This is a genomic window from Phenylobacterium haematophilum, assembly GCF_014196295.1.
GTDB classification, from domain to species: Bacteria; Pseudomonadota; Alphaproteobacteria; order Caulobacterales; family Caulobacteraceae; genus Phenylobacterium; species Phenylobacterium haematophilum.
On sequence record NZ_JACIDK010000001.1, the window covers coordinates 271432 to 498973 of the forward strand.

Annotated in this window: 209 protein-coding genes, 3 tRNA genes, 1 pseudogene and 1 riboswitch (2 of these 214 running past the window's edge); of the genes and pseudogenes, 133 read left to right on the plus strand and 80 right to left on the minus strand. The window is 67.1% G+C overall.

The window, feature by feature from the left end; genetic code table 11:
- From GGQ61_RS01445 to GGQ61_RS01485, 9 genes are all read left to right on the plus strand, one after another.
- Positions 1-501 carry the 3' portion of a segregation/condensation protein A gene (locus tag GGQ61_RS01445; protein ID WP_183769596.1) on the plus strand. 303 nt of this gene lie to the left of the window's left edge, so the window shows 501 of its 804 coding nt (coding positions 304-804); its start codon lies beyond the left edge, outside the window; it ends in the stop codon at positions 499-501.
- Complete coding sequence (scpB, locus tag GGQ61_RS01450) at positions 498-1145, plus strand: SMC-Scp complex subunit ScpB (protein WP_183769597.1); 648 nt, start codon at positions 498-500, stop codon at positions 1143-1145. Before GGQ61_RS01445 ends, scpB begins: the two co-directional genes overlap by 4 nt.
- A 100-nt stretch (positions 1146-1245) precedes the next feature.
- On the plus strand, positions 1246-1452 hold the full coding sequence (locus GGQ61_RS01455) for a twin-arginine translocase TatA/TatE family subunit (protein WP_183769598.1): 207 nt from the start codon (positions 1246-1248) through the stop codon (positions 1450-1452).
- Between the two features lie 77 nt (positions 1453-1529).
- Positions 1530-2045, plus strand: coding sequence for a Sec-independent protein translocase protein TatB (gene tatB, locus GGQ61_RS01460; RefSeq protein ID WP_183769599.1), 516 nt, complete (start codon positions 1530-1532; stop codon positions 2043-2045).
- Positions 2042-2977: a twin-arginine translocase subunit TatC gene (gene tatC / locus GGQ61_RS01465; RefSeq protein ID WP_183769600.1), complete on the plus strand. Its 936-nt coding sequence runs from the start codon at positions 2042-2044 to the stop codon at positions 2975-2977. The genes tatB and tatC overlap by 4 nt, the downstream gene beginning before the upstream one ends.
- A gap of 71 nt (positions 2978-3048) precedes the next feature.
- Positions 3049-4326, plus strand: a complete 1278-nt coding sequence (gene serS, locus GGQ61_RS01470) for a serine--tRNA ligase (protein WP_183769601.1) — start codon at positions 3049-3051, stop codon at positions 4324-4326.
- The gene (surE, locus tag GGQ61_RS01475) at positions 4323-5102 is read left to right on the plus strand and encodes a 5'/3'-nucleotidase SurE (RefSeq protein ID WP_183769602.1); all 780 of its coding nucleotides are present in this window, start codon (positions 4323-4325) and stop codon (positions 5100-5102) included. The genes serS and surE overlap by 4 nt, the downstream gene beginning before the upstream one ends.
- 7 nt (positions 5103-5109) lie before the next feature.
- Entirely contained in the window at positions 5110-5778 is a 669-nt protein-coding gene (locus GGQ61_RS01480) for a protein-L-isoaspartate(D-aspartate) O-methyltransferase (protein WP_183769603.1), read from the plus strand.
- Between the two features lie 93 nt (positions 5779-5871).
- A complete protein-coding gene (locus tag GGQ61_RS01485; protein WP_183769604.1) occupies positions 5872-7692 on the plus strand; it encodes a LysM peptidoglycan-binding domain-containing protein in 1821 nt (606 codons plus the stop codon).
- 33 nt (positions 7693-7725) lie between these two features.
- On the opposite strand, the gene GGQ61_RS01490 is transcribed toward GGQ61_RS01485, so the two are convergent.
- On the minus strand, positions 7726-8565 hold the full coding sequence (locus tag GGQ61_RS01490) for an ATP-binding protein (protein WP_183770553.1): 840 nt from the start codon (positions 8563-8565) through the stop codon (positions 7726-7728).
- A 116-nt stretch (positions 8566-8681) separates the two neighbouring features.
- Here GGQ61_RS01490 and yajC point away from each other — a divergent pair, with 116 nt between their 5' ends.
- The 6 genes from yajC to GGQ61_RS01520 all read left to right on the plus strand — a co-directional run bounded on the left by yajC (position 8682) and on the right by GGQ61_RS01520 (position 13399).
- Positions 8682-9032 (plus strand): preprotein translocase subunit YajC, encoded by a 351-nt coding sequence (yajC, locus tag GGQ61_RS01495; protein WP_183769605.1) that lies wholly within the window; start codon positions 8682-8684, stop codon positions 9030-9032.
- Positions 9033-9047: 15 nt separating this feature from the next.
- On the plus strand, positions 9048-10649 hold the full coding sequence (secD, locus tag GGQ61_RS01500) for a protein translocase subunit SecD (protein ID WP_183769606.1): 1602 nt from the start codon (positions 9048-9050) through the stop codon (positions 10647-10649).
- An 11-nt stretch (positions 10650-10660) separates the two neighbouring features.
- A complete protein-coding gene (gene secF / locus GGQ61_RS01505; RefSeq protein ID WP_183769607.1) occupies positions 10661-11599 on the plus strand; it encodes a protein translocase subunit SecF in 939 nt (312 codons plus the stop codon).
- A 7-nt stretch (positions 11600-11606) separates the two neighbouring features.
- On the plus strand, positions 11607-11966 hold the full coding sequence (locus GGQ61_RS01510; protein ID WP_183769608.1) for an Mth938-like domain-containing protein: 360 nt from the start codon (positions 11607-11609) through the stop codon (positions 11964-11966).
- A 72-nt stretch (positions 11967-12038) separates the two neighbouring features.
- Positions 12039-12644, plus strand: coding sequence for a urate hydroxylase PuuD (locus GGQ61_RS01515; RefSeq protein ID WP_183769609.1), 606 nt, complete (start codon positions 12039-12041; stop codon positions 12642-12644).
- Positions 12645-12706: 62 nt separating this feature from the next.
- On the plus strand, positions 12707-13399 hold the full coding sequence (locus GGQ61_RS01520) for a squalene/phytoene synthase family protein (protein WP_183769610.1): 693 nt from the start codon (positions 12707-12709) through the stop codon (positions 13397-13399).
- On the opposite strand, the gene trmFO is transcribed toward GGQ61_RS01520, so the two are convergent.
- Positions 13400-14806 carry a methylenetetrahydrofolate--tRNA-(uracil(54)-C(5))-methyltransferase (FADH(2)-oxidizing) TrmFO gene (gene trmFO / locus GGQ61_RS01525; protein ID WP_183769611.1) on the minus strand — a complete coding sequence of 469 codons (1407 nt, stop codon included), beginning with the start codon at positions 14804-14806 and terminating at the stop codon, positions 13400-13402.
- Between the two features lie 129 nt (positions 14807-14935).
- Here trmFO and GGQ61_RS01530 point away from each other — a divergent pair, with 129 nt between their 5' ends.
- Positions 14936-15823, plus strand: coding sequence for a hypothetical protein (locus tag GGQ61_RS01530; protein ID WP_183769612.1), 888 nt, complete (start codon positions 14936-14938; stop codon positions 15821-15823).
- Here the strand turns inward: GGQ61_RS01530 and GGQ61_RS01535 are convergent.
- Positions 15820-16431, minus strand: coding sequence for a glutathione S-transferase family protein (locus tag GGQ61_RS01535; RefSeq protein WP_183769613.1), 612 nt, complete (start codon positions 16429-16431; stop codon positions 15820-15822). The two genes, GGQ61_RS01530 and GGQ61_RS01535, sit on opposite strands and share 4 nt — an antisense overlap.
- A 138-nt stretch (positions 16432-16569) precedes the next feature.
- On the opposite strand from GGQ61_RS01535, the gene GGQ61_RS01540 reads away from it, so the two are divergent.
- Positions 16570-17115 carry a methylated-DNA--[protein]-cysteine S-methyltransferase gene (locus GGQ61_RS01540; protein ID WP_183769614.1) on the plus strand — a complete coding sequence of 182 codons (546 nt, stop codon included), beginning with the start codon at positions 16570-16572 and terminating at the stop codon, positions 17113-17115.
- Here GGQ61_RS01540 and uvrA read toward each other — a convergent pair.
- Positions 17112-20009, minus strand: a complete 2898-nt coding sequence (gene uvrA / locus GGQ61_RS01545; RefSeq protein WP_183769615.1) for an excinuclease ABC subunit UvrA — start codon at positions 20007-20009, stop codon at positions 17112-17114. The two genes, GGQ61_RS01540 and uvrA, sit on opposite strands and share 4 nt — an antisense overlap.
- 243 nt (positions 20010-20252) lie before the next feature.
- Here uvrA and GGQ61_RS01550 point away from each other — a divergent pair, with 243 nt between their 5' ends.
- From GGQ61_RS01550 to GGQ61_RS01560, 3 genes are read left to right on the plus strand one after another with little or no spacing between them, the layout of a single operon-like run.
- On the plus strand, positions 20253-20459 hold the full coding sequence (locus tag GGQ61_RS01550; protein WP_183769616.1) for a hypothetical protein: 207 nt from the start codon (positions 20253-20255) through the stop codon (positions 20457-20459).
- A complete protein-coding gene (locus tag GGQ61_RS01555; protein WP_183769617.1) occupies positions 20456-20677 on the plus strand; it encodes a hypothetical protein in 222 nt (73 codons plus the stop codon). Before GGQ61_RS01550 ends, GGQ61_RS01555 begins: the two co-directional genes overlap by 4 nt.
- Positions 20665-22320: an N-acyl-D-amino-acid deacylase family protein gene (locus tag GGQ61_RS01560; RefSeq protein ID WP_183769618.1), complete on the plus strand. Its 1656-nt coding sequence runs from the start codon at positions 20665-20667 to the stop codon at positions 22318-22320. The genes GGQ61_RS01555 and GGQ61_RS01560 overlap by 13 nt, the downstream gene beginning before the upstream one ends.
- A 139-nt stretch (positions 22321-22459) precedes the next feature.
- Here GGQ61_RS01560 and GGQ61_RS01565 read toward each other — a convergent pair whose 3' ends face one another.
- The 5 genes from GGQ61_RS01565 to ada form a co-directional block, all read right to left on the minus strand.
- The gene (locus tag GGQ61_RS01565) at positions 22460-23263 is read right to left on the minus strand and encodes an enoyl-CoA hydratase/isomerase family protein (protein ID WP_183769619.1); all 804 of its coding nucleotides are present in this window, start codon (positions 23261-23263) and stop codon (positions 22460-22462) included.
- 65 nt (positions 23264-23328) lie between these two features.
- Complete coding sequence (locus GGQ61_RS01570; protein WP_183769620.1) at positions 23329-23661, minus strand: hypothetical protein; 333 nt, start codon at positions 23659-23661, stop codon at positions 23329-23331.
- Between the two features lie 24 nt (positions 23662-23685).
- Complete coding sequence (locus GGQ61_RS01575) at positions 23686-24903, minus strand: membrane dipeptidase (protein WP_183769621.1); 1218 nt, start codon at positions 24901-24903, stop codon at positions 23686-23688.
- Between the two features lie 111 nt (positions 24904-25014).
- Positions 25015-25743 (minus strand): 2OG-Fe(II) oxygenase, encoded by a 729-nt coding sequence (locus tag GGQ61_RS01580; protein ID WP_183769622.1) that lies wholly within the window; start codon positions 25741-25743, stop codon positions 25015-25017.
- On the minus strand, positions 25740-26795 hold the full coding sequence (ada, locus tag GGQ61_RS01585; RefSeq protein ID WP_183769623.1) for a bifunctional DNA-binding transcriptional regulator/O6-methylguanine-DNA methyltransferase Ada: 1056 nt from the start codon (positions 26793-26795) through the stop codon (positions 25740-25742). Before ada ends, GGQ61_RS01580 begins: the two co-directional genes overlap by 4 nt.
- 253 nt (positions 26796-27048) lie before the next feature.
- Here ada and GGQ61_RS01590 point away from each other — a divergent pair, with 253 nt between their 5' ends.
- The gene (locus tag GGQ61_RS01590) at positions 27049-28638 is read left to right on the plus strand and encodes an ABC-F family ATP-binding cassette domain-containing protein (protein ID WP_183769624.1); all 1590 of its coding nucleotides are present in this window, start codon (positions 27049-27051) and stop codon (positions 28636-28638) included.
- Here GGQ61_RS01590 and GGQ61_RS01595 read toward each other — a convergent pair.
- On the minus strand, positions 28635-29546 hold the full coding sequence (locus tag GGQ61_RS01595; protein WP_183769625.1) for a PAS domain-containing protein: 912 nt from the start codon (positions 29544-29546) through the stop codon (positions 28635-28637). The genes GGQ61_RS01590 and GGQ61_RS01595 overlap by 4 nt on opposite strands.
- Positions 29547-29799: 253 nt before the next feature.
- Between GGQ61_RS01595 and GGQ61_RS01600 the strand changes: the two genes are divergently transcribed.
- From GGQ61_RS01600 to GGQ61_RS01610, 3 genes are read left to right on the plus strand one after another with little or no spacing between them, the layout of a single operon-like run.
- Positions 29800-30225 (plus strand): TadE/TadG family type IV pilus assembly protein, encoded by a 426-nt coding sequence (locus GGQ61_RS01600; protein WP_183769626.1) that lies wholly within the window; start codon positions 29800-29802, stop codon positions 30223-30225.
- Complete coding sequence (locus GGQ61_RS01605; RefSeq protein ID WP_246370411.1) at positions 30225-31898, plus strand: TadG family pilus assembly protein; 1674 nt, start codon at positions 30225-30227, stop codon at positions 31896-31898. The genes GGQ61_RS01600 and GGQ61_RS01605 overlap by 1 nt, the downstream gene beginning before the upstream one ends.
- 17 nt (positions 31899-31915) lie before the next feature.
- A complete protein-coding gene (locus tag GGQ61_RS01610) occupies positions 31916-32218 on the plus strand; it encodes a hypothetical protein (RefSeq protein WP_183769627.1) in 303 nt (100 codons plus the stop codon).
- 7 nt (positions 32219-32225) lie between these two features.
- On the opposite strand, the gene GGQ61_RS01615 is transcribed toward GGQ61_RS01610, so the two are convergent.
- From GGQ61_RS01615 to GGQ61_RS01635, 5 genes are all read right to left on the minus strand, one after another.
- Positions 32226-32654 (minus strand): hotdog domain-containing protein, encoded by a 429-nt coding sequence (locus tag GGQ61_RS01615; protein WP_183769628.1) that lies wholly within the window; start codon positions 32652-32654, stop codon positions 32226-32228.
- A gap of 8 nt (positions 32655-32662) precedes the next feature.
- The gene (locus GGQ61_RS01620) at positions 32663-33160 is read right to left on the minus strand and encodes a 6,7-dimethyl-8-ribityllumazine synthase (protein ID WP_183769629.1); all 498 of its coding nucleotides are present in this window, start codon (positions 33158-33160) and stop codon (positions 32663-32665) included.
- A 99-nt stretch (positions 33161-33259) separates the two neighbouring features.
- A riboswitch (FMN riboswitch) is annotated at positions 33260-33416 on the minus strand.
- A gap of 223 nt (positions 33417-33639) precedes the next feature.
- Positions 33640-34083, minus strand: a complete 444-nt coding sequence (locus tag GGQ61_RS01625; protein ID WP_183769630.1) for a flagellar basal body protein — start codon at positions 34081-34083, stop codon at positions 33640-33642.
- Between the two features lie 11 nt (positions 34084-34094).
- Positions 34095-34400: a rod-binding protein gene (locus tag GGQ61_RS01630; RefSeq protein ID WP_183769631.1), complete on the minus strand. Its 306-nt coding sequence runs from the start codon at positions 34398-34400 to the stop codon at positions 34095-34097.
- Entirely contained in the window at positions 34400-35506 is a 1107-nt protein-coding gene (locus GGQ61_RS01635; RefSeq protein ID WP_183769632.1) for a flagellar basal body P-ring protein FlgI, read from the minus strand. Before GGQ61_RS01635 ends, GGQ61_RS01630 begins: the two co-directional genes overlap by 1 nt.
- 201 nt (positions 35507-35707) lie before the next feature.
- Between GGQ61_RS01635 and fliX the strand changes: the two genes are divergently transcribed.
- From fliX to GGQ61_RS01655, 4 genes are all read left to right on the plus strand, one after another.
- Positions 35708-36139, plus strand: coding sequence for a flagellar assembly regulator FliX (gene fliX / locus GGQ61_RS01640; protein WP_183769633.1), 432 nt, complete (start codon positions 35708-35710; stop codon positions 36137-36139).
- Positions 36140-36238: 99 nt separating this feature from the next.
- Positions 36239-36667 carry an RNA polymerase-binding protein DksA gene (dksA, locus tag GGQ61_RS01645; protein ID WP_183769634.1) on the plus strand — a complete coding sequence of 143 codons (429 nt, stop codon included), beginning with the start codon at positions 36239-36241 and terminating at the stop codon, positions 36665-36667.
- Between the two features lie 128 nt (positions 36668-36795).
- Positions 36796-38460, plus strand: a complete 1665-nt coding sequence (locus GGQ61_RS01650; RefSeq protein WP_183769635.1) for an NAD+ synthase — start codon at positions 36796-36798, stop codon at positions 38458-38460.
- Positions 38457-38978, plus strand: a complete 522-nt coding sequence (locus GGQ61_RS01655) for a GNAT family N-acetyltransferase (protein WP_183769636.1) — start codon at positions 38457-38459, stop codon at positions 38976-38978. Before GGQ61_RS01650 ends, GGQ61_RS01655 begins: the two co-directional genes overlap by 4 nt.
- Here the strand turns inward: GGQ61_RS01655 and GGQ61_RS01660 are convergent.
- A complete protein-coding gene (locus tag GGQ61_RS01660; protein ID WP_183769637.1) occupies positions 38975-39577 on the minus strand; it encodes an LOG family protein in 603 nt (200 codons plus the stop codon). The two genes, GGQ61_RS01655 and GGQ61_RS01660, sit on opposite strands and share 4 nt — an antisense overlap.
- Before the next feature lie 207 nt (positions 39578-39784).
- Here GGQ61_RS01660 and GGQ61_RS01665 point away from each other — a divergent pair, with 207 nt between their 5' ends.
- Genes GGQ61_RS01665 through GGQ61_RS01675 form a run of 3 tightly spaced genes read left to right on the plus strand, consistent with a single transcriptional unit; the run spans position 39785 to position 42650 of the window.
- Positions 39785-40459: a hypothetical protein gene (locus tag GGQ61_RS01665; protein ID WP_183769638.1), complete on the plus strand. Its 675-nt coding sequence runs from the start codon at positions 39785-39787 to the stop codon at positions 40457-40459.
- A 7-nt stretch (positions 40460-40466) separates the two neighbouring features.
- Positions 40467-42302 (plus strand): ABCB family ABC transporter ATP-binding protein/permease, encoded by a 1836-nt coding sequence (locus tag GGQ61_RS01670; protein ID WP_246370412.1) that lies wholly within the window; start codon positions 40467-40469, stop codon positions 42300-42302.
- 57 nt (positions 42303-42359) lie between these two features.
- Positions 42360-42650, plus strand: coding sequence for a hypothetical protein (locus GGQ61_RS01675; RefSeq protein WP_183769639.1), 291 nt, complete (start codon positions 42360-42362; stop codon positions 42648-42650).
- A gap of 4 nt (positions 42651-42654) precedes the next feature.
- On the opposite strand, the gene GGQ61_RS01680 is transcribed toward GGQ61_RS01675, so the two are convergent.
- A complete protein-coding gene (locus tag GGQ61_RS01680) occupies positions 42655-45891 on the minus strand; it encodes an efflux RND transporter permease subunit (RefSeq protein WP_183769640.1) in 3237 nt (1078 codons plus the stop codon).
- Between the two features lie 30 nt (positions 45892-45921).
- Positions 45922-46983, minus strand: coding sequence for an efflux RND transporter periplasmic adaptor subunit (locus tag GGQ61_RS01685; RefSeq protein ID WP_183769641.1), 1062 nt, complete (start codon positions 46981-46983; stop codon positions 45922-45924).
- Between the two features lie 251 nt (positions 46984-47234).
- On the opposite strand from GGQ61_RS01685, the gene GGQ61_RS01690 reads away from it, so the two are divergent.
- From GGQ61_RS01690 to GGQ61_RS01700, 3 genes are read left to right on the plus strand one after another with little or no spacing between them, the layout of a single operon-like run.
- Positions 47235-47675, plus strand: coding sequence for a VOC family protein (locus tag GGQ61_RS01690; RefSeq protein WP_183769642.1), 441 nt, complete (start codon positions 47235-47237; stop codon positions 47673-47675).
- Positions 47672-48457, plus strand: coding sequence for a glucose 1-dehydrogenase (locus GGQ61_RS01695; protein ID WP_221220806.1), 786 nt, complete (start codon positions 47672-47674; stop codon positions 48455-48457). Before GGQ61_RS01690 ends, GGQ61_RS01695 begins: the two co-directional genes overlap by 4 nt.
- 50 nt (positions 48458-48507) lie before the next feature.
- Positions 48508-50121, plus strand: coding sequence for an NAD(P)/FAD-dependent oxidoreductase (locus GGQ61_RS01700; protein ID WP_183769644.1), 1614 nt, complete (start codon positions 48508-48510; stop codon positions 50119-50121).
- On the opposite strand, the gene GGQ61_RS01705 is transcribed toward GGQ61_RS01700, so the two are convergent.
- The 3 genes from GGQ61_RS01705 to epmA are packed head-to-tail and all read right to left on the minus strand — an operon-like array spanning position 50118 to position 52758.
- Positions 50118-50573, minus strand: coding sequence for a hypothetical protein (locus GGQ61_RS01705; protein WP_183769645.1), 456 nt, complete (start codon positions 50571-50573; stop codon positions 50118-50120). The genes GGQ61_RS01700 and GGQ61_RS01705 overlap by 4 nt on opposite strands.
- Positions 50574-50629: 56 nt before the next feature.
- Positions 50630-51661 carry a lysine-2,3-aminomutase-like protein gene (locus GGQ61_RS01710; RefSeq protein ID WP_183769646.1) on the minus strand — a complete coding sequence of 344 codons (1032 nt, stop codon included), beginning with the start codon at positions 51659-51661 and terminating at the stop codon, positions 50630-50632.
- Between the two features lie 44 nt (positions 51662-51705).
- Positions 51706-52758: an EF-P lysine aminoacylase EpmA gene (gene epmA, locus GGQ61_RS01715; RefSeq protein WP_183769647.1), complete on the minus strand. Its 1053-nt coding sequence runs from the start codon at positions 52756-52758 to the stop codon at positions 51706-51708.
- A gap of 144 nt (positions 52759-52902) precedes the next feature.
- Between epmA and efp the strand changes: the two genes are divergently transcribed.
- Positions 52903-53469, plus strand: coding sequence for an elongation factor P (gene efp / locus GGQ61_RS01720; RefSeq protein WP_183769648.1), 567 nt, complete (start codon positions 52903-52905; stop codon positions 53467-53469).
- A gap of 16 nt (positions 53470-53485) precedes the next feature.
- Here efp and GGQ61_RS01725 read toward each other — a convergent pair whose 3' ends face one another.
- Positions 53486-54346: a DMT family transporter gene (locus tag GGQ61_RS01725; protein WP_183769649.1), complete on the minus strand. Its 861-nt coding sequence runs from the start codon at positions 54344-54346 to the stop codon at positions 53486-53488.
- 105 nt (positions 54347-54451) lie between these two features.
- Here GGQ61_RS01725 and GGQ61_RS01730 point away from each other — a divergent pair, with 105 nt between their 5' ends.
- The gene (locus GGQ61_RS01730; protein WP_183769650.1) at positions 54452-55840 is read left to right on the plus strand and encodes an aminotransferase-like domain-containing protein; all 1389 of its coding nucleotides are present in this window, start codon (positions 54452-54454) and stop codon (positions 55838-55840) included.
- On the opposite strand, the gene GGQ61_RS01735 is transcribed toward GGQ61_RS01730, so the two are convergent.
- Complete coding sequence (locus tag GGQ61_RS01735) at positions 55837-56430, minus strand: peptidylprolyl isomerase (protein ID WP_246370415.1); 594 nt, start codon at positions 56428-56430, stop codon at positions 55837-55839. The genes GGQ61_RS01730 and GGQ61_RS01735 overlap by 4 nt on opposite strands.
- 312 nt (positions 56431-56742) lie before the next feature.
- Between GGQ61_RS01735 and GGQ61_RS01740 the strand changes: the two genes are divergently transcribed.
- Positions 56743-57033, plus strand: coding sequence for a hypothetical protein (locus tag GGQ61_RS01740; protein ID WP_183769652.1), 291 nt, complete (start codon positions 56743-56745; stop codon positions 57031-57033).
- A gap of 56 nt (positions 57034-57089) precedes the next feature.
- Here GGQ61_RS01740 and GGQ61_RS01745 read toward each other — a convergent pair.
- Positions 57090-57165, minus strand: a tRNA-Asn gene (locus GGQ61_RS01745).
- A gap of 280 nt (positions 57166-57445) precedes the next feature.
- Here GGQ61_RS01745 and GGQ61_RS01750 point away from each other — a divergent pair.
- Positions 57446-58855, plus strand: a complete 1410-nt coding sequence (locus tag GGQ61_RS01750) for a Mur ligase family protein (protein WP_183769653.1) — start codon at positions 57446-57448, stop codon at positions 58853-58855.
- Positions 58856-58984: 129 nt separating this feature from the next.
- Here GGQ61_RS01750 and GGQ61_RS01755 read toward each other — a convergent pair whose 3' ends face one another.
- Positions 58985-60283 (minus strand): acyl-CoA dehydrogenase family protein, encoded by a 1299-nt coding sequence (locus tag GGQ61_RS01755; protein WP_183769654.1) that lies wholly within the window; start codon positions 60281-60283, stop codon positions 58985-58987.
- Between the two features lie 165 nt (positions 60284-60448).
- On the opposite strand from GGQ61_RS01755, the gene GGQ61_RS01760 reads away from it, so the two are divergent.
- From GGQ61_RS01760 to kynA, 5 genes are all read left to right on the plus strand, one after another.
- Positions 60449-61003 (plus strand): hypothetical protein, encoded by a 555-nt coding sequence (locus tag GGQ61_RS01760; protein WP_183769655.1) that lies wholly within the window; start codon positions 60449-60451, stop codon positions 61001-61003.
- Positions 61004-61077: 74 nt separating this feature from the next.
- Positions 61078-62070, plus strand: a complete 993-nt coding sequence (locus GGQ61_RS01765) for a phosphotransferase family protein (protein WP_183769656.1) — start codon at positions 61078-61080, stop codon at positions 62068-62070.
- Positions 62067-62423: a DUF6285 domain-containing protein gene (locus tag GGQ61_RS01770; RefSeq protein WP_183769657.1), complete on the plus strand. Its 357-nt coding sequence runs from the start codon at positions 62067-62069 to the stop codon at positions 62421-62423. Before GGQ61_RS01765 ends, GGQ61_RS01770 begins: the two co-directional genes overlap by 4 nt.
- A 51-nt stretch (positions 62424-62474) precedes the next feature.
- Entirely contained in the window at positions 62475-63701 is a 1227-nt protein-coding gene (gene kynU, locus GGQ61_RS01775; protein ID WP_183769658.1) for a kynureninase, read from the plus strand.
- The gene (kynA, locus tag GGQ61_RS01780) at positions 63698-64504 is read left to right on the plus strand and encodes a tryptophan 2,3-dioxygenase (protein ID WP_183769659.1); all 807 of its coding nucleotides are present in this window, start codon (positions 63698-63700) and stop codon (positions 64502-64504) included. Before kynU ends, kynA begins: the two co-directional genes overlap by 4 nt.
- Here kynA and GGQ61_RS01785 read toward each other — a convergent pair.
- The gene (locus GGQ61_RS01785; protein ID WP_183769660.1) at positions 64501-64887 is read right to left on the minus strand and encodes a response regulator transcription factor; all 387 of its coding nucleotides are present in this window, start codon (positions 64885-64887) and stop codon (positions 64501-64503) included. The two genes, kynA and GGQ61_RS01785, sit on opposite strands and share 4 nt — an antisense overlap.
- 2 nt (positions 64888-64889) lie before the next feature.
- Positions 64890-65579: an alternative oxidase gene (locus tag GGQ61_RS01790; RefSeq protein ID WP_183769661.1), complete on the minus strand. Its 690-nt coding sequence runs from the start codon at positions 65577-65579 to the stop codon at positions 64890-64892.
- 140 nt (positions 65580-65719) lie between these two features.
- On the opposite strand from GGQ61_RS01790, the gene GGQ61_RS01795 reads away from it, so the two are divergent.
- Both GGQ61_RS01795 and fixJ read left to right on the plus strand, forming a co-directional pair.
- Entirely contained in the window at positions 65720-67201 is a 1482-nt protein-coding gene (locus GGQ61_RS01795) for a PAS domain S-box protein (protein ID WP_183769662.1), read from the plus strand.
- Entirely contained in the window at positions 67194-67802 is a 609-nt protein-coding gene (gene fixJ / locus GGQ61_RS01800) for a response regulator FixJ (RefSeq protein ID WP_183769663.1), read from the plus strand. Before GGQ61_RS01795 ends, fixJ begins: the two co-directional genes overlap by 8 nt.
- A gap of 206 nt (positions 67803-68008) precedes the next feature.
- Here the strand turns inward: fixJ and amaB are convergent, their stop codons facing one another.
- Positions 68009-69565 (minus strand): L-piperidine-6-carboxylate dehydrogenase, encoded by a 1557-nt coding sequence (amaB, locus tag GGQ61_RS01805; RefSeq protein WP_183769664.1) that lies wholly within the window; start codon positions 69563-69565, stop codon positions 68009-68011.
- Between the two features lie 206 nt (positions 69566-69771).
- On the opposite strand from amaB, the gene GGQ61_RS01810 reads away from it, so the two are divergent.
- The 4 genes from GGQ61_RS01810 to GGQ61_RS01825 all read left to right on the plus strand — a co-directional run bounded on the left by GGQ61_RS01810 (position 69772) and on the right by GGQ61_RS01825 (position 75380).
- Entirely contained in the window at positions 69772-70251 is a 480-nt protein-coding gene (locus GGQ61_RS01810) for an Lrp/AsnC family transcriptional regulator (RefSeq protein WP_183769665.1), read from the plus strand.
- A gap of 176 nt (positions 70252-70427) precedes the next feature.
- Entirely contained in the window at positions 70428-71486 is a 1059-nt protein-coding gene (locus GGQ61_RS01815; protein WP_183769666.1) for a dipeptidase, read from the plus strand.
- Positions 71487-71532: 46 nt separating this feature from the next.
- A complete protein-coding gene (locus tag GGQ61_RS01820) occupies positions 71533-72519 on the plus strand; it encodes a tetratricopeptide repeat protein (RefSeq protein ID WP_183769667.1) in 987 nt (328 codons plus the stop codon).
- 53 nt (positions 72520-72572) lie between these two features.
- Positions 72573-75380, plus strand: coding sequence for a TonB-dependent receptor plug domain-containing protein (locus GGQ61_RS01825; RefSeq protein ID WP_183769668.1), 2808 nt, complete (start codon positions 72573-72575; stop codon positions 75378-75380).
- 310 nt (positions 75381-75690) lie between these two features.
- On the opposite strand, the gene GGQ61_RS22425 is transcribed toward GGQ61_RS01825, so the two are convergent.
- On the minus strand, positions 75691-75816 hold the full coding sequence (locus GGQ61_RS22425; protein WP_281372636.1) for a hypothetical protein: 126 nt from the start codon (positions 75814-75816) through the stop codon (positions 75691-75693).
- A gap of 14 nt (positions 75817-75830) precedes the next feature.
- On the opposite strand from GGQ61_RS22425, the pseudogene GGQ61_RS22095 reads away from it, so the two are divergent.
- The 3 genes and pseudogenes from GGQ61_RS22095 to GGQ61_RS01840 form a co-directional block, all read left to right on the plus strand.
- Positions 75831-76082, plus strand: a pseudogene (locus GGQ61_RS22095) (family 4 glycosyl hydrolase); the annotation flags it as partial.
- A gap of 17 nt (positions 76083-76099) precedes the next feature.
- Entirely contained in the window at positions 76100-76945 is an 846-nt protein-coding gene (locus tag GGQ61_RS01835; RefSeq protein WP_183769670.1) for a ChbG/HpnK family deacetylase, read from the plus strand.
- A complete protein-coding gene (locus GGQ61_RS01840; RefSeq protein ID WP_183769671.1) occupies positions 76942-77550 on the plus strand; it encodes a TetR/AcrR family transcriptional regulator in 609 nt (202 codons plus the stop codon). The genes GGQ61_RS01835 and GGQ61_RS01840 overlap by 4 nt, the downstream gene beginning before the upstream one ends.
- Here the strand turns inward: GGQ61_RS01840 and GGQ61_RS01845 are convergent.
- Together GGQ61_RS01845 and GGQ61_RS01850 are read right to left on the minus strand one after the other, a co-directional pair.
- The gene (locus GGQ61_RS01845; RefSeq protein ID WP_183769672.1) at positions 77547-79535 is read right to left on the minus strand and encodes an OPT family oligopeptide transporter; all 1989 of its coding nucleotides are present in this window, start codon (positions 79533-79535) and stop codon (positions 77547-77549) included. The two genes, GGQ61_RS01840 and GGQ61_RS01845, sit on opposite strands and share 4 nt — an antisense overlap.
- Before the next feature lie 67 nt (positions 79536-79602).
- Positions 79603-80814 (minus strand): acyl-CoA dehydrogenase family protein, encoded by a 1212-nt coding sequence (locus tag GGQ61_RS01850; protein WP_183769673.1) that lies wholly within the window; start codon positions 80812-80814, stop codon positions 79603-79605.
- A 298-nt stretch (positions 80815-81112) separates the two neighbouring features.
- Here GGQ61_RS01850 and GGQ61_RS01855 point away from each other — a divergent pair, with 298 nt between their 5' ends.
- Positions 81113-81580, plus strand: coding sequence for an acyltransferase family protein (locus GGQ61_RS01855; RefSeq protein WP_183769674.1), 468 nt, complete (start codon positions 81113-81115; stop codon positions 81578-81580).
- A gap of 15 nt (positions 81581-81595) precedes the next feature.
- On the opposite strand, the gene GGQ61_RS01860 is transcribed toward GGQ61_RS01855, so the two are convergent.
- Positions 81596-81669, minus strand: a tRNA-Cys gene (locus GGQ61_RS01860).
- 157 nt (positions 81670-81826) lie between these two features.
- Here GGQ61_RS01860 and GGQ61_RS01865 point away from each other — a divergent pair.
- The 6 genes from GGQ61_RS01865 (at position 81827) to GGQ61_RS01890 (ending at position 90231) form a co-directional block, all read left to right on the plus strand.
- Entirely contained in the window at positions 81827-82399 is a 573-nt protein-coding gene (locus GGQ61_RS01865; protein ID WP_183769675.1) for a protein-L-isoaspartate O-methyltransferase family protein, read from the plus strand.
- Between the two features lie 174 nt (positions 82400-82573).
- On the plus strand, positions 82574-84052 hold the full coding sequence (locus GGQ61_RS01870) for a TolC family outer membrane protein (RefSeq protein WP_246370417.1): 1479 nt from the start codon (positions 82574-82576) through the stop codon (positions 84050-84052).
- A 135-nt stretch (positions 84053-84187) separates the two neighbouring features.
- Positions 84188-84727 (plus strand): DUF2497 domain-containing protein, encoded by a 540-nt coding sequence (locus tag GGQ61_RS01875; RefSeq protein WP_183769677.1) that lies wholly within the window; start codon positions 84188-84190, stop codon positions 84725-84727.
- A gap of 160 nt (positions 84728-84887) precedes the next feature.
- Positions 84888-87551, plus strand: coding sequence for a valine--tRNA ligase (locus GGQ61_RS01880; protein ID WP_183769678.1), 2664 nt, complete (start codon positions 84888-84890; stop codon positions 87549-87551).
- Between the two features lie 177 nt (positions 87552-87728).
- Positions 87729-89483 carry a class I adenylate-forming enzyme family protein gene (locus tag GGQ61_RS01885; protein ID WP_183769679.1) on the plus strand — a complete coding sequence of 585 codons (1755 nt, stop codon included), beginning with the start codon at positions 87729-87731 and terminating at the stop codon, positions 89481-89483.
- Positions 89484-89499: 16 nt separating this feature from the next.
- Complete coding sequence (locus GGQ61_RS01890) at positions 89500-90231, plus strand: TlyA family RNA methyltransferase (RefSeq protein WP_183769680.1); 732 nt, start codon at positions 89500-89502, stop codon at positions 90229-90231.
- Positions 90232-90316: 85 nt separating this feature from the next.
- Here the strand turns inward: GGQ61_RS01890 and GGQ61_RS01895 are convergent, their stop codons facing one another.
- Positions 90317-90904, minus strand: a complete 588-nt coding sequence (locus GGQ61_RS01895) for a glycine zipper 2TM domain-containing protein (protein ID WP_183769681.1) — start codon at positions 90902-90904, stop codon at positions 90317-90319.
- 44 nt (positions 90905-90948) lie between these two features.
- Positions 90949-91407: a glycine zipper 2TM domain-containing protein gene (locus GGQ61_RS01900; protein ID WP_183769682.1), complete on the minus strand. Its 459-nt coding sequence runs from the start codon at positions 91405-91407 to the stop codon at positions 90949-90951.
- A 172-nt stretch (positions 91408-91579) separates the two neighbouring features.
- On the opposite strand from GGQ61_RS01900, the gene GGQ61_RS01905 reads away from it, so the two are divergent.
- Positions 91580-92866, plus strand: a complete 1287-nt coding sequence (locus GGQ61_RS01905; protein WP_183769683.1) for a class I SAM-dependent RNA methyltransferase — start codon at positions 91580-91582, stop codon at positions 92864-92866.
- Between the two features lies 1 nt (position 92867).
- Here GGQ61_RS01905 and GGQ61_RS01910 read toward each other — a convergent pair whose 3' ends face one another.
- On the minus strand, positions 92868-93953 hold the full coding sequence (locus GGQ61_RS01910) for a PA0069 family radical SAM protein (RefSeq protein WP_343055985.1): 1086 nt from the start codon (positions 93951-93953) through the stop codon (positions 92868-92870).
- Positions 93954-94032: 79 nt separating this feature from the next.
- On the opposite strand from GGQ61_RS01910, the gene GGQ61_RS01915 reads away from it, so the two are divergent.
- Positions 94033-94479 (plus strand): glycosyltransferase, encoded by a 447-nt coding sequence (locus tag GGQ61_RS01915; protein WP_183769685.1) that lies wholly within the window; start codon positions 94033-94035, stop codon positions 94477-94479.
- On the opposite strand, the gene GGQ61_RS01920 is transcribed toward GGQ61_RS01915, so the two are convergent.
- Together GGQ61_RS01920 and GGQ61_RS01925 are read right to left on the minus strand one after the other, a co-directional pair.
- Positions 94476-96068, minus strand: coding sequence for a lytic transglycosylase domain-containing protein (locus tag GGQ61_RS01920; protein ID WP_183769686.1), 1593 nt, complete (start codon positions 96066-96068; stop codon positions 94476-94478). The two genes, GGQ61_RS01915 and GGQ61_RS01920, sit on opposite strands and share 4 nt — an antisense overlap.
- Positions 96069-96134: 66 nt before the next feature.
- Positions 96135-96953: a uracil-DNA glycosylase gene (locus tag GGQ61_RS01925; RefSeq protein ID WP_183769687.1), complete on the minus strand. Its 819-nt coding sequence runs from the start codon at positions 96951-96953 to the stop codon at positions 96135-96137.
- A 144-nt stretch (positions 96954-97097) separates the two neighbouring features.
- Between GGQ61_RS01925 and GGQ61_RS01930 the strand changes: the two genes are divergently transcribed.
- The 3 genes from GGQ61_RS01930 (at position 97098) to GGQ61_RS01940 (ending at position 101488) form a co-directional block, all read left to right on the plus strand.
- The gene (locus GGQ61_RS01930) at positions 97098-98786 is read left to right on the plus strand and encodes an electron transfer flavoprotein-ubiquinone oxidoreductase (protein ID WP_183769688.1); all 1689 of its coding nucleotides are present in this window, start codon (positions 97098-97100) and stop codon (positions 98784-98786) included.
- A gap of 107 nt (positions 98787-98893) precedes the next feature.
- Complete coding sequence (locus GGQ61_RS01935; protein WP_183769689.1) at positions 98894-100597, plus strand: tetratricopeptide repeat protein; 1704 nt, start codon at positions 98894-98896, stop codon at positions 100595-100597.
- A 3-nt stretch (positions 100598-100600) separates the two neighbouring features.
- The gene (locus GGQ61_RS01940; RefSeq protein WP_183769690.1) at positions 100601-101488 is read left to right on the plus strand and encodes a 4-(cytidine 5'-diphospho)-2-C-methyl-D-erythritol kinase; all 888 of its coding nucleotides are present in this window, start codon (positions 100601-100603) and stop codon (positions 101486-101488) included.
- Positions 101489-101556: 68 nt separating this feature from the next.
- Here GGQ61_RS01940 and GGQ61_RS01945 read toward each other — a convergent pair whose 3' ends face one another.
- Together GGQ61_RS01945 and GGQ61_RS01950 are read right to left on the minus strand one after the other, a co-directional pair.
- Positions 101557-102996, minus strand: coding sequence for an ammonium transporter (locus tag GGQ61_RS01945; RefSeq protein ID WP_183769691.1), 1440 nt, complete (start codon positions 102994-102996; stop codon positions 101557-101559).
- Positions 102997-103033: 37 nt separating this feature from the next.
- Positions 103034-103372: a P-II family nitrogen regulator gene (locus tag GGQ61_RS01950; protein ID WP_183769692.1), complete on the minus strand. Its 339-nt coding sequence runs from the start codon at positions 103370-103372 to the stop codon at positions 103034-103036.
- Positions 103373-103715: 343 nt separating this feature from the next.
- On the opposite strand from GGQ61_RS01950, the gene GGQ61_RS01955 reads away from it, so the two are divergent.
- The 5 genes from GGQ61_RS01955 (at position 103716) to ppdK (ending at position 110623) form a co-directional block, all read left to right on the plus strand.
- Positions 103716-104114 carry a hypothetical protein gene (locus GGQ61_RS01955; protein WP_183769693.1) on the plus strand — a complete coding sequence of 133 codons (399 nt, stop codon included), beginning with the start codon at positions 103716-103718 and terminating at the stop codon, positions 104112-104114.
- Positions 104115-104195: 81 nt separating this feature from the next.
- The gene (locus GGQ61_RS01960) at positions 104196-105098 is read left to right on the plus strand and encodes a glycine--tRNA ligase subunit alpha (RefSeq protein ID WP_183769694.1); all 903 of its coding nucleotides are present in this window, start codon (positions 104196-104198) and stop codon (positions 105096-105098) included.
- Complete coding sequence (locus GGQ61_RS01965; protein WP_183769695.1) at positions 105095-105619, plus strand: DUF2314 domain-containing protein; 525 nt, start codon at positions 105095-105097, stop codon at positions 105617-105619. Before GGQ61_RS01960 ends, GGQ61_RS01965 begins: the two co-directional genes overlap by 4 nt.
- Positions 105619-107913 carry a glycine--tRNA ligase subunit beta gene (gene glyS, locus GGQ61_RS01970; RefSeq protein WP_183769696.1) on the plus strand — a complete coding sequence of 765 codons (2295 nt, stop codon included), beginning with the start codon at positions 105619-105621 and terminating at the stop codon, positions 107911-107913. Before GGQ61_RS01965 ends, glyS begins: the two co-directional genes overlap by 1 nt.
- Positions 107914-107926: 13 nt before the next feature.
- A complete protein-coding gene (gene ppdK, locus GGQ61_RS01975) occupies positions 107927-110623 on the plus strand; it encodes a pyruvate, phosphate dikinase (protein WP_183769697.1) in 2697 nt (898 codons plus the stop codon).
- 131 nt (positions 110624-110754) lie between these two features.
- On the opposite strand, the gene GGQ61_RS01980 is transcribed toward ppdK, so the two are convergent.
- Entirely contained in the window at positions 110755-111621 is an 867-nt protein-coding gene (locus GGQ61_RS01980; protein WP_183769698.1) for a PEP-CTERM sorting domain-containing protein, read from the minus strand.
- Positions 111622-111885: 264 nt separating this feature from the next.
- On the minus strand, positions 111886-112542 hold the full coding sequence (locus GGQ61_RS01985; RefSeq protein WP_183769699.1) for a CAP domain-containing protein: 657 nt from the start codon (positions 112540-112542) through the stop codon (positions 111886-111888).
- 154 nt (positions 112543-112696) lie between these two features.
- Here GGQ61_RS01985 and GGQ61_RS01990 point away from each other — a divergent pair, with 154 nt between their 5' ends.
- From GGQ61_RS01990 to GGQ61_RS02000, 3 genes are all read left to right on the plus strand, one after another.
- The gene (locus GGQ61_RS01990; RefSeq protein WP_183769700.1) at positions 112697-113455 is read left to right on the plus strand and encodes a DsbA family protein; all 759 of its coding nucleotides are present in this window, start codon (positions 112697-112699) and stop codon (positions 113453-113455) included.
- Between the two features lie 106 nt (positions 113456-113561).
- Positions 113562-114428: a glutathione-dependent disulfide-bond oxidoreductase gene (gene yghU, locus GGQ61_RS01995; RefSeq protein ID WP_183769701.1), complete on the plus strand. Its 867-nt coding sequence runs from the start codon at positions 113562-113564 to the stop codon at positions 114426-114428.
- Between the two features lie 8 nt (positions 114429-114436).
- Positions 114437-115063: an NUDIX hydrolase gene (locus GGQ61_RS02000; RefSeq protein WP_183769702.1), complete on the plus strand. Its 627-nt coding sequence runs from the start codon at positions 114437-114439 to the stop codon at positions 115061-115063.
- Between the two features lie 3 nt (positions 115064-115066).
- Here GGQ61_RS02000 and GGQ61_RS02005 read toward each other — a convergent pair whose 3' ends face one another.
- Positions 115067-115639, minus strand: coding sequence for a TetR family transcriptional regulator (locus GGQ61_RS02005; RefSeq protein ID WP_183769703.1), 573 nt, complete (start codon positions 115637-115639; stop codon positions 115067-115069).
- Between the two features lie 46 nt (positions 115640-115685).
- Positions 115686-116159: a VOC family protein gene (locus GGQ61_RS02010; protein WP_183769704.1), complete on the minus strand. Its 474-nt coding sequence runs from the start codon at positions 116157-116159 to the stop codon at positions 115686-115688.
- 204 nt (positions 116160-116363) lie between these two features.
- Between GGQ61_RS02010 and GGQ61_RS02015 the strand changes: the two genes are divergently transcribed.
- From GGQ61_RS02015 to pyrF, 5 genes are all read left to right on the plus strand, one after another.
- Positions 116364-117650, plus strand: a complete 1287-nt coding sequence (locus tag GGQ61_RS02015; RefSeq protein ID WP_183769705.1) for a cytochrome P450 — start codon at positions 116364-116366, stop codon at positions 117648-117650.
- A gap of 364 nt (positions 117651-118014) precedes the next feature.
- Positions 118015-119553 (plus strand): M20/M25/M40 family metallo-hydrolase, encoded by a 1539-nt coding sequence (locus GGQ61_RS02020; RefSeq protein WP_183769706.1) that lies wholly within the window; start codon positions 118015-118017, stop codon positions 119551-119553.
- A 113-nt stretch (positions 119554-119666) separates the two neighbouring features.
- Positions 119667-121958 carry a TonB-dependent receptor gene (locus GGQ61_RS02025; RefSeq protein ID WP_183769707.1) on the plus strand — a complete coding sequence of 764 codons (2292 nt, stop codon included), beginning with the start codon at positions 119667-119669 and terminating at the stop codon, positions 121956-121958.
- 128 nt (positions 121959-122086) lie between these two features.
- Positions 122087-123076, plus strand: a complete 990-nt coding sequence (locus GGQ61_RS22100) for a histidine kinase dimerization/phosphoacceptor domain -containing protein (protein WP_183769708.1) — start codon at positions 122087-122089, stop codon at positions 123074-123076.
- An 87-nt stretch (positions 123077-123163) separates the two neighbouring features.
- On the plus strand, positions 123164-123994 hold the full coding sequence (gene pyrF / locus GGQ61_RS02035) for an orotidine-5'-phosphate decarboxylase (RefSeq protein ID WP_183769709.1): 831 nt from the start codon (positions 123164-123166) through the stop codon (positions 123992-123994).
- A gap of 54 nt (positions 123995-124048) precedes the next feature.
- On the opposite strand, the gene GGQ61_RS02040 is transcribed toward pyrF, so the two are convergent.
- Both GGQ61_RS02040 and GGQ61_RS02045 read right to left on the minus strand, forming a co-directional pair.
- Positions 124049-124393: a hypothetical protein gene (locus GGQ61_RS02040; protein WP_183769710.1), complete on the minus strand. Its 345-nt coding sequence runs from the start codon at positions 124391-124393 to the stop codon at positions 124049-124051.
- Positions 124394-124428: 35 nt separating this feature from the next.
- On the minus strand, positions 124429-124884 hold the full coding sequence (locus GGQ61_RS02045) for a cupin domain-containing protein (protein WP_183769711.1): 456 nt from the start codon (positions 124882-124884) through the stop codon (positions 124429-124431).
- 90 nt (positions 124885-124974) lie between these two features.
- Here GGQ61_RS02045 and GGQ61_RS02050 point away from each other — a divergent pair, with 90 nt between their 5' ends.
- The 6 genes from GGQ61_RS02050 to rpiB all read left to right on the plus strand — a co-directional run bounded on the left by GGQ61_RS02050 (position 124975) and on the right by rpiB (position 129593).
- A complete protein-coding gene (locus GGQ61_RS02050) occupies positions 124975-125655 on the plus strand; it encodes a GNAT family N-acetyltransferase (RefSeq protein ID WP_183769712.1) in 681 nt (226 codons plus the stop codon).
- 52 nt (positions 125656-125707) lie between these two features.
- On the plus strand, positions 125708-126019 hold the full coding sequence (locus tag GGQ61_RS21970) for a hypothetical protein (protein WP_221220808.1): 312 nt from the start codon (positions 125708-125710) through the stop codon (positions 126017-126019).
- A gap of 153 nt (positions 126020-126172) precedes the next feature.
- A complete protein-coding gene (locus GGQ61_RS02060; RefSeq protein ID WP_183769713.1) occupies positions 126173-127666 on the plus strand; it encodes a dipeptidyl-peptidase 3 family protein in 1494 nt (497 codons plus the stop codon).
- A 2-nt stretch (positions 127667-127668) separates the two neighbouring features.
- Positions 127669-128700 (plus strand): mechanosensitive ion channel family protein, encoded by a 1032-nt coding sequence (locus GGQ61_RS02065; protein WP_183769714.1) that lies wholly within the window; start codon positions 127669-127671, stop codon positions 128698-128700.
- Positions 128701-128702: 2 nt separating this feature from the next.
- Positions 128703-129137: a DUF488 domain-containing protein gene (locus GGQ61_RS02070; RefSeq protein WP_183769715.1), complete on the plus strand. Its 435-nt coding sequence runs from the start codon at positions 128703-128705 to the stop codon at positions 129135-129137.
- 9 nt (positions 129138-129146) lie between these two features.
- Positions 129147-129593, plus strand: coding sequence for a ribose 5-phosphate isomerase B (gene rpiB / locus GGQ61_RS02075; protein ID WP_183769716.1), 447 nt, complete (start codon positions 129147-129149; stop codon positions 129591-129593).
- Here the strand turns inward: rpiB and GGQ61_RS02080 are convergent.
- Both GGQ61_RS02080 and GGQ61_RS02085 read right to left on the minus strand, forming a co-directional pair.
- On the minus strand, positions 129590-129811 hold the full coding sequence (locus GGQ61_RS02080; RefSeq protein WP_183769717.1) for a hypothetical protein: 222 nt from the start codon (positions 129809-129811) through the stop codon (positions 129590-129592). The two genes, rpiB and GGQ61_RS02080, sit on opposite strands and share 4 nt — an antisense overlap.
- A 78-nt stretch (positions 129812-129889) precedes the next feature.
- The gene (locus tag GGQ61_RS02085; protein WP_183769718.1) at positions 129890-131005 is read right to left on the minus strand and encodes a beta-ketoacyl-ACP synthase III; all 1116 of its coding nucleotides are present in this window, start codon (positions 131003-131005) and stop codon (positions 129890-129892) included.
- A 216-nt stretch (positions 131006-131221) separates the two neighbouring features.
- Here GGQ61_RS02085 and GGQ61_RS02090 point away from each other — a divergent pair, with 216 nt between their 5' ends.
- Positions 131222-131749, plus strand: a complete 528-nt coding sequence (locus GGQ61_RS02090) for a porin family protein (protein ID WP_183769719.1) — start codon at positions 131222-131224, stop codon at positions 131747-131749.
- Between the two features lie 109 nt (positions 131750-131858).
- On the opposite strand, the gene GGQ61_RS02095 is transcribed toward GGQ61_RS02090, so the two are convergent.
- Complete coding sequence (locus GGQ61_RS02095) at positions 131859-132077, minus strand: hypothetical protein (RefSeq protein WP_183769720.1); 219 nt, start codon at positions 132075-132077, stop codon at positions 131859-131861.
- Positions 132078-132351: 274 nt separating this feature from the next.
- Positions 132352-133047 carry a terminase small subunit-like protein gene (locus GGQ61_RS02100; protein ID WP_183769721.1) on the minus strand — a complete coding sequence of 232 codons (696 nt, stop codon included), beginning with the start codon at positions 133045-133047 and terminating at the stop codon, positions 132352-132354.
- A 155-nt stretch (positions 133048-133202) separates the two neighbouring features.
- Between GGQ61_RS02100 and GGQ61_RS02105 the strand changes: the two genes are divergently transcribed.
- The 4 genes from GGQ61_RS02105 (at position 133203) to GGQ61_RS02120 (ending at position 136216) form a co-directional block, all read left to right on the plus strand.
- Positions 133203-133862, plus strand: a complete 660-nt coding sequence (locus tag GGQ61_RS02105) for a DedA family protein (RefSeq protein ID WP_183769722.1) — start codon at positions 133203-133205, stop codon at positions 133860-133862.
- Positions 133863-133922: 60 nt separating this feature from the next.
- Positions 133923-134330 (plus strand): hypothetical protein, encoded by a 408-nt coding sequence (locus tag GGQ61_RS02110; RefSeq protein ID WP_183769723.1) that lies wholly within the window; start codon positions 133923-133925, stop codon positions 134328-134330.
- The gene (locus GGQ61_RS02115) at positions 134327-135244 is read left to right on the plus strand and encodes a sterol desaturase family protein (RefSeq protein ID WP_183769724.1); all 918 of its coding nucleotides are present in this window, start codon (positions 134327-134329) and stop codon (positions 135242-135244) included. Before GGQ61_RS02110 ends, GGQ61_RS02115 begins: the two co-directional genes overlap by 4 nt.
- Before the next feature lie 75 nt (positions 135245-135319).
- On the plus strand, positions 135320-136216 hold the full coding sequence (locus GGQ61_RS02120) for an oxygenase MpaB family protein (protein WP_183769725.1): 897 nt from the start codon (positions 135320-135322) through the stop codon (positions 136214-136216).
- 58 nt (positions 136217-136274) lie between these two features.
- On the opposite strand, the gene GGQ61_RS02125 is transcribed toward GGQ61_RS02120, so the two are convergent.
- Positions 136275-137252 (minus strand): NADP-dependent oxidoreductase, encoded by a 978-nt coding sequence (locus GGQ61_RS02125; RefSeq protein ID WP_221220809.1) that lies wholly within the window; start codon positions 137250-137252, stop codon positions 136275-136277.
- A gap of 371 nt (positions 137253-137623) precedes the next feature.
- Here GGQ61_RS02125 and GGQ61_RS02130 point away from each other — a divergent pair, with 371 nt between their 5' ends.
- Positions 137624-138097 (plus strand): GatB/YqeY domain-containing protein, encoded by a 474-nt coding sequence (locus GGQ61_RS02130; protein ID WP_183769727.1) that lies wholly within the window; start codon positions 137624-137626, stop codon positions 138095-138097.
- A gap of 201 nt (positions 138098-138298) precedes the next feature.
- Here the strand turns inward: GGQ61_RS02130 and GGQ61_RS02135 are convergent, their stop codons facing one another.
- Positions 138299-139669, minus strand: a complete 1371-nt coding sequence (locus tag GGQ61_RS02135; protein ID WP_183769728.1) for an MFS transporter — start codon at positions 139667-139669, stop codon at positions 138299-138301.
- The gene (locus tag GGQ61_RS02140) at positions 139666-140211 is read right to left on the minus strand and encodes a hypothetical protein (protein ID WP_183769729.1); all 546 of its coding nucleotides are present in this window, start codon (positions 140209-140211) and stop codon (positions 139666-139668) included. The genes GGQ61_RS02135 and GGQ61_RS02140 overlap by 4 nt, the downstream gene beginning before the upstream one ends.
- A gap of 111 nt (positions 140212-140322) precedes the next feature.
- On the opposite strand from GGQ61_RS02140, the gene GGQ61_RS02145 reads away from it, so the two are divergent.
- Positions 140323-141237 carry a LysR family transcriptional regulator gene (locus tag GGQ61_RS02145; RefSeq protein ID WP_183769730.1) on the plus strand — a complete coding sequence of 305 codons (915 nt, stop codon included), beginning with the start codon at positions 140323-140325 and terminating at the stop codon, positions 141235-141237.
- Positions 141238-141322: 85 nt separating this feature from the next.
- Here GGQ61_RS02145 and GGQ61_RS02150 read toward each other — a convergent pair whose 3' ends face one another.
- The 4 genes from GGQ61_RS02150 to GGQ61_RS02165 form a co-directional block, all read right to left on the minus strand.
- Positions 141323-142546 carry a cytochrome P450 gene (locus GGQ61_RS02150; protein ID WP_183769731.1) on the minus strand — a complete coding sequence of 408 codons (1224 nt, stop codon included), beginning with the start codon at positions 142544-142546 and terminating at the stop codon, positions 141323-141325.
- 196 nt (positions 142547-142742) lie between these two features.
- Positions 142743-143702 (minus strand): NUDIX hydrolase, encoded by a 960-nt coding sequence (locus GGQ61_RS02155; RefSeq protein ID WP_183769732.1) that lies wholly within the window; start codon positions 143700-143702, stop codon positions 142743-142745.
- Positions 143702-144214: a tyrosine phosphatase family protein gene (locus tag GGQ61_RS02160; RefSeq protein WP_183769733.1), complete on the minus strand. Its 513-nt coding sequence runs from the start codon at positions 144212-144214 to the stop codon at positions 143702-143704. Before GGQ61_RS02160 ends, GGQ61_RS02155 begins: the two co-directional genes overlap by 1 nt.
- A gap of 4 nt (positions 144215-144218) precedes the next feature.
- Complete coding sequence (locus GGQ61_RS02165) at positions 144219-144869, minus strand: YfbR-like 5'-deoxynucleotidase (protein WP_425500944.1); 651 nt, start codon at positions 144867-144869, stop codon at positions 144219-144221.
- A gap of 118 nt (positions 144870-144987) precedes the next feature.
- On the opposite strand from GGQ61_RS02165, the gene GGQ61_RS02170 reads away from it, so the two are divergent.
- Both GGQ61_RS02170 and GGQ61_RS02175 read left to right on the plus strand, forming a co-directional pair.
- A complete protein-coding gene (locus GGQ61_RS02170; RefSeq protein ID WP_183769734.1) occupies positions 144988-145800 on the plus strand; it encodes a universal stress protein in 813 nt (270 codons plus the stop codon).
- Positions 145801-145817: 17 nt separating this feature from the next.
- Positions 145818-146192, plus strand: coding sequence for a hypothetical protein (locus GGQ61_RS02175; protein WP_183769735.1), 375 nt, complete (start codon positions 145818-145820; stop codon positions 146190-146192).
- Here the strand turns inward: GGQ61_RS02175 and GGQ61_RS02180 are convergent.
- From GGQ61_RS02180 to GGQ61_RS02200, 5 genes are all read right to left on the minus strand, one after another.
- Positions 146189-146977 carry a hypothetical protein gene (locus tag GGQ61_RS02180; RefSeq protein ID WP_183769736.1) on the minus strand — a complete coding sequence of 263 codons (789 nt, stop codon included), beginning with the start codon at positions 146975-146977 and terminating at the stop codon, positions 146189-146191. The two genes, GGQ61_RS02175 and GGQ61_RS02180, sit on opposite strands and share 4 nt — an antisense overlap.
- Positions 146978-147051: 74 nt before the next feature.
- The gene (locus GGQ61_RS02185) at positions 147052-147924 is read right to left on the minus strand and encodes an AAA family ATPase (protein ID WP_183769737.1); all 873 of its coding nucleotides are present in this window, start codon (positions 147922-147924) and stop codon (positions 147052-147054) included.
- Between the two features lie 143 nt (positions 147925-148067).
- Positions 148068-148610 carry a hypothetical protein gene (locus GGQ61_RS02190; protein ID WP_183769738.1) on the minus strand — a complete coding sequence of 181 codons (543 nt, stop codon included), beginning with the start codon at positions 148608-148610 and terminating at the stop codon, positions 148068-148070.
- Positions 148611-148659: 49 nt separating this feature from the next.
- Positions 148660-150408, minus strand: coding sequence for a tetratricopeptide repeat protein (locus GGQ61_RS02195; protein WP_183769739.1), 1749 nt, complete (start codon positions 150406-150408; stop codon positions 148660-148662).
- Positions 150409-150410: 2 nt separating this feature from the next.
- Positions 150411-152117 carry a tetratricopeptide repeat protein gene (locus GGQ61_RS02200; protein WP_183769740.1) on the minus strand — a complete coding sequence of 569 codons (1707 nt, stop codon included), beginning with the start codon at positions 152115-152117 and terminating at the stop codon, positions 150411-150413.
- A 271-nt stretch (positions 152118-152388) separates the two neighbouring features.
- Here GGQ61_RS02200 and flbT point away from each other — a divergent pair, with 271 nt between their 5' ends.
- The 10 genes from flbT to GGQ61_RS02250 all read left to right on the plus strand — a co-directional run bounded on the left by flbT (position 152389) and on the right by GGQ61_RS02250 (position 161957).
- Entirely contained in the window at positions 152389-152814 is a 426-nt protein-coding gene (gene flbT / locus GGQ61_RS02205; protein ID WP_183769741.1) for a flagellar biosynthesis repressor FlbT, read from the plus strand.
- Positions 152774-153145, plus strand: a complete 372-nt coding sequence (gene flaF, locus GGQ61_RS02210) for a flagellar biosynthesis regulator FlaF (protein ID WP_183769742.1) — start codon at positions 152774-152776, stop codon at positions 153143-153145. The genes flbT and flaF overlap by 41 nt, the downstream gene beginning before the upstream one ends.
- 317 nt (positions 153146-153462) lie before the next feature.
- Positions 153463-154296 (plus strand): flagellin, encoded by an 834-nt coding sequence (locus GGQ61_RS02215; protein WP_183769743.1) that lies wholly within the window; start codon positions 153463-153465, stop codon positions 154294-154296.
- Positions 154297-154413: 117 nt separating this feature from the next.
- Positions 154414-154689 carry a hypothetical protein gene (locus GGQ61_RS22105; protein WP_246370419.1) on the plus strand — a complete coding sequence of 92 codons (276 nt, stop codon included), beginning with the start codon at positions 154414-154416 and terminating at the stop codon, positions 154687-154689.
- A 193-nt stretch (positions 154690-154882) separates the two neighbouring features.
- Complete coding sequence (locus tag GGQ61_RS02225; protein WP_183769744.1) at positions 154883-155716, plus strand: flagellin; 834 nt, start codon at positions 154883-154885, stop codon at positions 155714-155716.
- Positions 155717-155859: 143 nt separating this feature from the next.
- A complete protein-coding gene (locus tag GGQ61_RS02230) occupies positions 155860-158673 on the plus strand; it encodes an NHL repeat-containing protein (protein ID WP_183769745.1) in 2814 nt (937 codons plus the stop codon).
- 49 nt (positions 158674-158722) lie between these two features.
- Entirely contained in the window at positions 158723-159403 is a 681-nt protein-coding gene (locus GGQ61_RS02235; RefSeq protein WP_183769746.1) for a hypothetical protein, read from the plus strand.
- A 45-nt stretch (positions 159404-159448) separates the two neighbouring features.
- On the plus strand, positions 159449-159838 hold the full coding sequence (locus GGQ61_RS02240; RefSeq protein WP_183769747.1) for a hypothetical protein: 390 nt from the start codon (positions 159449-159451) through the stop codon (positions 159836-159838).
- A 145-nt stretch (positions 159839-159983) separates the two neighbouring features.
- Positions 159984-160505, plus strand: a complete 522-nt coding sequence (locus GGQ61_RS02245) for a single-stranded DNA-binding protein (protein ID WP_183769748.1) — start codon at positions 159984-159986, stop codon at positions 160503-160505.
- Between the two features lie 132 nt (positions 160506-160637).
- Positions 160638-161957, plus strand: coding sequence for an amidohydrolase (locus GGQ61_RS02250; protein WP_183769749.1), 1320 nt, complete (start codon positions 160638-160640; stop codon positions 161955-161957).
- Positions 161958-161964: 7 nt separating this feature from the next.
- On the opposite strand, the gene GGQ61_RS02255 is transcribed toward GGQ61_RS02250, so the two are convergent.
- Both GGQ61_RS02255 and GGQ61_RS02260 read right to left on the minus strand, forming a co-directional pair.
- A complete protein-coding gene (locus GGQ61_RS02255) occupies positions 161965-163782 on the minus strand; it encodes a DUF885 domain-containing protein (protein WP_183769750.1) in 1818 nt (605 codons plus the stop codon).
- Positions 163783-163857: 75 nt separating this feature from the next.
- The gene (locus GGQ61_RS02260) at positions 163858-164385 is read right to left on the minus strand and encodes a superoxide dismutase family protein (protein ID WP_183769751.1); all 528 of its coding nucleotides are present in this window, start codon (positions 164383-164385) and stop codon (positions 163858-163860) included.
- Positions 164386-164496: 111 nt separating this feature from the next.
- On the opposite strand from GGQ61_RS02260, the gene gyrA reads away from it, so the two are divergent.
- From gyrA to GGQ61_RS02290, 6 genes are all read left to right on the plus strand, one after another.
- Complete coding sequence (gyrA, locus tag GGQ61_RS02265; RefSeq protein ID WP_183769752.1) at positions 164497-167247, plus strand: DNA gyrase subunit A; 2751 nt, start codon at positions 164497-164499, stop codon at positions 167245-167247.
- 126 nt (positions 167248-167373) lie between these two features.
- On the plus strand, positions 167374-167868 hold the full coding sequence (coaD, locus tag GGQ61_RS02270; RefSeq protein ID WP_183769753.1) for a pantetheine-phosphate adenylyltransferase: 495 nt from the start codon (positions 167374-167376) through the stop codon (positions 167866-167868).
- A 50-nt stretch (positions 167869-167918) separates the two neighbouring features.
- A complete protein-coding gene (locus GGQ61_RS02275; RefSeq protein ID WP_183769754.1) occupies positions 167919-168779 on the plus strand; it encodes a peptidylprolyl isomerase in 861 nt (286 codons plus the stop codon).
- The gene (locus GGQ61_RS02280) at positions 168779-169243 is read left to right on the plus strand and encodes a peptidylprolyl isomerase (RefSeq protein ID WP_183769755.1); all 465 of its coding nucleotides are present in this window, start codon (positions 168779-168781) and stop codon (positions 169241-169243) included. Before GGQ61_RS02275 ends, GGQ61_RS02280 begins: the two co-directional genes overlap by 1 nt.
- Positions 169240-169797, plus strand: coding sequence for a phosphohydrolase (locus GGQ61_RS02285; protein WP_183769756.1), 558 nt, complete (start codon positions 169240-169242; stop codon positions 169795-169797). The genes GGQ61_RS02280 and GGQ61_RS02285 overlap by 4 nt, the downstream gene beginning before the upstream one ends.
- A 9-nt stretch (positions 169798-169806) precedes the next feature.
- Entirely contained in the window at positions 169807-170298 is a 492-nt protein-coding gene (locus GGQ61_RS02290; RefSeq protein ID WP_183769757.1) for a hypothetical protein, read from the plus strand.
- Here the strand turns inward: GGQ61_RS02290 and GGQ61_RS02295 are convergent.
- The gene (locus tag GGQ61_RS02295) at positions 170290-171252 is read right to left on the minus strand and encodes an endonuclease/exonuclease/phosphatase family protein (protein ID WP_183769758.1); all 963 of its coding nucleotides are present in this window, start codon (positions 171250-171252) and stop codon (positions 170290-170292) included. The genes GGQ61_RS02290 and GGQ61_RS02295 overlap by 9 nt on opposite strands.
- 3 nt (positions 171253-171255) lie before the next feature.
- Positions 171256-172197 (minus strand): endonuclease/exonuclease/phosphatase family protein, encoded by a 942-nt coding sequence (locus GGQ61_RS02300; protein ID WP_183769759.1) that lies wholly within the window; start codon positions 172195-172197, stop codon positions 171256-171258.
- 63 nt (positions 172198-172260) lie between these two features.
- Here GGQ61_RS02300 and queA point away from each other — a divergent pair, with 63 nt between their 5' ends.
- Positions 172261-173337 carry a tRNA preQ1(34) S-adenosylmethionine ribosyltransferase-isomerase QueA gene (gene queA / locus GGQ61_RS02305; protein ID WP_183769760.1) on the plus strand — a complete coding sequence of 359 codons (1077 nt, stop codon included), beginning with the start codon at positions 172261-172263 and terminating at the stop codon, positions 173335-173337.
- Complete coding sequence (gene tgt, locus GGQ61_RS02310; RefSeq protein WP_183769761.1) at positions 173337-174452, plus strand: tRNA guanosine(34) transglycosylase Tgt; 1116 nt, start codon at positions 173337-173339, stop codon at positions 174450-174452. The genes queA and tgt overlap by 1 nt, the downstream gene beginning before the upstream one ends.
- Here tgt and GGQ61_RS02315 read toward each other — a convergent pair.
- Entirely contained in the window at positions 174437-175021 is a 585-nt protein-coding gene (locus tag GGQ61_RS02315) for a hypothetical protein (RefSeq protein ID WP_183769762.1), read from the minus strand. The two genes, tgt and GGQ61_RS02315, sit on opposite strands and share 16 nt — an antisense overlap.
- Positions 175022-175141: 120 nt before the next feature.
- On the opposite strand from GGQ61_RS02315, the gene GGQ61_RS02320 reads away from it, so the two are divergent.
- The 5 genes from GGQ61_RS02320 (at position 175142) to GGQ61_RS02340 (ending at position 178385) form a co-directional block, all read left to right on the plus strand.
- Positions 175142-175216, plus strand: a tRNA-Lys gene (locus GGQ61_RS02320).
- A 188-nt stretch (positions 175217-175404) separates the two neighbouring features.
- The gene (gene cysT, locus GGQ61_RS02325; protein ID WP_183769763.1) at positions 175405-176271 is read left to right on the plus strand and encodes a sulfate ABC transporter permease subunit CysT; all 867 of its coding nucleotides are present in this window, start codon (positions 175405-175407) and stop codon (positions 176269-176271) included.
- Positions 176268-177110, plus strand: a complete 843-nt coding sequence (gene cysW / locus GGQ61_RS02330; RefSeq protein ID WP_425500945.1) for a sulfate ABC transporter permease subunit CysW — start codon at positions 176268-176270, stop codon at positions 177108-177110. Before cysT ends, cysW begins: the two co-directional genes overlap by 4 nt.
- A gap of 16 nt (positions 177111-177126) precedes the next feature.
- Positions 177127-178164 carry a sulfate/molybdate ABC transporter ATP-binding protein gene (locus tag GGQ61_RS02335; protein ID WP_183769764.1) on the plus strand — a complete coding sequence of 346 codons (1038 nt, stop codon included), beginning with the start codon at positions 177127-177129 and terminating at the stop codon, positions 178162-178164.
- A 50-nt stretch (positions 178165-178214) separates the two neighbouring features.
- The gene (locus tag GGQ61_RS02340) at positions 178215-178385 is read left to right on the plus strand and encodes a hypothetical protein (RefSeq protein ID WP_183769765.1); all 171 of its coding nucleotides are present in this window, start codon (positions 178215-178217) and stop codon (positions 178383-178385) included.
- Positions 178386-178389: 4 nt separating this feature from the next.
- Here GGQ61_RS02340 and GGQ61_RS02345 read toward each other — a convergent pair whose 3' ends face one another.
- From GGQ61_RS02345 to GGQ61_RS02355, 3 genes are read right to left on the minus strand one after another with little or no spacing between them, the layout of a single operon-like run.
- Positions 178390-179361 carry a transglutaminase family protein gene (locus GGQ61_RS02345; protein ID WP_183769766.1) on the minus strand — a complete coding sequence of 324 codons (972 nt, stop codon included), beginning with the start codon at positions 179359-179361 and terminating at the stop codon, positions 178390-178392.
- Positions 179362-179375: 14 nt separating this feature from the next.
- Positions 179376-180308, minus strand: a complete 933-nt coding sequence (locus GGQ61_RS02350; RefSeq protein WP_183769767.1) for an alpha-E domain-containing protein — start codon at positions 180306-180308, stop codon at positions 179376-179378.
- Entirely contained in the window at positions 180305-181717 is a 1413-nt protein-coding gene (locus tag GGQ61_RS02355) for a circularly permuted type 2 ATP-grasp protein (protein WP_183770568.1), read from the minus strand. Before GGQ61_RS02355 ends, GGQ61_RS02350 begins: the two co-directional genes overlap by 4 nt.
- A gap of 299 nt (positions 181718-182016) precedes the next feature.
- On the opposite strand from GGQ61_RS02355, the gene GGQ61_RS02360 reads away from it, so the two are divergent.
- Genes GGQ61_RS02360 through GGQ61_RS02370 form a run of 3 tightly spaced genes read left to right on the plus strand, consistent with a single transcriptional unit; the run spans position 182017 to position 188347 of the window.
- On the plus strand, positions 182017-183795 hold the full coding sequence (locus tag GGQ61_RS02360; RefSeq protein WP_425500946.1) for an autotransporter assembly complex protein TamA: 1779 nt from the start codon (positions 182017-182019) through the stop codon (positions 183793-183795).
- Positions 183792-187970: a translocation/assembly module TamB domain-containing protein gene (locus GGQ61_RS02365; protein WP_246370421.1), complete on the plus strand. Its 4179-nt coding sequence runs from the start codon at positions 183792-183794 to the stop codon at positions 187968-187970. The genes GGQ61_RS02360 and GGQ61_RS02365 overlap by 4 nt, the downstream gene beginning before the upstream one ends.
- Before the next feature lie 2 nt (positions 187971-187972).
- Positions 187973-188347: a hypothetical protein gene (locus GGQ61_RS02370; protein WP_183769768.1), complete on the plus strand. Its 375-nt coding sequence runs from the start codon at positions 187973-187975 to the stop codon at positions 188345-188347.
- Here the strand turns inward: GGQ61_RS02370 and phhA are convergent.
- On the minus strand, positions 188344-189219 hold the full coding sequence (phhA, locus tag GGQ61_RS02375) for a phenylalanine 4-monooxygenase (protein WP_183769769.1): 876 nt from the start codon (positions 189217-189219) through the stop codon (positions 188344-188346). The genes GGQ61_RS02370 and phhA overlap by 4 nt on opposite strands.
- 117 nt (positions 189220-189336) lie before the next feature.
- On the minus strand, positions 189337-189723 hold the full coding sequence (gene hspQ / locus GGQ61_RS02380; RefSeq protein WP_183769770.1) for a heat shock protein HspQ: 387 nt from the start codon (positions 189721-189723) through the stop codon (positions 189337-189339).
- Positions 189724-189982: 259 nt separating this feature from the next.
- Between hspQ and GGQ61_RS02385 the strand changes: the two genes are divergently transcribed.
- Both GGQ61_RS02385 and GGQ61_RS02390 read left to right on the plus strand, forming a co-directional pair.
- Positions 189983-191092, plus strand: coding sequence for a Ppx/GppA phosphatase family protein (locus tag GGQ61_RS02385; protein WP_343056052.1), 1110 nt, complete (start codon positions 189983-189985; stop codon positions 191090-191092).
- Entirely contained in the window at positions 191089-191790 is a 702-nt protein-coding gene (locus GGQ61_RS02390; RefSeq protein ID WP_183769772.1) for an RlmE family RNA methyltransferase, read from the plus strand. Before GGQ61_RS02385 ends, GGQ61_RS02390 begins: the two co-directional genes overlap by 4 nt.
- Here the strand turns inward: GGQ61_RS02390 and GGQ61_RS02395 are convergent.
- Positions 191780-192676 carry a LysR family transcriptional regulator gene (locus GGQ61_RS02395; protein WP_246370422.1) on the minus strand — a complete coding sequence of 299 codons (897 nt, stop codon included), beginning with the start codon at positions 192674-192676 and terminating at the stop codon, positions 191780-191782. The genes GGQ61_RS02390 and GGQ61_RS02395 overlap by 11 nt on opposite strands.
- A gap of 54 nt (positions 192677-192730) precedes the next feature.
- Between GGQ61_RS02395 and GGQ61_RS02400 the strand changes: the two genes are divergently transcribed.
- The 6 genes from GGQ61_RS02400 to GGQ61_RS02425 all read left to right on the plus strand — a co-directional run bounded on the left by GGQ61_RS02400 (position 192731) and on the right by GGQ61_RS02425 (position 200290).
- A complete protein-coding gene (locus GGQ61_RS02400) occupies positions 192731-193927 on the plus strand; it encodes an MFS transporter (protein WP_183769773.1) in 1197 nt (398 codons plus the stop codon).
- A gap of 71 nt (positions 193928-193998) precedes the next feature.
- A complete protein-coding gene (gene guaB / locus GGQ61_RS02405; protein WP_183769774.1) occupies positions 193999-195459 on the plus strand; it encodes an IMP dehydrogenase in 1461 nt (486 codons plus the stop codon).
- Complete coding sequence (locus GGQ61_RS02410) at positions 195459-195854, plus strand: MAPEG family protein (RefSeq protein WP_183769775.1); 396 nt, start codon at positions 195459-195461, stop codon at positions 195852-195854. The genes guaB and GGQ61_RS02410 overlap by 1 nt, the downstream gene beginning before the upstream one ends.
- Positions 195855-195869: 15 nt before the next feature.
- Positions 195870-197159, plus strand: a complete 1290-nt coding sequence (locus GGQ61_RS02415; protein WP_183769776.1) for an RsmB/NOP family class I SAM-dependent RNA methyltransferase — start codon at positions 195870-195872, stop codon at positions 197157-197159.
- Positions 197156-198715 carry a glutamine-hydrolyzing GMP synthase gene (guaA, locus tag GGQ61_RS02420; protein ID WP_183769777.1) on the plus strand — a complete coding sequence of 520 codons (1560 nt, stop codon included), beginning with the start codon at positions 197156-197158 and terminating at the stop codon, positions 198713-198715. Before GGQ61_RS02415 ends, guaA begins: the two co-directional genes overlap by 4 nt.
- A 318-nt stretch (positions 198716-199033) precedes the next feature.
- Positions 199034-200290, plus strand: coding sequence for a tyrosine-type recombinase/integrase (locus tag GGQ61_RS02425; RefSeq protein ID WP_066652180.1), 1257 nt, complete (start codon positions 199034-199036; stop codon positions 200288-200290).
- On the opposite strand, the gene GGQ61_RS02430 is transcribed toward GGQ61_RS02425, so the two are convergent.
- Complete coding sequence (locus GGQ61_RS02430) at positions 200268-200528, minus strand: helix-turn-helix transcriptional regulator (protein ID WP_066652196.1); 261 nt, start codon at positions 200526-200528, stop codon at positions 200268-200270. The two genes, GGQ61_RS02425 and GGQ61_RS02430, sit on opposite strands and share 23 nt — an antisense overlap.
- Positions 200529-200737: 209 nt before the next feature.
- Positions 200738-201367: a Fic family protein gene (locus GGQ61_RS02435; protein WP_066652181.1), complete on the minus strand. Its 630-nt coding sequence runs from the start codon at positions 201365-201367 to the stop codon at positions 200738-200740.
- Between the two features lie 115 nt (positions 201368-201482).
- Here GGQ61_RS02435 and GGQ61_RS02440 point away from each other — a divergent pair, with 115 nt between their 5' ends.
- From GGQ61_RS02440 to GGQ61_RS02450, 3 genes are read left to right on the plus strand one after another with little or no spacing between them, the layout of a single operon-like run.
- Positions 201483-203054, plus strand: a complete 1572-nt coding sequence (locus GGQ61_RS02440; protein WP_081435401.1) for a recombinase family protein — start codon at positions 201483-201485, stop codon at positions 203052-203054.
- Positions 203054-203956: a plasmid partitioning protein RepB C-terminal domain-containing protein gene (locus tag GGQ61_RS02445; RefSeq protein ID WP_183769778.1), complete on the plus strand. Its 903-nt coding sequence runs from the start codon at positions 203054-203056 to the stop codon at positions 203954-203956. The genes GGQ61_RS02440 and GGQ61_RS02445 overlap by 1 nt, the downstream gene beginning before the upstream one ends.
- Positions 203949-204884, plus strand: coding sequence for a plasmid partitioning protein RepB C-terminal domain-containing protein (locus GGQ61_RS02450; protein WP_066652183.1), 936 nt, complete (start codon positions 203949-203951; stop codon positions 204882-204884). The genes GGQ61_RS02445 and GGQ61_RS02450 overlap by 8 nt, the downstream gene beginning before the upstream one ends.
- Before the next feature lie 201 nt (positions 204885-205085).
- Here the strand turns inward: GGQ61_RS02450 and GGQ61_RS02455 are convergent, their stop codons facing one another.
- The 6 genes from GGQ61_RS02455 to GGQ61_RS02480 form a co-directional block, all read right to left on the minus strand.
- Complete coding sequence (locus GGQ61_RS02455; RefSeq protein ID WP_183769779.1) at positions 205086-208091, minus strand: DEAD/DEAH box helicase family protein; 3006 nt, start codon at positions 208089-208091, stop codon at positions 205086-205088.
- Complete coding sequence (locus tag GGQ61_RS02460) at positions 208088-209893, minus strand: phospholipase D family protein (protein ID WP_066652914.1); 1806 nt, start codon at positions 209891-209893, stop codon at positions 208088-208090. Before GGQ61_RS02460 ends, GGQ61_RS02455 begins: the two co-directional genes overlap by 4 nt.
- Positions 209890-211143 (minus strand): DUF6361 family protein, encoded by a 1254-nt coding sequence (locus tag GGQ61_RS02465; protein WP_082730591.1) that lies wholly within the window; start codon positions 211141-211143, stop codon positions 209890-209892. The genes GGQ61_RS02460 and GGQ61_RS02465 overlap by 4 nt, the downstream gene beginning before the upstream one ends.
- A gap of 63 nt (positions 211144-211206) precedes the next feature.
- Positions 211207-214548 carry a DEAD/DEAH box helicase gene (locus GGQ61_RS02470; RefSeq protein ID WP_054362473.1) on the minus strand — a complete coding sequence of 1114 codons (3342 nt, stop codon included), beginning with the start codon at positions 214546-214548 and terminating at the stop codon, positions 211207-211209.
- Between the two features lie 14 nt (positions 214549-214562).
- Positions 214563-217937 (minus strand): UvrD-helicase domain-containing protein, encoded by a 3375-nt coding sequence (locus tag GGQ61_RS02475; protein ID WP_221220810.1) that lies wholly within the window; start codon positions 217935-217937, stop codon positions 214563-214565.
- A 17-nt stretch (positions 217938-217954) separates the two neighbouring features.
- Positions 217955-220609, minus strand: a complete 2655-nt coding sequence (locus GGQ61_RS02480; protein ID WP_066652920.1) for a PD-(D/E)XK nuclease family protein — start codon at positions 220607-220609, stop codon at positions 217955-217957.
- 228 nt (positions 220610-220837) lie between these two features.
- On the opposite strand from GGQ61_RS02480, the gene GGQ61_RS02485 reads away from it, so the two are divergent.
- The 4 genes from GGQ61_RS02485 to GGQ61_RS02500 all read left to right on the plus strand — a co-directional run.
- Positions 220838-221722 (plus strand): BrxR family helix-turn-helix transcriptional regulator, encoded by an 885-nt coding sequence (locus GGQ61_RS02485; protein WP_054362476.1) that lies wholly within the window; start codon positions 220838-220840, stop codon positions 221720-221722.
- 22 nt (positions 221723-221744) lie between these two features.
- A complete protein-coding gene (locus GGQ61_RS02490; protein WP_066652926.1) occupies positions 221745-225248 on the plus strand; it encodes a helicase-related protein in 3504 nt (1167 codons plus the stop codon).
- Positions 225249-225460: 212 nt separating this feature from the next.
- Positions 225461-226519, plus strand: coding sequence for a hypothetical protein (locus GGQ61_RS02495; protein WP_183769780.1), 1059 nt, complete (start codon positions 225461-225463; stop codon positions 226517-226519).
- Positions 226516-227542, plus strand: the beginning of a protein-coding gene (locus GGQ61_RS02500; protein WP_221220811.1) for a DUF1156 domain-containing protein. The gene runs 1766 nt beyond the window's last position; only the first 1027 of its 2793 coding nucleotides appear in the window; its start codon is at positions 226516-226518; the stop codon falls past the right edge of the window. The genes GGQ61_RS02495 and GGQ61_RS02500 overlap by 4 nt, the downstream gene beginning before the upstream one ends.

Below are 227542 nucleotides of genomic sequence, written 5' to 3' on the forward strand. Positions count from 1 at the left end.
GCCGAAGAGCTTCCGGCCGAGGAGATGGCCGCCCAGCTCGCCTTCCGCCTCGCCAAGCTCGACGCCATGCGCAAGGCCGCCGACGCCCTGCGCGACGGGGCCCAGCTTGGTCGCGAAGTCTTCGTCCGCGGCGACCCGGAAGCGATCAAGGTCGTGCCCTCGACCCGGCTCGAAGGCGACCTCTACGGCCTGATGAGCGCCTACATCGACCAGCGCCGCAAGGAACAGGGCCGCCACTACACCCCCCGGGTCCAGCAGGCCTATCCGCTGGAGGACGCCCGCGACCGGCTGCGGCATATGCTGCCGGACCTTGAGCGCTGGACGCCGCTGACTGGCGTTGCGCCGCTGCGGCCGAGCGGCGAAGGCCCCAGCCAGGCGTCCTATGTCGCCTCGACCCTCTCGGCCAGCCTGGAGTTGGTGAAGGAGGGCGCGCTGGAAACCCGCCAGCTTGAGGCCTTCGCCGACATATACCTGCGGGCCCGCAGGGAGTTGCGGCCATGAACGGCGACACCGAACGCCAGATCGAGGCGCTGCTGTTCGCCGCGGCCGGTCCGCTCAGCGTGGAAGATCTCGCCAAGCGGATTCCGGCCAACGCCGACGTGCCGGCGGCGATCGCCGCATTGCAGAAGACCTATGAGGGCAGGGGAGTGGAACTGGCCTGCGTCGCCGGCCGCTGGCGCTTCCAGACGGCCGAGGATCTGGCCTTCCTGATGACCGAGGAGCGCGAGGAGCCGCGCCGCCTCTCGAAAGCCGCCCAGGAGACCCTGGCGATCATCGCCTATCACCAGCCCGTCACCCGCGCCGAGATCGAGTCGGTTCGCGGCGTCCAGGCTAGCAAGGGCACGCTCGACGTTCTGCTTGAGCTGGGTCTGGTGCGGATGCGCGGCCGACGTCGAACGCCCGGCCGCCCAGTGACCTATGGCACCACCGACGCTTTCCTCGAGCACTATGGGTTGGCGAACCTCGCTGATCTGCCTGGCGTGGCGGAGATGAAGGCGGCCGGGCTGCTCACCCTCGACCTGCCGCCGGATTTCAACGTCCCCAACCCCGCCGGGCTCGGAATGCCCGACGAAGATCCGCTTGGAGACGACGAGGCGCCGGAGTTCCACACCGATTTCTTGGGCGAGGACGATCCGGCGCAGTAGGACGCGTTGGCGTCTTGCAGCGTGACCGACTATATTCCGTTCTCAACAGGGGGCGGGCGCGCGGCCGCGGGTGGCCGCCGACGTTAAGGAGTTTGGCCTGATGGGCTCATTTTCGATTTGGCACTGGCTGATCGTTCTGGTCGTCGTGGCGCTGCTGTTCGGCGGCCGCGGCAAGCTTTCGGGCATCATGGGCGACGCCGCCAAGGGCATTCGCGCCTTCCGTGACGGCTTGAAGGACGAGCCGACCTCCGCGGAAAGCAAGCCGCTGCCGAACACCGAGCGCGAGAAGGACGAAGCGCGCGGCTAACCGCGCCCGTCCCGTCCAACATTTCGCCCGCGCCGGTTCCGACCGGCGCGGGCTCTTACGTCTAGGCTGCCTCACGAATGCTTCCCGAGATCGGCGGGCTTGAACTCCTGGTCATCGCGGCGGTCGCTCTGATCGTCGTGGGGCCCAAGGACTTGCCTGTGATGCTGCGCAAACTCGGCCAGTTCACGGCCAAGATCCGCGGCATGGCCAACGAGTTCCGCGCCAGCTTCGACGAGATGGCGCGCCAGTCCGAGCTGGACGAGCTGCGCAAGGAAGTCGAAGCCATGCGCAGAGGCCAGCTGGCCGATGTGGCGGCGGCCGACGCCTCCAAGGCCCAGGTCGACCAGGTCTTCAAGGAGATCGGCGACAGCCTCGAGGGCGGCGGGGTGCGGTTCCCGCCGTCCGTCAGCCCGGCCTATGAGCCGCCGGCGCCGGCCATCGAGTCGGCGCCTGAAACCGCTCCCGCGCCGATCGTCGAGGAAGCCAAGCCGCGCGCCCGCCGCGCGGCCAAGCCGAAGTCAGAGACCGCCGCCAAACCGAAGGCCGCCGCCAAGTCGACGAAGGCCAAGCCCAAGGCGGGAGCCAAGGCGTGAGTTACCAGGACGACGACGCCGAGATCGAGGCCTCGCGCGCTCCGCTTCTCGATCACCTGGTCGAGCTGCGTTCGCGCCTGATCGTTTGCGTACTGGCCATGGCGGTCGGCTTTGCGATCTGCTTCGGCTTCTCCAAGCAGATCTACATGTTCCTGCTGCATCCGTTCGCCATCGCCGCCCAGTTGCTGGCGGCCGAGCAGGCGGCTCACGCCCAGCAGGCCGCGGGCTTCGACATCGCCAAGTTCCTCTCTGGGACCAAGGACCTGTTCCTGGCCCTGATCGGCGCGCGCGAAGTGCCCGACGTCGCGGGCGCTGAGAAGCTGAAGCTGGTGTTCACCGCGCCGCTCGAATTCTTCTTCACCAAGCTGAAGCTGGCCGGCTTCGGCGCGGTGGTGCTGACCTTCCCGGTGCTGGCCTGGCAGGTCTACGGCTTCGTCGCGCCCGGCCTCTACAAGCGCGAGCGCAAGGCCTTCCTGCCGTTCCTGCTGGCCTCGCCGACCCTGTTTCTGATGGGCGCGGCGCTAGTCTACTACGTGATTTTGCCGTTCGTGCTGTGGTTCTCGTTGTCCCAGCAGATCGTCGGCGACGCCGGCGTCACGGTCGAGCTGCTGCCCAAGGTCTCGGATTATCTGAGCCTCGTGACGACGCTGCTGCTGGCTTTCGGCCTGTGCTTCCAGCTGCCGGTGGTGCTGACCCTGCTGGGTATGGCCGGGCTGATCTCGTCCAAGGCGCTCTCGTCCGGCCGGCGCTACGCCATCGTCGGCGTGTTCGTCGTCGCGGCCATCGTCACGCCGCCCGATCCGATCAGCCAGACGATGCTCGCGGTGCCGATCATCCTACTCTACGAGATCTCGATCTGGTGCGTGAAGCTGATCGAGATCCGCCGCAAACGCGAAGAGGACGAGGCGGGCACAGACGTGGCGGTGGTCTGACGGCGCGAGGGGTTGGCCCGCCAACCAACGCGCTCTAGAGAAGTCCGCTTACTCCCACCTGCGGCGATCCCATGCACGATATTCGAGCCATTCGCGAAACCCCGGAGCTTTACGAGAAGGCGTGGGCGGCGAAGGGGCGATCGGGCGCCGCCGCGCAGGCGATCGACCTGGACGCCAAGCTGCGCGCTGCCAAGCTTGCGCTCGAGACGGCGCAGAGCCGTCGCAACGAAGCCTCCAAGCTGATCGGCCAAGCCAAGGCCAAGAAGGACGATGCTGAGGCCCAGCGCCTGATGGCCGAGGTCGAGCAGGTGAAGGGTGTTCTGGCCGAACAGGCCGAGATCGAACGCGCCGTCTCGGCCGAACTGCACGACCTGCTCGCAGCCCTGCCGAACATCCCGCTGCGGGACGTGCCGGCCGGCGCTGACGAGCATGAGAACGTCGAGGTCCGCCGCTGGGGTGAGCCTTTCGCCATCTCCAACCCCAAGGATCACGTCGATCTCGGCGAGGGCCTGGGCTTCGTCGACTTCGAGGCCGCCGCCCGAATGAGCGGAGCGCGCTTCGTGGTGCTGAAGGGCCAGATCGCGCGGCTGGAGCGGGCCATCGGCCAGTTCATGCTCGACCTGCAGACCCAGGAGCACGGTTACACCGAGGTCTCGCCGCCGCTGCTGGTCAACGACGCGGCCGCCTATGGCACCGACAAGTTGCCGAAGTTCGCCGACGACCTCTTCAAGACCACCGACGGCCGCTGGCTGATCCCGACGGCCGAGGTGCCGCTGACGAGCATGGTCATGGACCAGATCGTCGCCGAGGAAGAACTGCCGCTGCGGATGACCGCTCTGACGCCGTGCTTCCGCTCGGAGGCCGGCGCCTCGGGCCGCGACACCCGCGGCATGATCCGCCAGCACCAGTTCTACAAGGTCGAGCTGGTCTCGATCACCGCTCCGGACAAGTCCGAGGAAGAGCACGAGCGTATGGTCGGCTGCGCCGAGGCGGTGCTGAAAGCGCTGGAGCTGCCGTTCCGCACCATGCTGCTCTGCACCGGCGACATGGGCTTCGGCGCCCGCAAGACCTACGACCTCGAGGTCTGGATCCCATCGGAAGGCCGTTATCGCGAGATCAGCTCCTGCTCGAACTGCGGGGACTTCCAGGCCCGCCGCATGAACGCGCGGACGAAGAGGGCCGGCGAGAAGGGCACCCGCTTCGTGCACAGCCTCAACGGCTCGGGCCTGGCCGTCGGCCGCACGCTTGTGGCTGTCATGGAGAACTATCAGGACGAGAAGGGCCGCATCGCCATTCCGCAGGCGCTGCACCGCTATCTTCCGGGCCTGACGCATATCGGTGGCGAATGAGAATCCTCCTGACCAACGACGACGGCATTCACGCTGAAGGCCTCGTCGCCCTGGAGAACATCGCGCGTGCGCTGACCGACGACGTCTGGATCTGCGCGCCGGAATACGAGCAGTCGGGCGCCAGCCGCGCCCTGACCCTGTCCGACCCGGTGCGGGTGCGGAAGCTCGATGATCGCCGCTACTCCACCACCGGTACGCCGACCGACTGCGTGATGCTGGCTGTGACGGAGCTCATGGGCGGCCTGAAGCCTGACCTGGTGCTGTCGGGCGTCAACCGCGGCGCCAACCTCGCCGAGGACGTCACCCTGTCGGGCACCGTCGCCGGCGCCATCGAGGGCATGGCCATGGGCATCCCGTCGATCGCCCTGTCCCAGACCGGCTGGCCGCTGATCGATGGCCAGGACATGTTCGCCCCGGCCGAGCGCTTCGGCCCGGGCGTCGTCAAGCGGCTTGTCGAGATCGGCTGGCCCAAAGACGTGGTGATGAACGTCAACTTCCCATCGCGGGACCCGGACGAGATCACCGAGGTCGAGGTCACCCGCCAGACATTTCGCGACGTGGCCGTGCGCCATGCCGAGAAGCGCACGGACCTGCGCAACCGCGACTATTATTGGATGGGCTTCCGCCACGAAATGTCGCAGCCGGCCGACGGGACCGATCTGCGGGCCATCTACGACGGTAAGATTTCCGTCACCCCCTTGCATATCGACCTGACTCACGCCGAAACCGTCTTTCGCCTGAAGGGCGTGCTCGGGGGCGCGCCGCCGAAGGCCTGAGGCGGATATGGGCAAGCAAGACGACAACGGCGAAGAGGGGCGGGACGTCCAACTCGCACGACTGGTGCTGTCGCTGCGCGCCCAAGGCGTCAGCGACCCGGCCGTGCTGGCTGCGATCGAATCGACGCCGCGCGAGCTGTTTACGCCGGACCTTTTCAAGGAACGGGCTTTCGAGGATTCGGCCCTGCCGATCGCCTGTGGTCAAACGATCAGCCAGCCGTTCATCGTCGGCTTGATGAGTCAGGCGCTGCAGGTCGAGCCGCGCTCGCGCGTGCTGGAGATCGGCACCGGCTCCGGCTACCAGACCACCATCCTCTCGAAGATCTCGCGGCTGGTGTACACGGTGGAACGCTACCGGACCCTACTGGGCGAGGCCGAAGCTCGCTTCAAGCAACTGGGCCTGACCAACATCATCACCCGCTTCGGCGACGGCGGACTCGGCTGGCCCGAGCAGGCGCCTTTTGACCGCATTTTGGTCACAGCGGCGGCGCCGGATGAGCCCAAGGCCCTGCTTTCGCAATTGAAACCGTCGGGCATCCTGGTGGCGCCCGTCGGCAAGGGCCCTGTGCAGAAGCTGATCCGCTATCTCGGCGACGGGGCGGGCGGCTTCCGGGCCGAACACATGACCGACGTCCGCTTCGTTCCTCTGCTCGACGGCGTCGCCAAGGAGCCGTGAGGTACGACTAATGGGTGGCTTGGGCGTCGGCCGTAACCCATCATTAACCCTGACGCCTCGACTGATTCCGATCCAATGTTCTCCGGAGCGGCGATGACGCTTTCTCTTTCGCGTACGGTTTTGTTCCTCCTGGCCGGCACGGCGCTGACCGCCTGCACCACGGTCGAACCCGTGCGCCCGAACTTCCCGACCCGGCCTAATCCCGCGCCGAGCCAGCCGCCGCCCTCGGCACCGCCGGTCGTGCGTCCGGCCGAGCCGCTGCCCGAGGCGCGGCCGACGCCGCCGGTATCAACCACGCCGCTGCCCAGCATCCAGCCGGCGCGTCCGCTGCCGCCGCCGACCACGACTCCCGCCCTGCCGCCGGCGCCGCCGGCCATGCAGACCGTGACCCGCACGACCGTCGCCGGCCGCGTGGTCGACACCGCTGGTCCGGCCAAGGACTATACGGTCAAGAAGGGCGACAACCTCGACGCCATCGCCCGCATGCTGGGCACCGACCGCAAGCAGCTCGCCGAGGACAACAACCTCAAGGCGCCCTACGCGCTGCGTCCAGGCCAGGTGCTGAAGGGGCCGCGCACCGCTAACAGCAAGGCCTACGTGGTGGAGTCGGGCGACACCCTGTTCGCCATCGCGCGCCGCTTCAGCGTCACCGCGGCGGCGATCGCCGAGGCCAACGAGCGCGATGTCGACGCGCCGCTGTCGCCCGGCCAGCGGCTGATCCTGCCTGACGGTTACAAGGACAAGGGGCCGACGGTCGTCCGCACCCAGGTTCCGGTGGCCTCTAGCTACGAGCCGCCGCCCGCGACGACCCCGCCCTACACGCCGCCGCGCGCGACCCAACCCGCGCCGTCGCCGCCCGTCGTCGACCAGCCGGCGACGACCGTGCGCATGCGCGTCACGGGCAAGGTGATCGACACCACCGGGAAGCCGAAGAGCTACACGGTCAAGAAGGGCGACAACCTCGACGCCATCGCGCGCAGCCTCGACACCACCCGTAAAGACCTTGCGGACGACAACAAGCTGAAGGCGCCCTATGCGCTGCAGCCTGGTCAGGTGCTCAAGGGGCCGGCCACCAAGGCCAAGGCTTACGTGGCCGGGCAGGGCGACACCCTGGCCCTGATCGCCCGCCGCTTCGGCGTCACCCAGAAGGCCCTCGCCGACGCCAACGGCCTGCGGGTCGGCGCGTCGATCAAGGCCGGCCGTCAGCTCATACTGCCGGCCGGCTACCGCGATCGCGGCCCGATCCGCGAGGAGGTCGCCGCGCCGCGTCCGGCGCCGGCCCCGCCGCCGCCGCCTTACACACCGCCGCCCGCGCCGTACACGCCGCCAGCGGCCACGACCCCACCGCCTTACACGCCGCCGCCGGCGACCACGCCCGCGCCGGCCTATCCGACGCCGGTCCGGCCCGCGCCGCCGCCGCCGCCGCCGCCGCCGAAGCCTTCGACGCCGGCCCCGACGCCCAGCAGCCCGGCGCCAGCCAGCGGTGCGCCGACCGACGCGCAGATTTCCAGCTTCGGACGAGGCCGTTTCGTTTGGCCGGTTCGCGGCGACATCGTCTCTGACTACGGACCAAAGGGCACAGGGCAGCGCAACGACGGCATCAACATCCGCTCTTCGCAGGGCGAGACGGTCCGCGCCGCCGCGGCCGGCGACGTCGTCTATGCCGGCGACCAGGTGCCAGGCTTCGGCAACCTCGTGCTGATCAAGCACGCCGACGGTTGGGTCACCGCTTACGGCCATCTGGCGCGCGTCGAGGTGAAGATGCAGCAGAAGGTCGTGCAGGGGCAGCAGGTCGGCCAGGTCGGCTCGACCGGCGGCGTCTCCGAGCCGCAGCTGCACTTCGAGGTGCGCTACGCCCCGACGCCGCAGGAGCGCGCGCGGCCGATCGATCCGAAGCTGGTGTTGCCGAAGTGATGCCGTTCCCTCCCCGTCGAGGGGAGGGAAAGCCTAAAGGGGCAGATGCTTGCCCTGTTCGCCGGCCAGATCGCGTATGAACTGGTAGGCGACGCGCCCCGAACGCGAGCCGCGCAGCTGCGCCCATTGCAGGGCCCGGCGGTCGAGGTCGGGATCGGCCAGTTCATAGCGCTTCGCGTAGGCGTTGACCGCGGCCAGATATGTCGCCTGGTCCATTGGCGGGAAGCCGATCCACAGACCGAAGCGGTCGGAGACGCTGACTTCTTCCTCGGCGTCCTCGGCCGAGGCGACCAGGCCGCGGTCCTCGGTGTTCGTGCGTGGCATAAGGTGGCGGCGGTTCGAGGTCGCGACGAACAGCACGTTGCTCGGCGGGCCGGAGACGCCGCCTTCCAGCGCGGACTTCAGGGCCTTGGCGGCCGCCGCGCCTTCCTCGAACGACAGGTCGTCGCACAGCACCACGAAACGCTCGGTCCGCCCGCGCAACTCGTCGAAGAGGGAGGGAAGCTCCGTAACCTGGTCGCGGTCGACTTCGACCAACTTAAGGTCCGGCGTGTCCTGCGAAACCTGCATGAACGCGGCCTTGGAGATGGAGCTCTTGCCGGTGCCTCGCACGCCCCAGAGCAGGACGTGATTGCTGGGCAAACCCTTGGCGAAGCGCTGCAGGTTCTCGAGGAAGCGATCCTTCTGGCGTTCGATGCCGAGCAGGGATTCGAGCGGCAGCGGATAGTCAGGCGCTGGATGGAAAGCCCCGGTCACGGGATCGTGGCGGAACAATCGGGCGGCGTCGAACGAGGGGGCCGCCGTGGCCGGCGGGGCCAGTCGCTCAAGGGCCTCGGCGATGCGGAGGAGAACTGGTTTCAACGCGTCTTCCATGGCGAAGGTGCTTAGCCGCACGGCGCTTCCATTGCAAAACGAAGACGCAGCGCATAGCTTCCGCCGACCTGAAAAACCGGGCCGAGACGCGCCCGACTGTTGAGCTTCGGAGCGCCATGTTCGCCACGCCCGCCTTCGCCCAGACCGCCGCCGGCGCCCCCACGGGCGGCCCGCAGGATCTGCTGATCCAGTTCCTCCCGCTGGTCGGCCTGGTCGTCCTCTTCTACTTCCTGATGATCCGGCCGCAGCAGCGCCGGATGAAGCAGCACCAGCAGATGATCACCAACCTGAAGCGCAACGACACGGTCGTGCTGAACTCGGGCGTGATCGGCAAGGTCGTGCGCGTCGAGGACAAGGAGATCGGCCTCGAAATCGCCCAAGGCGTCACCATCAAGGTGGTGAAGGGCATGATCGCCGAGGTGCGCGTCCGCGGCGAGCCGGCTCCCGCCAACGACTCCAAGGCCTAAGGGCTCGACCTAAACATGATCAATCTTTCGCGCTGGAAGGTGATCGCCGTGGTGTTCGCGGCGATCTTCGGCGTGGTGTTCACTCTGCCGAACGTGCTGCCCGCCAACGTGCGTGACAGCCTGCCGGGCTTCATGCCCAAGCAGACCCTCAATCTCGGCCTGGACCTGCAGGGGGGCTCGCACCTCCTGCTGGAGGTGGACACCGCGGCGCTCAAGCAGGAGAAGCTCTCCAACCTGCTGGAAGACGTGCGCACCCAACTGCGCGAAGCCAACATCCCGTTTGCGGAGCTGCGCCTGGTCAACGACCAGGTCAGCGTTCTGATCAACGATCCGGCTCAGGCCAACACCGCGGTCAACAAACTGCGCAGCACGGTCGCGGCGGCTACGGCCGCGACGCCGGGCGGCAGCGGCATCTCGGTTTCCTCGGCCGGCGGCGGGCGCATCGTGCTGTCGCTGTCGCAGGATGCGATGAACGCCGAGGCGGGCCGCGCGGTCGACCAGTCGATCGAAATCCTGCGCCGCCGGATCGACGAACTCGGCACCAAGGAACCGACCATCGTCCGTCAGGGCGTCAACCGCATCGTGGTCCAGGCCCCGGGCGAGAGCGACCCGCAGCGCCTGCGCGACGTGATCGGCCAGACCGCCAAGCTGACCTTCCAGATGGTCGATGAGACCGTGACCCCGGAAGACCTGGCCGCTGGCCGCATTCCCCCTGGTTCGCAGGTCTATCCGGCCGACGACGGCTTCTCTCAGTCGTACGTGCTGAAGAAGCGTGCGCTGGTCACCGGCGAAATGCTGACCGACGCCCAACAACAGTTTGACCAGCAGTCCGGCCAGCCGGTCGTGTCGTTCCGGTTCAACGGCCAGGGCGCGCGACGCTTCGCCGACGCGACATCCCAGAACCTGGGCAAGCGCTTCGCCATCGTGCTCGACGGCAAGGTGATCTCAGCCCCGGTCATTCAGAGCGCCATCACCGGCGGCAACGGCCAGATCAGCGGCAGCTTCACGCCGCAAAGCGCCAACGACCTGGCGATTCTGCTGCGCGCCGGCGCCCTGCCGGCTCCGCTGAAGGTCGAGCAGCAATCGACCGTCGGCGCGGAGCTCGGGGCCGACGCCGTGAAGGCGGGGATCATCTCTCTGGTCATCGGCGGCATCGCGATCATCGTCTTCATCATCCTGGCCTATGGGCTGTTCGGGGTGTTCTCGGCCATCGCGCTGATCGTGAACGTGCTGCTGATCCTGGGGATCATGTCGCTCACACAGGCGACGCTGACATTCCCCGGCATCGCCGGTCTGATTCTGACATTGGCCGTGGCCGTCGACGCCAATGTGCTGATCTACGAGCGGATACGCGACGAAGCACATGCCGGGAGGTCACCGATCGCAGCGCTAGAGCACGGCTATTCGCTGGCCCTGGTCTCGATCATGGACGCCAACATCACCAGCGCCATCTCCGCGCTGATCATGTTCCAGTTCGGCTCCGGCCCGATCCGCGGCTTCGCCTGGACCCTGCTCATCGGGGTCGTCACCTCGGTGTTCACCGCCGTCGTCATCACCCAAGTGCTTATCGGTCTGTGGTTCCGCGCCACCCGGCCGAAGGCGCTGCCGATCGTCTAGGATTTGAGAACATGTGGCCTCTGATCCGAATTCTGCCGCGCGAGTTCCACTTCAACTTCGTGCGTCTGGCGCCCTACGCGGCGATCTTCTCGGCGATCCTGATCGCGCTCTCGGGCGTGTCGTTCTTCACCAAGGGCCTGAACCTGGGCATCGACTTCATCGGCGGTTCGATGATCGAAGTGCAGACGGTGGGCCCTGCCGACATCGGCGCTCTGCGTCAGACGATGATGCGGGTCGGCGGCGAGGATGCTCAGGTCCAGCAGCTGGGCGCGCCCAACGGCGCGATGCTGCGTTTCCGCACCGCCGAGGGCGTCGATCCGGTCGAAGGCGCCGAAGCCATCAAGACCGAACTGACCAAGTCCTTCCCGGGCATCACCTTCAAGAAGGTCGAGGTCGTCGGACCGAAGGTCTCGGGCGAGCTGATGACCGGCGGCTTCATGGCGCTGGGCGTCGCGGTGTTCCTCATGCTGCTCTACATCTGGTTCCGCTTCCAGCTGCAGTTCGGCCTCGGCGCCGTCGTGGGCGTGTTCCACGACGTGCTGCTGACACTGGGGATGCTGTCGCTGACGCACCTCGAGTTCTCGATGACCTCGATCGCGGCGCTGCTGACCGTGATCGGGTACTCGATGAACGAAAAGGTCATCACCTTCGACCGTCTTCGCGAGAACCTGCGCAAGTACAAGACCGCGCCGTTGGCCGACATCATCAACAAGTCCGAGAACGAGCGTCTGTCGCGGACCCTGATCACCGGCACCACCGCGATCCTGGCCCTGTCAGGCGCGGTGTTCTTCGGCGGCCCCGTGCTGCTGCCGCTGGTCGTGACCATGGTGTTCGGCGTCGTCGTCGGCACCTACTCGTCGATCTACGTGGCCCTGCCGATCATCCTGCTCTGGGGTGTGAAGCGCGGCGACGAGCCGGCCGAGCCGCTCAAGCCCATGACCGCCCGCTAGGCGCGCCATGGCCAGGGACGCGCCTCAGATCGACGCCTACGGGGACGGCGGCTTCCGCCTCTCCACCGGCCGCCACGAGGGCTCCCTGTTGATCGTGCGCGACGAGGCCAGGCCCTGGCCCGTCCGCACGATGGGCGAATTGTCGCCCGACCACTTCGCCGAGATCATCGCCGCGGGCCGGGGCGAGGTGGAGTTTGTTCTGCTGGGGGCGGGGATCAACAACGCATTGCCGCCGCGGGCGGTGCGCGAAGCCCTGCAACGGGCCGGCATCGGCCTGGAATTCATGGACACGCCGGCCGCCTGCCGGCTCTACAACATCCTCACGGCTGAAGGCCGCAAGCTCGCGGCTGCCCTGATCGCCGTCTAAGCTTGGCTTTTCGACAGCTGCGAACCGCCCTATACCTTGTCCCCAAGGGCTGGGAACAAGAGGGGCATCGACATGCAGGGACTGCTGTCTAACTTCCGCAACACCATGATTGTGAGCTTCCTGCTCGCGGTCATAATGGTCGTTGGTTACATGAGCCATTACGGCTCGGCTGACGCGATCTTCTGGCAGGCTGTGTTCCGCTGGATGCACACCTTCTTCGGCATCCTCTGGATCGGGCTGCTGTACTACTTCAACTTCGTCCAGATTCGGAAAATGCCGGACATCCCGGCCGAGCTGAAGCCCGCCGTCTCCAAGTACATCGCGCCTGAGGCGCTGTTCTGGTTCCGCTATGCGGCCTTGGCGACCTGGATCATGGGCGTGATCCTCGCCTTCAACCGCGGCTACTTGTTCCAGGCCTTCACGCTGGGCGCCCTGGACGGCTTCTCGGTGCCGCAGCACACCTTCATCGGCGTCGGCATGTGGCTGGCGACGATCATGTTCTTCAACGTCTGGGTCTTCATCTGGCCGAACCAGAAGATCGCCCTGGGCATGGTCGACGGCGACGCCGACGCCAAGGCCAAGGCCGGAAAGGTGGCCATGTTGTTCTCGCGCACCAACACGCTGCTGTCGCTGCCCATGCTGGTCACCATGACCATGAACCAGACCATCTTCGGCTAATTCCCGAACACGTCTAAGATCGGAAGGCCCGCCCCACCCGGCGGGCCTTTTGCTTGTGTGTGATGTCCGAACCCCAACCCGCCGCCGACCTCGACGACCAGGCCCGCCGCCTCGATCCCGAGCGCTGGCTGTCCAGCCGCTTCATCGCCGACCCGGCCGCCCGGGCCGACGCCATGGCGGTCTACGCGTTCGACTATGAGCTCGCCCGCGCCCCGAAGGTCGCCTCCAACGCCCTGATGGGCGAGATCCGGCTGACGTGGTGGCGCGAGGTGCTGGATGAGGTGTTCGAGGGCCGTCCCGTGCGCCAGCATCCCACCGCCCAGGCGCTGGCCGCCGCCATTGTCCGCTATTCCCTGCCGCGCGAGCCGCTGGAGGCGATGATCGACGCCCGCTACCGCGAACTCGACCCTGCGCCGATGAATCTCTCCGACGCGCTGGAATGGGCGCGGGGCTCGGCAGGCGGCGCCGCGCGCGCTGTGGCGCTAATCCTGGATCCCAAGGCCGACCTGGCTCGCGCCGAACGCGCAGGAGAGGCCTGGGCGATCGGCATGCTCATGGGCACCGCTGGCATGGAGGGTGAGGCGGCCCAGGCGGCGCTGCGTGACGCCCTCGCGGGCGGGCAGGGGATGTCGGTCGCCGCGTTCCCGGCCGTCGCCCACGCGACCCTCGCGCGGGTCAGGGCGCAGGGCCGGCGAGCCTCCGACCTGGAGGCGCGCCTGCGGCTGTTCTGGGCCAGCGCCCGGGGGCGGCTCTAGCTACTCCGCGGCCAGCGCCGGAGCGCCGGCGACCCAGGCGTCGAGGTCGGCCAGCGCGCGTTCGCCCATGGCCAGCTTCTTGTTGCGGCCGCGCTCCTTGGCGCCGATGCGGCTGCCGTCCTCGCGCCGCTTCGGGCCGGCGGCGTCCAGCGGAGGGAGCAGGCCGTAGTTGATGTTCATCGGCTGGAACGAGCCCTTGCCCGCGTCGATGTGGCCGCCGGTGATGTGGCCGATCAAGGCGCCCAGCGCCGTGGTCGCCGGCGGCGGCTCGATCGCGCGGCCCAGGCGCTCGGCGGCGGCGAAGCGGCCCGCCAGCAGGCCGACGGCGGCGCTCTCGACATAGCCTTCGACCCCAGTCACCTGCCCGGCGAAGCGCAGCCGCGGCTGGTTCTTCATCCGAAGCTGGGAATCGAGCAGCTTGGGGCTGTTGAGGAAGGTGTTGCGGTGCAGGCCGCCGAGGCGAGCGAACACGGCTTTCTCCAGACCCGGAATGGTGCGGAATATCTCGGTCTGGGCGCCGTGCTTCAACTTGGTCTGGAAGCCGACCATGTTCCAAAGCGTGCCAAGCGCATTGTCCTGGCGCAGCTGGACGATGGCGTACGCCTTGACCTCCGGATTGTGGGCGTTGGTCAGGCCGACCGGCTTCATCGGGCCGTGGCGCAGGGTCTCGCGGCCGCGTTCGGCCATCACCTCGATCGGCAGGCAGCCGTCGAAATAGGGGACGTTCTCCCAGTCCTTGAACTCGGACTTCGGACCGGCCAGCAGGGCGTCGATGAAGGCCTCGTACTGATCCTTGTCCATCGGGCAGTTGATGTAGGCCGCAGTGTCCCCGGCCGGACCGGCCTTGTCGTAACGCGACTGCCGCCAGCAGACGTCCATGTCGATCGAGTCGAAGTTCACGATCGGCGCGATGGCGTCGAAGAAGGCCAGCTCACCTTCGCCGGTCAGCTGCAGGATCGCCTCGGACAGGGCGGGCGAGGTGAGCGGGCCGGTGGAGACGATGACATTGTCCCACTCGGCCGGCGGAAGGCCGGCGATCTCTTCGCGCTCGATGGTGACGAGCGGGTGGGCTTCGAGCCGGGCCGTGACGGCCTGCGAGAAGCCGTCACGGTCGACGGCCAGTGCGCCGCCGGCCGGCACTTGGTTGGCGTCGCCGCAGCTCATGATGATCGAGGAGAGCTTGCGCATCTCCGCGTGCAGCAGCCCCACCGCGTTCCCGGTCCAGTCATCGGCGCGGAACGAGTTGGAACAGACCAGTTCGGCCAGGCCGTCGGTCTGGTGCGCGTCAGTCTTTCGGACCGGACGCATCTCGTGCAGGACGACCGGAACTCCGGCCTGGGCGACTTGCCAAGCGGCTTCGGAACCGGCCAGGCCCCCGCCGACGATATGAACTGGTTTGATCGACATGCGTGACTAACTAGCAACGATCGTAACACTTCGCGAGCGGGGCCTTGCGAAGGTTGCACCCGCCCACCAGAATCCGCAGCCAAACAGAGGCCGACTCGTTATTAGCGACGGCTTGGCCAGAGGATTGAGATGAGCGCGTTTTCGGCGACTGACGCCGCTTTCGAGGGTTTCCGACTGACGCGCGAACGCCCAAGGACGGTTCTCGTCTGGGCGGTCCTATGTTTCCTGGTCAGCATCTGCAGCGCCATCTACCTGACCACCGCGGGTCGCGAGGCGAGCGCCGTGCTGGAAGCGGGCCCGGCCGACACGCCTGATCCCGCCGCGCTGGGCCAGATGGTCACGGTGCTGTTACCGATGATGATCTTCGGCCTGCTGTTCCAATGCCTGATGGCGGCGGCAGTCTATCGGGTGACCCTGCGCCCCGACGATCGCGGCTTCGCCTTTCTCAAGGTAGGCATGGACGAGGTTCGACTCGTTCTGCTGACCTTTGTCTACTTCCTGTTGGCGCTCGCCGCGATCATCGCTGCAGTGTTGGTGGCCGGGCTGATCGCCGCCCTCGTAATGATGCTGGCCGGTCAGGGCGCAGGCGCGATGATGGGCATCGTCATCGAGTTCTTCATCCTCGGCGTCCTGTTCTACACCGCCGTGCGGCTGTCGCTGGCCCCGGCCATCACCTTTGCTGAGCATCGGCTGGCGATTTTCGACTCTTGGCGGCTGACCAAGGGACAGTTCTGGAAGCTGACCGGCGCCTACGTCCTGGCCATCTGCGGCATCATCGCCATGTCTCTGCTGGTGCTCGTGATCTTCACCGCTGCGGTGGCCATCACCCAAGGCGGCGACATCCAGGCGGCGGGCAAGATGTTCAATCCGGACAGCACGTCTGTGCAGTCCTACTTCACCCTGACCACGGTGCTGTATCTGCTGGTCTCGGGCTGGTTGACGGCGATCTACTACGCCGTGGTGATCGCCCCCGCCGCCGTGGCGTATCGGGGGCTCACCAAGGCGACCGCCGCCTAGGCGTCGGCGCTCGGTCGGGCCTTCACCCGCTCACGCCAGGCCTTGAGGTTGGCGAATTCGTCCTCGACCGGCAGGCCGATCCATTCGGCGAAGTCGACCGTCGAGAGCAGGCAGATGTCGGCCATGGTGTAGCTGTCGCCGACCAGGAACTCACGGCCATCCAACTCGCGGTCCAGGTACTTCTGGGCGCCTTGGTACGTTTCCTTATTGGATTCGCCGAAGTCCTTGAACTGGGTCAGCAGCGCGGCCGTGTAGGGATGTGCATGGCGCCAAAAGTTGCCGACCGGCATCATCACCGCGAACTCGACGCGGCGGATCCACTGGTCGACGAGAGCCTTCTCGACCGCGGTGCGCCCGAACAGCGGCGGCTCGGGATGGGTCTCTTCGAAGTAGCGGCAGATGGCGACGGTCTCGGAGATGCAGGTCCCGTCGTCCAGTTCGAGCGCGGGAAGTTGGCCCATGGAGTTCTTGGCCCGGAAGTCGGCGGACTTGTGCTCGCGCTTTCTCATATCGACCGGCGTCTCGGGCAGGTCGATGCCCTTCTCAGCCAGGAAGATCCGCACGCGGCGGGGGTTCGGCGCCGGCATCGGCGCGCCGTAAAGTTTCATTGGATCGCTCCCTAATCTCTAAAATATGGACGCGAGGCTATTTCGAACGGGCGTTTGAATGCAAGTCTCATCGAACCCCCTGACGTGAGAGTCCGAAAGCCGCGAGCGGGGGGTAGGGGCGAGTGCTAGGATCGTCCAATGAGTGATGGCTTCGCCCTCTTCGACACCGCCATCGGCCTCTGCGGCGTCGCCTGGAACGCGCGCGGCCTCGCCGGCGTCATGCTGCCGCTCAGCGAAGGCGGCGATCCGCGCGGGCGCATGACCCGTCGCCATCCTGAAGCTGACGAGGGCGAGCCGCCGCCCGCCGTGGCCGAGGCGATCGCCGGCATGCAAGCCGTGCTGCGCGGGGAAAAGCGCGACCTGCTGGAAGTGGCGCTCGACGACGGGGCGATCGCGCCGCTGGCGAAGCGGGTCTACGCCATCGCCCGGGCGATCCCGCCGGGCCAGACCCTGACCTATGGCGACATCGCCCGCCGTCTGGGCGACGTCAGCCTATCGCGCGCCGTCGGCCAGGCGCTGGGCGCCAACCCCTGGCCGATCGTCGTGCCCTGCCACCGCATCCTGGCGGCCGGCGGCCGCAAGGGCGGCTTTTCGGCTCCCGGCGGCGCCGACACCAAGCTGCGCATGTTGGAGATCGAGGGCGCGCTGGCCCCTGACACCCTCCCGCTGTTCAGCGGTCGCTAGGCCCGCAGCTTCGCCCGCCGCTCGTTGCGGCGCTTATCGTGCTTTTCGAGGATCTCGGCCAGGTAGCGGCCGGTCCAGCTATTGTGACTGGCCGCGACTTGCTCGGGACTGCCCTGGGCGACGATCTCGCCGCCGCCGTCGCCGCCCTCGGGGCCGAAGTCGACGATCCAGTCGGCGGTCTTCACGACATCCAGGTTGTGCTCGATGACGACCATGGTGTTGCCCTGGTCGGCCAGCTCGTGCAGCACCTCGAGCAGCTTCTTGACGTCTTCGAAGTGCAGGCCCGTGGTCGGCTCGTCGAGGATGTAGAGCGTCTTGCCGGTCGCCCGCCGCGACAGCTCCTTGCTGAGCTTCACCCGCTGGGCCTCGCCGCCCGACAGCGTCGTGGCCGACTGCCCGACCTGGACATAGCCGAGGCCGACGCGCTTCAGCGTCTCCATCTTGTCGCGCACCGGCGGCACGGCCTTGAAGAAGTCGGCGGCCTCTTCGACGGTCATGTCCAGCACGTCGGAGATCGACTTGCCCTTGAACAGAACCTCGAGCGTCTCGCGGTTGTAGCGCTTGCCGTGGCAGACGTCGCAGGTGACGTAGACGTCCGGCAGGAAGTGCATCTCGATCTTGATCAGCCCGTCGCCCTGGCAGGCCTCGCAGCGGCCGCCCTTGACGTTGAAGCTGAACCGGCCGGGCCCGTAGCCGCGCGCCTTGGACTCCGGCAGGCCTGCGAACCAGTCTCGGATCGGCTGGAAGGCCCCGGTGTAGGTCGCCGGGTTCGAGCGCGGCGTGCGCCCGATCGGCGACTGGTCGATGTCGATGACCTTGTCGAAGTTCTCCAGCCCCTCGATCTTGTCGTGCGGAGCCGGGGCGTCCGAGGCGTTGTGCAGCCGCCGGGCGGCCGCCTTGTAAAGCGTTTCGATCGTGAAGGTCGACTTGCCGCCGCCGGACACGCCGGTGATGCAGGTGAAGGTCCCGACGGGAATCTCGGCCGTCACGTTCTTCAGGTTGTTGCCGGTGGCCCCGACGACGCGCAGCACCTTCTTCTTCGAGATCGGTCGGCGGTCCTCCGGGATTTCGATCTCGCGGACGCCGGACAGGTACTGCCCGGTGATGCTGCTCGGATTATCCATCACCTGCTGGGGCGTGCCCTCGGCCACGACCTCGCCGCCATGGACGCCGGCGGCCGGGCCCATGTCGATGACGTAGTCGGCGGTCATGATCGCCTCTTCGTCATGCTCGACCACCAGCACCGAGTTGCCGAGGTCGCGCAGGCCCTTGAGGCTTTCGAGCAGCCGGGTGTTGTCGCGCTGGTGCAGGCCGATCGACGGCTCGTCCAGCACGTACAGCACGCCAGTCAGGCCCGAGCCGATCTGGCTGGCCAGGCGGATGCGCTGGCTTTCGCCGCCCGACAGCGTGCCTGAGGCGCGGCTCATATTGAGGTAGTCGAGCCCGACATTGACCAGGAACCGCAGGCGGTCGTTGATCTCCTTCAGGATCCGCCGGGCGATCTCCATCTGCTTGTCGGTCAGATGTTTGTCGAGCGCGGTGAACCACTCGCCGGCGTGCCTGATCGACAACCGGCTGACCTCGCCGATGTGCTTGCCGTCGATCTTCACGGCCAGGGCTTCGGGCTTCAGGCGGTAGCCGTTGCAGGCCTCGCAGGGCGTTTCGGACTGGTAGCGGCCCAGTTCCTCGCGCACCCACGACGAATCCGTCTCGCGCCAGCGACGCTCCAGGTTCGGCAGCACGCCCTCGAAGGTCTTATTGACCTCGTACTTGCGGGCGTTGTCGTCATAGACGAACTTGATCTTCTCGCTACCCGATCCGTAGAGCACCACAGTCTTGGCGCCTTCGGGCAGCTTCCACCACGGCATATCCATCGAGAAGCCGTAGTGGGCGGCCAGCGCCTGCAGGGTCTGGGTGTAGAGCGGCGAGGGACCCTTGGCCCAAGGCGCGATGGCGCCCTTGTGCAGCGTCTTGTCCTTGTCGGGCACGACCATGTCGGCGTCGAAGGCGAGCTTGGCGCCCAGGCCGTCGCAGACCGGGCAGGCGCCGTAGGGATTGTTGAACGAGAACAGCCGCGGCTCGATCTCGCTGATCGTGAAGCCGGAGACCGGACAGGCGAACTTCTCCGAGAAGATCAGCCGCCGCGGCTCATCCTCGCCCTCGGCCTTGTCGGCCCATTCGGCGGTGGCGATGCCGTCGGCCAGCCGCAAGGCGGTCTCCAGGCTGTCGGCATAGCGGGTTTCCATCCCGCCCTTGGTGACCAGGCGATCCACGACAACGTCGATGTCGTGCTTGAACTTCTTGTCGAGCGCCGGGGCGTCCTCGATCGGATAGAACTCGCCGTCGATCTTCAGCCGCTGGAACCCGGCCTTCTGCCATTCAGCGATTTCCTTACGGTACTCGCCCTTGCGGCCGCGCACGACGGGGGCCAGCAGGTAGATGCGCTCGCCGTCGGGCAGCGCGGTCAGCTTGTCGACCATCTGGCTGACGGTCTGGCTCTCGATCGGCAGGCCGGTCGCCGGGGAATAGGGAACGCCCACTCGCGCCCACAGCAGGCGCATGTAGTCGTGGATCTCGGTCACCGTGCCGACGGTGGAGCGCGGATTGCGGCTGGTGGTCTTCTGCTCGATCGAGATGGCTGGCGACAGGCCCTCGATCAGATCCACGTCCGGCTTGCTCATCAGCTCGAGGAACTGGCGCGCATAGGCCGAGAGGCTCTCGACATAACGGCGCTGGCCCTCGGCGTAGATCGTATCGAACGCCAGCGAGCTCTTGCCCGAGCCGGAAAGTCCGGTCAGCACGACGAGTTCTCCGCGCGGAATGTCCACGCTGACGTCTTTCAGATTGTGCTCGCGGGCGCCGCGGACACGGATGAAATTGAGCTGTTCGGCCATATTTTTCCGGAAAACGCTTGCAGCCGCCGATGCCCTCAGCGGCTCTCGTCCAATGTAGTTCCGAGACTCACCGATAACACGGGAACATTCAGAGAACAAACCCGCTGCGGCGATATCACCGGCAGGTTCTAGCGCCGCCCTTGCACAAACCTGTCAGCAATGTTGTCAGCAGGGCGGCGATTTCCCCTGGACTTACGCGGCGGAGGGGCAAGCAGCGTTTCGTCCATAAGACGGAGGAAGCCCATGGACCTGACCCCACAGCGGCGCTTCGTGACCCCGCTGGCGGGCGAGCGCGTCGAGGATCTGGCCGCCCGCGCGCTGCCGGACGAACCGCTCGACAGCGCCGTCGACAAGATCCGCAGCTGGAACCTGCACATCTTCGCCATGCGCAAGCCGGCCGGCCTGATCCTCGGCAGCGACGTGGTGTTCGTGGAGCCGCCGCGGCGATGAACGCCGAGGCCGTGATCGCCGGGGCGGAGATCGCCGCCGGCCATGACGGCTCGGCCGAACTGGTGCTGCGCTTGCGCTACCCAAACGGCGGGCAGGGCGTGGTGGTGCTGGAGGCCGACAAGGGCCTCGAACTCATGGCCGCCTGCGGGGCGGCGCACCTGGACGAGCTGGCCGGGCATTCCTGGCGCAAGCTGCTGGAGGGAACATGTTCGACGTGATCGTGCGTAACGGGCTGGTGGTCGACGGCTCCGGTGAGAAGGCCTTCAAGGGCGATGTGGCGGTGAAGGACGGCCTGATCGTCGCGGTCGGCGACGTCTCGGGACCCGCGCGGCGCGAGATCGACGCCGGCGGGCGGGTCATCGCGCCAGGCTTCATCGATCCGCACACGCACTTCGACGTCCAACTGCTGTGGGACGGCGCGGCGCGCCCGGCGCTGGAGCATGGCGTCACCTGCATTGTCCCCGGCAACTGTTCGCTGTCGCTGGCGCCGCTGAAGGCCGCGGACCGGCCCAAGGTCGTCGGCATGTTCCAACAGATCGAGGAAATGCCGCCCGAAGCCTTCACCCAGGCGTTCGACTGGAGTTGGGAGGACTTCGCCGGCTATCGCGACGCCATCGCCCGCAACCTCTCGATCAATGTCGCGCCGCTGGTCGGCCACAGCGTCATCCGCCTCTGGGTGATGGGCGAGGCGGCCCAGCAACGCACGGCGACCGCCGACGAGATCGCCGCCATGCAGGAGCTGCTGCGCGAGTGCCTGGCCGCTGGCGCGGTCGGCCTGTCCACCAGTTTTGTCGATCTCGATGAGCACGGTCGCCCGGTGCCGAGCCGCTTCGCCGACTTTGCAGAACTGGACGCGCTGTCGGCGGTGCTGGGCGAGTTCGGCCGCATGCTCCAGTGCGTGCCGGAGTTCTACGATGTCGACATCACCATCGCCCGCATCGACCAGCTCTCGGAGCTGTCGCTGAAGCACGCCATTCCGACCACCTTCTCTCCGGTGTTCGACAACACCTCGACGCCCGACAACGCTCCGCGGATCCTCGCCCGGGTCGAGGAGCAGTTCGCGCGCGGCGCGCGGGTCTGGCCTCAGATGCAGACGCGGCCGATCGACATCAGCTTCTCGCTGCTGCGACCCAGCCTGTTCTTTGCGCGGCTGCCGCGCTGGGTGCGGGTGCTGCGCCAGCCGCTGGAGGCGCGGCTGCATTCGCTCAACGACCCCGAGACCGTCGCCAAGATGGTCGAGGACCTCGGCCCCGACGGCGGCCGCAAGATGATGGGCAGGCTGATCGTGCGCGGCGGCGACGCTGCGCCAGCCGAGATGGTCGGTCGCACGCTCGGCGAGATCGCCGCCGAGCGCGGCCAGGTTCCGGCCCAGGCGCTGATCGACATCTCGCTGGCTCACGGCCTGGACGTCGCCTTCCTGGCCGCCGACATGGGCCACGAGGACACCGACCGCATAGGCCCGATGCTCGCCCATCCGCTGGTTCACATCGGGGCCAGCGACGGCGGCGCTCACATCGCCTCGTTCTCGACCTACGGCGACACCGGCTATCTGTTCAGCGAGTTCGTCCGCAAGGGGCTGATGAGTCTGGAGCATGCGGTCCGCAAGATCACCGCCGAGACCGCCGACATCTGGGGCCTGAAGGGCCGCGGCCGGCTGACGCCCGGCCACGCCGCCGACATCGTGGTCTTCGATCCGGCGACCATCGACCGGGCCGAGGAACGGCCGGTGTTCGACATGCCAGGCGAGGGGATGCGCTACGTCCGCGACGCCCGCGGCGTCGACGCGGTGCTGGTCAACGGCGAGGTGGCGTACCTGGGCGGGGCCTATACCGAGGCGCGGTCTGGGGTGGTCTGCGTCTAGGCGCCTTTCGGTTTTATCCCAGTGTGCGAAGCAAGACCGGGATCCATGGCCGCTGCGCTTCGCCCGTCGCCAGGTGCTGCCGGGCGAGGAAAAGCAGCGCCTGCGCCGGCTGCTCGACGAACGGGACCGCGAGTAGGCTTTAGCCTTCCCGCCGCTCGTAGCGGGGCGGGCGCTTCTCCAGGAAGGCCGCGACGCCCTCGCCGAAGTCGCCGTCCAGGCTGGCGAGGATCTGGTTGCGGTCCTCCATGGCGATGGTCGCCTCCAGGCCCTGGGCGTCGATCGCGTGGTTCAGCGCCTCCTTGGTCAGGCGCAGGCCCAGCGGCGTGGCGTGCAGCATGTCGGCGGCGAAGCTCTGCGCCTCGGCCTGCATCGCCTCAGGCGCGACGACCCGGCTGACCAGGCCCAGTTGATAGGCGCGCTCGGCGTCGATGAAGCGGCCGGTCAGCATGTACTCCGCAGCCACCGAAGAGCCGACCATCCGCGGCAGGAAGTAGCTGACCCCGATGTCGCAGGCCGACAGCCCGATGCGGATGAAGGCGGCGTTCATGCGGGTCTTCGGCGTGGCGATCCGCACGTCCGAGGCCAGCGCCAGGGCGAAGCCGCCGCCGCTCGCCGCCCCGTCGACACAGGCGATGATCGGCTGCGGGCAACGGCGCATGGCGATGACGATCTCGCTGATCTGCCGCTGGCCGGTCAGGCTGGCGCCGACCGAGCGGCCGCCCGGCGCGGCGGTGTTGCGCTCCTTGAGGTCCAGCCCGGCGCAAAACGCCCCGCCGGCGCCGCACAGCATCACCACCCGCACGTCGCGCCGCCAGTAGAGCCCGACGAAGAAGTCGCGCAGCTCCTCGACCAGCTTGCGGTTCAGAGCGTTCAGCCGCTCGGGCCGGTTCATGGTCGCCCAGACGACGTCGCCGTCCTGGCGCAGGTCGAGGTGTTCGTACATCGCAGGCCCTCCGAGGTTTCGAAGGAGTCTGCGCCCGCCGCCGCCGCGTCAGGCAAGCGATGGGATCAGTCGGAGAGGTCCTTGGGGCTGCGAAGTCTGCCGACCAGATCGCGGCGCTTGGCCGTGTCGTAGAGCGCGGCTCCCATCATCGCCCCTCGAGCCCAGACCATGAGATGATAGCCGGCTGTGATCGCCGTCGCGAGAACTACGCCGCGGACGGCGCCCTCCAGCGACAAGCCCTCGGTGCGCGCAGTCAAGGTAAGCAGCGCTGCGGAGCCGATCGCGGAGTACGTGAAAAGACTCGTCAGGCGCTTGGGGCGCGCCACGGCGTCCCAAGCGATCGCCGCGACGTAGAGCAACAGGAACAGCGCAATCAGAAGGCCATCAACCAGTGACAACGTGGTTGCTCCCGGGATGCGCGGCTACTTCGCCTTCAGCTCGTCGGCCTGCTTCAGCACCCGCAGGGCGTTGCCGCCCCAGAACTTCGCCAGATCGTCCTTGGTCCACCCGGCCGCGACCAGCCGCTCGGTCAGGGCCGGGAAATAGGTGATGTCGTCGAAGCCCTCGATGCCGCCGCCGCCATCGAAGTCGCCGGAGACCCCGATGTGGTCCTTACCGGCGACCTGAGCCGCGTGTTGGATGTGCTTCATCAGGTCGTCCATGTTGGCGCGCGGCATCGGGTATTTGTCCTCGATGGCCTTGCGCGCGGCGCGGTAAGCCTCGCGCTTCTCGGCGGGCACGTCGCGCGGCGAGCCCCAGGTCTTGTTGAGTTCGGCCAGCGCCGCCCGGCGCTCCGGAATGTCCGGCATGTCCTTCATGTAGCCGGAGAAGGCGTTGATCTGGATGACGCCGCCCTTCGCCGCCAACTTGCGCAGCAGGTCGTCGGGGACGTTACGCGGGTGGTTGTAGATCGCCTTGGCGCCAGAGTGCGACAGGATGATCGGCGCCTTGGACAGATCCAACATCTGGTCCAGCACCTGGTCCGAGGCGTGGCTGGCGTCGAGCAGAATCCCCAGCCGGTTGGCCTCGGCGACGAATTGCTTGCCCAGCGGCGAGAGGCCGCCGTGAATCGGGCCCTTCGGATCGGTGGCGCTGTCGGCCAAGTCGTTGTTGGCGAAGTGGACCGGCGACATCATCCGCACGCCCATGTCGTAGAAAGTCTTCATCAGCGTCAGGTCGCCGGCGACGGGCGAGCCGTTCTCCATGCTGATGTAGACGAAGCGCTTGCCGCTCTGGCTGATCGCGGCGGCCTCGTCGGCCTTGGTCGCCAGGGCGAAAATGTCGTCGTTCTTGGCGACCATCTCGTGGATGACCATGGTCCGCAGCAAGGCATGGTCGCGCGCGGCGATGTTGCCTTCCTTGGTGTTGGCGCCTTGCGGCGTGAAGACCACGAAGAAGCCGCCGTCGACGCCGCCCTCGACCATCCGCGGATAATCGACCTGGCTGCCGTCCTCGACCCTGTTGCGGGCGCGGATGTCGAAGCTGGGGTTCGCCTCGTTCGCAGGGGTGTCGAAGTGGGTGTCCAGCACGATCAGGTTTTCGTGCAGGATCTTGGTCTCGGGCTTCACCTTGGGAGCCTGGGCCAGGACAGGCGAAGCGCTCGCCAACAGAACCGCGAGCGGAAGACCAAACTTGAACACGAACACCACTCCCCGAAACCTGAATGGCGCGAACCTTCAGCATTCCGGAGAGTCTGCGCAAGCCTCAGTTGTCCCGCGTCGGCGCGGCGCCTGAATTTCAGGCGCTCGCGGTCATGACGCGTCGTGAAAGATGACGCCCAGGGTGTGGCGCTGGCCGCTGCGCAGCTGGCTGACACCGTGACGCATAACGACGCGATAGCTGCCGCGAGTACCGCGCACCGGCCGGTGGTGGACCGCGAAGATCAGTCCGTCGCCCTGGCGCAGCGGCGCGACCTCGGCCCGCGACTGCATCCGCGGCCGCTGCTCTGTCAGCACGAACTCGCCGCCGGTGAAGTCGCGCCCCGGCTCCGACAGCAGGACCGCCAACTGCAGCGGGAAGACATGCTCGCCATAGAGGTCCTGATGCAGGCAGTTGTAGTCGCCGGGCCCGTACTCCAGCAGCAGCGGCGTGGGCCTCTGCTGGCCGGCGGCGTGGCAGCGCGCCAGGAAGGCGGCGTGGTCGTCGGGATAGCGCGCCGCGATCCCCATGGCCTCGTTCCAGCGGTTGGCGATCGGAACCAGCCGCGGATAGAGCCGGGTCCGCAGCCCGCCGACCAGGGCGGGGAGGGGATAGGCGAAGTACCGATACTCCCCGCGCCCGAAGCCGTGGCGGCTCATCACCACTCGGCTGCGGAAGCCGTCCTCGCGGCCATAGAGGCCTGAGATCGCCGCGCACTCGTCCGGCGTCAGCAGGCCGGGCAGGAGAGCCGAGCCCTGGGCGTCGAGGTCGCGCTCGACCTGGGGCCAGTCGAAGGACGCCAGGCGCCCTTCACCGGTCGGAGGGGAGGCCAGGGCGCTCATGCCGCGGCCTCGCGGTCCAGCAGGGCGCGCTTGCGCTCAACGCCCCAGCGGTATCCCGACAAGGCGCCGTCGTTGCGCACCACCCGATGGCAGGGGATGGCGACGGCCAGGGCGTTGGCCGCGCAGGCCTGGGCCACGGCGCGGACCGCGGCCGGCTTGCCGATCTTGGCCGCGACGTCGGCGTAGCTGGCGGTCTGGCCGGCCGGGATCTCGGCCAGCGCCTGCCAGACCCGCTGCTGGAACGCCGTGCCGCGCACGTCGAGCGGCAGGTCGAGGCCCAGCCGCGGCTGTTCGACGAAGCCGACGACCGTGGCGACCAGCGCCTCGAAGTCCGCATCGCCGCCGATCAGCTCGGCCTTGTCGAACCGGTCCTGCAGGGCGCGCAGCAGGCTGTCCGGGTCGTCGCCGAACAGGATCGCGCAGACGCCTTTGTCGGTGGCCGCGACCAGGATCGAGCCCAGCGAGCACTCGCCGACCGCAAAGCGGATCTGCGCGGCCTCACCGCCCGCCCTGAACCGGGTCGGGGTCATGCCCAGCACCTTGTCCGACTGCTCGTAGAAGCGGCCGCCGGAATTGAAGCCGGCGTCGTAGATCGCGTCGGTGATGGTGCCGGCCTCGCCCAGCGCCTGGCGGACCCGCTCGGCGCGCCGCGCGTCGGCATAGGCCTTGGGCGTCACGCCGGTCACCGACTTGAACACCCGGTGGAAGTGGAACGGGCTCATCCCCGCTTCCGCCGCCAGCGCCTCCAGGCCCGGGGCCTCCTCGGCGCTCTCGATCAGCTGGCAGGCTGCGGCGACGGCTGCGGCGTTGCGCTGGGCGAGCGGCGCCTGGTCGGGCTTGCATCGCTTGCAGGGTCGAAAACCGGCGGCCTCGGCGTCTGCGGTCGTCGCGTGGAAGGCGACGTTCTCGGGGCGCGCCGGCCGCGCGGCGCAAGAGGGGCGGCAGTACACGCCGGTGGTGCGAACCGAATAGAAAAACGCGCCGTCGGCGGCGGCGTCGCGGGCGGCCAGCGCGGCCCAGCGGGCGCTCTCGGTGTCGAATGCGATCTGCATCTCAAATGCTCCATCGATCTGGTGAGCGATGGGATAGGCCCGCGGGCGGGGGCTGAAACTCCGGCTCTTGCTTTCAAATCCGCATCCCGGGGCCCGCCTGCAAGCGCGGCCGCAGCGACAGGTCCGGAAACCGCGATTTGCGAAGCTGCGCGCCGGCCCCTATATCGGACGCTCACCGCAAGGAGACGGCCCACCATGGACATCGCGACGGACACCCACCTCGTCCTGAACGCCAATCTGTCCACGGTTTCCCATGTCCGCCTTCCTCACGCTCGACGGCCTTTCGTACAAAACGCCTGACGGCCATCCGCTTTTCGATGATCTGACCCTCGCCTTCGGGGCCGAACGCACCGGCCTCGTGGGGCGCAACGGCGTGGGCAAGACCACGCTGATTCGGCTGATGCTGGGGGAGATCGCGCCCGCGGCCGGCGCCGTCGCCGTACGCGGCCGCGTTGGCGTCCTGCGCCAGGCCCTGGCGCCGCCGCCGGGCGCCAGCGTCGCCGATGTCCTGGGGCTCGCCGGCGACCTCGCGCGCCTGGACCGCATCGAAGCCGGCGAGGGTGATGGCGACGACTTCGACCAGGCCGACTGGGCCTTGCCCTCGCGGCTCGAGGCGGCCTTCGCCCAGGTCGGCCTGCCTGGGCTCGATCCGGCCCGTCCGGCGGCCGAGCTCAGCGGCGGCCAGGCGACACGCGCGGCGCTGGCCGGGCTGCTCGCGGGCGAGCCGGACCTGCTGATGCTCGACGAGCCGACCAACAACCTCGACGCCGAGGCCCGCGAACTGATCGCCCAGGTGCTGGCCGGCTGGAAGGGCGGGGCGGTGGTGGTCAGCCACGACCGCGCCCTGCTGCGCCAGATGGACCGCATCGTCGAGCTGACCAGTCTGGGGGCCAAGGTCTATGGCGGCGGCTACGATCTCTATGCCGAGCGCAAGGCCCAGGAGGAGGCGGCCGCCGCCCGCGATCTCGCCGACGCCGAACGGACCCTGGCCCGGGTCGAGCGCGAGAGCCAGGTCGCCCGCGAGCGCAAGGCCCGCCGAGACGCCGCCGGCCGCAAGTTCGCCGCCAAGCGCAGCGAACCGAAGATCCTGCTCGGCGGCATGGCCGAGCGGGCCGAGAACTCCGGCGCCCGCGAGGGGCAGGTGGCCGAACGGCTGCGCGAGCAGGCCGCCGGGGACCTGGCCGAGGCGCAGGGCCGCGTCGAGCGGCTGCGGCGGCTGGCCTTCGAGCTGCCGCCGTCAAGCCTGGCTGCCGGCAAGACGGTGCTGGCCTTCGAGGAGGTCGACTTCGCCTATCCCGGCGCGCCGCCGGTGCTCCGTGGGATATCGCTGCGTGTCACGGGCCCCGAGCGTGTCGCGATCACGGGTCGAAACGGCGCCGGCAAGTCAACGCTGATCGGGCTGGCGACGGGCGAGCTGGCGCCGAGCTCCGGCCGGATCACTCATGGCGCCCGCGCCGCCCTGCTCGACCAGAAGACGGCCATGTTCCGGTCCGACGAGACCCTGGTCGCGGCCTTCCAGCGTCTGAACCCCGGCGCGACGCGCAATGACGCCCATGCTGCGCTGGCCCGATTCCTATTCCGTAACACCGCGGCGGAGAAGCCGGTGTCGGCGCTCAGCGGCGGCGAGCGCCTGCGCGCAGCCATGGCTTGCATGCTGATGTCGGAGACCCCGCCGCAGCTCCTGGTGCTGGACGAACCGACCAACCACCTCGACCTCGACTCGATCGCGGCGGTGGAGGCGGCGCTGCGCGGCTACGACGGGGCGATCCTGGTGGTCAGCCACGACCGCGATTTCCTGGGCGCCATCGAGGTTGATCGCGAAGTGCGGTTGGCCGGGGACTAGGCCTGGCTCGCGTCGACGGTGACCGCCGCGATCAGTCCGTCGGGCGCCAGGTCGCGGACGACCGTCGCCAGCCCGATGCGGACCGGCAGTTCGCCGCCGTCCTTGACCAGCAGGGTGGTGGCGATCTGGCTCGGTTGGCCGCCCTGCAAAATCGCTTCGAGCGCTGCGGTCAGTTCTGCGCGGTCGCGCGGCCGGGCGATGTCGGGCAGCCGGCAGGAGATCAGTTCGTCGGCCGAGAAGCCGAGCATCTTGGCGAACCCTGCATCGATGGTGGTCAGCACGCCGCGCACATTGAGCCGCAGCACCATCACTTGCGGCAGCATCGACAGCGCCGCATCCAGCGCGCGCGCCTCGTTGAGCTGGGCCTGCATCTCGCGCTCGGCCGTGCGGTTCTGTATGAGCACCGCGACGCCACCCGGATAGGGAAACGCGCGGAAGGCGTACCTCCGCACGCCAGGCGCGTCGCCGGGCGCCTCGAACTCCAGGGTCTCGCCGGTGCGCAGGGCGCGTTTGAGCTGTTCGCCCATCAGCGAGCGGGCGGTCGGCGGGAACAGGTCTTCCCAGAAGCGGCCAACGAGCTGCGAGGCGCTGTGGCCGACCAAAGCCTCCAACACGTGATTCACCTCGGTGATATGCAGCTGGGCATTCAAGGCCATGAAGGCCTCGGTCACATGGTCGAGGATCGCATGCTGGCTGGTCTCATAAGAAGGCGCGTTGTCTTCGGACGAGTGGAGGGAGGCGCCCCCCTTAAATGCGGAGTAGTAGTCAGCTGACACTAGGACAACCCGAGGTCGTCCATGGTGGGTGACTATGACCGGACCGCCCAATGCTCGGTCCTGCCACTGTCCAAAATTTCGGCTGATCTCACCGGCCGTGACGACCGAAGGTTCTCCGTGGCCGTTGCTCATCGCTCTTCGAGCTTCGCGTGAATTCCGCGGAGTGCGCAATTCCCGGAAGGCTCGCCCCCAAGCCCACTACGCTTAACCAAACGCTTGCGTTGCTTCGTGGCTGAATGCAACTCAAAAACGACTCTGGAAATGAACATCGTCTTTTCGCAAAAGTCGCGCATATTGCGTACTTTGCGCGATTACTCTCCGCAAACGCGAGAGGTCGCATGATCCCCGAACGACAAGGCTCAAGAATTGAGCAAGAGGTGGGGATATGCGGGCTTCAGACCGCAGGAACAGCTTCAGGAAAGACCAGCGTGGCGTAGCGGCGATCGAGTTCGCCTTCGTTGGTCCGATACTTATCGTGCTGATGTTCGCGATCGTCTGTTATGGCGGATACTTCTGGATCGCCCACGCCGTACAACAGTTAGCGAACGACAGCGCTCGTGCTGCGATCTCAGGTCTGGACGACACGGAGCGACGCACCCTCGCACAGAGCTCGCTGACAGCGGGTATGAACGACTACGCCTATCTCAATCCGACCGGTACAGCGGTGACCGTCGTGCGCTCTTCTGACCGGCTGTCGGTCAAGGTCGTCTACGACGCGTCCGACTCCGGCTTCTGGGGCATGGCCAAGCTGGTTCCCATGCCGTCGCCGAAGATCGAGCGCAGCGCCGCCGTGCGGCTGGGAGGCTACTGATGCGGCTGCGTCCGACGCCCCTGCGCGGACTGGCCGAAGACACTGGCGGCAGCGTCTCGATGATGATGGCGATGAGCTTCATCACCCTTCTGGGCGCCGCCGCGCTCGCCGTCGACGTCGGCTCCCTGTTCCTGCAGTCGCGAAAACTTCAGGGGATCGCCGATCTCGCCGCCATTTCAGCCGCCCGGGACGTGGGCCGCGCGACCACCGCCGCGCAGGCGACTGCGGCTGAAAACGGCTGGGGCCGGCCGTTGAACGTCCAGGTCGCGCTCGGCCGGTACGATCCGGACCCCGCGCTCGCGCCCAGCGCGCGGTTTCAGACCGGGGGGAGCAATCCCAGCGCCGCGCGGGTCACCGTCAGCGGCGAGGCGGACCTGTTCTTCGGCCGGCTGCTGCTCAACCGGGAGACGGTCACTCTGACTCGGCGGGCGACGGCCGCCCGCGCCGACATGGCCAGCTTCTCCATCGGCACGCGCCTGGCCTCGCTGCAGGGCGGAATCGCCAACCAGCTGCTCAGCGGCCTGACCGGCAGCACCATCTCGCTCAACGTCATGGACTACAACGCCCTGGCCGGGGCCAAGGTCGATCTCTTCAAGTACTCCGATCTGCTGCGCCTCAACGCCAATCTCGAGGCCGCCTCCTACGACAAGGTGCTCGGGACCGACATTTCCACCGGCAAGGCGCTGAGAATCCTGGGGGATCTGCTGCAGGGCAGCGGCGACATCCAGGCCGCCAGCGCCGCGCGCAAGCTGGCGGTGGCCGCCGGCGACGGCAAGAAGATCAAGCTCGACGCCCTGTTGGACCTTGGCCCTTACGGCGCCCAGGACCACGTCGCCGGCGGCAGCGGCGCGAAGATCGAGCTCGCGGCCCAGGACTTGGCAAACGCCCTGGTGGTGCTGGCGGGCGAGGGACGGCAGGTGAAGCTGGACCTCGGTGCAAGCGTTCCCGGGGTCACCGACGTCGATGTCTGGCTGGCGATCGGCGAGCGGCCAAACAACTCGCCGTGGCTGACCGTCGACCGCGACGGCCAGGTGGTGGTCCGCACCGCCCAGACCCGTCTCTATCTGAAGGCCCAGGCGCTGAGTGTGCTCGGCCTGCTTGGGGCTCAGCCGATCACGTTGCCCGTGCTGGTCGAGGCCGCGTCGGGCGAGGCCAAGCTGGCGAGCATGGAGTGCCCGGCAAGCCTCTCGGCTCAAGCCGCGACGCTGTCGGTGCGGCCGAGCGTCGGGCGGATCGTGATCGGCGAGATCGACACGGCCAAACTCAACAACTTCAAGCAGAACCTGACCGTTTCGCGAGCGAAGATCGCCGACCTCCTGCTGGTCAAGGCGACGGCCAAGGCGGACGTGCAGATCGGCGGTCAGAGTTGGAAGACCGCCCGCTTCACACGCGCCGACATTCAGGCCGGAACCATCAAGACCGTCGCCACCGACGACATCGCCAAGGCGACCGTCTCCAGCCTGCTCGGCAATCTGGACCTCGATGTCGACATCCTGGGGATAGGCCTTGGGCTCGGCCCGATCACCTCGGCCCTGTCGGGGACGCTGGGCGCGATCGCCGCGCCCCTGGAGGGGGTGCTCAACGCGCTGACCGGCCTGTTGGGCGTGCGGCTGGGCGAGGCGGACGTACAGTTGAACGGTCTGCGGTGCCGCGACGCGGCGCTGGTGGCCTGAGGGGAGGGGAAAGCAAAATGATCGGCCCGCTATATGACGAGGTCGAGGGGCCTGACGCGGGCGGCGGTGCGCCGGATGTCGGCCCGATCGACGTTGGCTTGCCGAAGGTTACGCCGGGATCGGGACCGCCGACGCCCGCCAGCATTCGCAGCCGCCTGCACGTGATATGCGCGCTCTATGCGCACACCCCGCAGCCGGACCGCCGCCTGGCGCTTCTCGACCACCTCGAGCGGATGACCCTCGAGGCGGCCGAGTCGTTGGCGGCGCACCTGCTAGCCAGCGGGTGGCGACCCCGGAACGACACGCCCGAGGCCGCCTGACCCTGCTCTAGGCGGCGGCCTTCCGCACCACGCGGAAAGTGCCGTTGGCCCGCGCGCAGGGTTCTCCGTCGGCGGTGACGAAGGCCTGAGCGAAGGCCAGGGTCGAGCCCGGCTTCACGAACACGGTGTCGAACTCCAGCCACTGGCCGATCTTGGCCGCGCCCAGGAAATCGAGGGCGAGGTTGACCGTCACCAGGCTGGCGTCCGGCCCCAGTCGATGCGCGCAGGAGAGCCCCATGGCGTTGTCGGCCAGGGCGCTGATCAGTCCGCCGTGCACCATGCCGCGGCTGTTGGTGTGCGCGGCCTCAGCCACCAGTCCCAGGATGACGGCGTCGTCGGTCCTGCGGCTGTAGATCGGCTCCCACGGGTCGGTGACCGGACTTTGCCGGAAGTGACGCTGGAAGCCGGGCGGGATGCGGACGATCTCCTGCATCATCCCATGCCTCACGCCGCCGCGGCGAGCTTGGCCAGGCTGGCGATGGTCTTGGCCACCGCCTGGGCCGCCTCCGCGCCCTTGGTCAGGAAGTGCTCGCGGAAGAAGGTCTGATGCACGTCGTGCTCATGGAAGTGATGCGGGGTCAGCACCACCGAGAACACCGGCACTTCGGTCGAAAGCTGGACCTGCATCAGGCCCGAGATCACCGTCGAGGCGACGAAGTCGTGGCGATAGATGCCGCCGTCGACCACAAAGCCGGCCGCGACGATGGCCGCGTACTTGCCGGTCTTGGCCAGGGTCTGGGCGTGCAGCGGAATTTCAAAGGCGCCGGGCACCTCGAACCGGTCGATAGCGCTCTCGGAGAAGCCGAGGCCGCCGATCTCCTTGAGGAAGCCCTGATAGGCGTTGTCGACGATCTCGCTGTGCCAGCCGGACTGGACGAACGCGATGCGGGCCAGACGGAAGGCGCCGTTGGCGGTGGGAACTTCGAAGTGGGTGACAGTCATGGTCAGATCCCTGAGTGGGGGTGAAACCACGACTCAGGGAGACGCTAGGCCCCAGCCAGGGAATCCCCACGCACGGCGTGCGCGAAGACTGGCCGTCGCCAGCGGTTCTCATAACCGGACTCTAACCGTCGGCTCCGGGATCACACCGGAATCTGCTGTCCCTGTCGGCCTATCAGCCGTCAGGCGCCCGCGGGCTCGTGCGGCCGAAGCCGCCATTACCGCCGGTGGGGACTTTCACCCCGCCCTGAGAACGCGGTCGCCGGAACAGCCCGACGACCAGCGCAAACTAGGCCCATGACCCAGGGTCAAACAAGCGTTTAATTTCTAAGGCGGGCCGCCAGAAGGGCTGACCACCAAATTGATCCGAGACGCCGGCAGATTCGTCATACCCGTCCGCGCATGCGTACCGGGCATCCATAAGCCCAGCGCTTTCCAGGGCGGCGGCCACGACGAGCCATGGTGAAAAGCCGGCGTGACGCCTAGGCCCGCTTGTTCAGCGTGATCGAGGTGGCCGAGGCCGCCGGCGAGGCCGCGCCGCCGCGGCCGTAGCCCGAGCCGGTGTTGCGCTTGGAGGCGACTTCCTCGGCGATCGCCCGGACCAGGCCCTCGGTGACGGTCTTGGCGGCGTCGAGCGCGCGGCCCTGGCGGGCCAGCACGGCGTCGAAGGCCTCGGTGGCGCGGATCAGCCGGGTGCGCTGCATCAGCGGCGCGCCGGCCACCAGGTTCGGGTTGGCGCGCACGCGGGCCGACTCGTGGCGGTAGATGTTGGCCAGCTTCGAGGTTTCCTCGATGTGCAGCGCCGCGTCCTGCGGCCGGCGCTCCTCGAACGCCAGCGCCTCGTGGGCGATCAACTCGGTTAGGCGCTCGGTCAGAACGATCAGTTGTTCGACGCGGTCGGTCGCGTCCGTGGCGGAGATCGCCATGCCAAACTCTCCTAACTCAAACCTTGAAGCTTCAACATTTCCTGGGCGACCCGGTCGGACAGGCCCACGCCCCCGGCCTTGGTCACCTGCTTGGCCATGGCGTCGCTCATGAACGACTTGAACGCCGCCTCGCCGTGGCCGCCGTTGAAGGGGGCCTCGGCGCCGACGTCCTTGAACATCTGGGTGAACATCACCGACAGGAACGAGCTCTCGAAGTCCTTGGCGGTCTTCTCGATCTGACCGCGCTTGGCCAGTTGCTCGGCGGTCAGCTGCGGCGTCCCCTGAGGCGGGATGCTGAAGGTGGAGCCCAGGTCCATCACATCACCTCGATGTCGGCTTGCAGCGCGCCGGCCGCCTTGATGGTCTGCAGGATCGAGATCATGTCCCGCGGGGTGACGCCCAAGGCGTTCAGCCCGGCGACCAGGCTGGCCAGCGAGGCCCCATCGCGCACGGTGATGAACTTCTTGCCCTTCTCTTCGTCCACCTGGACGTCGGACTGCGGCACCACCGCCGTCCGGCCCTGGCTGAACGGGGCCGGCTGGCTGACCGCCGGGCTCTCGCGCACGGTGATGGTCAGGTTGCCCTGGGCGATGGCGACGGTGGAGACGCGGACGTTCTCGCCCATGACGATGACGCCGGCGACCTCGTCGATCACCACCTTCGCCGGGCTGTCGGTCTCGACGCTCAGGTTTTCGACCTGGGACATGAACGAGACCATGTCCTGGCCCCCTGGCGAGCGGAGGGTGACGATCGTCGGGTTGTCGGCTCGCGCCGACCCCGGGAAGCGGGTGTTGACCGCGTCGGCGATCTTGCGGGCGGTGGAGAAGTCGGGGTTGCGCAGGGTCATGCGCAGTTCGCCCATGTTGGCCATCTGGAAGCCGATCTCGCGCTCGACGATGGCGCCGCCCGCGATCCGACCGGCCGTGGGCACGCCCTTCGAGACCGACGAGCCCGACGCGCCGCCGGCGGAGATCGAACCGGTCTGCACTGTGCCCTGGCTGACCGCGTAGGCCTGGCCGTCGGCGCCCAGCAGCGGGGTGACCAGCAGAGTGCCGCCCTGCAGGCTTTTCGCGTCGCCCATCGCCGAGACCGTGGCGTCGATCGGCGCGCCGGCGGCGACGAAGGCGGGGAGGCGGGCGGTCACCATCACGGCGGCGACGTTCTTGGTGTTGAGGTTGGTGTCGCGGGTGTTGACCCCCAGCCGCTCCAGCATGGCCTCCAGGCTCTGACGGGTGAACGGCGCGTTGCGCAGGCTGTCGCCGGTGCCGTTGAGCCCGACCACCAGGCCGTAGCCGACCAGCATATTGTCGCGCACGCCCTCGAACTCGACGATGTCCTTGATCCGCGACTTGGCGAGGGCCGGCCCGGAGACCAGGGCGGCGGCGATGAACGCGGCGCTGAAGAGGCGGAAGGTTCGGCGCATGGGACCTCGACGCAATACGGACGGCAAAGAGTTTGCTGGTCCCTTGCGACAGGCGTGCCAGTTCAATTAGCCAGCAAAATCAAAGGTGAGGGTTGGCGCCGCGCCGCGCGGCAGGCGCCTGGCGGCAGAAATTGCCCGGCATTAACCATACCATAAGCTTGCCCCGAGAGATTTGGGGCGAACCATGGTAGAGGGCCTTTCATGAAGGTCAGCGGAACAAGCGGCGTTGGATCCGCCGCCGGACCGGGCAAGGCTAAGCCCGCCGGCGGAGGAGGTTTCCAGATCGCCCAACCCCCGGCGGCGGCTGGCGCAGCGCAGGTCGCCCGCGCCGGCGGGGTGGGCGGCGTGATGAGCGTCGATGCGATCCTGGCCCTGCAGGACATCGGCGGACCGCTGGAACGCCGCCGCCGCGCGGTCGGCCGCGCCGGCAAGATCCTCGACGTTCTCGAAGACGTGAAGATCGCGCTCCTTTCCGGCGACGTCTCGATGGACGATCTAGAGCGCCTGAAACGGGCGGTCGCCGAGGAGCGTCAGGGCTGCGACGACGAACGCCTGGAAGGTGTATTGAACGAGATTGAAACCCGTGCTGCCGTGGAGCTAGCAAAACTCGAACGCGCGAATCGTGCGGCGTAATCGCCTACGGCGAGCAAGGTTCGTTGAAAGCGGATTTCTATTTGGTATAAGCAGCCCGCGTTTCGTCGGGTTGATGTACCGAGGGGGCTTGAGGCGTCTATGAGCACGGCCACGATGTTGGCGGAAAAGCCTGAATATCGTCCTTCCGAGGACGAGGAATTCATGAATGAGCGGCAGCTCGAGTATTTCAAACAGAAGCTGCTGAACTGGAAAGAGGACATCCTGCGGGAGTCCCGGGAAACTCTGGCTCACCTCCAGGCTGAGACAGAGAACCATCCTGATCTGGCGGATCGGGCGACGTCGGAAACCGACCGAGCCCTGGAGCTCCGCACCCGCGATCGCCAGCGCAAGCTGATCTCCAAGATCGACGAAGCGCTGCGGCGTATCGAGGACGGGTCGTACGGCTACTGCGAGGACACCGGCGAGCCGATCGGGGTCGCCCGCCTCGAAGCCCGTCCGATCGCGACGCTGAGCCTCGAGGCCCAGGAGCGGCACGAGCGCCGCGAACGGGTCCACCGGGACGACTAGATTTCAAGGGCGGTCTTTCGGGGCCGCCCTTTTTCTTTGCTGGCCGGTGATGGTTTCGCGGCGGCGAATTTGACCGCGCGCACGTCCCGGCTCTAGTCCAGCTCGATGACGGACGTTACATGACAGGCATGTCCACGCGCCTCGTCATCGCCGCCATTCAAGCCAACCCGACCGTGGGCGCGATCGCCCATAACGAGGCGCTGGCCCGTGAACGCCTGGCGCAGGCCAAGGCCGCCGGCGCCGACGTCGCGGTCTTCTCCGAGCTGTTCATCAACGGCTATCCGCCTGAGGACCTGGCGCTGAAGCCGGCGTTCTGGGCCGCCGGCAAGGCTGCGGTGGAGCGCCTGGCCCTCGACACCAAGGACGGCCCCGCCGCCCTGGTCGGAGTCATCTGGCCCAACGCCAAGGCGGGCGGGCGACCGCACAACGCCCTGGCTTTTCTCGCCGAGGGCGAGATCAAGGGTCTGGCGATCAAGGGCGACCTGCCCAACTACGGGGTCTTCGACGAAAAGCGCGTGTTCGAGGCCGGGGCCTCCGCCAGCGTCTTCGAATGGAAGGGCGTCAAGCTCGGCGCGCCGATCTGCGAGGACATCTGGTCCGACGCGATCTGCGCCGATCTGAAGGCCAAGGGCGCCGAGATCCTGCTGGTGCCGAACGGCTCGCCGTTCCGCCGCACCGCCGACCACGAGCGGATGGGCGTGGCCAAGGCGCGCGTCGCCGAGACCGGCATGCCGATGCTCTACGTCAACGAGGTCGGCGGCCAGGACGAGCTGGTCTTCGACGGCGGCTCCTTCGCGCTCTCGGCCCAGGGCGAGGTGGTCATGCGCCTGCCGATGTTCGAGGAAGCCTTCGCCCTGACCATCTGGGAAAAGGGCGCCGACGGATGGGCCTGCGTCGAGGCGCCGATGGCCGACTGGGTTTCGGGGCCTGAGGAGGTCTACCGCGCCATGGTCCTGGGCCTGCGCGACTATGTGAATAAGTCGGGTTTCCCGGGCGTGCTGCTGGGCCTCTCCGGCGGCGTCGACTCGGCGATCAGCGCAGTGGTCGCGGCCGATGCGCTCGGCCCGGATCGGGTCCGCTGCTTCATGCTGCCCTCGCGCTACACCAGCCAGGACAGCCTCGACGACGCCGAGGACTGCGCCAAGCGGCTGGGCGTGCGGCTGGACGAGATCTCCATCGTTCCCGCCATCGACGCCTTCGCCCAGATGCTGACCCCGCACTTCGAGGGCAAGGCCCCGGATCTGACCGAAGAGAACATCCAGGCCCGCGCCCGCGGCCTGTCGCTGATGGCGCTCTCCAACAAGCTCGGCCTGATGCTGATGACGACAGGCAACAAGTCGGAGATGGCGGTCGGCTACGCCACGCTCTATGGCGACATGTGCGGCGGCTACAACGTCCTCAAGGACATTTACAAGACCGAGGTCTATGCCGTCTGCGACTGGCGCAACGCCAACGATCCGTACGGCGTCGCCGCTGATCCGATACCCGAGCGCATCCTGACCAAGGCGCCGTCGGCCGAGCTGCGGCCCGACCAGAAGGACCAGGACAGCCTGCCGGAATACGCTGAACTCGACGCCATCCTGCACGGGCTGGTCGAGGAGGAGGCGACCCTCGACGAGATCGTCGCCCGTGGCCATGCGCCCGAGACCGTCGAGCGCATCCAGCGGCTCCTCTACAACTCCGAATACAAGCGCCGCCAGGCTGCCCCGGGCGTGAAGGTCGGCGCCCGCGCCTTTGGCCGGGACCGCCGCTATCCGATCGTCAACGGCTTCCGGGACGTGGTCAGCAAGTGATCGCACCCGTCATCGAGACCGAGCGGCTGATCCTGCGGCCGCACGCCAAGAGCGATCTCGACGACTGCGCCGCGCTGTGGCGCGATCCTGACGTCATCCGCCACATCGGCGGCCGCGCCTTCACGCGGGAGGAGTCCTGGGCGCGGCTGCTGCGATATGTCGGGCACTGGCGCGAGATGGGCTTCGGCTTCTGGGCGATCTGCGAGAAGCCGTCAGGCCGATTCGTCGGCGAACTGGGCCTGGCCGACTTCATGCGCGACTTCCAGCCCGGGTTCGGCGACACGCCGGAAATGGGCTGGGTGCTGAGCCCCTTGGTGCACGGCAAAGGCTACGCCAGCGAGGCGATCGCCGCGGCCCTGGCCTGGGCCGACGCCAATCTGGCCGGCGGGCGGACGGTCTGCATGATCAGCCCGCAGAACGAGCCCTCGCTGCGCGCCGCGGCCAAGGCCGGCTTCCGGGAGTACGCCCGCGCCGACTATCACGGCGAAGTGGTGCTGCTGGAGCGCTTTCGGCCTTAGGTCAGTTGGGCGACGTCGGCCGCGGCGTCGGGGCCGGCGGGCACGCCGCGGCGCAGGGCCGGGATGATCTCATCGATCGTGTCGACCGCGACCCAGCTCTCCATGAAGCTGGGCGGCGTCAGGTGCTGGTCGACCGTGTGCTGGAACAGGTGGAACAGGGGCTCCCAGAAACCGTCGGGATTGTAGAACACCACAGGTTTGCCGTGCAGGTCCAGGCGCCGCCAGGACAGCAGTTCGACCACCTCTTCCAGGGTGCCGATGCCGCCAGGCAGCACGACGAAGCCGTCCGAACGCTCGAACATCATCATCTTGCGCTCGTGCATCGACTCGACGGTCACCGTCTCGACGACGTCCAGCCGGCGCTCGCGCTCCTTCAGGAAGGCCGGGATGACGCCCAGAACCTTGCCGCCGGCCTCGTGCGCGGCGATGGCGCAGGCGCCCATCAAGCCGACCCCGCCGCCGCCATAGATCATCGTCAGCTCCGCGGCGGCCAAGCCGCGGCCGAGCTCGGCCGCGCTGGCCAGAAGGGCCGGATCGGCGGCATCCGAAGAGCCGCAGAAGACGCAAACGGAGTCGAGGCGGTCGGGCGCGTCGCCCATTTGATGAAGCTCCTGGAGAATCGACGCGGCGCGCTTGCGAAGGCGTCGGGAAAGACCGATTAGCTAGGCCGAGAGCCAAGGAGTTTCAAGCTGACCCGACGCCGCGCCGCCTTCTGCTTGCCGCTGTTGACGGCGATCGCTCTTGGGCTCGCCGCCTGCGGCCAGGAGCCGGCGCCCCGCGCGCCGACCGCTGCCAAGAGCGCGCCGATGCAGGCCGACGCCGGCTACCTGACGCCGCCGGTGGTGAGCCAGGTGCGGCTCGACGGCGAAAGCCTGCAGATCAGCGGCGCGGCGCCTGCGTCATCACGCGTGCGGCTGGCGACGCCGGAGGGCAAGGCGCTGTTCGCCGATGCTGATTCCAAAGGTTTTTGGGGGCTGACGACGCCGCGCGGGACCCAGCCGCAGATTTACGGCCTGTCGGCGACCACCGGCGGCCGCACGGTGCAGAGCGAGGGCTACCTGTTGCTGACGCCCGATGGCGAGGCCGCCCTTTTGCGGGCCGGAGCCGGTGCATTGCGCGTCGGGCGGGCGGGCCGGAACGATATGGATGCGGTCGATTTCGACCGCGAGGGCGGGGCGGTGGTCTCTGGCCGCGCCCCGGCTGGCGCGGCGCTCAGCGTCCATGTCGACGGCCGCAAGCTGGCCGAGGGGCGCGCCGACGCCCGCGGCCGCTACGTCCTCTCGCTGACCCAGGCGCTGCCCGCGGGACGCCGCCAGATCGACGTCTTCGGCGACGCAACCGAAAATCCTGTCGAGATCGATGCGACGCCGGCGGCGGCCCTGTCCAGCGGACCGTTCCGCGCGGCCGCGACGCCCGCCGGCTTGCGCATCGACTGGATGACGCCGGGCGGCGGCGTTCAGTCGACGATCCTTCTAAAGTGAGCTGTTCATGACCCCGGCCATGGCTGCGCGCCGCCAGCCTGACGCGATTGCTCCAGCATCTGTGAAATTCGACTTCTGGCGTTCGATGGGCGACCTGGCTGCGCTGGTGATGCGCTCCGGCGCGCCGGGGCTGCGCTGGCGCGTGGCTGCGTCCCTGGCCCTGGTGTTCGCGGGCAAGGCGGCCGGTGTCGCCGCTCCCGTGGCGCTCGGCGACGCGATCAATCGCCTTGCGCCCGGCGCGGGGCAGGCGGCGCAGCTCGGCTTCGACTTTCTGTTGCTGGCCCTGGCCTTCGCGGGGCTGCGGCTCGTCGCGGCGTGCGCGCCGAATCTGCGCGACATGATCTTCACGGTGGTCGCCCAGACGACGATGGCGAAAGCGGCGACCGAGACGTTCGCCCACACCCTGGCGCTTGGGCTCGACTATCATCAGGGCAAGCAGACCGGGACGCTCGCCCGCGTCATCGACCGCGGCGCGCGCTCCACCGACTTCCTGATGCGCAGCGTGGTCTTCAATCTGGGGCCGACCGCGATCGAGCTGGTGCTGGCCATGGCGGTCATGGCCATGCGGCTCGACTGGCGCTTCGCGGCCACGGCCTTCGTCACCATCGTTCTCTATGCGACCCTGACCTTCAAGATCACCGACTGGCGTCTCAGCCACCGGCGCGAGCTGAACGAGGCCGACAGCCGCAGCGCCGGTCTCTCGGTGGACGCCCTGCTGAACTATGAGACGGTCAAGACCTTCGGGTCGGAGGAGCGCACCGTCGACCGCTACGAAGCGGCCATGGCAGACTATGTCCGCGCCGGCGTCCGCGCCAACGCCTCGCTGGCCATGCTCAACGCCGTCCAGGCCCTGGTGCTGAACCTGGGCCTGGCGCTGATGACGGTCATGGCTGGATACGAGGTGATGAACGGCCGCATGCGGATCGGCGACGTCACCATGGCGATCCTGCTGCTGATCGGCATCTACGGCCCGCTCAACATGCTGGGCTTCAACTATCGCGAAATTCGCCAGGCCTTCATCGACATGGAGCAGATGGTCCAACTGCGCGCGGTGAAGCCCGACATCGTCGACGCTCCGGACGCCCGCCCGTTGCCGCCGGCCAGCGGCCGAGGGGCCGACATCGCGTTCGAGGACGTCGAGTTCCGTCACGACGCCCGATCGACCGGCCTGATCGATGTCAGCTTCCATGCCCCGCCGGGCGCGACGGTGGCGTTGGTCGGCCCGTCCGGGGCCGGCAAGACCACGGCCATCCGCTTGGCCCTGCGCCTGATCGATCCGCAGAGCGGCCGGATCACCCTGGACGGGGTCGACCTGCGCCAGGTCCAGCAGAGCTCCCTGCGGCAGGCGATCGCCCTGGTGCCGCAGGACGTAGCGCTGTTCAACGACACCATGGCCGCCAACATCGCCTTTGCCCGGCCAGGGGCGAGCCAGGCCGAAATCCGCGCGGCGGCCGATGCGGCCGAACTCGGCGGATTCATCGACAGCCTGCCGAACGGGCTCGCCACCCTGGTCGGGGAGCGCGGCCTCAAGCTCTCGGGCGGCGAGCGCCAGCGCGTCGGCATCGCCCGCGCCCTGCTGGCCGATCCGCGCCTGCTGATCCTCGACGAGGCGACGAGCGCCCTGGACGGCCCGACCGAGGCCGCCATCCAGGAGACGCTGCGCAAAGTCCGCGCCGGCCGCACGACCCTGGTCATCGCCCACCGCTTGTCGACCATCGTCGACGCCGACCTCATCCTGGTCCTGCGCCGCGGTCGCATCGTCGAGCGCGGCCGCCATGCCGAACTGCTCGAAAAGGGCGGCGAGTATGCGGCCCTTTGGCGTCGTCAGACCCGCGAGGCGTGACGGGCCCACTAGACTGGGTCTAGGGTCCGCCTCCCGAGGTCCTCAAGGCGCGCGCCGATGTTCAATTCCAATCCCTGGCTGAAGCTATCGATGGACGCCTTCTGGCTCGGGGCCGAGTCCAGCCAGGTGGTGGCGCTGCGGATGATGAAGCTGGCCGGGGGCGGGGCAGGGGCTGCCGCGGAGGCCCAGCGCATGGTCGCCGAGAAGGTGTCGGCGGCGATGGCCGCCCAGACCGAGATCGCGCTCGGCGCCATGAGCGGCGCGCCGCACGCCGGGGCGGCCAAGGCCATGGCGCTCTATCGCCGCAGGGTGCGCGCCAACCGTCGCCGGCTGACGCGCGAGGTCTGAGGACCTACTCCGCGGCGTTGGCGACTTCGCTTTCTGCGCCGGCGACGACGTCATTGCTGCGGCGCTTGCGACGACGCAGGCCCAGTCGATCGGCCAGCGCGCCGAACCGCTGACCGTAGACCTTCGGCGCAGCCAGCATCACCGGCGTCAGGATCAGCGTCAGCAGCGTGGCGAAGGACAGGCCCCAGACCACCGCGCCCGACAGCTGCACCCACCACTCGGACCCAGGGGCCTTGTACTCCATGTGCATGCCGTGGAAGTTCGGGTGCAGCTGGAACATCAGCGGCAGCAGGCCGACGACGGTCACCAGCGTGGTCAGCATGACCGGCCGGAACCGCTGGGTCGCCGCCCGCACCGCCGCCTCGTCGGCCGGGAAGCCGGCCCGCCGCAGCTGGTAGTAAGTGTCGACCAGCACGATGTTGTGGCCGACGACGACCCCGGCCAGGGCCACGACGCCGGTCCCCAGCATGATCACCGAGATGTAGTCGAAGGTGTGCGCGACGTTCACGACCACGCCCAGCAGCACGCCGACCGTCGACAGCGCCACCGCCGAGAGCGTCACCACCACGCCGTAGAACGAGTTGAACTGCCAGAGCAGGATCACGCCCATCAGGAACAGCGACACCGCCATGGCGACGACGAAGAACCGGGCCGCCTCCTGGCCTTCCTCGTCGGCCCCGGTGAACTTCCAGCGCACGTTCGGGTCGATGTTCGCCTTCTCGAGCCAGGGCCGCAGCTCGCCGATCTTGTGGCTCGCCGCCACGCCCTCGACGGTGTTGGCCTGGATCACCGCCAGCCGCTGGCCGTCCCGCCGCTGGATCGTCGTCACCTGCTGGGCCGGGGCCAGCTTGATGAAGTAGCTGGCCGGCACCGGGCCGAACTGGGTCGGGATCTTCAGAGTGTCGAAGGCGGCGACATTCCGGCTCTCGGGCGGGAACCGCACGCGGATGTCGAGCTCGTCGTCGGCGTCGTCGGGACGGAAGCGCCCGACAAGCACCCCGCCGGTCACGAACTGGATCGCCTGGCCGACGGTCAGCACGTCGACGCCGTAGCGCCCGGCGGCCTCGCGGTCGACGGTCATGTTCCATTCGATGCCGGGCGAGGTCCGGTTGTCCTCAAGCTCGTGCAACTGGCGGTCGGCCGCCAGCTTGGCTTTCACGAGATCGGCGGCCTTGTTCAGCGCCGCCGGGTCCTGGCTGCGCAGCTCGACCTGCACGTCCTTGCCGACCGGGGGGCCGCCCTGCGGTTCGCGCACCTCAACCTCGACGCCGGGGATTCCGGCGACGCGCTTGCGCACCTCGTTGGCGATGTCCTTGCCCACCAGGCCCAGTTCCAGTCGGTCCTCGTAGTCGACGAAATCAAGGCTGATGCGCCCGATCGTGTCATTGGGGATCGAGTTCGGCCCGCCGCCGGGGCTGGCGGTGCCCGACCGCACGAAGATCGAATTGACGCCTTTCAGGCCGATCAGCCGGTTTTCGACCTGCCGCACGATCTGGTCCTGGGCCTGCGGCGAGAGGTTGCCCCGCGCCTTGACGTAGACCGACACGTACTCCGGGTCCTGCTGCAGGAAGAACTCGGTCGGCTTGTTCTCGGCCCGGAATGCGATGACCACCAGCACGATGATCGCCAGCGTAGCGAACATGGTCGTGGTCGGGTGCCGGCCTAGCGTGTCGACGGTCCGCGCGTACCAGCCCATGAAGCCGGTCATCTCGCGCGGGTCGCCGCGTTCGGACTTCTCGATCTCAGCCAGATGCGCTTCGTCCACCGCGGCCTTGCGGCCGAAGATCGAGCCCAGCGCCGGTGTGAAGATCAGCGCGATGAAAATCGACGCGCCCAGCACGTAGAACAGGGTCATGGGCAGGAAGCTCATGAACTTGCCCGGGATCGAGTTCCAGAACAGGAACGGCAGGAAGGCGCACAGCGTCGTCAGGGTGCCGTTCAGAACCGGCCAGAACATGCGCTTGCCGGCTGCGGCGAAGGCTTCCTCCTTGGACATGCCCTCGGCCATTTTCCGATCGGCGTACTCGACCACCACGATGCCGCCGTCGACCAGGATGCCGACCGCCAGCACCAGGCCGAACATGACCATCTGGTTCAAGGTCACGCCGGTGGCGTTGAGCATCAGGAAGGCCAGCATGAAGCAGGCGGGGATCGCCGAGCCGACCATCAGCCCCTGGCGGATACCCAGGGTCGCCACGATGATCAGCATGACCAGGATGGTGGCGATCAGCAGACCGCTCTCCAACACCACCAGGGTGCGGCCGATGAAGTCGCTTTCGTCGAAGATGTAGGAGACCTTGACCGTTTCGGGCCAGCGCTTCTGCTCCTCGGCGACGACCTTTCGAACCTCTTTCACGGTGTCGAGGACGTTGGCCCCCGAGCGCTTGGCCACGTCCACCGAGAACGCAGGCTGGCCGTTGAAGCGCGTGATGTAATTGGCTTCCTTGAACGTCCGTCGCACGTCGCCGATGTCGCCGACGGTGATCAGCCGGTCGCCGTTCTTCTTGATCGGCAGGGCCAGGATGTCGCCCGGCTGATTGACCACGCCGGGGACCTTGACCGCGAACTTGCCCGCCCCCGATTCCAGGTTGCCGGCCGGCACCAGCTGGTTGTTGCGGCCGATCACTTGAGCCAGTTCGCCGGGCGAGACGTTGGCCGCCTCCATGCGCACCGGGTCGATGGTGACTTCCAGAAGCTCTTCGCGTCCGCCGTTCAGATAGACCTCGAGTACGCCGGGCGTGCTTTCCAGCCGATCCTGAAGGTTGCGCGAGATGTGGAACAGCGTGCGCTCGGGGGCCGCGCCGGACAGCACGATGCCGATTATCGGCTCGCCGGACGCGTTGGCCTCCTCGATGATCGGCTCCTCGGCGTCGGGCGGGAACTTGCCGCGGGCCAGGTCGACCTTGGCGCGGACCTCGCCCAGGGCCTTGTCCTTGTCGAAGTCGGCCTCGAACTCCAGGTTCACGATCGCCATGCTCTGGCGGGCCACCGCGTTCATCTCCTTGACGCCCTCGATGGTCTGGAGCTCGGTCTCCAGCGGCCGAACGAGCAGGCGCTCGGCGTCCTCGGGACTGACGCCAGGATAGGGCACCACCACGGTGATGAACGGGAAGTCGATGTTCGGGTTGGATTCCCGCGGCATCGACAGATAGGCGAAAAACCCAAACAGGCTGGCGATCAGGGTGACGGCCAGCACCACCTTGCGCCGTTTGATCGCGCCGTCGATCAGAGGTCCGATCATAGCCTCGTCTCCTGATGAGCAGGGGCGCGCTTAGCGCGCCGCGGCCACTCGAACCTTCTGACCTTCGGCCACGTACGATTGGCCGACGGTGATCACGCGGGCGGGGCCGCGCAGGCCCGTCACCCAGATGCCCTGCGGGGTCTCTTCCAGCACCTTGATCGGCGCGAACGCGACCTTGTCGTCAGCCAGGACGTAGCGCACGCCCTGGCGACCGGCTGCGTCGAGCACCAGCGAGGACAGCGGCACCAGGTGAGCCGGGCCCGACCCGGCGTTGATCCGCACCGCCGCCGACAGGCCCGAGCGGGTCATCTGCGGGTTCGCGGTGGTGATCTCGATACGATAGGTGCGGGTCTGAGCATCGGCTTCGCGCGCAGCGTAACGCACCTTGCCGGCCAGGGTCTCGCCGGAGGTCAACTGGGCGTTGGCGGTCGAGCCAACCTTGACCTTCGAGGCTTCGGTTTCCGGCAGATCGCCGACGATCAGCAGCGGATTGAGCTCGATCATCGTGCCGCAGGGCTGGCCGGGGGACAGATAGGCGCCGACCTCCGCGTCGCGCTTGTCGAACACGCCGTCGAACGGCGCGCGGATGCTCATTTGCTCGACGCCCAGCTCGGCCTGGCGGACCGTGGCCGCGGCGGCGTCCAGGTTGGCCTGGTCCTGCAGCACCTGGGTCTGTGAGCGATAGCCCCTGGCCGCAAGGTCGGCCGAGGCCTTCTGCTGCAATTGGCGCGAACGCAGGTTGGCGCGGGCCTGGTCCAGCGTGGCTTGGCGGGCGTCGACGTTCAGGCGGCACAGGACCGTGCCTTTGCGCACGAACGAACCTTCAATCGCGGGTGTGGCGGCGACGACGCCGGCGGTCTCCGAACGGACCACCACGCTGCGGGCGGCCTCCGTCCGGCCGCGAATGGCCACGACGTATTCATGCGTGGCTTCCGGGGTCATGATCGCCTGCACGGTCGGCAGGGCGTCGGCGGTCTTCGCCTCGGCCTTTCCGGATTTGCCTGCGCGGTTCGCGACCGTGCCGACGGTGAAGGCCAGCACCAGCACCACGACCACCGCGATCACAAACAGATACTGTGATTTGATACGCATTCAGTTGTTTCCCCCCGGGCAGCAACGAAGTCGCGACCACATCTGAATCGCAGTCGTATGCCCGGACCGCAGAAATCAGCTTTTGACGTCTTCTGATGCCGCCGTTCTGCGACTGCAAATGAAATCGCGGACAGACAACCTAAAGGGCGGATAATGTGCCCCCGGCGCCGCAGGATTGCAGCATGGCCTTGCTTGCTCTTTAACGCCGCCGACGCTCCAATATCCGCCGTCTGCAAGGAAAGTACGCCGCCGTGAAATACCTGCACACTATGGTCCGGGTGACCGACCTCGACGCCTCGCTCGACTTCTATTGCAACAAGCTCGGCCTGGTCGAAGTCTCGCGCAGCGAAAATCCGGGGGGACGATTCACCCTGGTGTTCCTTTGCGCCCCGGCGGACCGCGAGGCGGCGCTGGCGGCCAATGCCCCGATGGTCGAGCTGACCTACAACTGGGACCCGGAGGATTATCAAGGCGGCCGCAATTTCGGCCATCTGGCCTATGCGGTCGACGACATCTACGCGACGTGCCAACGGCTGGCGGACGGCGGGGTGACGATTAACCGGCCGCCACGCGACGGCCACATGGCTTTCGTCCGTTCGCCCGACGGCATTTCGATCGAACTGCTGCAGGCCGGTCCGCGCAAAGAGCCAGCCGAACCCTGGGCTTCGATGCCGAACACGGGGGCGTGGTGAGCGGCCGTCTTTCGGGACGCTCGGCGCTAATCACCGGCGCAGCCGGCGGCATCGGCCTGGGCTGCGCCCGCGCCTTCGCCGCCGAGGGCTGCGACCTCGTCCTGCTCGACCTCGACGAGGCGCGGGTGATCGCCGCCGCCGAACAATTGTCGGAAGCTAGCGGCCGCCAGGTCCATGCGCTCGCCTGCGATCTCGCCGACGCCGACGCCGCCCGACAGGCGGTGATCCGGGCTGCGGCGCTCCTCGGCAAGGTCGACGTGCTGGTCAACAACGCCGGGATGCTGGTCCCGGGCGATATCCTCGACGCCGAGTTGGAGGACTTCGACCGGGTGATGGCGGTGAACCTCCGCGCCCCGTTCGTGGTCGGCCAGACGGTCGCCCGCCACATGGTCGACGCCAAGATCAAGGGCTCGATCATCAACATGTCCTCGATCAACGCGGTGCTCGCGATCCCGGGACAAGTCGCCTACGTCGCCTCCAAGGGCGGTCTGGCGCAGCTGACCAAGGCCATGGCCTTGGGTCTGGCGCCGTACGGCGTGCGGGTGAACGCCATCGGCCCGGGGACGATCGTCACCGACATCCTGAAGGGCGTGCTGGAAAATGACGACGCCCGCCGCCGGGTGCTGCAACGCACGCCGCTGGGCCGCTTCGGCGAGACCGACGAGATCGGCAAGGTCGCCGTGTTTTTGGCCAGCGACGACAGTTCCTACATCACGGGCCAGACCATCTATCCCGATGGCGGCCGCCTGGCGCTGAACTATACCGTGCCGGTGGCGGACTGAATTTTCCCTCCACCCTCCCCACAGGAGGGAGGGAAGGCTACAAGCCCCCGATGCTGCGACTGACCGAAATCAAGCTGCCCCTGGGCCATCCGCCGGAGGACCTGCGCACGGCCGTGCTGGCCAAGCTGGCCGGTCCCGAGGCCGAACTCGTCTCATTCGAGGTGTTCCGCCGGGCCAATGACGCGCGACGCAAGTCGGCGATCCTGATGGTCTACACGGTCGATGTCGTGGTGACCGACGAGGCCGCGGTGCTGGCGCGTCACGCCGGCGACCGCAACGTCCAGCCGACGCCCGACATGGCCTATCGTCACGTGGCCCAGGCCCCGGCCGGGCTCGCCAAGCGCCCGGTGGTCATCGGCGCCGGACCCTGCGGCCTGTTCGCCGGCCTGATCCTGGCCGAGATGGGGTACAAGCCGATCATCCTTGAGCGCGGCAAGGTCGTGCGCGAGCGCACCAAGGACACCTGGGACCTCTGGCGGCGCGGCAAGCTGCATCCCGAATCCAACGTCCAGTTCGGGGAGGGCGGCGCCGGCACCTTCTCCGACGGCAAGCTCTACAGCCAGATCAAGGATCCACGCTTCCTCAGTCGCAAGGTGCTGACCGAGTTCGTGGCCGCCGGCGCACCGCCTGAGATCCTGACCGAGGCCCATCCGCACGTCGGGACCTTCCGGCTCGTGACCATGGTCGAGGCCATGCGCGAAAAGGTCGAGGCGCTCGGCGGCGAGTACCGGTTCGGGCACAAGGTCGAGGACTTCGACGTCGTGGAGGAGGGCGGCCAGCGCCGGCTCGTCGGCCTGCATCTGCAGGACGGCGGCTACATCGAGGCTGACCACGTGGTCCTGGCCCTCGGCCACAGCGCCCGCGACACCTTCCGCACGCTCTACGACCGCGGCGTCCACATCGAGGCCAAGCCGTTCTCGCTCGGCTTTCGCATCGAGCATCCGCAGTCCTGGATCGACCGCGCCCGGTTCGGTACCAGCGCCGGGCACAAGGACCTGGGCGCGGCGGCCTACAGCCTCTCGCACCACTGTTCCAACGGCCGCACGGTCTACAGCTTCTGCATGTGCCCGGGCGGCACGGTGGTCGCCGCCGCCTCCGAGCCGGGGCGCGTCGTCACCAACGGCATGAGCCAGTATTCCCGCAACGAGCGGAACGCCAACGCCGGCATCGTCGTCGGCATCACCCCGGACGAGGACTATCCCGGCCACCCGCTGGCCGGGATCGAGCTTCAGCGCCATTGGGAGTCCCAGGCCTTCGTCGCCGGGGGCGGGACCTACGCCGCGCCCGGCCAGCGGGTCGGCGACTTCCTGGCCGGCAAGCCCTCGATCAGCCTGGGCGAGGTCGTTCCCTCTTACCGCCCGGGCGTCACGCCGACTGACCTGTCGACCTGTCTGCCGGACTTCGCCATCGCGGCGATCCGTGAGGCTCTGCCGGCCTTCGCCCGCCAGATCCCCGGCTTCGACCATGCCGACGCAGTGCTGACCGGCGTCGAGACCCGCACCTCCTCGCCGGTCCGCATCACCCGCGGCAAGGATTTCCAGAGCCTCAATACGCTCGGGCTCTATCCGGCCGGCGAAGGCGCAGGCTACGCCGGCGGCATCCTCTCGGCCTCCATCGACGGCATCAAGGTCGCCGAAGCCGTGGCGCGGAACATCGTGGGCTAATTCGCCGGCAGGCTCCGCTTGGCGAACCAAGCGACGATCAGGCCGAAGGCCAGCATGGCCAGGCCGTTCTTGATCACAGCCTCGACGCTGAACTTCGGAACCCGGCCGATCGCTGACAGCGGCATGACCACATAGTTCATGACCGCGTAGATCACGACACCGTAGCCCAGGCCCGAGATGACCCAGGCCCGCCGCAGCGCCGGCGCAACCAGGCTCGTCAGAACGAACACGGCCGCGATGATCAGGCCCATCAGCTCCTGCAGCGCCGCGCCCAGCACCGCCGTGGCGGCGCCGCCGTCGAACGCGGCCTTACCGATCAGGCCGCTGGCGATGAAGTGGAGGATCGTGGTCAAGCCGGCGCCGCTGATCATCATGGCCGCGCCGATGTCGAGGGTGGCGGCGACGATTCCGCCCAGGGCGATCGCCGTTAGGATCGAGCGTTTCGAAGCCACCTGCGTCCCCCGGCCCAGCCTCGGATAGGGGACGCTAGGCCAAGATCGGCGTTCGCTCAATCGGCGCGCGGCGGATAGGCGTGCAGTGCGCCGTTCGGGTCCTCGACGCTGGCCTCGCCGACGTAGTTCGGGCCGACCGGAACCTTGCCGTGGCCGCCCGGGATGTCGAGCACGTAGGTCGGCTGGCAGAGCCCGGAGTAGCGGCCGCGCAGGGCCTTCATCAGCGCGCGGCCCTCGGCGAGGCTGGTGCGCTGATGGCTGGTGCCCGGCGCCAGGTCGCCCTGGTGTAGATAGTAGGGCCGTATGCGGTTCTCGACGAAGCTTCGCATCAGCGCGCCCAGCGTTTCCGGATCGTCGTTGACGCCCTTCAGCAGCACGGTCTGGCTCAGCATCGGCAGTCCTGCGTCGATGATCTTGGCGCAGGCGGCGCGCGCGGGCTGCGTCAGCTCGCGCGGATGGTTGGCGTGCAGGGCGACATAGACCGCCTTGCCCTCGCACCGGATCGCCGCGACGAGTTCGTCGGTGACGGCGGTCGGATCCACCACAGGCACGCGGGTGTGGTAGCGCACCACCTTCACGTGCTCGATCGCAGCCAGCCGCGCCGAGATGTCGGCCAGCCGCCGCGGCGACAGCACGAACGGGTCGCCGCCGGTGACGATGACCTCCCAGATCTCCGGGCGCTGCGCGATGTACTCGAACGCTGCGTCGAGCTGGGACGCCGTCAGGTTCGACAGGCCCTCGGGGCCGACCATCTCGCGTCTGAAGCAAAACCGGCAGTAAACCGCGCAGGTATGGGTCGGCTTCAGCAGCACGCGGTCGGGGTAGCGGTGGACGATGCCCTCGACAGGGCTATGGGCGAAGTCGCCGATCGGATCGGGACTTTCCTCGGCCAGGGTCTCCAACTCCGCCTCGCTCGGCATCAGCTGGCGCGCGATCGGATCGGCCGGGTCGGCGGCGTCGATGAGGTCGGCCATGTCAGGCGTGATCGCCAGCGCATAGCGCGCGGCGACGCGCTCGAGCTCGGGCAGCCGCTCCAGCGGCGCCAGCCCGGCCGCGACCAGGTCGCCAGGTTTGCGAAGCGTGCTCATGGCGCCCGCATATGGCGCATGCGGGCGGCGGCGGCAAATGCGGCCTAGGGCGCTACGTCGGCCACCGGCGTCCAGATCACCTGCTCGATGCGGCGGGCGCCGGTCGCCAGCATCACCAGGCGGTCGAAGCCGAGCGCCGAGCCGCAGGCGGCGGGCATGTGGGGCAGGGCGGCGAGGAAGTCTTCATCGATCGGATAGCGCTCGCCATAGACCCTGGCCTTCTCGTCCATTTCACACTGGAAGCGGCGACGCTGCTCGACCGGGTCGGTCAACTCGCCGAAGGCGTTGGCCAGCTCGACGCCGCAGGCATAGAGCTCGAAGCGCTCGGCGACCCGTGGGTCCGAAGCCTTTGGCCGGGCCAGCGCCGCCTCGCTGATCGGGTACTCGCAGAGGATGGTCGCGCGCCCCATGCCCAGGTTCGGCTCGACCCTCTCGACCAGGACCTTCGAATAGACGTCGGCCCAGACGTCGTCGTCGGCGATCCGCACCCCGGCCTGCATCGCGGCGCGGGCCAGTCCGTCGCGGTCGGTCCGCCCGTCAGCCTCGACCGTGGCCAGCAGATCGATCCCCGCATGGCGCTGGAAGGCCTCCTGCAGGCTCAACCGTTCGGGTTCCTGGAAAGGATCGCTGGATAGCTGCCGATAGGAAAGCGTCTTGGCCCCCACCGTCTCCGCCGCCAGCCGCAGCAGGTCCGCGCAGTCGGCCATCAGTTGTTCGTAGGGCTCGTCCGTTCTGTACCACTCCAGCAGGGTGAACTCGGGATGGTGCAACGGCCCGCGCTCGCGGTTTCGCCAGACGCGTGCGAAATCGAAAATCCGCGTCTCCCCGGCCGCCAGCAGCTTCTTGCAGGCGAACTCGGGCGAGGTGTGCAGGTAGAGCGGCGAGGTCTCGCCGGAATTGCCAATGATTTCCGTGGCGAAGGCGTGCAGATGCGCCTCGTTTCCGGGCGAGACCTGCAGCGCCGCGCCTTCGACCTCGGTGAAGCTTCGGTCCTCGAACCAGCGGCGCACGGCCCGGGTGATCGCGCCCCGCGCCTCCAGATACGGCCGGCGGTCCTGATGGATGTCGGCCCGCCACCAGGGCGATTGTGAAGTCATCGGCGCAGGCGTCCCTTATGCGGCCATTTCGATCATGACTGGCGAATTTCGCCTTCATCGTATAGGTGCGCGGCAAGACCGCCGCTCGGCGGAATCGCGCGGGGCCGATGGCCGGCCTCCCCAATAGGCTTGAGGACGAACTACGTGAAGGTCGCTGCCAGCTCGCTCAGGAAAGGCGCCGTCGTCGACATGGACGGCAAGCTCTATGTCGTCCTGACCGCCGAAAACATCCATCCCGGCAAGGGTACCCCGGTCACCCAGCTCAACATGCGCCGCATCGCCGACGGCGTGAAGGTGTCGGAGCGCTGGCGCACGACCGAGCAGGTCGAACGCGCCTTCGTCGACGACCGCACTTACAACTTCCTCTATCAGGACGGTGAGGGCTACCACTTCATGCAGCCCGAAACCTACGACCAGGTCGTGGTGTCGGAGGAAACTGTCGGCGAGAACGCCCCGTGGCTGACCGACGGCCTCTCGGTGATCCTTTCGGTGCACGAGGGCGTGCCGATCGCCATGGAACTTCCGCGCACCGTCACCTTCGAGATCGCCGACACCGAACCGTCGGTGAAGGGCCAGACGGCCTCGTCGTCGTACAAGCCGGCCATCCTGACGAACGGCCAGCGCATCATGGTCCCGCCGTACATCACCGCCGGCACCCGCGTGGTCATCCTGACGGAAGACTGGAGCTACTCCGAACGGGCCAAGGACTAGGACTTTGCAGCGGGCGTCAGGCGAACCGCCTGGCGCCCGCCACGCACAGCACCACCGCCGCGGTGACCGCCGCCATCGACCAGCCCACCGGCTCGCCCAGCAGTCCGGCCGCCAGGGCCAGCCCCATGAACGGCTGCAGCAACTGCAGTTGCCCCACCGCCGCCACGCCGCCCGCGGCCAGGCCGCGGTACCAGAACACGCATCCGATCAACATGCTGAACAGCGCCACATAGGCCAGACCCGTCCAGGCTGGCGCGCCGACGGCTGCGAGGTCCGCCGGACGGCTCAGCAGCGCGGCCGGGGCCATCAACGGCAGGCAGAGCAGCAGCGACCAGCAGACCGCCTGCCAGCCGCCTAGGCGTCGCGAGACGCGCCCGCCTTCGGCATAGCCCAGGCCGCAGACGACGATGGCCGCGACCATCAGCAGGTCGCCCTGTATCGCGCCCTCGCCCCCTTGGCTGAAGGCGAAACCCGCGACCACGCCCGCGCCGATGACTGCGAAGATCCAGAACGAGCGCTTGGGCCGCTCGCCGCCCAGCAGCACCGCGAAGATCGCCGTGGTCAGCGGCAGCAGGCCGACGAACACGATCGAATGGGCCGCTGTGACATGCCGCAGGGCCAGAGCGGTCAGCATCGGAAAGCCGAGCACCACGCCCAGGCCCATCATCGCCAACGGAGCCAGGTCGCGCCGCTCGGGGCGTGGAGCCCGGAACGCGGCCAGCAGGGCGATCGCCAGCAGGCCGGCGATTGTCGCGCGCGCCGCGGTCAGGAAGGTCGGCGACAGGTCGGCCACGGCCACCCGGGTTGCTGGCAACGAGCCCGAAAAGATCGCCACCCCCAGAAAGCCGTCCAGCCAGCCGCGCGCCTTGGCGTCCATGCCCATGTCTCCGTTCGTGACCGGTATGCGCTGCAGGGCGCTCGCTCAGCCAGGAACGGTGCGGTACAATTGGGCCGAACTGTACTGAGCAGGATAGCGATACAGATGGCGTTTGAGGGCGAGGGGACGCGCGTCGAGCAAGTGATGGCGGCGATCCGCCAGCGCATCGCCGGCCGGGCGCTGCAACCTGGCGCGAAGGCGCCGTCGATCCGCGCGTTCGCCGCGGCCATGGGGGTGTCCAAGTCGACTGTCGTGGAGGCCTATGACAGGCTGACGGCCGAAGGCGTGATCCAGGCGAGGCGCGGGTCTGGCTTCTACGTCGCAGGCCGTGCGCCGCCCTTGGCGTTGGCGGACATCGGGCCGCGGCTGGACCGGTCCATCGATCCGCTCTGGGTCTCGCGCCAGTCCCTGGAGGCGCGACCCGACGCTCTGATGCCGGGCTGCGGCTGGCTGCCGACCGACTGGATGCCCCAGGATGCGGTCCGCCGGGCTTTGCGCGGCCTCGCGAGGGCTGCGCACGCCAACCTCACCGACTACAGCCCGCCGTTGGGCTCGCCGGCACTGCGCCAGCTCCTGTCGCGACGGTTGGCCGAGCATGGGGTCGAGGCGCCGCCGGGGCAGATCATGCTGACCGAGTCGGGCACGCAGGCGATCGACCTCGTCTGCCGGTTCCTTCTCGAGCCCGGCGATACGGTGATCGTCGACGACCCCTGCTACTTCAACTTCCACGCCATGCTGCGCGCGCACCGCGCCAAGGTGATCGGCGCGCCCTGGACGCCGTGCGGACCAGATCTCGAGGTCTTCGAGCAAAGGCTGATCGAGCACAGTCCGCGCCTCTACATCACCAATTCCGGGCCTCAGAATCCGACGGGCGCGCAATTGTCCCCCGTGGTTGCTCACCGCATGCTCAAGCTGGCCGAGCGGCACGGGGTCGCCATCATCGAAGACGACATCTACGCCGACCTGGAGATCGAGCCGGCGCCCCGCCTGGCGGCCTTCGACGGACTGGATCGGGTGGTCCATATCGGCAGCTTCTCCAAGACCTTGTCGGCCGCCGCCCGCTGCGGCTTTATCGCGGCGCGCGGCGGTTGGATCGAGGATCTGGTCGACCTCAAGGTCGCGACCTCGTTCGGCGGTGGCCAACTGGCTGCCGAGCTGACCCGCGCCATCCTTACTGACAGCGGCTATCGCCGCTATCTGGCCAGTCTGCGCGAGCGGCTCGCGCGGGCTCGCGGCGAGGCGTTGCGGCGTCTGCGGGCGCTTGGATTCGAGCCGTGGCTCACGCCTCAGGCCGGCATGTTCCTCTGGATGGCCTTGCCGCCCGGGTTGGACGCCGCCCCGGTCGCCCAGCGGGCGCTGGCCGAGGGCGTCGTGCTGGCGCCGGGCGACGCCTTCAGTCTCTCGCAATCCGCGCGGGGGTACATGCGCTTCAATGTCGCCCAATGCGCCGACGGCCGGGCTTACGATGTGCTGGAACGCGCGATGGCTCTCTAGGGCGTCTCGCGGCGCGCCGTGATGATCCTCACTGGCTTGGCCAGCATTTCGCCCTTCATCACGCCTTCGCCAGCGGTGGGGGAGGTGGGGGCGGCCAGGATCTTCTTCACGGTGTCCATGCCGTCGACGACCTTGCCGAACGTCGCAAAACCCAGGTTGTCGCCGGGCTGCTTGGGGTCGGCGTCCATATAGGTCATGTCGCCGACGCAGATGAAGAAGTCGGACGTCGCCGTCCCTGGATCGGTACGCCCCATCGAAATGGCGCCGTTGACGTGCGACAGGCCGGTCTTGGTGGTCGGCTCGTGGGCGATCGGCTTCAGCACCCGCTTGGGGTCGTTTTGCAGGCCGCCCTGGACAAGGCCGTACTCGGGCGCGTTCGGGACCTTGGACGCGCGATAGAAGGTGGCGCCGTCGAAACGCTTTTCGTCGACATAGCGAAGGAAGTTGTTCGCCGTGACCGGGGCCTTGTCGGTGTAGAGCTCGAGCACGATGGGGCCGTCGGCGGTGTCGAGCCGGACCTTGACCGGCCCGGCGGCCGTCTGGGCCGCGGCGCTTGAAGCCGCCAGCGCCGCCACTGCGCCTAGAAACATCCGCCGCTTCATCGTCTGCCTCCCGGTTCGGCGGGCAGCTTAGCGCCCGGCGTGGCCATGGCAACGCGCCGGCATATGGTCTCCAGTGAAACTATATGCCCAGTTCAGAGTGCGTCGTTCAGTGGGCGCGCTCAACTATGTGAAGTCGAAATTGTCACGCTTGAAATACGGATTGGTCCAGGTGGCGGCACTGTGCGTGCCGCTAGGTCTCTAGATTGTCATGTTTGCGTAGTTGGATTTCGAGTTATGCGTGGTGAGGGTCCATCGGGTAACCAGGGTTGCGCCGGATACCTTGAGGTGAAGGCCAGGCCCTTGCTGAGGTCTGAGGCGGGCGTGGTCGCCGCCAAGCTGGCCGAAGCGCTGGCGCTGAATTCAACCGACCATATTTCACTGAACCTGGCCCTGCTGGGCGACTATCGGCACGCCAAGACCTTGGCGGCGCGGCTGGTCGGAGCCGAGTGGTCGATCGACCCGTCGCCTGAAGGCTTGGGCGGAAAGCAGCGGGCGGCGCGCTTCACTGTGACCATCGGCCGGGCGCGCGCGACCGGAGCCGTGCCGGCGCTCGTGCTGCTGGCGGCTGTGCTCAGGCGCGCGGGGCGCTGAACGGATGCAGTCTGGGGCTTGTGGGGGGAAGGGTGGCTCTGCGCCCGAAATCCAAGTGGCTCCCCGAGCAGGACTCGAACCTGCGACAAGTCGGTTAACAGCCGACTGCTCTACCAACTGAGCTATCGGGGATCACGTTGGAGGCGGCGATATACCCAGCACGGGCCGGGTGTGCAAGCGCTCAAATCGACTTTGTCCACAGAGCAAAAAAAGAGCCCGGCCGGAGCCGGGCTTGAAACGAAGTTCGGTGATGGTGGGGTGTCTTCAAGGAAGACGCCGCCATGGTCCCGCTCTGATGGTTAAGTGGCGATTAACGCTCCTGGCCGCCAATGGACGGGCGCGACGCCGAGACACCTCGACGTGCCGCGTGCTCGCCGCTACCAGGGGCGAAATCGTGAGACTTAGGGCGGAAATGCGTATCCATTTCACCGGCATAGCTGGGGCGGGCATGAGCGCCGTGGCCCTGATGATGCGCGACGCGGGCCACGAGATCTCCGGATCAGACGAAGACGTCTTTCCGCCCATGTCGACCTATGTCGAAGGCCTCGGCTTCCCGTTCCACCGACGATTCGACGCGGCGAACCTGCCGGACGGCCTCGACGTGCTGGTGCTGGGGACCAGCGCCAAGCTCGGCGCCGAGAACAATCCCGAAGTCGTCGCCGCCCGTGCGCGCGGCGTGCGAGTCACCACTTTCGCCGAGATGCTGGGCGAGGCGACTCGCGATCGTGCGGTCACCGTCGTCGCCGGTTCGTTCGGCAAATCGACCTGCACCGCCCTGATGGCCCATGTGCTGCAACAGGCGGGGACCGGCCCTGGCTGGATGGTCGGCGCCATTTCGCCGTCGCTGCCGGCCACCGGTCAGTGGGGGAGGGGCGAGGTGGTTCTGGAGGGCGACGAGTACATCGTCTCCTCGGCCGATCCGCGGTCCAAGTTCGAACTCTACCACGCGAACCACCTGCTGCTGACCTCGCTGGCCCACGACCACGTCAACGTCTTTCCGACCTTCGAGGCGTACGAGGCGCCCTTCCGTCTGCTGCTGCGCAAGCTGCCCGCCGACGGTCTGGCCGTGTTGCGCGACCATCCGGCCACGCGGGCCGTGGCCGGCGAGACCGCCGCGCGCGTCGTCTGGTACGACACCAAGCCCTGCGACGGGTGGTATGCGGCCAATGTCGTGTTCGGCGAAACCACCGCCTTCGACCTGATCGGTCCGGGCGGCCGGACGATCGCGCTCACCACCCAGCTGCTCGGGGCCCACAACGTCGAGAACGTGGTCGGCGTCGCCGCCTATCTGCTCGAACGCGGCCTCGTGTCCGAACAGGCGCTGGCGGCCGGCGTGGCCAGCTTCGCCGGCATCCGTCGCCGCCTCGACCGCCTGACCATCACCTCGCGCATCCCCGTGATCGAAGGCTTCGGCAGCTCCTACGAAAAGGCCCACTCGGCCATCGACGCCATGCGGCTGCACTATCCGGAGCGCCCCCTGGTCGTGGTGTTCGAGCCGCACACCTTCAGTTGGCGCAGCCGCGACGCCTTGCCTTGGTACGACACCGTGTTCACCGGCGCCGCCCGGGTGCTGATCTGCCCGCCGCCGGTTCACGGCGCCGGCAGCCACCATCAATCGACCTTCGAAGAGATTTTGGCCCGCGCCCAGGCCGCCGGCATCGCGGTCGAAGGCGTTGCTGACGCCCAGGCCGCGACGCAGGCGCTCTCGCACCTGCGCGGCGACGAGGTCGTGCTGCTGCTGTCCTCCGGGCCGCTGCTGGGCCTGCCCGACAGCCTGCCGGCGCTGTTCGACCGCCTCTACGGAGCGCCTGCCTACGCCTGAGGCGCCCCGCGACGGGATCATCCTCGGCGGTTTGTTCGACCGCGGTAACTGGTCGACCGGCGGACGGCGAACTCACCTCGCGGATCCTCGCGGACCACAAGGCGATGTTCGCCAAGCTCAAGGCGTGAGCTACTCGGCCGCTTCCTTGAACTGCGCCCGGCGCGGGCCGAGGTAGCCGAACAGGAAGGCGGCGACCTTGCGCATCTGGATCTCTTCGCTGCCCTCGGTGATCCGATAGCGGCGGTGGTGGCGATAGATGTGCTCGAACGGCTTGTGGCGCGAATAGCCGATGCCGCCGTGCACCTGCATGGCCCGGTCGGCGGCCTCGCAGACCAGCCGGTTAGCCCAATAGTTGCACATCGACACCTTGTCGGAGAGCTGCTTCTCGACCTCCTTATGGGGCATGCGGTCCATGTCCCAGGCGGTCTTGCGGATCAGCAGGCGCAGCATCTCGGCCTGGGTCGCCAGCTCTACCAGCGGCCACTGGATGGCCTGGTTCTCGGCCAGCGCCTTGCCGAACGGCTTGCGGGCGCGGGCGTACTTGACGCTTTCCTCGATGCAGTAGACCGCCGCGCCCAGCGACGAGGCCGCCTGGCGGATGCGGTTCTGGTGCACGAACGACTGACCCAGGCCCAGCCCGCGGTCGATCTGGCCCCAGTAGCTGTCCTCGGGCACCCACACGTCGGTGAAGCTGACCCGCGGGTGGTCGGTCGGCATGTTGAAGGTCCAGAGGTACTCCTCGACCTTCACGCCGGGCGCGTCGGCCGGGACGATGAAGCAGGTGATCCCGGCGGCGTCGCCGTCCTGGCCGGACGTGCGCGCGAAGACCATGACGTGGGTGGCCACGTGCATGCCCGTGGTCCACATTTTTTCACCGCGGATCAGCCAGCCCGGCTGGCCGTCCTTATCCTGGCGGACAGCGGTGGTCTCCATGAAGGTGGCGTCGGAGCCGTGGTTGGGTTCGGTCAGGCCAAAACCCGTCCGCATCCCGCCGTTCAGCAGCTTGTCGCCATCGCGCTCGTACTGAGCGTTCGTCGCAAACTCCTTGAACATCAGGATGAAAGGGTTGTTGCCGACGATCGAGTGCTCGTTCTGCAGGTCGTTGTGCAGACCTAGCCCCTTGGCCGCGAGGTGCTCGCGGATCACCGCCATGTCGAGGTTCGTGCCAGCCTTGCCGCCCATCTCCTTGGGCCAGGCGTAGCGCAGGTGGCCGGCTTCGTCGGCCAGCTTGCGGGCCTTTCCCAGCAGCTCTTCCCATTCCTTCTTCGGCAGGCCGCCGGCGTCCCAGTCGGTGCGCTCGTACTCGCGGCGGTGGTCGAAGAACCGGATGTTGTCGTCCTGGTTCTCCAGCGGCTTGATCTTGGCCTCGATGAAGGCGTCGAGCTCGTCCAGATAGGCGGACAGTTCGGGCGGCAGGCTGAAGTCCATCGCGTCTCTCCCTGTTTTGCGAAGCAGCCTAACCCAGGTTTGCGCTTCCGCCGGGTCAGGGCGTTTCGGTCGTTCCGTCGCCGCCACGGCGCGATCCGTCGCGCGCGCCTCGAACGGCCACGGTTCGGCGGCTAGGCGAGCGGAGTTCCAATTTCGGAGGTCCGCATGCGTCTTCTCCTGCTCGGCGCGCTGGCGTCGCTCTCGCTCACCGCGCCGGCCCTCGCCGGAGTCCCTGCCGGTTCCTGGTCCCAGAAGTCCGACGGCCAGGAGCTGACCCTCGTGCCCAAGCTGAAGATCTCGCCCAGCATGTCGGCGACCGGCATGGTCCTCGGTACGAGCGGCTACGGCGGCAATTCGACCACCACGACCCTGCAGAGCGAATTCGTGCCGATGCGCACCCAGCGTGCGATGTCGCTGGTGATCAAGCCCGACGGCGCCTTCACCTGGACTATCGACAAGAGCCGTCCCGCATCTGCGCAAAGCGCCGACTGCAAGCTGCTGATCCGTGAAGAGAAAAGCGGCCGCGTGCGGGCCGAGGGCGACCGCTTGGTGTTCGATGTCACCGCCGGAGTTCAGAGCTCGCGCGACAGCTGCGACCCGGCCAAATCCTCGCGCGGGCCCAAGGCTGCGGCCAGCGAGAGCTACGGCTTCCGGCTCTCCGGCGGCGCCCTGAACCTGACCGCCGCTGGCGGGGTGAACTGGACTTTCAAAGGCGGTTGACGCGGCGAGAGCAGTTTACAGCCGCGCAAAACCCCTCCCTGATCGCGGAAAAGCCAAGGGAGGCTGCGCGGCGGATGTCGGATCAGGTGCTCGAGGGGCTGCAGAGGCTGGCGCCGGAACTGGCCGGCGAGGGGGCGAGCGTCGAGGGCCTGCAACGCCTGTCCGGCGGCGCAAGCATGGAGACCTGGGCCTTCGCCCTGGTTGGCGGCCGCAACGGCCGCGACGAACTGGTCCTGCGTCGCCGCACAGCGCCGATGGCGCCGGAGGAGGGCCGTTCGGTCTCGCTCGCCACCGAGGCGGCGCTGATCACCGCCGCCCACGCGGCCGGGGCGCCGGTGGCTGAGCTGGTGCATCTGGCGCGGCCCGCCGACGGCCTGGGCGAGGCCCATATCACCCGCCGCGTGGCCGGCGAGACCCTCGGCCGGAAGATCGTCTCCGACCCCCGGTTCGAGGCCGTAAGACCAAAGCTCGCCCGCCAGTGCGGCGAGATCCTCGCCCAGATCCACGCCGTCCCGCCGCCGGCCGGCCTGAAGACCGTCGACGCGCTGGAGGAACTGGCCCGCTACGAGGAGGTCTACCGCAAGTCCCGCGCGGAGCGGCCGATCCTTGAGCTGGCCTTCCAGCACCTTAAAAAGATCGCCCCGCCGCCCCATGAGCCGGTGCTGCTGCACGGCGACTTCCGGAACGGCAATCTGATGATCGACCCGGAGCGTGGCGTCAGCGCCGTGCTCGACTGGGAGCTGTCGCACTGCGGCGACCCGGCCGAAGACCTGGGCTGGATCTGCGTCAATTCCTGGCGCTTCGGCCGCGCCGATCTGCCGGTGGGCGGCTTCGGTCATTACAAGGACCTGCTGGCCGGCTATGCCGCCGCCGGCGGCCGGGAGATGCCGCTATCGAGGGTGCTCTACTGGCAGGCGCTGGGCTCGCTGAAGTGGGGCGTCATGTGCCTGATGATGTACGCCAGCTACGCCTCGGGTGCGGAAAGCTCCGTCGAGCGGCCGATGATCGGTCGGCGCGTGTCCGAAACTGAAATCGACCTGGTGACCCTGCTGGAGAACGGGCTGTGATCGAACATCCGAAAGCCGAGGAACTGGTCGAGGCCGTCGCCCGCTGGATCGACAGCGTCCGCCCCCAGCTCGCCCCTCGCGACGCCTTTCTGGCGCGCGTCGCCGCCAACGCGCTCAGCGTCGTCAAGCGCGAATTGCAGCATGGTCCCGCCGCCGAAGCCGCTGCTGTCGAGCGGCTCTCGGCCCTGCTGGGCCGCCAGGGATCGCTGGCGGAGCTGAACGCGGATCTCTGCGCACGCCTGCGTGGGGGCGAGATGGATGCGGCTACGCCCGGCTTGCTGACGACGCTGCGGGCGAACATCACCGAGCAGATCGCCATCGACCAACCAAGCTACGCGCCAGAGCCCCGCTGACGGGATGATGCCCCCCTGGCGGAGGGCACCGTTCGCGGATAGAGCGGCGTCATGTTGAGCCGCAATGACTGTCTGGAACTTGACGCCCGCGACCCGCTCGCGGCGCGGCGCGAGATGTTCGACCTGCCGGCCGGGGTGATCTACCTCGACGGCAATTCGCTGGGCGCGCTTCCCCGCAACGTTCGGCCCCGCCTGGAGGCGGCGGTGCAGAACGAATGGGGCCGCGACCTGATCAAGAGCTGGAACACCGCCGACTGGATCAATCTTCCGTCCCGCGTCGGCGACCGCATCGCCCGCCTGATCGGGGCCGGCGCGGGCGAGGTGATCGCCGCCGATTCCACTTCGGTGAACCTCTTCAAGCTGGCCGCCGGGGCGCTGAAGGCGCGACCGGGCCGCAAGGTTATCGTCACCGAGCCGGGCAACTTCCCGACCGACCTCTACATTCTCCAGGGCCTGCGCGCCCTGCTGGGCGACGTCGAGTTGCGGGTGGTGGAGCGCGCGGATCTGGCGGGGGCGCTGGATGAGAACGTGGCCCTGCTGCTGCTGACCCACGTCCACTACAAGACTGGCGCGATCCACAACATGGCCGCCCTGACGGCCGCCGCCCACGCGGTCGGCGCCCTGGCGCTCTGGGACCTCAGCCACTCGGCCGGCGCCCTGGCCGTGGACCTCAACGGCTGTGGCGCGGACCTCGCGGTCGGCTGCGGCTACAAGTACCTGAACGGCGGCCCTGGGGCCCCGGCGTTCCTGTTTATCGCCAAGCATTTGCAGGCCGACTTTCAGACACCGTTGACCGGTTGGATGGGACACGCTGCGCCGTTCGCGTTCGGCGACGACTACACGCCGGCGCCCGGCGTGCTTCGCGGCCTCTGCGGCACGCCGGCAGTGCTCGGCCTGAGCGCGCTCGAAGCCTCGCTGGAGGCGTTCGACGGCGTCGACATGGATCAGGTGCGCGCCAAGTCGATGGCGCTGGGCGACCTCTTTCTCGATCTGGTTCTCGAGCATTGCGAAGGCTTTGGCCTCGGATGTTCGCGTGACGCGGCGGCCCGCGGCAGCCAGGTCGCGCTGACCCACGAAAGCGGCTACGCGATCATGCAGGCCCTGATCGCCCGGGGCGTCATCGGCGACTTTCGCGCCCCCGACGTGCTGCGCTTCGGCTTCACCCCGCTTTATGTCCGCTATGTCGATGTCTGGGACGCGGCGGACATCCTTTCCGACATCATGGCCCGCGGCGAGTGGCGGCAGGCCCGCTATCACGAGGTCTCGGCCGTCACATGAGCGAGAAGCTGCACACTCCGCCGGCGATGAGCTACGGCGACTATCTCGGCCTCGACACGCTGCTCGCTTCGCAGAAGCCGCGCTCGGACGAGCACGACGAGCTGCTGTTCATCATCATCCACCAGGCCTCCGAGCTGTGGCTGAAGCTGTCGCTGCACGAACTGCAGGGCGCCCGCGCGCATATCCGCGCCGACGACCTGGGGCCCGCCTTCAAGATGATCGCCCGGGTCAGTCGCATCCAGGGTCAGCTGATCCAGTCCTGGGACGTGCTCGGCACCATGACCCCGAGCGACTACCACGCCCTGCGCCCGCACCTGGGGCAGAGCTCGGGCTTCCAGTCGTTTCAGTACCGCATGCTGGAGTTCGTCATGGGGGCCAAGGACGCCTCCATGCTGCGCGTCCACGAGGGAACGGACGTCCATGCGGCGCTGGTTGCGGCCCTGGCCGAGCCCAGCCTCTACGACGAGGCGATCGCCCTGCTGGCGCGCCGCGGCTTCGACATCCCGGCGGCGGTCCTGAACCGCGACTGGCGTCAGGCGCATGTCGCCGATCCGGCCGTCGAGACGGCCTGGATCGCGGTCTATCGCGATCCTGAGAAATACTGGGATCTCTATGAGTTGGCCGAGAAACTTGTCGACCTCGAGTTCCGCTTCCAGCAGTGGCGCTTTGCGCACTTGAAGACCGTCGAGCGGATCATCGGCTTCAAGAGCGGCACCGGCGGCAGCGCCGGCGCGGCCTATCTGGCCAAGGCGCTGGAAGGCTCGTTCTTCCCCGAGCTCTTCCGGGTCCGCACCGTACTCTAACCTGGCGGCGGGGCGGTCAGCGCGCGGTTGATCGCTTCGCCCAGGGTCTCGGCCAGCAGCGGCTTTTCGACGATGTCGACCCCGGCGGCCTTAGCGCGGCTGCGCACCTGCGCGTTCGGGTGTGTGGTGATCAGCAGCGCCGGCAAACGCACGGCCCGGCGCCGCAGCACCTCGACCAGTTCCAGCCCGTCCATCCCCGGCAACTGCAGATCGACCACCAGACAGCCCTCCGCCGGGAGCCGTGGGCAGGCCGCGAGGCTCTCGGCGTCGGGGAAGGTCTCGACCTCGTAGCCGTCGATCTCCAGGGCGAACTTCAGCGCCGTGCGCACGGCCGGATCGTCATCCACCAGAAGGAGCGGGGCGGGGCGCACGGCGGTTCCCATGGTCAGGCCGCGGCCTTCCAGGTCGGCTCGAGCTGAGCGTGCGGCGGGCACGGAGCGACGGGTGTCTGCGGCAGGCCGACCATCTCGTTGGCGAAGCCGTGGTTGACGTCGCGGTGATGGGCCTCGTCGGCCCGGACGACCAGGACTACGTCGCGCAGGGTCGCGGTGTCGGGCAGACCCCAGTAGCGCTTGGCGATTTCAGGCGCCGGCACGTTCGGGCTGCGTCCCTCGTCGATTTCGGCGAGGTAGTGCGTATAGCTGATCACCGCCTCTTCCTCGAAATAGCCGACCACACGGTGGGCGGTCTTGGCGGAGACGAGATAGAGGCCGAAGAAGAACAGGTAGAACACCCACTGCACGGCCACGACGACAAACCGTTCGAACAGCGTCGGCTTGCTGACCTCGATGAAGGTCATCAGGTGCATGCGCTCGTTTTCGGCCTCGTCCATCAGCGTCTTGATCCACCCCTTGTCGTCGCACATGCGGCGCAGACACTTGAGGTGGGTCAAGGTGGCGCCGACCATGCCGGGCACGGCGGCGACGGTCTCCAGCACCACGGCGCGATGGCCGTAACGCTTGGCGAAGAAGGTGTCCGCGCAGAACCGCAGCAGCTTCACGAAGCCGAAGGCGACTCGGTCGGACACGCCCTGCGGCTTGTGATGGACGTTGGTGTCGACGAGGGGGGCGGTCATGTTCGGGCTCCTGCTCCGATGATGGGACACAGGTAACCGCGCAGTTCCTTGGACAGAATCCGTGTCTTCCTCTTAAGGGGTATCCCCTAGCTTCGCCGCGCGCGCCGGTGCGGTAGTTGGACAGGCGGCGCAGCAGGTTCATGAAAGGCCAGGCTCTGCAGTACGGCTCGTCCAACGTTTGGATCGGCGCGGCGGTGGCGATCCTCGCCATCCTGGCCGGCGTCGCCGCCCACGTGCTGCTGGCTCCCGTCGTCGGCGATCGTGTCGCCTTCCTGGTGTTCGTGCCGGCCGTAGTGTTGGCCTCGGCCCATTCGGGGCTCGCCCCGGGCGCGCTGGCGGCGATGCTCGGCGTCTGGTGCGGGCTATTCCTGGCGCAGCGGCACGGGCCGATCAGCGACGCTGACATCGCCAGCGCCATCGTCTTCGCCGGCGTCGCCGCAGCCATCGTCGTCGGCGGCGAGTCTTTCCAGCGCTCGCGGCGCGAGGCTGCGGCCGTCAACCGCGATCTGGCGGCGCGCGAGGCGCACCTCAGCTCGATCCTCGACACCGTTCCCGACGCGATGATCCTGATCGACGAGCAGGGGATCATGCAGTCGTTCTCCAGCGCCGCAGAGCACATGTTCGGCTGGACCGCGGCCGAGGCCCTGGGGCGCAATGTCAGCCTGCTCATGCCGGCGCCGCACAGGGAGGCGCACGACGGCTATCTCGAGCGTTACTACCGGACCCACGAGCGCCGGATCATCGGCCTGGGCCGCGTTGTCGTCGGTCTCCGCAAAGACGGCTCGACGTTCCCGATGGAGCTGTCGGTCGGCGAGATGCGCACCGCCGACGGCCGCTTCTTCACCGGCTTCGTCCGCGACCTGACCGAGCGCGAGCGCACCGAGGCGCGGCTCAAGGAGTTGCAGTCCGAGCTAGTCCACATTTCCCGGCTCACCGCGCTCGGCGAAATGGCCTCGGCCCTGGCCCACGAGCTGAACCAGCCGCTCTCGGCGATCGCCAACTATCTGCGCGGCTCGGTGCGGCTGCTGGCGGGCGATCCCATCCCGCGCGAGAGGCTCAGCGAGGCGCTCGACAAGGCGGGTGAACAGACGCTGCGCGCCGGCCAGATCATTCGCCGCCTACGCGATTTCGTGGCCCGCGGCGAGACCGAGCGGCGGGTCGAAAGTCTGCCCAAGTTGATCGAGGAGGCCGGCGCATTGGCCCTGGTCGGCGCCAAGGAGCATGGCGTGCGGGTAGCGTTCGACCTCGACCCGGCGGTCAAGCACGTGCTGGCCGACAAGGTTCAGGTCCAGCAGGTGATCCTCAATCTGATCCGCAACGCCATCGACGCCATGGACGAGTCTCCCCGCCGCGAGCTGCAGATCATAACACGGCCTGCCCCGGACGATCTGGCCCAGGTGACGGTGTCCGACACCGGCCCCGGCATCAGTCCGGAAGTCGCCGAGCAACTCTTCCAGCCTTTCGTCACCACCAAGCGGCATGGCATGGGGGTGGGGCTCTCGATCTCGCGTACGATCGTCGAGGCGCACGGGGGCCGAATCTGGGTGGAGACCACGCCCGGCGGCGGGGCCACCTTCCATTTCACGCTGCGCAGCGTTGCGGACGAGGAACTTGATGGCTGACGAACTGGTGCATGTGATCGACGACGATCCGGCGGTTCGCGATTCCCTGGCCTTCCTGCTGGAGACGGCGAACCTTTCGCCGCGCACCTACGATTCGGCTGTAGCCTTCCTGGAGGCGCTGCCGGAAGTGACCAGCGGCTGCGTCGTCACCGATGTGCGGATGCCCGAGATGACCGGCATCGAACTGGTGCGGCGGCTGAAGGGGCAGGGGTTCCGCCTGCCGATCGTGATGATCACCGGCCACGCGGACGTGCCGCTGGCGGTCGAGGCCATGAAGGCCGGCGTCGCCGACTTCATCGAAAAGCCATTCGACGACGATGTGCTGCTGGCGGCGATCGGTGCGGCCTTGCGCGACGGCGAGAAGGACCGCCAGGGCGCGGCCGAAGCCGCGGAAATCACGGCGCGCATGGACACCCTGTCGGGCCGCGAGCGCGAAGTGCTGGGCGGTCTGGTGGCGGGCCATGCCAACAAGGTGATCGCCTTCGATCTGGGGATCAGCCCGCGCACCGTCGAGATCTATCGCGCCAATGTCATGACCAAGATGAAGGCGGCCAGCCTGTCGGAGCTGGTCCGCATGGCCATGCTGGCCGAGCGAGGCTGAAGCTCAGCGCTTCTCGCCGCCCGCCGCGCTCCAGATCGACACGCCGCCGAGCGTCAGCGCGAAAGCGGAAAACGAGACGACGACCATGGCCAGGTAGAGAGTGTCGAACGACATTTGAGTGGGCTCCTGTCTGATGGGCCCACGGTGACGCTATCAACCCCGCCGGAACATTCGTGAGTGCTCCTTAAGGGCTTCTACGGAACACCCTAGATCGGAAACTCGACCCCCTGAGCCAGCGGCAGGTCCGAGCCGTAGTTCACAGTCTGGGTCTGCCGGCGCATGTAGGCTTTCCAGGCGTCCGAACCGGATTCGCGGCCCCCGCCGGTTTCCTTCTCGCCGCCGAATGCGCCGCCGATCTCCGCGCCGGAGGTTCCGAGATTGACGTTGGCGATGCCGGTGTCGCTGCCCAGCGCCGAGGTGAACAGTTCGGCCTCGCGCAGGTCATTGGTGAAGATCGACGCCGACAGGCCCTGCGGAACGGCGTTGTTGCGCGCGATCGCGTCGGCCAGATCGGTATAGGGCAGGACGTAGAGGATTGGCGCGAAGGTCTCTGACATCACGTTGGCGTCCGCCGCGGCGTGCTCGACGATAGCCGGCTGTACGTAGAAGGCCTCAGGATGGAGATCGGCCAGCACCCGGTCGCCGCCGGTGACGCCTGCGCCATGGGCCTGCGCCTCGTCCAATGCGCTCAGCATGCCGTCGAAGGCGGCCTTGTCGATCAACGGTCCCACCAGCACCCCATCGTCGAACGGATCGCCGATGCGCAGCGAGCCATAGGCCCGCTTCAGCCGGTCGACGAACTCGGGGCGCACTGTTTCGTGAACGAACAGCCGCCGGGTGGTGGTGCAGCGCTGGCCTGCGGTGCCGGCGGCGCCGAACACGACCGCTCGCAGGGCGAGATCCAGGTTGGCGCTCGGGGCGACGATGACGGCGTTGTTGCCGCCCAGCTCCAGGATCGTCTTGCCGAAGCGCGCGGCCACACGCGGGGCCAACTCGCGGCCCATGCGGGTCGAGCCGGTGGCGCTGATCACCGCCAGGCGGCGATCGTCAGCCAAGGCTTCGCCGGCGGCGCGGGCCCCGATCACCACCTCCAGCAGGCCTTCCGGCGCCTCGGCGAAATCCCTGGCCGCCTGGGCGAACAGGCTTTGGCAGGCCAGCGCCGTCAGCGGGGTCTTTTCCGACGGCTTCCAGACCACGCTGTCGCCGCAGACGATGGCCAGGGCCGCGTTCCAGGCCCAGACCGCCACCGGGAAGTTGAAGGCGCTTATCACGCCGACCGGACCGGCCGGATGCCAGGTCTCGGCCATGCGGTGGCTGGGACGTTCGGAGGCGATGGTCAGGCCGTACAGTTGACGCGACAGGCCGACCGCAAAGTCGCAGATGTCGATCATCTCCTGGACTTCGCCCAGGCTCTCGCTCAGCACCTTGCCGCATTCAAGCGTCACGAGCTGAGCCAGGTCGCGCTTGGCCGCGCGCAGGGTCTCGCCGAAGCGGCGGATCAGTTCGCCGCGGCGCGGGGCCGGGACCTGGCGCCAGGCTTCGAAGGCGAGGGCCGAGCGGGCGATCTTGGCGTCGATCTCGGCCGCCGAATCGGACTTCAGGCGCGCCAGCACCGTCCCGTCGACCGGGCTGGCGACGGTCAGGTCGCCGCCCGGCTGCTCGCCGAGGAACGCCCGCAGAAACGCCGCACGGCCGGCTGGGCGCGAGATATCGACATTGGCGGGGAGGGGGGCGTAAAGGGCTTGCGACGCGCCGTTGGACATGAACTCGATGATCCGGGATGTGGCGCGAGCCGCGCCCTCTCTTGTCAGATTGCTTCTACATGCGGCGTACGGCTTTGCAAATTGCAAATTATTTGGCCAAATCGTCACGCGCGATGGATGGCGCTTTTCCGTGATGGAAATTGCGGACTAGAAAGGACTCGCGCGCGGACGCCGCGCATGAGGCACAGCAGGAACACGGCCCCTTGATGACGACTCTCTCCAAGCGCGAACAGGAGCTGCTGCAGCTTCTCCGCGAAGACGCGCGCAAGAGCGTGACCGATCTGGCCAAGGAGCTGGGGGTGAGTCGGCCCACTCTGCAGAACATGATGAAGAAGCTCGAGGAGGTGGCGATCAGCCGCTACACCGTCGAGCTGAAGCCCGCCTTCGCCAACGCGCCGATCCGCGCATACGTGCTGCTGAACCGCGAACCTCGGAAATCCAACGAGATTCTCGACGTCATCATGAAGTTCCCGACGGTGCGATATGTCTGCACCATCACCGGCGAGTTCGACGTCATCGTCGAACTGGAAGCCGGCCAATACGAAGATCTGGAAGCGATTCTCCACGGCATCGAACTGATCGACGGGGTGGTCCGCACCCAGACCTACATGGTGCTGTCAGAGAATTTTTCGCAGAAGGATCTGCCCTTCCTGCCCGCCAATTTGGTCGAGCCTGCCGGGCGGTAGCTTTCAGATTGGCAGTGCGATCCCTGCCAATCTTTACATTTCCGCATAACGGGCTTGCCAAAAGCGAAAGTCACCCTTCTAATATGTAAAGAAGGGCGGGGCGTTCAGCTTACAGATTGCCGTCGGCGCCGCCTTCGACGGGGCGCACTGCGCGTCCAGCACGGGGAGGGGGCTCCATGGCGACGCGACGGGGATTGCTGCAGGCTGCGCTGGCGGGCGCGGCATTCGCCTCCGCTCCGCGCGCCTTCGCCGCGGAGCCGGCGGTCGTCTTCGACGCCCTCGGCGAGATGCGCACCGTCTACACGCCGGAGTTGGTCGAGCAGATCTTGGCCAGCGGCACCCGCGCCATCGCGGTGACCGTCACCGACCCCAAGGTCGAGGCCGCCAAGTCACTGGCCCAGACCAACGCCGACATCGACCTTTATGATCGCTACTACGACGGGCTGCCGGCGCAGTTCATCCGCACGATCCGCGCCGCCGACGTCGACCGCGCCGCCGCCGAGCGCAAGATCGCCGTCTTCTACAACCTGCAGAACTCGACGCCCGTCGAGGCTGATCCCGGCCAGATCGCCGTGCTGCGCGCGCGCGGCGTCACCTCGATCCAGCTGACCTACAACGACCTCAACCGATCAGGCGCCGGTTGCTTCGTCGACGCCGATCCGGGCATCACGCCGTTCGGTCGCGAGATGGTCGCGCGGCTGGAGGCCGAGCGCGTTCTCGTGGATCTCTCGCACGCCGGCATGAAGACCATGGCCGGGGCGATCGAGACCTCGAAGCGGCCGCTTATCGTGTCCCACACCGCCTGCAAGGCGCTCTGGGATCATCGCCGCAACACCACCGACGCCAATATCCGCGCGGTCGCCGACAAGGGCGGTCTGGTCGGGATGACGCAGATCCGCACCTTCCTGACCCGCGAGAAGACCAATAACCGCCACATCTACTTCGACCACATCGATCATGCGGTGAAGGTGGCGGGCATCGACCACGTCTGCATCGGCAGCGACCGCGACCACCGTGTGATCCCCGATACGGCCGAGGAACTGCGCATCCTGCTGCACGAGGAAGGCTCGCAGATCTCGGCCGACGACTGGCCGCTGTACCTCGACGGCATGAACGGTCCGCACCGCATGGGCGTGGTGCGCGATGAGCTGCGCAAGCGCCGCTACAGCCAGGCGCAGATCGACAAGCTGATGGGAAACAACGTCCGCCGGCTCTACCGCGATGTGATCGGGTAGGCCGTCCCTTCGGACGCATGTGTGTGATTATTTTGGGAGATTTCCGATGAGTGGTTTCAGGTTCGCCCTGGCGGGCGCGGTGGCGGCGGTCGCCCTGGCCGGCGCCGGCGCGGCCAGCGCCCAGGCTGACAGCTATCAGGGCAAGGATCTGTTCGGAAACGCGCTCTACGCCAAGGGCCGCAATCCGGTGAACGTCGGCTCGGGCGACGATCTCCAGAAGGCCGCCGACGCGGCGAAGGTCGCCTACGAAGCCAACATGACGGTCGACAGCGCCACCTGGTACGCGCGCCTGCTCGGCTATCAGGGCCTGCCCAAGGACGCCATCGACGTCCTGACCGTCGCCCTGAAGAAGTACCCCGACGCGCCAAAGCTGCTGCGCCACCGCGCCCACCGCTATTTCAGCATCCGCGAGTTCGACAAGTCGATCGAGGATGGCCTGCGCGCCGCCAAGCTTTACGAGAACAAGCCGCTCGAGCGCGAGAAGCTCGGCCCGTTCCCGGCCAGCCCGGACGTGGTCCAGTTCTACACCTACTACCACCTGGGCCAGGCTTATTTCGCCAAGCATGACTTCGACAACGCCGCCAAGTGGTTCCGCCGCGCCGGCGAGATCGGCGAGGGCACGGGCGGTCCGCCCGACGTCACCGCCTCGCTGTACTGGGAGTACCTGTCCCTGGCCCGAGGCACCCGCTACGCCGAAGCCAAGCAGCTGCTGAAGAACTACGACGTCGACCTGTACGACCTGCGGGACAATCCCGAAGGCAACAACTACTTCGACGGCATCCAGCTGTTCAAGAAACTGCGCGACCCGCTCGACTTCTATTCCGAGCGCGACACCGGCAAGGCCTTCAGCAACTCCGACGGTATCAAGTCGTCCACCAGCTACAGCCTGGCCCAGTACTACATCCTCCGAGCCGAATACGACCTCGCCAAGCCGCACCTGCGCAAGGCGATGGAGATTTCGACCTGGTCGTTCTTCGCGCGGATCCAGGCCGAGTCGGACTGGGTGCTGCTGTTCGGCAACGAGAAGCCCTAAGGCCGCCAGCCGCCGGGGCGGCCACGACAAACAAAAAGACGGGGATTAGACAGATGCAGAATTACGGGCGTAGCGCCTTCTTGAAATGCGGCGTCGCCGCCATCGCCATTCTGGCGGCGGCTACGCCGGCCATGGCCCAGGACGCGGTCGAGGAGGTGGTGGTCACCGGCTCGCGGATCGCGCGCCAGGACCTGGTGAGCTCCAGCCCGGTCACCACGGTGTCGGGCGAGGACATCAAGGTGGTCGGTTCGGCGAGCGTCGAGGAGTACCTCAACACGCTGCCGCAACTCGTGGCCGGCGCGACCAAGTCGACCAACGTGACGGGGCAGGCGGACGCCACCGCCAACCTCAACCTGCGCGGCCTGGGCGCCAAGCGCACCCTGGTGCTGGTCAACGGCAAGCGGTTCATGGCCTCGAACCAGCAGGGCATCGTCGACGTCAACAACATCCCGGCCTCGCTGGTCGAGCGCGTTGAAGTCGTCACCGGCGGCGCCTCGGCCGTGTATGGCTCGGACGCCATGGCCGGCGTCGTGAACTTCATCCTCAAGGACAAGTTCGACGGCCTCCAGGTCGAAGGCCAGTACGGCCTCTCGGGCCAGGGCGACGCCCAGGACTGGTCGACCTCGCTGACGTTCGGCGCCTCGGGCGAGCGCGCCAGCGTCATGATGTACGTCAACTACGAGGACCGCGCGGCTCTGCGCGGCAACGAGCGTGAGCTGTCGCGCTACTCGACGATCGACTCCAACGGCGTCTTCGTGCGCAGCGGCACCGCGGGCCGGGTCGGCGGCACCCTGATCGGCATCCCGACCCCGAACGGTACGGGCGGCTTCACCAACCGCGACTATGCGCTGGACAATCTGATCCCGCGTCCGTTCATCGCCGCGACCGACACCAACTACGAGCTGCAACAGGACTACGCGATCCAGACGCCGCTGCAGCGGACCAACGTCTACGGCCGCGGGACCTACGACTTCACCGACACCATCCAGGGCTACCTGGAGTTCGGCTACAACAATGTGAAGTCCAGCGCGATCCTGGCCCGCACGGCGCCGAACATCCGCGAGACGACGAACGTCCCGGGCCTGCCGTACAACGCTTCGTTCGTCAGCCCGCAGATGGCTGCGCTGCTCGCCGCGCGCTCGAATCCGACCGCGCCGTTCGCGCTGCGCTTCGAAGCGCCTAGCCAGTTCCCGAAGCGCGAGATCGCCTTCGCCCGCGATCTCTACCGGGTGATCGGCGGCTTCGAGGGCAACCTCGGCGACTGGAAGTGGGACGCCAGCTACAGCTACAGCCACCTTGCGACCACCGAAGTTCAGAAGGGCGACATCTCGCGCCGGATGTTCGTCGAGGCCTCGACCCCCAGCGCCACCGATCCGACCAAGTGCGCCAGCGGCAACCCGCGCTGCGTCCTGGTGACGAACCTCACCGACTGGTCGCCGGCCCTGGTCAACTTCCTGCGGGTGGACAACCTGTCGACCACCGAGCTGACCGAGAAGATCCTGCAGGGCAACATCTCCGGCTCGCCGTTCTCGCTGCCGGCCGGTGAAGTGGGTCTGGCCTTCGGCGCCGAGCACCGCTCGGTGTCCAGCGCCGACAACCCCGCGCCGGTGCTGCTCGACTTCGCCTCGGCCGGCTTCGGCGAGCGCAACGCCACCGCCGGCGAGTACGACGTCACCGAATTCTATGGTGAGGCGATCGTGCCGCTGCTGGCCGACATGCCGGGCGTCGACTACCTCGGCCTGGAACTCGCCGCGCGCTACTCGGACTACTCGACGGCCGGGAAGGTCGAGACCTACAAGGCCGGCGGCGAATGGCGGATCAACAGCGACGTGCGTCTGCGCGCCCTGTATCAGCGCGCCGCCCGCGCCCCGAACATCGCTGAACTGTTCGGCGGGCTGGTCAACACCTACCCGGCGATGATCGACCCCTGCTCGCGCTCGGCCAATCCGAGCGGCCAGGTGGCCGCCCTCTGCATCGCGCAGGGCGTCCCAGCCTCGGCCATCGGTTCGTACCAGCAGAACGGCGCGGCGATCGAAGCTCGCCTGGTGTCCAACTCGAACCTGCAGGTTGAGACGTCGGACACCATCACGCTCGGCGCCGTCTGGACGCCCAGCTTCCTGCCGGGCTTCAACCTCACGCTCGACTACTTCGACATCAAGATCGATGACGCCATCGAACGTCTGGGCGGCGGTCCGCAAGGCACGCTGGCCTCGTGCTTCGCCAGCAACGACGTGAACAGCCCGTTCTGCCGCACGTTCACCCGCTCGCGCTCGACCTACGAGATCATCGACTGGGGCGTGCCGCTGGCCAACGTCGCCAGCCTGCAGACCTCGGGCCTCGATGTTGCGGCCAACTACGGCTGGACGATGGACAACTGGGGCATCGCCGGCGAACCGGCCCGCCTGCGCGCCTCGTTGTTCCTGACCTGGGTGGACAAAAACACCTTCCAGGCCAACGCCACCGCTCCGGTCGTCGATCGCGTCGGCACGGTCGGCGGCGACACCCCGGCGATCCCGGAATGGCGCTGGACCGGTCAGCTCAACTATTCGAGCAACGGCCTGGAAGTCTCCTGGCAGACCGAGTTCCTGTCGTCGGTGAAGGACCGCAAGTACGCCAACGCGATCCTGGCCGGCTCGGCCAATCCGAAGGCCGGCATCGCCGCCCCGGAAGTCGACGCCTACTTCTACCACAACGTCCGGGCGGCCTATTCCTTCGACCGCTACACGGTCTCCGGCGGCATCCGGAACCTGTTCGACAAGGAGGCCCCGCGGCTGTCCTCGCCGATCGAGGGCAACACCGATCCGAACACCTACGACGTGATCGGCCGCTACTTCTTCGTCGGCGTGCAGGCGAAGTTCTGACCCTGAGGACCATTGGAGCGCCGCCTTCGGGAGGCGCTTCAACTGGCGGCAGCCCCCCGGCCGCCCCTGGAGCGACCGGCGCACCCCACGCGCCGGTCGCTTTATTTTTGTCTGTTGCTAGAAATCCTAGTGATCGCTAGGAAAAGCCGAGCGATCACTAGAGAATGAGTGAATTGAGCCGGCGTCTTCTCATCCGGTTGGACAGCGGCGGCGCCAAGACGGCGGCCTTGCTCTGCGGTGAGACGGGGCGTGTGCTCGCCCGCGTCCGCGACATCGGGGCGCCCATCATCGGCTTGCCCGACCTGCGCTTCTACAAGGTCGTCGGCCGGGCGCTGGCGCGGCTGTGCGAGCAGGCGAAGGTGGCCTGGCCGACGTCGAGCAGGTCGCCATGGGCCTCAGCGGCGTCGACGATCCCGACGAGCAGGCCGAGCAGCACCGCCCGACAACGTCGCCATCGAGACGGTCTGTCATGTCGACGCCTCCGGAGCGCGAGCGCTGCCCGTGGGCGAGATCCCGCTGGCCTATCGCGGCCTCGTCCAGGCGGTGAAGGCCGACGAGTGCCTCACCGTCCAGGCGGCGGTGACGCGCAGCCGCGACGTGGCCGTGCAGGCGCTGCTGGCCCACCCGCTGGTCGGCGACATCGATATCGCCGCACCGATGCTCGATGAGATGCTCGCCGCGCACGATCTGAACTACAAATAACGTCCAGGGGGGGCGCCATGGAGCCTGCAAAGAGTCTGGTCGAGCGTCTCGGCTACGGCGCCGGCGAGCGGCTACTGATCATCAACTGCGACGACGTCGGCTCCAGCCACGCCGCCAATCTCGGCTGCTACGAGGCGATGACCCAGGGCGTCGCCACCAGCGGCACGCTGATGGTCCTCTGCGCCTGGGCGCGCGAGGCGGTGGACATGTTCGCCGATCTCGACCTTGGCGTGCACCTGACCCTGACCGCCGAGTATCCCGGCTATCGCTGGCGCTCGCTGACCGGGGGCCCCTCGCTGCACGACGCCGACGGCTTCCTGCCCTCGACCGCCGCCGCTGTGGTCGCCCGCGCCAACATCGACGAGGTCCGCGCGGAGTGCCGGGCCCAGATCGAGCAGGCGCTGGCCTGGGGCGTCGATGTCACCCACCTCGACTCCCACATGGGCGCCAACCAGATCGATCAGCGCTTCGTAGAGGTCTATGTCCAGCTGGCGCAGGAGTACGGCCTGCCGCTTCGCATGCTCGGCGCCAAGCTTGAGGCGCGTCTCGGCGTTTCCGGCCGCCAGCTGGCCAGCGCCGCCGGCGTCGTCTGCAATGACGAGTTCGTTTCCGAGTGGGGCCGCCCGACCGGCGAACTGTTGCAGGCGGCGCTGCCGCGGCTGGCGGCCGGGGTCGCGGAGGTCAACGTCCACCCGGTGCTCGATGGCCCCGAGCTGCGAGGCTATGACAAGAAGGAGCCGCTGATCCGCATCGACGACCATGTGGCGGTCATGGATCCGGCGACCCGACGCTTTCTCCAAGACCAAGGCTTCCGGATGATCAGCTTCCGTCCTCTGCGCGACCTGCAGCGGAGCGCGCCATGAGCGCCCCCGGAACCCGTCAGTCGCGCGGCCGGGCCCGCCGGGCGGCGGTGCTGGAGGCGGCGCGGCGGCTGTTCGCCAGCCAGGGCTTCAAGGGCTCCAGCCTGGCGGCGATCGCTCAGGAGGCCGGCATCACCGACGCCGGGCTGCTCTATCATTTCCCGACAAAGAACGACCTGCTGCTGGCGGTGGTCGCCGAGGGCGACCGCGAGCAGGACGAGGCGCTTGAGAAGGTCCGTGACGTCCAGGGTTTGCCGCTGCTCGAGCGCATGGCCGAGTTCGGCGCCGACCTCGAGGCCGATCCGATCCTGACGGCGCTGGACGTGACGCTGTCGGCCGAGAACCTCTCGGGCGGGTCAGAAATCAACGCCTACTTCGTCGGCCGTTACGACCGTTTCCGGGCGATGCTGGCCCAGGCCTTCGAGGAGGCGCGCCGCGCCGGCGACTTGGTCGGCGACTTCGATCCGGCGGTGGAAGCGGCGAACATGACCGCGGTGCTCGACGGCCTGCGCCTGCAGTGGCTGCTCAGCGACGGCGCGGTGTCGATGGCTGGCGGCATGCGCGCCTATGTGGGCGGCGTCATCGCTCGCCTGTCGCCCAAGGCTTAGGATTCCGGCGGCAGCTTGCGGGCCCGCGCTTCGGTCCAGAGATAGAGCCCCAGCACCGTCAGCGCGACGACGCCAGCGCCGAACCACATGGTCTGTTCGGGGAACGCTTCGGGCGCCACGGCGATGGGCGAGGGATTGTTGGTCGCCACGATCAGCCCGGCTAGCGCCACGTTGAACAGGCTTTCCCCGACGATGAAGCCTGAAGCCAGCAGCACGCCCAGCCGCTGGGCCGCGGCTCCATGCGGCTTGCGGCTCACCCAGCGGTCGTAGGTCCAACCGACCACGGCGCCCAGCACCACGGGTAGGGTCACGGCCGCCGGCAGGTAGATGGCGATGCCCACGCCCAGCGGCGGCAGGCTGTACTTCCCAGTCCGCCGCAGCAGCTCGTCGACGACGACGAGAACCACACCCAGCGCCACGCCGACGCCGATGTAGATCCACGGCAGGTCGCCTTGGATCACGCCCTTGGCCAGGGTTGAAATCAGCACCGCCTGCGGCGCGGCCAGCGGCTGGTCGGAAATGGCGTGCAGGTTCGGCGCGCCGGCGAAGCCGAAGGCCTTGTTGAGGATGTCGAGGATCGGCGGGATCACGCAGGCGCCGGCGACGACGCCGACGATCAGCGCCGCCTGCTGCTTCCAGGGCGTAGCGCCGACCAGCTGGCCGGTCTTCAGGTCCTGCAGGTTGTCATTGGCGATGGTCGCCACGTTCAGCAGAACTGCGGTCACGAACAGGGCGTAGGCGACCAGGGCGGCGTGCCCGGTCGGGCCCACGGTGTTCGCGGCCAACAGCACCAGCAGCAGCGAGGCGCCCAGCACCGAAAGGATGGCGAGACCCGAGACCGGGCTGTTGGACGAGCCGATCAGGCCGGCCATGTAGCCGCAGACCGCGGCCACCAGGAATCCGGCGATGACCACATAAAGCACCCCGCCGGCGATCAGCGGCCAGATCACGGTTTCCAGCGGGCCGGCGGTAAGAAAACTGTAGAGCAGCACGGCCAGCGGCGGCAGGCTGCCCAGGATCACCGCCCCGACGATCCAGATCGGCATGTCGCGTTCGGTCAGCGGCAGGTCCGCGCCCTTGCCGGCGGCGCGCAGGCCTGAGGCGCGGATCGCGCCTGCCAGGCCGATCCATACCGGGGCGGCCAGCTTGGCGAGCGTCCAGATCGCAGCCGCGCCGATCGCCCCGGCGCCGATGAAGCGCACGTTCGGGGCCCAGGCGGCCTGCGCGATCTCGGCCGCGGTTCCCGTCGCGGCCGGGTTCAGGTGGGTCATGATCGGCACCGCCACGCCCCAGGCGATGATCGTGCCGACCAGCATGGCGACGCCGACGGCGATCCCCATCAGGTGCCCGGCGCCGATCAGGGCCAGCTGCAGCCCGCCGGCCAGCCCGGTGGCGGTGGTGGGCGTGGGGCGGAACCAGACCGCGATCTCGCCGGCCAGGGCGCGCATGCCGACCGCGGCCGAGATGGCCGCCGAGCCCAGCGATCCGAACACCACGGCGGCCAGTCCGGCCTTGGCCTCGGCCCCGCCGGACGAGTCGCGTGAGCCCGATCCGACCTTCAGGACCTCCGCGGCCGCGCGGCCTTCGGGGTAGGGCAGGTCGGAATTGGTGACCAGGGCCCGGCGCAGGGGGATCGTGTACATCACCCCCAGGACCCCGCCGATCACGCAGATCCAGAACGAGGTCCAGAACGGAAAGCCTGTCCACCATCCGACCATCACCAGGCCGGGCAGCACGAAGATGATCGACGACAGCGTCCCGGCGGCCGATGCCACCGTCTGGACGATGTTGTTTTCCCAGATCGTCGAGGTCTTCAGACCCCGCAGAATCACCATCGAGATGACCGCCGCCGGGATCGACGAGGCGAAGGTCAGCCCGACCCGCAGGCCGAGATAGACGTTGGCGGCGGTGAAGACGACCGTGATCAGACACCCCAGGGCCAGGCCCCGGAGCGTCAGTTCGACCCGCTTGTCCCCGCTGGCCATGCCCAAATCCCCCGGTGCGCCGTGTTCGGATCAGTTGTGACCGAACACTTGCGCCCCCGCCAGGGGATCAGGCCGACTGGGTGTTGTCGGGCAGGCCGAGGATGCGCTTGGAGATGATGTTGTTCTGGATCTCGGCCGAGCCGCCATAGATCGACATCGCCTTGCCGCCCAGCCAGCTGCGAACCGTCTCGATCTCGTCCTTGCTGAAGGCCTCGCCCTCCCAGCCCAGGCCCTGGTGGCCCATGATCTCGACGGTCAGCTCGGCGCGGGTCTGGGCGACGTTGGTGGCCGAGTTCTTGAGCACCGAGGCGGCGTTGGTCGCGCCCGAGGCGCCCTTCGATTCGGCCGCCGCGCGGGCCAGGGTCAGGCGGTGGATCTGGGCGTCCATCAGGTGCTGGGTCAGCCGCGTGCGCAGGTCGGTGTCGGCGATGCGCCCGTTGACGTCCAGTTCCAGATAGCGCTTGGCGATCTCCGGCATCGGGGTCGCGCGTGGGCCGTTGGCCGCCCCGGTCTGGCTGGCGCGTTCGTGCTGCAGCAGCCGCTTGCCGACCGTCCAGCCGACGTTGAGCTCGCCCAGCACGGCGTCCTTCTCGGCGCGGGCGTCGTTGAAGAATGTCTCGCAGAAGGGCGAGGCGCCTGCGATCAGCGCGATCGGCCGCGTCTCGATGGCGTCCTGCTGCATGTCGATCAGCATGAAGGTGATGCCGTCATGCTTCTTGGCCTTGGAGTCGGTGCGCACCAGGGCGCCGCACCACTGCGAATACTGCGCGCCGGAGGTCCAGGTCTTCTGGCCCGTGATCACCCAGTGATCGCCGGCGTCGGTCGCCTTGGTCTGCAGCGAGGCGAGGTCCGACCCGGCGTTGGGCTCGGAATAGCCGACGCACCAGCGGATCTCCCCGCGCACGATCGGCGGGATGTGCTTGCGCTTCTGCTCTTCGGTTCCGTAGTCGAGGATGGTGGGGCCGACCATGGTCACGCCCATGCCGAAGGTCAGCGGGTTGAACGCGCCGATCTTGGCCATCTCCTGCTGCAGCACGCGCGCCTGCTGGCCGCTGAGACCGCCGCCGCCGTACTCGGTCGGCCAGGTCGGGGTGCCCCAACCCTTTTCGCCGATGCGCTTCATCCACAGCAGGACGTCGCCCTCGGGCTTCTCGCCTTCCATCAGCGCAGAGGCGATGCCGGGCTTGCCGCGCAGCGAGGCGGGGAAATTCTCCTCCAGCCAGGCGCGGGCCTCGGTGCGGAATTCCTCGAGCCCCAGCTCGCTTCCGAAATCAGCCATGTTCATTTCTCCGCTCGTTGCGGACAAACTATTGGCTGGCGCAGGCGCGGCAAGGCGCCCGTCGCGTAACCCTGCCCACAATTCTTCGCCGTCCAGCCGACGGGGCGCAGAAGCGTGCACGAAAAGCAATTGGATACGCTGCGAGCGTTCGCGGTCGCAGCGGTCTTTTACGCTCACTTCGCTGACGAGAGCGGCTGGGTCGGTGTTCTTGGCGTTCGCGTCTTCTTTGTTGTCTGCGGATTCCTGATCACCCGCATCCTGATTCAGGCTCCGCCGGAAGTCGGCGGGGGGGGGGCAGGTGCTGGCGGCTCTCTATGCGCGGCGCTTTCTGCGAATTCTGCCGATCTACTTTGTCACGCTCGGCCTTATGGCGCTGGCCTTCTGGGACGAGGTGCGGCCTTCGCTCGCCTGGCACGCGCTGTTCGGATCGGACTTCTGGTTCGCCTTACACGATGACTGGAGCCCCTGGCTCCTCGCGTATCTGTGGTCGCTGGGCCGCATCAGTTATGGGCTCTACCTTTTCCACATGCCGGTGTTCGCGCTGGTGATGGCCCTGGTGAACCGCGGACTGGCGCCCCACAGAATTATTGAGGCCGGTCTCATGCGGCTGGGCGTGGTCGGCGGGCTGACGATTCTGGCGGCGAGCGCGTCCTGGGTTCTGTTCGAGCGGCCGATCAACGACTTGAAGCGGCACTTCCGCTACCGCGCCGACACCCCGCGCCGCAACCGGTTTCACATCCGCGCCCTGCGGTCGGAATCAACGTGAAGGTCGAGGGAAATTTGGAGGCCTGACCGAGAATCGAACTCGGGTTCACGGATTTGCAGTCCGCTGCGTCACCACTCCGCCATCAGGCCGCCGCCGGCCGGAGCCGGGGAGGGCGGATCGCTAACAGAACGGGCCGCTCCCTGCAATCCTCTCTCGCCTCTCTCATGGGCCGATTGCCTTCACGTCAGCCCCGGACCTATAAGCGCGCCAAAGTTTCTTATTCCGCGTCTGCCCCGTCGAGGATTCATGGCCGCCGATTTCGCCGCCGCCCGGCTCAACATGGTCGAGAGCCAAGTTCGCACCAACGACGTCACCGACGTGCGGCTGCACGACGCGATGCGCGCGATTCCCCGGGAGTCGCTCATCCCGGCGGACAAGGGGTTCCAGGCCTATGCCGACGTGGACGTCGAGTATGCGCCGGGCCGCTACCTGCTGCGCCCGCGCGAGGTGTCCAAGCTGCTGCAGGCGGCCAAGCCGCTTGAGGGGGAGCGGGTCCTGGCGATCGCCGCGCCCTACGCCGCGGCGGTTCTCGAGGCGATCGGCCTCGACGTGACCCGTTTCGACGCTGAGGAACTGAAGGCCGTTCCCGGCGGCGACTACGATCTCATCGTAGTGGAGGGCGCTGTCACCCACGCGCCTCAGACTTGGCTCGACGCCCTGGCCCCTCATGGCCGTTTGCTGGTGATCGAACGGAACGGACCTACCGGCCAAGCTGTTTACTATGTCCGCGCCGAAGACGGCGTCGGCCGCCGTACGCTGTTCGACGCCATGGCGCCTGTTCTACCGGGCTTCGAGCCGAAGGCGGGGTTTGCGTTCTAGGTCGAGGCGATCCTCGCGTGCAGATGGCGCACGTGAAACATGGCCGAAACCTTGGGGTGAAAAAAGCTTAAGGTCGCGCCCACTAGTCCGGCGCTGAATAGCCGGTCATATAGGATCCGGTCTCACTACGCCGTTTCGGGGATAACCATGTTCAATAGTCGTCGCGGAGGTTTGTTGGCCGCGGTCTACAGCGCAGGACTTGCGCTTGCGATCGCCGCGCCCGCGTCCGCCGAAACCTTGGCCGAGGCTATCGCGCTCGCGTACGAATCGAACCCGACCCTCCAGGCGCAGCGCGCCACGCAGCGCGCGCTCGACGAGAACTGGGTGCAGGCGCGCACCGGTTATCGCCCGCAGGCGTCGGTCAGCGGCACGGTCGCCTGGGCCGATATCCGCACCCCAGGGCAGGGCGACTACATCGACACCAACGGCGATGGGATCCGCGACACGCTCGTGGCCGGTCGCCGCGACGACAATAGCGCCAGCGCCACACTGCAACTGAGCCAGCCGCTTTACACCGGCGGCCGTGTCGCCGCCGCGGTCAACGCCGCCGAGGCCGACATCCTGGCCGGCCGCGAGCAACTGCGCCGCACTGAGGCCTCGGTGATGCAATCGGTCATCCAGGCCTACGCCGACACCCGCCGCGATCAGGAAGGCCTGCGCATCCGCGAGGAGAACGTCCGCGTCCTCCAGCGCCAGCTCGACGAATCCAAGGCGCGCTTCGAGGTCGGGGAAATCACCCGCACCGACGTCGCCCAGTCCGAAGCGCGTCTCGCCGCCGCCGAGGCGCAGCTGTCCCAGGCCCAGGCCCAACTCGCTTCGAGCCGCGCGGTCTACGCCTCGGTCGTCGGTCAGAACCCGGGCGACCTGGCCCCCGAGCCGCCGATCTCGGCCCTGCTGCCGGCCGACGTGGCCCAGGCCTACGAGGCCGCCGAGGTCAACAACCCGCAGATCCGTCAGGCCCAGTACACCGAGCAGGGCAGCCGTGCGCGCCTTGCCGCGGCCCGCGCCGAGCGCATGCCCAACCTCGGGCTCACCGGCTCGGTCGGCTACAGCGGCACCGCCGATCCCTGGCAGGGGGAAGACTCTTCTCGGGCCGTCCGCGCCGGGGCGACTCTCACCGTGCCGTTGTTCACCGGCGGCCTGGTGTCTTCGCGCGTCCGCGCGTCGATGGAGCGCAACAACGCCGACCGCATCAACGTCGAGGTGGCGCGTCGCTCGGTCATGCAGAGCCTGACCCAGGCCTGGAACCAGCACCTGGCCAGCAAGGCCAGCATCAGCTCGACCGATCAGCAGGTGAAGGCGGCGCGAATCGCCGCCGAAGGCACCAAACAGGAGCAGCAGGTCGGACTGCGCACCACCCTCGACGTGCTGAACGCCGAGCAGGAACTGCGCAACGCTGAACTCTCGCAGGTCAGCGCCCGGCGCGACGAGTTCGTCGCCAGCTCGCTGGTCCTGGCCCAGATGGGCCAGCTCGAAGGTCCGATGCTGGAGCCCAGCATCACCCGCTATGACCCGAGCGCCAATTTCCGCAGCAACCGGATCACCTGGGGCTGGGTGCCCTGGGAAGAGCCGATCGCGGTGATCGACGGCGCGTTCACGCCCAAGACCGTCGAGAAGCCGACGGCCGCCGCCCCGCCCGCCGCACCGAAATAGGGTTAAAGTTTTTGGTGCACGGTTTCGCCTGTGAGGCGATTAGGCGCTTGCGCGTTCTGGCGGAAATTGCAGGATCACACCGTCGCGCCAAGCTTGGCGTGACGGATTCTCTTTCGCACCACCGGCGGCCCTGAAATGTCTGAACAGACCTCGCAAGAACCGACGATGGAGGAGATCCTGGCCTCCATCCGACGCATCATCTCCGAAGATGACGCGCCGGCGGACGCCGCGGCTCCTGAGCCGGAGCCCGAACCGGAACCCGTCGCGGCGGCCGCTCCGGTGTTCGAACCGGAGCCCGAGCCCGCTGTCGAGGAAGACGACGGCGTGCTGGAGCTGACCGAAAAGGTCGAGTCGCTGGGCGATCTCGACGTCTACACTCCGTCGGTCAGCGAAGAACCTGAGATCCCGGCGTACGAACCGCCGCCGCCGGCGCCCGCTCCGACGGTCGAGATCGGCGACGGCCTGGTCGGCGCGGTCGCGGCCAGCGCGGCGGCCTCCGCCTTCGGTCAGCTGTCACGCTCGATCCAGATGCCGGCCGAAGGCCGCACCCTGGAAGACGTGGTCCGCGAACTGCTTCGTCCGCTGCTCAAGCAGTGGCTCGATGAGAACCTGCCGGGCATCGTCCAACAGACCGTCGACAAGGAAGTCGAGCGGATCGCCCGCGGCGTACGCTAGGCGAACACAAGCACCGCTCGCCCGGTCCGCCTGGGCGCCAAGCCGGGTCTGCATTTTCGTCTTCGCGAGTCCGCTTGGATCCCCGCTGGCGCGGGGATGAGCGGATTTCCATGTCATCGCGCTTCCACGCCGATGTTCGAAAATGTATGCAGCCCCCCAAATGCTTGAAAAGAATTTCGACCCCAAGACCGCCGAACAGCGCCTCTACGACATGTGGGAGGGCTCCGGCGCGTTCGCGCCCAGCGCCGATCCGGCCGCCGAGCCGTTCTCGATCGTCATCCCGCCGCCGAACGTCACCGGCTCGCTGCACATCGGCCACGCGCTGAACAACACGCTGCAGGACGTGCTGATCCGGTTTGAGCGGATGCGCGGCAAGGCCGCCCTGTGGCTGCCCGGCACCGACCACGCCGGCATCGCCACGCAGATGGTCGTCGAGCGCCAGTTGGCCGCCGCCGGTAACATCGGCCGCCGCGACATGGGCCGCGACGAGTTCATCGCCAAGGTCTGGGAATGGAAGGCGCAGAGCGGCGGAACCATCACCAACCAGTTGCGCCGCCTGGGCGCCTCCTGCGACTGGAGCCGTGAGCGATTCACCCTCGACGACGGCCTGTCGGCCGCGGTCCGCAAGGTCTTCGTCACCCTGCACAAGCAGGGCCTGATCTACCGCGACAAGCGGCTGGTGAACTGGGACCCGCACTTCCAGACCGCGATCTCGGACATCGAGGTCGAGCAGAAGGAAGTCGACGGCGCCTTCTACCACTTCGCCTATCCGCTTGAGGACGGCTCGGGCGAGATCGTCGTGGCCACCACGCGGCCCGAGACCATGCTCGGCGACACAGCCGTAGCGGTCCACCCGAGCGACGAGCGCTACCAGGGCCTGATCGGGCGCGCCGTCCGCCTGCCGATCGTGAACCGGCCGGTGCCGATCATCGCCGACGAATACGCCGATCCCGAAAAGGGCTCTGGCGCGGTGAAGATCACTCCGGCTCACGATTTCAACGACTATCAGGTCGGCAAGCGCAACAATCTGCCGATGATCAACATCTTCACCGAAGATGCGAAGATCAACGAGAACGCCCCGGCCGAGTACCAGGGCCTCGACCGTTTTGCGGCACGCAAGAAGGTCGTCGCCGCCTTCGAGGAACTGGGCCTGCTGCGCGAGATCGAGAAGACACGCCACGCGGTCCCGCACGGCGACCGCTCGGGCGTGGTCATCGAGCCCTACCTGACCGACCAGTGGTACGTTGACGCCAAGGTCTTGGCCCAGCCGGCGATCAAGGCCGTGGAAGAAGGCCGCACGGTCTTCGAACCGCGCCACTGGGAGAAGACCTACTTCGAGTGGATGCGAAACATCGAGCCGTGGTGCATCTCGCGTCAGCTCTGGTGGGGACACCGCATCCCGGCCTGGTACGGCCCGGACGGCAAGATCTTCGTCGCCGAGAGCGAAGAGGGGGCCAAGGCCGCCGCCCGCGAGCACTACGGTCACGACGAGCCGTTGCGCCAGGACGACGATGTCCTCGACACCTGGTTCTCGTCGGGGCTGTGGCCGTTCTCGACGATGGGCTGGCCTGAGAAGACCAGCGACCTGGAACGGTTCTATCCGACCAGCACCCTGGTCACCGGCTTCGACATCATCTTCTTCTGGGTCGCCCGGATGATGATGATGGGCATCCACTTCATGGGTGAGGTGCCCTTCGACCGCGTCTTCATCAACGCCCTGGTTCGCGACGCCGAGGGCAAGAAGATGTCCAAGTCCAAGGGCAACGTCATGGACCCGCTGGAGCTGGTCGACGACTACGGCGCCGACGCCCTGCGCTTCACCCTGACCGCCATGTCCGGCCAGGCGCGCGACATCAAGCTCTCGCGCCAACGCATCGAAGGCTACCGCAACTTCGGCACCAAGCTCTGGAACGCAGCCCGCTTCGCCCAGGTGAACGGCTGCGCGCGGGCCGAAGGCTTCGACCCCGCCAATGTGAAGGGCGTGCTGAACCGCTGGATCGTCGGTGAGACCGTCCGCACCGCCCATGCCGTGACCAGGTCGCTGGAAGGCTGCAGCTTCGACGGCGCGGCCAACGGACTCTATCGCTTCATCTGGAACACCTTCTGCGACTGGTACGTCGAGCTCTCGAAGCCGCTGCTCAACGGAACTGACGAGGCGCTGAAGGCCGAAACCCAGGCGACCGCCGCCTGGGCGCTCGACGTCATCCTGAAGCTGCTGCACCCGGTCATGCCATTCCTCACCGAGGAGCTGTGGGCCCAGACCGCCGACCTCGGCGCCGCGCGCGGCGAGGGGATGCTGATCACCGCCCGCTGGCCGCAGCTGGCCGACACGCTGATCGATCCGGACGCCGACGCCGAGATCGGTTTGATCGTCGCCGCCGTCAGCGAGGGACGCTCGGTGAAGGCCGAACTCAACGTGCCGCATTCGGCCCGTCCGCCGCTGCTGGTGATCGACGCCACCGACGCTCAGCGCGGGGTGTTCAAGGCCAACGCTGCGGTCATCGCCCAGACCCTGCGCGTGGCCGAGGTCAGCTTCGTCGACCAGGCCCCGCAGGGCGCCATTCCCTTCGTGGTCAACGGCGCGACCCTGGCCCTGCCGGTGGCCGAGTTCATCGACCTGACCGCCGAGCGGGCGCGTCTGGCGAAAGAGATCGCCGGTCACGCCTCCGACATCGCCCACGTGATGAAGAAGCTCGGTAACCCGGCCTTCGTCGCAAACGCGAAGGAAGAGGTGGTCGAGGAGAATCGCGAGCGTCTGGCGGAGTCCGAGGCCGCCAAGACCAAGCTCGAGCACGCGCTCAGCCTGCTTGAGGCCGTGGTCTAGCCACCCGCGTTACGCCGCTTCGTCGATGATTGGTCGACGGAGCGGTGTTCGTCCAGCTTTGGTGCGATTACCTGCCGTCGCGTCAAACGCACGTTTGCACCGGGGGCTAGGTTATGCTTGTTCACCTACGACGACGCGGGCGCGTTCAAGGCCCGCGCGAGCATTAGGAGAACGCCTATGTCCGAGGCTGTGCTGCCCGCTGGCTGGCCCGCCATGTCCATCGCCCAGGCCCATGCGCTGATCACCGCGCCTGGCTCCCCGGCCGAGATCGAGACGGTGGAGATCCGCGGCATTCCCACCCGGACCTGGAAGAACCTGCCGCCGTCGCTGCGTTCGATCGTCGAACTGGGCCGCGCCCACGGCGAGAAGGTGTTCCTGGTCTACGAAGACGAGCGCGTCACCTACGAAGCCTTCTATCGCGCCGTCTCGGCCCTGGCCCGCCGGCTGCAGGCTGACGGCGTCCAGAAGGGTGACCGCGTCGCCGTGATCATGCGTAACCTGCCCGAGTGGGTGGTTGCGTTCTACGCCGCCGCCTCGCTCGGCGCGATCGTGACCCCGCTGAACGCTTGGTGGACCGGTCCGGAGCTGGAGTATGGCCTGACCGATTCGGGCAGCAAGGTCGTGCTGATGGACGCCGAGCGCTACGAACGCCTGACCGAACACCTGCCCAACTGTCCCGACCTGGTTCGCGTCTATGTCAGCCGCTCGCGCGAAGAGATCGCCCATCCGCAGGTCACCACGCTGGAAAGCGCGCTGGGCGGCGCCAACGAGTGGGCCAACCTTCCGGACCAGCCGCTGCCGCCGGTCGATATCCATCCGGACGACGACGCCACCATCTTCTACACCTCGGGCACCACGGGGAAGCCGAAGGGCGCCCTGGCCACCCAGCGTGCGGTCAACTCCAACATCATGGCTGGCGCCGTGGCCGGCGCGCGCGCCTTCCTGCGCCGCGGCGAGAAGCCGCCGGAGCCGGATCCCAACGCCCCGCAACGCTCGTCGCTGATTTCGATCCCGTTCTTCCACGTCACCGGCTGCATGGCGGTGCTGAACCCGTCCCTGGCGGGCGGCGCCAAGCTTGTGATGATGCACAAGTGGGACGTGATCCGGGCGTTCGAGCTGATCGAGCGCGAAAAGATCCAGTCGGCCGGCGGCGTGCCGACCATCGCCTGGCAGCTGATCGAGCACCCGGCCCGCGCCAACTACGACCTGTCGTCGCTGGAGTCGGTTTCCTACGGCGGCGCGCCGTCGGCCCCGGAACTGGTCCGCAAGATCAAGGAAACCTTCCCGAAGTCGGCCCCCGGCAACGGCTGGGGCATGACCGAGACCTGCGCCACCGTCACCACCCATGGCGCCGAGGACTACGCCAACCGTCCTGACAGCTGCGGCCCGGCTGTCCCGGTCAGCGACCTGGAGATCCGCGACCCGGCCGATGGCGTCACGGTGCTTGCTCCGAACCAGGTCGGCGAGCTCTGGGCCCGCGGCCCACAGGTCGTGAAGAACTATTGGAACAAGCCGGAAGCCACCGCCCAGACCTTCGTCGACGGCTGGGTCCGCACCGGCGACCTGGCCCGTGTCGACGAGGAAGGCTTCTGCTTCATCATCGACCGCGCCAAGGACATGCTGATCCGCGGCGGCGAGAACATCTACTGCATCGAGGTCGAGAACGTTCTCTACGACCACCCTGCGGTGATGGACGCGGCTATCGTCGGCATCCCGCACCGGACCCTGGGCGAGGAGCCGGCTGCGGTCGTGACCCTCAAGCCCGGCGCTTCGGCGACGGAGGAGGAGCTCCGCGCCCACGTCGCCGAACACCTGGCGGCGTTCAAGGTGCCGGTGAAGGTGAAGTTCTGGCACGAGACCTTGCCTCGCAACCCGAACGGCAAGATTCTCAAGAACGAGCTGAAGAAGCTGTTCGTTGAGGAGCAGGCCTAACCCGCCTGAACAAGGCTTGGGCAAAAAGCGCGCGGATGTCGTCCTGGTCGAACGCGGCCTGTTCGACAGCCGCGCCAAGGCTCGGGCGGCCATCGAGGCCGGCGGCGTCAGCGTCGCCGGCCGTGTGCTTTCCAAACCTTCTGAACTGATCGAGGCGGACGCGGACATCGCCGCCGTTGCGGCCCATCCCTATGTCGGGCGCGGGGCGCTCAAGCTTGTTCACGCCCTCGACCTCTGGCCGGTCCAGGTTCAAGGCCGCACCGTCGTCGATGTCGGGGCCTCGACGGGCGGCTTCACCGAGGTCTGCCTGTTGCGGGGCGCCGCGAGGGTCTATGCCGTCGACGTCGGGCGCGGGCAACTGCATGCCAAGCTGGCGGGGGATCCGCGCGTGGTGGGGCTGGAGGGCGTCGACGCCCGCACCCTCGACCCGCAGCTGATCCCAGTAGCTCCCGACCTCATCGTGACCGACGTCAGCTTCATCGGCCTGGCCAAGGCGCTGCCCGCAGCCCTGGCGCTCGCCGCCGGCGGGGCCGACCTGGTCGCGCTCGTCAAGCCGCAGTTCGAGGTGGGCCCGGAACACGTCGGCAAGGGCGGGCTGGTCAAGGACGAGGCGGCGCGTCGCCGGGCGCTGGACGAGGTGGCGGCCTTCCTGAGCGCCTCACGCTGGGCCGTGCGCGAAGTCGCCGACAGCCCCATCGCCGGCGGCGACGGCAATCTCGAATATCTGCTCTGGGCCCAGCGGGCCTGATTCCAAAAAGGAGAAGCCGCCCGCGCGGGGCGGCGCGAGCGGCTTCCGTCCGTCGAATACGCCGACGGGCTCCCCCTTGGGAGGCTTAGTCGACGACCTGGAAGTTCCCGTTCGCGTCGGGGCAGACGCGGACGAAACGCTTCTGGGTGCGGCCGTCGGGCAGATAGATCGGGCTTTCGGCCAGGGTGCAGCCGTCCGTGGCGGCCGGACGCTCGACCACCCGATAGGGCTCGCCGCGGTCGTAGTAGCGGCGGTCGTCATACGAACGGGCGTAGTAGCCGTTGTCGGCCGGCTGGCCGTAATAGCCGTTGTAGGTCGTCTGCGGAGCGCGATACGTGCTCGTTCCGCCGCAAGCGGCCGAGTTCTTGCCGACCGCCGCGCCGCCCAACGCGCCCAGCGCGCCGCCCAGCAGGGCGCCTTCGGTGCGCGCGTTGCGGGCCGCCGCGTTCGAGCCGATCGCCGCGCCGAGCGCGCCGCCGACCAGGGCCCCGACCGTGCTGCGGTTGGTGGAGTCGCGACGGCAGGGGTCATAGTAGGTGTTGCCATAGCCGCCGCCGTAATACGGCGCCGACTGGGCCGCCGCGAAGGTGGGAATGGCGGCGGCCGAGCCGAGCGCCATGACGCCGGCCACGCCAGCAAGCGCGCTCTTGGCGAAGGTCGAACGGAAGTTCATTGCGGATTACCCCTTGAGACTGATGCGAGCTTGTTGTCGTTGATTTAGCTGCGGCCGCTCGGACGCCAGACGCCGTCACGACCCCGGCAGACCTCGTAGCTGTGGTTGCGGCCGCCGTAGTTGTCCTGCACCCAGCGGCAGTTGCTGGGCTGGCTATAGCTGCTGCGCTGGTAGTTGCTGCTCGAGCGGTAGGCGGCCGGGCGCGGGGCGGGGGCAGGGCGGTAGTTGCTGCACTTGCTGTTGCGCTTGCCGATCTCGTGGCCGGCCACGGCGCCGACCGCGCCGCCCAGCAGCGCGCCTTCGGTCTTGGCGCCCTTGGCGGCGACGCCGCCGCCGGCCAGCGCGCCGACCAGGCCGCCGACGATGGTGCCCTTGTTGGCGCTTTGACGTTGCTGGTCGCGGCACGGGTCATAGGACTGCGCCGACGCGATGCTCGGGAACGTCACGGCGGGCACGGTCACGGCCATCATCCCGGCGGCGGCGAGAGCAAGAGCACGTTTCATCGGCTTCTCCTTCATTCGAACTCGGAGGCGGCGCCGAAGCCCCGCCTGCGCTATGGAACTTGGCTGAACGAGTCTGAACGGTGCTTGAGCGCTCCGTTCATGTTCGTTCATCTTCGTTGACGCCTTATCCCGCTTGGGATTTCGGGGTCGGCGCCATCAGCGAGTTTTGAGCATGCGACGTCCCCGACCCCACCGGGCCCGACCCACCGACGCTCCTTCCGGCCCGCCGGTGGAGGTTCTGATCGAGGCCGTAGGCGGCGAAGGCGACGGCATTGCGGCAGGTCCGCTCTATGCGCCCTTCACCCTGCCGGGGGAGCGCGTGCGTCTCGCCGCCGGTCCGCAGCGGCGCGAGGTCGAGGCGATCCTGCAGGCCAGCCTGCAGCGCGTGACCCCGCCGTGTCCGCACTTCGGGATCTGCGGCGGCTGCGCCCTGCAGCACTGGGAGCACAACGCCTATCTGGCCTGGAAGGTCGAGCGGCTGATCGGCACCCTGGCCCGAGAGCGCATCGAGACGGAGGTGCTCCCGGCCTTCGCCGCCAAGCCGCACACCCGCCGTCGCCTGGCGCTCCACGCTCGCCAAGGAAAGAGGGACGCCGCGCGCCTGGGCTTCAAGACCCGCAAGTCCTGGGACGTCGTCGACATCAGCGCCTGTCCGATCGCCGACCCGGCTCTGGAGGCTGCGCTACCGGCGCTGCGCCGCCTGGCCGCGCCATTGTTCGAGCATCCGAAGTCTGCGCCGACCCTGCACGTCACGCTGACCGCCACCGGCATCGATGTCGACATCAGCGGCGTCGAGCGCAAGAGCGGCGGGCTGTCGGCCGACGCCCGCATGCGCATGGCCGAATACGCGGCGGCGGCCGATTTCGCCCGCGTCACCATGGACGGCGAGGTCGCCTACATGGCGCGTCAGCCCACCGTCCGTATCGGCGCGGCGACCGTCGCCCTGCCGGCCGGCGCCTTCCTGCAGGCGGTCCCCGAGGCCGAGGCGGCGATGGGCGCCATGGTCGTCGAGTCCGCCGTCGGCGCCGAGCGCATCGCCGACCTGTTCTGCGGCGTTGGGACCTTCACCTTCCGTCTCGCTGGAGTCGCGCCGGTGCTGGCCGCCGACGGCGCCGCACCTGCCGTCCGTGCGCTCAGCGCAGCGATCTCCACGGCGCCGGGCCTGCACGGCATCACCGCCGAGGCCCGCGACCTGACGCGTCGTCCGCTGCTGGCCGAGGAGATGAAGCGCATCGACACGGTCGTGTTCGACCCGCCCCGGGCCGGCGCAGCCGAGCAGGCCGCCGAAATCGCCCGCTCGGGCGTGGCCCGCGCCATCGGCGTCTCCTGCAATCCGGCGACCTTCGTGCGCGACGCGCGCACCCTGATCGACGCCGGCTTCACGCTGGAGCGGGTGCTGCCGGTCGATCAGTTCCTCTGGTCGCCGCACGTCGAACTGGTCGGGGTGTTCACGCGGTAGATCAGCCGCCGAACAGGTCGCCCTGGTCGCCCGACTTGGCCGGGACCTTGAACTGCGACAGGTCCAGGACGGGCAGCTTCGCGTCCAGGCCAAGGCGCTTCTTGGCCGCCTGGAAGCGCTGCGACATCAGTTCGGCGATCGGCCCTTCGCCGCGCATCCGCTTGCCCCACTCGGGGTCGTAGTCGAGGCCGCCGCGCATCTGGCGCACCAGGGACATCACCCGCCGCGCCCGGTCCGGATGGTCGGTGTCCAGCCACTCGCGAAACAGATCCTTGATCTCGCGCGGCAGCCTCAAGGCGACATAGCCCGCACCCCTGGCGCCGGCCTCGGCGGCCCGTTCCAGCACCGCCTCCATCTCGTGGTCGTTGAGGCTGGGGATCGCCGGGGCGAACATCACCACCACCGGCACCCCGGCGTCGGAAAGCGCCTTGATCGCGCCGATCCGGCGCTCGGGCGTCGCCGCCCGCGGCTCCATGCTGCGCGCCAGCCTGCGGTCCAGGCTGGTGACCGAGATCGCCACCCGGCAGAGATTGCGCCGGCCCAGCGCAGCCAGCACGTCGAGGTCGCGTAGGATCAGAGCCGACTTGGTGATGATCGAACAGGGGTGGCCGAAGCGCTCCATCACCTCCAGCACGCCGCGTGTAATCCTCGTCGTGCGCTCGACCGGTTGGTAAGGGTCGGTGTTCCCGCCGATGTGGATGAATTCGGGCCGGTAGCGCGGAGAGGAGAGCTCCTTCTCCAGCAGCCTGGCGGCGTCGGGCTTGAAGAACAGCTGGCTCTCGAAATCGAGGCCGGGGGACAGCCCCATATAGGCGTGCGCCGGGCGCGCGTAGCAGTAGATGCAGCCATGCTCGCAGCCTCGGTAAGGATTGATCGAGCGTGAGAAGCCGACATCGGGACTGTCGTTCTTGCTGATGATCGTGCGCGCGTTCTCGGGGCTCAGCGTGGTCTTCAACTGCTGAGGTTCGGCGTCCTCCACCGTCCAGCCGTCGTCGAACGCCTCGCGGGCCTGGCTCTCGAACCGCCCGCTGGCGTTCGACCGCGCCCCGCGGCCGCGGACGGTGATCTGCTGGGTGAAGGTGCTCACGGCCCGCAGCATAGGATCGGGAGCGAACAAAACAAGAACAATGTTGACGCGGCGCCCGAAGCGTCACCTTTGGATACGCATGATCTCCGTCGTCGTCTCGACCGCCAATGCCGACCGCGACCTGGCCGCGCTGCTGTCAGCGTTGGTGCCCGCCGCCGTCGACGGCCTGGTGCGCGAGGTGCTGGTGGCCGATGCCGGATCGACCGACGCCACTCTGGCGATCTGCGAGGACGCCGGCGCCGACGTCGTCGCCGATTTCGCCGCCGCCCTGCGCCGGGCCAGGGGCGACTATGTGCTGGTGCTGCCGGTGTCGCTGCGCCTGCGGCCAGGCTGGGACGAGAGCGTGCGGCGTCACCTGGAGGAGGGCGGCGGGCCGGCCCTGCTGGTCTCGCGCGAGCCGGGACTCCTTGAGCGCCTGACCGGGCCGAAACTGGCAGGCGTGCTGACACGGACGCAGAGCCTGGATGGCGTCGGCGATCTAGCCGCCCTGCGCCGCCGTGTCGGCCGCGCAGCGGTCCTCAGCTAGCGGTCGAGACGGGCGTCGACGAAGCGCGCGCCCTGGGCCAGGGCGTCGAGGGTCTTGGTGTCGAGGCCGAACTTCTTGCGATAGGTCCAGTAGCCCGCCATCACCTTCTCGACGTAGTTGCGGGTCTCCTGGCTGGGCAGGCTCTCGATCAACATCAGGCTGTCGGCCTCTTCGCCGACCATCTTCGCGGTCTTCAGCAGCGTGCCGGGGCCGCCGTTATAGGCCGCCACCGTGCGCAGGATGTCGTAGCCGACGCCGCGCTCCATCAGCCAGGTCACATAATCCTGTCCGACGCGCAGGTTGAACGCCGGGTCGAACATCGGGCTCATATCGGCCTTCAGCTTGTCGTCGCCGGCCGCACGGGCGGCCGCTTCCGGCATCACCTGCATCAGCCCGACCGCCCCAGCGGGCGAGACCGCCTGCGGATTGAAGCGGCTTTCCTGACGGACGATTGCGTAGACTAGCGCTCGGTCGATGGTGAAACCCGATTTCGGCTCCAGCAACGGGGTCGGATAGTCCGGCTCGGCGAACGAGCGACCGGCGGGCAGCGAGGCGGCGACGTCGGCGTCCGAGGTCAGCGGCGCGTTCAGCGCCAGGATCAGCGACATCCATTGCGAGCGCTCGGCCTCGGTCTTGGCCATTGCCAGCCCGGCGCGCAACTCCAGCCCAGCTTCGACCGGCATGCCGATCTGGGCAAGCGCCGTGGCGCGGTGGGCGCGGGCGTCCTCGCGGATGAACGGGGTCAGGTGGGCGCTGGGGGCTGAGGCGAACGTCGCCGGCACGATCTCGCGAGCGACGGGCGGGGGCGGGGCTTCCGAGACGCGGTCCAGCGCCTCCAGCCGCACGCGGCGCTCGGCGATCATGCCGTAGAAGGTGGTCGGATGGCGGGCTGCGAGCTTCAGGAAACCCTGGGCGCGCGTGGTGTCGCCGGTCTCCTCCAGCGAGCGCGCCGCCCAATAGGCCGCCGCCGAGCGCAGCCAGGGGTCTTCCTGCTCGTCGCGGGCGACCTGGCTGAAGAAGGTCTGGGCGACGGCGTAGTTCTTCAGCCGATAGGCGGCCAGGCCGGCGATCCAGCGCTCGCCGACGGCGGGGGCCAGATCCATCGCGGTCTGCACGTCGCCGGAATAAAAGGCCTCTCGCGCCTTGCGGGTGCGGTCGGCCGGAGCCTTGCCGGAAATTCCCTGGGCGGTGACCTCGACCCGTCGCCAGTCGGCGCCGGCCAGCAGCGGGGCCTTGAGCGGCTTGGCCAGCGCCGGCTTACGCTTGCTCGCCAGGGTGTAGATCCGCTCCGCGCCCGGCAGATCGCTGTATTGGTCCAGCCACTTGGCGAGGTCGTCATAGGTCGCGACGTGTCCGCCCGGGTGCATCAGCTGGCGGAACGCCAGGTGGCCGGTCAGGGAACGATCCTTGATCTCGGACGTCTGCATCTCGGCGTCGATGAAGTCGCCGCGGTCGACAGCGTCGAACGCAGCGGCGTAGCGCTTGGCGTCCCACGGGCTCAGGGCCTGTGGCGCAGCGTTCGTCGTTCCGGCGATGGCGGAGCAGATCATGGTCAAGACCGCGATCCGCATGCCCTTGCGTGCCCGCATGCGATCTCCACGTCGCCGCCTCTGCGCGCGGCCGACGTGACCCTCAGTTCTCGTGACGGCTAAGTCTTAAGCGCCACGGTCAGGGCGATCAAGCCGTTCGGTCAGGGTCAGAAGGTCGCTCCAGGCCTTCTTCTTGGCCCCTGGCTGGCGCAGCAGGAAGGCCGGGTGCAGGGTCGGCATGGCCGGCAGCTCCAGGTTTCCCGCCTCCGAGCGCCACTCGAACCAGCGGCCGCGCAGCGACAGGATGCCCTCGTCGCGCTTGAGCATCGACTTGGCCGACGGCGCCCCGACCAGCAGCAGCATCTTGGGCGAGACCAGCTCGATCGCGCGCTCGAGAAATGGTTGGCAGACAGCCTGTTCCAGCGCTGAAGGGGTGCGGTTGCCGGGTGGACGCCAGAACACCGTGTTGGTGATGAACACCCGGCCGTCGAGCCCCGCAGCGGCCAGCATCTTGTCCAGCAACTGGCCGGCGCGGCCGACGAAAGGTTCGCCCCGGGCGTCCTCCTCGGCCCCTGGGCCTTCGCCGATCACCAGCAGCGGCGCATCGGCCGCGCCGCGTGCGAACACCGCCTGCCGGGCGCCTTCAAATTTCAGAGAGCAGCCGTCGAATCCCGCGATGGCCGCCTTCAGCGCCTCAAGGTTCTGGGCGCCCGCGGCGAGCTGCCGCGCCTGGGCGACCGCCCCGGCGACGTCCGGACCGCCCCCAGCGCGGGATGGCGCGGGCGCCGCGGCAAGCGGCTTCTTCTCTGGCGGCTTTGGCGGCACGAACTTGCCCGCCTCGATGCGATCGATGGGCGTATCATGCAGCATGGCGTCGACGCCTGCTTCCGCCCAGAAGGCGAGGAGGCTTTCGGCGACACGATCGAAGGGCGCAGCTTGGCTCATGGTGTTCTTTAAAGAGCGTCTATAGCCGAGTTCGCGCTTGACCGCCCTTGTACAAGCTTCGGATAAGTCGCCCGACGGATCAACGCCGCGTGAAACAAAGGGGAGGGGAACCCCGGCGCGGCCATTTTGGGAGTTACGGGGATCATGAGCGAGACCATCGCCACTGATACGATTGAGCGCGAAGCGATGGAATACGACGTCGTGATCGTCGGCGCCGGGCCCTCGGGGCTTTCAGCGGCCATCCGCCTCAAGCAACTGGCCGAAGCCGCCGGAACCGAAGTCTCGGTCGCCGTGCTGGAAAAGGGTTCGGAAGTCGGCGCCCACATCCTCTCGGGCGCGGTGATCGATCCCAAGGGCATCAACGAGTTGCTGCCCAACTGGAAGGAACTCGGCATCCCGCTGGAGACCAAGGTCACCCGCGACAAGTTCGTGATCCTCGGCCCGAACGGCGACCTGGACATCTCCTGGCTGCCCTTCCCCAAGTGGATGCTGAACCACGGCAACTACATCGCCTCGCTCGGCAACGTCTGCCGCGCCCTGGCGACCCACGCCGAAGCGCTCGGCGTCGAGATCTATCCGGGCATGGCCGCCTCGGAAGTCGTCTACAACGAAGACGGCTCGGTGAAGGGCGTCGTCGCCGGCGTGTTCGGCATCGACAAGGACGGCAACCCGGGGCCCGACTACCAACCGGGCATCGAACTGCACGCCAAGTACACCTTCATCGGTGAAGGCGTCCGCGGTTCGCTGGCCAAGCAGCTCCAGGCCCGCTTCGGCCTGACCAACGGCCGCGACGCGCAGAAGTTCGGCATCGGCATCAAGGAACTCTGGCAGGTGCCGGACGAGAACTTCGAGCCGGGCCTGACGCAGCACACCTTCGGCTGGCCGCTGGACAACGCCACCGGCGGCGGCTCGTTCATGTACCACTTCGGGGACAACTACGTGGCCATCGGCTTCGTCGTGCACCTGAACTACAAGAACCCTTGGATCTCGCCCTTCGACGAGTTCCAGCGCTTCAAGACCCACCCGACCATCCGCGGCTACCTGGAAGGCGGCAAGCGCATCGCCTACGGCGCCCGCGCGATCACCGAGGGCGGCTCGCAGTCGCTGCCGCAGCTCTACTTCCCGGGCGGCGTGCTGCTCGGCTGTTCGGCCGGCATGGTCAACGTCCCGCGCATCAAGGGCAGCCACAACGCGGTCAAAAGCGGCATGATGGCCGCTGAGGCCGCCTTCGAAGCGATCCAGGGCGGCCGCTCCAGCGACGAGCTCTCTGGCTACGAGGACGCCTACAAGAAGTCGTGGGTCCACAAGGAGCTGTGGGCGGTCCGTAACTTCAAGCCGCTATGGTCGAAGTTCGGCACGATCCCCGGCATCGTGCTCGGCGGCGCCGACGCCATGATCGCCAACATGTTCGGCGGCTGGTCGCCCTGGGGCACGATCAAGCACGGCAAGTCCGACGCGGAGTCCACCGGCTTGGCCAAGGACTACAAGCCGATCGTCTATCCGAAGCCGGACAACGTGTTCAGCTTCGACAAGCTGTCGTCGGTGTTCCTGTCCTCGACCAACCACGACGAGAACCAGCCGGCGCACCTGAAGCTCAAGGATCCGAGCATTCCGGTGAACGTAAACCTGCCGCGCTACGGCGAGCCGGCGCGTCTGTTCTGCCCGGCCGGCGTCTACGAGGTGCTCTACGACGAGGCGGGGAACAACCCGAAGTTCCAGATCAACTTCCAGAACTGCGTCCACTGCAAAACCTGCGACATCAAGGATCCGTCGCAGAACATCAACTGGACGACGCCGCAGGGCGGCGACGGGCCCAACTACCCGAACATGTAAGACTGAAGGGGGCCCTCGCGGCCCCCTTTTTCTTTGGGCTGGCGAATTCATCCAAGTTCGTCGAGCACGCCTTGAACTCGCCCCCGAAAGCGCCGAGTTTCCCAGCCATGCGCCGTCTGCTTGTCGCCCTCGCTCCGCTGCTCCTCGTCACCGCCTGCGCCACCGCGCCCCAGGACGTCGCCTGGACGCCGCCCGTCAATGACGGCATGGGCGGCTCGGCCTACGGGGCCTTCCTGGCCGGACAGGGCGCGCTCAACGATGGGGCCGGCGCCGAGGCGGCCGCCTATTTCGAGCGCGCGGAGCTTGAGGGCGGGTCCAGCGACCTTTTGCGCGACCGCGCCTTCACCGCCGCCGTGCTGGCCGGCGACATTCCCAAGGCCGCCGCTCTGGCGCCCGACGGCGTCGACGCCTCCGAGGCCACCAAGCGGCTGGGCCAGCTGGTCATCGCCGTCGAGCTTATGGCGCAAGGCAAGGGCAAGGAGGCGCACGCTGCGCTGTCGGGCGACGCCATCGGCTTCCCGCACCGGGGCGCAGCGGCGCTGCTTGCCCCATGGGCCGCCGCCATGGCCGGCGACACCGAAGGCTCGCTCGTGCGGCCTGAGATGCGCGGCGATCGCGTCGTCGATTACTTCGGCCAGCTCGGCCAGGCCTGGCTCTACGAGCGGGCCCGCCGCTACGACGAGGCCGAGACCGACTTCAAGGCCCTGACGGGCGGCGACGCACCCGGCGACATCGCCGTCCAGGCCTATGGCGCCTTCCTCGAACGCCGCAACCGCCGCGCCGACGCGGTCGCGCTCTACGATCGTTCCTTGGCTGTCACCCCCAACAACGAGAACCTGATCGCCGCCCGCGCCCGCGCCGCGGCCGGCAAGTCGGCCCCGGCTGCGCCGAACCTGCGCCAGGGCGCGGCCCAGGTGCTGGTGGCCCCAGCCGCGACCATGCTGGCGGCCAAGCAGGAACAGCTCGGCCTTGCCTATCTGCGCTTGGCCTTGCGGCTCGACCCCGGCCGCGACACCGCCTGGCTCATGGTCGGCGACATCATGGAGGCGGCCGGCGACGTCGACGGCGCCCGTGCCGCCTACGGCAAGCCAAAGCCCGGCTCGAACGAGTACAGCGCCGCGCGCAGCAAGCTCGCCTGGAGCTACCAGAACGCCAAGCAATCGGACGTGGCGCTGAAGATGGCCCAGGAAGCCGCAGCGAGCGGCGACGCCGAGGCCAAGCTCACCTATGCCGACCTGCTGCGCGCCAACGAGCGCTACGATGACTCCGCCCAGGTGCTGAGCGGATTGATCGAGGCCAGCTCCACCCCGGACTGGCGCTTGCTCTACATGCGCGGCGTCGCGTACGAGCGCGCCGGCCATTGGCCGGAGGGCGAACGCGACCTGAAGGCGGCGCTGGAACTGCGCCCGGATGAGCCGGAACTGCTCAACTATCTCGGCTATACCTGGATCGACCGCGGCGAACGCTTGGCCGAGGCCCTGGGCATGGTCGAGCGGGCCGTGGCCGCCAACCCGCAGTCGGGCGCGATGGTCGATTCGCTCGGCTGGGCCCACTATCGGCTCGGCGACTACAAGAAGGCCGTCGACCTGCTGGAACAGGCGGTCGAACTCGAAGCCGGCGATCCGGAGATCAACAACCACCTCGGCGACGCCTACTGGCGCGTCGGCCGCCGCATCGAGGCCGAGTACCAGTGGCGGCGCGTGCTGACCCTGGATCCCGATCCGAAGATCAAGGCCGATGTCGAGGCGAAGCTGGCCTCGGGCCAAGGCCCGAAGGGCCCGTCGGCCGCGCCGCGCATCGCCGGCCAGTAACCGATGAGCCGGATCGCCTTCGCTCCGGCGAAGATCAACCTCTTCCTGCACGTCGGCGCGCCGGGCGGCGACGGCTACCATCCGCTGTGCAGCCTGATGGCCTTCGCCGACGTCGGCGACCGCGTCGTGCTGCACGAAGCGGATTCTTTGTCTGTCCGTGTCCACGGCCCGTTCGGCGGCATGCTGGCGGGCGAGGGCGACAACCTCGTCCTGCGCGCCGCGCGCGCCCTGCTGGCCCGAGCGCGCGGCCCCCAGCCGCTGGTCGGACTGTCCCTCGAAAAGCTGCTGCCGGTCGCCGCCGGCCTCGGCGGCGGCTCCAGCGACGCCGGCGCGGCTTTGCGCCTGATGCGCGCCGCGCTCGGTGTGCAGGTCGACGATGTGGAGCTTGAGGCGATCGCCGCCTCGCTCGGCGCCGACGGCGCGGCCTGCCTCTGGGGCCGCCCGGTGCTGGCGCAGGGGCGGGGGGAGCTGCTGACCCCGGCCCCGCAGATGCCGACTATCGAGGCGGTTCTGGTCAATCCGCGGGTCGAGGTCTCGACCCCGGCCGTCTACCGCGCCTTCGACGCGCTCGGCGAATTCGGCGACGTCGCGCCGCCGCCGATGCCGGCCGCCTTCGAGAGCGTCGAGGAACTGGCCGCCTGGCTCGGCATGATGCGCAACGATCTCCAGGTCCCGGCCGTCGGCCTGGCGCCGGAGGTCGGCGACGTCCTGGCGACGCTCTCTGAGGAGCGCGAGACCCTGATCGCCCGCATGTCCGGCTCGGGGGCGACCTGCTTCGCCATCTGCGCCAGCGACATCGAGGCCGACGCCCTGGCCGCGCGGGTCGACGCGCTGCGTCCGGACTGGTGGACCGTCCGCTGCCGGCTCGGCGGACCCTGGCCGGACGCCTGATCCGTCGACGCTGAAACGAAAACGGGGGACCCGAAGGCCCCCCGTTCCCGTCTCCCCATTTGAGGCGATTAGTCGTGCAGGGCTTCGCCGTGCTGCGACATGTCCAGGCCTTCGACCTCGGCCTCGTCGCTGACCCGCAGGCCGATCGTGAACTTCACGACCATCAGGATCAGGAAGGTGGCCACCGCGGTGAAGGCGATGGTGACGCCGACGCCCCAGGCTTGGGTCATCAGGTTCGCGCCTTCGCCCAGGCTGTTGACCTTCGGGTCTGCGAGGACGCCGGTCAGCAAGGCGCCGACGATGCCCGCGACGCCGTGCACGCCGAAGGCGTCCAGGCTGTCGTCGTACTTCAGCAGGCGCTTCAGCCAAACCGCGCCGAAGTAGCCGGCCGCGCCGCCCAGCAGGCCGATGATCAGCGCGCCCTGCGGGTTCACGAAGCCGGCGGCCGGAGTGATGGCGACCAGGCCGGCCACGGCGCCGGAGGCCAGACCCAGCATGCCGGGCTTCTTACGCTCGACCCATTCGATCAGCATCCAGGCGATGGCCGCAGCGGCGGTGGCGACCTGGGTGTTCAGCATCGCCACGCCGGCCAGGGCGTTGGAGCCGACGGCCGAACCGGCGTTGAAGCCGAACCAGCCGACCCACAGCAGGCTGGCGCCGATCATGGTCAGCACTAGGTTGTGCGGCGCCATGTTCTCGCTGCCGTAGCCCTTGCGGCGGCCGAGCACGAGCGCGCAGACCAGGCCCGCGACACCGGCGTTGATGTGGACGACCGTACCGCCGGCGAAGTCGAGGACGCCGTCGCCGCCGAGGAAGCCGCCGCCCCAGACCGCGTGGGCGGTCGGCGCATAGACCAGCAGGGACCAGAGCACGGTGAACACCAGCACGGCCGAGAACTTGATTCGCTCGGCGTAGGCGCCGGCGATCAGGGCCGGGGTGATGATCGCGAAGGTCATCTGGAACATCACGAACACCGATTCCGGGATCGTGGCGGCCAGGCTGTTCGTGCTTTCCATGGTCACGCCCGAGAGGAAGGCGTTCCCAAGCCCGCCGATGACCGCGTTCAGGCCCTCGTTGGAGTTGGTGCTGAAGGCCAGTGAGTAGCCGGCGACCATCCAGACCACCGAGATGACGGCGGTGATGGCGAACGATTGGGCGACCGTCGCGATGACGTTCTTGCGGCGAACCATGCCGCCGTAGAACAGCGCCAGGCCCGGAATGGTCATCATCAGGACCAGGGCGGTGGAGGTCAGCACCCAGGAGGTGTCGCCGGTGTCCAGGGCCGGCTTTTCTTCTTCGGCCGGGGCTTCGGCGGGCGCTGCTTCGGCCGGCGCCGGCGCCGCCTCAGGTGCGGCCGCCTCAGGCGCAGCGGCGACCGGCGCCGCCGCCTCGGCTGCGGCGGGGGCGACCGGAGCGGCCTCCTGGGCGAACGCTGGGGCGAGCGAACCGCCCGCCAGCGCCGCGGCGAGCGCCAGGCCCGCCAGCTTGTTGAATCTCGTTGTGTTCATTGTCGTTATCCCCTTGTCCCGATGAGTTCGGCGCGCGTCACAGCGCCGCCGTGCCGGTCTCGCCGGTCCGAATGCGCACAGCGTCCTCGACGTTGAGGACGAAGATCTTCCCGTCGCCGATCTTGCCGGTGGCGGCGGCCCCCTTGATGGCCTCGACGGCCTTGTCGGCCGCCGCGTCGTCGACCACCGCCTCCAGCTTGACCTTCGGGACGAAGTTCACCTGGTACTCGGCGCCCCGGTAGATCTCCGTCTGGCCCTTCTGGCGGCCATAGCCCTTCACTTCGGAGACCGTCAGGCCTTCGATGCCGGCGCCCACGAGCGCTTCGCGCACGTCGTCCAGCTTGAAGGGTTTGACGACCGCTATGATCAGTTTCATCGCCTGCTCCTGCGCGTCCCCAGCCGGGGGGCGCGCGTTCGATTGACCCGCATCCGCCGGAAGATGCGGCTGGCATCCCCCCTCCGACGGCTAGGGCGACGCTATCGACGCACGGCGCGCTGAACGGCGCCCGGTAACTTCTGATCAATGAAAAGGCGCGGGCGGCACGATTGCTGTGCAGAACCCGGGTGCGGCGCCCAAATTTCAGGCGGAATGTCGCTCCAGCGGGCGTTTGCGTCCGTCCCACCTGCGGTTTGGAGCGGAACAAAAGCGCGGCGCCGAGCGCTAGAACGGGACACAACCTGGCAGTGGGGGCCAGGTGGATTATTCGGAGGCGATGACGATGACCATGAAGACCCTGCTCACAGCCGCAGCCGCTCTGGCCCTGATCGGCGGCGCCGCCCACGCCGGCGAAGGCGCCAAGAAATCCAAGCCCGCCGACTCCGCCCAGATGCAGGACGAGACCGGCAAGGCGATGACCACGCCCGGCGCTGACGCCTCGGCGACCACAGCCATGCCCGGCGCCGCTCCCATGCCCGACACCAGCGTGAACCCGCCTTCGGACGAAGCCGCGGTCATGCCCCCCGCCAGCGCCGATGCTTCGGCGCAAGGCGTTCCGGCCTCGGCGACCGTGGCGACCAACGTCGTCACCAACGGACCGGTGGCCGACACGCCCGAGAACCGGGCGAAGTTCAAACCGTTGTCCCGCGCCGGACGGGCGACCTCTCCGCGCGGCAATTAGAACAAGGCATTCCGCCTTGAAGCGAAGGTCGGCGGGCCCTATGGTCCGCCGACTTTTTTTGCGCCTGCGAAACCCCTGCCCATGCCAGCCGATAAGCCGCTTTCGTTTCAGGGTCTTATCCTGAAACTGCATGACTATTGGAGCCGCCAGGGCTGCGTGATTCTGCAGCCCCACGATGTTGAGGTCGGGGCGGGTACGCTTCATCCGGCTACGGTGCTTCGCGCCCTGGGACCCAAGCCCTGGCGCGCGGCCTACGTGCAGCCCTCGCGCCGCCCGGCCGACGGCCGCTATGGCGAGAACCCCAACCGGCTGCAGCACTACTACCAGTACCAGGTCATCCTGAAGCCGAACCCCGACAATCTGCAGGAGCTCTACCTGGGCAGCCTGGAGGCGATCGGCCTCGACACCCGCATGCACGACATCCGGTTCGTGGAAGACGACTGGGAAAACCCTACCGTCGGCGCCTGGGGCCTGGGCTGGGAAGTCTGGTGCGACGGGATGGAAGTCACCCAGTACACCTACTTCCAGCAGGTGGGCGGCCTGGACGTCTGGCCGGTGGCGGGCGAACTGACCTACGGGCTCGAGCGCCTGGCCATGTATCTCCAGAACGTCGACCATTTCACCGACTTGGCGTTCAACGATCCGGACGGCCCGCTGCCGATGACCTATGGCGACGTGTTCCTCGAGAACGAGCGCCAGCAGTCGGAAGCCAACTTCCACCTCTATGACGTCGACACCCTGAAGCGTCAGTTCGAAGACATGGAACGCCAGGTGCCGCGCATCCTCGACGGCCGCGGCCCGCAGGGCCAGCGCACCGTGCTGCCGGCCTACGACCACGTGCTGAAGGCCAGCCACCTGTTCAACCTGATGGACGCCCGCGGCGCGATCGCCGTGGCCGAGCGCCAGAGCTACATCGGCCGCATCCGCGACCTGACCAAGATGTGCGCCGAGGCGTGGGTCGAAAACGAAGGCGGCAACGCGTGAAACGCGCTCTCCTTACGACTCTCGTCGCCATTGCGGCATCCGTCGGTCCGGTTCTATCGGCGTGCGCGCGGGAGACGGAGCGGTCGCCGGAGCAAGAGGTCATCTTCTCTGACGAGCATGACGCGGCCCTCGCTGCGGCGTCGAGCGAAGCCCGCAAGTCGTTGCCGCTGTTTTGGGCGAAGTTCGACGCCAAGCCGGCTGGCTACGGCCACTACGCGGTCAAGGCCGCGTTTCAGACTCGCGCCGGCGCCACCGAGAACATCTGGGTGAACGTGATCGGCCGGACCGATGGCAAGGTGATCGGCGAACTCGCCAATGAGCCGTACGATCTGGGCGGCCTTAAGGTGGGCGACCAAGTCGAAGTCGATGAGGCGGCGATCACCGACTGGCAGTATTCCAAGGCCGACAAGCTCTATGGCCATTTCACGACGCGAGCGCTGAGCGCTCGCGCCAACGCGGCTCAACGCGCGCAGTCGGCGGAGCTATTCTCCCCGCAACCGCTTGAGGCCGGAGCTAACTGATGCCCCAGCTTCTAATTGAACTGTTCTCCGAAGAGATTCCCGCGCGCATGCAGGTTCAGGCCGCGCGCGACCTCGACCGCATGTTCCGCGAGCGGCTGGCCGAGCAGGGCCTGCTGCCGGAAGGCCTGAAGACCTTCTCCGGTCCGCGTCGACTGACCCTGGTGGCCGAAGGCCTGCCGGAAGCTCAGGGCGACCGCCATGAGGAGCGCAAGGGCCCGCGCGTCGGCTCGCCCGACGCCGCCATCGACGGCTTCCTGCGATCGACCGGCCTGACCCGCGACCAACTCACGGACAAGGACGGCGTCTGGTTCGCCCACATCCATCGCAAGGGCCGCCCGACCGCCGAGATCGTCGCCGAGATCCTCGATCACGTGATCCGCAACTTCCCGTGGCCGAAGTCGATGACCTGGGGCCGCGGCACGCTGCGCTGGGTTCGGCCGCTGAAGCGCATCGTCTTCCTGTTCGATGGCGCGGTCGTGCCGTTTAACGTCGACGGGATCGAGTCCGGCGACGTCACCGAGGGCCATCGCTTCATGGGCTCTGGCAAGCCCTTCAAGGTGAAGGACTTCGACAGCTACCGCGACAAGCTGGCCGCGCACTTCGTGATCCTCGATCCCGAGGAGCGCAAGGACCGCATCATGGACGGCGCGCGCACCCTTTGCTTCGCGCGCAACCTCGAGTTGGTCGACGACGACGGCCTGCTGGACGAGGTCGCGGGCCTGGCCGAGTGGCCCACCCCGGTGCTCGGCGACATGGACCCGGCCTTCCTGGACCTGCCGCCGGAGGTGATCCGCACCTCGATGCGCACCCACCAGAAGTACTTCGCCGTCTCCGATCCCAGCCGCGGCGACGGCAACGGCGGGCGCAAGCTGGCCCCGAACTTCCTGACCGTCGCTAACATCGAGGCGGCCGACGGCGGCAAGGAAATCGCCCGCGGCAACGCCAAGGTGCTGTCGGCGCGCCTGAACGACGCCCGCTTCTTCTGGGACGAGGACCGCAAGGTCACCCTGGAAGAGCGCCTCACCAAGCTGTCCGGCGTCACCTTTCACGCCAAGCTCGGCACCCTGGCCGAACGCGTCGAGCGCCTGGAGCTGCTGGCCAAGGCCATCGCCCCGCGCGTCGGCGCCGATGTCGCCAAGGCCGTGCTGGCCGCACGCCTGTCGAAGGCCGACCTCGCCACCGGCATGGTCGGCGAGTTCCCCGAGCTGCAGGGCTTGATGGGCGGCTACTACGCCCGTGAGGAAAAGATCAGCCCGGTCGTCGCCGACGCCATCCGTGACCACTACCGTCCGGTCGGCGCCAAGGACGAGGCGCCGGACACTCCGGTGACCATGGCCGTGGCCATCGCCGAGAAGCTCGACACCCTGGTCGCCTTCTTCGCCATCGATGAAAAGCCGACTGGCTCGCGCGACCCTTACGCCCTGCGCCGCGCCGCGCTGGGCATCATCCGAATCCTGCTGGGCTCCGAGGCCCGCGCCCCGGTGCGCGAGCTCGTGGCCGACTGGTACAGGTCGCTGCGCTGCTACGTCGATCCGGGCCGCGCGCTCTACGTCTCGACCCGCCGCACGACCGGCTATCTCGGCCCGGCCTACCGCTCGCCGTCGGAAGTCTTCGAGACCTATGTCGAGGAATTCGAGAACGCGTTGCTCGAAGGCGTCCCCTATGTCGTGTCGACGACCGAGGATTTCGACATCCGCTTCGACCGTTCTGCGCCGGCCGGCGATCCGCCGGAGGGCGAGGTCCAATATCAGTTCCGCCCCTATGGCGTGGTCGCCGACGAGGTCCTCGGCTTCCTGGCCGATCGCCTGAAGGTCGCGCTGCGCGACCAGGGCAAGCGCCACGACCTCGTGGACGCGGTGTTCGCCCTCGGCGACGACGATCTGGTGCGCATCGTCGCCCGGGTCGAGGCTCTCGACCACTTCCTCACCGGCGCCGACGGCCAGAACCTGCTGGCCGGCTACAAGCGCGCCGGCAACATCCTCAAGGCCGAGGAGAAGAAGGGCGAGCTTCCGGCTGGCCCTGCGGTCGGCATGCCGGGCGCGCCGAAGGAGGAGGGGGCGCTGATCGCGGCTCTCCAGGCCGCCGAACCGGCTGTGGCGCAGGCTTTGCAGCAGGAAGACTTCGCCGACGCGATGCGTGCCCTGTCGGGACTGCGCGCGCCGGTCGACGCCTTCTTCGAGGCGGTTCTAGTGAATTCTGAAAACGCGGCGGAACGCGAGAACCGCCTGCGTCTTCTCGTGCAGGTTCGCGACCTCATGGAGCGGGTCGCGGACTTTTCACAAGTGACGGGCTAAGGAGGCCTTAGGAATGTCGACCGATACGCTGACCAAGTCGCGCTGGGTCTATTCCTTCGGGGGCGGCAGCGCCGATGGCGACGCCTCGATGAAGAACCTCCTCGGCGGCAAGGGCGCGAACCTCGCCGAGATGTCTTCGCTGGGCCTGCCGGTCCCGCCGGGCTTCACCATCACCACCGAGGCCTGCGTCCACTACTACGCCAACGAAAAGCAGTACCCGGCCGAGCTCAAGGAACAGGTCGTGGCCGGCCTGGCTGCGGTCGAGCAGATCACCGGCAAGAAGTTCGGCGACACGTCTAACCCGCTGCTGGTCTCGGTCCGGTCGGGCGCCCGCGCCTCGATGCCGGGTATGATGGACACCGTGCTCAACCTCGGCCTCAACGACGAAACCGTCGAGGGCCTGGCCAAGCTGTCGGGCGACCGCCGTTTCGCCTTCGACAGCTACCGGCGCTTCATTCAGATGTACTCGAACGTGGTGCTCGACCTCGACCACCACATGTTCGAGGAAATCCTCGACGAGCATAAGGAACGCCTCGACGTCACCGTCGACACCGGCCTGTCGGCAGAGGACTGGGAAAAGGTCGTCGCCGACTACAAGGCCGCCGTCCAACAGGAACTGGGCCAGCCGTTCCCGCAGGATCCGCATCAGCAGCTGTGGGGCGCCGTTGGCGCCGTGTTCGCCAGCTGGATGAACGATCGCGCCAAGTTCTATCGGCGTATGCACGACATCCCGGAAAGCTGGGGCACCGCCGTCAACGTGCAGTCGATGGTGTTCGGCAACATGGGCGACTCGTCGGCCACGGGCGTCGCCTTCACCCGCAACCCGTCGACCGGCGAAGCCCGCCTCTACGGCGAATTCCTGATCAACGCCCAGGGCGAGGACGTCGTCGCCGGCATCCGCACGCCCCAGGCCCTGACCAAGGTGGCTCGCGAGGAGATGGGCGAAAAAGCGCTCTCCATGGAAGAGGCGCTGCCCGAGGTCTTCGCCCAGTTCAAGGCCGTCGTCGAGAAGCTCGAGAAGCATTATCGCGACATGCAGGACATCGAGTTCACGGTCGAGCAGGGCCGGCTCTACATGCTGCAGACCCGCAACGGGAAGCGCACCGCCAAGGCCGCGCTGAAGATCGCGGTGGATCTGGCTAGCGAGGGCTTGATCACCCAGGACGAGGCGATCATGCGGGTCGAACCCGCCAGCCTCGATCAACTGCTGCACCCGACCATCGACCCGGCCAGCCCGCGCGACGTGGTCACCACCGGCCTGCCGGCTTCGCCCGGCGCGGCCACCGGCAAGATCGTCTTCAACTCCGACGAAGCCGAGCGCCTAGGCTCGGCGGGCGAGGCGGTCATTCTGGTCCGTGATGAGACCAGCCCGGAAGATATTCACGGGATGCACGCGGCCCGCGGCATCGTCACCGCCCGCGGCGGCATGACCAGCCATGCGGCCGTGGTCGCCCGCGGCATGGGCCGTCCCTGCGTCTCGGGCGCCGGCGAACTGCAGATCGACGGCAAGGCCGGCGAACTGCGCGTGCGCAGCCGCGTCTTCAAGGCCGGTGACATCCTGACCATCGACGGCTCGCGCGGCGAGATTCTCGCCGGCGCCGTCCAGATGATCGAGCCCGAGCTGACCGGCGATTTCGCCGCCCTGATGGAGTGGGCCGACAAGGCCCGCCGCCTGAAGGTCCGCGCCAATGCCGAAACCCCGCTCGACGCGCGCACCGCCCGTCAGTTCGGCGCCGAGGGCATTGGTCTCTGCCGCACCGAGCACATGTTCTTCGACGAGGACCGCATCGCCGCCGTGCGCGAAATGATCCTCGCGGACGACGAGGCCGGCCGTCGAGCCGCGCTCGCCAAGATCCTGCCGATGCAGCGCAACGACTTCGTCGAGCTGTTCACGATCATGGAAGGGCTGCCGGTCACCATCCGTCTGCTCGACCCGCCGCTGCACGAGTTCCTGCCGCACACCGAGGCCGACCTTCAGGCCGTGGCGGACGCCACCGGCATCGACGCGGCCAAGCTGATGCGCCGGGCCAAGGAACTGCACGAGACCAACCCGATGCTCGGCCACCGCGGCTGCCGCCTGGCGGTCTCGTACCCCGAGATCTACGAGATGCAGGTCCGCGCCATCTTCGAGGCGGCCTGCGAGATCGCCGAGAGCGGCAAGGCCGCGCCGATCCCCGAGATCATGCACCCGCTGGTCGCCAAGGGTGAAGAGATGCGCTACCTGCGCCAGCTGACCGACAAGACCGCCCAGGCGGTGCTGAAGGAACGCGGCCGCGAGATCGAATACCAGGTCGGCACCATGGTCGAGCTGCCGCGTGCGGCCATCCGCGCCGGCGACCTCGCCGAGAACGCCGAGTTCTTCTCGTTCGGCACCAACGACCTCACCCAGACCACCTTCGGCATCAGCCGCGATGACTCCGGCCGGTTCCTGGGCGCCTATCTGGAAAAGGGCATCTTTGAGAAGGACCCCTTCGTCAGCCTCGACCAGGAAGGCGTCGGCGAACTGATCCGCCTGGCCGCCGAGCGCGGCCGCGCGGCGCGCCCGAACGTCAAGCTCGGCATCTGCGGCGAACATGGCGGCGACCCGGCCTCGATCGAGTTCTGTGAGAAGGTCGGCCTCGACTATGTCAGTTGCTCGCCGTTCCGGGTGCCGATCGCCCGTCTCGCGGCGGCCCAGGCCGCTGTTGGCGGCATCGAGAAAGACCGTTAGGCGCTAGCAGGCGCGCGTTCCGGCGCGCGCCTGTCAGTCTCGACCACCGGGCCTTCGGAGCCGGTGACAGCCCACGAAAAAGGCCGCGCGGATCGCGCGGCCTTTCTTGTCTTGCGGCTCGGTCAGGCGAGCTAGGCGGTCTTGGCGTTGGCCCGCTCGGCGGCCCGCGAGCGGCGCACCATGCTGCCCAAGCCGAAGAACCCGACGATCATCATCAGCCAAGTACCGGGCTCGGGGACCGGGCTGGTGGGCGGATTTCCGCCGCCAGGCGGATTTCCACCGCCGGGCGGGTTGCCGCCGCCAGGAGGGTTGCCGCCGGGCGGGGTGAGCGGAGGCTCGCCGCCGCCAGGCGGGTTGGTGCCGGGCGGGTCGCCGCCGCCGGGAGGTGTCGAAGGATCGCCGCCGCCGGGCGGATTGGTGCCGGGCGGGTCGCCGCCGCCGGGAGGCGTCGAAGGATCGCCGCCGCCGGGCGGATTGCCGCCGCCGCCGCCGCCACCGCCGCGCGGACCGAAGAAGGTCGGCAGTCCGCCGCCGGGGCCGCCCACGGGCAGCGAGGCGAGGGTCATCGGCGGCGAGGCGTCGGCCGCGTCGGCCGGCGGTCCGGCGACTTCGTCCAGCAGGCGCTGGGCGGGCGGACGCGCTTCAGGCGGCAGGGCCGCCATGATCGACGGCTTGGTGTCGCACTCGGTCGAGGGCGCCGCCAGCGCGGCGTCGGTACGCATCGCGTAGGACGATTCCGGCAGCTTCTTCATCGGGGCGGCCGGCTTGGCTGCGGCCACTGTGGTGCGCGGCTTGGTCGACGGCTTGCGCGCCTGGGCGCTCGCGGCGGGCTTGGCCTTCGCAGGCTTCACCGCGCGGTGCGGCGCAGCGGCCTTGGGCGCCACGGGCTTGGCGACGGCCGGTCGCGAGACCTTGATGAAGCAGTCTTCGGCAGCGGCAGGTGCGGCGGCCGCCGTACTCAGTATCGCACCCATGACGACATATTTGGCGACAGCCATGTCGTTCCCCCCAGACTAACGAGCGCTCGACGCTTCGCGACGCCGCTCAAAGGAGGCGCTTTCGCGCCGGGCCCGCCACCATTCAAAGGCGAGCGTTTCAATGTCGATCATATAGTACAGCCGCGCTCAGGGAAACGCGCGTAATCAATTGTAAAGCACGCTAACCCTTTGGCGTTGCACGATTGCTACGCCTCGGACGAAGATTAAACTTCGCCCGTTAGGAGAAAAGGCGTGACGAGATGCTGGACTGATTCGGTCCACCGACTATTCGTCGGCCGGGCGAACCTTGTCGAGTTGGGCCGTGATAATGCGCGGCGAGGGGGCGGCGCTGAAGTCCATCACGCACATGGTTGAGTAATCGCGATGCGGGCCGCAACTGACGCCCACGACCTTGAAGGCCCCGTTGAACATGTTGGTGCGGTGACCGCGGTCGGGAACGCCGCTGTCGATGATCAAGGCGCGCACGACGTCCTCAGGCGAGGGCGGACCATAGGCGATGTTTTCTGCGGACAGGGCCGCCGCGGCGCCGTGCCGGCGCACTCGGTCGTAGAACCGCTCGCCGTTCGCGCTCGCGTGGCCGATATGGCCGGATGGGCCTTGCATGGAGACATGCTCGAGCGCCGCCGAGGTCAGCATGTCATCGGGGCGCAGCGGCGACAGCGGCCGTTGACGCTTGAGAAACTCGACCGCTTCGATGTAGGCCGCGTGATCGGCGGGCTCGCCGGCGTCGATCAGCGCCTGTTCCCAGCGGGTGACCGGTTCACGCTCCAGACGCCGGGCGTATTCCTGGGGATAGGCGCGGGCGAAGTTGATCTCGGCCAGGATCGCGTCTTCCATCGGCCCGGCGCTCGCCAGGGTCGGGGCGCACAGGGCGGTCCCGAGTGCGGCGGCAAGGACGTGATGTAGGAAGCGCAGTTTCAACTGTTTCGCCCATCAATTTCCTGGGCGAAGACTGCAGTATCGCGATGTATTTCAATTTAAGAGTAATGGTTACAATCCTGGTTACCTTAACGCGAAGTCAATATCCGGCGCGGCCTGACAGCGGGTGTCAGTGCCTATTCGAGGGGCGGGCGTGGTGAGATTGAAACCCCTGATGGCAGGCCTGGGCCTTCTTGCCCTGGCTGCCTGCGAAGCGCCCCAGAAGGGCGCCGTACGGAACGACGCCGCGTTCGAGCGCGAGCTGCGCGCCTATCTGCTCGAACACCCCGAGGTGATCCGCGAGGCGGCCGCCAAGCTGCAGGCGAAGAAGGCGGCTGAGGCCCGCGCCGTGCTGGCGCAGGCGAAGTCCGCGCTAGAACGCGACCCGCGCGACTTCGTCGCCAATCCGGGCGGCCGGGTGACGGTCGTGCAGTTCTTCGACTATCGCTGTCCCTACAGCCGCGCCGTTGCGCCCGACGTCGACCGCCTGATCGCCGCCAATCGCGACGTCCGCTTCGTCTTCAAGCAGTACCCGGTGTTCGGCAGCGCCTCGGACTACGCGGCCCGCGTAGCCCTGACGCCCCAGGGCAAGGCGAGGGGCTTGGCGCTGCACCGCGCCCTGATGGCGCAGAAGGATCTCAACGTCGTGCGCACCGATCGCATTCTGAGCCAGCAGGGCCTGAAACCGCGCGAGGTCGACGCCGCCGCCCGCGATCCGGCCCTGGCCGAGCAGATCGCCGACACCCGCGAACTGGCGTTGAAGCTCGATCTGAAGGGCACCCCGACCTTCGTCGTCGCCGGCGAAATCATCCCGGGCGCCGACATCGTGCGGCTGGAGGCCGCCATCGCCCGGGCCCGCGCTTCGAACCTGTCCAGCGTCGGCGAAGCCCTGACCCGCAACCCGTTCGGACACTGACCTGCGTGGGACGCCCTTGGCGGAGCGCTCGCCATGCCCCACCTTTGCACCCGACATGCCGCAATCTGGCGGGCGTCTCGCTCGCCCGCCCGCCTGGAGCCCGCTGATGACCGACTACACTCCGCCGAAGGTCTGGACTTGGAACAAGGAAAACGGCGGGCGCTTCGCCAACATCAACCGCCCGATCGCCGGGCCGACCCATGACAAGGAACTGCCGGTCGGCCGCCATCCGCTGCAGCTCTACTCCCTGGCCACGCCCAACGGGATCAAGGCCACGGTGATGCTTGAGGAGCTGCTGGCCCTCGGGCATACGGGCGCCGAGTACGACGCCTGGCTGATCAATATCGGAACCGGCGACCAGTTCAGCAGCGGCTTCGTCGACATCAATCCGAACTCCAAGATCCCGGCGCTGCTCGACCGCAGCGGCCCGACCCCGATCCGGGTGTTCGAGTCGGGCGCCATCCTGGTGCATCTGGCCGAGAAGTTCGGCGCCCTGCTGCCCACCGATCCGGCCAAGCGAGCCGAGGCGTTTTCCTGGCTGTTCTGGCAGATGGGCAGCGCGCCCTACCTCGGCGGCGGCTTCGGCCACTTCTACGCCTACGCCCCGACCAAGATCGAATACGCGATCGACCGCTTCGCCATGGAGACCAAGCGTCAGCTCGACGTGCTCGATCGCCGGCTGGCCGAAAGCGAGTACCTCGGCGGCGACGAGTACACGATCGCCGATATCGCGGTCTGGCCCTGGTACGGGGGCCTGGCCAAGGGCGTGCTCTACGAGGCTGGCGAGTTCCTGGCCGTGCACGAATACAAGAACGTCCAGCGCTGGGCCGACCAGATCGCCGAGCGGCCGGCCGTCCAGCGCGGGCGCATGGTCAACCGCACCTGGGGCGAACCCTCGACCCAGCTCTGGGAGCGGCACGAGGCCAGCGATTTCGACACCAAGACCCAGGACAAGCTGCAAGCGGCGAAGTAGGGCAGGGCATGAGCTATCCGTTCACGCCCGCGTTCCGCGCCGAACTGACCGCCCGCTGCCAGGCGTTCCCGCGGCTGGCCTATGAGGGGCCCCAGCTCAAGCACGCGGCGGTGGCCATCACTCTGGTGGACGCCGGCGACGGCTCGGGCGAGACGGCCTTTCTGCTGACCCGCCGCTCGGCGAGCCTGCGCGCCCACGCCGGTCAGTGGGCGCTGCCGGGCGGGCGCTGCGACGATGGCGAGACCTTGCAGCAGGCGGCCCTGCGCGAACTGCACGAGGAACTGGGCCTGCACTTGCCGCCGTCGAGCATCCTTGGCGTGCTTGACGACTACGCCAGCCGTTCGGGCTACGCCATCGCCCCAGTCGTCACATGGTTGGACGACGCCAGCGCCCTGGCGCCCAATCCGGACGAGGTGGCGTCGGTCCACCGCTTCCGGCTCGATCAGATCGCCGGCGACGACGCGGTGGCCTTCGAATCCATTCCGGAGAGCGAGCGGCCGCTGATCCGCCTGAACCTCGGCGAGCACCACATCCACGCCCCGACCGCCGCCCTGATCTATCAGTTGCGCGAGATCGTCGCCGGCCGGGTCACCCGCGTCGCCGATCTCGACCAGCCGGTGTTCGCCTGGCGCTAGGGCCTATGCGATCAGGGTGTTGAACACCGCCGTGACGCGCTCGACGAACACCTCGCGCTCGCGGCCTTCCAGCGCCTCGCCGCGGATCAGCCGCTCGACCAGGAAGCCGATATAGACCCCGGCCAGCACCCGGGCGCGGGCCTCGGCGTCCGCTCCGCCCATCCAGTTGCGGATCGGGACCAACAGGCGCTCCTGCACCAGGGTGTTCAGCAACGGCGCCGTCGCCGGCGAGGTCGCCGCCCGCAGCAGGAACTGGAACCGCTGCGTTCGAGCTTCGTCGGCGTGCGGCGTTCCGGCCAGCATCACCGCCATCTCCCCGGCGAAGGCGGTCCGGTCCCAATCCAGCTGCTCGTTGGCACGGAATGAGTCCTTCAGCGCCTCGACGAACAGCGCCTCCTTGCCGCCGAAGTAGCGCTTGACCAGCGCGACGTCCGCACCCGCCTCGCCGGCGATGTCGCGCAGTGTGCAGTCATATCCGACCCGGGCGAACTGCTTCTTCGCCGCCTTCAGGATGGCCGCGCGGGTGGCCTCGGCGTCGCGCCGACGGGGGGCTGGGCGAACAAGCGTCTCTGTCATCGCCCCTGGTGTACACGACCCCGGCGGGGCGGTCAGGTCCCTCGCGTCAGCCGCGGCGGGCCGCGTCGATGGCGGCCACGTCGATCTTGCCCATGGTCATCATCGCATCGAAGGCCCGCTTGGCCTCCGCGCCGCCGGCCGCCATCGCCTCGGTCAGGGTGCGCGGTGTGATCTGCCAGGAGACGCCCCAGCGATCCTTGCACCAGCCGCAGGCGCTCTCGGTCCCGCCGTTGCCGACGATGGCGTTCCAGTAGCGGTCGGTCTCTTCCTGGTCGTCGGTGGCGATCTGGAACGAGAACGCTTCATCCTGCTTGAAGGCCGGGCCGCCGTTCAGGCCGATGCAGGCGACGCCCGCCACCGTGAACTCGACGGTCAGCACGTCGCCTTCCTTGCCTGACGGGTAATCGCCGGGCGCGCGGCGCACCGCGGTCACCTCGCTGTCGGGAAAGGTCTGCGCATAAAAGCGGGCGGCGGCTTCGGCGTCGCTGTCGTACCAGATGCAGATCGTGTTCTTGGCCATGGCGTTCCCATACGGTCGCGTTCCCGGGTTGCGCTGATAACGTCGCTGGACGCGCTACGTTCGGCAAGGGCGCCCGATCGATAAGTCAACCGCGGTTGACATGGCCCCGGACTGCGCTCAACCTCCCTTTAAGTCCGCGCGTCCGGCGGGCGATGGCTGCCGGGCGAAATCAAAAGATGGCGGGCGCGACCTGGGAAGGAAGCCATGAATATCTCCGCCAAGATTCAAGCTGCCGACGCGGCCGCCGAAATCGCCGCCATGCCGCTCGAGCAGCTGAACCCCGCCAAGGTGTCGCGCTTCTACGACGACACCATCTGGCCGGTGTTCGAGCGCCTGCGCCGCGAAGACCCCGTACATTTCACTCCGGACAGCGAGTTCGGCCCCTATTGGTCGGTCACCAAGTGGAACGACATCATGGCGGTCGACACCGACCATGAGAGCTTCTCCTCGGCCGACGGCATCACCCTGATCAATCAGGTGGCGATGGCCGAACAGGAGCGCGTCATGGGACCGCGCCGCCGCGGCGGCGCCGGCTTCATCACCATGGACGAGCCCGAGCACACCCCGGCCCGCAAGGCGGTCAGCCCGACGCTGGCCCCCAGCAACCTGCACGCCATGGCCCCGCAGGTGCGCGAGCGGGCTGGTCAGATTCTCGACTCCCTTCCGATCGGCAAGGAGTTCGACTGGGTCGACCTGGTGTCCAAGGAGCTGACGGCCATGACCCTGGCCACGCTGTTCGACTTCCCCTTCGAGCAGCGCCGCAAGCTCACGTGGTGGTCGGACATGGTCACCAACCAGCCCGGCCACGGCCCCGTGGAGAGCTGGGAGCAGAAGGGCGCGGCGATGATGGAATGCTTCGCCGCCTTCCAGGAACTGTGGAACGAGCGGGTCAACGCCGAGCCGCGCGGCGATCTGATCTCGATGCTGGCCCACAACCCGGCCACCCGGGACATGCACATCGGCACCTTCCAGGGCAACGTCATCCTGCTGATCGTCGGCGGCAACGACACCACCCGCAACACCATCTCGGGCAGCGTCTACGCGTTGAACAAGAACCCCGAGCAATACGCCAAGCTGCGCGCCAACCACGACCTGGTTCTGCCGATGGTCTCCGAGACCATCCGCTGGCAGACCCCGCTTGCCCACATGGCCCGTGTCGCCACCCGCGACGTCGAGCTGGGCGGCAAGACCATCAAGAAGGGCGACCGCGTCGCCATGTGGTACATCTCGGGCAACCGCGACGAAGAGATGGTGGACCGGCCGAACGAGTACATCATCGACCGCGAGCGTCCGCGCCAGCACATGTCCTTCGGCTTCGGCGTCCACCGCTGCGTGGGCAATCGTGTCGCCGAGATGCAGCTGACCATCATCTGGGAAGAGATCCTCAAGCGCTTCCCGGAGATCAAGGTCGTTGGGGAGCCGACTCTGAACTGGTCGGCCTTCGTGCACGGGTTCGAGACCCTGCCGGTGGTCATTCCGTATCGGAACTAACCCGGAGACGGGGAGGGGCGCGCCGCCTTCGCGGCGGCGCGGGGAGGCGGGTGCCGAGCGTCTGGAGCGCTCGGCCCCTTTTTTATGTGCGCCCTTCGGCGCGCGCGGGGCATGTCCGTGCCTTCTGTGGCCAAATGCCGGCATGTTGTTTCAATGGTTACATTTGAAACTTATCGGTATCGACCAAGAAAAAGTTGATCTTCCGGCAACAGTGCGCCGGTTCCGTCACTCCCGAGTCGACTAGATCGCTTGGCGAGTCGGGAACTTGTCTGTAGCTCCGCTGTCGCGGCGCCGTGAGCTCCGCCATCGCGAGCTTTCCGCTCGCGCAAGACAGTAATACGAGCGCCGCTCTCCGGGAGTAAAAATGTCCGACCAGTTCGACCTTCCTTCGACCGACCGTCGCAGTTTGATGGCCGGGGCCGCTGCTGCTGCGGCCGGCGCCTTCCTCGCGCCCGGCCTGGCCGTCGCCGCGAGCGCCGACCTCGCCGTGATCCGCAAGGCCGCCGAGGCCGACAAGGCCGACGCCATCAAGCGCCTGCAGGAATGGATCGCGCTGCCGACCGTCGCCGCCGAGGGGATGAACGTCGTGGAGGGCCCGGCCTACATGGCCAAGATCGCCAAGGAGGCGGGCTTCCAGACCGCCGAGATCATCCCGACCGACGGCGTCTCGGGCGTGTTCGCGACCCTCGACGTCGGCGCCCCGCGCTGGATCGGGGTCTACTTCATGTACGACGTGAAGCAGTACGACCCGAAGGAATGGTCGAGCCCGCCGCTCGAGGGCCGACTGGTCGAAAAGGCGCCGTTCGGGACGGTGATGATGGGCCGCGGCGCGACCAACTCGAAGGGCGGCCAGATCGCGCTGCTCAACGCCCTGCGCGCGATGCGCGCGGCCGGCAAGAAGCCGCCGGTCAACATCGCCCTGATCTGCGAAGGCGAGGAGGAGATCGCCTCTCCGCACTTCCGTCAGATCGCCACCCACCCGAAGGTCCTGCCGGTCCTGCAGAAGTGCGAGGGCATCTATGTGCCTGGTCCCTCGCAGGATCGCACCACCGGGGAGGTCTCCTTCACCCTCGGCGCCAAGGGCCCGGTCGAGCTGCAACTCATCGTCGACGGCTCCAAGACCGGCATCGGTCCGAAGACCGACATCCACTCGTCCGAGAAGGCCCGCATCGACAGCCCGATCTGGCGTCTGGTCCAGGCCCTGGCCACGCTGACCAGCCCGGACGGCAACACCCCGACGCTCGACGGCTTCATGGACAAGGTCCGGCCGCTGTCGGCGCGCGAAAAGGAGCTGATCGCCCAGCTCGCCCAGAAGACCAACGAGGCCGCTCTCAAGCAGGCCTATGGCAACAAGGCCTGGATCGACAACCTCAGCTACGAGAAGTCGATCGAGCGCCTGCTCTCGCAGCCGACCATCAACCTGCAAGGGCTGGTCGGCGGCTACACCGGCCCGGGCGGCAAGAGCATCCTGCCGAGCCGCGCCGAGGCCAAGCTCGAGATTCGCATGGTCCCGAACCAGACCTACGACGACACCGTCCGCCAGCTGCGCGAACACCTCGACAAGCGCGGCTTCCAGGACGTCCAGATCAACGTCTCGGGCGGATATGACCCCACCGAGACCGCCGAGGACGCCCGCGTCGTCCAGGCTGCGCTCGGCGCCTACAAGAAGATGGGCATCCCGGTGACGCTCTCGCCGCGCAGCGCCGGCTCCTGGCCGGGCTCGCTGTTCACCCAGCCGCCGGTGGCCAAGCCCGCGATCCATTTCGGCGTCGGCTTCGGCTCGGGCGCGCACGCGCCGGACGAGTTCATCGTCATCGACTCCGCCAATCCGAAGGTGGCCGGCTATGTCGACGCCACCATGGCCCAGGCGCAGTTCCTCTACGCCCTGGCGGAAATGAAGTAGCCGAGGCCGCTCTCCTGGCGAGGGCGGCCCTCACGACAAGCAAGCGTTTTTGACGATCGCCGCCGAGCCCGCTGGGCCCGGCGGCACGACACTTGGGGGAAGTTCACACAGTCATGTCAGTCCAACGTTCCAGCGGCCTTGGCCGCTCTTTCCGCGGCGCCCTGCTTGGCGCCTCGGCGACCGTCGCCGTGGCCAGCCCGGCCCTGGCCCAGTCCACCCAGCCGCCTGCGGTCGAGGAAGTGGTCGTCACCGCGCTGAAGCGCGCGACCAACCTGCAGGATACGCCGATCTCGATCTCGGCGGTGACCTCGGAAACCATCGCCAATTCGGGCGTGCAGTCGATCGCCGACCTGGGCGCGACGGTTCCCGGCCTGACCTTCGTCAACAGCGGCCCGTCGTTCAGCCGCGTCGTGATCCGCGGCATCAACGCCGCCGGCGAGCCGACGGTGGGCGTCTACTATGACGAAACCCCGGTCACCGGTTCGATCGGCGCGGGCAACAACGCCGGCGGCTCGACCCCGGAGCTGCGCCTCTTCGACGTCGAACGGGTCGAAGTGCTGCGCGGCCCGCAAGGCACGCTCTACGGCTCCGGCTCGATGGGCGGCACCCTGCGCACCATCTACAAGAAGCCGAGCTACGTCTTCGAAACCGCCCTCGACGGTTCGCTCTCGAAGACCGAGGGCGCCGGCGACTGGAACTACGAGGCCCAGGGGATGGTCAACATCCCGCTGGCCCAGGACAAGGCCGCCCTGCGTGTCGTCGGCTTCTACCGCGAGGCCGCCGGTTACATCGACAACACCTACCTCAATGACAGCGACGTCAATGAGATGGAGACCTGGGGCGGCCGCGCGCTTCTGCGCCTGGAGCCGACCGAGAATCTGACCATCGACCTGGCCGCCTACATCAACCGCACCGAGGCCGAGGCCCCGAGCTGGTTCCCGGCCGTCGGCGAGTACAAGTCTGACGCCCGCACCCAGCTGCCGCAGACCGACGACCTCGACCTTTACAGCGCCACCGCCAACCTCGACCTCGGTCCGGTGACGGCCGTGGGTTCGGTCGCTTACATGCGCCGCGAGCTGATGAGCACCCAGGACGTGACCCAGTTCATGCAGGGCTTCCGCACCCCGGCCCGCTGCCAGGCGCTCTACAACCGCGGCGCGGCCTGCAGCACCGGTCAGCTCTCGGCCTACTATGCTTATGTGGACAGCCAGTACCCGTCGGTGCTGAAGCCGCAGCAGAAGATGGACACCTATACGGCCGAGCTGCGCTTCACCTCGAACTACGAGAGCGCGCTGCAGTGGACCGCGGGCGGCTTCTTCTCGGACCGCAAGACCGTGGTCTGGAACCCGCAAGTCGGCGTCGATCCGCGCAACGGCGCGCTCTACGAGCCTGAGGTCGTCCTGACCGGCCGCATCATCGACGACACCCTGAAGCAGTATGCGGTGTTCGGCGAACTGTCCTTCGACGTAAACGAGCAGCTCAACCTCACCGCCGGCGCCCGCTACTTCAAGTACACCAAGGACATCATCGGCGAGACGCTGGTCCCGTCGATCCTGGTCGGCGCTGTCGTCACGCCGCCGACGACCGTGCAGTCGGAGGAAACCGGCTGGGTCTACCGCTTCAACGGTTCCTACAAGATCACCTCGGACGTCATGCTCTATGCGGAAGCCTCGCAAGGCTACCGTCCGGGCGGCGCCAACCAGGTGCTGGGCCTGCCGGGCAACCTGACCCCGTACGCCTCGGACCAGCTGTGGAACTATGAAGTCGGCGTGAAGTCGGCCTTCTGGGATCGCCGCGCGACCCTTAACGCCGACGTCTTCCAGATCGACTGGAGCGACATGCAGGTTCGGATCCTGACCCCGAACGGCGCCTTCAGCTACATCGGCAACGCCGGCAAGGCGCGTATCCGCGGTCTGGAAGTCGAAGGCGCGGTCAACCCGATCTCGGGCCTGTCGATCACGGGCAACTTCTCGGTCATGGAAGCCGAGCTGACCGAGGATCAGCCGGGCGGCGGGACGACCATCCCGAACGCCGGACTGAAGGGCGACCGCATCCCTTACGTGCCGAAGTTCCAGGGCGCGATCTCGGCCCAGTACGTCTGGCCGCTGACCGAGGGCCTCAACGGCTTCGCGCGCGTCGACTACAACCACATGGGCAGCTCCTACAACGAACTGCGCACCAGCTACGTCTATGCCCGCAAGATCGACGCCTATGACCTGGTCAACACCCGGGTCGGCGTCGAATCCGACGGCGGCGGCTGGGGCGCGTACCTCTTCGTGACCAACCTGTTCGACGAAGCGGCGATCTTCTCGAAGAGCGTCGGCGCCACCTCGGCGGGCCGCACTTCGGTGTTCTCGGCTCCGCCGCGGACCATCGGCGTCAACCTGCGCAAGACGTTCCAGTAACGCCTCGCCTGCACAGGCCGAAGCCGGGCGCGCCGCGTCCGGCTTCGGACGAATTGTCGCCGGACATGGAACCAGCGCAGCGGTAGTCCGTAGGAAGAGGACGCCGACAGCGCGGTCCGAGGCGGGATGTGAACGACGGCACGGCCAATGACGACGGCATCGAGGGCCGCTATCGCGCGGTCTTCGACAACATGTCCGAGGGTTTTGTCGTCTGCGAAGCCATTCTCGGACCCGACGGCCGGCTGATCGACTACTGGATCCGCGAGGCCAATCCCGTTTTCTGCAGCCGCGTGGCGGGCGCGGCCGACATCATCGGCCGGCGCCAGCTGGAGGTGCGCCCCGACACCGATCCGCGCTGGATCGCCGCCTGCGGCCGGGCGTTCGCGGGCAAGCCTGTCCGGTTCGAGTTCGCCGATGTGGCGGGCGGCCGCTGGTACGACGTCAACATGATGCGGTTGTCGGACACCCAGTTCGGACAGCTTTTCATCGACGTCACCGCGCGACGCCGGGCGGCCGATCGCCAGTCCGAGCTATTCGTCGACCTGAACCACCGCGTGAAGAACAACCTCGCCATCGTCGCGTCGCTGCTGATGCTTCAGGGCCGGAGCGCGGGGCCCGAGGTCGCCAACGCCCTGGCCAAGGCCGCGGACCGGATCGGTTCGATCAGCGACCTCCACACGATGCTCTACCAGCAGGACGCGCACGAAGCTGTCCAGCTGCAACCCTATCTCTGCAGCCTGGTCGAACGCCTGTCGTCCAGTCTGCTCGACGGCGATCGTATCGCGATCGATGTCGCCTGCGACCCCGTGGACGTGAGCGCCGAACAGGCCGTCAGCATCGGCCTCATCGTCAACGAGCTCGTCACCAACTCGGTCAAGCACGCCTTCAAGGACGGCCGGCGGGGCAGGGTGAAGGTCACCGGACGCAATGACCCCGCTGGCTATCTCCTTCGGATCGAGGATGACGGTTCCGGCATCGACGGCGTGGCGGAGGAAGGCCTGGGCATGCGTCTGATCAAGTCGCTGGCGTCCGGCCTGGGAGACGTAAGTTGGTCCGCTGGGAGCGGCGGCGCGGCCGTCGAGCTGCGGTTCCGCGAACTCGCCGCCAAGTCGGTGTGAGATTTTCGAACAAGCCTGGACGGTCTGGTCGCTTGCCTCAAATCGTCGCCGGTCGCATGTCGGCGGGCGTTGCAGGTCAAGGACGCCATGCTCAGTTTCTCCGAACGCTTCACCGCTCTCGCCTCGGCGCGCTCGCCCCTGTGCCTGGGGCTTGATCCGTCGGCCGAAGTCTTCGCCCATTGGGGGCTCGCAAGCGACGCCGCCGGCCTGCAGCGCTTCTGCGGAACGGTCCTCGACGCGGTGGGTGACAGCCTAGCGGTGGTCAAACCCCAAGCCGCCTTCTTCGAGCGGTTCGGCCCTGCGGGTATGACCCAGCTCGCGCAGGCCGCCGCCCAGTTGCGTTCTCGGAACGTGCTCAGTCTCATCGACGCCAAGCGCGGCGACGTCGGCGGCACCATGCAGGGTTACGCCAGCGCTATGCTGGGACCCGACAGCGGCTTCGGCGGCGATGCGGCGACCGTGACCGCCTATCTCGGCTTTGAGGCGCTTCAGCCGATGTTCGACCGCGCCGCAGCGACCGGAACGGCGGTGTTCGTCGTGGTCCACTCGTCAAACCCCGAAGGGCGCGCCTTGCAGTCGGCGCGGATGGCGGACGGCCGGACCGTCTCGCAGGCCCTGGCGGACGCCGCGACGGCGCAGAACGCCGCGACCCCCGGCCTTGTCGGCGCGGTGATCGGGGCGACCGTTTCGCAGCATGATGCGGCCATCGTCGAGCGGTTGCCCGGGGCCCTGATCTTGGCCCCCGGCGTCGGCGCGCAGGGTGTGGATCTGGCGACGGTCGGGTCGAGGTTCGCACATGCGCAAGGCAGGGTGATCCCATCGGTGTCCCGCGACATCCTTCGCCACGGGCCCGGAGTCGCCGACCTGCGCGCCGCGATCGACCGCTGCCGCGACCAGGCCTGGGCGGCGTTGGGCTAGGAGGCCCACCGTCCGGCGGGAGGGCCTGCGCGCGGCTTCAGGCTTTCGGCGCTCTCACTTGACGATCGTGGCCATCTGTTCGCTGGCCTGCTTCAGGCAAAGGTTCGCCTGAGCGTTCTTCTCTTCCGTGCTCAGCTTGTTGACCGCGCTGTCGACCTCCTGCCTGGTGGCCCTGGGCTGGAGCTGACTGGCGCGGCCCATATAGAAGCCGAAGGCCATCGACAGGGCGGCGACCGCGCGCGGCTCGGCAGGTTGCGCGGCCGAGGCTCCGGCGAGACCCGCGCCGATCAGTCCGATGCAGGTCAATTCGCTCTCACGGCTGCCGGCGACCGGTGCGGAAAGGGCGTGCGTCGACACCAGCCAGAGTGCTGTCGCCGTCGTCCAGGCTGCGAGTTTCATGGCGTCCTCCGCAAGTTGAACGCCTCAAAACGGAATCAGGCGTCCAGATTTGCGGGCACGTCCACGGTCAGCCCATAGGGCCGGCCGAGTTCGATGAGCTTCCCGATATCCGGCGCCGTCGGCGACACCTCCCGGTCGAAGTCCTCGAACATGTGCGAGGCCCCTTCGCGCGAGGTCAGCGAGACCATCTCGCCGCCCCCCTTGCCGAACCGGAACCAGTGGGTTGTGCCGGCCGGCAGGTGGACGAAGGTGCCGGCGTGGGCGAGCAGTTCCTCATCGCCGATGCCGAACGCGATCTCGCCGGCGACGACATAAAACGCCTCGTCCCAGGGATGGCTGTGCGGCGGCGGGCCGCTGCCCTCGGGCCCGATCTGGTGAAAGACCTCGTAGCTGCCGGTGCGCTGGCCCGGCGCGAGGACCGTGATCTGTTCGCCCACCACGTTCAGAGGGCGCACTCCGTCCGACAGCTTGACGACGATTGGCTCGGCCATGACGGCGCGCTCCTCCTGTGCGCCTTTACGATAACATCGTTATTAATTCCCCGCCATGACGTCGGCGATGCACGGGGCTATTCAGGCGCGATGTCGCATCCGCTTGATCGCCCCGTCTGGTCCGCGCTGACCGGCCGTCAGGCCCACCTCGCGCACCAGCACGGCGCCGCCGTCCGCTTCGGACCCGAGTTCGGGCTCTTCGCCGCGCTGCCGGACGCCTCGCCGCAGAGCCTCGCCGACCTGGCGGCCCTGGTCGCCGTGCACGGCGACGTGGCGGTGGTGGAGGAGGGGCCCGCCCCGCCGGTTCCGGGTCTGGCCGTGCGCAGCCAGGCGGTCTGCTGGCAGATGGTCGCAGAAACGCCGAACCCGGTCGGAGAGCCGGCCTTCCCGATCGAGGTCCTGACCGCGGCCGACGCCCCGCAGATGCTGGCGCTGGCGACCGCCACGGCGCCAGGCCCGTTCTTCGCCCGCACCCATGAGCTCGGCCGCTTCGTCGGGGTCAAGGAGAACGGCCGCCTCGTGGCCATGGCCGGAGAGCGGATGCAGCCGGCCGGCTACACCGAGGTCAGCGGCGTCTGCACCGACCCGGCCTACCGCGGCCGCGGCTTCGCCGCCGGCCTGATGCTTGAGGTCGCCGCGCGTATCCGGGCGCGTGGCGAGATCCCGTTCCTGCACTCCTACGCCCACAACACCGGCGCCATCGCGCTCTACCAGGCGCTCGGCTTCGATTTCCGCTGCGAACTGGTGATGACCACCCTGACGCGCGGCTAGCGCTCGGGGCGGCCGCGAGGTTAGGCTCCCTTCAAGCCGAAGGGAGAGAGACATGGCCTTGGAACTGCGCGCGCGTCGCACCCCCGTCGCCCTTGCCGACTCCGCGCCGCGGCGGCTGCGGGCCGTCACCCCGGTCTATGTCGCCCCGCGCGCCACGCCCGCCGGCGCCGTCGGCTTCGGGGCGATGGGCAGCGTGGCGCTCGGCGCCATCGCCTTTGGGGCCGTCGCGGTCGGCGCGCTGGCGATCGGCAAGCTCGCCGTGGGCCGCATCTCGGTCGGCCGGGCGCGGATCAAGCGCTTGGAGATCGACGAACTGACCGTGCGGCGTCTCACCGTCCTCGACGATGGCGAGCCCCCCCGCTGAGCATTTTCCGCCGAAGTGGAGGCCGGTTCGGCGAAGAAAATGCGCAAAAATCAAAACTAGGGGAGCAGATCGCGATCCAATCGGATCGGGATTTGCTCTAGTTTCCGGGCAAACGCCGCCGTGAAGGCGGTTTCTCGGAGCTAAATCATTCACATGCGTAGGTTCGTTGCGCCGCTGATCGCGGCCCTTTGCCTGCCCGCGGCCGCCATGGCCGCCGCCCCCGTCGCCAACGAGGGCCTCGCCCGCATCGAGATGCAGGTCGAGACCGGCTTCCTCAGCGCAGAGGAGCGCCAGGTGGTCAATCTGCTGATCCAGGCCGCCGACGAGATGACCGCCATCTACAAGCGCCAGGCGGCGGGGCCGGGGCCGGGCCACGGCTTCTATCCAGATGGCCTGACCAAGGCCGAGCTCGACGCCTACATCGCCGCCCATCCGGCGGAGAAGGCCGCGCTGATGGACGGCTACACCGTGGTCAAGCGCCAGGGCGGCAAGCTGGTCACCGTACCCTACAACGTCGAGTACAAGGCCGAGCTCGACCGCGCCGCCGCTCTGCTGGACAAGGCCGCGGCGATCACCACCAACCCCAGCCTCAAGAAGTTCCTGACCCTGCGGGCCCAGTCGTTCCGGACCAACGACTACTTCGAGTCCGAGATGGCCTGGATGGACCTGACCGGCACCCCGATCGAGGTCGCGATCGGCCCCTACGAGACCTATACCGACGAGCTCTACGGCCAGAAGACCGCCTTCGAAGCCTTTGTAACCCTGAAGGATCCGGCCGAGAGCAGCGCGCTGGACAAGTACAAGGGCTATCTGCGGGCCATGGAGGAGAACCTCCCGGTCGACGCCAGGTACAAGAACTTCGCTCGCGGCGGGGAGTCGCCCATCGCGGTGGCCGAACAGGTCCGCGGCGGCGGCGACAACACCGTCGGTCCGCAGACCATCGCCTTCAACCTGCCCAACGATGAGCGCGTGCGCGAAGCCAAGGGCGCCAAGAAGGTCGTGCTCTCCAACGTGCTCGGGGCCAAGTACGACCGCATCCTCAAGCCGATGGGAGAGCGCGTGCTGGTCGCCGATCAGGCCGCGCTGGTCAGCAAGAAGTACATGACGCTCGAGACCCTGTTCCACGAGCTGTCGCACAGCCTCGGCCCGGGCTCGATCGTCGTCGACGGCCGCCCGACCACGGTCTCGGCCGAGCTCAAGGAGATCGCCGGCGCCGCCGAGGAGGCCAAGGCCGACGTCATGGGCGCCTACAACATCCTCTTCATGATGGATAAGGGCGAGCTGCCGAAAGCCGAGCGTTCCCAGCTGTTTGCGAGCTACACCGCAGGCGTTTTCCGGGCGGTCCGCTTCGGCGCCGGCGAGGCTCACGGCCGCGGCGCGGCGCTGCAGTACGGCTATCTGAAGTCCAAGGGCGCGCTGGTATGGGATCCGGCGGCCAAGCGCTTCAAGGTCAATGACGACGCCATGCAGGACGGTCTCACCAGCCTGCTGGCCGAACTGATCAAGCTGCAGGGCGACGGCGACTACGCCGGGATGAACGCGTTCTTCGACAAGTACGCCAAGCTGGATCCCGAAGCAGAGACCGTGATCGCCACCTTGAAGGATATCCCGGTGGACATCGCGCCGGTCTACCCGGACAAGATCTGAGCATGAACAGCGAGATCGCCGCCGACCTCCAGTCCCTGATGGCCTTCGAGCTTGTCCGCCTGGGCAAGACCGTGATCACCATCGGCGGGCTGGTGGCGGCGATCCTTATCGTCGCGGTGTCGCTGCTCGCCGCGCGGCTGGCGGCCGGCGCGATCCGTCGCATCCGCGGGCGGGTCGACACCGACGCCGCCCCCTCGATCTACATCTTCGAGAAGCTCAGCACCTATGGCCTGGTGATCTTCGGGATCATCGCCGCCTTTTCGACCCTCGGGCTCGACCTCTCGTCGTTCACCCTGTTCGCCGGGGCGCTCGGCGTCGGCCTCGGCTTCGGCATGCAGGGCATCGTCAAGGAGTTCATCTCCGGCCTGGTGCTGCTGTTCGACAAGCTGATCCGCATCGGCGACTACATTGAGTTGCAGACGGGAGAGCGCGGCGTTGTCGCCGAAATCGGCCCGCGCGCCACCCGCATCCGCAACAACGACGACCTCGACGTCCTGATACCCAACTCTCGGCTCATCGAGCAGCCGGTCACCAACTGGACCCACCAGAACGGCGCCCGGCGGATGCACATTCCCTTCCGCGTCGCCTACGGCGTCGACAAGGAGGCGGTGCGCGAGGCCGTGCTCCGCGCCGCCCACGCCGTGCCCTTCACGCTCAAGGATACGTCCGTCCGCAAGACCCAGGTCTGGCTGATCGGCTTCGGCGAGAGCGGTCTGTCCTTCGAGCTCGTCGTCTGGCCGGCGCTGGAGGCGGTCAAGCGGCCCAACGCCACACACGCAGCCTACACCTGGGCGATCGAGGACGCCTTGCGAAACGGCGGCTTCGAAATCCCGCTGGCCCAGCGCGAACTGCGCGTCCGCTCGGTCTTCGGCGAGGAGGGCGAGGACGCTCTTCAGACCCTGGGCCTGGCCGGCCACGCCGGCGTGGTTCGTCCCGATCTGGCGCGGGCCAGCACCAACGATGCGGCCGAAGATCTGGCCCGCGGCGCCGAGCTGGACGCCGCGGCCGAGGTCGGCCGGCAGAAGGCGCGCTGACAATGAAGCCGCTCGCCACCATCGGCTATGAGGCAAGCACGCACGATGCGGTCATCGCCCGTCTCAAGGCGGCCGGCGTCGAACTGCTGGTCGACGTGCGGGCCGTGGCCGCCTCGCGCCGCGCGGGGTTCTCCAAGACGCTGCTGGCCGCCAGCCTGGCCGAGGCCGGCATCGGCTATGTCCATCTGCGCCAGCTCGGCACGCCCAAGCCGGGCCGGGAGGCTGCGCGCAAGGGCCGCATCGCCGAGATGACCGCCATCTTCGAGGACCACCTGGTCGAGCCCGCAGCCCAGCTGGAATTGGCCGCCGCCAAGGAACTGGCGGCCGAACGCAAGATTGCGCTGCTCTGCTTCGAAGCCGATCATCGCGGCTGCCATCGCAAGATCCTGGCCGATCGCATCTGTGAAGACCTTGGCTGCGCGGTCGAGCACCTTTAGAGCACGCCCATGAGCAACAACCGTATCGTCCTCGCCAGCGACCACGCCGCCATCGGCCTTCGCCAGGCGATCGCCGCCCACGTCTCGGCCCTTGGCTGGGACGTGCTCGATCTTGGCCCTGATACGCCCGAAAGCGTGCCCTATCCGCAGCAGGGCGAAGCCGCGGCCCGCAAGGTCGCGTCGGGCGAATGCCGGTTCGGCATCATCGTCTGCGGCACCGGCCAGGGCATCATGATGGCCGCCAACAAGATCAAGGGCGTGCGCTGCGGCGTCTGCTCGGACACCTTCTCGGCCCGCATGATCCGCCAGCACAACGACGCCAACATGCTCTCGATGGGCGCCCGCGTGATCGGCGAGGGCCTGGCCCTCGACATCGTCGACGCCTTCCTGGGCGCAGAGTTCGAAGGCGGCCGCCACGCCCCGCGCGTCGACATGATCAAGGCGTTGGAGGGTTAGCCCCCGAACGCGCGGCGCAGCTTGTCCAGCGCCGGGGTGATGGTGTCCCAGTAGGGGCGGGCGCATTCGCCATGCCAGGGGCCGCTGAGGCCGCGGGCTCCGTCGGGGTCTTCCTTGAAATGCATGTTAGTGCTGGGCTCGCCGGCCTTGATCGGCAGCTTGCACTTCGGGCACCAGCGACCGCGCGGGTCGCCGCCGGGAACGTCGTCGTAAGCCATGTGGTTGATCCCCCGAGGAACTTTTAGGCCTCAGCCTAGCCTTCAGCCCCCGGGGAACCGACGCGGCACGTGGCCGCGCTAGCGTTTGCGGACGAACACCGTCCCGGCGGAATAGCCGGCCCCGAACGAGCAGATCAGGCCCGTCTCGCCGGTCTGGAAGTCTTCATTGGCCTTGTGGAAGGCGATGATCGAGCCGGCCGACGAGGTGTTGGCGTACTCGTCGAGGATGATCACGTTCTCGCCCGGAGCAGGTTCGCGCCCCAGCACGCGCTTTCCGATCAGCTCGTTCATGTTGATGTTGGCCTGGTGCAGCCACATGCGCTTCAGGCCCGTCGGGTCGATGCCCAGGTCGCCGGCGTGGTCGACGATCATTTCCGAGACCATCGGCACCACCTCGCGGAACACCTTGCGGCCTTCCTGTACGAACAGCTTGTCGGCCCGGCCGGCGCCCTCGGGGGCGGCGCGGTTCAGGAAGCCGAAGTTGTTGCGGATGTTGTTCGAGAACTGCGTCTTCAGCCGCGTGCCCAGGATGTCCCAGCCGTCGGTCGCATCCTCGGCGCGCTCGACGATCACCGCGGTGGCGACGTCGCCGAAGATGAAGTGGCTGTCGCGGTCGCGGAAGTTCAGATGGCCCGAGCAGATCTCAGGATTGACCATCAGCACCGCGCGGGCCGAGCCCGAGCCGACGAAGTCCGCTGCGGTCTTGATCCCGAAGGTCGCCGACGAGCAGGCCACGTTCATGTCGAAGGCGAAGCCCTCGACGCCCAGCGCCTGCTGCACCTCGATGGCCATGGCCGGATAGGCGCGTTGCATGTTCGAGGCTGCGCAGATCACTGCGCCGATCTGACTGACGTCCTTGCCCCAGCGCTCGATCGCCTGCTTGGCGGCCTCGACCGCGATCTCGGCCAGGACGGAGATCTGGTCGTTCGGCCGTTCAGGGATCACAGGTCGCATAAGGTCAGGGTCGACCAGGCCGCTCTTGTCGACCACGAACCGGGATTTGATGCCCGAGGCCTTCTCGATGAACTCGGCCGACGACGGGGTCAGGGCGGCGACTTCGCCTGCGGCGATCGCCTGCGCGTTGGCGGCGTTGAACCGCTCGACATAGGTGTTGAAAGTCTCGACCAGCTCGGCGTTCGAGAGGCTGTACGGCGGGGTGTAAAGGCCCGTGGCCGCGATCACGGCTTGATGCAAAACGCTGTCTCCGACGACCGCTCCTCTCGTTGCACGGGGAGCTTCGGATCACATTGATAGCACGTTCGCCTAAGGCGTCAGCGGTCGATGTGGCCGCAAGGCAACAGACATAATTCGTCTTCTGATTGTCCCGGCAGGGGCCATTTCTCGCCCTGTTTGAGCGCGACCAAGCTCACGTGGCTGGAGATCGCCACGCTTAGTTCGGAGTACAAAAACATGAACAAGAACATTTCTCTCATCGCCGCCGTCGCCGCTGTCGCCATGGTCCCCGTCGCCGCCAACGCCCAGGCCGTCACCGGCTACGGCTCGGTCGGCTACAGCCACCACGATCTGGAAGGCGCCGACGTCGGCGCGATCCAGGGCCGTCTCGGCGCCCGCTTCAATCCCTATCTCGGCGTCGAGGGCGAGCTCGGCTTCGGCGTGAAGAAGGACGACGTCAACATCGGCGGCGTCAAAGGCAAGGCCGAGCTGAAGAACCAGGCCGCCATCTACGGCGTCGGCTTCCTGCCGGTGGCCCCGAACGCCGACCTTTACGCTCGCGTCGGTTATGGCAAGAGCGAAGGCAAGATCTCGGTCCCAGGCGCGATCGCCAAGGCCGACGGCAACAGCTGGAACTACGGCGTCGGCGGCCAGTATTTCCTCGACGACAAGAACGGCGTGCGGGCCGATTACACCCGTCACGACTTCGAGGACGACGCCGGCAAGGCCGACGTCTGGTCGGTCGGCTACGTCCGCAAGTTCTAAGTCGGAGGTAGGGGAGCGCGATCGCTCCCCTCCCTTGAACACGAGCCCAAATGGAAAGGGCCGCCTCCTTGCGGGGGCGGCCCTTTTTTCATGGGCGTGCGCGCCGGGCTTATGCGGCGGCGCTGTGCAGGAATCGGCCAGCCAGGTCGCCGTTGCGCAGGAAGATCTGCACTTCGGCCGCGCTTCCCGAGCGCGCATAACGGTCGGCTAGCGCGCGGGCGGCGGCTTCGGCGCGGCCCCCGGCTTCAAAGATAAGTTCGTTGTCGAAGGCTTCTGAACGGACAGCCCAACCGTCGCCGACGGGCGCAACCAAAATCTGAAGAGCCATGTGAGCTCCTTTTTACTCTACTCACTTTCGGGGGTCGCGAACGCCCCATTCTGGAGCTTCACGATTGAGCATGCGGACGGCCATCGCATGGCGCCCGCTGGGCGAGGTCAGGCCGGCATTCGGCCCTGTTTAAGATGACATCGACACATGTGCGTCGCTCGCTGGCTCACTTCCGATAGCTGCACAGATAGGTCCCCCGCGTCATTTCGCCACCCCAGAAAGCGCGAAACTTGCGTGAAGTTTCCCTGACAGCTGCGGAGAATTGCGGGGAGGGCTAGGCGCCCGGTCCTGACCAGATCGGCCCGGCCAGGATGGCTCCGCTGGTGAAGTCCTGCAGGTAGACCTCCAGCCCGCCTTTGGAAGCCTCGTCCTCCTCGCGATAGGCCTTGGGCGCCAGCCGCGCCGCGCGCCAGCGCAGGACGTCGAACTGCAATCTTGCGACCTTGACGTCGCTCTCCTTCGCCTCCGAAGCGATCGCCCAGGCCAGGTCGCCCAGCATCTCGGCCTGCATCCGCCGCGCCTGCCGGTACATGGCGGCGAAGTCGTCATGGGCGCGCAGCCATTCATAGACTGTGCCGGTGACCGGCATGTCGGCCTCGCCGCAGATTTCCAGCAGGCTGCGACCGCTGGCCAGCCGCCGACAGATTTCTTCGCCGACCTCGGTCCGATAAGCGTCCGGCCGCGCCCAGGGACGGGCCCGTTTCCAGGCCCGGTCGGCGGCGCGCGCCAGAAATGCGTCCCGTCGCGCAGCCTGCGCCTCGGCCTGAGCCTTGCGCAGCGCTGCTCCGAACGGCGGCCGGATCGCGGCCCAGCGATGGACCGTCGCCGCGCCCGGCATGTCGCGCGGTTTGCAGATCGCCCGCAGGCTCTCGCCGGCCGCGACCCGCGCGCAGATCGCCGCCGCTATCTCCTCGCAGAACGGCGTCGCCGCGCGGTTGCGCGGGCTGTCGGTCTCGATGGTTTCGTGCATCTTTCCAGCTTATCGAATTGCCGGAACATAGCAAGAACAAATAGCGGCTCTCCCTGCGCGCTGAGACATATGCGCCACAAGCGGAAAAACTTGCCGGCCGCGGCCTGGCGCCCCCTCGCGCCCGCGCAGACGTGGGCCCATATCGGGCTCCTCCCATGGAAGCGTTCATTCAGAGTCTCGCAGATTTCATCGCCCGGCATGCGGCCTGGGCTGGCCTTGTGCTGGGCCTCGTCACGCTCCTGGAATCTCTGGCCCTGATCGGCGCTTTCATTCCGGCCACCGCCCTGATGGTGATGGCCGGCGGGCTCATCGCGGCGGGCGTGCTTGACCCGGTCCAAGTGGTTCTCTGGTGTGTCGCCGGCGCGATCGTCGGCGACGCGGTCTCGTTCGAACTCGGCCGTCGGCTCGGCCCGCGCGCCCTGCGCCACCCGGTGTTCAAGGGCCATCGCCGCAAGGTCGCCCGCACCCGCCTGTTCAACCGCCAGTACGGCGCGGCCTCGATCTTCATCGGCCGCTTCTTCGGCCCGCTGCGGGCTTTCGTGCCGCTGGTCGCCGGTCTGCTGCAGATGCGCCGCCGCACCTTCCAGGTGGCCAACGCCCTGTCAGCCGTGATCTGGGTGCTGGCGATCCTTGCGCCGGGCTACTTCGCCGCCAAGGGCCTGGCCGAGCTGGAAGCCCTGGGCGAGGCGCATCTGACCACCATCGCCGCCATCACCCTCGGCGGCTTGGTGATCATTGGTCTGGTGGTGCGCGAGGTGCTGCGCCGCCGCGCCGCGGCCGGGGCGCCGCCGGTGTTTGCAAAGCCTCGCGCCTAGATAGCTGTCACTTGACGGTCACGTTGCGCGGGCGGACCCTGCCCGCGGGGAGGACCGTACGTGTCGCAAGCATTCTTCGTGCAGTTCGCTGCATCGGCGGGAGCGATCGCCGTGTTGGTGGGCTTGGCCGCCTGGGCCAAGATCGCCAAACCGATGACGCCGCTCACTGACGCCAAGGCCCTCGACCTGATGGCGCAGGAGTTTCCGGGCCGCCCGATCGACCGCATCTGGGTGGCCGTCGACGGCCGTGGGGCCCTCGCCAAGTCCGGGGCTGCGGCCTTGGTGCTCTGCGAGGTCGGCGACGGGTATGTCGCCCGCCATATCCCCTGGACCCAGGCGGTGGCTGCGTCGTTCCGAGACGGCGTGGTGCGGCTCGATCTTTCCGACGTCGCCGCTCCGGTCGCCCGCCTGGCGCTGCCGAACTGGCCGCCGGCGCCGGGCCCTGGCGAGGACCGCCGCGCCGCATGAGCCTCGACCCCGTCACCCTCGCCACGCCGTTCTTCATCCTGGCGATCATCCTGGAGGTGGCGCTGGCGCGGCTGGGCCGCACCCGCACCAACTACGAGGCCAAGGACACGGCCGCCTCGCTCGTCATGGGCCTGGGCAGCACGGTCGCCGGCCTCCTGGTCGGCGGCGTCGTCGCCGCCGCGACGCTTTATGTCTACCAGCACCGGCTGTTCGACATCCCGATGACCGCGGTCTGGGCGTGGATCGCGATCTTCCTGCTCGAGGACCTGACCTACTACTGGTTCCACCGGCTCAGCCACGAGCGCCGATTCTGGTGGGCCGCGCACGTCAACCACCACTCCTCGCAGCACTACAATCTGTCGACCGCGCTACGGCAGACCTGGACCGGCGGGGTCGCGGGTACGTGGGCCCTGTGGCTGCCGCTGGCCTTCCTCGGCTTTCCGCCGGCGATGATCGCCATCCAGAAGGGGATCAGCCTCGTCTACCAGTTCTGGATCCACACCGAAGCGATCGGAAAGATGCCCCGCTGGTTCGAGGCGGTGTTCAACACGCCCTCGCACCACCGCGTCCACCACGCCCGCAACCCGCGCTATCTCGACCGCAACTACGCCGGCGTCCTGATCGTCTGGGACAAGCTGTTCGGCACCTTCCAGCCGGAGCTGGACGAGGAGCCCTGCCGCTATGGCATCGTCAAGAACCTCGGCGACTTCAACATCCTGCGGGTGGCGTTTCACGAGTGGGCGGGGATGCTGGGCGACGTCGCGCGCCATCCACGCCACGCGCTCGGCTACCTGTTCGGTCCGCCAGGCTGGAGCCATGACGCCAGCCGGCAGACCAGCTGCGACCTGCGCGCCGAGTGGCAGGCCGGTCAGGCCAGGCAGACTGAGCCGCCGCCGCGATCCAAGGTCGCCTAGCGCCCTGGCAGAACCGTCAGGTTGCTCGCCCGTTTAGCTCCTCGCCAGGCTGCGGGCAGGCGGACGCGAGGCGAGATGAGCTTGGAGACTTCCACACGGGCGGCGCTGCGCGCGCCCGGCGCCGGCCTGGCGAGCGCGCTCGACCGGCGGATCTTCGGGCCGTCGCGGGTCGACTATTCGCAGCCGAGGGGCGATCCGGGCCTTTACGGCCCCGACTCCGTCGCCTGGCGGGTGCACGCCAATCCCATCGCCTTGGCGATCGGCGGCGTGGCCGCGGTGATCCTCGAACTGGCCGAGCCGCGGGTCCGCACCGGCGTCTGGGAGCACTCGATCTTCGCCCGCGATCCGCTGACCCGCATGCGCCGCACGGGCGAGGCGACGATGATCACCACCTACGCGCCGACGGCCGAGGCCGACGCCCGCATCGCCATGGTCACCCGCATGCACGAACGCGTTCGCGGCCGGACGCCGGAGGGGCAGGCCTATCACGCCCTCGATCCTGACTTGGCCGACTGGGTCCATCTGACGGCCGCCTACGGCTTCCTCAACGCCTACATGCGCTACGTCGACCCTGGCCTCAGTCCCGCCGACCAGGACCGCTACTATCTCGAGGGCGGCGCTGTGGGCCGCGCGTTCGGCGCCCGCCACCCCTCGACCTCGGCGGCGATGACCGCCGAGCGGATGCAGGCCATGCGGCGACGCCTCGTGCGCCATCCGATCATCGACGAGTTCCTCGCCATCGTGCGGCGCACCTCGCCGATGGGTGCGGTCGGCCGCGCCTTGCAGCCGCTGGTGGTCGAGGCCAGCATCGACCTGCTGCCGCCCGGCGTCGCCGCTCAGCTGGGCCTCGTCGCCAATCCCGTTCGCCTCGCGGCCGCCAAGGTCGCGCTGTCGGCGCTCGGCCGCGCCGCGCGGCTGGCGCCCGGCCCGATCCCGCGTCAGGCCTACGCCCGCATGGGCCGGCGGCCCTAGGGGGCGGCGAGGGCGACGCCCAGCGCCGCTCAGCGATCGTCCTGGCTGCGCGCAAACGCTAATCGGCGATATGGATCAGCATCTTGCCGAGGTTCTCGCCCTTGAAGAGGCCGATGAGGCCTTCGGGCGCCCGGTCGAAGCCTTCGAGCACGGTCTCTTCGTACTTGATCTGGCCGGACTTCACCCAGGCGGTCATGTCGCGCAGGAAGTCGGCGTTCAAGTGGCCGAAGTCGCTGGCTACGAAGCCCTCCATGCGAATGCGGCCATAGATCAGCGAGAAGAGGTTGTGAACGCCCTCGCCGCCGCCGTTGTACATGGAGATCATGCCGCAGACTGGGATGCGCCCGCGCACATTCATGCGGGGCAGGGCTGCGTCGAGGTGAGAGCCGCCCACATTCTCGAAATAGACGTCGATGCCCTTGGGCGTGACTTGGGCGAGGCGTTCGCCGATGGGCTCTGCCTTGTAGTTGATGACCGCGTCCAGCTTCAGCTCGTCCCGTAGCCAGGCGGCCTTTTCCGCCGAGCCGGTGGAGCCGACCACGTAGCAGCCTTTGATCTTGGCGATCTGGGCGGCCACCGAGCCCACCGCGCCGGCGGCGGTGGACACGAAGACCTGCTCGCCGTCCTTGAGCGCGCCGATGTCGAGCAGGCCGCCATAGGCGGTGATGCCGGTCCCGCCCAGCGCGTGCAGGTAGACGCTGAGCGGCAGTTCAGGGTCGGGGGCGAGCAGGGCGAGGCCCTTGCCGTCGGACACGAACCGCTTGCGGAAGCCCGCGCCGTGACGGACGAGGGCCCCTTCGGGGAACTTGGGATTGAGAGACTTGATCACGCGGCCGATGCCGCCGCCGAGCAGTGGGGCGTTCAAGGGCTGATCGGCGTCGAGCCGCGGGCGCATATAAGGGTCCACCGACATCCACAGCGCCTCGACCAGAACCTGGCCTTCGGTGGGCTCGGCGAGCGGCGCCTGGACCAGTGCAAAGTCTTCCCGCGTCGGCATGCCGTCGGGTCGGCGGACCAGGTGGATTTCGTCGGTCATGGGCATAGCGGAATCCTAAGGCGTGATGAGGAGTGAATGCGCACCGGTACAGCATGCTCGCCATGCGCGGGACCCCTGCCTGCCCGATGAGCTTGCCGCTCGCCGCGAGAAATGCCGGCGTCTGGCAAGCCTCCCTCGCTCGGCCAGACGCTTGGCGCAAGAGCGGCGGCGAGCGGAGCCCATGAGCAGACCATCCCAGGTGTCCGCTTTGCGCCGCGGTCCGGATGTTCCCTAGTGGCGCTCAGCGGGCGAAATGCGGACATGGATGTTGCGGGGAGCCTGCTACGGTGGTCCCAGGGTGCGATCGCGCTTGAACGGCGGCCTCCTCCCGACAGAACTACCGAACAGAGTGAAATTGAAAGGACGGCGTCATGGCGTTGCTTGACGAGCTCAAAGCTGACCAACTCGCGGCGCGTAAGTCGAACGACCGCCTGAAGGCCGACCTGCTCACCACGCTGATCGGCGAGGCGTCTCAGATCACGACCGAAGAGTTCAAGCGCGGCGTGACGGAAGTCACCGATGAAAAGGTCGCCGCGACCGTCGCGAAGTTCCTGAAGAATACGAAGCTGACGCTGGAGAACCTCGCCAGCGAGCGCGCCCGCCTGATCGACGCCGGCGCCGATGCGTCCAAGGTCGGCCAGCGCATTGAGGCCGCTGAGACCGAGCTGGCGATCCTCTCGTCCTATGGCCCAAAGCAGATGACGGAATCGGAGCTGCGCAAGGTCATCGACGATTTCCGGGCCCAGAACCCCGACGCCAACGTCGGGACCATCATGGCCCACCTGAAGACGAACTTCGGCGGCCAGTATGACGGCAAGACCGCCAGCGCGTTGGCCAGGGGGTAGGGCGGGAGTTAAGCCCTTCAGGCACTGAGGGCGCGCGCCGATGGCCGGGAGGGGCTCGTTGCGGTTGATCGCGACGTCTGCTTCCGGGCGTCAAGCCTGGTGCGGGTCGTCATGAGTGGCCTTGGCGCAGAACTGACCTCCCTCACTGTGAAGTCTTTCTGAGTGGCTGTAGGCCAGGGGCAGGGCTTTCCTGGGAGGCCGCTAACCCGATTGGGCTGAGTGGTGAAAACTAAGAAGCCCGGCGGTCAGTGCGAACGACGCAGCTATGGCGAGCCCCAGTTTCGGCGCATCGGCCCCGACCGTCAGATTAAATAGCAAGGTCATGATGAGGGCGCCGATGATCTGGCCGGCGACGCGGGCGGTGCCCTGCATGCCTCCGGCTGCTCCGCTGCGTTCCGCAGGGGCAGACAAGAACATGTTTCGATTGTTCGGCGTCTGGAACAACCCAAAGCCAATTCCGCATAGAGCGATCGCGGCGATGAGCGCAGGGGGCTGTTCAAGCAGGGCGCAGGTCGCGGCGCCGGAGAGGCCGGCGGAGAGGCTTAGGGCCCCGATGACGCAAAGCTTACTTGTCGGCACGCGATCTGCCAGGCGACCGGCGACGATGGCGGTCGCGGCGACGCCCAGCGGCCAGGGCGTGAGGTAAAGTCCGGTCGCGAACGGGGTGAGCTTCAGTTCGTGTTGGAGGTAGAAGGGCAGCGCCAGGAGCCCGGCCGATTGCCCGGCGAAACAGCTGACCGACGCAAAGACGGACGTTCGAAATGGCCGGGCGCGCAGCAGGTCCAACGGGAACATCGGGGCGCGCTTCTTCGCCTCCCGCTGGACGAGCAGCGCAAGCCAGGCGATAGCCAGGGTTAGAGACGCTGCCGCCCAGAACGGGGCGCTAGTGGCCAACTCGGTCGACAGGATGAGCAGCGCAAACATGCCGGCGTTCAAGGCGATGCTCATCGGATCCAGCGACGTCGAGCGCTCCGGCGACGCCGGCATTGCGCGGGTCGCCGCGGCCGCCACGATCGCGAGAGGGAGCGGCGCTGCAAACAGCCACGGCCAACTCGCGTGGGCCAGGATGGCGGCGCCGAGACCTGGCGCCGCAGCCGAAGCGATAGCGACGGTGAGCGCATTCCATCCGATCGCAGCGCCAAGGCGGCTGTTGGGAACCGCGAGGCGAAGGAGCGCGACGCCCAGCGCCATCACCGCGGCGCCGCCAATCCCCTGAACCAACCGGGCCGCCACTAGCCACTCTAGAGATGGAGCCTTTGCGCATAACACCGATGCTGCGGCGAAGGTCGCAACACCGAGCGTGAACACCCTGCGAAAGCCAAACCGCTCGCCGAGCGCACCACACGGCAGCAGCGCCATGACCAGGCCCGCCTGGTACGCAGTGATGATCAGGACGGACTTTGCGGGTGTCACATTCAGGGCGCGGCCGAGGCTCGGCAGGGCGACATTGGCGATCCCGGCGTCCAGCACGACCAACGCCATGGCCGACAGAACGCCCGCGATGGTGACGCCGGAACGCAAGCTTGAGAGCTGTGGGCTCGGCGTGGCGGGACTGGGGGCAAGAGCGGTCATCTCGCGGCCGGCGCCCAGACGCCGCTCTGCTCGACATAACGGGTCAGCCTGCGTTCGATGCGATCCTCGACCCGAAGATCACGGTCCGTGAACCTGAAGAGCAGGGCGGACTGCGAGCGGCATCGCGTGTCGTGGACGTCGCCGGGAAGATAGACCTGCACCTGGCCGCTTTGAACGACGGTGCTGTTGCGCTGAACCAGTCGGATTGGCCCGTTCTGATCCTCCACAGGAGCATAGGTCCGCATTTCGATCTCACCATCCTGGATGGCGTAGATCACCCACCCTCGACCGTGGTCATGGGGCGCGCGGTAGAGGCCAGCCTGCTCTGTGTGCGCCAGCAGCACGAAGCCATGTTCGGGATCGCGATAGAGTTCCTGGTTGGCCGGTGCGGTCCGGAGAAGCTCCGCCAGCCAAGCTTCCGAGGCAGGTGTCTTCACGAGCTCAGTTAGGTAGCTTTGGCATTCCGTGACCAGTTCCGTGGTCAGCGGACCCCAGGCGGCTCGCACCTGCTCGACAAACTTCTGAAGGGAGTTGGTAGGCATGAATTCATCCTTCGCGGTTGACGGATGAAGCGTACGGGCCTTCAACGCATGGCGGAACGCGCAGCGATTGCACTCTAATAGTGCGTCTGACGCCATGTATTGGAAGCCGCCATGTCGACGCCCGACCTCAATCTGCTGTTCGCCCTGGACGTGTTGCTGGCTGAGGGAAGCGTTGCGACGGCAGCGCGGCGCCTTCGGCTCAGTCCATCGGCGATGAGCCGCACGCTTGCGCGATTACGAGAGACGACTGGCGACCCTCTCCTTGTGAGGGCCGGGCGAGGGCTTGTGGCGACTCCGCGTGCGATCGCGCTACAGCCGCAAGTCAGTCAGATCGTAAAGGAGGCCGCAGCATTGCTTGCGCCGTTGGAGGGCCTGGATATCGCAACCTTGGCGCGGACCTTCACGCTGCGGACCAGCGACGGCTTCGTTGAGTGTTTCGGCCCTGGTCTGATCGCCAAAGTGAGCGCGGAGGCTCCGAATGTCCGCCTCAACTTCCTGCAGAAGCCCGACAAGGACAGCGGGCCGCTGCGTGAAGGTCGGGTCGACCTCGAAACGGGCGTCGTCGATGCGTCGCTGGGCCCGGAGCTGCGCACCCAGGCGCTGTTCCTCGACCGTCTCATCGGAGTTGTGCGGGCGGGGCACCCCCTTGCGAACGGCGAGGTCACGGCCAAGCAGTACGCGGCGGCGCGTCACGTCATTGTTTCGAGGAGCGGCTTTGAGGCGGACGCCGTGGATCGTCCCTTCCTGCCGGAGGATCTGACACGCCAGGTGGCGAGCGTCGTGGGCGGCTTCGCGGTCGCCTTGTCGTTGGCGCGCACCTCCGACTTGGTAGCGACGGTTCCCGAGCGCCATAGCGAGATCCTGCGCGAGGGGATGTTCAGCTTCCCAATCCCCGCAGACACCAAGCCATTCACGGTGGCGATGCTTTGGCATCCTCGCCTTGACGCCGATGCCGCGCATCGCTGGTTGCGGGGATGCGTGCGCGAGGTCTGTTTGTCCACGGCGGGCAGCTCAGGGCCAGCCTAGGGCATTCTTCATCCGCTATATGGCATGTCCGATTGCGGCGCCCTTCTAAAGTTCCGCTTCTGGCGCTGAGCCGACCTCGCCAAACTCACCCCGCCACCACCAACGCCTCCATCCCCCTGAAGAAGGGCAGCGCCCGCCACGTCGGCTCGTCGCCGGCCAGGCGCAGGTCGGGGAAGCGTTCGAACAGCCGCACCAGGGCCTGCTTGGCCTCGATCCGCGCCAGCGGCGCGCCGATGCAGATGTGGCTGCCGCCGCCGAAGGCGACGTGCGGCACGTGCTTGCGGGTGATGTCGAAGCGGTCGGGGTCCTCGAACACCTCCGGGTCGCGGTTGGCGCCGTGCAGCGAGGTGATCACCGACTGGTGGACGTGCATCGGACAGCCGCCGACCTCGCGCTCCTGCGAAATCACCCGGTTCGTGATCCCGACCGGCGATTCATAGCGCAGGATCTCCTCGACCGTGGCCGCCGCCAGGCTCGGATCGGCCTTCAGCTTGGCCAGCTCCTCGGGGTGGTTCAGCAGCAGCCAGACGCCGTTGCCGATCAGGTCGGTGGTGGTCAGGTTGCCGCCGATCAGCAGGGCCGAGAGATTGACCCGGATCTCGTCGTCCGACAGCGGCGCGCCCTCGGCCTGGAGCTTCACCATGTCGCTGATCAGGTCGTCCTGCGGGGCGGCGCGGCGCTGCGCCATCAGGTGCGAGAAGTAGTCGGTGAGCTTGCCCGAGCCCCACTCCATCTTCTGCGTCTCTTCCGGCGTGCGCAGCGGGTTGAGGCCGAGGATCGAGGCCTCCGACCACTCGCGGAACTCGCGGAACCGCTCGCGCTCGACGCCCAGGATCGTGGCGATGACCAGGATGGGGATCGGAATGGCGACGTCGCCGATCAGGTCGAAGGGCGCCCCGTGCGGGGCCGCGTCGATCACCTCGTCGATGATCGCCTCGATCTGCGGCTTCATGGCGTTGATGCGGCCGTAGAAGGCCTTGGCCAGCGGCAGGCGCACGCGGCTGTGGTCGGGCTCGTCCAGCAACAGGATGCTGTCCTGCCGCGGGGCGTCCGGATCGCGGTCCATGCGGCGCAGGAGGGCGCCTTCCTCGGCGCGGCTCCAGTGGCGCCACAGGCTGCGGTCGTTGACCGTGTCGCGCACGTCGCCGTAGCGGGTCAGGAACCAGGTCTTCACGCCCTCGTCGCGGTGCACCGGGCATTGCTCGCGCAGGTCCTTCAGCCGCTCGTGCGGGCTGACCCGGGCGACGGGGTCGAAGGCGGAAGTCTCAACGATGCTCCAGACACGCTGGCCCGCATGTTGATCGGTCATCGGCGTCACTCAAATACCTTTGTTTCGAAGCATAGTGAGCCCATCGCCGCACGCTGCAAGGGGGCGCCGCAGGGGAAACTGAACACTGATCACATTATTTTTGCGGAGGGCGGTCCTGCAACCCTCAGTCGCGCAGCCGCAGCCGCAGCCGCAGCCGCCGCCGTCATCGTCGGCCGTCCCCGGGCCGGCGAGGGGATCAGTCGCGCAGCAGCGGCAGGGCCAGGCCCGAGACCGGGCGCGCGCTCAGCGCCTCGCGGCGGAAGCGGAACAGCTCGGCCGGACGGCCGCCGGTCTCCGAATCCACCCGGCCCAGGCCCTCGACCAGTTCGGCCCGTTCCAGGGCGCGGCGGAAGTTCTGCTTGTGCAGCGGCACCCCGGCGATCGCCTCGACCGCGCGCTGCAGGGCCGAGAGGGTGAAGGCCTCGGGCATCAGCTCGAACACCACCGGGCGGTACTTGAGCTTGCCGCGCAGACGCGAGAGGGCGGTGGCCAGGATCCGCCGGTGGTCGGAGGCCATCGGCTCGCCGAGCGCCGCGGCGAGGGCCGGCGACGGGGCGCCGGGGGCCTCGGCCCGGTCGCGGGCGGCCTCGGGCGCCAGGCCCGCCTCGTAGAGCAGCTCGTAGCGCTCCAGCACCCGCTCCTCGTTCCAGGGGGCGCCGTCGAGCGCGAACAGCAGCCGGGCGCGCGACAGCTTCTCGATGCGCCCGCCGGCCCAGCGGCGCAGCGCCGGCTCGAGCACGTCGAGCGCTTCGGGCCGGCCCTGGCGCCAGTCCTCGTAGGGGAAGAACCGAGACCAGTCGGCCCAGGCGGTGTCCGGGCCCGTGGTGTCGACCGGGGTAGGGGTCAGGGCCAGGTAGCCGACCGAGAGCACGCGGGCGGCTGCGCTGGAGCCTTCCCCCATGTCGGCCAGCGGGGCGTCGCGGCCGCGGTCGCCGAAGGTGTAGAGCTGCTCGACATAGCCGAGGTCGAACCGCGTCTGGGCGGTCACGAAGGCGCGCAGGGCCAGCTCGAAGGTCCGGTGGGCGTCGGGGTCGAAGGGGCCGAAGGGGAGGCTGGCCAGCTGGCCTTCGCGGCGCACGGTCAGCACCACCGCGTCGCCGTCGCGCACGGCTACGACCACGGCCGACAATCCGATGACGATCGACGCCTGCTCCATCAGTGGGCGGCCGCGAAGTCGAAGGGCACGCCGTAGCCGCTGTATTCGTAGTCGCCCATCGCCTCGACGGCGTCGACCATGCGGCCGCGGCGGCCGAGGATGTCGTCGGCCAGGGCGATGATCTTGCGGTTGGGATAGGCGTGCTTGGCCGCGCGGCGCATGCGCATGGCGATCAGGCGCTCGTCGGCGTCGGGGTTGCGGTCGCAGGCCAGGATGAAGGCGCTGGCGCTCGAGCGGCTGATCCCGGCCCAGCAGTGGACGATCATCGGGGCGCTGGCGTCCCAGGCGCGGCCGAAGGCCAGCAGCTGGTGGACGAGGTCGGCGCTCGGCAGGATCAGGCCCTCGGTGGGCTGGGCGATGTCGTTGACCGACAGGCGCAGGTGATGGGCGGGGGGCAGGCCGGCCGGGGTCTCGATCATGCTGGCGGCGTCCAGCAGGGTGATCATGTGCGACGGGGCGCGGGCCGCGATGATCGCGGGCACCTCGGCCAGTCCGCAGACAATCAGGGTCATGGCGCTACTCGGTGTCGAAGGCTGCATCGGCCGAGGCTGACGCGAATCCCGCCGCCTCGGACAGCACATTGTAACGCTGAATATATCGGCTTTGCGCCTGGGCCGGCGGCAGCGGGTCGATCGTGAGTTCGTAGCCGGCCGGCGGGGCGCCGAAGAACTCCAGCGCCTCCTTGTGGCTGAAGCCGGCGAGCTGGGTGGCCTCGAAGAACGCGCAGGCGCGGTCGGCTTGCTTGATCAGCTTCTTGATCGGGACCGGCGTCTTGGCCGGGATGCCGAAGCGGACGTGAATGGCCGTTTCCAGCCGCTCCTCGAATTTCTTATAATCCATCCCCAGCGCCGCCTTGAACGGGCTGATCATGTCCCCGATCACGTACTCCGACGCATCGTGCAGCAAAGCCGCCAGCCGCCAGCGCGGTTCGAGGTCCGGCTGGATGTGCGCGCAGATTTCCTCGACCACCACCGAATGCTGGGCGACGGAGAAGGCGTGCTCGCCGGTGGTCTGGCCGTTCCAGCGCGCGACCCGCGCCAGGCCATGGGCGATATCCTCGATTTCGATGTCCATCGGCGAGGGGTCGAGCAGGTCGAGCCTGCGCCCCGAAAGCATCCGCTGCCAGGCGCGCGGTTCCTTCCGCGATATACGCAGCCCTTTGCTCACCGATGCGTTCCTTCCATGGTCAAGGTCGTGAACTGACCCAGGACTTGCCAAAGATCAATGCGCGGCGTGGGATGGAGGCTCCAGATGGCCGGCAAGCCGGGTCGAGAAAGGAACTGCGATGAGTTGGGCTAGGATCATGGCGCCCTTGTCGGGAGGCGAAGGCGACAAGGCCGTGATAGCCGCCGCGGCCAAACTCGCCGAACCGTTCGGCGCCGAGCTGGCGGGAGTCTACACGCCGGCCGACGTCGCCGACGTCATGCCCTGGATGGGCGAGGGCTTCCTGGGCGGCGTCCAGACGACGGCGCTGGAATCTCTGAAGGAGGCAGCCGTCGTCGGCGAGAAGAACGCGCGCGCGGCCATGGCCGCGACGGCCTACGCCAAGGGGCAGTTCGTGGCGCTCCAGACCCCCGTGTGGGCCGGGCTGTCGGCCGAGAGCCGGCTCTCGGACGTGGTGGTGTTCAACAACGATTCCGCCCGTGGCCGCGGACCGCTCGCCGAGGCGTTCCAGCAGATGGTCGCCGACGAGCAGCGCCCGGTCCTGGTGGCCCGCGACGGCTTCGCCGTCGGCGGTCCGGTCGCGGTGGCTTGGGACGGCGGCAAAGAGGCCTCGCGCGCGGCGCGTCTGGCGATGCCACTGCTGGAGAAGTCGAATCACGTCGTGATCCTGGCCGCGCCGAAGGCCACCTCGCGCAGCTTCGATCCGCATCGGCTGCAGGCCTACTATGCCGCCCGCGGGGTGAAGGCGGAGGTAGACATCCTGCCCGACAGCGGCGACGCGGCGCCGTTGCTCCTCTACGCAGCCAGCAAGGCCGGGGCTGGAATCCTCGTCGCGGGCGCATTCGGTCACCCGCGGCTGCAGGAGTTCATCTTCGGCGGCACGACCCGAACCCTACTGTCGGCGGACCAGCCGTCGCTCTTCCTATCTCACTAGAACTAGAGGCTCAGGATATGACCCTGTCGCGTATCGTGATGCGGCTCGCCCGCAATCCCGGCACCGAATTCGCGGGTGGCGATGACCACCGAGGCTACGCCCTGACCGCGCCGCTGACGCCGGACGGCCTGCTCGACGCCGACGCCTACGCCAAGGCGCGCTCAGAGTGCGTCGTGCGCCGCTTCGCGCCGGACGAGGACGCCGCGGACGGCCGACTGTCGCGCCGGGGTACGCGCTGGTTCTTCGACTACGACGACGCGGATTCCTCGGATGACGAGCCGGTGCATCGCCTCGGCGAGCATCGATTCGCGGTCGGCGAGTACGTCACCGTCACCGACGAGGACGGCCGGCCGCTGACTTACAAGGTCGTCGAGGTGCAGGCCGCCGGCTAGACGCCGCCATTACGGCGCACCAGCTCCTGGACGTCGTGATAGATCTTGTCGCCCGACTCCGTGTCGCGCTTGGAACGGACCTTGGCCACGGTCAGCGGGCCGCCCTTCGGTCCGCCGGCCTCGAAGCCGACGTAGCGATACCCGGCCGGCAGATCCTTGCCCGTGTAGATGAAGGTGGCGCGCAATCCGCGCTTCTCGCGTGAGAGCGCTTCGCCCCGCATCCGGACGTCGCGATAGATGTTTACGGTCGTGTCTTCGCCGTCCGCGTCGACACGCAGCGGACCTATGCGGACATTCGCGCCATCGCCTGACTCCGACACATGGACGCCCGGAAGATCTATGCGATTGCCGCCAGCATCGCCGATCTTTGATGAGGCCGACGCAGGAAGGCCGGCGTCCGCGGCCGCTTCAGCATGGACCCGCGCGACCTCCGCCGCGACAGCCCCGACATTCGCCTTCGCCGCTGCGACCTCAGCTATCTTGGCCCCGGTATCGGCCTGCGCGGCCTCGTTCTCCGGCGTCATCGGTCCGGGCGTGCTGCGCAGGTCGGCTTCGATCTTGGCGAGGGTCTGTTGCGCCGTGCCGGTGATCGGGGTGAGTTCGAGGCTGACCTCTGCGCCGTCGGACGATCGGTAGGCGCAGGACTTGCCATCGGCGGCGATGCTGATGCGCGTCAATTCGCCCTCGGTGCTCGGGCAGTCGAGCTTGGTCACCGCGCGTGGGGCCTCGCGGGCGCACGCGGCCAGCGACAGCGCCGATGCAGCGAGCAGAAATGCAGCCTTCATACGAAAAACGCTCCGGTCATGTCATCTGACGGTGACCGGAGCGCTTTGAAACGTCGAGTGAATTCGCCGTAAACCTATTGTTGGCCCGGGCGGCTCCCCGCGCCCTCGCGGCGAGCAAGGAAGGCGAGGCGCTCGAACAGATGAACGTCCTGCTCGTTCTTCAGCAGCGCGCCATGGAGAGGCGGGATCAGCTTGGTCGGATCCTTTTCCTTCAGCGCGTTCTCGTCGATATCCTCGACCATGAGCAGCTTCAGCCAGTCGAGCAGTTCCGACGTCGACGGCTTCTTCTTCAGGCCCGGCACCTTGCGCATGTCGTAGAAGATGCGCAGCGCCTCGGCGACGAGCTTCTGCTTGATGCCCGGATAATGGACCTCGACGATCTCGTTCATCGTGTCGGCGTCAGGGAAGCGGATATAGTGGAAGAAGCAGCGGCGCAGGAACGCGTCCGGCAGTTCCTTCTCGTTGTTCGAGGTGATGATCACGATCGGACGCACCACGGCCTTGATGGTCTCGTTCGTCTCGTAGACGTAGAATTCCATCCGATCGAGCTCCTGCAGGAGGTCGTTCGGGAACTCGATGTCGGCCTTGTCGATCTCGTCGATCAGGAGGATCGGGCGCTTGTCGGAGGTGAAGGCCTCCCAGAGCTTGCCCTTCTTGATGTAGTTACGCACGTCCTTGACGCGCTCATCGCCGAGTTGGCTGTCGCGCAGGCGGCTGACCGCGTCGTATTCATAGAGGCCCTGCTGGGCCTTGGTGGTGGACTTGATGTGCCAAGTGATCAGTTCGGCGTCGAGCGCCTTGGCGATCTCATAGGCCAGCACGGTCTTACCGGTGCCCGGTTCGCCCTTGATCAGCAGGGGCCGTTCCAGCGCAACAGCCGCGTTGACGGCGACCTTCAGGTCTTCAGTGGCGACGTAATTGTCGGTGCCTTCAAAACGCTGGCTCATTCGCGCTCCCTGGGACGGGCGAGTATGGCGCCCGCTTTCGAACAAATGTTTCAACCTGGGTCCAAACTAAAGACCCAAGCGGGACATTCAAGCTGATTGAGCGTTGTTCCGCGGCGTTTGTCGCAAAAGATCGCGGTGCTTCCCTAGCGTCGGGGGCGCGTGACCGAAACGGGATCAGAGGCAGGAAAGCTGTCTTTAAGGCCGATTTCCAACGCGCTTTCGTCACTGGCGTCCGACCCGCCCGGCGCCGCGTAGCCCATGCGGCGCAAATCTTCATCGCTAACGGCCTTGGACTGGAAGTTCGTGAAATCGTCCTCACCGCCGGCCACGAGGTCGGCGTCGGCGACTTCGTCGAGACCATCGATCGAATCAGAATCAACCTCGTCGTCATCGAACGCGTCGGCATCTTCCTGATCGGAGTCGTCCGCGGCCGCCCGATAGTCGAGCTCATCGTCCTCCTCAAGGCTCTCTTCGTCGAACTCGTCTTCGTCGAACTCGGCCGCATCGACGGAGCGGCCTTCTTCGTCATCGCGATCGCCATAGGCGCGGGTCGCGTCGAACAGGTCGGGCATCTCCTCGAAGGTGCGCATCTCGCCGATCTGTTCGCGATCGTCGAGGTTGGCTTCGTCGAACGTTTCGGCGTTGTCCTGGTCGTCGTATCCGTCGTCTTCTCGCAGGCCCGGCATCATGGGTCTCCTAAACTTCGGGCGCCCGCGGCGGACGCGCGTCGTCGGATCAACCCGCTGCGACGGCTCGCGTTCCACCGTTGGCGGCCTGGTTAAGGTCGGTTGCTATGGCGGCCATGACCGAGGTCCAGTCGCCAGGAGCCTCCGGCGAGTAGGCGCGCACCTGACTATACCAGGGATAGTTGTCGGTCCCGAGCCGTGTCCAGGCCGACTCTACGGCGATCAGCCAGGCCGGCGCCCCGCTGGCGGCGGCCAGGTTGAAGCTGGCGTTGGAGAAGCCGACGACGAGGTCCAGCGCCGCCGACAGCGCGGCCACGTCGTCAAGGTCGTTGCGCAGGTCGATGCCGGGCGGCTGGTGAATTTCGACGCCGAACGCCTCGCGCGCATGGGCGATGGCCTGAGACTGGTCGCCATACTGCAGGTTCACGAAGGTCACGCCAGGCGTCTGCAGCACGGCGCGCCAATCGTCGAAAGGTGCGAAGTAGAGGTGGCGGCTGGAGTCGATGACCAGGCTGGTCCACAGCACCCCGACCTTGAGCCCTGGGAGCATCGCCAGCCTCTCGCGCCACTGCTGCACACGCGCGGGATCGGGCTTCATGTAGCCCGACGGGCGGATCGGGAACTGTGACAACTCGGCGCGATGAGTCTTGAGCATCGCTCCCAGCGGCGCCCAATAGTCGATCTCGTTCCAGTCCTTGATGAACTGGGCGCCGCGGAAGGCGCGTCCATCGCCCTTCAAAGTGGCGTGCGGTCCGAAGCGGACGCTCGGATAGCTCCGCTGGAACAGGGGCAGCAGACGGTCGGTGACAGCCACTGTCAGACGGCCTTCCGGGCCTAGTTCGGCCAGGACGTCGTCGAGCACGTTGGCGAAGAGAACCTCGTCGCCGAGCCCCTGTTCGCCAAAGAGCATCATATGGCGGCCCCTGATGTCCGTTCCCGGCGTCCATCGCGGCCGGTCCACGACGAAGTGGATCGGCTCGGCGTAGGTCGGCTCAAGCCGCGCATCATAGTATCGCCAGCCCTCGGTCAACTCGCTGCGCGCAAGAAGCATGGTCGAGAGCGCGAACCGCATCATCGAGGTGTCCTGCGGGACGTCGGACAGTTCGATGGCCCGGCGGCAGTGGCTCAGCGCCTCCTCGTGTCGGCGCTTGGTGAATAGGATGTTGGAGAGGTTGTAGTGCGCCTTGGCGTAGTCAGGCTCCAGGCGCAGGGCTTCGCAGTAGAAGATCTCCGCCTGGTCGATGTCGCCTTTGTCGCCGACGATCGTGCCGAGTGTCAGCCACAGCATGGCCGATTCCGGTTCGGCCATCAGCGCCGCGCGCAGGACTTCGATGGCCTCGTCGAAGCGCATCTGGCGGCGCAGCAGGGCGCCAAGGTTGTTCGACGGCTCGCGGGCGCCCAGCTTGAAACTCAGGCAGTGACGGAACAGCGCCTCGGCCTGAGGCAGCATGTCCATCTTGAAGGCGAGGCGACCCAGATCGTGGGCGATGTCCGGATCCGCGGGCGAGAGGGCGAGGGCGCGTTCGTAGGCGTCGAGCGCCGGCGCCCGCTGGTTGAGCTTGTCGCGAGCGATCCCCAGCAGATGCCACCCAAGCACCAAGTTCGGGTCGTGCGTCAGGGCCTCCTCGGCGGCCGTGCACGCTTCCGCGAAGCGGTCGCCGTTGGCGTGCTCGAGGGCTACCCGCAGCGACTTCAGAGCCTCGCGGGTGGCTTTGGCCGATGCGATCTCGGCGCTGAGGCGGGCGAGTTTCTCCGGCGCAGCGGCGTCGCCGACGGGGCCGGCGTCAAAAATCGCCATGCTCAGGCCCCCACAGCTGTTGCGATCGGGGCGTCGGCCCGGGCGTACTCGCCAAGCGCTGCAGCGAGATCGCCCATCAAAGCATCCCAATCGGCCGCCACGCGCGGCCAGAACATTCGAACCTGACTGTACCAGGCATAGTGCTCGGCCCCCAGACGCGCCCAGTTGTCGGAGGAGGTCAGCAGCCAGGTCGACGCGCCACAGGCCGCGGCGAGATTGAAGCTTGCGTTCGAGAACCCGACGGTGAGATCGAGGGCGCAAGCCAGGGCGGCGACGTCGTCCAGGTCGTTCTTCAGGTCGATGCTTGCCGGCTGGTGAATCTCGACGCCGAATTCCTTCCGAGCCCGTTCAATGCTCTGGCTTTGATCGCCGTACTGGAGGTTGACGAAACTGACACCAGGCGTTTGCAGCACCGGCGCCCACTTTTCGAACGGGGCGAAATGTCGGTGGCGTGTCGAGTCGATCACCATGCTGGTCCAAAGCAACCCGACCTTGCGGCCAGGTAGACCCGAAAGGGCGTCGCGCCAGTATAGAACGCGATCGGGGTCGGGCGTCATGAAGCCCTGCGGACGGTGGGGGTACGCGTCGATGGAGCGACGGAAGTGGCGCAGCGCTTCGCCGAGCGGGGCCCAGGCGTCGATCCTGGACCAATCCTGCTCCAAGAACGGGATGCGACGGGCCGTGCGGCCCTGCACCTTCTGACTGGCATGAGCGCCGACTTCGGCTTGCGGGAAGGAGCGAGCGAAGAGCGTCCTCAACCGATCGGTCACCGCAAGGGTCAGACGACCGCTGCAGCCCAAGGCCTGCTCGACGTCCGCGACCACATTGGCGAACAGGACCTCGTCGCCAAGCCCTTGTTCGCCGACCAGCAGCAGGCGGCGGCCGGCGAGATCGGTCCCAGGCTCCCAGCGTGGCACGGGGACTACGAAATCCACGGGGTCGTAGTATGTCCGCTCCAGCCGTGCCGCATAGGCGTCCCAGCCCTCACCAAGTCGCCCGGTGGCCAACAGCATGGTGGCCAGAGCAAAGCGCATCATGGTCAGGTCTTCTGACGTACGCGCGCCGTCCATGGCTTCACGACACTGATTGATCGCTTCGTCATGCTGGCCAGCCGCGAACATCGCGTTGGCCAGATTGTATCGCGCCTTGGCCTGGGTCGGGTCGAGTCTCAGCGCTTCCCCGTAAAACAGGCCCGCCTGCTCGGTTTCCCCCATATCCTCCATGACGGTGCCCAGCGTGTTCCACAGCATCACCTTATCGGGATGCGCCTGGAGCGCGGGCTTCAGGACCTCGATGGCCTCGTCGTAACGCATCTGGCTGCGCAGCACACATGCGAGGTTGTTGGTGCTCTCAGGAGCATTGGGGCGGAAGGCGAGATAGTGGCGGAAGAGCGCCTCGGCCTGGGGCAACATTTCCATCTTGAAGGCCAATCGACCAAGGTCGTTGGCGATGGGCGGATTGGCCGGGTCCAGCGACAAGCCGCGCTCGTAGGCTTGGAGCGCCCCGGGCCAATCGCCAAGCTGCTCGCGCGCGATCGCCAGCAGATGCCACGCATGGATCAGGCTCGGGTCCCGGTCGACAGCCTTTTGGGCGGCCTCGCGCGCGGCCGCATAGTCCTTGCCGGCGATATGGCCGAGGGCGCGTTTGAGGAAAGGAAGGGCCTGTTTGGCGGCCTTCAGGGCTCCAAGCTCGCCGCGCAGCCGCGACACCGACTCCCTGGAAGCCGAATCCCCGGCCGGCCCGCCGCGGTGCGTCTGGATGCGGCGAGGGGGCGCAGTCGCTGGGTCCGAAGTGTCACTCATTACGCCGCCCCAGCATCCCGCATGCTGCGATCTTGAAAAATCATGCTTAACGGTCTGCTAATGCCCTGGGGCGACGAGGGCGTCGCAAGGTCCGGTTAACCCCTCGCATCTAGCCTTGCCCAATCGGACTGCTGAGCGCAGGCAGGTTGGGCGACACGCCTCTATTGGAGACTGAGGAATGCCGCTTAAGCTGTCCCTAAAGCCTGGCGAGAAATTCGTTCTCAACGGGGCGGTGGTGCAGAACGGCGATCGCCGTACGACCCTTGTTCTGCAGAACAAAGCGTCGGTTCTTCGCGAGAAGGACATCATGCAGCCCGAGGACGCCGCCACGCCGGCCCGTCGCATCTATTTCCCGATGATGATGATGTACCTCGATGATGGTGCAGCGAACCGCTACTATGACGAGTTCGTCCAGCGCCTGACCGAGTTCATGGGCGTCATTCGCAATCCGGAAGTGTTGGCGGAATGCGTCGCCATCTCAAAACACGCCATGGCGCGCGAGTACTACAAGGCGCTCATGCTGTGTCGGAAGTTGATCGAGTACGAAGACGAGAGGTTGGGGAATGTCGCTTCGAGCTTACCAGCAGGCGGCGAGCCGGGCTGAGGCCCCTAAGGACGCCGAGTACCGGCTGTTCGGCCAGGTGACGCGGGCGCTGATCGTGGCGTCCGAGGCTCCGGCTACGGATTTCGCGGTGCGGATCGACGCTATCGACTGGAACCGTCGACTGTGGTCGACGCTGGCGCGCGATTGTTCCGAGCCGGACAACAAGTTGCCGCCGCAGATTCGCGCCGGGATCATCTCGCTCAGCCTGTTCGTCGGGCGTCACTCCAGCGAGGTGATGCGCGGCGAGGACAACTTCGACACCCTCATCGAGATCAACAAGATGATGATGCAGGCGCTGTCCCAGCGCGCCGACGCGCCCGCCGCGGCCTGACCGCCGCCAACAGGTTAACTTCTGACGCGATTTCAGCGCCGGCCCTCGTGGCCGGCGCTTTGCGTTTGAGCTCGCGGCCTTGCGTGGGCGATATCTGCCGATCGGCAATATTTGCCGGCCAAAGTGGGCAAATATTGCCGGCGCGGGCGGTTGTGGGAACGTCAGGGCGTGGTTTACCCCCGGTAAACACAAAAAATACAATTAAAACAACATGTTGCGGTGATGGCGGCGTGGCCCCGCACTTGCTTTGTGTTGGGAGGGCAAAATGCCTCCGGCAGTCAAAACGACGCCGGTCTCCGAGAAAAGGAACCACGCGTATGGCCATGAATTCGGTTAATACCAACCAGGGCGCGATGATCGCCCTGCAGAACCTCAACACCACCAACAAAGAGCTGGGCGTCGTCCAAAACCGGATCAACACCGGTCAGAAGATTTCGTCGGCCAAGGACAACGGCGCCATCTGGGCCATCGCCCAGAACCAGCGCGCTGAATCGGCCTCGCTCAACTCCGTCGTCTCGTCGCTGCAACGCGGCCAGTCGGTGGCTGACGTCGCCATGTCCGCCGGCACCGCCATCTCGGACATCCTCGTCCAGATGAAGGAAAAGGTCCTGGCGGCGACTGAAGCGGGCCTGTCGACCGCTTCCAAGCAGGCGCTCAGCGATGAGTACACGGCGCTGCGCGATCAGATCAACACGATCGCCAACAACGCCACCTTCGACGGCGTCAACCTGATCTCGGCGACCACGGTCAACAGCTCGAGCATCAAGTCGATCGCCAACGCCGACGCCACCGCGACCATCGACATCGACCACGTCGACCTGTCGAAGTCGAACGCCAAGATCGCCGCGACGCTGACCTCGCTGACCGGCGCCGTGGGTTCGGCGGACGTGAAGGACGTGGAAGACGCCATCCAGGACGTCTCTTCGGCCCTCTCGAAGCTCGGCACCGGCGCCAAGGCGCTCGACACCCACATGACCAACGTCATGAAGCTCCAGGACACCCTGGACGCCGGTGTCGGCAACCTGGTCGACGCCGACCTGGCGAAGGAAAGTGCGCGGTTGCAGGCGCTGCAGACCAAGCAACAGCTTGGCGTGCAGGCCCTCAGCATCGCCAACCAGTCGTCGAGCACTCTGCTCGGCCTGTTCCGATAGGCCAAAAGGGGCGCGGTCCCGGCCGCGTCCTGCGTCGGCGGCGGGGAGGGAGACCTCCCCGCCGTCATCGCGCAATTGGGGGCCGCCCCGGCGTGAGAGCCTCGGGCGGATGGGACCATGGAGAACAAGCTTTCGGTCGTGGCGGCTTACCCCGACATCGAGTCCGTTCAGGCGCCGATCAAGCCGGTCGCCGCGCCGCCGGCCGTTCCAGCGCCATCGCCGGAACCGGATTTGCGGCTGGTGATCGAAGAGGGGCAGGCGGGCGGCTTCGTCTACAAGACCATCGACCGCCGTACCGGCGAGGTGGTGCTGCAGCTGCCGCGTGAAGAGGTGCTTCGTATGCGGGACGCCGAGGCCTATGTGGCCGGAACGGTGATCGCGACACAGGCCTGAGTCTCGGTTGGCCCGCGTCGCGGGCTCGGAAAGCGCGTCCATCCAAAGGGCGCAACCGCAGCCAGGCAAAGGGTCTGCGGCTATCGACGCAGCGTCGTTAATCTTTCGGAAACCATGCGCTTCCTAGCGTTAACCATAGTTTCGGCGTGCGAGTCGCGCGTCATTCATGGGTTCTCTGAAGGAGATTGGCGCCATGGCGATGAGCGTGAATACGAACAAGTCGGCGCTGATCGCGCTCCAGAACCTCAACAGCACCAACGAAAAGTTGGAGCAGGTTCAGAACAAGATCAACACCGGCCTGCGGGTCGCTAACGCCAAGGACAACGCGGCGGTTTATGCGATCGCGCAGAAGCAGCGCGCCGACTTCAGCTCGCTCGGCGCGGTGAAGATGAGCCTCGACCGCGCCACCTCTATCACCGACGTGGCCCTGAGCGCCGGCCAGCAGATCAGCGACATTCTCGTCCAGATGCGGGAAAAGGTCGTCGGCGCCGCCGAAGACTCGGCCTCGCCCTCGACCCGCAAGGCGTTCGACGACGAGTATCAGACGCTGCTGCAGGCGATCAGCCAGTTCTCGTCCTCGGCCGAATTCGATGGCGTCTCGGTGCTCAACGGTTCGTTGACCGCCAACCTCAACTTCCTCGCGAACTCGGACGGCGACAGCTACATCGCGCTCACGCCGCAGGATTTCACGATCTCCGGCTCGATCATCAACCTCGACGGCACGGGGCTGACGGGCACGACCACGGCCACCAAGTCGGTGCTCGCCTCCCTCGACCTGGCGATTGGCAAGGTGACCGCTGCGCTCGCCGAGATGGGCGCGCAGGCCAAGCAGATAGAAAAGCACGTGACCTTCGTCTCGAAGCTGCAAGACGTGCTGGAGACCGGGATCGGCAACCTCGTCGACGCCGACATCGCCAAGGAAAGCGCGCGCTTGCAGGCCCTGCAGGTCCAGCAGCAGCTCGGCGCGCAGGCGCTGTCCATCGCCAACTCGCAGCCGCAGGTCATATTGCAGCTGTTCAAGGGCTGACGCCCGACCGAGGAGAGCGTACCCGGCCCCGGAGCCTCTAGGTTCCGGGGCCTTTTATTTGTTCAGGCGGGCGCGGCCTTAACACCTCGTCAGCCCTTGTCGCGCAATCTGCGGTTGGGAAATTCCGTGAGTCGGTGGGCTAGGTGATCAGCCTCGATACCAATCTGCTGCTGGGCTACTATCAGGCCAAGAACGGCCTGAGCGCCGCCGTGGGCGGAACCACGACGAATGTCGCCTCGTCAGTGAAGAAGGCGCCGACCCCGCCTTGGAGCACCCTGTCTGCGGCCCCGAAGGCCGACGAGATGCTCAAGAGCGTCATGATGGGCCGCAAGTTCATCGACGAGTACCAGACACAGCTCGACGTGAAGGGCGCCAGCGAGGATTACCGGCAGCTCTTCGCAATCCACCAGGGCCTGTCGACGCTTGAGGCCTTGGCGAAGAAGGCCGACGAGAAGGACACCACCGCCGCTGAGCTGAAACGAATTCAGGCCGCCTTTACGCGCGGCATGTCTGAGGTCTCGGGCTACATCGACGATACGAACTTCGACAAGCTGCGCCTGACCTACGGCGACGTCGCTGATAAGGCCAAGACGACGGTCGGCGTGCCGAAGACCGTGCCGAAGTACATGACCTCGCCCCTGCACCAGGGAACGGCGACCGACGCGGTCGACGCGTTCCAGGGCGACATGAAGTTCAGCGTCAAGATCCGGCTGCCGAACAAGGTCGAGACGACGATCGACTTCGACCTCGCCGAAATGGGCTCGACGACCCGTTCGATGAACGAGGTGGTGAAGTACATCAACGCCAAGCTCAGCTCAGCTGGCTTTTCCACGCGCTTTGCGGTCGAGAAGATCGCAGGCGCCGAGAAGACCACCGAGGTCAATGGCCGGACGATCAAGCTGGGCGCCGAGCCGGACAGGTTCGCGCTCAAGATTCAGGGCGACACCACTGAAATACTGACGTTTACCGCGCCGGCGACCTCGCCGGCCGTCTACATCACTCAGACCGCCGGCGATCCGAAACCCGCCAAGACCACCAAGGTCGAGAACGGCAAGGTGGTGACGGTCACGCCCGATCCCAAGTTGACCGAAGAGCTGATCAAGTTCGAGACCGGCACGACATCGGACGCCGTGCGCCGCCCCGGCGACGTGAACTGGGTCGAGGGGCGCGTCTTCAACGTCGCGTTGCCGGAAGGCGTGGAGAAGGTCCACAAAACCGTCACCGGTCCCGACGGCTCGCTTTATCTACTGGCGGACGTCAACGACACCGTCGATGGCCAGACGATCAAGGGCGCCGGCGACGTCGCGCTGATGAAGTTCGATTCGGCCGGCAAGCTCGTCTACGCGCGCACGCTCGGCGCATCGGCCGATGCGACGGGCCTGGGGCTCGCGGTCGGTCCGGATGGGCAGATCGCGGTGTCGGGCTCGGTCACCGGCGGGTTCGCCGCCAGCGGGGTGCCGATCGGCACAGGGACGCTGGAGACCATCCCCAAGGTCCTGAAGGCCGACAACGGCGTCGACGAGACCAAGCCCGACAGTTTCGTGGCGGTGTTCAGCGCGGCCGGCGACGAAATGTGGTCGCAGCGGATGGGCGCGCGCGACGACGACGAGGCGACCAGCGTCGCGTTCGGCGCCGACGGTTCGCTCTATGTGCTCGGCCGCACCAAGGGTGCGATGCCGGGACAGACGTCGAGCGGCAACTGGGACAACTATCTGCGCGCCTTCGACGCCGAAGGCCGCCTGAAATCGACGACCCAGTTCGGCGCCTCCGGCGAGGACAAGCCTGCCGGCCTGGTGGTCGACGGGACCAATGTCGTGGTCGCCTCGATCGAAGGCGGCGAGGTCAAGCTGCGCCGCTACGACATGACCGATCCGAAGGTCCCGACGCTGTCGGCGACCCGCAGCCTCGGCACGCTCGGCGGCGGCTCGATCGCGGGCGTCACCATGGACGGCGGCAATATCGTGATCGCCGGCTCGACCGGCGCCACCCTGGGCGTCGCGAACACGACCCGGCCCTCTTCGGGCAGCGTGGACGCGTTCGCGGCGCGGATATCGATGGACCTGTCGGGGAGCGCCGACGCCATCGCCTACTATGGCGGCAGCGGCGATGACCGTGCGACGGCGATGACCGTCGCGGACGGCAAGGTCTGGCTCACCGGCACCACCAAAACCGACCTGCCGGGCATGGACAACGCCGTCGGAAAGGTCGACGGCTTCGCGGTCGGCCTCGACATCGGCTCCGGCGTGGTTGCCTGGGCGCAGCGCTTCACGGGCTCTGAGAAGATGACGACGCCGACGTCGATCGCAGTGGATCCGGCAGGCGCCAGCGCGCTCGACCGGCTCGGGCTGCCCAGCGGCAAGGTCGCGTATTCGGACTCGCAGCTCGTCACCTCGGCCACCTCGGCGAGACCGGGCGACACCTTCCAGATCCGCCGGCGGATCGGCGGCCCGGCCGTGACCATCACTATCGAGGCGACCGATACGCTCGAGAGCCTGGCCAAGAAGATCCAGCGAGCGACCTCTTTCGGTGTGAAGGCCGAGGTCGTGTCCGACGGCGACGTGCGCAAGCTGCAGATCCGACCCCAGAATAGTCGTTCCAGCCTGGAAATCCTGGGCGGGAAGGGCGGACTGGACGCACTTGAGGCCTTGGGTCTTCACGAGGGCTTCGTGCGTAGCACGGTGATGAAGGACGAGAAGATGGTCCCCGGCGACGGCGGTTCGGCCATGTACGGCCTGAAGATGCCGCGCGACCTCTCGCTGTCGACTAAGGAAGACATCAAGGCGGCCATCGACAAGCTCACCATGGCGATGTCGGTGCTGCGCGGCGCCTATCGCGACCTGGAGCAGGGCATGAAGCCGGCCAGCGAAACGAAGAAGGCGACCGGCGAAGTGCCCGCCTATCTCAAGAACCAGCTGGCCAACTATCAGGCGGGCCTGAACCGCCTGACGGGCGGCTGACCAGACGCGCGCGCTTGAAACCGTCACTCGCACGGTCTAGCGAGGGCGCATGGAGTTCCTGAAAGATCGGCGCACGCTTCTGGCCCTCGTCGGCGGCGCGCTTGCCCTGTTGGCCGGGGTGATCATCGCAAGCGTGATGGTCAACAAGGGCAAGGGCGAAAGGCCCGCGCCGCCGCCGGCCTCGCAAGGCGGGCTTGTCGTCGAGACGGGCGCGCCGGACGACGGCCGCCTGGACCCGGCAAAGCCGCTGCGCTGCTTCGTCGCCGGCCAGTACGTTGGTGAAATGACCTTGGCCGAATGCGCCAAGCGCAACGGCGTGGCCACCGGCGCGCTCGACGTCGGCGTCGACGAGGCGGGCAATCTGGCCGCCGCGGATCAGGCCGGTACGATGCTGACGCCGCTGCCGCCGCGTCCCGAAGCCGTGACGCCGCTTGCGCCGGCTCCGGCCGCACCGACCCAGACGCCCGCGACCGCCAATGCCCCCGCGGGCAGCTGCTGGCGCTATGTCGACGGCGGCTGGCGCAAGCTTCCCAACGACCTCACGCTGAACGCCTGCGTCCAGACGCTGTTCGGCGGCCGCTGCGAGCGGCCCGGCGGGGCGACCTACGGGCGCTGGATGCAGCAGACGCTGCGCCTGGTCCCTGGCAAGGTGGAGGTGTCGGGCGACAATCGCAGCTTCCGTCCGCTGGCCGAACAGGCGCAGAACTGCTCGATCTCTTCCATCGGCTAGGGATTCGCCCTGCCGCCGCCGCAATCGCGACTATAGGCTGATCCCATGCTGCTCCGCTTCGCCCTCGTCGCTGGCCTTTCCGTCGTCGCGCTGGCTGCGTGCTCCAAGCGCACCTTGCCGCCAGGCGGGGAGGGGATCTGCTGGAACGTCACCCGGACGGCGGACGGCGAACTGAAGTACCACAAGCTGAAGTCTGACGTGCCGACGCTCGAACATTGCGCCGCCGAGCTCGAGAGCATGCGGGTTCGGTTCTTGCGTATGGGCGGCTCAGTCCGCGAGGTCACCGGCGCCTACAAGGGCAGTTTCATCTTCGTGGACAAGCGCGGGATCTTCACCGCGCCGTCGCTTGAGGAGCATCCCTATCTCGCCCTAGTCCGCACCGGCGACGGGCGCCTGGCGATCCCCGGCGCGATGCCGCAGCAGCCCGCGCAATAGTCCGACGCCGCGACCAAATCGCTGTGGACTAAGCGTTAACGTCGTGAACATATAGCGAACATCGACGTTGATCCGTGCGGCGCGGTCGTCTAGCGTCCCGCACTTGGGCGAAGGCCCGCAAGCACGGAAAGCAAGGGACAAGCTCATGGCGGGCAGCGTCAACAAGGTCATTCTGGTCGGCAATCTCGGCGCCGATCCTGAAATTCGCAGCCTGAATTCGGGCGATCGGGTCGCGAACCTGCGCATCGCGACGTCGGAAACCTGGCGCGACCGGAGCTCGGGCGAGCGCAAGGAAAAGACCGAGTGGCACCGGGTGGTGATCTTCAACGACAATCTCGTGAAGGTCGCTGAGCAGTACCTGCGCAAGGGCTCGAAGGTTTACATCGAGGGCTCAATCCAAACCCGCAAATGGACCGACCAGTCGGGCCAAGAAAAGTACTCCACCGAGATCGTCCTGCAGAAGTTCCGTGGTGAGCTCACCATGCTGGATGGCCGCAACGACAACGCGGGCGGCGGCGGCGATTACGGCGGCGACTATGGCGGGGGCAGCGGCGGTGGGGGCGGCTACGGCGGCGGCGGCGGCGGCTTCGGCGGCGGTTCGCGCAACCAGAGCTCGGGTCCGCGGGAAGACTTTTCGGCCGACCTCGACGACGAAATCCCGTTCTAGGCGCTGCGCCATCAGAACAAGGGCCGGCCGTAGCGCCGGCCCTTTTTGATTCCGGCTGTGATTGGCCTTTGCGCGGCGGCCAAGCTAGACCTGCGCGCGTCCATTGTTCGCTACAGTTCTCGGGGGCTTTCCATGAAGATGCTGACCTGCGTCGCCTCGGCGACAGTCCTCGCCCTGGCGGTCGCGCCGGCCATGGCCGCGACGCTCGACGTGCCGGCGGCCAAGGCGCAGGTGACGCAGACCCTGGATCGCGACTACGCCCAGCTGGACGCGCTCTACAAGGATCTGCACGCCCACCCTGAGCTCGGCTTCCAGGAGATGCGCACGGCCGCCAAGCTCGCCGCCGAGATGCGCGGTCTTGGCCTGGGGGTGACTGAGGGCGTAGGCGGCACGGGCGTGGTCGCCATCCTGAAGAACGGCCCAGGGCCGACCGTGCTGGTGCGCACTGAGCTCGACGCCCTGCCGATGGAGGAGAAGAGCGGGCTGCCCTATGCCAGCCGGGCGCAGGCGACTTGGAACGGCAAGGAGACCTTCGTCGCCCACTCCTGCGGCCACGATGTCCATATGGCCGCCTGGGTCGGCACGGCGCGCGCCCTTATTGCGGCCAAGGCGCGCTGGAGCGGGACGGTGATGTTCGTCGCCCAGCCGTCTGAGGAGACCGTCAACGGCGCCAAGGCGATGCTGGATGACGGCTTCATCAAGCGCTTCGGCAAGGCCGACTACGGCTTTGCGTTGCACGTGGGGCCAGGGCTCGCCGGGCAGATTTACTACAAGCCGGGCGCGGTGAGCTCGACCTCCGACAGCCTGGACGTGGTGTTCGCGGGCCGCGGCGGCCATGGTTCGATGCCGGCGGCGACCATCGATCCGGTGATGATGGGCGCGCGGTTCGTGGTCGACGTGCAGAGCGTGATCAGCCGCGAGAAGGACCCGGCGGCCTTCGGCGTCGTCACCATCGGCTCGTTCCAGGCCGGCAGCGCCGGCAACATCATTCCCGACAGCGCCCAACTGCGCGGCACCATCCGCACCCAGGACGGCGCGGTTCGCGACAAGATCCTTGCGGGCGTCGAGCGGACAGCCAAGGCCGTGGCGGACATGGCCGGCGCCCCCGCGCCGACGGTCAAGATCGTTCCCGGCGGCAAGGCGGTGATCAACGACGCCGCGCTGACCGAACGCACGGCCAAGGTGTTCCAGGCGGCGTTCGGCGCCAACGCCGTGGTCCAGCCGCAGGCGGGTTCGGCGAGCGAGGACTATTCCGAGTTCATCATCGCCGGAACGCCGTCGGTCTACTTCGGCATCGGCGGCTACGACGCCAAAACGATCGCCGAGGCCCAGAAGAACGGGACGGCCCTGCCGGTGAACCACTCGCCGTTCTTTGCACCGGCCGCTGAGCCCTCCATCCGCACCGGGGTTATGGCGATGAGCCTGGCGGTGATGAACGTGACCGCGAAGTAGGCGGCGCTCAGGCGACGCGCCCGCCGTTGCGCGCCCAGCCGTCGAGGTGGGCGCTGAGCACCGAGAGCGGCATGGCGCCATAGAGCAGGCCCGCGTCATGGAAGGCGCGGATGTCGAAGGCGTCGCCGAGGCGCGCCCTGGCCGTCTCGCGCGCCTTCACCCAGATCTCGTGGCCGAGCATGTAGCTCGACGCTTGACCGGGCTGGACGCAGTAGCGCTCGACCTCGCGGGTGACGCTCGTCTCCTTGTCGCCGAGCGTTTCGACCATGTAGGTGATCGCCTGTTCGCGGCCCCAGCGCTTGTGGTGAAGGCCGGAGTCTACGACCAGCCGCGCGGCGCGGAACAGCAGCGAGGCGAGGTAGCCAAGTCGTGCCAACGGATCGTTCTCGAAGGCGCCTATCTCGTCGGAGAGCTGCTCGGCATAGAGCGCCCAGCCTTCGGAATAGCCTGAGAACAACGGCATGCGGCGCATCAGCGGCAGGCCATTGGCTTCCATGGCGAGAGCGATCTGCAGATGGTGGCCTGGCAACACCTCGTGGTGCACCAGGGTCAGCAGGTCCAGGCGCGGCTGTTCGGCCGTATCGCGCAGGTTGATGTAGAATATCCCTGGCCTTGAGCCGTCGACCGAGCCGGGCTGATAGGAGCCGCCGGGGGCGCCGGCCTCGATCGTGGCGGGCACGCGCGCGATCTCCACCGGCGCCTTGGGGAGCGCGCCGAAATAGCCTGGCAGCCGCTTTCGCATGGCTTCGGCCATGTCGTTCATGTCGACCAGGAGTTGCGCACGTCCGGCGTCGGTGTTCGGGTAGATCTGGTCCGGTCGCCGCCGCAGGGCGGAGATGCGCTGGCCGACCGACCCCTGGCTGAGGCCTTGTTGCTTGAGGATCTCGTCAGCCTGCGCGGTCAGTTCGGCCACGCGTTGCAGACCTAGGCGGTGGATATCGTCGCCGCCCATGTCTGTGGTCGTGAACGAGCGCACCGCAAAGCGGTAGTAGGCTTCGCCCTGCGGCAGCCGCCAGCAGCCGGCGTCGTGCGAGGCGGTCGGCAGGGCTTGCTGTTGAAGCGCCAACTGGCGGCGGAGAGCCGGATAGACGGTGGTCTCGACGATCGCCGCGGCGCGGGTCGCCCAGTCGCCATCCAGGCCATTTTCCGACGTGCGACGGGTTAGGTTGGTTACGAGTTCCGATGCCGTCGGCGCCGGGGCCAGCATGGCAGAGAGCTGACCAGATGTGGCGCGAAGGATGAAGTCCGGCGGCGTCGCCCCGAGCGCGAAGTCGGCGCTAGCGCGTTCGGTCTCCTGGTCGAGCGAAGGGCCGAACGCGGCCAGACGGTCCAGATAGGCCTCGGCGTCGTCAACGGTGGCGATGGTGTGCTGGGTGCCGAGGAAGCTCGGAATGCTGCGGTAGTTTCCGCTGAGCTGGGAGACAATATAAGGGATCGCCCCGCCGACGCCCGGATCGCCATAAGGGAAGGCGTAGCCCTGCAGGGTGACGTCGGCGAGGTAGGCTGCAGTCTGGTAGTTGAGCAGGTCGCCGCCCCGCAGCGCCGTGGGATCGAACGGCCGCAGATCGGCGGCCATCCGCTCGAACAGCCCCTTCATCTTCGCCAAGCTGACCTTGGAGCGATCGTCGAGTTGGTGCTTGGCGGCCGCATTCGCGCCAATATCGAGGCCGGTCAACGTCATCAGCTGAGGCGATGCGGCGAGTGCAGCCTGCATCGCCTGGTCCATCAGCGCGGTGAGCCGGCGGCCGTCGGTGCTCTGCGCCGCGGCGGGGGTGGCGGTCAGGGTGGCGGCGCCCGCCAGCAGGAGGTGTCGGCGGTTCAGCATGGCGATGATCCGAAAGGGGCGTCGGCCGCCGCGAGCCAGGCCCGCGGCGGCGCAGTCAGGGTGTTCCGCGGGCGCTTAGCCGCCGGCGATGACGCCGCAGGCGATGCGCGCGCCGGCGCCGCCGATCGGCTGGGTCTTGTGGTCGTCGGCGTTGGCGTGGACGACAATGGCCGAGCCGTCCTTGTCGGTCAGGTCCTGGCGACCGTCGACGCCGCCGAGCGAGACGAAGGTGGTGAAGATCTCGGCGTTCGCCGTGCCGTCGGCGGCCACGAAGACGTTCGGCAGGTCGCCGGCCTCGTTGGCGTCAGGGTTCAGCAGGCCATGCACCATGGTCGGGCCGCCGTGGACGTGACCGCCGGCGGAGGTGAAGTCGGACTTCGAGCAGTCGCCCTTCTCGTGGAAGTGCAGTCCGTGCCAGCCCGGAGCGACGTCCTTCAGCTCGATGCGCATCAGCACGCCCTTGGGAGCGTTGGTGAGGGTGGCCGATCCGACCGCGGCGCCGGCCGAATTCTTCAGTTCGATCCGTTGGTTGGCCGGTGCGTCTGCGGCGATCGCCGTCCCGGCGAAAAGGGTGGCGGCGAGGGCGACGAAGGCATATTTCATGAGATCTAGCACCTGGGTTCGAAACTCTACGGACATTTGGCCTAGCGGCCTCCGGGATGGTAACAACAGAACCTAGCTTTGTGTCCGATTCTAAACGGCTAAATCCTCTCCTTGACCGACGAAACCCATACCCCGCCGGACGGTGATCGGCGTGGGGGCATCGCCCCTATCGCCATCGAAGACGAGCTGAAGCGCTCCTATCTCGACTACGCCATGAGCGTGATCGTCAGCCGCGCGCTGCCTGATGCGCGCGACGGCCTCAAGCCCGTGCACCGCCGCATCCTGTTCTCGATGAACGAGCAGGGCCATACGCCCGACCGTTCCTACGTGAAGTCGGCCCGCGTGGTCGGGGACGTCATGGGTAAGTATCACCCGCACGGCGACGCCTCGATCTACTTCACCATGGTCCGGATGGCGCAGCCGTTCTCCATGGGCCTGCTGCTGATCGACGGCCAGGGCAACTTCGGTTCGGTCGACAACGATCCGCCGGCGGCCATGCGCTACACCGAAAGCCGGATGAGCAAGGCGGCGATGTCGGTCGTCGCCGACCTCGACAAGGACACGGTCGACTTCAAGGAAAACTACGACGGCACCGAGCAGGAGCCGGTGGTCCTGCCATCGCGGATTCCGAACCTGCTGGTCAACGGCGCCGGCGGCATCGCCGTCGGCATGGCGACCAACATCCCGCCGCACAATCTGGGCGAAGTCGTCGACGCCTGTCTGTCCTATGTGGACAATCCCGAGGTCAGCCTCGAGACGCTGCTCGACATCGTGCCGGGGCCGGACTTCCCGACCGGCGGCGAGATCATCGGCCGTTCGGGCGCCCGCAACGCCCTGATGACCGGCCGCGGCTCGGTCATCATGCGCGGGAAGGCGGACATCCAGGAGATCCGCAAGGACCGCGAAGCCATCGTCATCACCGAGATCCCGTATCAGGTGAACAAGGCGGCGATGGTCGAGCGCATCGCCGAACTGGTGCGCGAGAAGAAGATCGAAGGCATCGCCGACCTGCGCGACGAGAGCGACCGCGACGGCATGCGCGTCGTCATCGAGATGAAGCGCGAGGCCTCGCCGGACGTCGTCCTGAACCAGCTCTATCGCTACACGCCGCTGCAGTCGTCGTTCGCGGTCAACATGCTGGCCCTGGATCGCGGCCGTCCGCGCGAGATGAACCTGCGCGACCTGGTCGTCGCTTTCGTTGACTTCCGCGAGGAAGTGGTCGTCCGGCGCGTCAAGTTCGAGCTCGGCAAGGCGCGCGACCGCGGCCACGTCTTGGTCGGTTTGGCCATCGCCGTCGCCAATATCGACGAGTTCATCCACATCATCCGCTCGTCCAAGGACCCGGCCGAGGCGCGCGAGCGCCTGGTGGCCCGCGACTGGCCGACGGGCGACATGATGCCCCTGGTCGAACTGATCGCGGACCCGCGCACGGTCGTGATCGAGGGGAGCAAGATCCACCTCACCGAGGAGCAGGCGCGCGCCATCCTCGCCCTGACCCTCTCGCGCCTGACCGGCCTCGGCCGCGACGAGATCTTCGGCGAAGCCCGTGAGCTGGCCGACACCATTCAGAGCCATCTGACCATCCTGTCGGACCGCGCCAACGTCATGGCGATCGTCCGCGAGGAGCTGGTCGCCGTGCGCGACGCCTTCGCCGTGCCGCGCCGCACCGAGATCGTCGACGGCGACGCCGACGTCGAGGACGAGGACCTGATCGCCCGCGAGGACATGGTCATCACCGTGACCCACGGCGGCTACGTAAAGCGCACGCCGCTGGCCACCTACCGCACCCAGCATCGAGGCGGGAAGGGGCGCGCGGGCATGGCGACCAAGGACGAGGATGCGGTCACCCGCGTGTTCTCGGCCAACACCCACACGCCGATGCTGTTCTTCTCGTCGGGCGGCAAGGTCTATCAGCTGAAGGTTTGGCGTCTGCCGGTCGGCAACCCCAATTCGCGCGGCAAGGCCTTCGTGAACCTGCTGCCGATCGAGACGGGCGAAAGCATCACCTCGATCCTGCCGCTGCCCGAGGACGAGGCCGCCTGGGATCAGTACGACGTGATGTTCGCCACCCGTTCGGGCAACGTCCGTCGCAACAAGCTCAGCGATTTCCAGGGCATCAAGCGCAACGGCAAGATCGCGATGAAGCTGGACGACGGCGATGCGATCATCGGCGTCGGTCTCTGCAACGCGCAGCAGAACGACATCCTGCTGACCACGGCGCTGGGCCGCTGCATCCGCTTCGCGACCGAAGAGGTGCGCGTGTTCGCCGGCCGCGATTCGACTGGCGTGCGCGGCATCCGTCTGGCCGACGGGGACAGCGTGATTTCCATGGCGGTTCTGCGGTCTGTCGAGGCGAGCCCGGCCGAACGCGCTGCTTATGTGAAGCAGGCCAATGCGCTACGTCGGGCGACCGGCGAGGACGTCGAGGACGCCGGGCCGGCTGACGACGAGGAGGCCGAGGGCGGCGACGTCGACCTGAGCCAGGAGCGGTTCGTCGAGCTGGGCGCGGCGGAGGAAGTGATTCTCACGGTCTCCACCGAGGGCTTCGGCAAGCGCAGCTCAGCCTACGAGTTCCGCCGCACGGGCCGGGGCGGGCAGGGCCTGCTGGCCCAGGACCTGACCAAGAAGGGCGGCCGCCTGGCCGCCTCGTTCCCGGTCGAAGAGGACGACGAGATCTTGCTCGTGACCGATCAGGGGCAACTGATCCGCACGCCGGTCAATCAGGTCCGGATGGTTGGCCGCAACACTTCGGGCGTCACGATTTTCCGGACCAGCAAAGACGAACACGTCGTATCCGTTGAGCGCCTGGCCGACCAGGGCGGCGGGGACGACGTCGAGATCGAGGATGACGCGGCGGAATAGAGAGGCCGCGTAACGCCTGACGCCCGCAACCGTTGGTTCATCAATCGGTTGCGGGTGAGATTTGGGCTTGCATTCGTGGCTCGCGCCGGTGAAATCCTGCTGCACCGCAACAGGGGGAGACGTCGAATGACGCGTGTGGGGCTCTATCCGGGGACCTTCGACCCGATCCACAATGGCCATACCGACATCATCGGCCGGGCCGTGAAGCTGGTCGACAAGCTGGTCATCGGCGTGGCGATCAACGCCGGCAAAGGCCCCCTGTTCGAGCTCGAAGAGCGCGTCTCGATCCTGCGCGAGGCCACACAGCACCTTAATGATCGGGCCGAGATCGTCGTCCAGCCGTTCGAAGGGCTGTTGATGCACTACGCCCGCGAAATCGGCGCCCAGGTCATCGTTCGCGGCCTGCGGGCCGTGGCCGACTTCGAGTACGAATTCCAGATGACGGCGATGAACCAGCAGCTCGACCGCGAGGTCGAGACCGTGTTCCTGATGGCCGACCCGCGCCACCAGGCCATTTCCTCCAAGCTCGTGAAAGAGATCGCCGTGCTGGGCGGCGACATCAGCAAGTTCGTGAGCCCGACGATCAAGGACGCGCTGATGGCCAAGGTCGGCCGCGGCTGACGACGGCGGACGGGCTGGCGGTGTCGCGCGTTGCCCGCTACGAGGGGCGCATGATCCGAACCCTGTCGCTCACCGCCGCCGTCCTGGCCATGGCGGCTCCGGCCGCCGCCCAGGCGCCTGCCGCAAAGCTCCCTGCAACTGCGCCCGCGCCCTCGGCCGCGGATTGGCGCACCCCCAATCCGGATGACCTGCTGGTCATCGACACCAACAAGGGGCGGATCATCGTCGAGATGCTGCCCGAGGCTGCGCCTGCCCATGTGCAGCGTCTCAGGGAACTGACCCGCGCCGGCTTTTATGACGGTCGCAGCTTCTTTCGGGTCATCGATGACTTCATGGCCCAGACGGGCGATCCCGAGGACCGCGGCACCGGCGGCAGCGACAAGCCGGACCTGACGCAGGAGTTCCAGTTCCGTCTGGGACCCGACGCCGGCTTCGTGCAGGCCGCCGACCAGAATGTGGCCCAGGTCGGATTCATCAAATCGCTGCCGGTGAAGAGTCAGAGCCCGATGCTCATGGCGATGACCGCCGATGGCAAGGTCTCGGCATGGCCGCTGTTCTGCCCTGGCGTCGCAGCCATGGCCCGTGGGCAGGGCGAGGACAGCGCCAACAGCCAGTTCTTCCTGATGCGTCAGACCTATCCGTCGCTCGAGCGACGTTACACCGGCTGGGGTCGGGTGGTGGCGGGTCTCGACGTCGTGCGCGCCATCAAGGTCGGCGAGCCGGTGGCTCCGCCGCAGGACAAGATGGACAAGGTCCGCATCCTGGCCGATATCCCCGCGTCTGAACGCCCCAAGGTGCGTGTGATCGATCCCAGCAGCGCCTGGTTCAAGGCCGAGATCGAAAGCGTTCGCGCCCGAATGGGTGAGAATTTCTCGGTTTGCGAGATCAAAGTCCCATCGGAGGTGAAGTGATGGACCCGGAAAACACCCTTATCCTGACCCTCGACACGGGGCCCGTGACGATCAAACTCCGCCCCGACCTGGCGCCCGGCCACGTCGAGCGCATCAAGGAGCTGGCGCGTGAAGGTTTCTACGACGGCGTCGTGTTCCACCGCGTCATCGACGGCTTCATGGCCCAGGGGGGCGACCCGACCGGCACCGGCACCTCGGGTTCGGACAAGCCGAACCTGAAGGCCGAATTCTCGCGCGAGCCGCACGTCCGCGGCGTCTGCTCGATGGCCCGCACATCGGCGCCGCACTCGGCCAACAGCCAGTTTTTCATCTGCCTGGATGACGCCACCTTCCTCGACGGCCAGTACACGGTCTGGGGCGAAGTGGTCGAGGGCATGGATGCGGTCGACGCCCTGCCCAAGGGCGAGCCCCCGCGCGCTCCGGGCAAGATCCTGTCCGCTCGCGTCGCTGCCGACGCCGCGTGACGCCGTCCCTGGAAGCGGCGTATGCGCAGCCGCATCGCCGCTACCATACACGGGCCCATATCGAGCAGTGCCTGGCGCTGCTCGATCAGGTTCCCGACCTGACCGACACTGAGCGCCAGATCCTGACCTATGCGATCTGGTGGCACGACGCCGTCTATGATCCCACTGCCTCCGACAATGAGGCCAGGAGCGCGCAGATGGCCAAGGCCGATCTGCGCGACTTCGAGGTCTCGATCCACGCCCGCGAGGAAGTCGCGCGGCTGATCATGCTGACGGCCGGCCATGAGGTCGAAGAAGAAGACCGGCTCGGCGAGCTGCTGGTCTCCATCGACCTGGCGATCCTCGGCGCGCCCGCCGACCGCTACGACGCCTACGCGCAAGCCGTCCGGGAAGAATACGCCCACGTCCCCGACGAGCTTTGGCGCAAGGGGAGGTCCGGCGTGCTGCAACGCTTTCTCGATGCGCAGGTTATCTTTCCCGATCCGGCGTTCGCCGAATGGCTGGACGCCCAGGCGCGGGAAAACCTGACGCGGGAGCTCGCGTCGCTCAGCTAGGAGGCTCCGGTGGCGCGGCTGAAGGTCTTCGTCACCTCGGACGGCTTCACCGACTACGTCGTGGCGGCGACCTCGCGGGCCAAGGCGCTCGCGGCCTGGGGCGCCCATCAGGACCTCTTCCAGTCCGGCGGCGCCCGCGAGACCGACGATCCCGATCTTGTGGCCGCGGCCATCGCTGAGCCCGGACATGTACTGCGGCGACCGTCGAAGGTCACACCGCTGGTTCCCAAGCGCCGGCCGGCGGTCAAGCCGGCTACGCCGACGCCTTCAAAGGCTGCGCCTTCCAAGCCACGTGGACCTACCCCCGCACAGCTACGCAGGATCGCCGACCTTGAGGCCGAACTGGAGGCCGCCGCCGAACGTCACGCCGCAGAACTGGCCCGGATCGCAGTCGAGAAGCGAGCGCTCGAACTGCGACGCGACGAGAGCGAGAGCAATTTCCTGAAACGCCGCACCGAACTGCGCGAGGCGCTGCACAAGGCTCGCCTAGTCTTACGGTAAAGGCGCCAGGGTGACGATCACCGGGTAGTGGTCCGAGCCCAGCAGCGGCCCGCGTTCGACGCGGACCGTGCGCCACCCGGGCCCGGCGTAGACATGATCGATCGGCAGCAGCGCGAAGGGGAGGCCCATGCCCGCCGGGCCGCGGTCGGCTGGCCAGGTGAACAGCGCATGGGTCCGACGCTCCAGTCCGAACATCGCATCTTCGTGGCGGCGGCTGAACGACCAGGGCGTGGAGTTGAAGTCGCCCGACAGGATCAGGCGCTCCTTCGGGAAGCGGTTCAGCAGGTCGGCGACCACCCGGCCCTGGGCCTGCTGCCAGCCGCCGTAGATCGGCCAAATGTAGTGGGTGCCGAAGACGCTGAACTCGCCGTGGGCGTCTCGGAACGTGGCGCCGGCGATCGGCGGACGGACGTGATCCACTCCGGGCGGGACTGGGACGTCGTTGGCGACAGGCTTGGCCTTGGAGAAGATCATCACGCTGCAGTCGCCGCAGCTGACATAGTAGCCGTCAAAGGCGCGCTTGAGGGCCGGAGCGATGACGCTGGCCTCTTCGACCACCAGGAGGTCCGGATCCTGGGCGCGCAACCAAGCGACGGTCTCGACCTCGCGGCGGTTGCGTTCCCAGGCGTTGAACTGGATCAGCTTGATCTGGCCCGCCGCATCGTCAACGGCCGGCGGACTGGCTGGCCGCATATACTCGGGGACGAGGAGCGCGCCAAAAGCCGCGATCGCGATGATCGAAACACCGGTCAGAAGCAGGCGCGCGCCGCGGCGCGCGAACACCAGGCCGTAGATCGCCGGAACCAGAGACAACGCCAGCAGCATCGGCGCGAAGTGGGTCAGGACGTCGAGCCGAACACTCCAACGCCCGCCGTGCGCAGCCAGCGCCCAGGCCGCGCAGCCGAACGCCGTCAGGACCATCAGGCTGGTGATTAACAAACGCAGCGAACGCATCGGCTACTTCGGTCTTGGGCTGAGGACGGCGACGACGGGGTAGTGATCCGAGCCCAGCCGCGGCCCCCTGGTGATGGAGACCGTGCCCCAGCCCGATCCGGCATAGACATGATCGATCGGCAATACGGCAAGGCCGAACGGCCCGTTCGCCGGATAGGTCGGCAGGGCTCGCGTGCGCCTTTCCAGCCTGAGCGCGGCGTCTTCGCGCCGGCGCGAGAACGACCACGGGGTCGAATTGAAGTCGCCCACCAGGATGACCCGCTCGGGCGGGCGGTCCTTCATCAGTTCCAGCAGGCGGGCGCTGTTCTCGGCATGGGTCTGGATGTCGGTGGGCCAGACATAGTGGATGCCGACCACGGTGTATTCGCCGCCGATCCCGGGCAGGTGAGCGATGGTGACGGCCGGGCCCAAGCCCTTGCGGCCGCGCCGCGGCGCCTCGATCTGCTTGGCCGGCGCGCGCGTGAAGATCGCGACTTCGCAGGTCTTGCCGCAGGCCATCTGTCGCCCGAGCCGCTGGGTGACGGCAGTCTGGAAGACGGCGCGGGAGTCCTCGACGACAAGGACGTCGGGATCCTCGGTCGCCAGCCAGGCGAGGCGCTGCTCCAGCCCCTGGCTGTCGCGGGCCGCATTGAATTGAATGAGCTTGATCTGGCCCGCCGCGCCGGGCGCGAGAGGCGGGCTTTGCGGCCGCAACAGTTCCGGCAGCATCAACGCCAGGCTGCCGATCACCGCGGCGGCGCCGAGCAGGGCCGGAACCAGCCGGCGATGGGCGAAGATCGCCGCCGCCAGCGTCACCGTGCCGCCTGCAAGGTAGAGCGGCGCGAAGTGGGTCAGGACGTCGAGGCGGTCACTGAAACGCCCGCCCTGCGCGGCGATGGCGGCCGCGGCGGACAGCGCGCCAAGCGGCAGGACGACGCCGCGGAGGACGAATCGCACGAGGCTCATGGCGCGAGCTTACACGCGGCCACGCTTGACGGGTGCGCCGGCCCGTGCGCTTCAAGCGCGTCCATGCAGCTCTCCGACTTCGACTTCGACCTTCCCGACGACCGCATCGCCCTGCGGCCGGTCACGCCCCGCGACGCCGCGCGCATGCTGCTGGTCTCGAAGGGCTCGCCGCTGCGCGATCTGACCGTCGCCGATCTGCCGGCGCAACTGCGGGCCGGCGACGTGCTGGTGCTCAACGACACCCGGGTGATCCCGGCGCGCCTGAAAGGTCGGCGTGTTCGCGAGGGCTCGAACGTCGCCGTCGAGGCCACCCTGCACAAGCGTCTGTCGCCATCGCGCTGGTCCGCCTTCATGAAGCCGGGCAAGAAGCTCGCGCCGGGCGATCGGGTGCGGTTCGGCTCGACCGACGATCGCGCCTGCCTGCTGGGCGCGCTCGACGCGACCGTCATCGAGAAGGGCGAGGGGGGAGAGGTGACACTCGGCTTCGACCTCGCCGGGCCGGACCTCGATGCGGCCATCGCCGAGCGCGGCGCCATGCCGTTGCCGCCCTATATCGCCGCCAAGCGCGGCGAGGACGCCCAGGACAGGGCAGACTATCAGACCGTCTACGCCGACGAGGAAGGCTCGGTCGCAGCGCCGACCGCGGGCCTGCACTTCACGCCGCGCCTGCTCGACGAGCTCAAAGCCATGGGCGTCACGCTGCAGTTCGTGACGCTGCACGTGGGCGCCGGCACATTTCTGCCGGTTAAGACCGAAAACCTGTCGGAACACCGCATGCACGCCGAATACGGCGAGGTCGACGCGGCGACGGCCTCGGCCCTCAATGCGGCCAAGGCGGCAGGGGGGCGCATCGTCTGCGTCGGCACGACGTCTCTGCGCCTGATCGAGAGCGCCACCGGCGAGGACGGCGTCGTGCGCCCCTTCGCCGCCGAAACCGCGATCTTCATCACCCCGGGCTATCGCTTCCGCGCGACTGACGGGCTGATGACCAACTTCCACCTGCCGAAGTCGACCCTGTTCATGCTGGTCAGCGCCTTCGCCGGCCTGGAGACGATGCGAGCGGCCTACGCCCACGCCATCGCCGACGGATATCGGTTTTATTCCTACGGCGACGCCAGCCTGCTGTGGAGAGCCAACTAGTGGCCGCATTCCCCTTTGAGATCGCCGCCACCGACGGCGCGGCGCGCACAGGCGTGCTGAAAACCACACGCGGCGATATCCGGACCCCGGCCTTCATGCCCGTCGGGACTGCTGCGACGGTGAAGGCGCTGACGGTCGAACAGGTGCGCTCGACCGGCGCCGACATCATTCTGGGCAACACCTATCACCTGATGTTGCGTCCGACCGCCGAACGGGTCGCGCGTCTGGGCGGCTTGCATAAGTTCATGCGCTGGGAGCGGCCGATCCTGACGGATTCCGGCGGCTTCCAGGTCATGTCGCTGTCGAAGATCGCGAAGGTCACCGAAGAATCGGTGGCCTTCCAGAGCCATATCGACGGCTCGAAGCATGTGCTCACCCCGGAACGTTCGATCGAGATCCAGGCCGACCTGCTGGGCTCGGACATCGTCATGCAACTCGACGAGTGCGTGGCGTGGCCGGCGGAGGAAGGGCGTGCGCGCCAGGCGATGCAGCTTTCGGCCCGCTGGGGAAAGCGTTCCAAGGACGCCTTCGGCGCGCGCGAAGGCCAAGCCCTGTTCGGGATTCAGCAAGGATCGACCTTCGAACATCTGCGAAAGGAGTCCGCCGAACGCCTGATCGAGATCGGCTTCGACGGCTATGCGCTGGGCGGACTGGCGGTGGGCGAGGGTCACGAGGCGATGTGCGAGGTGCTCGACTACGCGCCGGCCATGCTGCCGGTGGACCGGCCGCGCTACCTGATGGGGGTCGGCAAACCGATTGATCTCGTGGAAGCCGTCGCCCGCGGCGTGGACATGTTCGACTGCGTGCTTCCGACCAGGTCAGGCCGTCATGGCCAAGCGTGGACCTGGGAGGGCGCGATCAACCTGAAAAACGCTCGCTTCGCCGAAGATGATACGCCGCTCGACGAGACCAGCGACTGTCCGGCCTCGTCGCATTATTCGAAGGCCTATCTGCACCACTTGGTGAAGGCCGAGGAGATCCTCGGCCAAGTGCTGCTCTCCTGGCACAACATCGCCCACTTCCAGGCACTGACAGCCGCCATGCGCGGGGCCATCGCCGAGGGGCGGTTCGAGCAGTTCCGTCGCGAGTTCAAAGCCCGTCAGCGCACCGGATAGCGGGGCTTCAGTTCCTGCGACTTCACCGGCGCGCCGGTCAGGATGTGCGACGGCGTGGCCGGCGGGGGGCAGCCGCGGGCTTCGCCCAGGCCCTTGAGGTAGGCGCGCCGGACGCCGCCGGCGGTGATGGCGGCCGTGACCAGACTGTCGTGGCGCTCGGCGCCGGAGAGCTTGCGCACCCATCCGCGGAAGGGAATCACGTCCGAGGCCAGGCCCGCGACCGCTCCCAGGGCCGCGCCCTTGCCGCGATCCATCAGGTCGTCTTCGTCCACGACGGGTTCGTCCAGATCCGCGCCTAGCGCGCCGTTCAGCGGCAGGATCGCCGCGGCGATGGCTTCGCACGTCGCCGCGTGCGGCCGCTGATAGGGGTCGGCCATCGCCTCCAGCAGCACGGTCGGAATCTTCGTCTGCAGCAGATTGACGTCGCGCAGCGGCGCCGAAACGGCCCCCTGCATGCTTTCGCGTTTCGCCTCCGACGTCGTCTGGATCTTGGCCGAGCCGTCCGCCGGCGCGGTGACGCAGCCGCCGACGAGCAGAAGCGGAATCAGGACAGGAACGAAATCGCGCATTGGCCGATGCTAAGGGCAGGGAGAACCTGTTGGAAAGCTGCAGCAGCGCTCTTGCTCCGCGCAAGCCGCCCGCATATGGTCCGCGCCTCTTCGCCGCCGCCCCTCGGGGCGGGGCGACGTGGGCCGGTAGCTCAGTGGTAGAGCATTCGACTTTTAATCGAATGGTCGTGAGTTCGAACCTCACCCGGCCTACCAATTCCTCTGCATCCCAACATCTGCCGCCCCACGCGCTCGCAGCGCCTGTTCAAGGCTGCTCAGGCTTTCGTTCAGCGATGTAAGAAAAACTATATTGTCTATGGGCGCTGTAGGAATTAGCCAGGCCCCCTGCTGGACGCAGCGAACCTCGCGTCTCGGCGTTATGCGTCTGAACCGGGGCTGTAAAGATGACGGCGACCACGCCGACCGATCGCGTCGCGTCAAGAAGGCCGCTGATCCGGCGGCGCTCGGCGATTCCTGGCTTCTCGCTCACCATGGGCCTCACGCTCGCGCTCTTGTCACTGATCGTGCTGATCCCCTTGTCGGCCGTTGCGCTAAAGGCCTCCGAGCAGTCGGCCGCGGAATTCCTGCAGGCGGCGTTTAACGAGCGGGCCCTGACCGCCTATCGGCTGTCGTTCGGCGCGGCGCTAATCGCCGCGCTGATCAACGGGCTTTTCGGCCTGCTGACCGCATGGGCGCTGGTCCGCTATCAGTTTCCCTTCAAGAGCCTGGTGAACGGCATCATCGACCTGCCGTTCGCCTTGCCCACTGCCGTGGCCGGCATCGCCCTCGCCACCCTATATGCGCCAAACGGCTGGATCGGGGCGCTGCTCGCCCCGGCCGGGATCAAGATCGCCTATACGCCGCTGGGCGTGATCGTCGCGCTGACCTTCATCGGTCTGCCGTTCGTCGTTCGCACGCTGGAGCCCGTGATGCGGGACCTCGCCGCAGACGTCGAGGAAGCGGCCGCAAGTCTTGGCGCCACGCGCCTCGACACGATCGCAAGGGTCATTCTGCCGGCCCTCGCGCCGGCCTGGCTGACCGGCTTCGCCCTGGCTTTCGCGCGCGCGGTCGGCGAATACGGCTCGGTGATCTTCATCGCCGGCAACATGCCCTACAAATCCGAGATCGCGCCGTTGCTGATCATCATTGAGCTCGAGCAGTACGACTACGCCGGCGCGGCGACGATCGCAGTGGTCATGCTGTCGGTCTCGTTCCTGATGCTGTTCGTCATCAACGCCGTTCAGGCCTGGGCGCGGAGGCTCGCCGCATGAGCCGGCTACGCCACCCCACCGAAGATTCGCCCTGGGCCAAGGCGCTGATCCTGGCGATGGTCGCGGCCTTTCTCGCCTCGGTCCTCGTGCTGCCGATGGTGTCGGTGTTCTTCGAGGCCCTGCGCAAGGGACTGCCCGCCGCCCTGGAGGCGATCGGGAACGAGGACGCCCGCGCGTCGATCAGGCTGACCCTGATCACCGCGGCGATCACCGTGCCGTTCAACATCGTGTTCGGGGTCTGCGCGTCGTGGGCGATCGCCAAATTCGAGTTCCCGGGCAAGCCCTTCCTGATCACGCTGATCGACCTGCCGTTCTCGGTGTCGCCGGTCGTCGCCGGCCTGATCTACGTGCTGGTGTTCGGCGCTCAGGGTTGGTTCGGCCCCTGGCTGATCGATCACGACATCAAGATCATCTTCGCCGTTCCCGGCATCGTGTTGGCGACGATCTTCGTGACTTTCCCGTTTGTCGCCCGCGAACTGATCCCGCTGATGCAGGAACAAGGCGTCGATGAGGAGGAGGCGGCGGTCTCGATGGGCGCCTCGGGTCTGCGGACCTTCTGGAGCGTGACGGCGCCGAACATCCGCTGGGGCCTGCTCTACGGCGTCCTCCTCTGCAACGCTCGGGCGATGGGCGAGTTCGGCGCGGTCTCCGTGGTGTCTGGGCACATCCGCGGCCTGACCAACACGATGCCGCTGCACGTGGAGATCCTCTACAACGAGTACGATTTCGTCGGCGCATTCGCCGTCGCGGCGTTGCTCTGCTTCCTGGCGGTCGTCACCCTGGTGCTGAAGACCCTGCTTGAAATCGCTCAGCCGCCGTCGCGGCCGGGCCGTCATTGATCGCGAGACGCTGCAAATGACCATTTCCATCCGTTCGGTGGAGAAGACCTTTGGGCGGTATCCTGCGCTCAACAGCGTCAGCCTTGAGATCGCCGACGGCGAACTGCTTGCGCTGCTCGGTCCGTCGGGTTCGGGCAAGACCACGCTGCTTCGGGTTATCGCCGGGCTGGAATTCCCGGACAGCGGCCAGGTTCTCTACGGCGATCAGGACATGACTTACGCAGGCGCCGCTGTGCGTCGTGTGGGCTTTGTGTTTCAGCAGTACGCGTTGTTTCGGCACATGACGGTCGCCAAGAACGTCGCTTTTGGTCTCGACGTGCGCAAAGGCGCGTCCAAGCCGAGCAAGGCCGAGATCACTCAACGGGTCCACGAGTTGCTGCGGCTGGTCGAACTAGGCGATCTGGGCAAGCGTTTCCCCGCCCAGCTATCCGGCGGCCAACGCCAGCGGGTCGCTCTGGCCCGCGCGCTGGCGGTGAATCCGAGCGTGCTGCTGCTCGACGAGCCGTTCGGCGCGCTCGATGCGACCGTCCGCAAGTCCCTCCGAAAGGAGTTGCGCCGCATCCACGACGCGACCGGCGTCACGACGATCTTCGTGACTCACGACCAGGAAGAAGCGCTGGAACTGGCTGACCGCGTCGCGATCCTGAACCAGGGCGCGATCGAGCAGGTGGGCGCGCCGCAGGAGATTCACGACAACCCACGTGGCGCGTTCGTGGCCGGCTTTGTGGGCGAATCCAACCGCCTCGAGGGCGAGGTGAAGGACGGGCGTTTCCGCCGCGGCGAGGTGCAGTTCGTCGCCGCCGGCGTGGCCGACGGCGCGGCCGTCGCCTATGTGCGGCCGCACGAGCTGGTGCTGTCGCCGACAGCCGGCGAGGGGAGCTTTGGGTTCGTGGCCAATCATATCGCTCCCCAGGGCGCAGTGGCGCGGATCGACGGGATCACGCCGAGCGGCCTGCGCCTGGAGGCGGCCTTCGCTCGCCAGGCCGTCGCCGATCTGCGCCCGGGCGCACAGCTCAGCCTTTCGGTTGGGCGCGCCTACGTTTTCCCGGCCTAGCGACGCGGGGCGAACCCATTGTTCGCTTTTTGGGATCAGGCGACCTGAGGGTGCTGGGGCGGGTCGCAATCGACGTGTTCGACCGGGCGGTTGATCCGGCGCTGTGTTCCGAGGCCTGGGTGCTGACCGACGAGAGCAACACCGCCGCCCGCGCCGCCTACTGGGCGGCGGGCGGCGATGCGACCACGGGTGTGGTCATGGCGACTTTTCCCTTCGACTGACGGGCTACTGCTGCTGCTGCTGCTGGTCGTAGCCTGGAACCCCGGCCGGCCGCCGCCGTCCGCCGCGTGCGAACGAGGGTTGGGCCATTCGTATGAACTCGGGCTCAGTCGGGGCCGCGCGGGCGCGGCGGACAGATACGCCCACCGCCAACTGGCTCTCGGCGTCGCCCTTGTAGACCCCCCGCGAGGGCGGCACGTCATTGTAGTCGCGGCCAACGGCGGCGGCGATGTGGCGCTCGCCGGCCAGCACGTTGTTGGTGGGGTCGAAGCCGACCCAGCGCAACGACGGCAGGAAGACCTCGACCCAGGCATGGGTGGCGTCCGGATCTGAGCGGTCGCCGGACTGGCGGTCGGTGAAGAGATAGCCGGAGACGTAGCGAGCCGGAACGCCCCAGCTGCGGCAGATCGCGATCATGATGTGGGCGAAGTCCTGACAGACGCCGCGGCCGGCGCCGAGCGCCAGATCGATCGGGCTGTCGGCGTGGGTGACCCCCGGCTCGTAGTCGAACGAGGTGTAGATGGTCTCCGACAGCGCCCGCACCGCGTTGAGCGGGTCGCGTCGGCGCAGTTCGTCCAACTGGTGCTCGGCGACGTAGGTGCGCAGGGCGTCGGTCTCCACGGCGAAGCCGCCGAAGGACAGGAAGTCGAAATTCTCGCCGCGCACGAAATCGCTGCGCAGGCGGTCCCATTCGCCATGATCAAGCCCGTCGGGCAGGACGGGCGGCGCCTGAGTCTCGACCGCGGCGTTGGCGACGATGCGCAGTCGGTCGTGTGGGTGCGGGACGTCGAAATGATAGACCGCGTTGCCGAACGGGTCGGCGTAGGAAAACAGCTGCGCCGCCGGATCTACATCCAGATCGAAGGAAACCAGGCGCTGGCGGGCGGCCTTCTGGGGCTGCATCCAAACCTCCATCACGCTTTCGCGCACGGGTTCGGCGTAGTGGTATTGCGTGACGTGCCGGACTTCGAGAAGCATGGGACGGTGGGTTCCTAGGCCGGGAGCCGGGTTTCCAGGGAGTAGGCCACAAAGGTGTCGTAGATCGAGCGATGCAGCGCGGCGCAGTCTTCCAGCACGCTGGAGATCAGGCCGCTGGCGCCGTCGTACTCATCCATGTCGGCGTACTGTAATCGCGCGCGCAGGCGTCCAGCGAGGCGCTCGGGCGGCGAGTGTCCGCCGGCGTCAGCATGGCGCGCGGCCGAGCTTAGGTATTCTTCGATCCGCGCCGTGCAGAACCGCATCGAACGGGGAAACTCCTCGTCGAGAAGCAGGAACTCAAGCACTTTGCGCGGCTGAACGTCTGAGGTGAAACGGCGCAAGTACGGTTCCAGCGCGCAGCTCATCCGCAGCACGCCCATGAGCGCCATGTGGTCCTCAGGCGCGCGGCGCAGACCGAAACAGGCCTCCAGCAGGCGGCCGATAAGCTGAGCGCGTTCCAGGTGCACGCCGAGCAGCAGGAAGCGCCATCCCTCGCCATGACTCATGGTTGCGTCTGCGGCACCTTTGAACAGATGCAGGTCGGCGATGATCTCGTGAAGGAACGCCGAGGGGCCGTCTTCGAATGCTCGCGGCGCGTCGCTGGCCGTGACCCGCAGGTGCAGCATGTTGAGCCGCTCCCACGTCTCTGTCGTGATCTGGTCGCGGACCTGCCGGGCGTTTTCTCGGGCGAGCGCCAGTGAGGAGACGATCGACCCGCTGTTGTGGCGGTCCAGCGCCAGGGCCAGGGCGAGTTGATAGGGATCATCCGCATTGTGCAGTTCAGCGTCGCCTACGGCCGACAGTACGATGTGCGAGACGAGGCCCGCCGCCTCGTTGCGGTCCAGCGTCGCGTTGAGCATCACGTCGCTCAGACGGCACAGGTGTTCGGCGCGTTCGACGTACCTGCCGATCCAGTAGAGGCTGTCGGCTACGCGGGCGAGCATCATGGCCGGGCTCCTTTCGGCGTCGATTCCAACACCCAGGTGTCCTTCGAGCCGCCGCCCTGACTGGAATTCACGACCAAGGATCCCTTTTTGAGCGCCACCCGGGTCAGGGCCCCCGGCGTCACCGCGATCTTCTCGCCCGAAAGGATGAAGGGGCGCAGATCGACGTGGCGCGGCTCGATGACGCCATCGATCAGGCACGGGGCGGTCGAAAGCTGGATCGTCGGCTGCGCGATGTAGTTGGCGGGATCGGCAGCGATCGCCGCGGCGAAGGCCTCGCGTTCTTTGCGGCTGGCGTGCGGTCCCACCAGCATGCCGTAGCCGCCCGATGCGCCGACCGCCTTGACCACCAGCTTGTCTAGATTGGCCAGCACGTGCGCCATCTGCGTCGGTTCGCGGCAGAGATAGGTCTCGATGTTCGGCAGAATGGCGTCCTCGCCCAGGTAGTAGCGGATGATCGCGGGGACGTACGCGTAGACCGCCTTGTCGTCGGCGACGCCGGTGCCGGGCGCGTTGCAGATGACGACGTTGCCGGCCCGGTAGGCGTTGAACAGGCCCGCCGATCCCAGCGCCGAGTCGCGGCGGAAGGTGAGCGGGTCGATGAAGTCGTCGTCGACCCGCCGATAGATCACGTCGATGCGTCTCAGACCGGTCGTGGTGCGCATGTAGACCATGTTGTCGTGCACGACGAGGTCGCGGCCTTCGACCAACGGGCACCCCATCAGCCGCGCCAAATAGGCGTGCTCATAGTAGGCGGAGTTGTAGACCCCCGGGGTCAGCACCACGATCTGGGGGTTGGGCCGCCAATCTGCGGCCATACTCTTCAGGGTGCTCAGCAGCAGGTCGGGATAGCGATCGATGGCCCGCACGCCAGCTTCGCGAAAGGATCCCGGGAAGGTGCGCCGCGAGGCTTCGCGGTTGGCCAGCATGTAGGAGACCCCGGACGGGACGCGCAGATTGTCCTCGAGCACGGCAAAGGCGCCGTCCGGTTGGCGGATCAAGTCCGATCCGCAGACGTTGGCGTAGGCTTCGTGCGGCACGTAGAGGTTCTGCATTTCCCGCCGGTACGAGGGCGCGCCCAGCACCAGTTCGCGCGGCACCACGCCGTCCATCAGGATCTGCTGCGCGCCGTAGACGTCGGCCAGGAACATGTTCAGCGCGCGCAGACGCTGGGTCAGTCCCGCCTCGATCCGCTCCCACTCCGCCGCCGGAATGATCCTGGGCAGGAGGTCTGTCGGAATGATCCGCTCGGTGCTGCTCTGGCCGCCGTACACGGTGAAGGTGATGCCTTGGAGCAGGAAGTAGCGTTCGAGCGTCCGCTGACGCTCGGCCATTTCAGCCGAGGCTAGGGTCGCTATGCGCTGGTGCAGTCCCGCGTAGTGTTCGCGCACCTCGCCGGCGCCGGTGAGCATTTCGTCATACGGGGTCACGGACGGTGGGGCCGCCTGCGCATCCGCTGTGCATTCAGGGTCCTGGGTCGCCACGCCGTACTCCACCCGCCAGCCCTTTCCTGCGGTTCGCTGGGAAAGCTTAGGAAAGGCGGGAGCAATTGAGGCGAGAAATCCGATCCAGCCGCAGCGCCCTGCGCGGGCGCCCACGAATTGTGCAGATTGGCGCCTGTGCGTGTGGCGCCTTCATCTATCGGTGGTGGGTGACAGGCGAGCGCGACGCGGGCTACACCCATGGGCGGGGCGCATGTGAAAGGATTGGCGTGGGACGATTGGTCGTCGCGGTCGCCGCCTCGGCGGCCATTTGTGCGTCTGGGACGGCTCGAGCCGAATCCCCACGTGCGACCATCGAAGGGCAGCTCGACGGCCAACTGCGCGAGGCGATCGTCCGCGCCATCGGTGAGACCGACAAGCCGATCTCCAACCGCTTCGAAGCAAGGCGTCGGGCCAACGAGGCCGGCGAGGACGCGATCGCGGTGCTGCGGTCCGAGGGATACTACGCCTACGAAGTGGAGCCCGACGTCGGCGATGGCGATCCGCCGACCGCCATTGTCCGCGTCACGCCCGGGCCGCTGTTCACACTGTCCGACCCGCAGATCGACTGGATCGCGCCAGAACCCCTCGAGAGCGTTCGCCAGTCGGGCGAAGTGGTGATGGGTCTGGCCACCGGCGCCCCAGGCCGCGCCGTCGACGTCATCAACGCCGAAGGCCGGATCGTAGCGGCGGTCCAGAAGCGCGGCTATGCGGACGCCGCTGCTCAGCCTCGGGAGGTCATCGTCGATCACGCTGATCGCACCGTGCAGCCGACCTACAAGATCGCGGCCGGCGAGCTGGTGCGTCTGGACGGACTGAAGATCGTCGGTGAATCCGGCCGCAGCCGCCCAGGCTGGCTGGAAAGCCTGGCGCCATGGAGACCTGGCGAAGTCTACGATCCGGAGGATGTCGGGGAGCTCGAGCGCCGGCTCCTCGACACCGGCGTCTATGATTCCGTCACGGTGTCGCTGGCCCCAAGGGATCAGGCAGAGCCCGATGGCCGCCGGCCGATCCTTCTGAGCCTGGCCGATCGTAAGCCGCGGACCCTGGAACTTGGCGCGAGCTACTCGACCACCGAGGGCTTCGGCGCCGACGCGCGCTGGACGCGCTACAACGTACTAGGCAGGGCCGACACGCTGACCTTGCTCGCGCGCGCGTCTAACATCGACAGTCGCCTTGGGGCGGAGTTGACCCTCCCACACTGGCGGCGACCGCAGCAGACGTTCAAGGCTGGCGGCGGGGCCTACTCTAACCGTACAGACGCCTATGACGAAACCGGCGTCGGCGTTCGCGCCGACGTCACGCGGCGCTTCCGCAAGACATCGTACGTCACGCTCGGCGGCTCGCTCGACTACGGCAAGGTCGAGGAAAAGCAGACCGTTCTGGTGTCGTCGCTGGGCGAGGACCTGATGACCATCGCCGGGCTCGCGGCCGGGGCGCTCGACCGCTCCGACGATCCGCTGGATCCCAAGCGGGGCTGGCGTCTCGACGTGCGGGCCGAGCCTACCTACCTGATCGGCGACGAGAGCATGGCCTATCTGAAGGTCCAGAGCCAAGGCACGATCTACGTCCCATTCGACGCCAAGGCGCGCACGGTGCTCGCCGGCCGCGTCAAGGCCGGCGCCATGATCGGCGGCAGCATCCCCGAAGTCCCGGCGTCCCGGCGCTTCTATGCCGGCGGCGGCGGCTCAGTCCGCGGCTACGCCTATCAGGCCATCGGGCCCCGCGACATCGACAACACCCCGGAAGGCGGCATCTCGCTGCTTGAGACGTCGCTCGAGCTCCGTCAGAGGGTCGGTGAGCGGTGGGGCGTCGTCGCTTTTGTGGACGCAGGCGCTGTGGGCGCCAATGAGTTCCCGACCGGCGACGACTTCAGCGTCGGCGTCGGCGTGGGCGTTCGCTACGATCTCGGGTTCGGCCCGATCCGCGCCGACATCGCCGTTCCGCTGGACAAGCGTGAAGGCGACCCGGCCTTCCAGATCTATCTCAGCATCGGGCAGAGCTTTTGACCGAGACCCCGAACGAGATCGAACAGGCGCCGACCGCGCCGAAGAAGAAGGTCCGCAGGCGCTGGGGCCTGGTTGTGCTTATGACCTGCGCGCTGATCGTGGCCCTGGCCGCCGGCGCGCTGCTCGCCGGACGCTACGGGGCGCTTTCGCCGCAGGGCCGGTCGATCATCGAGACACGGGCCAACGGCCTGAAGGTCGGCCGGTTCGGCAGGCTCTACATCGAAGGACTGAGCGGCGACGTCTGGCGTGACTTCAGCGTCCGGAAGGTCGAGATTCGCGATCCCAAGGGGATATGGCTTGAGGGCCGCAACCTACGCCTGAAATGGGCGTTCGGGGACCTCCGGCAGCGGAGGTTCCACGCCACCGACGTGACGGCCGAACATCTGATCGTCTATCGCCGGCCAGTAACTGAGCCCAAGCGCCCCTCTGCGGGGATGCCGATCGACATCGTCATCGACCGTGCGAGCGGCCGGGTTGAACTGATGCCGGAATTAGCACGGACACGCGGCGTCTACGACGTCGAGGCCGCTGTCGAGCTCATGCGCCGCAACGGCGGCCAAAAGGGCGCGGCAAAGGCGGCCAGCGTTCTCCATCCCGGCGATCATCTGGCCGCCAAGTTCGATTTCGGCGGCGGACGTCCGCTGGTTCTGGAAGCCGACGCGCGCGAAGCGCAAGGCGGCGCTCTGGCCGGGGCGTTGGGCCTTGCGCCGGACCAGCCGTTCCTGCTGCACGTGCGCGCCAAGGGCGAGGCCTCGACCGGCCGGTTCTCGGCCGTCGCCGAGAGCGGCGTGACGCGGCCGGTGGACGCATCGGGCGTATGGGGACCGGACGGTGGATCGGCCCAGGGGCGCGTCGAGTTGGGCGCCTCGACCCACACGCAGGCGCTCGTGGCGAGGCTCGGGCCGCAGGTCCAGTTCGTGGTGACGGGCGCCAAGGCCGAGCAGGGCCTGTTCAACTTGGAGGCCGACCTGACCTCCGACAACTTGGTGGTCGCGGCCAAGGGCAAGGCGAACCTCGGCGAGCGCCGGACGGGACCGAAGGGCGTGGCGCTGACCGCCTCGGCGCGGGAGTTGTCGAAGATCACCGGCGGGCCCTCCATGGGCCTCGGGCGCATCGATGGCGTGCTCGCCGGGACGCTGGATGATCTGCGGTTCGCAGGCACGGCTGATGTCGCCCGCCTGAAGCTCGGCCAGTATGACCTGGATCGAATCTCCGGCCCGTTCGCGCTGACTCGTAAGGACAAGGTGCTGGCGATCGAAGGGCGGCTAGCGGGGGCGGGGGGGCGCGGCTCCGGGCTGGCCGCGGCGCTGCTGGGCGCGCGGCCGACGGCCGTGATCGATGCGGCGCGCCTGGCCGACGGCCGCCTGTTGCTGCGCAAGGTCGAGGCGACGGGCGCCGGGCTGAAGGTCGACGCGAGCGGCCGCCGCAGTCTGCTCGGCGGTCTCAATTTCAAAGGCAGGGCGGCGTTCTCCAACCTGGCGGCCGCCCGCGCCGGCGCCAGCGGCGCGCTCACCGCCGATTGGTCGGCTAGCCAGGGCGGGGCCGGTAAGCCTTGGGCCTTGACCGTGGACGCCAAGGGCGCGCGGTTCGCGTCCGGCTTTTCGGAGCTCGATCGTGTGCTCGGCCCCACGCCCAGTTTGCAGGCTCGGGCGGACGTGGCCGGCCGCAAGGTCTCGATCTCCCGCGGCTCGCTTGACGGTGCGGCGATCAAGGCGACGACGGCCGGGGTGCTCGATGAAGCCGGCGACATGCGCTTCAAGCTCGATTGGTCGGCGAACGGTCCGTTCCGCGCCGGCCCCGTCGAGATCACCGGCAAGGCCAGCGGCACGGGCGCCATCACTGGGAGACCTGCGTCGCCGCGCGCCGACCTGCTGGCGGACATCGAGGCTATCGACCTCCCGCGCCTGCCGCTGAAGGACGCCAAGCTGACCCTGAGTTTCATGCGCGGCGCCAACGGCTCCAGCGGCGTCGTCGCGATGACGGCGGCCAGCGAGTTCGGCCCGGCGGCGGCGCGCTCGGCTTTCAGCTTCCCACGCGGCGGCGTCGATCTGTCGGAGCTATCGCTCGACGCTGGCGGGTTGACCGCCAGCGGCGCGGTATCGCTGCGCAAGGCGACACCCTCGGCGGCCGACCTGAAGGTCCGGGTCGCCAAAGGGGCGTTCCTTGATGGCGGGGTGATCGCAGGGGCGGTGAAGATCGTCGATGCGTCAGGCGGGCCGCGCGCCACGCTGAATCTGACCGCCAACGACGCGGTGCTGCCCGGGTCTCGCTTCGCGGTGCGCAGCGGTGCGGTGACAGCAGACGGACCCTTGGCGCGGTTGCCTTATCAGGCCCGTCTGCAGGGCGTATCGGCCAGCGAGCGCTGGCGCCTGGATGGCGGCGGGACGCTCGCGGCGCGGGATCAGGGATACGAGCTGACCTTTGCAGGGGATGGGAGCTACGGACGCCGGAACATGAAGACCATCGAGCCGGCGGTCGTAAGGTTCGGCGGGGGCGAGCGCAGCGCGCACCTGCGGCTGGTCGCCTCGGACGGCGGACGAATCGACTTTGACGCGAGCCTCGAAAAGGACGCTTCTGACGTCCGCGCGAAAGTGCAGAACCTCGGGCTTGGACTCGTGAACGCCGACCTGACGGGCCGGGCCGACGGCACGCTCACCCTGACCGGACGCGGCGGCCAACTGGCGGGTACGCTGGAGGCCAATCTCGACGACGCCCGCGGCCGCGGGTCGCCTCGCGAGCAGGGCCTGGACGGGGTGCTTAAGGCCAAGCTGGCCGGAGATTTCCTCGAACTTGACGCCGCAGTGACCAACGAGCACGGGCTGCGCGCCAACGCCCAGGTGACCCTGCCGACAGAGAGCAGCGCCAGTCCGTTCCGCGTCGCGATCGTCCGGACGCAGCCGATGCGCGGCAAGTTCTTTGCGGATGGCGAGGTGAAGCCGCTGTGGGACCTGCTGGTCGGTGGCGAACGCGAACTGGCTGGACACGTCCAGATGCAAGGTACGCTCAGCGGGACCCTTGCCGACCCGCGCGCCGTGGGGCAGGCCGAGGTCGACAATGGCCGCTTCTCCGACGGTGCGACGGGTCTGGTGCTTACCGACGTAACGCTGCGCGCGACCCTGGCCGACAACGCGGTCAACATAGTGCACGCGACTGGCGCCGATGGGCATGGCGGCTCGCTGGCCGGTGCCGGCCGGCTCAGCTTGCTCCGCAACGGGGCCTCGACCTTTAAGCTCGACCTGAAGAATTTCAGGCTGATCGACAACGATCTGGCCACCGCCTCGGCGTCCGGCCAGGCCACCCTCGACCGCGCCGCTGACGGCAAGGTGCGGCTGGCGGGCGACCTGATCATCGACCGTGCCGACGTGGCCGCCAAGTTGACCGGCGGTTCCGGTGTCGTGAACATGGACGTCATCGAGCGCAACAAACCTGTCGACATCTCGGGTTCGCTGCAGCCGGTGGCGCGCCGCGGGGCGGCGATAACTCTCGACGTCACGCTCAAGGCCCCGCGGCGAATCTACCTGCGCGGCAAGGGGCTGGACGTGGAACTGTCGCTGGACGCCAGGGTCGGCGGAAGCACGGCCCGGCCCACTCTTTCTGGAACGGCGCGTGTGGTGCGTGGCGAGTACGACTTTGCAGGCAAGCGCTTCGAGTTCGACGACCGTGGTGTGGTCTATCTGGCGACCTCGCCACAGGCGATCCGCTTGGACCTGTCGGCGACGCGGGACGATCCCTCGCTGACCGCCGTCGTTCGCATTCGCGGCACTGCGGCCAAGCCCGAGATCACCCTGACCTCGGTGCCGACTTTGCCGAATGACGAGGTGTTGTCGCAGGTTCTGTTCGGACGCTCGGCCTCCCAGCTCTCGCCGCTGGAAGCCGCGCAACTGGCTTCGGCGCTATCGTCACTGGCGGGTGGCGGAGGCTTCGACGTAGTCGGCAACCTGCGCACGTTTGCGGGCCTCGACAGGCTGTCCCTGGCGGGCGGCGACGAGTCGGGGGTCACCGTATCGGGCGGCAAGTACTTGACCGACGACGTCTATCTCGAAATCACCGGGGGAGGGCGCGAGGGGCCTTCCGCACAGGTAGAGTGGCGACTCGGCCGCAGCCTGTCCATCATCTCGAAACTGGCCAGCCAGGGGGACGGCAAGCTCGCCGTTCGCTGGCGCAAGGACTACTGACGATGCGACGGCTGATCCCACTCATTCTGGCGCCTCTGGCGCTGACGGCATGCGAAAAGCCGCTCACGGCGCCGAGCAATCCGGGCGTGTGCTGGCGCATGGTCGAGGGCATGAACGGGAAGCCCGACTTCCGCCCGATCGCGCCGGACATCGACACGCTGGAAAACTGCGCCGTTCGGCTGGAAGGCTTGCGGATGACGACCGGTCTGCCGATGACGGGCGCGTTCCAAGGACGTTTCATCTACGTCACTGACGAGGAGATCAGCGTCGCCTCCGGGCCCAAGGCTCAGCGCTATCGCGTGTTCACGCCCGCCGCGCGGCTCGAGGTTCAGAAGGGCATCCAGACGCTGCTCGACCGCGAGAAGGCGGGCGCTTAGCCGGCGGCCAGCCGGCCGCCGCGCTGCGCATAGGCCTGCGTGCCGCACGTGAAGATGCGGTCGCCCGGCGCCATTGCATCGATCGCGATGTCCTCAGCCCCGTCCAGCCGGGCGTAGATGGCCGAGAAGTCGGCCAGCGTGGCTTCGCGCAGCGCCTTGAGTGACGGGATTACGAAATAGACCTGCTGGAAGTCGTCAATTCGATAGGGGGTGCGCATCACCCGCTCCAGGTCGAAGCCGATCCGGTTCGGGGAGGGATCATCGAGCGCAAAGATCGACTCCGCCCGGCTCGACACGATGCCAGCCCCGTAGATTCGCAATCCCTGCGACGTTTCCATCAGCCCGAACTCAACGGTGTACCAATAGAGCCGCGCCAAGTTGTGGAGTTGGCCGCGGCCAAGCGCCTTCAGTCCGCCCTCGCCATAGGCCTGCATGTAGTCGGCGAAGATCGGATCGGTGAGCATCGGCACGTGGCCGAAGACATCGTGGAAGACGTCGGGCTCCTGCAGGTAGTCGAGTTCATGCGGCTTGCGAATGAAGCGTCCGGCCGGAAAGCGCCGGTTCGCCAGGTGTTCGAAGAAGACGTCGTCGGGCACCAGGCCCGGAACGGCGACCACGGACCAGCCGGTCAGCCTGCGCAGTTCCTCGTTGGTGCGTTCGAATTCGGGGATGCCGCCGCGATGCAGGTCCAGGGCGTCCAGCCCCTTCAGAAAGGCGTCGCAGGCCCGGCCGGGCAACAGTTGCGCCTGGCGCTCATAGAGCGTCGTCCAGACGTCGTGCTCGGCCTGGGTGTAGCTCGCCCAGTCCTGGTCGATCGTCCAATCGGCCCGGGCTCCGGGCGGCGGCGTGGTGCTGAAAGCGTCTGCGCTCATGGCATTACAATGGGCGCGTCGACGGGAAACTTCCGTTCGAACTGTGCCGAAAAATCTGGATCCTGCGGATAAAGATTGCGTCGCACGCGCTCGGCCGGAAAGGCTCTTGCCGCGAGGCTAGTGGCTGATCCTCGGCCGAAGCACGTAGTGTCCTTCCTCGAAGGATTCGAAGATCAGCGAGGCCTGCGGGTGACCGACCGGTTCGCCGCTGTCGTCAGGCATCAGATTCTGCTCTGAGACATACGCGACGTAGGCGTTCTCATCGTTCTCGGCCAAAAGGTGGTAGAACGGCTGATCCTTGCGGGGGCGGATTTCCTCCGGGATCGACAGCCACCACTGCTCGGTATTGGCGAACGTGGGATCGACGTCGAAAATTACCCCGCGGAACGGATAATGCCGGTGCCGGACCACCTGTCCGATGGCGTACTTGGCCAGACGCGCCTCGGTGAGCACCGTCGGGGGCGCCACCAAGTCTCGTCCGCTTTTTTCAATACGAGCGTCCATAAAACCGACTCTAGACCCCGGCGCCTAACTGGGAGGTGAACGTACTGCTCATCGATCGCAGTGCAAGTGCGCGCCTTCCGAGAGGCGAAGAGCCTTGCTACAGTCGCCTGTGAAACGAGGCGCCGGCGTCGGCGCCTGCTAGGGACGGATGTCGGTCCATGAGGGTGGCGCTGTTGAGCGCGTTCGGGCGGAACGCGCTCCAAGGCCTTGAAATGCAAGCGTTCTGGTCGCCGTCCCGGTGACCGCTACGCTTGATAGGATTGCGGATCCCCGGCCCCGGAAAGCCCCGGTCGCGCCCTCGGCGGATTCGCCGTGCTATGGCGCGCTCGATCTGGGTACGAACAATTGCCGCCTGCTAATCGCAACCCCTATGGGGCGAGGATTTCGCGTCGTAGAGGCCTATTCGCGGATCGTGCGGCTCGGTGAGGGGCTGTCGCAGACCGGGCGACTATCTGACGCAGCCATGGAGCGCGCGCTCGCCGCGCTCAAGGTCAGCGCCGAGAAGGTGCGCCGCCGCAAGGTGATCAAGCTCAAGGCGATCGCCACCCAGGCCTGCCGCGCCGCGGAGAACGGCCCGGAATTCGTGGAGCGTGTCGCGGCTGAGACGGGGCTGAACCTTCAGATCATCACGCCGCGCGAAGAGGCGCACCTGTCGGTGGCCGGCTGCCTGAACCTGCTCGACCGCCAGGCGCAGGCCGCCCTGGTGGTCGATGTTGGCGGCGGTTCGACCGAACTGTCGTGGGTGGACCTGACCGGCGGCGGCCTGGACACTGAGCTTGGGAAATTCTCCGCCGCTCAACTGCCGATCAAGGCGTGGCTTTCGATCCCGATCGGCGTTGTCACCTTGGCCGAGCGCTTTCCGGAGGGAGAGCGGGCGACCGAGGGGTGGTACAGGGCGATGGTCGACGCAGTGAAGGCCGAACTGGCCGACTTTCGTCACGCCGACGAGCTGCGGCCGGTGTTCAACGCCGGCGCGGCGCATCTGGTAGGCACGTCCGGGGCGATCACCAGCTTGGCGGGCATGCATCTGGGGCTGCGCCGCTACGACCGCAGCGTCGTCGACGGGATCTGGATGAGCCGCGCCGAGTGCGACGCCGCCGCCCAGATGCTGCTGGAGCTCAGTCCCGCCGAACGCGCCGGCCAGCCTTGCATCGGACCTGAGCGCGCTGACCTGGTGCTGGCCGGCGCCGCGATCCTTCAGGCGGTCCAGGAGCTCTGGCCCTGCACCCGCGTGCGTGTCGCCGACCGTGGCCTGCGCGAGGGCATTCTGATGTCGCTGATGTCGGGGGGCGGAAAGCGCAAGCGTCGGCGGCGTCGGCGGCGCGGCCGTGGATCGGGGACCGGTTCCACTGTAAACGCTTCGGAATGAGCGAACCTCCCCGCAAGCGTATGGTCAAACCGCCGTCCGGCGGACTGGAAGAGGGGCGGGGCAAACCCGCCCGCCTGAAGACGGCCAAGGATCGCACGCCGTCCCAGCAGGCCTGGCTGAACCGCCAGATCAACGACCCATTCTCGGCCAAAGCCCGCGCGCATGGCTATCGCAGCCGCGCAGCCTACAAGATGACCGAGCTCGATGACCGGCTGAAGCTGTTGAAGCCGGGCGCGCGGGTCATCGACCTCGGCTTGGCGCCTGGGGGCTGGACGCAGGTGGCGATCGAGCGCGGCGTCACCAACATCGTCGGGGTGGACCTGCTGCCGGTTGATCCGCTGCCGCCGGCGCACATCCTCGAGATGGACTTCACCGACCCCGAGTGCGGCCCCAAGCTCATCGAACTGCTCGGTGGGCTTCCCGACGTCGTGTTGTCCGACATGGCGCCCAACACGGTGGGGCACAAGCGCACCGACCACCTGCGGATCATGGGCCTGATCGAGGCGGCGGCGGACTTCGCCATTACCGTCCTGCGGCCAGGCGGCGCGTTTGTCGCCAAGGCCTTCCAAGGGGGCGAAACGGCGGACGTCATCGCCTTGTTGAAGCGTCACTTCACCGAGGTGAAGAACCTCAAGCCCAAGGCCAGCCGCGCCGACTCTTCGGAAGTCTATCTGATCGCGACGGGCTTCAAGGGCTGATCGGGGCCGGAGGGGTTGCGGCGCCCTCGGACACAAGCCAATCGCGGAAGCGGTCGAGCGCGCGGCTGGAGACGCCTGGCGTGGTGATCATCGCGAACGCGCTTTCGGCCTTTCGAAAGCCCATCGGCGCCACCAGTCTTCCGTTGCGCACATAGTCGGCCACCAGCGGCCAGGGCATCACAGCCGCGCCCAGTCCGGCGATCGCCGCGTCGATCGCAAAGTGCAGATGGGCGAAAGGCTGTTCGGGCCCTGGCGGCAGTTCGACGCCGGTCAGGGCCGCCCAGATGGCCCATCCCTGCGGGTGGGTTTGCGCCATCAGGCGTGGCGCGGCCTGCGGTGCGCTGGCGAAACGCTTGGCGAGGGCGGGGGACATCACCAGGCCCAAATGGTTGGCGATGAAACCTGTCGTCTCCGGCTCACCGAGGCGGCCGCTGGGTACGATCCGCACAACGGCGTCGGCGCCCCGATAGGACGTTGCATGGGACGGCAACTCGGCCAGTTGCAGGTTCACGTGGGGAAGGGCGGTCGTAAATCGGGCGAGCCGCGGGATCAGCCATTTCACTGAAACGCTCGCATTGACGGCGATCAAAAGGTCTTCGCCGCCGGCGCGGACCTGCCCGACGGCGGCGGCGATCTGGTCGAAGGCCCCGGTTAACGCCGGCATCAATCGGCGGCCCGCGTCTGTCAGTTCCAGCCGATGCTTCGGGCCGCTGAAGAGCCGTACGCCGAGGTGGTCCTCTAGCGCCTTGACCTGGCGGCTGACCGCACTGTGTGTGACGTTCAACTCCTCGGCGGCCAGAGTGGCGCGGCCGGTGCGCGCCATCGCCTCGAACGCTCGCAAGGCGTTCAGCGAGGGCATCGCCCGTGATGTGAGATTTTCGAACATCACGGACCGAATATATCGGTTTCCTCAAAAGGCCAATTGCCTCAGAAGCTCGCCATGTCAGGAGAGCCCACCCAGAATCGACCGCCGAAGCTGCTCGTCACGCTGGTTCTGGGCCTTGGCCAGATCGTCGCCTTCGCCTCCAGCTACTACCTGATGGGCGTCCTGGGCGATGCCATCGCCCGCGATCTGCGACTTGCCCCGACGGTCTTGTTCGCCCTGACTTCCGCGTCCCTGGCGGTGTCGCCGATCCTTTCCACCGCCGCCGGCCGTTGGATCGATCGGCGAGGCGGCAAGGTCGTGCTGCTGGCTTCGAACGTGATCTTCGCATCGGCGCTGGCTTTGCTCGGATGGGCGTCCGACGCAATCGGGCTCACCCTCGGCATGGCGATCCTCGGCCTGGGCATGACCATCGGCATGTACGGCACGCCGTTCGCCATCCTGGTGGCGCTCTACGGCGAGGACGCTCGCCGGCCGATCACCGGCGTGGCGGTGCTGGGCGGCTTGGGTTCGGCGGTCGGATGGCCGGTGACGGCCTGGCTCGCCGAGACCTGGGGGTGGCGGGGCGCGTGCCTGGCCTGGGCGGCGGCGCACCTGCTGGTCTGCCTGCCGCTAGTCGCCGTGGTCACGCCAAGGATCCTCTCACACGCCCGCCAGGCCACGGACCAGGTCGCCGAACCCGTGGTCTGGGACCGTCGCATGGTCCAACTCGCTACAATCTTCGCCTGCGCCTGGTTCGTATCCAGCGCCATGGCCAGCCACCTGCCGCGGATGTTGGCGAGCTTCGGCCTGCCTCCTGGCCGCGCGGCGGCCGCCGCCGGCCTCGTCGGTTTAGCCGCAGTTGGGGTGCGCCTGGCCGAGTTCACGATCCTTCGTCAGGTTCCGATCCTGATCTCCACCCGACTTGCGACCCTGCTGCATCCGCTCGGTGCGTCCTGCCTGGCGGCGCTCGGCGCCAAGGCCGCGCCGCTGATGGCGCTAGGGCAGGGCGGCGGCAACGGCATGATCACTGTCGCCAAGGGCGTGTTGCCGCTCACCCTCTTCGGTCCCGCAAACTATGGCTATCGCTCGGCCCTGCTGTCGCGCCCGGCGCTGGTGCTCCAAGTGGCGGGTCCCGCCCTCTACGGCGTGGCGCTGGCCGAGTCGGCGACGCTGGCCCTGGCGCTGTCCTCGGGGCTCTGCCTGGTCATGTTCGTCATGACTTTCGGTCTTCAAACCCGTCCCAAACCCCAACAGGAGCACGCTGCGGCATGATTACGCTCGAACCGGCCCTTGCCGGAAGCGCCCGAGAGGGCTTATACGCGGCTCGCAAAATGGAGCCTTACATGGACATTCGCGAAGGTCTCACCTTCGACGACGTTTTGCTGGAACCGGGTGCGTCCGACGTGATGCCCACCCAGGTGGACACCGCCACCAAGTTCACTCGCGAAATCAGTCTCAACATCCCCCTCGTGTCCTCCGCCATGGACACGGTCACCGAAAGCCGCCTCGCCATCGCCATGGCCCAGGCCGGCGGTCTGGGCGTGCTGCACCGGAACCTCACCGTCGAGGAGCAGGCCGATCAGGTCCGCGAGGTGAAGCGTTATGAAAGCGGGATGGTCATCAACCCGTTGACCATTCACCCGGAAACCACGCTGCGCGAGGTCCGCGAGATCAAGGCGCGCCGCAAGATCTCGGGCTTCCCGGTCGTCGAGCCCGGCACCGGCAAGCTGGTCGGTATTCTGACCAACCGCGACATGCGCTTCGAAGGCAGTGACGCTATCCCGGCCAGAGAGCTGATGACCAAGGACAACCTCATCGTTGTCAGGGAAGGCGTCAGCCAGGCCGAGGCCCGCGTGCTGCTGCGCAAGCATAAGATCGAACGCCTGATCGTCGTCGACGAGGCTTACCACGCCGTCGGCCTGATCACGGTCAAGGACATGGAAAAGGCCCAGGCCTATCCGTCCGCGGCGAAGGACGTTCAGGGCCGGCTGCTGGTCGGCGCGGCTTCGACGGTCGGCGACGCCGGCTACGAACGCTCGATGGCCCTGGTCGACGCCGGCGTGGACGTGGTGGTGATCGACACCGCCCACGGCCACAACGCCGACGTCGCCAAGGCCGTCGGCCGGTTGAAGCGCGAGACCAACCGCGTCCAGATCGTCGCCGGCAACGTCGCGACCTATGAAGGCGCGCGGGCCTTGATCGACGCCGGCGCCGACGCCGTGAAGGTCGGCATCGGGCCTGGTTCGATCTGCACCACCCGCATCGTCGCGGGCGTGGGCGTGCCGCAGCTGACCGCCATCGCCGATGCGGTTCGCGCCGCCAAGGGCACCGACGTTCCGGTGATCGCCGACGGCGGCATCAAGTACTCGGGTGATCTGGCCAAGGCGCTCGCCATGGGCGCCCAGGTAGCCATGATGGGGTCGGCGTTCGCCGGCACCGACGAGGCGCCGGGCGAGGTCTTCCTCTACCAGGGCCGTTCCTACAAGGCGTACCGCGGGATGGGCTCGCTCGGCGCTATGGCCAACGGCTCGGCCGATCGCTACTTCCAGAAGGAAGTCTCGGCGCTGAAGCTGGTGCCCGAGGGCATCGAAGGCCAGGTCGCCTATAAGGGACCGATCGGGGCCATCCTGCACCAGATGGTGGGCGGCCTGCGGGCGGCCATGGGCTATGTCGGCGCGCCTGATCTCGAGACCTTCCGCAACAAGGCGCGATTCATCCGCATCACGGGCGCCGGGCTCCGCGAGAGCCACGTCCACGACGTGATGATGACCCGCGAGTCGCCGAACTATACGAGCCCGGTCTGATGATCATGGCCGTCGAACTGAAGCTGCTGGGCGTGGCCGTGATCATCGGCCTCATCCAAATGCTCTGGGCGGCGGCCGCGGCTCGGCGCCAGCAGGGACTGAAGTGGGCGGCCGGCTCGCGGGACGAGCCTCGGCCGATCGCCGGGGCGGCGGCGCGGCTCGATCGCGCCTTCGCCAACTTCAAGGAGACGTTCCCGCTGCACGCCGTGGCGGTGATCGTCGCCTATCTGGCGGCCAAGCTCGGCGACCTGACGCTGTGGGGCTCGACGCTCTACGTCGCCGGGCGCGCCCTGCATCCGATCGCCTATGTCCTGAACGTCCCGTACCTTCGGACCCTCGTCTGGTCCGTCGGGTTCGCGGGCACCTTGGCGGTCGTGGCCGCCATTTTCCTCTGACTGTGAGAACAGCCCTTGCGTGACGGCGGACGCCTCTCCGCAGCCATCGAGATTCTCACCGACGTCGAGACGCGCCACCGGCCTGTGAAGCTGGCGCTGAAGGCGTGGGGCGATGCGTCTCGTTTTGCTGGCTCGAAAGACCGCGCCTGGGTCTCGGGCTTGGTGCTCGACGTCCTGCGTCGCCGCCGTTCGTTGGCCTGGCGCATGGGCGACGACAGCCCGCGGGCTGCGGTTTTCAGCGCCCTGCACGTGTTGTGGAACTGGCAGGTCGAGCGGATCGCCGAAGCCGCGGCCGACGCGCCTCACGGACCCGGCGAGCTGAGCGAGGCTGAACGCTCGGCGCTGGTGCAGCCCCGCGATCTAGCTGACGCCCCTCCCTCGATCCGCGGCGACTATCCCGAGTGGCTGCAGCCCTCGTTCGCCCGCGCCTTCGGCCATGAGGCGGCCCTCGAAGGCGCGATGTTGTCCGAACGAGCGCCCGTGGACCTGCGGGTCAACACGCTGAAGACCGACGCCGAACAGGCGCTGAAGGCGCTCGCGCCGCTTAACGCCGCGCCGACCGGCGTGTTGCCCAACGCTTTGCGCATCGCCGCCCCCGATCCCAGCCAGCGCAGCCAGTCGCTGGAGGCGGTTCCCGCATTTTCCAAAGGCTGGTTCGAGGTTCAGGACCTAGCCTCGCAGATCGCCGCCGAGTCGGCCGGGGACATCGCCGGCAAGCAGGTGCTCGACCTCTGCGCCGGGGGCGGGGGTAAGACCCTGGCCCTCGCCGCGGCCATGGCCAACAAGGGCCAGATCTACGCCTACGACAGTGAGGCGCGGCGGCTGGCCGACACCGTCCGTCGCTCGGAGCGCGCGGGCGTGCGCAATCTCCAGGTTCGCTCGCCGATCTATCCGGATGCGTTGAAGGGCCTGGACGGCAAGATCGATGTGGTCTTCATCGATGCGCCCTGCACCGGCACCGGCGCCTGGCGGCGCCATCCTGACACCAAGTGGCGCCTGAAGCCCGCCACCTTGGCCCAGCGAACGGCCGACCAGGACGGCGTGCTCGATCACAGCGTCCAGTTCGTCAAGCCGGGCGGGCGGATCGTCTATGTCACCTGCTCGGTGCTGCCCGAGGAGGACGAGGACCGCGTCGCGGCCTTCCTTGAACGCTGGATGGACTTCCGCGTGATCCCGGCCACCCAGAACCCGCACCTCGTTTCCCACCTTACGGCGGAGGGTTACCTCCGCCTCTCGCCCCGCAGCTCGGCCACCGACGGCTTCTTCGTCGCCGTGCTTGAGCGCGCTAAATGGACACCGCAATGACCCAGCCCGCCCACGAGAAAGTCCTCATCGTCGATTTCGGCAGCCAGGTGACCCAGCTCATCGCCCGCCGGGTGCGCGAGAGCGGCGTCTATTGCGAGATCCATCCCTTCGACAAGATCGACGATGTGCTCGGTGGCTTCTCGCCCAAGGCGGTGATCCTGTCGGGCGGCCCGGCCAGCGTGCATGAGAACGAGAGCCCGGCGGTGACCAAGAAGGTCTTCGAACTGGGCGTGCCGGTTTTGGGTATCTGCTACGGCGAGCAGACCATGTGCGCCGAGCTGGGCGGCCGGGTCGAGCCGGGCACGACCCGCGAGTTCGGCCGCGCCGAGATCGAGATCGTCAAGGAAAGCCCGCTGCTCGACGGCCTGGGCGGGATCGGCCATCGCGAGGTGGTCTGGATGAGCCACGGCGACAAGGTCACGGCTCTGCCGATGGGCTTCGAAGCGGTGGCGGTCTCTGAGGGCTCGCCCTTCGCGGTGATCGCCGACGAGGGGCGCCGCTACTACGGCATTCAGTTCCACCCCGAAGTTGCGCACACCCCGCGCGGGGCGCTGATGCTGCGAAACTTCACCCACAAGATCGCGGGTCTGAAGGGCGACTGGACCATGGCGGCGTTCCGTCAGGAGATGGTCCAGAAGATCCGCGACCAGGTGGGCGAAGGCCGGGTGATCTGCGGCCTGTCAGGCGGCGTCGACAGTTCGGTCGCCGCGGTGCTGATCCACGAGGCGATCGGCGACCAGCTGACTTGCGTGTTCGTCGACACGGGCCTGCTGCGCAAGGACGAGGCCACGCAGGTCGTGACCATGTTCCGCGATCACTACAACATTCCGCTCGTACACGTTGACGCCGGTGATCTTTTCCTCGGCGAGCTGGCCGGCGTTTCCGACCCGGAGACCAAGCGCAAGACCATCGGCAAGCTGTTCATCGACGTCTTCGACAAGGAAGCGGCCAAGATCGACGGGGCCAACTTCCTCGCCCAGGGCACGCTCTATCCAGACGTCATCGAGAGTGTCTCGGCCCGCGGCGGCCCGTCGGCGGTGATCAAGAGCCACCACAATGTCGGCGGTCTGCCGGACTATATGAAGCTGAAGCTCGTCGAGCCGCTGCGCGAACTGTTCAAGGACGAAGTGCGGGTGCTGGGCGTCGAGCTCGGTCTGCCGCCGCAGTTCGTGGGCCGCCATCCGTTCCCCGGCCCGGGTCTGGCGATCCGCATTCCGGGCGAGATCACCCGCGAAAAGGTCGCCGTCCTGCAGCAGGCCGACGCCATCTATCTTGAGGAAATCCGCAAGGCCGGGCTCTACGACAGCATCTGGCAGGCGTTCGCCGTATTGCTGCCGGTTAAGACGGTAGGGGTGATGGGCGATGCGCGCACCTACGAGGACGTTCTGGCGCTGCGGGCGGTCACCTCTACGGACGGCATGACGGCGGACTTCTTTGAATTTCCTTGGGAAGTTCTCGGCCGCTGCGCCACGCGGATCATCAACGAGGTGCGCGGGGTGAACCGCGTGGTCTACGACGTGACGTCGAAGCCGCCGGGCACGATCGAGTGGGAATGATTTTTGCCCATCCGGGCGTATCCAAAAATACGCTATGATGCGACATAAGTGACTGAAATATATAAATAAATATCTCAGAATCTTTCGGCGTCTATCGCTGGGTTAGCCTCCGGAATGACGGTATGGCTGACGGTATGGCGCATCTTGTCTCATCCGAAAATCGCATATACCGTCAGGGCTAAGAGAGCTTCTGACGGTATATTTGTTGACGTAAATCTCTGTAAACACAGGGAAAATATCAGATCGGAAGGGCCGTTTTTGGCCTGACGGTATAATTGGGCGCTCTCCGGCATATTTTGACCAATCTGGAGGGTGTGGATGTTGACCGACGCCGCCATTAAGGCCCTGAAACCGAAAGAGAAATTATACAAGATCGTGGACCGTGACGGTATGTATGTCGTGGTCCAGCCCTCGGGTGCGATCGTCTTCCGCCTGGACTACCGACTAAACGGCCGCCGGGAGACGTTGACGCTGGGGCGCTACGGTCCCGCTGGCCTCTCCTTGGCTCGGGCGCGTGAGAAGGTGGTCGATGCTCGACGCGCCATTTCGGAGGGCCGCTCGCCGGCGCAGGAAAAGCAGCGCGAGAAGCGTCGCCTCCAAGAGGCGAAGAGCTTTGGCCAGTTCGGTGAGCGCTGGCTTCAGGAAGCGCGAATGGCGGACAGCACGCGCGCCATGCGTCGATCAATCTTCGAGCGCGACATTCTTCCGGCGTTTCGCAACCGGCTGCTGCCGGAGATCCTGCCGGAGGATCTGCGCGCGCTGTGCGCGAAGGTGAAGGAACGTGGCGCACCGGCAACGGCGGTCCACGTCAGAGACATCGTGAAACTGGTCTTCGCTTTCGCCATCTTGCATGGCGAGAAGGTCGCCAACCCGGCCGACGAAGTTGGCCCGGCGTCGATCGCGACCTTCGTACCGAAGGACCGATCCCTGTCTCCGGCGGAGATACGCATCATGCTCGGCCAGATCGAGCATGTGGCGACGTTGCCGACGATCCGGCTCGGGATAAAGCTGATCCTGCTGTCGATGGTACGAAAGAGCGAATTGCAGGACGCGGTTTGGGATGAGGTCGATTTCGAGAACGCCGTCTGGTCGATTCCCAAGGAGCGGATGAAGCGCTCGAAAGCGCACAACGTCTATCTGTCTCAGCAGATGCTCGACATCTTCATCGCTCTCAAGACCTGCGCCGGCAATTCCAAATACGTCCTGCCGTCGCGCTATGACGCCGACGCGCCCATGTCGCGGGCGACGTTCAACCGGATCACGACGGCGGTGGTGGAGCGAGCCAAGAAGGAAGGGCTGCCGCTGGAGTCCTTTACGGTTCACGATCTCCGGCGCACCGGCTCGACCCTGTTGAACGAGTTGGGCTTCAACAGCGACTGGATCGAGAAGTGTCTGGCGCATGAGGACGGGCGATCCTCACGGGGCATCTACAACAAGGCGGAATACGAGCATCAGCGCCGGCATATGATGCAGGAATGGTCCAACCTGGTCGACGCCTGGGTCGCCGGCCAAAAATACACGCCGACCCTCTATCCGCCGACGATGGACCTGCTTACGCCCGAGCCGGATGTTTGATGGGGCGGGTCTTGCGGAGCTGGACGTCCGGAATGGGCGCACGCTTCACCGCCTTGGCGCGTGAAGCTCGGCGCCGTTCTTCCAACCAGGCCTCGACCTCGGACAGATCCCAGACCACGCAGCGGGACGTGAGATAGAAGCGCTGGGGAAATTCGCCGCGCTGTTCCATGTCATAGATCGTGGTGTCGGCGAGAGGGACCATTTCCCGGAGTTGATGCCGCCGGATGGTGCGCTTCATAACGGGTTCGACTTGCTGCCTCACTTCAACTTCCTTCAACCGCCTATCCAAGAGGATAGAAGGCGATAGATGATGCTGAAGGAAGCTCGAATATACGGGCGTAGCAGTGCGTCGTATCGTGGCGTGCAAATCGGACAAGCCCGAAGAGCACCGCGACCGCATCTCATCCCCGGCAATCATGCAGCGACTGTCCCTGAATGCGGCTCCTGCTATCCTGGCGTCCTACGATACCGTCCTTTCCGCCGCGATCCGACATAGCTGATGAGGTTTGCTGCTTTGAGGATGGCGATGTCTCGGCGCGCGGTTTTCAGGCTCACCGTCCAAGCCGCCGCGATCTCGTTGGCGCCGCACCGGCCATTCGCGACTCGGTCCAGAAACCAGCGTTGTCGCTCGTTGAGTTCCGCCCGATCAGGGACATTTATAGGGTCGCGTTCAGGGACACGTTCAGGGTCATTATTTTGCGCACCTGTTGCCGGCTTTCCGCCGGCGGCTTCGCCGGCGACATAGGCTTCCCGGGCTCTCGCGAGCGAAAAGCGATCGATCGGATCGGTCAGCGGTGTTGCCGCAGGCCCTTCGATCAGGCCGAGAACGAAGGCCCTGATGACCTGCGACGAAACCACGAGACGAAGGAAATATACCGTATCCGGCCCGTGTTGCCCTGAGAGCCAATGCTTGACGGTTCTCTCACTCGCCTCAGTCTGGCGCATGAGCTGCTTGATCGCCCGATGGCTGTCGCCATGCTCCTTGCGCAGCAGCTCCGCGATGGTCTGCGCGTAGATTTCTCGCCCTCCGAGGACACCTGTCCATAGGGGTAATTTCCTGCCCTTTTTCGGCAACATCTTCCGTTTTCTCCGCAGTTACACTGGTTTCAGTGCGGAGTGACGGCTGAGGTCCGTCATGCGCTGCGGCGGTAGGTCGCCCGGACCGCCGCAGTCGATTTCAGGAGGGCGTGATGTGACGAGCCGGAGACTTCACGACGACGATCGGTCCGGGCAGCCTGAACGTCCTCTTCGGGCTGCCGAATACGTCCGCATGTCGACGGACCATCAAAAATATTCGACCGAAAACCAATCCGACGCGATCAAGCAATATGCCGAAGCTCGTGGGATAGAGATCGTCCGGACCTATGCGGACGCGGGAAAGAGCGGCCTGAAGATTGAGGGGCGCGATGCGCTCAGGCAGCTCATCGAGGACGTGCAGTCCGGGAGCACTGATTTCACATTGGTGCTCGTCTATGACGTCAGCCGTTGGGGCCGCTTTCAGGATGCCGACGAGAGCGCCTATTACGAATATATCTGCCGACGCGCCGGCATCGCCGTGGAGTATTGCGCCGAGCAATTCGACAACGATGGCAGCCCGATCTCCACCATCGTCAAAGGCGTCAAGCGCGCGATGGCCGGCGAATACAGCCGTGAACTCTCAACCAAGGTGTTCGCGGGTCAGGGCCGGCTGATCGAGAAGGGCTATCGTCAGGGTGGGCCGGCAGGATTCGGCCTGCGACGGACCCTGATCGACGAGCATGGCGCCACCAAGGGCCTCCTCGAACGGGGTGAGCAAAAAAGCATCCAGACCGATCGGGTGATCCTAACGCTTGGCCCGGCGGAAGAAGTCGATCTGGTGCGCGGCATCTACCGCGCCTTCGTCCATCAGGGATACAGCGAGCGGGAAATTGCGGCTGATCTCAATGAACGGGGCATTCCGACCGATCTCGGACGCCCTTGGACCAGGGGGACCGTCCACCAGATTCTGATCAATGAGAAATACGTCGGCGACAACGTATGGAATCGCCGGTCCTTCAAGCTGAAGAAAAAGCGCGTCCAGAACGATCCGGAGATGTGGATCAGGGCGCAGGATGCTTTCGCGGCCGTCGTCGAGCGCGAACTGTTCGAGGCGGCAAGGACCATCATCGGTGCGCGCTCCTTTCGTTTGAGCGACGAGGAGATGCTGCAATCTCTGAGGAAGCTGTACCAACAAAGGGGTTTGCTATCCGGCATTGTCATCGACGAATGCGATGGGATGCCGTCCAGCAGCGCCTACAGCTCACGCTTTGGCAGCCTACTTCGCGCCTACAGCCTCGTGGGTTTCACGCCGGATCGCGATTACCGCTACGTCGAAATCAACCGAGAGTTGCGTAAGCTCCATCCCGGCATTCTCCGTGAGGTGCTCGACGGATTGCAGGCTACGGGCAGCGCTGCCTGGCAGGATCTTGAGACAGACCGGGTGATCGTCAACGGCGAGTTCAGCCTTTCCGTGGTGGTGGCCCGGTGCATCGAGACGCCGACCGGGCTTTTGCGCTGGCAGTTGCGCTTCGATACCTCGCTCGCGCCTGACATCACCATCGTCGTGCGGATGGACAGCGCCAATCGCGCGCCGCTCGACTACTACCTGTTCCCGCGCATCGACATGCTCTCCGAAAAGCTGCGGCTGGGAGAGGACAATGCGCTCGGGCTCGATGCCTACCGCTTCGACGGCCTCGACCTTCTCTACGACATCGCTACGCCCATTCCTCTTGCGGAGGCTGCTTGATGCCTGCCGTTCGACCGAACCGGATCGAAATGATCCCCATCTCCCGGATCACGGTTCTGAACCCACGCGCGCGCAACAAGCGCCAGCATCGGGAGATCGTGAACAACATCGAGGCCATCGGCCTCAAGCGGCCGATCACGGTGAGCCGCCGTGATGGAGCTGGCGGCCCACGATATGATCTGGTCTGCGGTGAAGGCCGGCTGGAAGCCTTCCAGATGCTGGGCCAGACTGAGATTCCGGCCGTGGTGATCGAGGCCAGCGAGAGCGAATGCCTCGTGATGAGCCTGGTCGAGAATATCGCACGACGCACGCCGCGCCCCATCGACCTTATGCGTGAAATCGGTGCTCTACGGTCCCGCGGCTATAGCGATGCGACCATCGCCGAGAAGATCGGCGTCGGGGCATCCTGGGTAAACATGATCGCTTCGCTCCTCGAGCGCGGCGAGGAGCGGCTGGTGGCCGCGGTCGAAACCGGACTCATTCCGATCACCCTGGCGATGGAGATTTCCAAGGCCGAGACGGAAGAGGCGCAGAATCTGCTTCTCGACGCCTATGAGACCGGGAAACTCAGGGGCAAGAAGCTCGCCGCCGTCCGCCGCCTGCTCGACATGCGTATGCGGAGTCAGCGCAAGGGCGGATTGCCCGTCGGACGTTTGGGCCGGAAGACGAGCTGTCGACGAATGACGGCCGCCGATCTTATGCAGGTCTATCAACGCGAAGCCGAAAAGCAGCGTCTCCTCGTCAAAAAGTCGGATTTCACCCAGATCCGGCTGCTGTTCGTTGTCGAGGCGCTGAAGGATCTGCTCGCCAATGATGGCTTCATCAATCTGCTGAGGGCGGAGGGGCTGGCGACCATGCCGCGGGCGCTCAAAGCCCGCGTATCGGGCGACGATCATGGCTGATGAACCGAACGACCGGGAGGACGGTCGTATTCACCTCGCCTTCGACCGGGATTTTCTGACGATTCCCGTTGCGGCGATCGTTCCGCTCAAGGCGTTGCCGGATGGCGCCCGGGCGAGCCGGTCCTATTCGCAGGTGCTCAGTTCGATCAAGGCGATCGGCCTGATCGAAGCGCCCGTCGTAATGGCGGACGCAAAGAACGCCGGAACCTGGTTCCTTCTGGACGGCCATCTGCGGCTGGAGGCACTGAAAGAACTCGGCATCGCCGAGGTCGAATGCCTGCTGGCCGCTGACGACGACACCTATACCTATAACAAGCGCGTCAACCGCATCCCCCCGATCCAGGAGCATCGGATGATCGCGCGCGCGATGGATCGGGGCGTTTCATCCGCCGACATCGCCGCCGCCCTGAACCTTCAGGTTGAGTCCGTGCTGCGGCGTTTCCGGCTTCTGGAGGGGATCAGCCCGGAGGCCGCAGAGATGCTGAAGGACACGCCTTGCTCGATGAAGGTGTTCGACATTCTGCGTCAAATGACGGCCGTCAGGCAGATTGAAGCCGCTGATCTGATGATCGGTCAGAACAATTTCACGGTCATGTTTGCCCGCGCTCTGCGCGCAGCCACCTCCGAGAACCAGCTCGCTGCGACAAAGAAGGGCAAGGGCGCCGGGAAGCCGACGCCTTCGGGTCAACAGATTGCCCGTATGGAGCGCGAGCTGGCGACGCTTCAAACTCAGGTGAAATCGGTCGAGGAAACCTACGGTATCGACAACCTGCATCTGACCGTTGCGCGCGGATACATTGCTAAGCTCCTCGCGAACAACCGAGTGGTTCGGTGGCTGGCCACCTACCAGCAGGACTATCTCAGCGAGTTTCAGAAGATCGCCGAGATCGACACGCTCGGCCCAATCGGGGAAGCGCCGGGCGCCTGAACAGAATGGGGACCCGGACCCGAAAAGCGCGGGGACCATGGGAGAAGCCGCACGGTGGGGCGGATCAAGCATGGTGGTGGGAATGGCGGCGAACCCGCATGAAGCCCACTAGGCCGGTCGTCATATGATCCGGCCGCGTGAGGGGCTGCTTGCCCCGCATGAACAGGACGGGCGTGCCGGGAGCGCCGGCCGGCACGCCCGCTATTCATCGAGGCGCTTCTCTCGTGAGAATGCGGACAGATCGAGGGTCAACGCCTGCAGCAACCGCGTCGTTTCCACGTCGTGATGCGTCAACAGCTCGACCAGGTCCTCCTGGTCCGGCTGTCCCAAAGCAAGGCGATAGAGCAGCCTTTGCGCCCGCAACTTCGCGAACCGATCAATGTCGCGACTTTGGGGAAGCGCGAACAAATGCCGCTTTAGGTCCGCGCCTTCCATCGTCCACCACGGGCTGAGGCCGGTTTTGTCATCCTCGAACGCCTTGTCGGCGTCGCGTGCGATGATGTCCCATGGTGACGATGCTTGGCCTCGTGCCTGCGCCAAGGCTTGTTCGCCTAGCTTTCGGGCGAGTGGTTGGCGCACAGTCAGCCCACCGAAGCGCTGAACGCGGCCTTCTCGTTGCTCCAGGTCAACCGGGCTGGAACAAAGATCCCAGTGGCCGAGCCTGTCGCACCAGCTATGAAAGTCGAGACCTTCCTGTCCGACGGAGGTCGTCGCCAGGACGTGGGGCCAGAACGGTGTATTGAACGCGCTGCGGATTTCCTCAGAGCGCGCTGGTGGCGGTTCATCGACATCATGGTCCTGTCGATGCGTCTCCGTCTCGGTGCCGCCAAACGGCACCGCGGCGTGACAGCGGATACGGATCTTGTCCTTTTTCTTCGCGCCCTTGAACCCGAAGGTGCCGACGCTTGCTGCGAGCGCGGCCGACAAGTCCTCGATCAGCCCATCGGGGTTGACCTTGGATTTGCGTAGCCAGAAATGTTCATCCAGGACGGCTTCCAAGCAGCCATCAACGCACGCATTCTGATATTTCTGCGTCGCGTCTTCGCCGGGCAAAACAGACCAGAAAACAGGGCGGTCCAGATAGGTGCGCAGCCGCGTCCAGCAGAAGTTCACAAGCCGCGCGAAATGCTGCTCCTGGAAATCGAAAAGCTCTGGAAGGTGGCGATAGAGTGCACGGCCCGTCACCACCCCGGGAGCGCCGAGAGCCAAATCGACCAGGGCGTCGAGTTCCCATCGGCTCAACCAGGTAATCGGGTCGGCCTCTTGGCGCTGTTTGAGCAAGGTTTGAAGCGTTGCGTCCTTCGGCGCGACCCGACCCCAGCTCCTCTGGACCGCTGCGAACTCCCGCGCCAGCGGCGCCTTCTGCGCGCGTTCTATGGCCGCGAGGATTGCCCAGGCCGGTTTGCGCCGCCGGTTGCTGCGCGCATTCGGCGCCTCGGGCGCAATTGACGCGGGCAGCGCCCTAATAATCTGCTGCCGCGTCCTGCCTCTGATCTGCTTCACGGTCGCTTTCCCCTTCACATCGAGGGGATCGACAGCTCGGATTAGGAAGGGACTCGGGTGAAAAAGGGCGAGCGTCGGGCCTTGGTTAGGCTTCGGGTTAAGGTGCCGCTTCTTCCACGCGGCGGTGTAGGGAAGATTGCTCTTTCCAACGCATTTGCGCTCGACCTCGAGGCTGACGAGGGCTGCCAGACTTTGTGGTGTTGCCCTGAACCTACTGAAGATCAGCATCTTGGGCGATTGCGTCATCTTCGCCCATGGGCCTGAAGGCGTCCACCAGGTCAGCGATGGCAACACCCAAGGGAGCGCAAGCACCTCTGTCGGTACAAGGCTATTGAGGGCTCGCAGCTTGGCGCTCCCCCAGCCATCTTTTGGCGGCTTGAAGCAATTGGTGACCCCGAGGCGGGGAACGCTGCGTGTGGCGGGAAAGTCTATATTGCGAGAAATCTGATAACGGTCCCCCAGCGCCTGCGCAGGGAGCGGGACTGAAAGCCAATAGCTGACTGCGCTGCCGGCAAGCTTGGGCGATACGTGGTCGGTAAAATGGCGATAGACGTCGAGATCGTGGGGCTCGATCCTTACGGAGGGCGGCGCAGGCTCTCCGGCATGGTCGGAAACCGGGCGCTCGGTCCGCGACATGAGCGGTGTGAGGAGCCTCTCCAGATGATGCTTGAGTGCTTGGGCCTCTTCGATCGCCGCCTGCCGACTGTCGGCCGGCAGATGACCGATCAAATGCAAGAGATCACCAAACCGACGAAATTGGGTTTCGGCCTCTGCGCGTGCAGCCGACCCGCCCAGAAACTCGATAATCTTGAAAAATTCGACATGGGGAGCGGCTCCGACGCCATTTTCCCAGCGCTCCGCATAGAAGCGGTAGGGCGTGGCTGACAGGAGGAGGATCGGCGGCGGCGTTCCATTGTTACCCGCCAGCAGTTGGCGCGCTAAAGGGTTATCCGTGCCTGCGTCGAGCAACTCGCGATAGCATTGGAACTCGTCGAAAATCACGAGGTCGGGCGGGGCGGAATCCAAAGCGGCTTGAGCGAGCGCCTTTCGCATCCGGCCTAGGCTCTGACCATATTTGCTCGTCTCGATCGCACGCAGAATGTTCTCGCGGGCAGGCTTGCCAAATTCCGTACGTAGCGCTCGGCCATAGGCCGTCTTGAAGAGGGCGGAGACGTTGTCGAATTTGCCCTGAGCCTCCTCGCACGCCCATGGCCAGCCGGAGGTCGCGCCATATTCGATATAGCCTTCAGGAAAGGCATCGGTCAGGCCGGGGTACAGCTCATCCAACAGCAGCTTGATGAACGCACGCTCGACAGCCTTTCCGCCGTAGAGGCGCTGCGAACTGGAAAATGATGTGGTGGGCGTAAAGGCGTAGAGCCGTATCTTTTCCTTGCGCCGTTCCTCAAACGGAATGAGGCCGACGCGGTCGATGGTGGAGAGTGCGTCCTTGGCTTCGTTCTTGTCGAGGAAGCGGAGCAGCTCGACCTTGTTCTGGTCCGCGACCTTGAGCCCGCTCGTAATATAATAGACCGTGAACTTGCGCGCTTTGCTTGCCAGGGCTGCCAGCGTGTCACGGGCAACGACGGTTTTGCCGAGGCCGACCTCGTCCGCGACCAGGAACCGGCGTAGCGGGTTGCCTCCTGACAGCGCAGCGGTTGCAGCCCTGACCGTTGCGGACTGGAAGGGTTTCGATCTGGCGCTCATGAGGCAAGCCGCGTCCGCGCGATGGCCCAGATCTGCACAAGTTCGTTCAAGTCAGCTTTTTCCCTTTCGCTCAGATTCTCACCGTGGGCGAGAAGGGCGTCGACATAGGGCGCAAAATGACGATCGGCCCGACCGAACGCCTTGCGGTCGCGTGCCCAAGCCGTGAGGATATCCTCGAGCGTGAGGCGGTCGTATCCCAAGCTCTGGGGGCGGTTGCTCTGCACCCCGGCGTCTTCATCCCATGCGCCACCGCCGACGGGCAGTGTGTCGCCGCTGAGAATCGCGCGCATCCAGTCATGAAATGCACGAAGCCCCATGTGGCTGGCCAGCGCGGCCAGATCACGCTGTTCTTCGAGCGGCGGATCGACGGTGACACGCTGCATCCATCGCAAAGCGCCGTCCGGTCCGCTGATCCGAGCCTGAATGAAGGCGGACTGGAGTGACAAGGGGATCGTGCCAAGATCGAGGCGGACGGCGTCCGTCTGCCAAGCCAGTAGGTCGCCATTTGCAGGTCCGGCGTGCAGCACGTGCTCGGGATAGGCAAGCAAGGGAACTGCCCCCGCATCGATCGAGAAGCGTTCCCCGTCTCGACGCAGAACCGGGTTCCAGGATGCCATCAGCACTTTGCGCGACTCTTCCAGGGCATCGGCCGCGCTCGTGCTGGGCGGATCGGCGACGGCGAGTTCCTCGATGGTGACCGGCGTCGCTTTACCGATCAGGAATGCCAGGCCGGAGCCGAACGCTTCGCCGGCCTCGAGTTCGACCATGATTTCCGCGTTGCGCCCCGACCAGGCCCTCTCGGTCGCATTGGCGCTCCCCACTCTCAAGATGGTCTTCTCGCCCGAGTGGAAGCAAAAAATCTTGGCATGCAGAGCAAGGGGGGCCGGCTCCGCATCATCCTCGGACGCGGGCTCGACGCCTGGCAGCGCGAGCGGAGCTTCGTCAACGAGCACGTCTGGCGCAGTATAGGCGAGGATTTTGGAGAATCCGTCCAGCGGCTTGCCGGGCCGCCTCGCCATGTCCGTGAGGGCCGGCATCGACGAAATCAGCGTTCTGGATCCAGCCTTGCCCCAGCCACCTGCCTTCTTCACAAAATCGGGCGACAAGAACGGACTGATGATGGTTATGCCATCGACCGCGCCGGCTGGTGGTTCCGATGGCAGAGCAACGCCTTCATCCAGTCCATTGAGCAGGCTGCGCAACTGAAACCCGTCTGGGGCGTCCCACCAGACCGCCTCCAGTTGCTCTGCGATGCCATCGGCATCCTCGCGCGACGCGGAGCGCGCGAGGATGGCCCCGAGTGCTCCGATGCCTGGGAGCCGAACTCGTCCTTTCGCGCGCTTTTCGCTGCCGTCCAGCAAAACGCCCGCGTCGAGATCCTGCGATCGGGTGAGGTTCCGGCTGCCAATCCAGAGCTTCCAGCGGGTTTCCCCTTTGGGACCGTTGTAGGCGACCAAAGCAATCTTTGGATGCCAGCTGCGCTCTAGTTCATCGTAAGGCTGCTCGACGATGAACTGATCGAGGATGCCCGCGATACGGGGAAGCGCTATCGGCCGCGCTATCCGACCGCGCTGGATTATGATCCTGACGCGATCGCGCAGCTTGTCGATCGCCTCGGCAAAATCGACCGCCGTGCCGCTGCCCTTGTCGTTGTTGCGAGCAATCAGGGCGAGCAACGCCGCCGCGACCGCCGACAGATCGACTGAGTAGGTCGCAAACAATGCGAGCTTGACCGTCTCCAGTCGCCCAGGCCGCATCTCGTCGAGATAGGGTTGACCGGACCATGCCTGAGGATCGCTCATGCGACGTCTTCCAGATCGCGCAGGAGCCGCTTCACATTCCCCCAGCGATAATGGAGCGGCTCGGCGCGGCCATGGTGCTCGCCTTGCCATTCCATACGCCGATCGACCCCGAACTGATTGCTGGCGAGACGCGCGCGATTGTCTTTCCTGCTGACTTCCGCCCGCGCGTACACCTCGAGAAGCTGCATGGGGTCCTTGCCATTCGCCCTGACCCAGGCCGAAGTTTCTTTCAACACACCCTCCACCGCAGGCGGGAGGTGGCCGATTTCGGCGAGAAACAGGTCCATATCCAGCCGAGCGGCCTGCTTGCCCCATTGCTCGATCGCGTCGTTCAGTTCGGCGCGGTGCAAATTTGGCTGTGGCCGCTTGTCGCGGGTTTCCTTGAGCGTCTCGACCTGAGCCGCATAGATCGCCCTGCCGATGGCCGAAAGCGCGGCAGCCTGGCCGGCCCGCTTCAGCATGGCGGCTTCCCTGCCGGCGAGGGCTAGGATTTCGTTGTCCCAGCAGTGATCCGCCCCGCCGAGTGGTTTTCCAACCAATTTCGACAAGAGCGACGGCTCACTTGGATCGGTCGGCGAGCGAACGGCGCGGAGTTTGGTCGCGAGATAGATCTGCTCTGGGGGTAAAAGGTCGAGCGCTAGTTTTCCTTGGTCATCCTGGGAATACCGGTCATTCCAGTCACCCCAAGAATCCCAGTCCCTGGGTGCATCGATCAGCCCCGAGATGGGCCAGGCGACTGTTTCTAGGGGCTTTCCGTCATCGTCATGGTGCGCGCGCTTGCTGGACGCTGCCAGGAGCTTCGCCATGTCCGGGCGGCTCCACGGCCGGCCATCGGGGCGGGCGCCGATCAGTCCCCATTTGGTGAGCGCCGTCCAATAGACATAGGCTGGCGGCTGACTGATCGTGCGGGGGAAGACCTCCCCTCCGATCACGCCATCCTTCTCGCCGCCCACGCCCTCGACATATTTGAGCCGGCCGGTCAGCTCATGTTCGAGATCAGAAAAGGCTTGGCCAAAATCCTTGGGAACAGGGCGTTTCGTCCGCAGGCTTTGGTAAAGCCAGGGGATGAGAAGCGCGTAGCGCAGCCGTGTGTGCAGAACCGATGTGCCGGGGAAGAAGTGATCTGCGTAGCGCTGGTGGACGATGAGGAAACCAACCTCATCGCGCACGCCCGCCGCGCCGCCGAACATCATCTGTTCGGCCTGGCCCAGCGCTTTGCGCGATAAAAAAGTGAACCCAAAAGTTGACACGAAGCCTGCCCCCAAGGCTTGAGAAAATTCACAGCATAAGAAGATTTCCGATGCCCCTAGGCATCATTCATTTCCAATAACTTTCAGCCTCATGGCGCGGGTTTCGAGTAGGTAGGTTTCGACGCCGGCGAGCAGATGCAGGCCTTCTTCGCCGATGGCTTGTCGGGATAGCCCCGGCTGCACAATGCGGACGTCGAACTCGAAGCGGTGATCTTGCCACCCGACCTTGAGCTTCTTGATCGCGGCGGCTGAGCCCTGCTCGATTCGCGAGCTGAGACCACGGTCGCGGCGCATCTTTTCGCGTCGCAGCATGTGTTGAAGCATGCGGTTTGGCCGGTCGCGCCACCGAGCGGATTTCTGAGCCTGTCCGCAAACCTCATAAAGGTCTCCGAGGCGCGCACCTGGCGTATCCGCCCCTGAATATTTGCAGTGGTACAGGGTCACGGAAACGACGCTGTCAGTTATGCGCAGCGCCACGACATCGGCGATTTCGCCTTTGCCATCATCGTCGAAGATCACGTCATAGGGATCTGGGTCGGCCAACAGGGTGTCGATGACCAGACGCTGGACAGAGTCAGCGCGCTTGTCCGTGCCCTGGGATTCGACGCGAATATTGGCCTTTGACCAATCCCATGCCTCGATCTTGTCTGACGGGTACGGCTCGATCGTTTCGCCCTCGGGCAGGGTGTAGAGATGGCTGTAGATGAGAAGCGAGCCATCACCGAAGTCGATCTGAGGTGAGTCCTCGCCGAAGGATTCCGAGAGCGTCTGGACCTTGCCGCCGATCTTGATCGTCGCCTTGGGGCCGGCGCGTTGGGGGTAACGGGCGTGGCCGTCGCTGAAGACGATCTCGAACTCGGCCGCGTGGTCGTCGCTTCGCACGGCGAAGCGCAGCGGCCCGGTGCGCGCGTTATCGAGCAACTCGATATCGCATTCGGCGAAGGTTACCGGCACATCGCCAAACGAGATCTCAATCCGCTCCTCGAACTGCGTGATCAGAGATTCAGGCCAATGGATCGCCACGGGCGGAACAGCCGGTCGTTGGCTGATCTGGTGGGGGCGCATCGCGCTCTTGAAGACGCCGTCGGTCGTGATGCTGGGATCGTTCACGGTGCGGCCGACATCCTGGCACCAGTCCACCCAGTCGGTCAGGTCATGGACTTTGGCGCTGGACCAGAACTTGCCCTTGGCCGAGCATCCCCGTGAAGCAGGAAGGCCTTCGAGGAAGCCGGTGGCGAAGATGTTGTTCTTGATCCTCGACTGGGACTTCGCGCTGTCGAGGCCATCGGCGACATCCACGCCCATATACATCGAATAGCGGACGCCTCGTCCCTGATGGTGGGTGAGGCCGAGATTGCGCAGGATGAGCCGCTTGAACCCGTGGAGGCTGCGGAACACTTCCTCGCCTTCCACGCGGCGCGTCGTATCGCCACAAACCGCCTTTGCGAGCCGGTCAAACGGCCCCTTTGCAGAACTGCTGATATAGAGCACGCCGCATGCCTGATCCCAGTGAAGCATGTGCAGGTCCCAGGTGACGTTCACCGCCTGCTGCGCGGAGGTCCAGCGTGCCTGCTCCTCCGCCCGCGTCACGAAGATCGCGACCCGTTGATGCGGGTTGAGCTTCATGCCGAGATAGACGCCGGGGTCGTAGAGTTCTTCAGCGCGAAAGGGATCCCAAGCGTCGCAAGAGGTCCGGTACAGGACCGCGTTCATTTTCGGTTCCAGGGTCTGGAGCGGAATGTCGCTCAGATCTCCCGAAAAGCCCTTGAACATTTCCGCGCGGCGAACCTGGCGTTCGATCTTTGCGGAACTGAGCGCCTCCACCAACGCATTCCAGTCGGCGTCTTCAGCGTAGAGCTTGGCCAGCGCGCGATCGACATCGTCGATGCCGGTATTGGCGATCACCGTAGCATCACCCAGCCTCGGGTCCTGGCGGGTGAAGCGGCCGACGAACTGGATCGTCACCGCAACGCTCTTGTGATGATCGTGCAATGCAGCGATCTTCAGCTCGGGCAGGTCGAAGCCCTCGCCGAGCATATCGACGCAAACGATGATCCGGCTCTCAAAACGGCGTAGCGCGGCAAGATTTTCGCGCCGTTCCTTCAGTGATTGCTGGCTGTGGACTATGACTGGCCGAAAGTCTGGATAGATCGCCGCATAGAGCCTGTGCAGGTGCTTGGCGCGTTCGATCGTGTTGCAGCGGGCCATCGCAAGATGATTGAGGCCAGCATCCAGGTCGGTGGCGAGCACTTCGCCGAGCTTGTCGATGATGGCCTGGTCCGCGTCAGGCTGGTCCAGACCGAAGACTGCTTCGAAGCGGATCGGCTTGAAATAGCCCTCCTGCTGCGCCTTTTTTAGCGGGTAGGTGTAAATGAACTCGCCATCGACGCGGCCTCCGTCCTCGCGAAACGGCGTAGCGGTGAACTGGATCACTGGGATTGGTGGCTCGTGCTCGACGAAGAGCCCGCGGAAGGACTTCCACGTCCGTGCCCCGATATGATGCGCCTCGTCGATAAAGAGCGCTGAGGCGCGGGCCGCCATCCGCTCCTGCACCGGTGCCTCGGCGCGGCCAGCGATCTGCATCGTGGTGACAATGACATTGGCGCTGTCGAAGATTTCGTCGACTTCGGCCTGGCTGGTCGGAATATGCGAGAGCCGCATGACCAAAGGGAAGGCTGCGGTCTCATCGAGGCATTTCTGCTGCTTCAGGACGCCGAAGGTCTCGAATTTGCTCGCGATCTGCTCGCGTAGCGCGTCGGTCGGCACCACCACCAGCAGGCGTTCGAACCGCTGGTTGGCATTGAGCGCCAGCATTGTCTCGGTCTTGCCCGTGCCCGTCGGCATGACGATGGTGGCCGGATCGGTCGATCGCGTCGCGTGGGCAAGCGCGGCATGAAGCGCGCCGACCTGTGGACGCCGCAAGCCAGGCTGCGCCGGCTGGCCGTCCGCCGCGGCTCGCCCCTCGCGCAGATGAATCGCGTCGATCCAGGAAGCGGAGACAGCCTTCAGGCGCTCGCTGCGCGCGGAACGATCCAGCGTGTCGATGCTGGTGGGCGGTACATTCATCCACCGGCCTTCACCCAGTTCGAGCGCCGCAGCGATCCGTTCCGGCTCCGTTGCGCCGGGCACAAGGAGAATGAGATCGGCTTCCAATGGCGTGGTCGTCTTCGCGCTGATGATCTTCAGAATCTCGCCGGATTCCAGGGTCGTCTCGTGACCATTGACACGGCGGATGGCGAAGGGACGCAGTCGGCACCGCACACGCTTCGCCGGAACAGCCAACTGACGCACAGGGCTTCCCAGCACCTTGCCGTCAACGGCAAGCCGAGCCGGCAGCAGGAGTTCGATCTCGGGGTTGAAGAGATCGTCCTGGTTGGAGCCGGTGGGGCGCTTGCGGGAGGCCATCGTTTCTCCCTCCGTCAGGCTGCCACGGTCTGTGGCGAGGGCGAGACGACGATGACCGTTCCCTTCGTCATCAGGACGATGAGCCCGCGCTCGGCGCTGGTCATGTCGAGATAGGCCCGTACCTGAGCCCGATAGTGTTCGAGCGCCTTGTCGTCAGGGTTCACGTCGCTTTTCCAGTCCACCACCACGACCGGCCGGCCGTCGACGTCGACGGTCAGGGCGTCGGCGATCCCGGCCGTCACGGTCTCCACGCCGTCGGCCTCTTCTGCGGCATAGACAGGAAGCTCGGCCAGAAGATCGGGCCGTAGAGCTGCGATCTCGGGCAGCGCCAGGGTCCGGGCCACACAGGTCGCCAGCTCCTGCGCCGACAGTCCCGTTGCCGGATCGGCGACCGGGGATTGGCCGAGGGCGCGGATGAGGTGGCCAGCCCGTTCGACCAGGGCAGCTTCCGCTTCCGGGGTTTCGCCGGTCAGCACCTCTTCCATCAGTTTATGCAGGATAAGCCCGCGCTCGCGGCCGCCCTGCACGAGGGCGGCGGCTTCGAGCTCGGGCAGCTCGTCGTCGGCCGCCCCCGGCCAGAGCGCGACTTCCTCCTCTCGCAGCACGGTCCCGGTGGCGTCCTCGTCGCGGCTGGGGGCGAGCCAGGTCAGCCGGGTCTGTGCGGCGGCGATGCTTTCGGCTTCGGCGGCGAAGCTCGCCCGCGTCTGGCTGTTGCCCGCGCCGGCGCTGCTCGGCGTGAGGTCGGCCGGCAGATGGGAGAGGTCGATGCCCGGCAGATCGGCGAGCGACAGATCGACGAGACCGATCCATGCGGATTTGGCGGGGGTGGTGTCGAGTCGGGGCAATACCAGCAGTTCGCGCGCGCGGGTGGCCGCAACATACCAGAGCCGGACGCGCTCGCGGTCCAGCTCGTTCTTTTCGGCCTCGCGCGCGGCTTCGTAACCCTCGGGCTGCACGCCGAGGACCGGGCAATAGAAGGTTTCGGTCTGCCGATCGATGACCGCGCTCTCGGGCGCCATGACGCCGGTCATGGTGTTGACCGGAATGACGATCGGCCATTCGAGCCCCTTGGCCGCGTGCATGGTGAAGAGCGCGACCGCCTCCTCCTGCGCGTCCGGTCGGCCCTCGACGGCGCGCGCCTCGTCCGACCAGGCAGCCGTCATGGCTTCTGCGAAGGCACGCAGGCCGCGCACGGCATAGCCGGTCGACAGGCTGAGATAGAGATCAACATTGGCGAGCGCTCGCTCGGCTTGGCCGCGATGGCGCTCAAAGAGAAGCGGGCGGACGCGCATGACATCCACTGCCTGCGACAGCAGTTCGTGCGGCGTCGTGCTGTTGCCACGCCGGGAGAGCGATTGCAGCCGCTCGATGACCTCGCGGGCGAGCGGATGGGCGATCACGGCGGGGTCGATGCTGAGATCCAGACGCGGAATCCGATCCGGCTGTTCTTCCGAGCGCGGCAGGCTCCAGATGATGTCCAGCAACTCTTCTTCGGTCAGGCCGACCAGAGGTCCGCGCAGCAACGCGCCGAGCGCCAGGGTGTCGCGGCGATCGGCCAGGGCGCGGGTCAACGCGATCAGGTCCTGGATTTCCTGGCGGCGGAACAGACCCTTGCCGGCCTGGGTCGCCACGGGGATGCCGCGGCGCTCCAGGGCTTCCTCGTAGCGCCACAGTTCCGCGCCGGTGGGCGCCAGCAGGGCGATGTCGCCTGGCAGACAAGGCCGCTTGGCACCGCTGCGACGGTCAACGATCGGATGGCTTTCGATCAGCCGGGCGCACAGCTCGGCGATGGCGTCGGCTTCGGCGTCCCGCTGTTGCTCGGCGCTGGCCTTGCCGTTTTCATCGGCTACGGCGATGTCGAGGGCCGCCACGCAGACTCCGCCGCGATCGTCATGGAATGGGTCCAGTGCGGTGAAACCCGGCTGTCCATCGGCCGAGAGCACGGCCTCGAAGCGCTCGTTGACGAAAGTCAGGATCGAGGCGCAGGAGCGGAAATTGGTCGAGATCGACAGCAGGCTGTCGGGGGCCTGGGCGCGAAAGGCGTCGCGCGCCTGGACATAGGCGCCGACGTCGGCGCCGCGAAAGCGATAGATCGCCTGCTTGGGATCGCCGACCAGGAACAGCGCGCCAGGCCGGATGTGAAAGCCCGTCCAGTCATTGGCGTCGTCGACGGGCTCACCGCACAGACGCCAGAAGATCTCGGTCTGCAAGGGATCGGTGTCCTGGAACTCGTCGACGAGGACATGGGCGAAACGCTGCCCGAGTGCGCGACGAACAGCATCATGGTCGCGCAGCAGATCGCGGGCGGCGAAGATGAGGTCGTCGAAGTCCAGTTGGGCGCTGGCCCGTTTGTGATCACGGTAGCGCTGCAGGATCGGGCGAGCCTCCTCGATCAGCGCCGCCAGAGCGTGGCCGGCGGTGGCCTGCATGAGCGCCCCCCAGGCATTGCAGGAGGTGGTGTAATGCGCTTCGGCCGCGTCGTTCAGCCGATCGCCGTCGGCCTTGGAGAGGCCCGCTTGTTTGGCTGCTGTCGCCCATTTGCCCTTCTTGCGGTAGGAAGCGAACGCGCCAGCCTTGGTGCAAAGGTCAGGATGGGGCCGCGAAGTCAGGAGCCGGACGAGGCCGGCGGGCGTCGCGGAATCAGGCGCGTTCGCAAGGGCCGTCGCCATTTCGGCCAGACGCTTCACGATCGTCACCGTTTCCGGTTCAGCCGCCGCCGTGCCGTTCATGAAGTCCGCAAAATCGGCCGTCGCTTGCCGGAACGCTGTCATGTGGCCGTCAAGGGGAGAGATTGGCGGGGCTTGGAGCGTGCGGCGGCGGCGCAGATTCTCGGCGATCTTGTGGATGAGCGCCACGGTCTCGCCGGGGCTGTGCAGCACCATTTCGGCCAGGAGGCCGCCCTGGCCGCCGGACAGGCGCTCGCGCAGCCAGCCATCGACGATCTCGAGGAAGGTGAGGTCGGCCTGGTTGCGATCCATGACGCCCGCGCCGGGGTCAATGTCGGCCTCCGCCGGATAGGGCTTGATCAGGCGTTGGCAAAAGCCGTGGATGGTCGAGCAGGTGATTTCGTCAATCGCGGCGCTGGCGGCGGCGAGATTGGTCAAATGAGTCTCCGACAGCCCATCGGGCAGCGCCACCCGCAGTTCGGTCGCGATCTTGCCGGCCGAGAGGTCGGCGACGAACTCGCGGACACGGGACAACAGCTCGCTCGCGGCAAGCTCGGTGAAGGTGACGGCGGCGATGGAACGCGGCGCGACGCCTTGCGCCAGCATGGCGGCGATGCGGCCGGCCATGACAGCGGTTTTGCCCGAACCGGCGCCGGCCTCGACCAGGATCGAGCGGTCGTGCAGGCTGATGGCATCGCGGCGGGCACCGTCATCCTTCAGCATCTTGGATACGTTGCTCATCATTCCGCCTCCCAGACCTGAGCGACTTCGCCCAGCCGCTCCGTCGCGGCCGGCATCTTGCGTTTGCAATAGGTGGCGCCGGCATTGGCCGGCAGGGCGAAGGCGAGATCGTCGTAGTCGCCGCCCGTATCGGGACCAGGCAGGGCTGCGCCGCCGGCGAGACTGGTTCTCGCGGCGCGCAGATAGCCAGTGATCTCGGTGAGCACAGCCTCGGGATCGTCGAGCTGGAGGTCGACCGGCTCGCGCGGATAGAGCAGTGAGGCGCTGATGGCGACGTCGTCGCCGAGGAGCGCCTTCACCGCGAACGCGTAGAGGCAGCGCTGAAGCTCGCGTCCGCCGTTCAGGCGGATGTCGCCGCGCGGCGGCCGGCCCGTCTTGTAATCACGGACGAGGGCGCGCTTGCCGTCGCCCGAGATGTCGAGTCGGTCGATATAGCCGGCGATGTTGAAGCCGGTGTCAGGAATCGTGACCGGCAGGCTCACATCCCAGGGTACGTCAGCGTTGGTCTTCGGCTCCGAGCCGCCGAAGGGCACCTCGCCATAAGCGCGCGCGCCGGGCAGTGCATCGTCGCCATAGATGAGGGCGCGGCCTGCCAGCACGCGGGCATCATCGAGGGTGCGCCCCCAGATGACGGCCGGTGGAACCGGACGTTCGCTTTCCCAGTCGGTGGCGACGGCTTGGGCCGCCCGGCCCACAGCCGCCTCGATGGCTTCAGTGGCGGCGCTGGCCAGCCCGCCTGCGGCTTCGAGATCGCGCAGGGCTCGGTCGAGTACCATGTGGACAAGATCGCCGATTCCCAGCGCATCGAGCACGAGGGGTTCGGCGCTGCTCTGCGGCTCGCGCCACCCGAACCCGTAGACCCACACGAAACTGAGCGGGTTGCGTAGCAGGCGGCGCAGTGAGCTGGCCGACTGGGTGCGGCCAAGAATGGCGAGCATGAGCGGATGATCCGCGCGCACCAGCCCGTCATGGGCGGTAATTTCCGCCTGCCGCCAGTCGCGCCAGCAGCCGATCGCGCTAGTCGCCTGTGGATCGGCGGCGAACTCCTGGGGCCGCGCCATCAGCCGGTCGCTCTCACTGAAGGCGTGGGCCGGAGTCGCGTTGCGGCGCAGATAGGTTTCGTCGCCGTGCCCGGCGAGGAGGGGACTGCGTCCGAGGAGACGGCCATCGCTGTCGCGCCGGGCGCGCGAGAGAACGACGGCATCGCCTGTGGTGGCGAGGATGGTCTCGAAGTCACGGCGGTCGGCGAGGTTCACCGGCAGGGGATCGAGAATCGGTGTCGGAATGATGTGATCCGGGATCAGCCGGTCCTCGGCGATGCCGCGCGGCCAACGCGAGGAGTTGAGCCCGAGGAGGCGCACGAAGCGACGGGGCGAGGCCGCGAGCGCGCTCGCCGGCATCCAGGCGACACAGGCGCACGCCTCTAGGCCGTCATCCTGTTTCATGGTCTCCAGCGTCGCGTCGACCGAGGCGGCGGGGCCGGCGAGCAGCGCCTTGCGCCAGATCGCAAGCGCGCGGCCCTTGAGGAAGGTCTCGCCGATTTCGCTGGCAGCTTCGGGGCCTTTTGCCAGCATCTCGATCGCCGCGCGTAGCGCCGGAGTGTGATCGGCGGCTTCAGGCCAGTCTTCCGGCGCCAGCCGGGCAAACAGGCGGTTCCAGGCGGCCAGCGTCGAAAGGGGCGCATCGGTCGGCAAAACCCGCAGCCAGCCTTCAGGCAGAGCCTGGAATGCCCCACCGTCGCGGCAGAGTGTCGCCAGGCGCCGCAGACGCGATTGCGACAGGCCGCGCACGACGATGTCGGCCAGCGCAGCTGCCGCCTGTCCCTCGCGAGTGGTGACGGTGCGGACGCCGTGGACGAAGTGCAGGTCGATATTGGCGTCGGCGCGCAGGGCCAGGAAATGATCGTCATAGTCGGCGGGCGAGGCGGTCGCGATAGCGATCTTTGAGGCCGAGACGCCCGAGGCGAGCAGGTGTCGCGCCCAGCGCATCGCCTCGATAGCCTCGTGATAGGCCGTCGCCGCGCTGACGGCGCCGACCTCCGGCGCTTGCCCCGGTGTGCGCACGATCGCGACGCCTGTGCCGTCGAGCCATGCGGGAACACTCCTTGGGCCGGCGGCCCACCGCACGGGGATGTAGGCCGTGAGGGCCTGAAGTAGCGGCCGCCAGCACGGCGAAAGCTCGGTAAGGCCGGCGATCTCCATGGGGCCAAGGACGGCGGTGGCATGATTGATGCGGGCGGTCGCAGTCGCGACGATGTCGACAGGACGCATCATGCCAGCCGGAAGCCGCTCGATGACCGCCGCTTCCAGGCGCGCGATGGCGGCAAGGCGCGGATGGTCGGCCGCGCGCATGGCCAGATCGATACCCGCGCGCCAGGCTTTGTGCAGCGTGTCGACGGCTGCGTCGATCATGCCAGGAAGATCCTTGATGCTCTCCAGCTCGCCCATCGGCGTCGCCGGCAGGGCCGCCTGGATCGCCGTGCGCAAGCTTTCGTCGTCGATGGGACGGACGAAGCCGCCGGCCAGTCGCACGGCGGCTTGCTCGAAGGACATGATCTGAAGGCCTTGGCGCTTCTCCCGTCCAGCCGCCAGACGGGCCTCCCGCATGGCGAGGCGGCCATGAACGACCAGGGTGGATCGATGTGCGATGGTCATGGACGCTCTCCTTCCGGGCGCTGCTTAGGCTTGCGGCGCCGCGCCAGCGGCGGTGACCGCCGTCCGCGTGCCGCTGATTTGAGGTTCCGGCCGGCGCGATTGCGCATCCTGCCCCTCCGAGTGCATCTGATTATCCATTGACGAAACCTCGCAGTGTGAATAATAATTACACGGACTAGATCGGGTTGTCCATCTAGTTTTTATGCTCATCTACACGAGGCTGAGGCAATGGCAGAGGCCGCGACGGCATTGAAATGGGGGGTGGGGCGCCGGCTCGAGTTCATCGAGTTCCGGCTTTTTTGGGAGGGGTCGATCAACCGCGCCGACCTCGTGGAGGTATTTGGCGTGTCGGTTCCGCAGGCGTCGAAGGACCTGACGCTCTATCAGGAGCGGGCGCCCGGCAACATGGAGTACGACACCCGCGCCAAGCGCTATGTCGCCGCCGAGCACTTCGTCCTGCGCTTTCTCGAGCCGGACCCCTATGTCTATCTCGCGCAGCTTCGCTCGGTCGCCGAGGGCGCTCTTCCCGCCCATGATTCGTGGATTGCGGCTCTGCCCAGCGCCGATGTGGCGCTGACCCCCAGGCGGGACATCGACATCAAGGTTCTGCGTAAAATCCTCGACGCCACCCGCGAGGGCGTTTCCGTCGACATCTTCTATCAGTCAATGAACAAGGTGCGGCCGGACCCTATCTGGCGGCGCATCACGCCTCATGCCTTCGGCTATGATGGCTTTCGCTGGCACGCGCGGGCTTATTGCCACCTGGAGCATAAGTTCAAGGACTTCCTGCTGCCGCGCATCCTCGATGTCGGCGCGAAAGGCGAGCCGGGGGAATCGGGCGACCGGGACTGGCTCTGGAACAACTATTTCGATGTCGTCATCGGGCCGCACCCTGCGCTGACGGCGAGCCAGAAGAAGGTTGTCGCCAAGGATTATGGGCTCGATCAGGGTAATGGCGTGCTCGCAGTCCGCTATGCGATGCTCTTTTATGTTTTGAAGCGTCTGGGTTTGCTGGGTGACGCCACGAAGCAGAGCGCCCATACGCAGCATATCGTAACAATAAACCGCAAAGAAACTGAAGCTGCGCTTGAGCGAGCGGAGCTTCAGCTATGAAAGACCTGGGGAGCGCCGGCTGATGGCGGTACGGCTTGAAGACATAAAGAATGGCGCATCGGTGCGGGGCGTGGCCTCGGCTCAGGCTGTGCATGTGATCTCGGTGGACTGGATCGGCGATCAGGCGATCAGCGTCGTTTACCGCGACCACAACGGCTCGGTGGCCGAGGCCGTTCTTTATCGGGATGACGAGCACCGGCTTGAGGTCGAGCAGAGCGGGCGGGCCTGGTCGTTCGACGCTGACGGCGCGTTGCTGCGGCTGGTGACGGAAGCCAACCGCATCAAGCTGGCGCACTATTTCGATCCGTATCTGGCGATCCACACGAGTCTGGTCGATCCGCTGCCGCACCAGATTTCGGCAGTCTATGGCGAAATGCTGCCGCGACAGCCGCTGCGCTTCCTGCTCGCCGACGATCCCGGCGCCGGCAAGACGATTATGGCCGGGCTGCTGATGAAGGAACTGATCGCCCGTAGCGACCTGGAGCGCTGCCTCGTGGTCGCGCCCGGCAGCCTGGTTGAACAATGGCAGGACGAACTCGGCCAGAAATTCAATCTCGAGTTCGACATCCTTTCCCGCGACATGATCGAGAATTCGCGGTCGGGCAATCCGTTCAGCGACCGGGACCGGCTGATCGTCCGTCTCGATGTGCTGGCGCGCAACGAGGAGCTTCAGGAGAAGCTCATGAGCGCGCGCGAATGGGACCTCATCATCTGTGACGAAGCCCATCGCATGTCGGCCACTTATTTTGGCGGAGAGGTGAAATACACCCGCCGCTATCAGGTCGGCCAGAAGCTCGGCCAGGTCTGCCGGCATCTGCTGTTGATGTCGGCCACACCGCACAATGGCAAGGAAGAGGATTTCCAGCTCTTCATGGCGCTGCTCGACGGCGATCGGTTCGAGGGTCGGTTCCGCGATGGTGTCCACTACGCCGACACCGAAGACATGATGCGGCGGCTGACCAAGGAGGAACTGCTCAAATTCGACGGTCGGCCGCTCTTCCCTGAGCGGCGGGCGCGCACGGTCAAATATCAGCTCTCGGAGGGGGAGGCCGCGCTCTACACCGCCGTCACTGAATATGTGCGCACGGAGATGAACCGCGTGCAGCGCTTCGCGGAGGGCGACGGTAAGAAGCGTAACAATGTCGGCTTCGCATTGCAGATCCTCCAGCGCCGGCTCGCTTCGTCACCGGCCGCAATTTACCAGTCCCTTAAGCGTCGCCGCGAGCGGCTGGAAAACGAACTGGGCGAAGCTCGCCTTGCCGCCAAGGGCCGCCGGGCAGGTACGAGCGAGCCGACGATCAATGCCGACATGCTCGGCAACATCGAGGAATATGGTCAGGAGGAGATCGACGAGCTTGAGGACCTGATCTCGACGGGCGCGACGACGGCCGAGACGGTCGAGCAACTTGCCCTGGAAGTCGAGACTCTGAAGGGCTTGGAGACTATGGCGCTCGGTGTTCTCCGTTCTGGCGTGGATACAAAGTGGAGTCAGCTCAACCGTATCCTCGATGACGATTTGATGGTTGACGCCGCTGGCAATCGCCGCAAGCTGATCATCTTCACCGAGCCCAAGGACACGCTGCACTACCTGCTCGACAAGGTCAGGGCGCGGCTCGGCAATCCCGAGGCGGTCGAGGTGATCCACGGCGGCGTGTCGCGCGAAGAGCGGCGTAAGGTCGTCGAGCGCTTCATGCAGGACAAGGACATGCTGGTCCTGATCGCCAACGACGCGGCCGGTGAAGGCGTGAACCTTCAGCGCGGCCACCTGATGGTCAATTACGACCTGCCGTGGAACCCGAACAAGATCGAGCAACGGTTCGGCCGCATCCATCGCATCGGTCAGACAGAGGTGTGCCACCTGTGGAATCTCGTCGCGGCTGATACGCGCGAGGGCGAGGTCTACGCCCGGCTGCTCGAAAAGCTGGAAGCTGCGCGCGAGGCGCTGGGCGGCCGCGTCTATGACGTGCTCGGGGAATTGTTCGACGGCGTGGCGCTCAAGGATCTGCTGTTCGAGGCGATTCAGTATGGCGAGCGGGAAGAGGTCAAGGCCCGCCTGTTCCAGCAGGTCGATGGCGCCGTCGACCAGGCGAACCTGCTTGAGCTTCTGCGCCGCCGCGCCCTGACCAACGACACGATGCCGGAGGCCAAGGTCGAGGAACTGCGGCTCGAAATGGAGCGCGCCGACGCGTTGCGCCTGCAACCGCATCACATCCAGAGCTTCTTCGTCGAGGCGTTCCAGCATCTGGGGGGCCGGATCAAGCGCCGCGAGGAAGGGCGCTGGGAGATTGCCCATGTGCCGGTGCGTATCCGAGAGCGGGATCGTCAGATCGGTAATGGCGCACCGCTCCAGACGCAATATGAGCGGATCTGCTTCGAGAAGGACAAAATCAACCAGCAGCCGGTCGCAGCTTTCGTCTGCCCGGGCCATCCGCTGCTCGAAGCTGTAATCAGCCTGATCCGCGAGCAGTATGAGCAAATCATGCGGCAGGGCGCGATCCTGGTAGACGACACCGATGCTGGAGACGCGCTGTCGGCGATTTTCCTGCTGGAACACACCGTCCAGGACGGTCGCGTCACCAGCGCCGGCAAGCCGCATGTGATTTCGCAGCGGCTCCAGTTCGCCGCCATCGACAAGGCCGGAAACACCGTCAACGCCGGCATCGCGCCGCATTTGAACCTGCGGCCTGCCAAGCCGGAAGAGATCGCCAGCGTGCGTGATCTTCTGGAGGAGAGCTGGCTGACTACCGATCTGGAAAAGGCCGCGATCCGGTTCGCGACGGTCGAGCTGGCGCAGGGCCATGTCGCCGAGGTTAAAGCGCGGCGCTTGCCCGAGATCGAAAAGGTCGAGCAGGAGGTTCGCGCCCGGCTCAAGAAGGAGATCAATTACTGGGACTCGCGCGCCTTCGAGCTGAAGGAAGAGGAGCGGGCCGGCAAGAAGACTCGGGTGAACTGGCAGAACGCGCAGCGCCGGGCCGAGGATCTGGCGGATCGGCAAAAGCGCCGTATGGACCAGCTTGAACGGGAGCGGTTTATCTCCTCGCAGCCGCCGCGCGTGCGGGGCGGCATGGTCGTCATCCCGCGTGGGCTACTGGAAGAGCGTCAGGCGCCAAGCGTCCCGAACCATTTCGCGGAAGACCCCGTTGCGCGCCGGGTGATCGAGCTTGCTGCGATGGAAGCTGTCATGGAGGCCGAGCGGGCGCTGGGCAACGAGCCGGCCGACGTCTCCGCCCAGAAGATCGGCTATGACATCGCCTCGCACGATCCGAAGTCGGGACATCTGCGCTTCATCGAGGTCAAGGGGCGCATCGACGGAGCCGACAGCGTGATGGTTACGCGGCAGGAAGTCATCACATCGCTGCACGAGCCGGAGAAGTTCATTCTCGCTATTGTGCCGGTTACGGCCGGCTTCGCCCATGCGCCGCGCTATGTGCGTGGCCCGTTGGTCGAGCGGGAGCCGTCGTTCCTTGAAACCGCAATTCAGTTTGATCTTCGCCGATTGTTGGAACGGGCGGAGGCCGCACACTGATGGTCTTGCCGCTTGTAAATATGTCTAGTTGGGGAGCCGCCTCCAGGCAGGTCGTTCGTGCACTTCGCGGACGCAGTTGCCTGCCTCTCCATGAATTGACGAAAGCCAAGGTAGAGAAGCCCCACGGTCGAACACGGCCGCTGCCTAAGGCATCGGGGAGCGTTGAATTCAGCGCTTGGCGCTTAGCTCATGCGGTCAAGAAGGCCGATTGCTTGCGATGGCCGACCACCCCGATTCGATGGCTGGGGGCTACCGGGTTTCTGCTCGAAAATGGCCACTTGTTTGATTGGACGGCGAACGAGTGGTGCCTGCTAGACGGCATGTCGAGTTTCTACGCCGACTTCTCAGGGTCGGGCTTTGCGGGGCGGATCGCACAAGGCATGGCTCTGCTGTTCCTGGAGGACAAAGGCTACGCCTACGTCGGTCGCTTTGAAACCGAGTGGACGCAACGCGCCGCCACGCAGAACCGACAATGGCCGGCGGACAAGTCCAAGGCGCCTGATTTTATCGCCGAAAATAGCCAAAGAGAATGGGTCCTCGCTGAGTCGAAGGGCGGATTTTCCTCCCCGGGCAAGATGCCACCCATCAAAGGCGCTTTGAAAGATGGACTGAGCCAACTCGACGGTTGGGACAAGTATATCAATCCCCAGCCAATCAAGAGTTTTGCGATCGGCACCTTCCTGCGGGAGGCCAACGATACCTCTGGCGAGACATCGCTCATCGCCTTCGTCGACCCCGAGCCGGAGACCCCAGAAAGTCCGGTCGAGTTTCCCCCGGACGTGGTTCGCCGGGCAAACTATGCCTCATGGCTGTCGGCTATGGGCTTGGACGAAGCGGCTGCTCGGCTTCGTGCGGGCGACGGAGAGCCGCAGCGGTACGAGCTTCCTGTTATCTCCGTTGCCGGGCGTCGGTACGCCGTCAGCATAGCCTCAGTGATGCCAAGGCACCCCGAACTATCCAGCCGTGAATTCTGGCGTGATTTTAGGGACTGGCCCTTCTGGCCTCTCCCCTGGTTACGGGATGGCGTCGACATCGAGCTAGTCGGTCTCGATCTCAAAGTCCTCAACGCACTGAGCTCGGCGACACAATCTGCCGCCGCTTCAGAGTTGATGGCACTTGAGCCTTCCGAGTGGCGAGACACGCCTGCTGACCTGGATGGTGGGGCGTTTTACGGCAGTGTTTTTTCGGATGGTTCCTTACTGGGCGAGCTGAGATTGCAGCGTCCCAGCCAGCCATTTCCGGATTTTGAATGGATCGAGGTGGAACTGTGACAAAATACAAGAAAAAGCTCATCGAAGTCGCGATTCCTCTTGAGAAGATCAATGAGGCCTCAGCGCGCGAAAAATCGATCCGGCACGGGCATCCGTCCACGCTGCATTTATGGTGGGCGCGGCGGCCGTTGGCGGCGTGCCGCGCCGTGCTGTTCGCCCAGCTTGTCGATGATCCGTCGAGCGACCTCGAAAAATTCCCCACGCATGAAGCGCAGGAGGCCGAGCGCAAGCGCCTGTTTGGCATCATTGAGGAATTGGTGAAGTGGGAGAACTCGACCAACGAGGAGGTGCTGGAACGTGCCCGCGCCGAAATCCGCAAGAGCTGTGGCGGCGATCTGCCGCCGGTCTATGACCCGTTCTCGGGCGGTGGATCGATTCCACTGGAGGCGCAGCGTCTCGGTTTTCCGGCCTATGGGTCTGATCTGAATCCGGTCGCGGTGATGATCGGCAAGGCGATGATCGAGATCCCGCCGAAGTTCAAGAACGAGGAACCGATTCATCCAGGCCCAAAGGACCGGCAGTTTTACCGCAACGCCGAGGGCATTGCGGAGGACGTCAAATACTATGGCGAGTGGGTGCGTGAGAAGGCGTGGGAGCGCATCGGGCATCTTTATCCACAAGTGGATCTACCGAAGGAGTACGGCGGTGGCAAAGGGACGGTGATCGCTTGGATTTGGGCAAGAACAGTACCCAGCCCCGACCCTGCCTTTTCCAGCGTGCAGGTTCCTATCGCATCGAGTTTCCTGCTCAGCACTAAGGCCGGGAAGGAAACGTGGGTAGAGCCGATTGTCGACAAGCAAGCCAAGGCCATCTCTTATCGGATCAGGCAAGGTGGCACGAAAGCCGAACTCGCTGCGGCCAAAGAAGGGACGAAGGCCGGTCGCGGTGCAAATTTCCGTTGCCTTATGTCGGATACGGCGATCACACCTGACTATGTGAAAAGCAATGGCCGCGCCGGCAACATGGGTCAAACCCTGATTGCGATCGTGGCGGAAGGCAATCGTGGCCGGGCGTATGTCGCAC

Bases quoted from the DNA above. Each gene is read 5' to 3' on its own strand.
- scpB (WP_183769597.1), top strand. From the start codon at position 498: ATGAACGGCGACACCGAACGCCAGATCGAGGCGCTGCTGTTCGCCGCG.
- GGQ61_RS01455 (WP_183769598.1), top strand. From the start codon at position 1,246: ATGGGCTCATTTTCGATTTGGCACTGGCTGATCGTTCTGGTCGTCGTG.
- tatB (WP_183769599.1), top strand. From the start codon at position 1,530: ATGCTTCCCGAGATCGGCGGGCTTGAACTCCTGGTCATCGCGGCGGTC.
- serS (WP_183769601.1), top strand. From the start codon at position 3,049: ATGCACGATATTCGAGCCATTCGCGAAACCCCGGAGCTTTACGAGAAG.
- surE (WP_183769602.1), top strand. From the start codon at position 4,323: ATGAGAATCCTCCTGACCAACGACGACGGCATTCACGCTGAAGGCCTC.
- GGQ61_RS01480 (WP_183769603.1), top strand. From the start codon at position 5,110: ATGGGCAAGCAAGACGACAACGGCGAAGAGGGGCGGGACGTCCAACTC.
- GGQ61_RS01485 (WP_183769604.1), top strand. From the start codon at position 5,872: ATGACGCTTTCTCTTTCGCGTACGGTTTTGTTCCTCCTGGCCGGCACG.
- GGQ61_RS01490 (WP_183770553.1), bottom strand. From the start codon at position 8,565: ATGGAAGACGCGTTGAAACCAGTTCTCCTCCGCATCGCCGAGGCCCTT.
- yajC (WP_183769605.1), top strand. From the start codon at position 8,682: ATGTTCGCCACGCCCGCCTTCGCCCAGACCGCCGCCGGCGCCCCCACG.
- secD (WP_183769606.1), top strand. From the start codon at position 9,048: ATGATCAATCTTTCGCGCTGGAAGGTGATCGCCGTGGTGTTCGCGGCG.
- secF (WP_183769607.1), top strand. From the start codon at position 10,661: ATGTGGCCTCTGATCCGAATTCTGCCGCGCGAGTTCCACTTCAACTTC.
- GGQ61_RS01510 (WP_183769608.1), top strand. From the start codon at position 11,607: ATGGCCAGGGACGCGCCTCAGATCGACGCCTACGGGGACGGCGGCTTC.
- GGQ61_RS01515 (WP_183769609.1), top strand. From the start codon at position 12,039: ATGCAGGGACTGCTGTCTAACTTCCGCAACACCATGATTGTGAGCTTC.
- GGQ61_RS01520 (WP_183769610.1), top strand. From the start codon at position 12,707: ATGTCCGAACCCCAACCCGCCGCCGACCTCGACGACCAGGCCCGCCGC.
- trmFO (WP_183769611.1), bottom strand. From the start codon at position 14,806: ATGTCGATCAAACCAGTTCATATCGTCGGCGGGGGCCTGGCCGGTTCC.
- GGQ61_RS01530 (WP_183769612.1), top strand. From the start codon at position 14,936: ATGAGCGCGTTTTCGGCGACTGACGCCGCTTTCGAGGGTTTCCGACTG.
- GGQ61_RS01535 (WP_183769613.1), bottom strand. From the start codon at position 16,431: ATGAAACTTTACGGCGCGCCGATGCCGGCGCCGAACCCCCGCCGCGTG.
- GGQ61_RS01540 (WP_183769614.1), top strand. From the start codon at position 16,570: ATGAGTGATGGCTTCGCCCTCTTCGACACCGCCATCGGCCTCTGCGGC.
- uvrA (WP_183769615.1), bottom strand. From the start codon at position 20,009: ATGGCCGAACAGCTCAATTTCATCCGTGTCCGCGGCGCCCGCGAGCAC.
- GGQ61_RS01550 (WP_183769616.1), top strand. From the start codon at position 20,253: ATGGACCTGACCCCACAGCGGCGCTTCGTGACCCCGCTGGCGGGCGAG.
- GGQ61_RS01555 (WP_183769617.1), top strand. From the start codon at position 20,456: ATGAACGCCGAGGCCGTGATCGCCGGGGCGGAGATCGCCGCCGGCCAT.
- GGQ61_RS01560 (WP_183769618.1), top strand. From the start codon at position 20,665: ATGTTCGACGTGATCGTGCGTAACGGGCTGGTGGTCGACGGCTCCGGT.
- GGQ61_RS01565 (WP_183769619.1), bottom strand. From the start codon at position 23,263: ATGTACGAACACCTCGACCTGCGCCAGGACGGCGACGTCGTCTGGGCG.
- GGQ61_RS01580 (WP_183769622.1), bottom strand. From the start codon at position 25,743: ATGAGCGCCCTGGCCTCCCCTCCGACCGGTGAAGGGCGCCTGGCGTCC.
- ada (WP_183769623.1), bottom strand. From the start codon at position 26,795: ATGCAGATCGCATTCGACACCGAGAGCGCCCGCTGGGCCGCGCTGGCC.
- GGQ61_RS01590 (WP_183769624.1), top strand. From the start codon at position 27,049: ATGTCCGCCTTCCTCACGCTCGACGGCCTTTCGTACAAAACGCCTGAC.
- GGQ61_RS01595 (WP_183769625.1), bottom strand. From the start codon at position 29,546: ATGAGCAACGGCCACGGAGAACCTTCGGTCGTCACGGCCGGTGAGATC.
- GGQ61_RS01600 (WP_183769626.1), top strand. From the start codon at position 29,800: ATGCGGGCTTCAGACCGCAGGAACAGCTTCAGGAAAGACCAGCGTGGC.
- GGQ61_RS01605 (WP_246370411.1), top strand. From the start codon at position 30,225: ATGCGGCTGCGTCCGACGCCCCTGCGCGGACTGGCCGAAGACACTGGC.
- GGQ61_RS01610 (WP_183769627.1), top strand. From the start codon at position 31,916: ATGATCGGCCCGCTATATGACGAGGTCGAGGGGCCTGACGCGGGCGGC.
- GGQ61_RS01615 (WP_183769628.1), bottom strand. From the start codon at position 32,654: ATGATGCAGGAGATCGTCCGCATCCCGCCCGGCTTCCAGCGTCACTTC.
- GGQ61_RS01620 (WP_183769629.1), bottom strand. From the start codon at position 33,160: ATGACTGTCACCCACTTCGAAGTTCCCACCGCCAACGGCGCCTTCCGT.
- GGQ61_RS01625 (WP_183769630.1), bottom strand. From the start codon at position 34,083: ATGGCGATCTCCGCCACGGACGCGACCGACCGCGTCGAACAACTGATC.
- GGQ61_RS01630 (WP_183769631.1), bottom strand. From the start codon at position 34,400: ATGGACCTGGGCTCCACCTTCAGCATCCCGCCTCAGGGGACGCCGCAG.
- GGQ61_RS01635 (WP_183769632.1), bottom strand. From the start codon at position 35,506: ATGCGCCGAACCTTCCGCCTCTTCAGCGCCGCGTTCATCGCCGCCGCC.
- fliX (WP_183769633.1), top strand. From the start codon at position 35,708: ATGAAGGTCAGCGGAACAAGCGGCGTTGGATCCGCCGCCGGACCGGGC.
- dksA (WP_183769634.1), top strand. From the start codon at position 36,239: ATGAGCACGGCCACGATGTTGGCGGAAAAGCCTGAATATCGTCCTTCC.
- GGQ61_RS01650 (WP_183769635.1), top strand. From the start codon at position 36,796: ATGTCCACGCGCCTCGTCATCGCCGCCATTCAAGCCAACCCGACCGTG.
- GGQ61_RS01660 (WP_183769637.1), bottom strand. From the start codon at position 39,577: ATGGGCGACGCGCCCGACCGCCTCGACTCCGTTTGCGTCTTCTGCGGC.
- GGQ61_RS01665 (WP_183769638.1), top strand. From the start codon at position 39,785: ATGCAGGCCGACGCCGGCTACCTGACGCCGCCGGTGGTGAGCCAGGTG.
- GGQ61_RS01670 (WP_246370412.1), top strand. From the start codon at position 40,467: ATGACCCCGGCCATGGCTGCGCGCCGCCAGCCTGACGCGATTGCTCCA.
- GGQ61_RS01675 (WP_183769639.1), top strand. From the start codon at position 42,360: ATGTTCAATTCCAATCCCTGGCTGAAGCTATCGATGGACGCCTTCTGG.
- GGQ61_RS01680 (WP_183769640.1), bottom strand. From the start codon at position 45,891: ATGATCGGACCTCTGATCGACGGCGCGATCAAACGGCGCAAGGTGGTG.
- GGQ61_RS01685 (WP_183769641.1), bottom strand. From the start codon at position 46,983: ATGCGTATCAAATCACAGTATCTGTTTGTGATCGCGGTGGTCGTGGTG.
- GGQ61_RS01700 (WP_183769644.1), top strand. From the start codon at position 48,508: ATGCTGCGACTGACCGAAATCAAGCTGCCCCTGGGCCATCCGCCGGAG.
- GGQ61_RS01710 (WP_183769646.1), bottom strand. From the start codon at position 51,661: ATGAGCACGCTTCGCAAACCTGGCGACCTGGTCGCGGCCGGGCTGGCG.
- epmA (WP_183769647.1), bottom strand. From the start codon at position 52,758: ATGACTTCACAATCGCCCTGGTGGCGGGCCGACATCCATCAGGACCGC.
- GGQ61_RS01725 (WP_183769649.1), bottom strand. From the start codon at position 54,346: ATGGACGCCAAGGCGCGCGGCTGGCTGGACGGCTTTCTGGGGGTGGCG.
- GGQ61_RS01730 (WP_183769650.1), top strand. From the start codon at position 54,452: ATGGCGTTTGAGGGCGAGGGGACGCGCGTCGAGCAAGTGATGGCGGCG.
- GGQ61_RS01735 (WP_246370415.1), bottom strand. From the start codon at position 56,430: ATGTTTCTAGGCGCAGTGGCGGCGCTGGCGGCTTCAAGCGCCGCGGCC.
- GGQ61_RS01750 (WP_183769653.1), top strand. From the start codon at position 57,446: ATGCGTATCCATTTCACCGGCATAGCTGGGGCGGGCATGAGCGCCGTG.
- GGQ61_RS01755 (WP_183769654.1), bottom strand. From the start codon at position 60,283: ATGGACTTCAGCCTGCCGCCCGAACTGTCCGCCTATCTGGACGAGCTC.
- GGQ61_RS01760 (WP_183769655.1), top strand. From the start codon at position 60,449: ATGCGTCTTCTCCTGCTCGGCGCGCTGGCGTCGCTCTCGCTCACCGCG.
- GGQ61_RS01765 (WP_183769656.1), top strand. From the start codon at position 61,078: ATGTCGGATCAGGTGCTCGAGGGGCTGCAGAGGCTGGCGCCGGAACTG.
- kynU (WP_183769658.1), top strand. From the start codon at position 62,475: ATGTTGAGCCGCAATGACTGTCTGGAACTTGACGCCCGCGACCCGCTC.
- kynA (WP_183769659.1), top strand. From the start codon at position 63,698: ATGAGCGAGAAGCTGCACACTCCGCCGGCGATGAGCTACGGCGACTAT.
- GGQ61_RS01785 (WP_183769660.1), bottom strand. From the start codon at position 64,887: ATGGGAACCGCCGTGCGCCCCGCCCCGCTCCTTCTGGTGGATGACGAT.
- GGQ61_RS01790 (WP_183769661.1), bottom strand. From the start codon at position 65,579: ATGACCGCCCCCCTCGTCGACACCAACGTCCATCACAAGCCGCAGGGC.
- GGQ61_RS01795 (WP_183769662.1), top strand. From the start codon at position 65,720: ATGAAAGGCCAGGCTCTGCAGTACGGCTCGTCCAACGTTTGGATCGGC.
- fixJ (WP_183769663.1), top strand. From the start codon at position 67,194: ATGGCTGACGAACTGGTGCATGTGATCGACGACGATCCGGCGGTTCGC.
- amaB (WP_183769664.1), bottom strand. From the start codon at position 69,565: ATGTCCAACGGCGCGTCGCAAGCCCTTTACGCCCCCCTCCCCGCCAAT.
- GGQ61_RS01810 (WP_183769665.1), top strand. From the start codon at position 69,772: ATGACGACTCTCTCCAAGCGCGAACAGGAGCTGCTGCAGCTTCTCCGC.
- GGQ61_RS01815 (WP_183769666.1), top strand. From the start codon at position 70,428: ATGGCGACGCGACGGGGATTGCTGCAGGCTGCGCTGGCGGGCGCGGCA.
- GGQ61_RS01820 (WP_183769667.1), top strand. From the start codon at position 71,533: ATGAGTGGTTTCAGGTTCGCCCTGGCGGGCGCGGTGGCGGCGGTCGCC.
- GGQ61_RS01825 (WP_183769668.1), top strand. From the start codon at position 72,573: ATGCAGAATTACGGGCGTAGCGCCTTCTTGAAATGCGGCGTCGCCGCC.
- GGQ61_RS01835 (WP_183769670.1), top strand. From the start codon at position 76,100: ATGGAGCCTGCAAAGAGTCTGGTCGAGCGTCTCGGCTACGGCGCCGGC.
- GGQ61_RS01840 (WP_183769671.1), top strand. From the start codon at position 76,942: ATGAGCGCCCCCGGAACCCGTCAGTCGCGCGGCCGGGCCCGCCGGGCG.
- GGQ61_RS01845 (WP_183769672.1), bottom strand. From the start codon at position 79,535: ATGGCCAGCGGGGACAAGCGGGTCGAACTGACGCTCCGGGGCCTGGCC.
- GGQ61_RS01850 (WP_183769673.1), bottom strand. From the start codon at position 80,814: ATGGCTGATTTCGGAAGCGAGCTGGGGCTCGAGGAATTCCGCACCGAG.
- GGQ61_RS01865 (WP_183769675.1), top strand. From the start codon at position 81,827: ATGGCCGCCGATTTCGCCGCCGCCCGGCTCAACATGGTCGAGAGCCAA.
- GGQ61_RS01875 (WP_183769677.1), top strand. From the start codon at position 84,188: ATGTCTGAACAGACCTCGCAAGAACCGACGATGGAGGAGATCCTGGCC.
- GGQ61_RS01880 (WP_183769678.1), top strand. From the start codon at position 84,888: ATGCTTGAAAAGAATTTCGACCCCAAGACCGCCGAACAGCGCCTCTAC.
- GGQ61_RS01885 (WP_183769679.1), top strand. From the start codon at position 87,729: ATGTCCGAGGCTGTGCTGCCCGCTGGCTGGCCCGCCATGTCCATCGCC.
- GGQ61_RS01895 (WP_183769681.1), bottom strand. From the start codon at position 90,904: ATGAACTTCCGTTCGACCTTCGCCAAGAGCGCGCTTGCTGGCGTGGCC.
- GGQ61_RS01900 (WP_183769682.1), bottom strand. From the start codon at position 91,407: ATGAAACGTGCTCTTGCTCTCGCCGCCGCCGGGATGATGGCCGTGACC.
- GGQ61_RS01905 (WP_183769683.1), top strand. From the start codon at position 91,580: ATGCGACGTCCCCGACCCCACCGGGCCCGACCCACCGACGCTCCTTCC.
- GGQ61_RS01915 (WP_183769685.1), top strand. From the start codon at position 94,033: ATGATCTCCGTCGTCGTCTCGACCGCCAATGCCGACCGCGACCTGGCC.
- GGQ61_RS01920 (WP_183769686.1), bottom strand. From the start codon at position 96,068: ATGCGGGCACGCAAGGGCATGCGGATCGCGGTCTTGACCATGATCTGC.
- GGQ61_RS01925 (WP_183769687.1), bottom strand. From the start codon at position 96,953: ATGAGCCAAGCTGCGCCCTTCGATCGTGTCGCCGAAAGCCTCCTCGCC.
- GGQ61_RS01930 (WP_183769688.1), top strand. From the start codon at position 97,098: ATGAGCGAGACCATCGCCACTGATACGATTGAGCGCGAAGCGATGGAA.
- GGQ61_RS01935 (WP_183769689.1), top strand. From the start codon at position 98,894: ATGCGCCGTCTGCTTGTCGCCCTCGCTCCGCTGCTCCTCGTCACCGCC.
- GGQ61_RS01940 (WP_183769690.1), top strand. From the start codon at position 100,601: ATGAGCCGGATCGCCTTCGCTCCGGCGAAGATCAACCTCTTCCTGCAC.
- GGQ61_RS01945 (WP_183769691.1), bottom strand. From the start codon at position 102,996: ATGAACACAACGAGATTCAACAAGCTGGCGGGCCTGGCGCTCGCCGCG.
- GGQ61_RS01950 (WP_183769692.1), bottom strand. From the start codon at position 103,372: ATGAAACTGATCATAGCGGTCGTCAAACCCTTCAAGCTGGACGACGTG.
- GGQ61_RS01955 (WP_183769693.1), top strand. From the start codon at position 103,716: ATGACCATGAAGACCCTGCTCACAGCCGCAGCCGCTCTGGCCCTGATC.
- GGQ61_RS01960 (WP_183769694.1), top strand. From the start codon at position 104,196: ATGCCAGCCGATAAGCCGCTTTCGTTTCAGGGTCTTATCCTGAAACTG.
- glyS (WP_183769696.1), top strand. From the start codon at position 105,619: ATGCCCCAGCTTCTAATTGAACTGTTCTCCGAAGAGATTCCCGCGCGC.
- ppdK (WP_183769697.1), top strand. From the start codon at position 107,927: ATGTCGACCGATACGCTGACCAAGTCGCGCTGGGTCTATTCCTTCGGG.
- GGQ61_RS01980 (WP_183769698.1), bottom strand. From the start codon at position 111,621: ATGGCTGTCGCCAAATATGTCGTCATGGGTGCGATACTGAGTACGGCG.
- yghU (WP_183769701.1), top strand. From the start codon at position 113,562: ATGACCGACTACACTCCGCCGAAGGTCTGGACTTGGAACAAGGAAAAC.
- GGQ61_RS02000 (WP_183769702.1), top strand. From the start codon at position 114,437: ATGAGCTATCCGTTCACGCCCGCGTTCCGCGCCGAACTGACCGCCCGC.
- GGQ61_RS02005 (WP_183769703.1), bottom strand. From the start codon at position 115,639: ATGACAGAGACGCTTGTTCGCCCAGCCCCCCGTCGGCGCGACGCCGAG.
- GGQ61_RS02010 (WP_183769704.1), bottom strand. From the start codon at position 116,159: ATGGCCAAGAACACGATCTGCATCTGGTACGACAGCGACGCCGAAGCC.
- GGQ61_RS02015 (WP_183769705.1), top strand. From the start codon at position 116,364: ATGAATATCTCCGCCAAGATTCAAGCTGCCGACGCGGCCGCCGAAATC.
- GGQ61_RS02020 (WP_183769706.1), top strand. From the start codon at position 118,015: ATGTCCGACCAGTTCGACCTTCCTTCGACCGACCGTCGCAGTTTGATG.
- GGQ61_RS02025 (WP_183769707.1), top strand. From the start codon at position 119,667: ATGTCAGTCCAACGTTCCAGCGGCCTTGGCCGCTCTTTCCGCGGCGCC.
- pyrF (WP_183769709.1), top strand. From the start codon at position 123,164: ATGCTCAGTTTCTCCGAACGCTTCACCGCTCTCGCCTCGGCGCGCTCG.
- GGQ61_RS02040 (WP_183769710.1), bottom strand. From the start codon at position 124,393: ATGAAACTCGCAGCCTGGACGACGGCGACAGCACTCTGGCTGGTGTCG.
- GGQ61_RS02045 (WP_183769711.1), bottom strand. From the start codon at position 124,884: ATGGCCGAGCCAATCGTCGTCAAGCTGTCGGACGGAGTGCGCCCTCTG.
- GGQ61_RS02050 (WP_183769712.1), top strand. From the start codon at position 124,975: ATGTCGCATCCGCTTGATCGCCCCGTCTGGTCCGCGCTGACCGGCCGT.
- GGQ61_RS21970 (WP_221220808.1), top strand. From the start codon at position 125,708: ATGGCCTTGGAACTGCGCGCGCGTCGCACCCCCGTCGCCCTTGCCGAC.
- GGQ61_RS02060 (WP_183769713.1), top strand. From the start codon at position 126,173: ATGCGTAGGTTCGTTGCGCCGCTGATCGCGGCCCTTTGCCTGCCCGCG.
- GGQ61_RS02065 (WP_183769714.1), top strand. From the start codon at position 127,669: ATGAACAGCGAGATCGCCGCCGACCTCCAGTCCCTGATGGCCTTCGAG.
- GGQ61_RS02070 (WP_183769715.1), top strand. From the start codon at position 128,703: ATGAAGCCGCTCGCCACCATCGGCTATGAGGCAAGCACGCACGATGCG.
- rpiB (WP_183769716.1), top strand. From the start codon at position 129,147: ATGAGCAACAACCGTATCGTCCTCGCCAGCGACCACGCCGCCATCGGC.
- GGQ61_RS02080 (WP_183769717.1), bottom strand. From the start codon at position 129,811: ATGGCTTACGACGACGTTCCCGGCGGCGACCCGCGCGGTCGCTGGTGC.
- GGQ61_RS02090 (WP_183769719.1), top strand. From the start codon at position 131,222: ATGAACAAGAACATTTCTCTCATCGCCGCCGTCGCCGCTGTCGCCATG.
- GGQ61_RS02095 (WP_183769720.1), bottom strand. From the start codon at position 132,077: ATGGCTCTTCAGATTTTGGTTGCGCCCGTCGGCGACGGTTGGGCTGTC.
- GGQ61_RS02100 (WP_183769721.1), bottom strand. From the start codon at position 133,047: ATGCACGAAACCATCGAGACCGACAGCCCGCGCAACCGCGCGGCGACG.
- GGQ61_RS02105 (WP_183769722.1), top strand. From the start codon at position 133,203: ATGGAAGCGTTCATTCAGAGTCTCGCAGATTTCATCGCCCGGCATGCG.
- GGQ61_RS02115 (WP_183769724.1), top strand. From the start codon at position 134,327: ATGAGCCTCGACCCCGTCACCCTCGCCACGCCGTTCTTCATCCTGGCG.
- GGQ61_RS02120 (WP_183769725.1), top strand. From the start codon at position 135,320: ATGAGCTTGGAGACTTCCACACGGGCGGCGCTGCGCGCGCCCGGCGCC.
- GGQ61_RS02125 (WP_221220809.1), bottom strand. From the start codon at position 137,252: ATGACCGACGAAATCCACCTGGTCCGCCGACCCGACGGCATGCCGACG.
- GGQ61_RS02130 (WP_183769727.1), top strand. From the start codon at position 137,624: ATGGCGTTGCTTGACGAGCTCAAAGCTGACCAACTCGCGGCGCGTAAG.
- GGQ61_RS02135 (WP_183769728.1), bottom strand. From the start codon at position 139,669: ATGACCGCTCTTGCCCCCAGTCCCGCCACGCCGAGCCCACAGCTCTCA.
- GGQ61_RS02140 (WP_183769729.1), bottom strand. From the start codon at position 140,211: ATGCCTACCAACTCCCTTCAGAAGTTTGTCGAGCAGGTGCGAGCCGCC.
- GGQ61_RS02145 (WP_183769730.1), top strand. From the start codon at position 140,323: ATGTCGACGCCCGACCTCAATCTGCTGTTCGCCCTGGACGTGTTGCTG.
- GGQ61_RS02150 (WP_183769731.1), bottom strand. From the start codon at position 142,546: ATGACCGATCAACATGCGGGCCAGCGTGTCTGGAGCATCGTTGAGACT.
- GGQ61_RS02155 (WP_183769732.1), bottom strand. From the start codon at position 143,702: ATGGAGCAGGCGTCGATCGTCATCGGATTGTCGGCCGTGGTCGTAGCC.
- GGQ61_RS02160 (WP_183769733.1), bottom strand. From the start codon at position 144,214: ATGACCCTGATTGTCTGCGGACTGGCCGAGGTGCCCGCGATCATCGCG.
- GGQ61_RS02170 (WP_183769734.1), top strand. From the start codon at position 144,988: ATGAGTTGGGCTAGGATCATGGCGCCCTTGTCGGGAGGCGAAGGCGAC.
- GGQ61_RS02175 (WP_183769735.1), top strand. From the start codon at position 145,818: ATGACCCTGTCGCGTATCGTGATGCGGCTCGCCCGCAATCCCGGCACC.
- GGQ61_RS02180 (WP_183769736.1), bottom strand. From the start codon at position 146,977: ATGAAGGCTGCATTTCTGCTCGCTGCATCGGCGCTGTCGCTGGCCGCG.
- GGQ61_RS02185 (WP_183769737.1), bottom strand. From the start codon at position 147,924: ATGAGCCAGCGTTTTGAAGGCACCGACAATTACGTCGCCACTGAAGAC.
- GGQ61_RS02190 (WP_183769738.1), bottom strand. From the start codon at position 148,610: ATGCCGGGCCTGCGAGAAGACGACGGATACGACGACCAGGACAACGCC.
- GGQ61_RS02195 (WP_183769739.1), bottom strand. From the start codon at position 150,408: ATGGCGATTTTTGACGCCGGCCCCGTCGGCGACGCCGCTGCGCCGGAG.
- flbT (WP_183769741.1), top strand. From the start codon at position 152,389: ATGCCGCTTAAGCTGTCCCTAAAGCCTGGCGAGAAATTCGTTCTCAAC.
- flaF (WP_183769742.1), top strand. From the start codon at position 152,774: ATGTCGCTTCGAGCTTACCAGCAGGCGGCGAGCCGGGCTGAGGCCCCT.
- GGQ61_RS02215 (WP_183769743.1), top strand. From the start codon at position 153,463: ATGGCCATGAATTCGGTTAATACCAACCAGGGCGCGATGATCGCCCTG.
- GGQ61_RS22105 (WP_246370419.1), top strand. From the start codon at position 154,414: ATGGAGAACAAGCTTTCGGTCGTGGCGGCTTACCCCGACATCGAGTCC.
- GGQ61_RS02225 (WP_183769744.1), top strand. From the start codon at position 154,883: ATGGCGATGAGCGTGAATACGAACAAGTCGGCGCTGATCGCGCTCCAG.
- GGQ61_RS02235 (WP_183769746.1), top strand. From the start codon at position 158,723: ATGGAGTTCCTGAAAGATCGGCGCACGCTTCTGGCCCTCGTCGGCGGC.
- GGQ61_RS02240 (WP_183769747.1), top strand. From the start codon at position 159,449: ATGCTGCTCCGCTTCGCCCTCGTCGCTGGCCTTTCCGTCGTCGCGCTG.
- GGQ61_RS02245 (WP_183769748.1), top strand. From the start codon at position 159,984: ATGGCGGGCAGCGTCAACAAGGTCATTCTGGTCGGCAATCTCGGCGCC.
- GGQ61_RS02250 (WP_183769749.1), top strand. From the start codon at position 160,638: ATGAAGATGCTGACCTGCGTCGCCTCGGCGACAGTCCTCGCCCTGGCG.
- GGQ61_RS02255 (WP_183769750.1), bottom strand. From the start codon at position 163,782: ATGCTGAACCGCCGACACCTCCTGCTGGCGGGCGCCGCCACCCTGACC.
- GGQ61_RS02260 (WP_183769751.1), bottom strand. From the start codon at position 164,385: ATGAAATATGCCTTCGTCGCCCTCGCCGCCACCCTTTTCGCCGGGACG.
- coaD (WP_183769753.1), top strand. From the start codon at position 167,374: ATGACGCGTGTGGGGCTCTATCCGGGGACCTTCGACCCGATCCACAAT.
- GGQ61_RS02275 (WP_183769754.1), top strand. From the start codon at position 167,919: ATGATCCGAACCCTGTCGCTCACCGCCGCCGTCCTGGCCATGGCGGCT.
- GGQ61_RS02280 (WP_183769755.1), top strand. From the start codon at position 168,779: ATGGACCCGGAAAACACCCTTATCCTGACCCTCGACACGGGGCCCGTG.
- GGQ61_RS02295 (WP_183769758.1), bottom strand. From the start codon at position 171,252: ATGCGTTCGCTGCGTTTGTTAATCACCAGCCTGATGGTCCTGACGGCG.
- GGQ61_RS02300 (WP_183769759.1), bottom strand. From the start codon at position 172,197: ATGAGCCTCGTGCGATTCGTCCTCCGCGGCGTCGTCCTGCCGCTTGGC.
- queA (WP_183769760.1), top strand. From the start codon at position 172,261: ATGCAGCTCTCCGACTTCGACTTCGACCTTCCCGACGACCGCATCGCC.
- GGQ61_RS02315 (WP_183769762.1), bottom strand. From the start codon at position 175,021: ATGCGCGATTTCGTTCCTGTCCTGATTCCGCTTCTGCTCGTCGGCGGC.
- cysT (WP_183769763.1), top strand. From the start codon at position 175,405: ATGACGGCGACCACGCCGACCGATCGCGTCGCGTCAAGAAGGCCGCTG.
- cysW (WP_425500945.1), top strand. From the start codon at position 176,268: ATGAGCCGGCTACGCCACCCCACCGAAGATTCGCCCTGGGCCAAGGCG.
- GGQ61_RS02335 (WP_183769764.1), top strand. From the start codon at position 177,127: ATGACCATTTCCATCCGTTCGGTGGAGAAGACCTTTGGGCGGTATCCT.
- GGQ61_RS02345 (WP_183769766.1), bottom strand. From the start codon at position 179,361: ATGCTTCTCGAAGTCCGGCACGTCACGCAATACCACTACGCCGAACCC.
- GGQ61_RS02350 (WP_183769767.1), bottom strand. From the start codon at position 180,308: ATGATGCTCGCCCGCGTAGCCGACAGCCTCTACTGGATCGGCAGGTAC.
- GGQ61_RS02355 (WP_183770568.1), bottom strand. From the start codon at position 181,717: ATGCTCACCGGCGCCGGCGAGGTGCGCGAACACTACGCGGGACTGCAC.
- GGQ61_RS02370 (WP_183769768.1), top strand. From the start codon at position 187,973: ATGCGACGGCTGATCCCACTCATTCTGGCGCCTCTGGCGCTGACGGCA.
- phhA (WP_183769769.1), bottom strand. From the start codon at position 189,219: ATGAGCGCAGACGCTTTCAGCACCACGCCGCCGCCCGGAGCCCGGGCC.
- hspQ (WP_183769770.1), bottom strand. From the start codon at position 189,723: ATGGACGCTCGTATTGAAAAAAGCGGACGAGACTTGGTGGCGCCCCCG.
- GGQ61_RS02390 (WP_183769772.1), top strand. From the start codon at position 191,089: ATGAGCGAACCTCCCCGCAAGCGTATGGTCAAACCGCCGTCCGGCGGA.
- GGQ61_RS02395 (WP_246370422.1), bottom strand. From the start codon at position 192,676: ATGTTCGAAAATCTCACATCACGGGCGATGCCCTCGCTGAACGCCTTG.
- GGQ61_RS02400 (WP_183769773.1), top strand. From the start codon at position 192,731: ATGTCAGGAGAGCCCACCCAGAATCGACCGCCGAAGCTGCTCGTCACG.
- guaB (WP_183769774.1), top strand. From the start codon at position 193,999: ATGGACATTCGCGAAGGTCTCACCTTCGACGACGTTTTGCTGGAACCG.
- GGQ61_RS02410 (WP_183769775.1), top strand. From the start codon at position 195,459: ATGATCATGGCCGTCGAACTGAAGCTGCTGGGCGTGGCCGTGATCATC.
- guaA (WP_183769777.1), top strand. From the start codon at position 197,156: ATGACCCAGCCCGCCCACGAGAAAGTCCTCATCGTCGATTTCGGCAGC.
- GGQ61_RS02425 (WP_066652180.1), top strand. From the start codon at position 199,034: ATGTTGACCGACGCCGCCATTAAGGCCCTGAAACCGAAAGAGAAATTA.
- GGQ61_RS02430 (WP_066652196.1), bottom strand. From the start codon at position 200,528: ATGAAGCGCACCATCCGGCGGCATCAACTCCGGGAAATGGTCCCTCTC.
- GGQ61_RS02435 (WP_066652181.1), bottom strand. From the start codon at position 201,367: ATGTTGCCGAAAAAGGGCAGGAAATTACCCCTATGGACAGGTGTCCTC.
- GGQ61_RS02445 (WP_183769778.1), top strand. From the start codon at position 203,054: ATGCCTGCCGTTCGACCGAACCGGATCGAAATGATCCCCATCTCCCGG.
- GGQ61_RS02450 (WP_066652183.1), top strand. From the start codon at position 203,949: ATGGCTGATGAACCGAACGACCGGGAGGACGGTCGTATTCACCTCGCC.
- GGQ61_RS02455 (WP_183769779.1), bottom strand. From the start codon at position 208,091: ATGAGCGCCAGATCGAAACCCTTCCAGTCCGCAACGGTCAGGGCTGCA.
- GGQ61_RS02460 (WP_066652914.1), bottom strand. From the start codon at position 209,893: ATGAGCGATCCTCAGGCATGGTCCGGTCAACCCTATCTCGACGAGATG.
- GGQ61_RS02470 (WP_054362473.1), bottom strand. From the start codon at position 214,548: ATGGCCTCCCGCAAGCGCCCCACCGGCTCCAACCAGGACGATCTCTTC.
- GGQ61_RS02475 (WP_221220810.1), bottom strand. From the start codon at position 217,937: ATGCTGAAGGATGACGGTGCCCGCCGCGATGCCATCAGCCTGCACGAC.
- GGQ61_RS02480 (WP_066652920.1), bottom strand. From the start codon at position 220,609: ATGACCATCGCACATCGATCCACCCTGGTCGTTCATGGCCGCCTCGCC.
- GGQ61_RS02485 (WP_054362476.1), top strand. From the start codon at position 220,838: ATGGCAGAGGCCGCGACGGCATTGAAATGGGGGGTGGGGCGCCGGCTC.
- GGQ61_RS02490 (WP_066652926.1), top strand. From the start codon at position 221,745: ATGGCGGTACGGCTTGAAGACATAAAGAATGGCGCATCGGTGCGGGGC.